205 protein-coding genes, 5 tRNA genes and 1 pseudogene (2 of these 211 cut by a window edge) are annotated in these 230,686 nt (G+C 58.4%); 78 read left to right on the top strand and 133 right to left on the bottom strand.

The genetic code is table 11. From position 1 onward, the window contains the following. Positions 1–571: the 5' portion of a flagellar basal-body rod protein FlgG gene (gene flgG / locus JSY17_RS05930; protein WP_117166736.1), read on the bottom strand. The gene continues 218 nt to the left of window position 1, outside the view; 571 of the gene's 789 nt are visible here — the first part of the coding sequence; its start codon is at positions 569–571; the stop codon falls past the left edge of the window. Between the two features lie 46 nt (positions 572–617). Further along, positions 618–1,358, bottom strand: a complete 741-nt coding sequence (locus tag JSY17_RS05925) for a flagellar basal body rod protein FlgF (RefSeq protein ID WP_117166737.1) — start codon at positions 1,356–1,358, stop codon at positions 618–620. A 280-nt stretch (positions 1,359–1,638) separates the two neighbouring features. Between JSY17_RS05925 and JSY17_RS25600 the strand changes: the two genes are divergently transcribed. Beyond that, complete coding sequence (locus JSY17_RS25600) at positions 1,639–1,830, top strand: hypothetical protein (protein ID WP_122371632.1); 192 nt, start codon at positions 1,639–1,641, stop codon at positions 1,828–1,830. Positions 1,831–1,921: 91 nt separating this feature from the next. On the opposite strand, the gene flgE is transcribed toward JSY17_RS25600, so the two are convergent. From flgE to JSY17_RS05885, 8 genes are all read right to left on the bottom strand, one after another. Further along, positions 1,922–3,259, bottom strand: a complete 1,338-nt coding sequence (flgE, locus tag JSY17_RS05920) for a flagellar hook protein FlgE (protein WP_117166739.1) — start codon at positions 3,257–3,259, stop codon at positions 1,922–1,924. 28 nt (positions 3,260–3,287) lie between these two features. Next, on the bottom strand, positions 3,288–3,968 hold the full coding sequence (locus tag JSY17_RS05915) for a flagellar hook assembly protein FlgD (protein WP_117166740.1): 681 nt from the start codon (positions 3,966–3,968) through the stop codon (positions 3,288–3,290). Positions 3,969–3,983: 15 nt separating this feature from the next. Further along, positions 3,984–4,424, bottom strand: coding sequence for a flagellar basal body rod protein FlgC (flgC, locus tag JSY17_RS05910; RefSeq protein WP_117166741.1), 441 nt, complete (start codon positions 4,422–4,424; stop codon positions 3,984–3,986). A 3-nt stretch (positions 4,425–4,427) separates the two neighbouring features. Next, positions 4,428–4,835: a flagellar basal body rod protein FlgB gene (gene flgB / locus JSY17_RS05905; RefSeq protein WP_117166742.1), complete on the bottom strand. Its 408-nt coding sequence runs from the start codon at positions 4,833–4,835 to the stop codon at positions 4,428–4,430. Between the two features lie 226 nt (positions 4,836–5,061). Continuing rightward, positions 5,062–6,339 (bottom strand): efflux RND transporter periplasmic adaptor subunit, encoded by a 1,278-nt coding sequence (locus tag JSY17_RS05900; protein ID WP_206402009.1) that lies wholly within the window; start codon positions 6,337–6,339, stop codon positions 5,062–5,064. Beyond that, positions 6,332–7,807 carry a TolC family protein gene (locus tag JSY17_RS05895; protein ID WP_117184094.1) on the bottom strand — a complete coding sequence of 492 codons (1,476 nt, stop codon included), beginning with the start codon at positions 7,805–7,807 and terminating at the stop codon, positions 6,332–6,334. Before JSY17_RS05895 ends, JSY17_RS05900 begins: the two co-directional genes overlap by 8 nt. Then, positions 7,800–9,014: an ABC transporter permease gene (locus tag JSY17_RS05890; protein WP_122370457.1), complete on the bottom strand. Its 1,215-nt coding sequence runs from the start codon at positions 9,012–9,014 to the stop codon at positions 7,800–7,802. The genes JSY17_RS05895 and JSY17_RS05890 overlap by 8 nt, the downstream gene beginning before the upstream one ends. Then, a complete protein-coding gene (locus JSY17_RS05885; RefSeq protein WP_269814531.1) occupies positions 9,007–9,762 on the bottom strand; it encodes an ABC transporter ATP-binding protein in 756 nt (251 codons plus the stop codon). Before JSY17_RS05885 ends, JSY17_RS05890 begins: the two co-directional genes overlap by 8 nt. 470 nt (positions 9,763–10,232) lie before the next feature. On the opposite strand from JSY17_RS05885, the gene JSY17_RS05880 reads away from it, so the two are divergent. Then, complete coding sequence (locus JSY17_RS05880) at positions 10,233–10,658, top strand: flagellar protein FlhE (protein ID WP_206402007.1); 426 nt, start codon at positions 10,233–10,235, stop codon at positions 10,656–10,658. Between the two features lie 172 nt (positions 10,659–10,830). On the opposite strand, the gene cheR is transcribed toward JSY17_RS05880, so the two are convergent. Beyond that, positions 10,831–11,658 (bottom strand): protein-glutamate O-methyltransferase CheR, encoded by an 828-nt coding sequence (cheR, locus tag JSY17_RS05875; RefSeq protein ID WP_162880384.1) that lies wholly within the window; start codon positions 11,656–11,658, stop codon positions 10,831–10,833. Between the two features lie 44 nt (positions 11,659–11,702). Beyond that, the gene (locus JSY17_RS05870; RefSeq protein ID WP_206402005.1) at positions 11,703–12,635 is read right to left on the bottom strand and encodes a chemotaxis protein CheV; all 933 of its coding nucleotides are present in this window, start codon (positions 12,633–12,635) and stop codon (positions 11,703–11,705) included. 79 nt (positions 12,636–12,714) lie between these two features. Between JSY17_RS05870 and flgA the strand changes: the two genes are divergently transcribed. From flgA to JSY17_RS05850, 4 genes are all read left to right on the top strand, one after another. Next, a complete protein-coding gene (flgA, locus tag JSY17_RS05865) occupies positions 12,715–13,473 on the top strand; it encodes a flagellar basal body P-ring formation chaperone FlgA (protein WP_117184098.1) in 759 nt (252 codons plus the stop codon). A gap of 162 nt (positions 13,474–13,635) precedes the next feature. Then, positions 13,636–13,953 carry a flagellar biosynthesis anti-sigma factor FlgM gene (flgM, locus tag JSY17_RS05860; protein ID WP_117184099.1) on the top strand — a complete coding sequence of 106 codons (318 nt, stop codon included), beginning with the start codon at positions 13,636–13,638 and terminating at the stop codon, positions 13,951–13,953. Between the two features lie 50 nt (positions 13,954–14,003). After that, entirely contained in the window at positions 14,004–14,471 is a 468-nt protein-coding gene (locus JSY17_RS05855) for a flagella synthesis protein FlgN (protein ID WP_117166751.1), read from the top strand. An 82-nt stretch (positions 14,472–14,553) separates the two neighbouring features. Then, positions 14,554–15,300 (top strand): flagellar brake protein, encoded by a 747-nt coding sequence (locus JSY17_RS05850; RefSeq protein ID WP_117166752.1) that lies wholly within the window; start codon positions 14,554–14,556, stop codon positions 15,298–15,300. Positions 15,301–15,371: 71 nt separating this feature from the next. On the opposite strand, the gene JSY17_RS05845 is transcribed toward JSY17_RS05850, so the two are convergent. Then, positions 15,372–16,736, bottom strand: a complete 1,365-nt coding sequence (locus tag JSY17_RS05845; RefSeq protein WP_206402003.1) for an MFS transporter — start codon at positions 16,734–16,736, stop codon at positions 15,372–15,374. A gap of 54 nt (positions 16,737–16,790) precedes the next feature. Next, a complete protein-coding gene (locus tag JSY17_RS05840; protein ID WP_206402001.1) occupies positions 16,791–18,134 on the bottom strand; it encodes a glutamine synthetase family protein in 1,344 nt (447 codons plus the stop codon). A gap of 280 nt (positions 18,135–18,414) precedes the next feature. Between JSY17_RS05840 and vioA the strand changes: the two genes are divergently transcribed. The 3 genes from vioA (at position 18,415) to JSY17_RS05825 (ending at position 23,853) form a co-directional block, all read left to right on the top strand. Continuing rightward, positions 18,415–19,530 (top strand): dTDP-4-amino-4,6-dideoxy-D-glucose aminotransferase VioA, encoded by a 1,116-nt coding sequence (gene vioA, locus JSY17_RS05835; RefSeq protein WP_117166755.1) that lies wholly within the window; start codon positions 18,415–18,417, stop codon positions 19,528–19,530. Positions 19,531–19,532: 2 nt separating this feature from the next. Next, entirely contained in the window at positions 19,533–20,258 is a 726-nt protein-coding gene (locus JSY17_RS05830; RefSeq protein WP_117166756.1) for a methyltransferase domain-containing protein, read from the top strand. Between the two features lie 73 nt (positions 20,259–20,331). Continuing rightward, complete coding sequence (locus JSY17_RS05825) at positions 20,332–23,853, top strand: glycosyltransferase (RefSeq protein WP_206401999.1); 3,522 nt, start codon at positions 20,332–20,334, stop codon at positions 23,851–23,853. Between the two features lie 44 nt (positions 23,854–23,897). On the opposite strand, the gene JSY17_RS05820 is transcribed toward JSY17_RS05825, so the two are convergent. The 7 genes from JSY17_RS05820 to JSY17_RS05790 form a co-directional block, all read right to left on the bottom strand. Then, positions 23,898–24,914 (bottom strand): ketoacyl-ACP synthase III, encoded by a 1,017-nt coding sequence (locus JSY17_RS05820; protein ID WP_206401998.1) that lies wholly within the window; start codon positions 24,912–24,914, stop codon positions 23,898–23,900. 5 nt (positions 24,915–24,919) lie between these two features. Then, entirely contained in the window at positions 24,920–25,561 is a 642-nt protein-coding gene (locus JSY17_RS05815; RefSeq protein WP_206401997.1) for an acetyltransferase, read from the bottom strand. After that, complete coding sequence (locus JSY17_RS05810) at positions 25,558–26,319, bottom strand: SDR family NAD(P)-dependent oxidoreductase (RefSeq protein ID WP_162881789.1); 762 nt, start codon at positions 26,317–26,319, stop codon at positions 25,558–25,560. The genes JSY17_RS05815 and JSY17_RS05810 overlap by 4 nt, the downstream gene beginning before the upstream one ends. A gap of 202 nt (positions 26,320–26,521) precedes the next feature. Further along, the gene (locus JSY17_RS05805; RefSeq protein ID WP_117166760.1) at positions 26,522–26,728 is read right to left on the bottom strand and encodes an acyl carrier protein; all 207 of its coding nucleotides are present in this window, start codon (positions 26,726–26,728) and stop codon (positions 26,522–26,524) included. 228 nt (positions 26,729–26,956) lie between these two features. Beyond that, positions 26,957–27,649 (bottom strand): sensor histidine kinase, encoded by a 693-nt coding sequence (locus JSY17_RS05800; protein WP_117184106.1) that lies wholly within the window; start codon positions 27,647–27,649, stop codon positions 26,957–26,959. Then, positions 27,646–29,247: a response regulator gene (locus JSY17_RS05795; protein WP_117166762.1), complete on the bottom strand. Its 1,602-nt coding sequence runs from the start codon at positions 29,245–29,247 to the stop codon at positions 27,646–27,648. Before JSY17_RS05795 ends, JSY17_RS05800 begins: the two co-directional genes overlap by 4 nt. Positions 29,248–29,608: 361 nt before the next feature. Continuing rightward, on the bottom strand, positions 29,609–30,280 hold the full coding sequence (locus JSY17_RS05790; RefSeq protein ID WP_117166763.1) for a TIGR04211 family SH3 domain-containing protein: 672 nt from the start codon (positions 30,278–30,280) through the stop codon (positions 29,609–29,611). A gap of 479 nt (positions 30,281–30,759) precedes the next feature. On the opposite strand from JSY17_RS05790, the gene ppnN reads away from it, so the two are divergent. Then, the gene (gene ppnN, locus JSY17_RS05785; protein WP_117166764.1) at positions 30,760–32,133 is read left to right on the top strand and encodes a nucleotide 5'-monophosphate nucleosidase PpnN; all 1,374 of its coding nucleotides are present in this window, start codon (positions 30,760–30,762) and stop codon (positions 32,131–32,133) included. A gap of 35 nt (positions 32,134–32,168) precedes the next feature. Here ppnN and JSY17_RS05780 read toward each other — a convergent pair whose 3' ends face one another. Beyond that, positions 32,169–33,038, bottom strand: coding sequence for a helix-turn-helix domain-containing protein (locus JSY17_RS05780; RefSeq protein ID WP_206401996.1), 870 nt, complete (start codon positions 33,036–33,038; stop codon positions 32,169–32,171). A gap of 152 nt (positions 33,039–33,190) precedes the next feature. Between JSY17_RS05780 and pobA the strand changes: the two genes are divergently transcribed. From pobA to JSY17_RS05720, 12 genes are all read left to right on the top strand, one after another. Next, positions 33,191–34,375, top strand: coding sequence for a 4-hydroxybenzoate 3-monooxygenase (gene pobA, locus JSY17_RS05775; protein ID WP_206401995.1), 1,185 nt, complete (start codon positions 33,191–33,193; stop codon positions 34,373–34,375). 233 nt (positions 34,376–34,608) lie between these two features. After that, positions 34,609–35,937, top strand: a complete 1,329-nt coding sequence (locus JSY17_RS05770; protein ID WP_206401994.1) for an MFS transporter — start codon at positions 34,609–34,611, stop codon at positions 35,935–35,937. Between the two features lie 134 nt (positions 35,938–36,071). Next, positions 36,072–36,668, top strand: a complete 597-nt coding sequence (locus JSY17_RS05765) for a hypothetical protein (protein WP_206401993.1) — start codon at positions 36,072–36,074, stop codon at positions 36,666–36,668. Further along, positions 36,665–37,402 carry a Bd3614 family nucleic acid deaminase gene (locus JSY17_RS05760; protein ID WP_206401992.1) on the top strand — a complete coding sequence of 246 codons (738 nt, stop codon included), beginning with the start codon at positions 36,665–36,667 and terminating at the stop codon, positions 37,400–37,402. Before JSY17_RS05765 ends, JSY17_RS05760 begins: the two co-directional genes overlap by 4 nt. A gap of 160 nt (positions 37,403–37,562) precedes the next feature. Next, positions 37,563–38,435 (top strand): 4-hydroxy-tetrahydrodipicolinate synthase, encoded by an 873-nt coding sequence (gene dapA, locus JSY17_RS05755; protein WP_117184144.1) that lies wholly within the window; start codon positions 37,563–37,565, stop codon positions 38,433–38,435. Between the two features lie 15 nt (positions 38,436–38,450). After that, on the top strand, positions 38,451–39,620 hold the full coding sequence (locus tag JSY17_RS05750) for an iron-containing alcohol dehydrogenase (protein ID WP_117166769.1): 1,170 nt from the start codon (positions 38,451–38,453) through the stop codon (positions 39,618–39,620). After that, the gene (locus JSY17_RS05745) at positions 39,617–40,876 is read left to right on the top strand and encodes a four-carbon acid sugar kinase family protein (protein WP_206402062.1); all 1,260 of its coding nucleotides are present in this window, start codon (positions 39,617–39,619) and stop codon (positions 40,874–40,876) included. The genes JSY17_RS05750 and JSY17_RS05745 overlap by 4 nt, the downstream gene beginning before the upstream one ends. Further along, positions 40,869–41,891 carry a 4-hydroxythreonine-4-phosphate dehydrogenase PdxA gene (pdxA, locus tag JSY17_RS05740; protein WP_117166771.1) on the top strand — a complete coding sequence of 341 codons (1,023 nt, stop codon included), beginning with the start codon at positions 40,869–40,871 and terminating at the stop codon, positions 41,889–41,891. Before JSY17_RS05745 ends, pdxA begins: the two co-directional genes overlap by 8 nt. Positions 41,892–41,958: 67 nt before the next feature. Next, a complete protein-coding gene (locus tag JSY17_RS05735; RefSeq protein ID WP_117186007.1) occupies positions 41,959–43,374 on the top strand; it encodes a sodium:solute symporter family protein in 1,416 nt (471 codons plus the stop codon). Next, positions 43,361–44,485 carry a sialidase family protein gene (locus tag JSY17_RS05730; protein WP_122370437.1) on the top strand — a complete coding sequence of 375 codons (1,125 nt, stop codon included), beginning with the start codon at positions 43,361–43,363 and terminating at the stop codon, positions 44,483–44,485. The genes JSY17_RS05735 and JSY17_RS05730 overlap by 14 nt, the downstream gene beginning before the upstream one ends. Before the next feature lie 48 nt (positions 44,486–44,533). Then, on the top strand, positions 44,534–45,217 hold the full coding sequence (locus JSY17_RS05725) for an SDR family NAD(P)-dependent oxidoreductase (RefSeq protein ID WP_117184115.1): 684 nt from the start codon (positions 44,534–44,536) through the stop codon (positions 45,215–45,217). A gap of 36 nt (positions 45,218–45,253) precedes the next feature. Continuing rightward, positions 45,254–46,030, top strand: coding sequence for a DeoR/GlpR family DNA-binding transcription regulator (locus JSY17_RS05720; protein WP_122370435.1), 777 nt, complete (start codon positions 45,254–45,256; stop codon positions 46,028–46,030). On the opposite strand, the gene araD1 is transcribed toward JSY17_RS05720, so the two are convergent. Next, entirely contained in the window at positions 46,031–47,023 is a 993-nt protein-coding gene (araD1, locus tag JSY17_RS05715) for an AraD1 family protein (RefSeq protein ID WP_206401991.1), read from the bottom strand. It abuts the gene before it with no gap. A 12-nt stretch (positions 47,024–47,035) separates the two neighbouring features. Continuing rightward, positions 47,036–48,352, bottom strand: a complete 1,317-nt coding sequence (locus tag JSY17_RS05710; protein ID WP_206401990.1) for an MFS transporter — start codon at positions 48,350–48,352, stop codon at positions 47,036–47,038. Positions 48,353–48,507: 155 nt separating this feature from the next. Between JSY17_RS05710 and JSY17_RS05705 the strand changes: the two genes are divergently transcribed. Further along, complete coding sequence (locus JSY17_RS05705; RefSeq protein ID WP_201012234.1) at positions 48,508–50,250, top strand: IlvD/Edd family dehydratase; 1,743 nt, start codon at positions 48,508–48,510, stop codon at positions 50,248–50,250. A 99-nt stretch (positions 50,251–50,349) separates the two neighbouring features. After that, positions 50,350–51,066: a FadR/GntR family transcriptional regulator gene (locus JSY17_RS05700; protein ID WP_117166779.1), complete on the top strand. Its 717-nt coding sequence runs from the start codon at positions 50,350–50,352 to the stop codon at positions 51,064–51,066. Positions 51,067–51,141: 75 nt separating this feature from the next. Here the strand turns inward: JSY17_RS05700 and JSY17_RS05695 are convergent, their stop codons facing one another. The 15 genes from JSY17_RS05695 to JSY17_RS05625 all read right to left on the bottom strand — a co-directional run bounded on the left by JSY17_RS05695 (position 51,142) and on the right by JSY17_RS05625 (position 67,013). Continuing rightward, entirely contained in the window at positions 51,142–53,535 is a 2,394-nt protein-coding gene (locus JSY17_RS05695; RefSeq protein WP_206401989.1) for an efflux RND transporter permease subunit, read from the bottom strand. 27 nt (positions 53,536–53,562) lie between these two features. Next, the gene (locus tag JSY17_RS05690) at positions 53,563–54,603 is read right to left on the bottom strand and encodes a WD40/YVTN/BNR-like repeat-containing protein (RefSeq protein WP_232849289.1); all 1,041 of its coding nucleotides are present in this window, start codon (positions 54,601–54,603) and stop codon (positions 53,563–53,565) included. Between the two features lie 186 nt (positions 54,604–54,789). Beyond that, a complete protein-coding gene (locus JSY17_RS05685; protein ID WP_117184122.1) occupies positions 54,790–55,947 on the bottom strand; it encodes a glutathionylspermidine synthase family protein in 1,158 nt (385 codons plus the stop codon). A 12-nt stretch (positions 55,948–55,959) separates the two neighbouring features. Beyond that, complete coding sequence (locus JSY17_RS05680) at positions 55,960–56,700, bottom strand: DUF1190 domain-containing protein (protein ID WP_117184123.1); 741 nt, start codon at positions 56,698–56,700, stop codon at positions 55,960–55,962. Positions 56,701–56,727: 27 nt separating this feature from the next. Further along, positions 56,728–57,153, bottom strand: a complete 426-nt coding sequence (locus JSY17_RS05675) for a DUF350 domain-containing protein (protein WP_117184124.1) — start codon at positions 57,151–57,153, stop codon at positions 56,728–56,730. 13 nt (positions 57,154–57,166) lie between these two features. Continuing rightward, a complete protein-coding gene (locus JSY17_RS05670; protein WP_117184125.1) occupies positions 57,167–57,820 on the bottom strand; it encodes a YjfK family protein in 654 nt (217 codons plus the stop codon). After that, positions 57,817–58,842, bottom strand: coding sequence for an ion channel (locus tag JSY17_RS05665; RefSeq protein ID WP_117184126.1), 1,026 nt, complete (start codon positions 58,840–58,842; stop codon positions 57,817–57,819). Before JSY17_RS05665 ends, JSY17_RS05670 begins: the two co-directional genes overlap by 4 nt. Before the next feature lie 91 nt (positions 58,843–58,933). Next, positions 58,934–59,638 (bottom strand): PspA/IM30 family protein, encoded by a 705-nt coding sequence (locus JSY17_RS05660; RefSeq protein ID WP_206401988.1) that lies wholly within the window; start codon positions 59,636–59,638, stop codon positions 58,934–58,936. 26 nt (positions 59,639–59,664) lie between these two features. After that, complete coding sequence (locus tag JSY17_RS05655; RefSeq protein WP_117186014.1) at positions 59,665–60,318, bottom strand: YjfI family protein; 654 nt, start codon at positions 60,316–60,318, stop codon at positions 59,665–59,667. A gap of 171 nt (positions 60,319–60,489) precedes the next feature. Beyond that, the gene (pepN, locus tag JSY17_RS05650; protein ID WP_206401987.1) at positions 60,490–63,150 is read right to left on the bottom strand and encodes an aminopeptidase N; all 2,661 of its coding nucleotides are present in this window, start codon (positions 63,148–63,150) and stop codon (positions 60,490–60,492) included. Between the two features lie 13 nt (positions 63,151–63,163). Then, positions 63,164–63,997, bottom strand: a complete 834-nt coding sequence (locus JSY17_RS05645) for a DUF2797 domain-containing protein (RefSeq protein WP_201014082.1) — start codon at positions 63,995–63,997, stop codon at positions 63,164–63,166. After that, positions 63,994–64,254, bottom strand: a complete 261-nt coding sequence (locus tag JSY17_RS05640) for a YeaC family protein (RefSeq protein WP_117166789.1) — start codon at positions 64,252–64,254, stop codon at positions 63,994–63,996. The genes JSY17_RS05645 and JSY17_RS05640 overlap by 4 nt, the downstream gene beginning before the upstream one ends. 28 nt (positions 64,255–64,282) lie before the next feature. Continuing rightward, positions 64,283–65,155: a rhomboid family intramembrane serine protease gene (locus JSY17_RS05635; RefSeq protein WP_201012236.1), complete on the bottom strand. Its 873-nt coding sequence runs from the start codon at positions 65,153–65,155 to the stop codon at positions 64,283–64,285. Beyond that, on the bottom strand, positions 65,152–66,123 hold the full coding sequence (locus JSY17_RS05630) for a metallophosphoesterase (RefSeq protein WP_206401986.1): 972 nt from the start codon (positions 66,121–66,123) through the stop codon (positions 65,152–65,154). The genes JSY17_RS05635 and JSY17_RS05630 overlap by 4 nt, the downstream gene beginning before the upstream one ends. Beyond that, entirely contained in the window at positions 66,123–67,013 is an 891-nt protein-coding gene (locus tag JSY17_RS05625) for an NAD(+) kinase (RefSeq protein WP_025260972.1), read from the bottom strand. Before JSY17_RS05625 ends, JSY17_RS05630 begins: the two co-directional genes overlap by 1 nt. Before the next feature lie 190 nt (positions 67,014–67,203). Here JSY17_RS05625 and JSY17_RS05620 point away from each other — a divergent pair, with 190 nt between their 5' ends. Further along, a complete protein-coding gene (locus JSY17_RS05620; protein ID WP_206401985.1) occupies positions 67,204–68,187 on the top strand; it encodes a DUF1853 family protein in 984 nt (327 codons plus the stop codon). Here the strand turns inward: JSY17_RS05620 and JSY17_RS05615 are convergent, their stop codons facing one another. From JSY17_RS05615 to JSY17_RS05600, 4 genes are all read right to left on the bottom strand, one after another. Continuing rightward, on the bottom strand, positions 68,188–69,396 hold the full coding sequence (locus JSY17_RS05615) for an MFS transporter (protein WP_206401984.1): 1,209 nt from the start codon (positions 69,394–69,396) through the stop codon (positions 68,188–68,190). A 160-nt stretch (positions 69,397–69,556) separates the two neighbouring features. Next, positions 69,557–70,891, bottom strand: coding sequence for an MFS transporter (locus JSY17_RS05610; protein ID WP_122370459.1), 1,335 nt, complete (start codon positions 70,889–70,891; stop codon positions 69,557–69,559). A 104-nt stretch (positions 70,892–70,995) separates the two neighbouring features. Continuing rightward, positions 70,996–71,904, bottom strand: a complete 909-nt coding sequence (locus tag JSY17_RS05605) for a 1-aminocyclopropane-1-carboxylate deaminase/D-cysteine desulfhydrase (RefSeq protein ID WP_206401982.1) — start codon at positions 71,902–71,904, stop codon at positions 70,996–70,998. 190 nt (positions 71,905–72,094) lie between these two features. Beyond that, the gene (locus JSY17_RS05600) at positions 72,095–74,131 is read right to left on the bottom strand and encodes an NADPH-dependent 2,4-dienoyl-CoA reductase (protein WP_206401980.1); all 2,037 of its coding nucleotides are present in this window, start codon (positions 74,129–74,131) and stop codon (positions 72,095–72,097) included. A gap of 201 nt (positions 74,132–74,332) precedes the next feature. On the opposite strand from JSY17_RS05600, the gene JSY17_RS05595 reads away from it, so the two are divergent. Then, the gene (locus JSY17_RS05595; RefSeq protein ID WP_206401979.1) at positions 74,333–75,478 is read left to right on the top strand and encodes a nitrilase-related carbon-nitrogen hydrolase; all 1,146 of its coding nucleotides are present in this window, start codon (positions 74,333–74,335) and stop codon (positions 75,476–75,478) included. Between the two features lie 2 nt (positions 75,479–75,480). Beyond that, positions 75,481–76,521 carry an AraC family transcriptional regulator gene (locus JSY17_RS05590; RefSeq protein ID WP_117184141.1) on the top strand — a complete coding sequence of 347 codons (1,041 nt, stop codon included), beginning with the start codon at positions 75,481–75,483 and terminating at the stop codon, positions 76,519–76,521. Between the two features lie 6 nt (positions 76,522–76,527). Here JSY17_RS05590 and JSY17_RS05585 read toward each other — a convergent pair whose 3' ends face one another. Beyond that, complete coding sequence (locus JSY17_RS05585; protein WP_162880380.1) at positions 76,528–76,674, bottom strand: hypothetical protein; 147 nt, start codon at positions 76,672–76,674, stop codon at positions 76,528–76,530. Between the two features lie 354 nt (positions 76,675–77,028). On the opposite strand from JSY17_RS05585, the gene ilvA reads away from it, so the two are divergent. Then, positions 77,029–78,552 (top strand): threonine ammonia-lyase, biosynthetic, encoded by a 1,524-nt coding sequence (ilvA, locus tag JSY17_RS05580; protein WP_408636084.1) that lies wholly within the window; start codon positions 77,029–77,031, stop codon positions 78,550–78,552. A gap of 48 nt (positions 78,553–78,600) precedes the next feature. Here the strand turns inward: ilvA and JSY17_RS05575 are convergent, their stop codons facing one another. Both JSY17_RS05575 and JSY17_RS05570 read right to left on the bottom strand, forming a co-directional pair. After that, positions 78,601–79,365 carry a DUF2242 domain-containing protein gene (locus tag JSY17_RS05575; protein ID WP_200997834.1) on the bottom strand — a complete coding sequence of 255 codons (765 nt, stop codon included), beginning with the start codon at positions 79,363–79,365 and terminating at the stop codon, positions 78,601–78,603. A 151-nt stretch (positions 79,366–79,516) separates the two neighbouring features. Further along, the gene (locus JSY17_RS05570) at positions 79,517–80,419 is read right to left on the bottom strand and encodes a LysR family transcriptional regulator (protein WP_206401978.1); all 903 of its coding nucleotides are present in this window, start codon (positions 80,417–80,419) and stop codon (positions 79,517–79,519) included. Between the two features lie 106 nt (positions 80,420–80,525). Between JSY17_RS05570 and JSY17_RS05565 the strand changes: the two genes are divergently transcribed. Beyond that, entirely contained in the window at positions 80,526–81,404 is an 879-nt protein-coding gene (locus JSY17_RS05565) for an MBL fold metallo-hydrolase (RefSeq protein ID WP_206401977.1), read from the top strand. Positions 81,405–81,537: 133 nt separating this feature from the next. On the opposite strand, the gene JSY17_RS05560 is transcribed toward JSY17_RS05565, so the two are convergent. From JSY17_RS05560 to JSY17_RS05405, 32 genes are all read right to left on the bottom strand, one after another. Continuing rightward, positions 81,538–81,614 (bottom strand) — tRNA-Asp (locus tag JSY17_RS05560). A 122-nt stretch (positions 81,615–81,736) separates the two neighbouring features. Further along, positions 81,737–81,813, bottom strand: a tRNA-Asp gene (locus JSY17_RS05555). A gap of 55 nt (positions 81,814–81,868) precedes the next feature. Then, positions 81,869–81,944, bottom strand: a tRNA-Val gene (locus tag JSY17_RS05550). Positions 81,945–82,119: 175 nt separating this feature from the next. Next, complete coding sequence (locus JSY17_RS05545) at positions 82,120–83,391, bottom strand: family 16 glycosylhydrolase (RefSeq protein ID WP_201014089.1); 1,272 nt, start codon at positions 83,389–83,391, stop codon at positions 82,120–82,122. 328 nt (positions 83,392–83,719) lie between these two features. Continuing rightward, complete coding sequence (locus JSY17_RS05540) at positions 83,720–84,484, bottom strand: SDR family oxidoreductase (protein WP_117182861.1); 765 nt, start codon at positions 84,482–84,484, stop codon at positions 83,720–83,722. An 11-nt stretch (positions 84,485–84,495) separates the two neighbouring features. Continuing rightward, the gene (locus JSY17_RS05535) at positions 84,496–85,707 is read right to left on the bottom strand and encodes an O-succinylhomoserine sulfhydrylase (protein ID WP_206402137.1); all 1,212 of its coding nucleotides are present in this window, start codon (positions 85,705–85,707) and stop codon (positions 84,496–84,498) included. A 19-nt stretch (positions 85,708–85,726) separates the two neighbouring features. Beyond that, positions 85,727–87,235, bottom strand: coding sequence for an amidophosphoribosyltransferase (gene purF / locus JSY17_RS05530; RefSeq protein ID WP_117167339.1), 1,509 nt, complete (start codon positions 87,233–87,235; stop codon positions 85,727–85,729). Between the two features lie 12 nt (positions 87,236–87,247). Then, positions 87,248–87,835, bottom strand: a complete 588-nt coding sequence (locus JSY17_RS05525) for a CvpA family protein (RefSeq protein WP_117182863.1) — start codon at positions 87,833–87,835, stop codon at positions 87,248–87,250. An 86-nt stretch (positions 87,836–87,921) separates the two neighbouring features. Further along, on the bottom strand, positions 87,922–88,605 hold the full coding sequence (locus JSY17_RS05520; protein WP_201014090.1) for an SPOR domain-containing protein: 684 nt from the start codon (positions 88,603–88,605) through the stop codon (positions 87,922–87,924). Then, positions 88,589–89,896 carry a bifunctional tetrahydrofolate synthase/dihydrofolate synthase gene (gene folC, locus JSY17_RS05515; protein ID WP_206402136.1) on the bottom strand — a complete coding sequence of 436 codons (1,308 nt, stop codon included), beginning with the start codon at positions 89,894–89,896 and terminating at the stop codon, positions 88,589–88,591. The genes JSY17_RS05520 and folC overlap by 17 nt, the downstream gene beginning before the upstream one ends. Then, a complete protein-coding gene (gene accD / locus JSY17_RS05510) occupies positions 89,893–90,813 on the bottom strand; it encodes an acetyl-CoA carboxylase, carboxyltransferase subunit beta (protein ID WP_117182866.1) in 921 nt (306 codons plus the stop codon). Before accD ends, folC begins: the two co-directional genes overlap by 4 nt. 236 nt (positions 90,814–91,049) lie before the next feature. Further along, the gene (locus JSY17_RS05505) at positions 91,050–91,670 is read right to left on the bottom strand and encodes a phosphoribosylanthranilate isomerase (protein ID WP_025260993.1); all 621 of its coding nucleotides are present in this window, start codon (positions 91,668–91,670) and stop codon (positions 91,050–91,052) included. Between the two features lie 60 nt (positions 91,671–91,730). Further along, complete coding sequence (gene truA / locus JSY17_RS05500; protein ID WP_117182868.1) at positions 91,731–92,555, bottom strand: tRNA pseudouridine(38-40) synthase TruA; 825 nt, start codon at positions 92,553–92,555, stop codon at positions 91,731–91,733. A 154-nt stretch (positions 92,556–92,709) separates the two neighbouring features. Then, the gene (locus JSY17_RS05495; RefSeq protein ID WP_206402135.1) at positions 92,710–95,550 is read right to left on the bottom strand and encodes a FimV/HubP family polar landmark protein; all 2,841 of its coding nucleotides are present in this window, start codon (positions 95,548–95,550) and stop codon (positions 92,710–92,712) included. Between the two features lie 108 nt (positions 95,551–95,658). Next, a complete protein-coding gene (locus JSY17_RS05490; RefSeq protein ID WP_206402134.1) occupies positions 95,659–96,669 on the bottom strand; it encodes an aspartate-semialdehyde dehydrogenase in 1,011 nt (336 codons plus the stop codon). A gap of 83 nt (positions 96,670–96,752) precedes the next feature. Then, positions 96,753–97,313: a DUF1285 domain-containing protein gene (locus JSY17_RS05485; protein ID WP_206402133.1), complete on the bottom strand. Its 561-nt coding sequence runs from the start codon at positions 97,311–97,313 to the stop codon at positions 96,753–96,755. Positions 97,314–97,322: 9 nt separating this feature from the next. Further along, on the bottom strand, positions 97,323–97,925 hold the full coding sequence (locus JSY17_RS05480; RefSeq protein WP_117167393.1) for a DUF4823 domain-containing protein: 603 nt from the start codon (positions 97,923–97,925) through the stop codon (positions 97,323–97,325). Between the two features lie 165 nt (positions 97,926–98,090). Then, the gene (locus tag JSY17_RS05475) at positions 98,091–98,753 is read right to left on the bottom strand and encodes a TetR/AcrR family transcriptional regulator (protein WP_117167349.1); all 663 of its coding nucleotides are present in this window, start codon (positions 98,751–98,753) and stop codon (positions 98,091–98,093) included. Positions 98,754–98,875: 122 nt separating this feature from the next. After that, positions 98,876–99,520 (bottom strand): LysE family translocator, encoded by a 645-nt coding sequence (locus tag JSY17_RS05470; RefSeq protein WP_117167350.1) that lies wholly within the window; start codon positions 99,518–99,520, stop codon positions 98,876–98,878. Between the two features lie 359 nt (positions 99,521–99,879). Then, the gene (locus JSY17_RS05465; RefSeq protein ID WP_206402132.1) at positions 99,880–100,668 is read right to left on the bottom strand and encodes a TatD family hydrolase; all 789 of its coding nucleotides are present in this window, start codon (positions 100,666–100,668) and stop codon (positions 99,880–99,882) included. Between the two features lie 14 nt (positions 100,669–100,682). After that, a complete protein-coding gene (locus tag JSY17_RS05460; protein WP_025261002.1) occupies positions 100,683–101,039 on the bottom strand; it encodes a PilZ domain-containing protein in 357 nt (118 codons plus the stop codon). A gap of 33 nt (positions 101,040–101,072) precedes the next feature. After that, on the bottom strand, positions 101,073–102,059 hold the full coding sequence (locus JSY17_RS05455; RefSeq protein ID WP_117182873.1) for a DNA polymerase III subunit delta': 987 nt from the start codon (positions 102,057–102,059) through the stop codon (positions 101,073–101,075). After that, a complete protein-coding gene (tmk, locus tag JSY17_RS05450; protein ID WP_206402131.1) occupies positions 102,052–102,684 on the bottom strand; it encodes a dTMP kinase in 633 nt (210 codons plus the stop codon). Before tmk ends, JSY17_RS05455 begins: the two co-directional genes overlap by 8 nt. A 19-nt stretch (positions 102,685–102,703) precedes the next feature. Continuing rightward, positions 102,704–103,831 (bottom strand): endolytic transglycosylase MltG, encoded by a 1,128-nt coding sequence (gene mltG / locus JSY17_RS05445; RefSeq protein ID WP_117182875.1) that lies wholly within the window; start codon positions 103,829–103,831, stop codon positions 102,704–102,706. A gap of 3 nt (positions 103,832–103,834) precedes the next feature. Then, the gene (gene pabC, locus JSY17_RS05440) at positions 103,835–104,650 is read right to left on the bottom strand and encodes an aminodeoxychorismate lyase (protein ID WP_206402130.1); all 816 of its coding nucleotides are present in this window, start codon (positions 104,648–104,650) and stop codon (positions 103,835–103,837) included. Next, positions 104,650–105,894 (bottom strand): beta-ketoacyl-ACP synthase II, encoded by a 1,245-nt coding sequence (gene fabF, locus JSY17_RS05435; protein ID WP_117182877.1) that lies wholly within the window; start codon positions 105,892–105,894, stop codon positions 104,650–104,652. Before fabF ends, pabC begins: the two co-directional genes overlap by 1 nt. A 109-nt stretch (positions 105,895–106,003) precedes the next feature. Further along, positions 106,004–106,240, bottom strand: a complete 237-nt coding sequence (gene acpP, locus JSY17_RS05430) for an acyl carrier protein (protein WP_025261008.1) — start codon at positions 106,238–106,240, stop codon at positions 106,004–106,006. 191 nt (positions 106,241–106,431) lie between these two features. Beyond that, positions 106,432–107,175 carry a 3-oxoacyl-ACP reductase FabG gene (gene fabG / locus JSY17_RS05425; RefSeq protein ID WP_117167365.1) on the bottom strand — a complete coding sequence of 248 codons (744 nt, stop codon included), beginning with the start codon at positions 107,173–107,175 and terminating at the stop codon, positions 106,432–106,434. Positions 107,176–107,190: 15 nt separating this feature from the next. Continuing rightward, positions 107,191–108,129 carry an ACP S-malonyltransferase gene (gene fabD / locus JSY17_RS05420; protein WP_200997842.1) on the bottom strand — a complete coding sequence of 313 codons (939 nt, stop codon included), beginning with the start codon at positions 108,127–108,129 and terminating at the stop codon, positions 107,191–107,193. Between the two features lie 117 nt (positions 108,130–108,246). Continuing rightward, positions 108,247–109,269, bottom strand: coding sequence for a phosphate acyltransferase PlsX (gene plsX / locus JSY17_RS05415; protein ID WP_206402129.1), 1,023 nt, complete (start codon positions 109,267–109,269; stop codon positions 108,247–108,249). Between the two features lie 4 nt (positions 109,270–109,273). Next, positions 109,274–109,456 carry a 50S ribosomal protein L32 gene (gene rpmF / locus JSY17_RS05410; RefSeq protein ID WP_003179396.1) on the bottom strand — a complete coding sequence of 61 codons (183 nt, stop codon included), beginning with the start codon at positions 109,454–109,456 and terminating at the stop codon, positions 109,274–109,276. A 12-nt stretch (positions 109,457–109,468) separates the two neighbouring features. After that, on the bottom strand, positions 109,469–109,996 hold the full coding sequence (locus JSY17_RS05405; RefSeq protein WP_117167368.1) for a YceD family protein: 528 nt from the start codon (positions 109,994–109,996) through the stop codon (positions 109,469–109,471). Between the two features lie 106 nt (positions 109,997–110,102). Here JSY17_RS05405 and JSY17_RS05400 point away from each other — a divergent pair, with 106 nt between their 5' ends. Beyond that, positions 110,103–110,681: a Maf family protein gene (locus JSY17_RS05400; RefSeq protein WP_206402128.1), complete on the top strand. Its 579-nt coding sequence runs from the start codon at positions 110,103–110,105 to the stop codon at positions 110,679–110,681. 51 nt (positions 110,682–110,732) lie between these two features. On the opposite strand, the gene sppA is transcribed toward JSY17_RS05400, so the two are convergent. The 3 genes from sppA to rluC are packed head-to-tail and all read right to left on the bottom strand — an operon-like array spanning position 110,733 to position 113,368. Beyond that, positions 110,733–111,734: a signal peptide peptidase SppA gene (sppA, locus tag JSY17_RS05395; RefSeq protein ID WP_117167370.1), complete on the bottom strand. Its 1,002-nt coding sequence runs from the start codon at positions 111,732–111,734 to the stop codon at positions 110,733–110,735. 25 nt (positions 111,735–111,759) lie between these two features. Next, on the bottom strand, positions 111,760–112,422 hold the full coding sequence (locus JSY17_RS05390) for an HAD-IA family hydrolase (RefSeq protein WP_117182881.1): 663 nt from the start codon (positions 112,420–112,422) through the stop codon (positions 111,760–111,762). Continuing rightward, positions 112,412–113,368, bottom strand: a complete 957-nt coding sequence (gene rluC / locus JSY17_RS05385; RefSeq protein ID WP_117182882.1) for a 23S rRNA pseudouridine(955/2504/2580) synthase RluC — start codon at positions 113,366–113,368, stop codon at positions 112,412–112,414. The genes JSY17_RS05390 and rluC overlap by 11 nt, the downstream gene beginning before the upstream one ends. Positions 113,369–114,089: 721 nt before the next feature. On the opposite strand from rluC, the gene rne reads away from it, so the two are divergent. After that, positions 114,090–117,251 carry a ribonuclease E gene (gene rne, locus JSY17_RS05380; protein WP_206402127.1) on the top strand — a complete coding sequence of 1,054 codons (3,162 nt, stop codon included), beginning with the start codon at positions 114,090–114,092 and terminating at the stop codon, positions 117,249–117,251. 87 nt (positions 117,252–117,338) lie between these two features. Here rne and murB read toward each other — a convergent pair whose 3' ends face one another. The 10 genes from murB to JSY17_RS05330 form a co-directional block, all read right to left on the bottom strand. Further along, complete coding sequence (murB, locus tag JSY17_RS05375; RefSeq protein ID WP_206402126.1) at positions 117,339–118,358, bottom strand: UDP-N-acetylmuramate dehydrogenase; 1,020 nt, start codon at positions 118,356–118,358, stop codon at positions 117,339–117,341. Between the two features lie 34 nt (positions 118,359–118,392). Further along, complete coding sequence (kdsB, locus tag JSY17_RS05370; RefSeq protein WP_201014102.1) at positions 118,393–119,157, bottom strand: 3-deoxy-manno-octulosonate cytidylyltransferase; 765 nt, start codon at positions 119,155–119,157, stop codon at positions 118,393–118,395. Further along, entirely contained in the window at positions 119,154–119,339 is a 186-nt protein-coding gene (locus JSY17_RS05365; protein WP_095067411.1) for a Trm112 family protein, read from the bottom strand. Before JSY17_RS05365 ends, kdsB begins: the two co-directional genes overlap by 4 nt. A gap of 17 nt (positions 119,340–119,356) precedes the next feature. Further along, positions 119,357–120,352, bottom strand: coding sequence for a tetraacyldisaccharide 4'-kinase (gene lpxK / locus JSY17_RS05360; RefSeq protein WP_206402125.1), 996 nt, complete (start codon positions 120,350–120,352; stop codon positions 119,357–119,359). Beyond that, entirely contained in the window at positions 120,352–120,783 is a 432-nt protein-coding gene (locus JSY17_RS05355; RefSeq protein ID WP_025261022.1) for an ExbD/TolR family protein, read from the bottom strand. The genes lpxK and JSY17_RS05355 overlap by 1 nt, the downstream gene beginning before the upstream one ends. After that, a complete protein-coding gene (locus tag JSY17_RS05350) occupies positions 120,780–121,454 on the bottom strand; it encodes a MotA/TolQ/ExbB proton channel family protein (protein WP_117167377.1) in 675 nt (224 codons plus the stop codon). The genes JSY17_RS05355 and JSY17_RS05350 overlap by 4 nt, the downstream gene beginning before the upstream one ends. Positions 121,455–121,535: 81 nt before the next feature. Continuing rightward, a complete protein-coding gene (locus JSY17_RS05345; protein WP_206402124.1) occupies positions 121,536–123,752 on the bottom strand; it encodes a DNA internalization-related competence protein ComEC/Rec2 in 2,217 nt (738 codons plus the stop codon). Between the two features lie 212 nt (positions 123,753–123,964). After that, the gene (locus JSY17_RS05340) at positions 123,965–124,753 is read right to left on the bottom strand and encodes an ABC transporter permease (protein WP_117167378.1); all 789 of its coding nucleotides are present in this window, start codon (positions 124,751–124,753) and stop codon (positions 123,965–123,967) included. Then, positions 124,750–125,682 (bottom strand): ABC transporter ATP-binding protein, encoded by a 933-nt coding sequence (locus JSY17_RS05335; RefSeq protein ID WP_122371375.1) that lies wholly within the window; start codon positions 125,680–125,682, stop codon positions 124,750–124,752. The genes JSY17_RS05340 and JSY17_RS05335 overlap by 4 nt, the downstream gene beginning before the upstream one ends. A 162-nt stretch (positions 125,683–125,844) precedes the next feature. Beyond that, complete coding sequence (locus tag JSY17_RS05330; protein ID WP_117182889.1) at positions 125,845–126,468, bottom strand: glutathione S-transferase family protein; 624 nt, start codon at positions 126,466–126,468, stop codon at positions 125,845–125,847. A 160-nt stretch (positions 126,469–126,628) separates the two neighbouring features. Here JSY17_RS05330 and JSY17_RS05325 point away from each other — a divergent pair, with 160 nt between their 5' ends. Together JSY17_RS05325 and JSY17_RS05320 are read left to right on the top strand one after the other, a co-directional pair. After that, positions 126,629–129,076, top strand: coding sequence for an acyl-CoA dehydrogenase (locus tag JSY17_RS05325; protein ID WP_206402123.1), 2,448 nt, complete (start codon positions 126,629–126,631; stop codon positions 129,074–129,076). A 76-nt stretch (positions 129,077–129,152) separates the two neighbouring features. Further along, positions 129,153–129,563, top strand: a complete 411-nt coding sequence (locus tag JSY17_RS05320; RefSeq protein ID WP_117167382.1) for a PA2817 family protein — start codon at positions 129,153–129,155, stop codon at positions 129,561–129,563. Between the two features lie 74 nt (positions 129,564–129,637). Here the strand turns inward: JSY17_RS05320 and JSY17_RS05315 are convergent, their stop codons facing one another. The 3 genes from JSY17_RS05315 to recQ form a co-directional block, all read right to left on the bottom strand. Further along, complete coding sequence (locus JSY17_RS05315) at positions 129,638–131,818, bottom strand: FimV/HubP family polar landmark protein (protein ID WP_206402142.1); 2,181 nt, start codon at positions 131,816–131,818, stop codon at positions 129,638–129,640. An 84-nt stretch (positions 131,819–131,902) separates the two neighbouring features. Beyond that, positions 131,903–132,337: a MarR family transcriptional regulator gene (locus JSY17_RS05310; RefSeq protein ID WP_117167384.1), complete on the bottom strand. Its 435-nt coding sequence runs from the start codon at positions 132,335–132,337 to the stop codon at positions 131,903–131,905. A 91-nt stretch (positions 132,338–132,428) separates the two neighbouring features. Then, positions 132,429–134,558 carry a DNA helicase RecQ gene (recQ, locus tag JSY17_RS05305; protein ID WP_200976642.1) on the bottom strand — a complete coding sequence of 710 codons (2,130 nt, stop codon included), beginning with the start codon at positions 134,556–134,558 and terminating at the stop codon, positions 132,429–132,431. Between the two features lie 177 nt (positions 134,559–134,735). Between recQ and JSY17_RS05300 the strand changes: the two genes are divergently transcribed. Together JSY17_RS05300 and JSY17_RS05295 are read left to right on the top strand one after the other, a co-directional pair. Next, positions 134,736–135,323, top strand: a complete 588-nt coding sequence (locus JSY17_RS05300; protein ID WP_117167386.1) for a UPF0149 family protein — start codon at positions 134,736–134,738, stop codon at positions 135,321–135,323. Positions 135,324–135,333: 10 nt separating this feature from the next. Continuing rightward, a complete protein-coding gene (locus tag JSY17_RS05295) occupies positions 135,334–135,735 on the top strand; it encodes a YbaN family protein (protein WP_117167387.1) in 402 nt (133 codons plus the stop codon). A gap of 3 nt (positions 135,736–135,738) precedes the next feature. Here the strand turns inward: JSY17_RS05295 and JSY17_RS25835 are convergent, their stop codons facing one another. Beyond that, positions 135,739–138,366 carry a retention module-containing protein gene (locus tag JSY17_RS25835; RefSeq protein WP_206402122.1) on the bottom strand — a complete coding sequence of 876 codons (2,628 nt, stop codon included), beginning with the start codon at positions 138,364–138,366 and terminating at the stop codon, positions 135,739–135,741. Positions 138,367–138,784: 418 nt separating this feature from the next. On the opposite strand from JSY17_RS25835, the gene JSY17_RS05285 reads away from it, so the two are divergent. The 5 genes from JSY17_RS05285 (at position 138,785) to JSY17_RS05265 (ending at position 145,965) form a co-directional block, all read left to right on the top strand. Beyond that, positions 138,785–140,140, top strand: a complete 1,356-nt coding sequence (locus JSY17_RS05285; RefSeq protein WP_117185268.1) for a TolC family outer membrane protein — start codon at positions 138,785–138,787, stop codon at positions 140,138–140,140. A 166-nt stretch (positions 140,141–140,306) separates the two neighbouring features. Continuing rightward, the gene (locus JSY17_RS05280) at positions 140,307–142,454 is read left to right on the top strand and encodes a type I secretion system permease/ATPase (RefSeq protein ID WP_206402141.1); all 2,148 of its coding nucleotides are present in this window, start codon (positions 140,307–140,309) and stop codon (positions 142,452–142,454) included. Positions 142,455–142,465: 11 nt separating this feature from the next. After that, on the top strand, positions 142,466–143,806 hold the full coding sequence (locus tag JSY17_RS05275; protein WP_200997859.1) for an HlyD family type I secretion periplasmic adaptor subunit: 1,341 nt from the start codon (positions 142,466–142,468) through the stop codon (positions 143,804–143,806). 74 nt (positions 143,807–143,880) lie between these two features. Further along, the gene (locus JSY17_RS05270) at positions 143,881–144,858 is read left to right on the top strand and encodes a DUF4062 domain-containing protein (RefSeq protein WP_206402121.1); all 978 of its coding nucleotides are present in this window, start codon (positions 143,881–143,883) and stop codon (positions 144,856–144,858) included. Positions 144,859–145,080: 222 nt separating this feature from the next. Continuing rightward, on the top strand, positions 145,081–145,965 hold the full coding sequence (locus JSY17_RS05265; RefSeq protein WP_200997861.1) for a hypothetical protein: 885 nt from the start codon (positions 145,081–145,083) through the stop codon (positions 145,963–145,965). Positions 145,966–146,292: 327 nt separating this feature from the next. Here the strand turns inward: JSY17_RS05265 and JSY17_RS05260 are convergent, their stop codons facing one another. Together JSY17_RS05260 and JSY17_RS05255 are read right to left on the bottom strand one after the other, a co-directional pair. Further along, positions 146,293–146,580, bottom strand: coding sequence for a hypothetical protein (locus JSY17_RS05260; RefSeq protein ID WP_200997862.1), 288 nt, complete (start codon positions 146,578–146,580; stop codon positions 146,293–146,295). 150 nt (positions 146,581–146,730) lie between these two features. Further along, entirely contained in the window at positions 146,731–147,354 is a 624-nt protein-coding gene (locus JSY17_RS05255; protein ID WP_206402120.1) for a TetR/AcrR family transcriptional regulator, read from the bottom strand. 111 nt (positions 147,355–147,465) lie between these two features. Here JSY17_RS05255 and JSY17_RS05250 point away from each other — a divergent pair, with 111 nt between their 5' ends. Next, entirely contained in the window at positions 147,466–148,671 is a 1,206-nt protein-coding gene (locus tag JSY17_RS05250; RefSeq protein ID WP_206402118.1) for an MFS transporter, read from the top strand. A gap of 132 nt (positions 148,672–148,803) precedes the next feature. Here the strand turns inward: JSY17_RS05250 and JSY17_RS25580 are convergent, their stop codons facing one another. After that, positions 148,804–149,142 carry a hypothetical protein gene (locus JSY17_RS25580; protein ID WP_232849286.1) on the bottom strand — a complete coding sequence of 113 codons (339 nt, stop codon included), beginning with the start codon at positions 149,140–149,142 and terminating at the stop codon, positions 148,804–148,806. A gap of 163 nt (positions 149,143–149,305) precedes the next feature. Between JSY17_RS25580 and JSY17_RS05240 the strand changes: the two genes are divergently transcribed. After that, positions 149,306–149,554 carry a helix-turn-helix domain-containing protein gene (locus tag JSY17_RS05240; RefSeq protein WP_206402139.1) on the top strand — a complete coding sequence of 83 codons (249 nt, stop codon included), beginning with the start codon at positions 149,306–149,308 and terminating at the stop codon, positions 149,552–149,554. 174 nt (positions 149,555–149,728) lie between these two features. Here JSY17_RS05240 and JSY17_RS05235 read toward each other — a convergent pair whose 3' ends face one another. The 3 genes from JSY17_RS05235 to JSY17_RS05225 all read right to left on the bottom strand — a co-directional run bounded on the left by JSY17_RS05235 (position 149,729) and on the right by JSY17_RS05225 (position 151,805). Next, positions 149,729–150,607, bottom strand: coding sequence for a TIR domain-containing protein (locus JSY17_RS05235; protein WP_206402117.1), 879 nt, complete (start codon positions 150,605–150,607; stop codon positions 149,729–149,731). Positions 150,608–150,775: 168 nt separating this feature from the next. After that, the gene (locus JSY17_RS05230; protein ID WP_206402115.1) at positions 150,776–151,342 is read right to left on the bottom strand and encodes a tyrosine-type recombinase/integrase; all 567 of its coding nucleotides are present in this window, start codon (positions 151,340–151,342) and stop codon (positions 150,776–150,778) included. A gap of 118 nt (positions 151,343–151,460) precedes the next feature. Beyond that, complete coding sequence (locus tag JSY17_RS05225) at positions 151,461–151,805, bottom strand: hypothetical protein (protein WP_206402113.1); 345 nt, start codon at positions 151,803–151,805, stop codon at positions 151,461–151,463. Positions 151,806–152,165: 360 nt separating this feature from the next. Here JSY17_RS05225 and JSY17_RS05220 point away from each other — a divergent pair, with 360 nt between their 5' ends. Further along, positions 152,166–153,116 carry a hypothetical protein gene (locus JSY17_RS05220; RefSeq protein ID WP_206402111.1) on the top strand — a complete coding sequence of 317 codons (951 nt, stop codon included), beginning with the start codon at positions 152,166–152,168 and terminating at the stop codon, positions 153,114–153,116. A gap of 272 nt (positions 153,117–153,388) precedes the next feature. On the opposite strand, the gene drt2 is transcribed toward JSY17_RS05220, so the two are convergent. The 3 genes and pseudogenes from drt2 to JSY17_RS05205 form a co-directional block, all read right to left on the bottom strand. Further along, positions 153,389–154,672 carry an antiviral reverse transcriptase Drt2 gene (drt2, locus tag JSY17_RS05215; RefSeq protein WP_206402109.1) on the bottom strand — a complete coding sequence of 428 codons (1,284 nt, stop codon included), beginning with the start codon at positions 154,670–154,672 and terminating at the stop codon, positions 153,389–153,391. Positions 154,673–155,303: 631 nt separating this feature from the next. After that, positions 155,304–156,797 (bottom strand): polyphosphate:AMP phosphotransferase, encoded by a 1,494-nt coding sequence (pap, locus tag JSY17_RS05210; protein WP_206402108.1) that lies wholly within the window; start codon positions 156,795–156,797, stop codon positions 155,304–155,306. 221 nt (positions 156,798–157,018) lie between these two features. Further along, a pseudogene (locus JSY17_RS05205) lies at positions 157,019–157,534 on the bottom strand (ferritin-like domain-containing protein); the annotation flags it as partial. A 259-nt stretch (positions 157,535–157,793) separates the two neighbouring features. Between JSY17_RS05205 and JSY17_RS05200 the strand changes: the two are divergent. Together JSY17_RS05200 and JSY17_RS05195 are read left to right on the top strand one after the other, a co-directional pair. Then, on the top strand, positions 157,794–159,017 hold the full coding sequence (locus tag JSY17_RS05200) for a zinc-dependent alcohol dehydrogenase (RefSeq protein ID WP_117185253.1): 1,224 nt from the start codon (positions 157,794–157,796) through the stop codon (positions 159,015–159,017). A gap of 18 nt (positions 159,018–159,035) precedes the next feature. Next, a complete protein-coding gene (locus JSY17_RS05195; RefSeq protein WP_117164192.1) occupies positions 159,036–159,260 on the top strand; it encodes a PLD nuclease N-terminal domain-containing protein in 225 nt (74 codons plus the stop codon). A 124-nt stretch (positions 159,261–159,384) separates the two neighbouring features. Here JSY17_RS05195 and JSY17_RS05190 read toward each other — a convergent pair whose 3' ends face one another. Next, positions 159,385–160,116 carry an aspartate/glutamate racemase family protein gene (locus tag JSY17_RS05190; RefSeq protein ID WP_122369620.1) on the bottom strand — a complete coding sequence of 244 codons (732 nt, stop codon included), beginning with the start codon at positions 160,114–160,116 and terminating at the stop codon, positions 159,385–159,387. 373 nt (positions 160,117–160,489) lie between these two features. Here JSY17_RS05190 and JSY17_RS05185 point away from each other — a divergent pair, with 373 nt between their 5' ends. The 9 genes from JSY17_RS05185 to JSY17_RS05145 all read left to right on the top strand — a co-directional run bounded on the left by JSY17_RS05185 (position 160,490) and on the right by JSY17_RS05145 (position 173,966). Then, the gene (locus tag JSY17_RS05185; RefSeq protein WP_206402106.1) at positions 160,490–161,941 is read left to right on the top strand and encodes an NCS1 family nucleobase:cation symporter-1; all 1,452 of its coding nucleotides are present in this window, start codon (positions 160,490–160,492) and stop codon (positions 161,939–161,941) included. A 112-nt stretch (positions 161,942–162,053) separates the two neighbouring features. After that, on the top strand, positions 162,054–164,036 hold the full coding sequence (gene mnmC, locus JSY17_RS05180; protein WP_206402105.1) for a bifunctional tRNA (5-methylaminomethyl-2-thiouridine)(34)-methyltransferase MnmD/FAD-dependent 5-carboxymethylaminomethyl-2-thiouridine(34) oxidoreductase MnmC: 1,983 nt from the start codon (positions 162,054–162,056) through the stop codon (positions 164,034–164,036). A gap of 216 nt (positions 164,037–164,252) precedes the next feature. Then, positions 164,253–164,921: an ABC transporter ATP-binding protein gene (locus JSY17_RS05175; RefSeq protein ID WP_206402104.1), complete on the top strand. Its 669-nt coding sequence runs from the start codon at positions 164,253–164,255 to the stop codon at positions 164,919–164,921. Position 164,922: 1 nt separating this feature from the next. Continuing rightward, complete coding sequence (locus tag JSY17_RS05170; protein WP_206402103.1) at positions 164,923–167,403, top strand: ABC transporter permease; 2,481 nt, start codon at positions 164,923–164,925, stop codon at positions 167,401–167,403. Continuing rightward, the gene (locus JSY17_RS05165; protein WP_206402102.1) at positions 167,393–168,472 is read left to right on the top strand and encodes a lipocalin-like domain-containing protein; all 1,080 of its coding nucleotides are present in this window, start codon (positions 167,393–167,395) and stop codon (positions 168,470–168,472) included. The genes JSY17_RS05170 and JSY17_RS05165 overlap by 11 nt, the downstream gene beginning before the upstream one ends. 253 nt (positions 168,473–168,725) lie before the next feature. After that, on the top strand, positions 168,726–170,498 hold the full coding sequence (locus JSY17_RS05160; RefSeq protein WP_117185247.1) for an N-acetylglutaminylglutamine amidotransferase: 1,773 nt from the start codon (positions 168,726–168,728) through the stop codon (positions 170,496–170,498). A 3-nt stretch (positions 170,499–170,501) separates the two neighbouring features. Next, positions 170,502–172,250 (top strand): N-acetylglutaminylglutamine synthetase, encoded by a 1,749-nt coding sequence (ngg, locus tag JSY17_RS05155; protein ID WP_200976679.1) that lies wholly within the window; start codon positions 170,502–170,504, stop codon positions 172,248–172,250. A gap of 101 nt (positions 172,251–172,351) precedes the next feature. Then, positions 172,352–173,548, top strand: a complete 1,197-nt coding sequence (locus JSY17_RS05150) for an osmoprotectant NAGGN system M42 family peptidase (RefSeq protein ID WP_122369614.1) — start codon at positions 172,352–172,354, stop codon at positions 173,546–173,548. Positions 173,549–173,738: 190 nt separating this feature from the next. Then, positions 173,739–173,966, top strand: a complete 228-nt coding sequence (locus JSY17_RS05145) for a YheU family protein (protein WP_025261120.1) — start codon at positions 173,739–173,741, stop codon at positions 173,964–173,966. Positions 173,967–173,969: 3 nt separating this feature from the next. Here the strand turns inward: JSY17_RS05145 and csrA are convergent, their stop codons facing one another. The 4 genes from csrA to JSY17_RS05125 form a co-directional block, all read right to left on the bottom strand. Then, positions 173,970–174,173, bottom strand: coding sequence for a carbon storage regulator CsrA (csrA, locus tag JSY17_RS05140; RefSeq protein WP_117164182.1), 204 nt, complete (start codon positions 174,171–174,173; stop codon positions 173,970–173,972). Between the two features lie 168 nt (positions 174,174–174,341). Beyond that, a complete protein-coding gene (locus tag JSY17_RS05135; RefSeq protein WP_200976682.1) occupies positions 174,342–174,674 on the bottom strand; it encodes a YnfA family protein in 333 nt (110 codons plus the stop codon). A gap of 91 nt (positions 174,675–174,765) precedes the next feature. Further along, positions 174,766–175,581: an SDR family oxidoreductase gene (locus tag JSY17_RS05130; RefSeq protein ID WP_117185244.1), complete on the bottom strand. Its 816-nt coding sequence runs from the start codon at positions 175,579–175,581 to the stop codon at positions 174,766–174,768. 93 nt (positions 175,582–175,674) lie between these two features. Next, positions 175,675–176,052, bottom strand: a complete 378-nt coding sequence (locus tag JSY17_RS05125; protein ID WP_117182916.1) for a DUF2784 domain-containing protein — start codon at positions 176,050–176,052, stop codon at positions 175,675–175,677. A gap of 311 nt (positions 176,053–176,363) precedes the next feature. Here JSY17_RS05125 and JSY17_RS05120 point away from each other — a divergent pair, with 311 nt between their 5' ends. Beyond that, positions 176,364–176,522, top strand: coding sequence for a DUF3309 family protein (locus JSY17_RS05120; protein ID WP_038399964.1), 159 nt, complete (start codon positions 176,364–176,366; stop codon positions 176,520–176,522). A 68-nt stretch (positions 176,523–176,590) separates the two neighbouring features. Here the strand turns inward: JSY17_RS05120 and JSY17_RS05115 are convergent, their stop codons facing one another. The 3 genes from JSY17_RS05115 to JSY17_RS05105 form a co-directional block, all read right to left on the bottom strand. Then, the gene (locus tag JSY17_RS05115) at positions 176,591–178,249 is read right to left on the bottom strand and encodes a cation acetate symporter (protein ID WP_117164178.1); all 1,659 of its coding nucleotides are present in this window, start codon (positions 178,247–178,249) and stop codon (positions 176,591–176,593) included. Then, the gene (locus tag JSY17_RS05110) at positions 178,246–178,557 is read right to left on the bottom strand and encodes a DUF485 domain-containing protein (RefSeq protein ID WP_117164177.1); all 312 of its coding nucleotides are present in this window, start codon (positions 178,555–178,557) and stop codon (positions 178,246–178,248) included. The genes JSY17_RS05115 and JSY17_RS05110 overlap by 4 nt, the downstream gene beginning before the upstream one ends. A gap of 211 nt (positions 178,558–178,768) precedes the next feature. Further along, the gene (locus JSY17_RS05105) at positions 178,769–179,623 is read right to left on the bottom strand and encodes a glycine betaine ABC transporter substrate-binding protein (RefSeq protein WP_117164176.1); all 855 of its coding nucleotides are present in this window, start codon (positions 179,621–179,623) and stop codon (positions 178,769–178,771) included. A 1,125-nt stretch (positions 179,624–180,748) separates the two neighbouring features. Here JSY17_RS05105 and JSY17_RS05100 point away from each other — a divergent pair. The 3 genes from JSY17_RS05100 (at position 180,749) to JSY17_RS05090 (ending at position 183,789) form a co-directional block, all read left to right on the top strand. Then, positions 180,749–182,047: a serine/threonine protein kinase gene (locus JSY17_RS05100; protein WP_117182917.1), complete on the top strand. Its 1,299-nt coding sequence runs from the start codon at positions 180,749–180,751 to the stop codon at positions 182,045–182,047. Next, positions 182,040–182,849, top strand: a complete 810-nt coding sequence (locus JSY17_RS05095) for an MlaA family lipoprotein (RefSeq protein ID WP_200997875.1) — start codon at positions 182,040–182,042, stop codon at positions 182,847–182,849. The genes JSY17_RS05100 and JSY17_RS05095 overlap by 8 nt, the downstream gene beginning before the upstream one ends. 139 nt (positions 182,850–182,988) lie before the next feature. Continuing rightward, a complete protein-coding gene (locus JSY17_RS05090) occupies positions 182,989–183,789 on the top strand; it encodes an alpha/beta hydrolase (protein WP_206404920.1) in 801 nt (266 codons plus the stop codon). Between the two features lie 146 nt (positions 183,790–183,935). Here JSY17_RS05090 and JSY17_RS05085 read toward each other — a convergent pair whose 3' ends face one another. Further along, positions 183,936–186,542 carry an autotransporter family protein gene (locus JSY17_RS05085; RefSeq protein ID WP_206402100.1) on the bottom strand — a complete coding sequence of 869 codons (2,607 nt, stop codon included), beginning with the start codon at positions 186,540–186,542 and terminating at the stop codon, positions 183,936–183,938. A gap of 232 nt (positions 186,543–186,774) precedes the next feature. Beyond that, positions 186,775–187,143 carry a DUF805 domain-containing protein gene (locus JSY17_RS05080; protein WP_117185238.1) on the bottom strand — a complete coding sequence of 123 codons (369 nt, stop codon included), beginning with the start codon at positions 187,141–187,143 and terminating at the stop codon, positions 186,775–186,777. 294 nt (positions 187,144–187,437) lie between these two features. On the opposite strand from JSY17_RS05080, the gene JSY17_RS05075 reads away from it, so the two are divergent. Next, complete coding sequence (locus tag JSY17_RS05075) at positions 187,438–188,292, top strand: pirin family protein (protein WP_117185237.1); 855 nt, start codon at positions 187,438–187,440, stop codon at positions 188,290–188,292. Between the two features lie 63 nt (positions 188,293–188,355). Here the strand turns inward: JSY17_RS05075 and JSY17_RS05070 are convergent, their stop codons facing one another. Both JSY17_RS05070 and JSY17_RS05065 read right to left on the bottom strand, forming a co-directional pair. Continuing rightward, positions 188,356–189,540 carry a patatin-like phospholipase family protein gene (locus JSY17_RS05070; RefSeq protein WP_117185236.1) on the bottom strand — a complete coding sequence of 395 codons (1,185 nt, stop codon included), beginning with the start codon at positions 189,538–189,540 and terminating at the stop codon, positions 188,356–188,358. 33 nt (positions 189,541–189,573) lie between these two features. Then, on the bottom strand, positions 189,574–190,506 hold the full coding sequence (locus JSY17_RS05065) for a lipid A biosynthesis lauroyl acyltransferase (RefSeq protein WP_122369596.1): 933 nt from the start codon (positions 190,504–190,506) through the stop codon (positions 189,574–189,576). Positions 190,507–190,627: 121 nt separating this feature from the next. Here JSY17_RS05065 and minC point away from each other — a divergent pair, with 121 nt between their 5' ends. The 6 genes from minC (at position 190,628) to JSY17_RS05035 (ending at position 195,548) form a co-directional block, all read left to right on the top strand. Then, positions 190,628–191,368: a septum site-determining protein MinC gene (gene minC, locus JSY17_RS05060; RefSeq protein WP_117182924.1), complete on the top strand. Its 741-nt coding sequence runs from the start codon at positions 190,628–190,630 to the stop codon at positions 191,366–191,368. Positions 191,369–191,598: 230 nt separating this feature from the next. Further along, positions 191,599–192,411 carry a septum site-determining protein MinD gene (minD, locus tag JSY17_RS05055; RefSeq protein ID WP_117164165.1) on the top strand — a complete coding sequence of 271 codons (813 nt, stop codon included), beginning with the start codon at positions 191,599–191,601 and terminating at the stop codon, positions 192,409–192,411. After that, positions 192,412–192,672, top strand: coding sequence for a cell division topological specificity factor MinE (gene minE, locus JSY17_RS05050; RefSeq protein WP_025261136.1), 261 nt, complete (start codon positions 192,412–192,414; stop codon positions 192,670–192,672). It abuts the gene before it with no gap. 90 nt (positions 192,673–192,762) lie between these two features. Continuing rightward, positions 192,763–193,398 (top strand): RluA family pseudouridine synthase, encoded by a 636-nt coding sequence (locus tag JSY17_RS05045; RefSeq protein ID WP_117164164.1) that lies wholly within the window; start codon positions 192,763–192,765, stop codon positions 193,396–193,398. A gap of 149 nt (positions 193,399–193,547) precedes the next feature. Continuing rightward, entirely contained in the window at positions 193,548–194,837 is a 1,290-nt protein-coding gene (locus JSY17_RS05040; RefSeq protein WP_117182925.1) for a M18 family aminopeptidase, read from the top strand. Positions 194,838–195,206: 369 nt separating this feature from the next. Next, positions 195,207–195,548, top strand: a complete 342-nt coding sequence (locus tag JSY17_RS05035; protein WP_201012268.1) for a hypothetical protein — start codon at positions 195,207–195,209, stop codon at positions 195,546–195,548. A 53-nt stretch (positions 195,549–195,601) separates the two neighbouring features. Here the strand turns inward: JSY17_RS05035 and JSY17_RS05030 are convergent, their stop codons facing one another. Continuing rightward, complete coding sequence (locus tag JSY17_RS05030; protein ID WP_117185231.1) at positions 195,602–196,327, bottom strand: UTRA domain-containing protein; 726 nt, start codon at positions 196,325–196,327, stop codon at positions 195,602–195,604. 351 nt (positions 196,328–196,678) lie between these two features. Here JSY17_RS05030 and JSY17_RS05025 point away from each other — a divergent pair, with 351 nt between their 5' ends. The 6 genes from JSY17_RS05025 (at position 196,679) to JSY17_RS05000 (ending at position 202,038) form a co-directional block, all read left to right on the top strand. Beyond that, entirely contained in the window at positions 196,679–197,746 is a 1,068-nt protein-coding gene (locus JSY17_RS05025; protein WP_122370370.1) for an ABC transporter substrate-binding protein, read from the top strand. Positions 197,747–197,837: 91 nt separating this feature from the next. Next, complete coding sequence (locus tag JSY17_RS05020; RefSeq protein ID WP_206402098.1) at positions 197,838–198,644, top strand: alkaline phosphatase family protein; 807 nt, start codon at positions 197,838–197,840, stop codon at positions 198,642–198,644. Beyond that, positions 198,641–199,483, top strand: coding sequence for an ABC transporter permease (locus JSY17_RS05015; protein ID WP_117182930.1), 843 nt, complete (start codon positions 198,641–198,643; stop codon positions 199,481–199,483). The genes JSY17_RS05020 and JSY17_RS05015 overlap by 4 nt, the downstream gene beginning before the upstream one ends. Beyond that, positions 199,470–200,267 carry an ABC transporter permease gene (locus JSY17_RS05010; protein WP_117182931.1) on the top strand — a complete coding sequence of 266 codons (798 nt, stop codon included), beginning with the start codon at positions 199,470–199,472 and terminating at the stop codon, positions 200,265–200,267. The genes JSY17_RS05015 and JSY17_RS05010 overlap by 14 nt, the downstream gene beginning before the upstream one ends. 1 nt (position 200,268) lies before the next feature. Then, a complete protein-coding gene (locus JSY17_RS05005) occupies positions 200,269–201,258 on the top strand; it encodes an ABC transporter ATP-binding protein (protein ID WP_117182932.1) in 990 nt (329 codons plus the stop codon). A gap of 126 nt (positions 201,259–201,384) precedes the next feature. Beyond that, on the top strand, positions 201,385–202,038 hold the full coding sequence (locus JSY17_RS05000; protein WP_206402097.1) for an HAD family hydrolase: 654 nt from the start codon (positions 201,385–201,387) through the stop codon (positions 202,036–202,038). Between the two features lie 127 nt (positions 202,039–202,165). Here JSY17_RS05000 and JSY17_RS04995 read toward each other — a convergent pair whose 3' ends face one another. Continuing rightward, on the bottom strand, positions 202,166–203,128 hold the full coding sequence (locus JSY17_RS04995; RefSeq protein WP_117185228.1) for an NAD(P)H-quinone oxidoreductase: 963 nt from the start codon (positions 203,126–203,128) through the stop codon (positions 202,166–202,168). 282 nt (positions 203,129–203,410) lie between these two features. Between JSY17_RS04995 and JSY17_RS04990 the strand changes: the two genes are divergently transcribed. The 3 genes from JSY17_RS04990 (at position 203,411) to JSY17_RS04980 (ending at position 209,552) form a co-directional block, all read left to right on the top strand. Further along, positions 203,411–205,258, top strand: coding sequence for a hypothetical protein (locus JSY17_RS04990; protein ID WP_206402096.1), 1,848 nt, complete (start codon positions 203,411–203,413; stop codon positions 205,256–205,258). Between the two features lie 323 nt (positions 205,259–205,581). After that, the gene (locus JSY17_RS04985; protein WP_183133915.1) at positions 205,582–207,663 is read left to right on the top strand and encodes a carboxy terminal-processing peptidase; all 2,082 of its coding nucleotides are present in this window, start codon (positions 205,582–205,584) and stop codon (positions 207,661–207,663) included. 116 nt (positions 207,664–207,779) lie between these two features. After that, positions 207,780–209,552: a bifunctional diguanylate cyclase/phosphodiesterase gene (locus tag JSY17_RS04980; RefSeq protein ID WP_122370361.1), complete on the top strand. Its 1,773-nt coding sequence runs from the start codon at positions 207,780–207,782 to the stop codon at positions 209,550–209,552. A 26-nt stretch (positions 209,553–209,578) separates the two neighbouring features. Here the strand turns inward: JSY17_RS04980 and JSY17_RS04975 are convergent, their stop codons facing one another. The 13 genes from JSY17_RS04975 to JSY17_RS04915 form a co-directional block, all read right to left on the bottom strand. Beyond that, positions 209,579–209,944, bottom strand: coding sequence for a hypothetical protein (locus JSY17_RS04975; protein WP_122370359.1), 366 nt, complete (start codon positions 209,942–209,944; stop codon positions 209,579–209,581). Further along, positions 209,941–210,282 carry a helix-turn-helix domain-containing protein gene (locus JSY17_RS04970; RefSeq protein WP_117182938.1) on the bottom strand — a complete coding sequence of 114 codons (342 nt, stop codon included), beginning with the start codon at positions 210,280–210,282 and terminating at the stop codon, positions 209,941–209,943. The genes JSY17_RS04975 and JSY17_RS04970 overlap by 4 nt, the downstream gene beginning before the upstream one ends. A gap of 101 nt (positions 210,283–210,383) precedes the next feature. Further along, on the bottom strand, positions 210,384–210,836 hold the full coding sequence (locus JSY17_RS04965) for a YkvA family protein (protein ID WP_117164142.1): 453 nt from the start codon (positions 210,834–210,836) through the stop codon (positions 210,384–210,386). Between the two features lie 356 nt (positions 210,837–211,192). Beyond that, positions 211,193–211,942 (bottom strand): FKBP-type peptidyl-prolyl cis-trans isomerase, encoded by a 750-nt coding sequence (locus JSY17_RS04960; RefSeq protein WP_117164141.1) that lies wholly within the window; start codon positions 211,940–211,942, stop codon positions 211,193–211,195. Between the two features lie 159 nt (positions 211,943–212,101). Next, positions 212,102–213,508 carry a DUF4329 domain-containing protein gene (locus tag JSY17_RS04955; protein WP_206402095.1) on the bottom strand — a complete coding sequence of 469 codons (1,407 nt, stop codon included), beginning with the start codon at positions 213,506–213,508 and terminating at the stop codon, positions 212,102–212,104. Positions 213,509–213,604: 96 nt separating this feature from the next. Continuing rightward, positions 213,605–214,039, bottom strand: coding sequence for a RidA family protein (locus JSY17_RS04950; RefSeq protein ID WP_206402094.1), 435 nt, complete (start codon positions 214,037–214,039; stop codon positions 213,605–213,607). 24 nt (positions 214,040–214,063) lie between these two features. Then, positions 214,064–215,644: a flavin monoamine oxidase family protein gene (locus JSY17_RS04945; RefSeq protein ID WP_206402093.1), complete on the bottom strand. Its 1,581-nt coding sequence runs from the start codon at positions 215,642–215,644 to the stop codon at positions 214,064–214,066. A gap of 22 nt (positions 215,645–215,666) precedes the next feature. Further along, positions 215,667–216,614 carry an ABC transporter substrate-binding protein gene (locus JSY17_RS04940; protein ID WP_117182941.1) on the bottom strand — a complete coding sequence of 316 codons (948 nt, stop codon included), beginning with the start codon at positions 216,612–216,614 and terminating at the stop codon, positions 215,667–215,669. Positions 216,615–216,643: 29 nt separating this feature from the next. Next, positions 216,644–217,429 (bottom strand): amino acid ABC transporter ATP-binding protein, encoded by a 786-nt coding sequence (locus JSY17_RS04935; RefSeq protein ID WP_117164137.1) that lies wholly within the window; start codon positions 217,427–217,429, stop codon positions 216,644–216,646. Then, on the bottom strand, positions 217,422–218,393 hold the full coding sequence (locus tag JSY17_RS04930) for an amino acid ABC transporter permease (RefSeq protein WP_122370376.1): 972 nt from the start codon (positions 218,391–218,393) through the stop codon (positions 217,422–217,424). Before JSY17_RS04930 ends, JSY17_RS04935 begins: the two co-directional genes overlap by 8 nt. An 80-nt stretch (positions 218,394–218,473) precedes the next feature. Next, entirely contained in the window at positions 218,474–220,864 is a 2,391-nt protein-coding gene (locus JSY17_RS04925; protein WP_206402092.1) for a TonB-dependent receptor plug domain-containing protein, read from the bottom strand. Between the two features lie 669 nt (positions 220,865–221,533). Then, a tRNA-Asp gene (locus JSY17_RS04920) sits at positions 221,534–221,610 on the bottom strand. 19 nt (positions 221,611–221,629) lie between these two features. After that, positions 221,630–221,705: transfer RNA gene (locus tag JSY17_RS04915), tRNA-Val, on the bottom strand. Positions 221,706–221,866: 161 nt separating this feature from the next. Here JSY17_RS04915 and rdgC point away from each other — a divergent pair. The 3 genes from rdgC to JSY17_RS04900 all read left to right on the top strand — a co-directional run bounded on the left by rdgC (position 221,867) and on the right by JSY17_RS04900 (position 226,061). Then, complete coding sequence (gene rdgC / locus JSY17_RS04910) at positions 221,867–222,787, top strand: recombination-associated protein RdgC (protein WP_117164134.1); 921 nt, start codon at positions 221,867–221,869, stop codon at positions 222,785–222,787. 82 nt (positions 222,788–222,869) lie between these two features. Next, positions 222,870–223,835, top strand: a complete 966-nt coding sequence (locus JSY17_RS04905) for a bile acid:sodium symporter family protein (RefSeq protein WP_200997892.1) — start codon at positions 222,870–222,872, stop codon at positions 223,833–223,835. Between the two features lie 264 nt (positions 223,836–224,099). Continuing rightward, positions 224,100–226,061 (top strand): methyl-accepting chemotaxis protein, encoded by a 1,962-nt coding sequence (locus tag JSY17_RS04900; protein ID WP_206402091.1) that lies wholly within the window; start codon positions 224,100–224,102, stop codon positions 226,059–226,061. A 39-nt stretch (positions 226,062–226,100) separates the two neighbouring features. On the opposite strand, the gene JSY17_RS04895 is transcribed toward JSY17_RS04900, so the two are convergent. Both JSY17_RS04895 and JSY17_RS04890 read right to left on the bottom strand, forming a co-directional pair. Continuing rightward, the gene (locus JSY17_RS04895; protein ID WP_206402090.1) at positions 226,101–227,975 is read right to left on the bottom strand and encodes an MFS transporter; all 1,875 of its coding nucleotides are present in this window, start codon (positions 227,973–227,975) and stop codon (positions 226,101–226,103) included. Between the two features lie 149 nt (positions 227,976–228,124). Next, entirely contained in the window at positions 228,125–230,002 is a 1,878-nt protein-coding gene (locus JSY17_RS04890) for a membrane-associated oxidoreductase (RefSeq protein ID WP_232849284.1), read from the bottom strand. A gap of 199 nt (positions 230,003–230,201) precedes the next feature. Between JSY17_RS04890 and JSY17_RS04885 the strand changes: the two genes are divergently transcribed. After that, positions 230,202–230,686, top strand: the beginning of a protein-coding gene (locus JSY17_RS04885; RefSeq protein WP_206402089.1) for a PAS domain-containing hybrid sensor histidine kinase/response regulator. Its footprint extends 2,989 nt past the window's final position; the window shows 485 of its 3,474 coding nt (coding positions 1–485); the start codon lies at positions 230,202–230,204; the stop codon falls past the right edge of the window.

Genomic DNA, 230,686 nt, shown 5'->3' with positions numbered 1-230,686 from the left:
TGCCACCAATGGCCTGCAGGCCGGCCGGGTTGATGAACTCGGCGGTCTGGATGTTACCGATGACCTGCGGCGTGGCAGTGGCGCCCGCCACGGTGATCGAAACGGTACCGTCCTGACCGACAGTGAAGGTCTGGGCGTTTTGCGGAACGACAATCGCAGGCTCAAGGGCATAACCGTTGGCGGTCACGATCTGGCCGTTGGCGTCCAGATGGAAAGTACCGTCGCGGGTGTAGGCGATGGTGCCGTCAGGCTGCGAGATCTGGAAGAAGCCACGACCATTGACGGCCAGGTCCAGAGGGTTCTCGGTAGTCTGCAGACTGCCGGCAGTGAAGTTCTTTTGCGTACCGACAATGCGCACACCTGTACCCAGTTGCAGACCGGACGGCAGTTCGCTGTCCTGAGTCGACTGGGCACCCGGCTGGCGCTTGATCTGGTAGAGCAAGTCCTGGAACTCGGCACGATCACTCTTGAAACCTGTGGTCGAAACGTTCGCCAGGTTGTTGGAGATGGTGGTCAGGTTGGTGTCCTGAGCAGCGAGGCCGGTTTTGGCAACGTATAGTGCAGGAAGCATTCGTTTTCTCCTCAAGCGCCGGATTGTCGGCGCAAGCTGTCAATGGTTAGCCAAGTTGCAAGACGCGAGCCATCGCCTGATCATCTTCTTCAGCTGTTTTCATCATTTTCACGTGCAATTCAAACTGTCGCGCCAAAGCCAGCACCGAAGTCATTTCTTCCACGGCATTGACGTTGCTCGCCTGCAGAAAACCGGACTCGACACGCACATTGGCATCGACCGGAGCAGCCTGGCCGCTCTTGGTATGGATCAGGCCGTCAGGACCTTTTTCCATGGTGCTCAGATCCGGATTGACCAGCTTGATGCGGTCAACCTCAGCCATGACCTGCGGGCTCTCACCCATGGAGCGAATGCTGATCGTGCCGTCGGCACCGATCTCGATCTGCTGCTCGGGCGGCACGGCAATCGGCCCGCCATTGCCCATGACCGGCAAACCACTGCCGTTGCGCAACACACCGAGGGCATCGATATTCATGCCGGCACTGCGGGTATAGGCCTCGCCACCATCAGGCGTCTGGACCGCAATCCAGCCATCACCCTTGACGGCAACGTCCAGCTCGCGACCGGTCTGAATCAATGCGCCACCGGAAAAGTCGGTACCCGGACGTTCGCCCATCGCATAGGCACGCGAAGGCATGACCTCGCCAAATACCGGCATCGAACGGGCCTGCTGCAGATCGCGCATGAACCCATTGGTCGATACGTTAGCCAGGTTGTTGGCATGAACCTTTTGCGACTGAGCGTTTTCAGACGCCCCGCTCATTGCGACGTAAAGCAACTTGTCCACAGTCTTCCTCCTCCGACAGACGCTTGCCGCCTGTAGCTGTTCTGAATGGGAGAAAGCAATTTCTGCACCAACTTTTCAGAATGGATACAAATGACTGATTACCCTGCAAAAACCAGAGCATCACGGACAGCAGGGTAATCCTCACTCCACAAGAGCGGCGGTAGATTGCCGCCACCAAGCAAACCGACATGGCACACCGCCAAAAAAACTTCGCTCACCCTCATCGATCAGCCTGACGAGGGTGATAATCTTGCCGAAACTCCACGCAACGAGAATCGACATGCACTTTCGAGCACGCCTTCTCGCCCTCATCGCAACACTGCTGATGGCCAGCGCCCTCCTCGCCCATGCGGCCCCCGCCCGCTATTACAAATGGCAGGGTGACAGCAGGATTGTCTGCGCCCAGACCAGTCCGGGACCAGGCTGGAAACGACTGAATGGCTGGTTCATCAAATCCGATTGTTCCGTCTGAACAATCCTGCTTACAGCGAATTTCACACCCCCCAGACACAAGAAAGCCCCTTGAAAAGGGGCTTTCTTCAGCAACTCATCAAACCCGGTTATCAGGTCATCTGAATGGTGGTCTGCATGATGGTGCTTTCAGTCGAAATGGTTTTCGCATTCGCCTGATAGTTGCTTTGCGCCTTGATCAGGTTGACCAGCTCCAGCGTCAGATCGACGTTGGAATCTTCCAGCGCCTGGCCCGTGATGTAGCCCAGGGTTCCCGACTGCGGAACACCGGTCACCGGCAGACCGGAAGCGAAGGTTTCGCGCCAGTTGGTGCCACCAGCTGGAGAAAGACCCTGCACGTTGGCGAATGTCGTCAGAGAAACCTGACCAATTACCTTCGACTGACCGTTGGTATAGGAAGCGAACAGGTTGCCACTGGCATCCACGCTCATATCCTTGATCTGACCGGCTGCATAACCATTCTGGGTCTGGGTGATAGGACCCGACACAGAAGCAGTCTGGGTAGCCTGGGTCATGTCCAGCCTGATGCCCGAAGTGACACCGACAGCACCGTTGGCAACCCAGGTCGCAGAGGTGCCAGTACCGGTCTGCATGGCAGGAACCCAGTTGTTGACCTGGAAAGTACCGTCGGCATTGACTGCCACGTTGGTACTGGCCGACGGGACCGACGGGGTCGCCGAAGTATTGATGACCATGTTGCCGGAGGTATCGAAAGTCAGGTTGTTACGGTCAGCCGTGGTACTGGCCGGATTGCTGATACTGCGACCGTCGATCAGCGAATACATGGCCCAGGTATTGGTGCCCGTTTTAGCCAGATACGTTTCCAGAGAGTGTTCGTTACCCTGCGAGTCGAAAACCTTGGTGCTATAGGTGAAGTTGTAGCTATTGGTATTCGTCGCATCGAACGGCGTGATAGTCGGAACTGTCGACGTCGAATTGAGGTTGGCCACGTTGGTGATGATGCTGGTCGGATTCGCCGCCTGGTTCGAGCTGTCAACTCGCAGGTTGCCCGAGACGCCCACGGCAACATTGCCGTTCGCATCAACGTTGTAACCCTGCAGGTTCATGCCCGCACTGTTGACGACAAAGCCATCCTTGTCGGTACGGAATGCACCGGCACGGGTATAGAGCGTCTCGCCGCTGTTGCTGAGCATGAAGAAGCCATTACCGTTGATTGCCAGGTCCAGGCTGTTGCCAGTCCCGGTGGTCAGGCCACCCTGGGCAAACTGCTGGGAAACCGCAGCCGTGGTCACGCCGCTACCAATGCTGGTACCGCCGGAAGTGCCACGAATCGACTGAGCGTACTGGTCAGCGAATTCGATACGCGACTGCTTGAAACCGGTGGTCGCAACGTTGGCAATGTTGTTGCCGGTAACGTCGAGACTTTTGTTTGCTGCATAGAGCCCACTAAGGCCGATATTGAATGACATGTACCACTCCTACGCCGTCTAGTCGGCTCTATATTCCGATTGATTGCACTTTGGACAGAGCGATCGAATTGCCGCCAGCCAGGTTTAGAGTCATTTCCCCGCCACTCACAGCCGTTGTCACGCTATTGACGGTGGCTGGCAGGTAAGTCGAGAGACCGTTGTTCGTGCCGTTGATAGTGCCATTTGCAATAAAGCTGTAGGTCCCCGACGGCATGGCGGTGCCCTCACTGTTGAGGCCATCCCAGGTGAAACTGGCATTGCCTGCGTTCTTGGAGCCCAGGTCGATGGTGTCCACCAGATTATTGCTGGCATCGTAGACCTTGACCGTAGTGGCCGAAGTCGAAGACGGTATGACAACCGAACCGGTCAGACCCTTGGTGGTATCCACCTGAGCGGTACCGGTCTCGACAATCACCGAACGCCCCACCAGCGAAGAAGCCTGCAAGGCCTGGGAGGACTTGTAACTGGTCGCAATCGAATCAACGGTCGACGTCAGGTTCTGCATGCTTTCCAGACTGCTGAACTGCGCCAACTGCGCAACGAACTGCGTGTTGTCCTGCGGATCCAGCGGGTTCTGGTTCTTCATCTGGGTGACGAGCAACTGCAGGAACGCATCCTTGCCCAGTGCTTCGCCTGAACTGCTCGCACTGGCTTTGGGGTTCTGCAGCGAGTTTATAAAACTCGTCGATACATCGTTTTCAACGGCCATAACGTTCGCCCTTTATCACTGACCGAGGGTCAGAACCTTCTGCATCATGGATTTTGCGGTGTTCATGATTTCGGCGTTCGTCTGGAACGAACGGCTAGCGGAAATCATGTCGGCCATTTCTTCGACGACATTGACGTTGGGGTAGTAGACATACCCGTTCTTGTCAGCCGAGGGATGATTAGGCTCGTAGCGCGCTTCAAGGTTGGAGCTGTCTTCGATGATGCCGCTGACCTGAACCCCCTGACCGGCATCGCCCTGATCCTGAAACAGCGAGCCACCGGTGGACTGCTGATTCTGCAGTACGGTCGCGAACACCGGATGACGGGCGCGGTAGGTCTGATCCATGCTCGACGACACGGTCTCGGCGTTGGCGATGTTACTGGCCGTGGTGTTCAGACGCGTGGTCTGGGCACTCATGGCGCTACCGGCAATGTTGAACACATTGGCTAGTGACATGAATTATTCTCCGCGAAGGGCTGCAACCAGCCCTTTGAACTTGCTGTTGAGCAGGGTGAAACTGGCCTGGAAGCCCATGGCGTTATCGGTGTAGCTGGCCTGCTCGATCTGCGAATCGACGGTGTTCTGGTCCAGCGAAGGCTGAGACGGAGTGCGGTACATCAGAGTACCGTCGCCATTGCTCATGCCCTCGGCTTCGATATGACGGTTATTGGTCATGTTCAGCGCAAAACGACCGTTCTGAGCCTTTTCGCTTTCGGCAGCCAGCACCGAGGAAAAGTCCAGATCACGGGCCTTGAAATTCGGGGTGTCGGCGTTGGAAATGTTGTTGGCCAACACCTCTGCACGCTGAGCCCGGAAGTTGAGGGCCTTTTCGTGAATGCCTAATGCTTTATCGAAGCTGATGCTCATTTCGGGAAACCTTTGCCGGTTGACCTGATTCTCGTATCACTGAGAAAGCAATCGGCGTGCCAAATCCACAAAGCCAGTATTTGCGGGGCTTGTAGCGATTGCCGGGGCGGCAATGCCAGAAAAGCGGCAAGGCATTTCCGCTGGGGAAGGGTAAAGCGGCAAGGGATGCGCCGTTTTTTTGCCATGTCCGCGGCAGGAGCGGCTTGCCGCGGACTGCAGAATCATGTCACCGGGGAGTGCCTGGCAACTCGACATAACCGGGTTTCAGGCCCGAGACTTCGACACCCTGAGGCATTGCACGTCCGGCAGTGACCATGACCTGCTGCGGCGCAGCGTTCATTGCCTGTCGATACATGACAAAGGTTCTGCCCTCGGCATCCTGACGCAACACCTCGGAAGGGACTGCGAAACCATTGTCTGTCCTGTGGGTGACGATAGCCAGCCGGGCACTCATGCCAAGGCGGACTTTCGCCTGCTGGGCCGGTGTCAGGGGAGCGATGCTGATAATGACTTCGTACGTCGTGCCGCCACCGAAATCGGGGGCCACGCCCTGCGCAGCAATCGAAGACAGGGTTCCCTGCAGAGTAATACCCTCGAAGCCATCACCCGTGACCTGCACCGGCATGCCATCGGCCAACTGATGCAGATCGACTTCTTCGACCCGGGCAACCGCCCTGATCTGCTCCAGGCTCGCCAGCTCAAAAAGCGCTGTTCCCTGAGTCATGCGCATCCCTTGCTGGATCAGGGGAGCAGCCCCTCCTTCCGGCCTTTGCGGACGCAACACAATCCCGGCAAACGGTGCCTCAATCTCGCGGCGGGCATGCAGAGCCTGCAAGGCCTGGTAGCGCGACTGGGCATTGGCCAGCTCCATATCGGCTATCTGGCGATTTTCACCCCTGCCCTTCTCCATGACTGCATTCAATTCCGACTGCGAGGCCGTCATGTCCAGTCGCTGTATCCTGGCCTGCTGCTCAAGGGAATCCACATCCATGCGGGCAACGATACCCCGCTCGAACAAGCGGCGCGTATCGGCCAGCTTTCTCTCGGTATCGCTCAGTCCGTATTGAGCATTCGTGAGCGCTCGACGCGCACGCGCCACCTCTTCGCCCTGCGCCCAATTGTCCATATCCTTGACTGTGCGCTGAAGCTTCAACTGGGCAGCCAGCGCTTCACGCAACTGAATATCCAGTTGCGTGGTATCCAGAGTCAGCAGGTGCTGGCCACGCTCGACCCGTTGCCCCTCGACGACGGCGACCTGCTGCACGACACCGTCAAAGGGAGCCGCCAGCGTCGACCGGCTGGCCGCCTCGATTCGCCCCACCACCCCCAACTGGCTTTCCAGCAATTGCGGCTGCACGGCTATCCATTGAGTGTCTGGCGATGTCGATTCGGACTGCGACTGATAGCCATAGACAAGGCCTGCCACCAGCCCTGCCGCCACCACACCGGCAACAGCCCGGACAGCGACGCGAGAAGTGCGTAATCGCGCCAGATACTTAGTCATTGAGATCAATATCCCAGCTCTCCAGAGTAGTACCCAGCGTCTGATCCAGACTGGTCTGGGCATTGAGGTAAGCAATCAATGAGTTGAGACGGGCATTTTCGGCATTTCGCAGATCGGCCTCGAAACTCAGGACCTGGAAGTTGCTGGAGCGGCCGGACTGCAATTTTTCCCGCTCGATCTCCAGCTTGCGAAGCGACAACTCGCGCGCACGCTGGGAAATCTCATACTGCCGCCAGCGGGTGCCCAGATCGCGCACCCCATCCCCCACATCCTGCGCCAGGGACTGATCCGCCTCAGCCAGAAGCAACTCCTGATTCTCCACATCGACCCGAGCTCGCACCTCGGCTTGCCGCCGACTCAGATCACCAATCGGAATATCGATCTGAATACCGGCATAGCCTTCCCATGTACGGGTTGTGCCTGGGCCGAAATCATTCTGAACGCGGTCACGCACCTGAGTGGCCCCACCGATCAATGACACATCCCACAGCCGCTCGTTGCGTGCGACAAGAAGATTGATTTCCGCCTGCTTGCCGGCAATCAGGCGGGTGAGATAGCCGGGCTGCCGCTCCCTTGCGGTAACCAGCGCCTGCTTGGCACTGACTTCGATGCGACGCGCATCGAGCACCTCTACCGCACGCAATCGCGTCCCCAGATCCAGAGCCAGGAGCCGAAGCAATTCCAGACGACTGGCATCCAGCTGGTTGGCTGCCTCCTCTATCGCCAGCTCCTGAGTGGCGACATCGGCTTCAGTCTGGACAATGTCGAACTCTGCCATCTGCCCCGCAGCAATCATCGCCCTGTTTGCGTCAAGCAACTGGCGTGAGCGCTCAAGAGCATCACGCGCGATACGCACCTGCTCCTGAGCACGCAACAATTCACGATACCCGGTGATGATCCGGGTAATGGTGTCCGAAACGGTAGACTTCAGAGTCAGGCGATTGACCTTCTCCGAGAGCACCGCCAAACGCACAGGAGCCGTGGCAACATCCTTGCCGGCACCTCGCAGCAAGGGCTGAATGATCGTCAGGGTTGCGCCATCGTTACGAGTGCGCCCTGCCGTGTTGGCCATGGTCAGTTGATTCGACCAGGCCAGAGAAAGCTGGGTCCCGTATTCACCCAGCATCGTGGTCTGGGGAATGACTTCAGCCTGACGACGGTGATCGCCCTGATTGCGTGCCGCCAGGTAACGGCTGCTGAGCACCAGCTTGGGCGTAAACCGGTCCTCGGCAACGCGCAAATCGAACTTCTGAGCGATACGATCAAGATAGGCGCTGCGAATGGAGCGATTGTCCCGCAAGCCCAGAAATACCGCATCGGCCAGGGTAAGTTCGATCGTCTGCTCATTCAGGGATACGGTACGACTCGGCATGCTTGGAGCAGCTGGCGCAAGAGATGCCGCCACTGAAGACTGCAGGCCACCAAGAACCAGGCAAAACACGGCCAGACTCCGATAAAGATCAATCATCGCGCAGCGCCTGTACCGGCTCCAGGCGAGCTGCCATAAGGGCCGGATTCAAACCAAAGAAAAGCCCCACCAGCAATGAACTGACAATACCCAGCGGGAGAGAAGGAAGCGACAAGGTAAATCCCCAGCCCGACACCACCGAAAACAACCACGCAGCGACAAGACCCAGACACGCCCCAATCGTCGCTCCCGCAATGGACAGCACCGCCGCCTCCAGCAGGAACAGTCGCCCGATATCGACAGGACGCGCACCCAGCGCCATGCGAACACCAATCTCCCGGCGTCGCTCGGACACATTCATGACCATCACATTCATGACTCCAACACCGCCTACCAGCAGGGAGATCCCGCCCAGACCTGCCAGCAGATAAGAAAAGGTACGGGACTGCTGCGCCAGACCATCAATCAACTGCTGGGGAATCTGCACCTGGACATCGCGACCCGGCGCCAGCGTCTGCAGGTAGCCCGTCAAGGCGTTACCATCGCGCTCCAGCGTTTCGCTGCTACTGCCTCTGGCGATGACATTATTGATTTCCGGCTTTGAACTGACGCGCCGCATGCCTTCGATGGGGACGAAAACAGCGTCATCCACTGAAACGGGGATAAGCGGGTTCTGCCCATGGCCGGACAGGATTCCGACTATTTCAAAAAGATAACCGTCGATCTGGATACGCCTTCCCGCCACATCCCGAAGGCTCTCGATGCCCAGCTCGCGGGCCACTTGCGCCCCCAGCACGGCATAGGTGCTGCGGCTGTCGTAGCTGGAAAGGAACCGGCCCTGGGCAACACGCAATCCAAGCACGGCCACCAGGTCGCCGGAAGTACCCGCGACATTTACATTGTGCGCGCGGCCATCAAGGCTCACTCTGGTCGATAGCATCATGACAGGCGCGATATGAAGAATTCCGGGAACCGCCTCCATGGCCGCCGGAATATCCAGCGTGGCCGGTGCCGGACGCATCCTCATCCCCGGCGGTGCCGCAAAGCTGACCACCAGCATGTCGCTGCCAAGCCCCTTGAATGCACTGATGGCCTCATTGGCCGCGTTCTGGCCAATGTTCAACAGAGCGACCACCGAAGCACATCCCACGGCAATGCCCAGCAGGGCCAGCAACGATCTGCGCCCCAGGAGACGCAAACTGTTCAAGGGCTCCAGGAATATCTGCCCAAGCGACGGGCCGTAACTTGCGAACCGCTCCTCAGACATGAGCCATCCCGACTGGCGCTACCCGCTCTTCGAGACAGCCATCACGCACCTGCAGGCAACGCTGCATGTGCCGGGCCAGGGAGTTGTCGTGAGTGACAACAATCAATGTCACGCCCTGCTCCCGGTTCAGGGCAAGCAGCAGAGCAAGAATCTCGGAAGCCGTAGCGCTGTCGAGGTTGCCGGTCGGCTCATCGGCAAGAATCAGGGAGGGCTGGCCTACCAGGGCTCGGGCAATGGCAACCCTCTGCCGCTGACCACCGGAGAGTTCGGCAGGACGATGATGAGCCCTGTCGGCCAGCCCCACCCGCTCGATCTCACGCTGCGCGGCCACCCGGGCAGCGTGACGGGAATAGCCGCGATACAACAGCGGCAAGGCGACGTTATCCAGAGCATTCAGACGTGGCAGGAGATTGAAACTCTGGAAGACAAAACCGATGAGCTGGTTACGAACCTTGGCACGCAATTGCGCAGAAGCATCGCCCATGTCCAGCCCATCCAGAAACAGGCCACCGGCAGTCGGGCGATCAAGCAGACCGAGGATATTGAGCAGCGTACTCTTGCCTGAGCCGGAACTGCCGACAATGGCACAGCTCTGGCCGCGCTCGATGGTCAGCGAGACGTCGTGCAGAACCGAGTGAGATACAGCGCCTGCCTGATAGGAATGGCAGATACGATCCAGTTGAATCAGGTTTGTGCAAGGTAGCGGCGTGGCGCTTCTGCATTGCTCCTGAGTGACTTGCCCTTCCATTGCGTACAGCCTTCTCCATGACCTCGTATTCGCCCGCCCTTATAGCATCTCAACAGAGAAGGTTGGAGTTTTTCCCAAAAATAATTTCAAACACCCGCCCCCGTTATATGGAAACATTCATGAAAACCAAGACATAAAAAAGCAATATGTGACAAGAGTTTTCAAAGCAACCAGTACTTCAGGAAGAAACTTTAGAAAATCCACCATAAACTACTGAAAATCAAGCACCTGTACATCGGCTTCTCAGATGCCGGAAGTCTGAAAAATAAAAATATCAATCTACACCAATTAAAGACACTGATATTCCGGCACGAAGAATGCTATGGAGTTTCCTACAGCGCTTAAAATTGTTTTTTTATAAAACTGCCTTGTTTCAGTAAAAATCAGAGGGTATAAAGTGCCAGCCTTCCTGCCAAGACAGCACGTGGCTCTGTAAAATAATGAAATATGGATTATAGGGAGCATTAAAGATGAAAAGAAAAGGTATTTTAGGATGTTTAGCAGCACTGGCACTGACCACAGTGGGTGGTCATGCCGTGGCGGCAGGTGCCTATGCGGGAGACGCAGTGGTTCGCCCTACCTACTCTTCCAATCTATGGAACACCACCAACTTTCCAATTCTGGGCGCCCCTCCAGCCAGTGGCCGGATAACCTCTATCAGCTGGAATTATTCAATCGGCACTATCCCGGCCAATGCAACTTTCTCCGCCTGGCTGTGCCAGGGCGACACCAACTCCTGCATCAACGTAACCTCCATGAGAAGCGGAACGACCCAAGCGTTCAACAACAGGTCGCCCAGTCAGGCATTTTTCCTGTATCACCAAATCTATCGCTCAAGCTCGTTCTCCCCGGTATCGGGTGGTCCGGCACAAGTCATCGTCAACTGGGATAATTAATCCCGGATAGAGACTTGCCGAGTCATGAAAATTTAATTATCCATGACTCGGCAAGCAATTCCTTACGCAACCTGAACAGCCCCCGTATCGCATCAACCTGTAAATCAATCGTCAACTATCAAACAAAAAAAGAGACCCGAAGGTCTCTTTAATGTTTATACCTGCATGACCATCACTTGGCCTTGTAGATAATCCCCGGACTGCACTGAACCATCTGATAATGATCCGGCAAGCCGTTGAGAGCTTCGGAAGCCCCCAGGAACAGGTAACCACCCGGCTTGAGCGTGCCGTGGATGCGCAACAGAATGTCTTTCTTCACGTCAGCCGAGAAGTAGATCAACACGTTGCGGCAGAACACGATGTCGAACTTGCCAAGACTCGCGTAGCTGTCGAGCAGGTTGAACGAGCGGAACTCGACACGGCTCTTGATCGGAGCCTTGACCACCCAGCGCCCCGGACTTTTCACGTCGAAGTAACGCTGCAGGCGATCCGGCGACAGACCACGACCGATTGCCAGGCTGTCATACTCACCGGTCTTGCAGTTGGTGAGCATCGCGCCTGACAGGTCGGTCGCAACGATCTGTGCACCCGCCTTGAGCTGACCCGGATTGCTGCGCTCGAACTCGTCGATGGACATCGACAGCGAGTACGGTTCCTGGCCGGACGAACAGGCCGCCGACCAGATCCGCAAGCGCTGCCCCGGGCTGGCCTTGATCTGCTCGGGCAGCACCTTGTTCTTCAGCACTTCGAAGGGATAGGTATCACGAAACCACAGGGTTTCGTTGGTCGTCATCGCATCGACCACCTGCTCGCGCAAACCGCTGCGAGGTTGCGACTGGATACGCTGCACCAGCTCGCCAAGCGACTTGAGTCCCTGCTGCTCCATCAGCTTGTTGAGACGGCTGGAGACCAGGTACTGCTTGTTTTCCCCCAGCAGGATGCCACAGGCTTTTTCCAGAAAGACCCGGAACTGTTCAAAATCCAAATTACCTGAAGACAAGGTGCCGCCTCTCAAAATCATGTGAACCACCGGGAGCGACGCCCCTAGCTATTGTCTGCCGCCTTGATCCGCGCCACGACCCTGGCCGCGAGGTCATCAGGTCGAAATTTCGCGAGAAAATCGTCAGCACCCACTTTCTTTACCATCGCCTGGTTGAACACCCCGGAAAGCGAGGTATGCAAGGTGATGTGCAACTTCTGCATTCGCGGATCGTTGCGGATCGCCGTTGTAAGGGTATAGCCATCCATCTCCGGCATTTCAATGTCGGAGATCATCATCAGAAACTCTTCATCGGGTTTCTTGCCCTCTTCGACCATCGCCTTGAGGTAGTCCAGCGCCTGACGACCATCGTTCAAGGCAACCACCTCGACACCGACAGTTTCCAGGCAACGACTCACCTGCTTGCGGGCAACCGACGAGTCATCGACCGTCAGCACACGCAACGACACCGCCTTGTTGTGAGTATCTTCGTCGATCACACCCTGGGAAACACCCTCGGTAATCGGCGCCACCTCGGCGAGAATCTTCTCGACGTCGATGATTTCCACCAACTGGTTATCCACGCGAGTCACGGCCGTCAGGTAGTGGTCGCGCCCGGTGCCCTTGGGTGGCGGATGAATCTCTTCCCAGTTCATGTTCACGATGCGCTCTACCGAGTGCACCAGAAACCCCTGAACCTTGGTGTTGTATTCAGTGATGATGACGAAGGAATTAACCAGCGAAATCATTCCGTTCGAGCCCGTCGCCATTGCCAGATCCATGATCGGGATCGTGCCACCGCGAATGTTGGCCACACCACGCACAATCCGGCTGGACTTGGGCATGATGGTCAGTTTCGGGCATTGCAGTACTTCTTTAACCTTGAATACGTTGATCCCGTAGAGCTGCTTGCCGTCCAGACGGAACAACAGCAGCTCCAGGCGATTCTGACCGACCAGCTGAGTTCGCTGGTTCACCGAATCCATTACACCCGCCATGCCCGACCCCCTTAACAAAAGCCACCGTTCGCCACACACCAGATTTGGCAAGCGGCACGAGCCTTGCTTTTTATACGCCATGAACGCAAAGACGACAATTTTTCGACACCTGACACTGGAAACCCGCAGATTGCTCTGCGTGATCGCCGTGCTGTGCCTTTCAAGCACTGCAAACTACGGCCGCGCCGAGAGTTTCACACTGCCTGAACAGCTTATCGGCGTCACACAGGGGTTTCTTGAGTTCACAGTAGAAGACTATTTATCGACTAACCAGATTGAAGGTCGTTTTGAAATCCAGGTAAGGCAACTGGACCCCCGAATGCGCATGGGTTCCTGTGACAAGGATTTGACAGCAAAACTGGAAAGCCCCAAGCCATTGGGCAGAGTGACCGTACGCGTACGTTGTGAAGGCTCGTCCCCGTGGACCGTGTTCGTGCCGGCCGAGGTAAAGCTGTTTCGCAATGTGGTGGTATCGGTACGCCCCTTGAAACGCGACAGTATCGTGTCGCAGGACGATGTGATGCTGAGGGAGCGAGATATCGGCAGCCTGGGCCTGGGTTTCCTCTCTTCCCTGGATCAGGCAGTGGGGCAAAAGGTAATCCGACCAACGGTCATCGATCAGGTGATGTCGCCGGTGTTTCTGGAACAGCCACAGATGATTCGCAAGGGCGATCAGGTGGTCATTACCGCCCGCAGCGGCTCCCTGTCGGTACGCATGCCCGGCGAGGCGCTGTCCGATGGCAGTTTCAACGAGCAGATACGGGTGAAAAACCTGAATTCCAATCGCGTTATCAAGGCCAATATTACCGGCCCGGGGCAGGTGGAAGTAGCAATGTAGATCGATGAGGCTGGCGTCGGACGCGCGTTTTTCCTAGACTGCGGTGCATATTCCCCGCGGTGGAAAGCCCGTTCCATATGCTTTTCACACAAAGCCTAAAGTTTTTTTGGGTTGGGCCGAAAACAAGGCAAGCGTCCAAACACCCAAGAGGTTTTTTCGATCATGGTCATAGATTTCAGTCGCCTTGGAAATTCACAGTCTGTCGGTAGCACTTCGCGCACCGGGACTACAAAGGAAAGCGGTAAAACCGATGCCACCGCATCTGCAGCAACGACTGCAAGCGTCAAAGGCACCGGGGAATCCGTTCATTTGAGCAGTGAGGCTCAGCAGTTGCAGAAGATCACTGATAAGTTGGGCGAACTGCCAACCGTCAACAGCGCTCGCGTAGCCGAGTTGAAGCAAGCGATTGCAGACGGCACCTACACAGTGGACAGCAACCGCGTAGCCAGCAAACTGCTCAACTTCGAAACCCAGCGCTAAGCCCTGTGCTTGCGGTGGATAATCTGGACGCTTGAAAACCAGAGCATGCGATGCAAGATACTACTTTGCTTCAGATGATCACCGACGGCATGGTCCCTACCCGGCAACTGCTTGAGTTGCTGAAGGCCGAGTCACTGGTTCTGCATGGCCGCGACATGGGCGAGATGGAACATATCCTGGCGCAGAAACAGGCGCTGGTGATTCTTCTCGAACAACATGGCCGCAGGCGCAGTCAGTTACTCGCTGGCATCGGGCTACCTGCGAACCGCAAAGGTCTCCAGGAGCTGGCCAGCCAGTCCGATGTGGGCGAACAGCTTCTTGCCGCGAGCGACGAACTGAGCGCATTGATCGCTGAGTGCCAGGCTATCAACGAGCAGAATGGTAGTCTTATCCAGTTGCAACAGGTGACAACCGCTCACCAGCTTCGCATCCTGAATGGTGCCGATACCCCGACGCTGTATGACAGCCGTGGATCGACCGCAGGAAGAGCAAGACCACGCCCTCTGAGTCAGGCGTAACTTCCTGTTTCAAGGTTCAGTGCGTAGTGGCAGAATGCCTGTTGTTGCGTTGCCGTAGTATTTTGCCTGGAGAAGTAAAAACGTGAATGGCTCAAGCGCGGATGATGCTCCGCAGCCCCCGAAGGTTCTCAATACACCTTTGGAAATTGCCGCTAACCTGCGGTTGCTACTTGAACATAATGATCCTCTGATCATTACCTTTCATGAGCGCTCACAACGCTTCCAGAGCTACCTGATCGAGGTCGACCGTGACAGTAACGTCATGGCCCTCGACGAGATGATCCCCCGCGACGGCGAACGATTCCTGGCCAATGGCGAATCGTTCCGTGTCGAAGGCTTCCATGACGGCGTGCGCATCGCCTGGGAAAGCTCGGATCAGATGACCATCGTCGATACGGACGGCCAGCGCCTCTACCGCGGCCCCCTGCCCTCCGAAGTGATCTACCACCAGCGTCGCAACGCCTTCCGTGCAGCGCTCAAGCTGGCACAGCTGGTCGACATTGAAATCGGTGGCGACAAACTCAAATCGCCTCTGGTCGGCAAATTGCTGGATATCTCCGCAACCGGCTGCAAGCTGCGCTTCGAGGGCGATGTGTCCGAGCGCATGCAACTGGGTCAGGTCTACGAACGCTTCATCGCCAAACTGCCTTTCGGCGCGATGACTGCGCCGGTCGAGCTGCGCTACCTGCACTTCGAAGAAAGATTCCATACCACCTTCGCAGGCGTACGCTTCCACAACATGAGCGGCCTGGTACAGCGCCAGGTGGAACGCTTCGTCTATCAGTTACAGCGCGAAGCGCGTCGGTTCGATAAAGACGACGATTTTTGATAGAAGCAGCTGCAAGTTTTAAGCGTCAAGCTACAAGCTTTTGACTTGCAGCTTTTAGCTTGCAGCTCCCGTCAGGGCCTATCTATTTCCTCTTCCTCAGCAACCTTTGCCGGTTTCACCGGCTGCTCGGTGCTGACTTCCTGCTCCGGTTCCGACTCAGGCTCAGGCTCAACCGTGGCCTGCATCTGCTCCTGAACCACCTGCTCGTCGACCCGCGGGTCAAGCGCAACCACCAGCGGCGAACTGGCCATGCTGTCCGGCATCGCGACGTGATGCAGCGGCGCGTCGTCCACCTGATGCTGATGGGTAACCGCTTTGGGACGGGTCAGCAGCGCCAGCACCAGTGAGATGAAACAGACAAACGCATAGAGCATGTTGCTGCCGAACTGCTTCATCAGGGCACCGGCTACCAGCGGGCCGATACTGGCACCAATACCGAAGGTCATCAGCAGCATCGCCGTCAGCGACACCCGCCGCTCGCCCTCGACGTGGTCGTTGGCAAAAGCCACCGCCAGCGGATACAGGCTGAACTGCACCAGCGACGCAATGAAGCCCACCACCATCAGCATTTCCAGCGGCATGCTCGGCAGCACCGCAAGCGGCAAGGCAGCGATCACCAGAACACCCGCAAAGGTACGCATCAGTTGCGCCCGGTCATAGCGGTCGGAAAGCAGACCCAGCGGCCACTGCACCAGCAGGCCGGCAAGAATGCAGAAGCCCATGAACACACCCACATGCTCGGTCGACAATCCTTGCTGGGCGGCATACAGCGGCGCAAGACCATAAAAGGCCCCGACTATAAGCCCCGAAGCCAGCACCGTAGTCAGCGACTGCGGTACCCGGCTGATGAAAAAGCGCGGCTCCAGTGGTGCCGGACGCAGTGGCGCAGGGTGAATGCTGCGGGTCATCGCCACCGGCACCAGACACAGGGCAAAACACATGGCAATCAGCATCAGCAGCTCAGGCCCGAGCCCTGGATGGACCACCAGAATCAGTTGCCCCAATACCAGGCCCAGATACGACGCAATCATGTAGCCGCTGAAGACCATGCCTCGCTGACGTGCCGCAGCCTGCTCGTTGAGCCAGCTTTCGACCACCATGTACTGACACATCATCCCCAGCCCGACGATCATGCGCAGGAACAGCCAGGCCGGCAGCCAGTTGATCAATCCCAGCCCCAGCACGGCCGCGCCCACGATACCGGCACAGGTCGCATAGGCACGGATATGCCCTACCCGGCCGATCAGCCGGTGCCCGACCTTCCCGCCCAGCACCAGCCCGAAATAGTTGGCAGCCATCATCGCACCGATCCACAGACCGTCGACCTCATCGGCCGCCAGCCGCAAGGCCAGGTAGGTGCTTAAAAGACCCGAGCCGATCAACATCATCAGCGAAGCGAAATACAGACCCCGAAAAGACTTCCAGATTTGACGCATGGACATTCCAAAAATAAAGAGTCACCCGCACAGGCGACGCCAAAACAACGGTTTCTAGACCTGGGCACCCAATACACGCCGCTCCCAGGGGGTTATTTCATCAAGAAAACTGGTCAGTTCCATGGTCTTCGAGGCGATGTAGCCTTCGATAAACACATGCCCAAACAGTTCCTTGGCCAACGAGCTGCGCTTCAGACGTTCCAGAGCAGCGTGCAAGGTACAGGGCAATGCCAATTCTTCCGGCACCACGATTTCACCCTGCACGGGTGCGGTCGGTTCCAGCCTTTGCTCGATGCCATGCAGACCTGCCGCCAGACTCGCCGCAATCGCCAGATAAGGATTGGCATCGGCACCCGGCAGACGGTTCTCCACCCTTCGGGCCCGAGGCTCACTCGCCGGAATACGCAGCCCCGCACTGCGGTTATCCAGGGACCAGCAGACATTATTGGGCGATGCATAGGGGTGAAACAGTCGCAGATAGGAATTCACATGAGGTGCAAACAACGCCGTGAAATCGCCAAGGCAGGTCTGCTGTCCCGCAATGAAATGCCGGAACGGATCCGTCGCCTGCCCCTGCTCATCGCTGAATACATTACGCCCCGATGCAGACTCCACCACGCTCTGGTGAATATGCATCGAGCTGCCTGCGGTATGCGCCAATGGCTTGGCCATGCACACCACATTCAGACCATGCTTGAGTCCGACTTCCTTGAGCAGGTGCTTGAACAGGAAGGTCTGGTCGGCCAGCAGCAAAGGGTCGCCATGCCACAGATTGATCTCGAACTGGCTGACGCCCATCTCGTGCATGACCGTGTCACGCGGCAGCCCCAGTTCCGCCATGCAGCGGTAAACCTCCCTGAAAAACGGACGCAGGCCATTATTGGAACTGATGCTGAAGGCAGAAAAACCTTCTTCACGCCGTCCATCCAGCCCCACCGGCGGCACAAAGGCCAGAGAGGGATCAGGGTTGGGAGCAAAGACAAAGAACTCGAGCTCGGTCGCCACCACCGGCGACAGCCCGTGCTCGGCATAGCGGGCAATGACCGATTTCAGTTGAACCCGCGTCGATAACTCGCACCCCTCGCCGCTGAGGTTATCCGCATCACAGATCGCCAGTGCACGAGGCTGCTCGCTCCAGAGCAGAAGATGGATCTGTTGCGGATCGGCGATCAGAGCGAGGTCGCCATCATCACTGCTGTAAAAGCGCGCGGGCGGATAACCTCCCATGATGCATTGCAGCAATACACCACTGGCCAGTTGCAGGCGGCGACCTTCCAGGAAACCGGTCGCGGTCATCACCTTGCCTCGTGGCACGCCATTGAGATCAGGCGTAACGCATTCCACTTCATCGATGCCCACCAACCGCTGCGCAAGGGAATGGGGGTCACTGCAGGTCATTGTTCAATCCTTTGATTGTCATGGGGACCGCCTTGCGGCATCTGTACAAAATACTCACCGGGCGTTCTCAATATCAAGCACTGAACACAGTTGCTCGACAGGATCACAACTCCAGGCCCCCGAAACAGGATACGGAACTCTTGGCCGGTTTTTTGCTTTTACCATCGGCAAAACAGTTTGGCTGCCATTTTTATGTCAACGCCATTCCCGCGAACGGGTAAAGCGTCAAGAAATGTCCTGCCGAGCAGCAATCATCTGCGACACGAGTAGAGAAGTCTCCATGAGCGCATCGATTCCCGTAACTCGTCCCCTGTTACCGCCTCTTGAGGAATTCATTCCCTACCTCGAAAAGATCTGGCAAAGCCATCAGCTCACCAACGGCGGCCCGTTTCACCAGCAACTGGAAAAGGAGCTGGCCGAGTATCTGGGCGTCCAGCATCTGTCGCTGTTTTCCAATGGCACCCTGGCGCTGATGACCGCCATCCAGGCACTGCGGATCAAGGGCGAAGTCATCACCACGCCCTACTCCTTCGTCGCCACCGCGCACTCTCTGCTGTGGAATGGCCTGACGCCGGTCTTCGTCGACATCGACCCCAATACCTACAGTCTGGACCCGGACCGTATCGAAGAGGCCATTACCCCGGCAACCACGGCCATCATGCCGGTGCATTGCTACGGGATTCCTTGCGATGTGGACCGCATTGAGCAGATCGCCGACCGTTACGGCCTGAAAGTCATCTACGACGCGGCCCATGCCTTCGGTGTGCAGTTCCGTGGCGAAAGCCTGCTCAATCACGGCGACCTGTCGGTACTGAGCTTCCATGCCACCAAGGTGTTCAATACCTTTGAAGGCGGCGCCATCGTCAGCCCGGATGCGAAAACCAAGCAACGCATCGACTATCTGAAAAACTTCGGATTCGCCGATGAAGTTACCGTGGTAGCACCCGGCATCAACGGCAAGATGAGTGAAGTGAATGCCGCTTTCGGTCTATTGCAACTGCAGCACATCGACCAGGCCCTGCTGAAACGCCAGCGCATCGATGAACGCTATCGCGAGGCACTGGCCTCGGTGCCGGGTATCGACATCGTCTGGCAGAGCACCGAGAAGCACAACTACTCGTACTTCCCGGTACTGGTCAGAAAAGAGTTTGCCGTTTCCCGCGATGACCTTTACCAGCGCATGCGCGACCGCAATATCCTCGCACGCCGCTATTTCTACCCGCTGATTTCCACCTTCCCGATGTACAGGGGCCTGGACTCGGCCAAGCCTGATCGCTTGCCTGTCGCCACCGACCTGTCCAGTCAGATCCTCTGTCTGCCCATTTTCGACAGCCTCACCGATGAAGCCTTCGACAGCATCATCGACGTGATTGTCACTGCAAGTAATGAGAACTAAACATGCGAACGTGCCCGGTATGCTCCTGTCGTTTTCCGAATTTCTATCCCTTGGGAAAAGGTCATCTGGAAGCCCTCCATCGCTTGAACGTCTATTACTCGGTCGAGGACTTCGAAACACTCAATGTCGGCCAGTACAGCTGCCCTGAATGCCTCGCCTCTGATCGCGACCGGCTCTATGCCTTGTTCTCCATGCATATGCTGAACAACCCGGAAGGCAAGGAACTGCGCATTCTGGACATTGCACCAGCGCCGGTGCTGTCAAAGTTCCTGCGCAGCCTGCCCAATGCCCGCTATCGCTCGGCAGACCTGTTTTCGCCCATGGCCGATGACAAGGTCGACATCATGGACATGAACATCTACGCCGATGAGTCTTTCGATCTCATCGTCTGCTCACACGTACTCGAACATGTGCGTGACGACGCCAAAGCCATGTCCGAACTCTATCGCGTACTGGCCAAGGGCGGCTCGGCCATCCTGATGGTGCCATTGCTGCTGACCGCCACCGAGACCGACGAAGATCCGGATGAAAAGAGCGTGGATGAGCGCTGGGCACGTTTCGGCCAGGACGATCATGTACGCATGTACGCCAAACACGACTTCATTGCCCGCCTGGAAACAGCCGGCTTCCAGATCGATGCCCTGGGTACCCAGGCCTTCGGTGACGGGGTGTTCAAACAGCACGGCATCACCGAGCAATCGGTTCTGTACATAGGCCGCAAGTGTTGAGCGAAGCCTGCCCACTTGCACCGACCCCGTTTAACGGCCGGTCCTCCCTATCCTCTTCACATGTGGTATTGCGATGAGCTCTTCACGCCTGGTCAGTATTGTTATTCCCGCCTACAAGCCTGCCTTTTTTGAAGCAGCGCTTGCCAGCGCACTGCGACAGAACCATGACGAGATCGAAATTCTTGTCTGCGATGACTGCCGGGATGACGGCATAAAAAATATTGTCGACAAGCTCAGCCCTGACAGCCGCTGGCCCATTCACTATCTGAAAAATGCCACCTCACTGGGCGAACCACACAATCTTGCATACGGCATCAGCCAGGCCCGTGGTGAATACATCAAGTTTCTCTACGACGATGACATCCTCGTCCCGGATTGCGTACGCCTGCAGTTCGATGTGCTGCATGACAGCCCGGACATCAAGCTTGTGTCCGCCACACGAAAGAGAATCGACAGCAACGGCGATCTGCTGCCCGACAATCTGGCCACCCTCAACCCCTTCGGAAAAAACGTCGTTCTGGACGGTCCGGAGCTGGTTTCGTTTCTTTCCCAGAATCCTATCAACTTCGTGGGCGAGCCCAGCTCGGTCATGTGCCGTCGCGAGGATGTACTCGCTTTCGGACAAGACATCATGTCGCTCAACCAGACATTGATCTGGGGACTGGGCGATGTCGCGCTCTATCTGAAACTGCTGCGCCAGGGCAACCTGGCCATGCTTGCAAGGACACTTTCATATTTCCGCGTTTCGGATCAGCAGAGCAGTGAAGAGTTTCGCATCGATCCGACACGCCCCCGCGAAGGGCATGCCAATCACTACCGCATTACCCGCGAACTGGGCTGGGTTCGTCCCGACGGGCTCAACGACAAGGTCAAGATCGCTCCGCTGTCCCAGCGCGACAATATTCAGGAACTTGATCTGCGCGCCCACTTCGACAGAAGACCCGAAGCCACCCAGCGCAATACGCAAGTCGCAGGCTGGCTGGGCAAACGCCGACCATCGCCAGCCGAGCACTCACTGCTTGCGGACTACCTGAGCAGCCATGATGGCGGCCCCTCGGTCGCGATTGTCGTTTCGGACTTCAACAATCAACCCGAAAGTGTTCTGAGCACTCTGCAAAGCCTGGCCTCCGAAGCGCCACTGCTGGACAGACTCAAGGTCTTCATCCTTGCCGACTACGATCAGTCGACGCAAACCCCGCTCCAGGCTCAATTGCCATGGCTGTCTGCCGATCTGGAAAATCGCGCAACAGTCCTCAATGGCCTGATGCAGGAAAACGTCCATGACTGGTGGATTCTGGTCGACGCAGGCACGACCTTCACCCAGAGCGGCCTGCTGTGTGCCGTCATGAAGCTGATCGAAGCGCCGGATGCCTGCGCCCTGTTTGGCGATGAAGTGGCTCTGGATGCAAAGAGCGGTGCCAGCCTCGCGTTTCGTCCAGACTTCAGCCTGGACTATCTGCTGTCCTGCCCTTCAGCAACCAGCCGCCACTGGCTGTTCAATCGGAACAAGGCCCTGGCCGTGGGCGGGTTCGATCCAGCGTATGCCAATGCCCTGGAGCTGGACCTGATTCTGCGCATGATCGAAGATGCCGGATTCACCGAGTTCGTGCATGCCTCCGAGCCGCTGGTCATAGCGCCGCAAAGGCACCACCTGCACAACTATGACGAAGCCAATACACTGCAACGCCATCTGCTTGCACGTGGCTATGTCAACGGCGCGGTTCATGCCACCGAGGGAGGCCATTACCGCATCGAATACGGCCAGACCGATCAGCCTCTGGTTTCCGTTCTCGTCATCTCACAAGACCAGTTGGATACCCTGCTGCCGTGTATCGAAAGCATCCTGGAAAACACGATCTACCCCCACTATGAAATTCTGGTTGCCGACAACAACAGTCAGTCGCCTCAGACCCTCGAATGGCTGGCGACCATCGAGTCGATGCAGTCGGACAGAATCCGCATCCTGCGCCATGAAGAAACGCTGAGCACATCGGCACTCTTCAACTCTGCCGCCCGCAACGCCAGGGGCGACTACCTGTTGATGCTGGCCAGCAATGCCTCGATCATCCAGAGAGACTGGCTGGACAACCTGCTCAATCACGCGCTGCGACCCGAGGTCGGGGTCGTGGGTGCCAAAATGGTTTCGCCCGATGGAAACGTCGTGCAGGCAGGCATCATTCTCGGTCTCAACGGTACAGCAGGCGCGGTGACCTCCAAAGAACTGGCGTCCTGTGCCAGCCAGGCGCAACGACTGGATACGGACCAGAACTACAGCGCCGTCAGCGGTTCATGCCTGATCGTGCGCAAGTCTCTTTATGACGATGTTCAGGGTCTGAACGAGCATCTGTTCCATGAGCACTTCAACGATGTCGACCTGTGCCTGAAGGTTCGCGACACCGGGCATCTGGTGGTCTGGACTCCTCACTCGATCCTGGCGCTCAGACCCGTGACCATCGAAGCCGATGCCCAGCAACTGGACTTCGCCACTCGCGCTCTCTACCACAGGTGGCTGCATTACATGGCCTGGGACCCGGCCTACAACAAGAACCTGGCGTTGCAGACCTCCGGCTTCGTCACCCAGAACAACCCTGAGTTGAGCTGGCGACCACTGATACATCGCCCGCTGCCCGTGGTACTTGCACAACCCGGCAATCGTGGCAGCACAGGCAACCGGATCATTGATCCTCTGCAAGGGCTACGCACCGGGCAAAAGGTCGATGCCATCGTTGAACACTCCCCTCTTGCGCTGGCAGAAATCGCCCGACTCAGTCCGGATTCGGTCGTGATTCAAGGGCCGGTCAACGAAAGCGCAATGGGCAGAATCAACGCCATCAAGGACCACACCAACGCCCTGGTGATCTACGACCTGCCTGAATATCCCGCTTTCAATGAGATCGATAAAAACGCCGCGCCGCTTGCCGCGATACAAGCCTCGTTGCAATACACCCTGGCAAGGGTGGACCGGGTAACTGTACCGACCCCGGCGCTGGCCGAACTGCTTCAGGACGTTCATCCGAACGTGCAGATCATCGAAACCAGGCTGTCACCTGATACCTGGCGGAATCTGGAAAGCCAGCGCAGGACACGCAACAAGCCACGTGTAGGCTGGGTTGGCAGCGCTCACCAGCAGGCCGACCTGTTGATGCTTTCAGGCGTGATTAAAGCACTGGCCGACAAGGTTGAGTGGGTCATCATGGGGCCTTGTACAAGGTGGCTGAAACCCTATATCCACGAACTGCGATCCCCTGTTGAAGGCGCTCTGTACCCTGGCGCATTGGCCAGCCTGGATCTGGATCTGATCCTGGCCCCGGCTCAGCCACACCTGATCAACCAGAGCAAAAGCGCGGTATCTCTGCTCGAGTTCGGAGCTTGCGGCTTCCCGGTCATTTGCAGCGACATCCTGTGTTATCAGGGCAGCCTGCCGGTTACGCGAGTCAAGAATGAAACCGCTGCCTGGATCGAGGCCATCAATGCGCACATAGATCAGTTGGATGTCTGTGCGCGAATGGGTAACGCATTGAAACACGAGGTCACTCGGCACTGGATGCTGGATGAAGCTCACCTGCAAACCTGGCGCGATGCCTGGCTGAGCTGAAAGAGATGGGGCATCTGAAGATGCCCTTTCTTTTCAGATGCTTTTCACCAGCGGATCAAACAGGCTCCCCAGGAATATCCCACACCGAAGCCTACGGCCGCGACGAGATCTCCCTGCTTGAGAACCCCCTTGTTCATGGACTCTTTCAGAGCAATCGGAATCGTGCATGACACCGTATTGCCGCAATGCTGAAACGCCATGGCAAACTTTTCGGCAGGCAATTTCAAACGTCGGCGCAACGCATCGAGCATGAACTGGTTGGCCTGATGGAAGACAAAAAGATCAATGTCAGGAACACCCACCTCTTCGTCGAACAACGAAGCAAACAACTGGGGAACCTGCGTCATCGAGAACTCGAAAATGGCCGGGCCGTTCATGTAGAGGTCGGCATCGGTACGGACATTACCGCTGTCATCGCCATAAGCCTCAAGCTGCGGGTTTTTCGCTGACGGCCTGCGGGCACCACCAACAGGAACAATCAGGTTGTCTGCTCCGGAGCCATCGCTCCCATAACGGAAGCGCTCCAGAAACGGACCGTCCGTGCTGGCAGAAAGCAAAGTCACCGCTGCAGCATCGCCGAACAGGGTACGCACACTCTTGTCTTGGGGGTGAATGTAACGGCTGTAGGTTTCTGCCGTTACCAGCAGTACGTTCCTGCATTGCCCGGACTCGATCAGCCCCTTGGCGATTCCGAGCCCATAAATGAAACCGGAACACCCCTGATTGAAATCGAAAGCCGCACAGGTCGTGGGCAACTGCAAACGATGCTGCAGGATACAAGCCGTGGCTGGCAACAAGTAATCCGGACTCTGCGTGCAATAGACCAGAGCATCGATATCACTGCGCTGGATATCGGTACTGGCAAATAACTTCTCGCACGCACGAAACGCCAGATCCGATGCCGTTTCGGACTCATCAACGATATGGCGCTGATTGATACCGGTTTTCTGGAAGATCTTGTCCACGTCCCATTCGGGAAAATCCCTGGCCAACGCTTCATTATCCAGCGACTGGACAGGCAACTCGTACTCTATGTGTGCGATGCGAGCATAGGTGCCCATGACATTCACCCTGAAATACGTTTGGCAGGTATACCCAGGACCGTCTGTCCAGGGGATACCGAGCGGACAACAACACTGCCAGCCCCGATGATAGCCTTTTCCCCTACGTGAACACCCGGGATCATGGTTGCCCCGGTACCGACAAATACTTCTTCATCCAGAGTAACGTTGCCATTGACATCGCAATGCGGACTGAGTGTGACAAACCCGCCGATACGAGCATCATGCCCAACGGTGCAGGATAGATTCACTGTGACGAACGGCCCCACTTCAATATCAACCGTCAGTGTCGAGAGAGGGCAAACAATCGTGCCTTCGCCGATAACCACATTTCTACCGACAATCGCTTTAGGGTGAACAAGCGTAAAAAACCTGCCTCCCTTGCTCTTCAACTTCTCTACGACCAATCTTTTACCGGAAGGTATTCCTATTGCACAAACCAGATACTCGTCAGGACCAGGCTCATACGCATCGATCGTAGAAAGAATGGGCGAATACCCTTTCTTGTCGCCAAGATCTTTTTTGAGGTCATCGATAAAGCCTGCAATGGCCCAGCCCTCATGACAGGCCACCCAGTCTTCAAGCCACTGATGAACTTCCCGTCCAAATCCACCCGCGCCGACAATGATCAGTTTATTCATATTCATTCTGCAAGGTATCCGCCGTCTACAACCAATGAAGTTCCCGTTACCCAACGGGCAGCAGGCGATAACAGATAATTGATCGCATAAGCTATATCCAGAGGATGACCAAAACCCAAGGCATGCTTCTGCTCGACAAGCCCCATTGAGTCTGTACCGACAAGATCTTCCAGCTTCTGCGTCATTTCAGTTCTCACCACACCAGGAGCCACTGAATTCACACGTATTCCCTCACGCGCCAGCTCCAGGGCTGCAGCGCGCACCATTGATTCAACCGCGCCTTTGGTTGCGCAATATCCCACCAATGCAGGTTGTCCAGCCTGAGCCATGACTGAAGACAAAAGTACGATGCTGGACGCCTGCGCACAGACGCCTTTCTGTCGGAATGCCTTGATCAGGGAGAAACCGGATCTGACATTGATCGCAAACAACTTATCCCACTGTTCAAGCCCTTGGGCACGGATAGGGAGAGGCATTTGCACACCAGCCGCATGAACCAGACCATCGAGAGGAGAGTACGCCAGAGTGATTTTCTTCATCCAGCCCGAGATATCCTGTCCGCTCAGGAAATCGAAAGGCTCGATGATATGGTGTTCTCCATGCATTTCAGCTTTCGTGGCTTCCAGTCGCTCTTCGTTCCTGGCCACCAGTACGATACGAGCCCCTTGTTGACTGAGCCAGATGGCAACTTGTCGCCCGATACCGGACGATGCCCCAGTTACCATGATGAACTTGTTGTTCAGTGAAAAAGGATTGGTTTCCACTTATCTTTCCTTATTTGAATACACAACCGGGCTGACTCATGTATTCGACAGTCTTACAACTCTCCCCCTGAATATCCTGCAGATCAATCCCCGTCAGCTTCGGGGCTCATGCACCGGGAAAGCGGTATGATCAGAGGGAAAAAATCCATATTCACGCCGCACCCCAGGCATGAAGATGCCTTGTTGCACGTCGCAAAAAATCTCATCCGTTTACAAGGTTGACGACGTCATCAACACTGCGGCAGTTGCTCAATCGGCTGGCCGCAAGTGTCTTGCCAAAGTGTTCGTCGGCCAGCGCCATGAAAGTAACCACTGCAATCGAGTCCCAATCAAGAGACTGCCCCATGCTCAGCGTGCCTTCATCGGCCTCCATGGCTTCTTCCATCAACCTCAGAACCTTGTCTTCCATTGCCAATACTCCACAAGCAAAAATCGGATGAGTGCCGTGAAGATGGACTTCGCGCGCATTTAAGGGGGCAAAGCAATAATCGAACCAAGCCCGTTTTACGCGGATTCAGAGCATGTTCCATGGGGGTATGGAGCATGCTCTGAAAAGCCAGAAGGAGAGAAAGACAAAAAACCGGCGCAGATAACAGAAGGGAAAAATTGAAAATCCGTATGGGGTGTCAAAAAGTTATCAAGGCAGATAAAGACTGAACTTCCCGCCACCCAGCACACCGCCATTGGCAATCTCGATACGCCCCCGCACACCATTGCGCTCATGCAGACGGGCAATATGTGCGGCGAAGTAAAGGCCAAGCCCGGTACTGCCGGTGCTCTGGTTGATGCCCTGAACATAATCGTCCTGATTCTCGATCATGTGCGCCGGATAGCCCGGACCGTCGTCATTGATGACGATCTTCAACTGGCCATCCTCTTCACTTGCACTGATCACGATTTCCTCACGGGCAAATCGAATGGCGTTGACGATGATATTGGCTACCACCGAACCGATCAGTTCGCGGTCGAAGAAACCCAGCGGGCTCAGGGCGTCCACGACATAGTTGGCGGCAATGCCACGACTGCCCAGCACTTCCTGGTGATGAGCCAGTTGTGCTTCGATGAAATCATCCAGTTCGTGATAATCGGGACGCAATGGCAGTTGATTGACGCCCAGTTTGTAGATACCGAGCAGTTGCACCAGCATGCCATTGAGGTTGGCGAACTCGTAATCGATCACACCGTTTTCGGGTGCACTGCGCTGCTCTCCAGGGAGCTGCGCCAGCCACTCGCTGTGGGCCTGAGTCAGGGTCGCCAGTGAGTTCTTCATGTCATGGACAGTGGAAGCGATCACCATCGAGAAATCGAGTCCGTTCTGTTTGTCACTCATGCGCCAAACGCCCTTTCCTTGAGTTTCTGATAACGGTCGTACCGAGGGTCGCTATCGGGCATCTTGCCGACCATTTTCAGGGTAGCACGACACTCTTCACGCCCTGCTTCGCCCAGGTTCTGCCCCGGATGCAGCAAGGACTGCGCCATGTTCAGCGCAATACTGATGTTCTTGGGCTGCAAGGCCAAGGCACGACGGAACATGTCCTGCGCCTCGGTGAGATTGCCGGCCTTGTAGCTGCGCACACCCTGAATATTGAGATCGATGGCTGCCTTGTTGGCACCCAGAATCTCGGGATCATCGGTGATGGCAGCGATGTTTTTCATGACAGCCGGGTCATCGCCGTAGATTTCCGCACAGTTCTTGAGCACGCCTGCGCCGGCACCTTCCTGACCCAGTTGCTTGAGCTGGGTCGCAACCACCAGCGCCGCATCGGCACTGAGAAACTGCCCCATATTGTCCAGGCGCGACATGGCCTGTTCGGTCAGCTTGGCAGCCATTTCAGGGTCCGAATGCTGCAGGCTGGCCGCTTTCATCAAGCGAGTACGCACTTGCAAGCCTTCGTCTTCACCGTGCTCCTTGGCCACATCGCCCAGAGCGTTGTTGATCTCGACACGGGTACGCGCATCCAGCCCCTGATCGCCGCCCTTGCTGATCAAGGCGTGGGCCAGGCCGAGATTGGTTTCAGGGTCCTTGAAGCGCGAATGCTGGCCCTGGGAAACAGCCTGACGATAAGCCTTCGATGCACTCTCGAAATCTTCGTTGCCCAGCGCCAGCTTGCCCAGCAGCTTTTGCCGACGCACCGCCAGTGGCGAGAGGCGTACGGCGTTTTCCAGCACGCTCTGGGCACGCTTGACATCGCCACGGGCCACCAGCACTTCGGCCAGGCCGTCAAACAATGCCGGCATGGTCGGGAACGCCTTGATGGCCTGTTCGAAAACCGCTTGCGCCTCGGTCACCTTGCCACGCTTGAGCAACAGGTTACCCAGCGCGCCATAGGCCCAGGGCGTAGCGCGGTCGGCCAGAATGGTCTTGAGGAAGCTTTCCAGAGGTTCGTTCTGGTTAAGGTCACGCAGAGCGTCGGCCTTGTAGCGCAGGCACAGCGGCGCGAAGCGCGGATCCTGCTGAATAAGGGTATTGCAGGCGGCCAGGACTTCAGCCGGCTTGCGACGGTCAAGGGCCTGCAGAATCGGCTTGAGCAGAGTCTTGCGCTGCACCAGTTTTTCGAGACGCTGGGCAAGGCCTGCACGGTTGAAAGGCTTGGTCAGGTAGCCATCGGGCTCCCACTCAAGAGCGCTCATGACCATGGCCTGACTGTTTTCGGCAGTGACCATGATAAAGACGCTTTCGTAACTCAACAGCCTTTCGACCATCAGGTCTTCGAGCACTTGCTGACCGTTCTTGCGGCCATCACCCAGGTTGAAATCATGCAAGACGAAGTCATAGCGCTTTTGCGAGCACATGCGCAGGGCCTGCTCACCGGTGTCGGCAGTATCCACTTCCTTGACACCCAGCTCACGCAGCATCGACCTGACCGAACTCCGAAAATCGGAAAAATCGTCGACGATAAGAAAGCTCTTTTGGTTGTACGCCAGCATCCAGATTCCTGTCTTGCAGAGGGTGAAAATGTGCTTCCAATCACCTGAAAACGCTTTGATTCGGGCTTCGCAGCCAACTTTCAGGGCACACATGATAACTAATGGCTAGTAGCCATTAAACATTTTTCAACTTGCGGGATTCTTTCCGCCGTCTGCCAGAAAGTTGGCAAGACTCTTCAGTTTCTCGACCGAAGGTTGAAAAACTGAATGGTCTTGGGTGAATGAGATAGGCGCAGGAGCGAATTCATTCGCGAAAGGCGAGGTACATCCGCAGAAAATGTATCGCCTTCATGGCATCTCGCGAATGAATTGGCTCCTACTTGCTGGCTGAACGACAGCGTCGTCCTGACGAGATGTCACATCAGACCCAGCCGTCGTTGCGCTTGCGGCTGCGGGTCAGGGAAGGAAGGATCAGGCCCACCAGCAGGCCGATGCCGGCAATACTGCCGCCGTAGACCATGTAACGCATCATGACCTGCTTGTTTTCGTCACCCAGACGGGCCTGGGTATCGCGCAGTTCGGCCTGGGTTTCGGTCAGTTCGGTATTGAGCGCCTGGCTGCGGGCTTCCAGTTCATCGATCAGTTTCTTGCGGGCGTCCAGGGTTTCCTGCATGCCCTGCACGCGGGTCTTCCAGGTGTTGTCGATATTGGCCAGTTGCCCGGTCAGTTCTTCCACCTTCTCGGTCAGCTGCGGGACCCTTTCGGCTGGCCCGGCAACATCTTGCAGGTCGCTGCTGAGAATCCAGACGGTGCTGCCACCCTCGCCCCGAACCTGGCTGTAGTTGCCCTGGGTCGAGAGCAGATCGACCTTCTGCCCGGATTTCAGGGTGCCGACAATACGGTGGCCATCGGTTGGGCCGCTGCGCACATAAGTGCTGAGGTTGTCGCTGACCCAGCGATCGTTTTCCGCCGCCTGGGCATGAGGGGTCAAAACTGTCAGCAGTGTGCCGAAAAGACCGGCACCAAGGGCGCGACGGGAAGCGTTGAAGAGGACAGGTGCACGAGATACGAGTGCGGAAAGATGACGAGACATGGCAATGATTATCTTTGTCTGAAATAAAAAAGTTAAGACCCTGGCAGACTGCGTGAAAACTACTGCGCTCGACCATGCGGCGTTGAAAACAGGCTCAGAATGCTCATTTACAACACGTAAACTCCGCTTCCTCGCCTGTTTTCGCCTTGCCTGATCTTCGCTCGCTACGTTTTCACACGGTCTGCTGAAGCTCCTGACCTTGTGGTCCGTCGAGTGAGTCCATCAGCTAACAGACCTTCTGAACGGGGTCAGGTTCACTATCGGCACCTCGAGCGTCAAAATTCAGCCATATGGCAAAAGGCCCGTTATTGCCTGATTTCAAAAGATTTCAGTCGTGCGACTATGCTCAATACAGTGACTGTGATGCGCAGCGTTTGCTTTCCCGTCCATGTGCCGTAGACAATGCGGGCAGGCGTGAACGTCATCGATGCTCACCATCCTGATGCAACTGCGGATGCATCGCTCTAATGGAAAATAGAATGATCCCAAGACAAGTGATTAACGCCTCGGTCAGCCCCAAAGGCAGCCTCGAAACCCTCTCCCAACGTGAAGTGCAGCAACTCAGCGCAGCGGGTTCAGGCAGTACCTACACACTGTTTCGCCAGTGCGCCCTGGCCATTCTCAATACCGGCGCCCACGTCGATAACGCCAAGACCATTCTTGAGGCCTACGAGAATTTCGAGGTTCGCATTCATCAGCAGGACCGCGGAGTTCGCCTGGAACTGCTCAATGCGCCAGCGGACGCCTTCGTCGATGGAGAAATGATCGCCAGCACCCGCGAAATGCTGTTCAGCGCCCTGCGCGACATCGTCTACACCGAAAGCGAACTGGACAGCCAGCGCATCGACCTGAGCACTTCCCATGGCATCACCGACTACGTGTTCCACCTGCTGCGCAATGCTCGTACCCTGCGCGCCGGCGTAGAGCCGAAGATGGTGGTGTGCTGGGGTGGCCACTCAATCAACACCGAAGAATACAAATACACCAAGAAAGTCGGCCACGAACTGGGCCTGCGCAGCCTGGACATCTGCACCGGCTGCGGCCCGGGCGTGATGAAAGGCCCGATGAAGGGCGCCACCATCGCCCACGCCAAACAGCGTATCAATGGCGGCCGCTACCTGGGCCTGACCGAGCCGGGAATCATCGCTGCCGAAGCGCCGAACCCCATCGTCAACGAACTGGTGATCCTGCCGGATATCGAAAAACGCCTGGAAGCCTTCGTGCGTGTCGGCCACGGCATCATCATCTTCCCGGGCGGCGCTGGCACGGCTGAAGAGTTCCTGTATCTGCTGGGCATCCTGATGCATCCGGACAACAGGGATGTACCGTTCCCGGTGATTCTGACCGGTCCGAAAAACACCGAGCCTTACCTGCAGCAGCTGCATGCTTTCGTCGGCGCTACCCTGGGTGAAGCCGCGCAGAAGCACTACCAGATCATCGTCGACGATCCGGCAGAAGTTGCGCGAGTGATGGCCCGCAGCCTGAAGGAAGTCAAACAGTTCCGCCGCGAGCGCAACGATGCCTTCCACTTCAACTGGCTGCTCAAGATCGAAGAAAGCTTCCAGCACCCCTTCGACCCGACTCACGAAAACATGGCGAAACTGCAACTGAACCATGAGATTCCACCTCATGAACTGGCTGCCAATCTGCGTCGTGCGTTCTCCGGTATCGTGGCGGGTAACGTGAAGGACAAAGGCATTCGCCTGATCGAAGAACATGGTCCTTATCAGATCCATGGCGACCCGGCGATCATGAAGCCGCTGGACAAGCTGCTGCAGGCGTTCGTCGAACAGCATCGTATGAAACTGCCCGGCGGCGCAGCCTATGTGCCGTGCTATCAGGTGGTGACGTAAGACAGACGGGGCGCCTGCAAAGCGCCCCGTTTTTTTTAACGCTGAATACGAAACCGGCTGGGCGATATCCCCGTCGCCCGCTTGAAGAAGCGCGAGAAGTACGCGGGCTCCGAAAACCCCAGACTGTCGGATACCTGATTGACGGTCATGGTGGTGTAAACCAGACTGCGCCTGGCCTCCAGCAGCAATCGCTGGTTGATGATCTGCAGGGCCGACTGGTCGCACAGGCGACGGCACAGGGCATTGAGATGCGCGGCACTGATGCCCATCTGCTGCGCATGTCGCTCGATGGACCAATGCTCGCGAAAACTCGACTCCAGTTGATGCATGAACGCCTGCAAATGCTCGCGCCCACGATCAGGCAACTGAATATCCCGACGAGCATGCTCGCTGCTGCGCCGACTGAGCCAGACCATCAGCACATTGATCAATGACTGAAGCATCAGGTCACGCCCGGGACGGTGCTGTCGATACTCTGCCGCAATCTCGTTGAACAGCGTATCCACGTAATGACTGTCGGCCCCCAGCGAATGACAGTACGCCGTGCCCGTCACCGGACCGTCCAGCGCTGCCTCCAGTTGCTCCACCAAGGGCCTGGCCAGGCTGAGGATATGGCCCTGAATGTCCTCGCTGAACTTGAAGGTGTGCACGCTCAATGCAGGCACTACCAACAGTGAAGGCGTGTCGACCTGATGGACAGCCTCTTCCACCTTCAACACTGCCAGCCCCGATTGCACATACAGCAACTGCACCAGATCGCTGTGCCGATGGGGCTTGATCTCCCATTCATGGATTCTGCTGCGTTCGGGGATCGACTCGCAGTGGATCAGATCCGGCGTCGGCCAGGCAGTCGTCTCGCCGTAGAGCTTGAAAACCGGAATCGCGACAAGCGCTGTTCTGGGCATGACCGGCTCCTGTGGGCAATCCTTGAAAAGTCCAGATAATGCGCTGGATAGTGCCTTCTTATGCCATAGGCATCCATTAAAAATACAGGAGACAAAAACAAAGACATCCCGCCGGTCATCGACTGGCAGGGACACATGACAGGAAAACAATAATGAAAACCCAAGTCGCAATCATCGGCTCAGGCCCGTCCGGGCTGCTGCTGGGCCAACTGCTGCAACGTGCCGGTATCGATAACGTCATCATCGAACGCAAGAATCCCGACTACATCCTTTCCCGTATTCGCGCCGGGGTGCTGGAGCAAGGCATGGTCGATCTGCTGCGCGAAGCCGGCGCTGGTGAACGCATGGATGCCCAGGGGCTGATTCATGATGGTTTCGAGCTGGCTTTCGAGGGACGTTGCGAGCGTATCGACCTCAAGGCCCTGGCCGATGGCAAGACCGTCATGGTCTACGGCCAGACCGAAGTCACCCGCGACCTGATGCAGGCTCGCTCGCAAGCCGGTGCCATGACCCTCTATGACGCTGAAGACGTCCAGCTCCACGATCTGAAAACCGGCCGACCTTACGTAACCTTCAGCCAAAACGGCCAGACGCAGCGTCTGGACTGCGATTACATTGCAGGCTGCGACGGATTCCATGGCGTTTCCCGGCAATCCATTCCCGCTGACAACCTGAAAGTCTTCGAGCGCGTCTATCCCTTCGGCTGGCTCGGCGTACTGGCCGATACGCCACCGGTCAACGAAGAACTGGTGTACGCCAACCATCCACGCGGCTTTGCCCTGTGCAGCATGCGTTCGGCCACTCGCACCCGTTATTACGTGCAGGTCAGCGCAGATGAAAAGGTCGAGGACTGGTCGGATGAACGCTTCTGGGACGAATTGAAAACCCGGCTTCCCCATCACCTGGCCGAGCGGCTGGTCACCGGTCCTTCCATTGAAAAAAGCATCGCACCGCTGCGCAGTTTTGTCGTGGAACCCATGCAGTACGGTCGCCTCTTCCTGCTGGGCGACGCCGCCCATATCGTGCCGCCCACCGGTGCCAAAGGGCTCAACCTGGCGGCCAGCGATGTCAACACGCTGTATCGGATATTGCTCAAGGTCTACAAGGAAGGTCGCACCGACCTGCTGGAGAAATACTCGCAGATCTGCCTGCGCCGGATCTGGAAAGCCGAGCGTTTTTCCTGGTGGATGACCTCGATCCTGCACAGCTTTCCGGGCACCGATGATTTCAGCCAGCGCCTGCAGCAGACCGAGCTGGATTACTACGTAGGCTCGGAATCCGGGCGCAGAACCATCGCCGAGAACTATGTGGGATTACCCTACGAAAGCATTGAATAAAGCCGTACTTATCGCGGACAAGCACCCTCCTCCAAGGGTTTGAACGCCTGTAGGAGCCAATTAATTCGCGAAATGAAGTCTTCGCGAATGAATTCGCTCCTGCAGTTGTGCAATCTCACAACCGCCACCCGGTATGGCAGTGCAAATCGCCAAAGAGTTTTTGTCCCCGTCCCCATAAGATCGGAGTCAGCTGCACGCAGTATAAAAACAACAAGCTCCGAGGATTCACCGCCATGTCCAACCCATCGATTCGGGATGCTGGCGACGTCGAAGGCAATCATGTCTACCGTCGCATCACCCTGCGCCTCATTCCCTTTATCTTCATCTGCTACCTGTTCAACTATCTGGATCGGGTCAACGTCGGCTTTGCCAAGCTGCAGATGCTCGACGCCCTGAACTTCAGCGAAACCGTCTACGGCCTGGGAGCCGGGATCTTCTTCATCGGCTACGTACTGTGCGGCCTGCCCAGCAACCTGGCGCTCAACCGTTTCGGGCCACGGCGCTGGATCGGCCTGATGATGATCACCTGGGGCACGTTCTCCACCTGCCTGCTGTTCGTCACCACGCCCATGGAGTTCTATGTACTGCGGTTCCTGACCGGTATGGCAGAAGCCGGGTTCTTCCCCGGTATCGTGCTCTACCTGTCGCGCTGGTACCCGAACCAGCGACGCGGGCGGATCATGGCCTTGTTCATGTCCGCCATTCCGGTATCCGGCCTGTTGGGCGGACCGTTCTCCGGCTGGATTCTCAACCATTTCGCCGCGGGCCAGGGCGGTATGGCCGGCTGGCAGTGGATGTTTCTGATTCAGGGCCTGCCGACCGTAGCACTGGGTCTGATGGCATTCCTGCTGCTGTGCGACAAGGTTGAAGACGCACGCTGGCTGACACCCGAGCAGCGTCAGCGGGTCAAGGCCGACATCACTGCCGATGAACTCAGCCGTCCGGTGATCAGCGAAAAGGCCTCTACGCTTTCGGTACTGACCATGCCGTTCATCTGGGTGCTGGGCTTTATCTACTTCTGCATCCAGAGCGGTGTGTATGCGATCAACTTCTGGCTGCCCTCGATCATCAAGAACCTGGGCTTCAGCGATGCACTGGTAATCGGCTGGATCAGCGCCGTGCCGTATCTCATGGCTGGCGTGTTCATGATTCTGGTGGGCCGCTCGGCGGATCTGCGCAATGAGCGACGCTGGCATCTGGTGGTCCCGATGCTGATGGGCGCTCTGGGCCTGATCATCGCCGCCAACTTCGCCAGCGTGCCGGTCATCGCGATTCTTGGCCTGACCATCGCCACCATGGGTGCCCTCACCGGCCTGCCGATGTTCTGGCCACTGCCCACCGCCCTGCTCAACGCCAGCGTCGCCGTGGCCGGACTGGCACTGATCAACTCCATCGGCCAGATGGCAGGCTTTCTCAGCCCGTACCTGGTGGGCTGGATCAAGGACCAGACAGGCTCCACCACCATGGCGCTGTACTCCCTGGCAGGCCTGACCATCGTCGGCAGCCTGGTAGCCCTGCGAATCAGCCGCCAGTCAGCGCCCAAAGCGGCAGCCGCTGCGTAATCCCTGGCCGCAATACCAAAAGCCAGACCTCGTGTCTGGCTTTTTATTTTCAGCCCCGATCCACCCAAGAACTAATGGCTATGTAGAATCAAACGGTTTCGTGGTGTGCTCATCTCATGATCTGGAGAGCTTGAATGGATGTGTCTCGTTACATTTTGCTGTTGGCATTGATGGAGAAGGCCAGTACCGGCAAAGACCTGGCGTATCTGGTATCGAATGAAAAGATCATTGCCAAGGGCGTCAAAGGCGACAAGGCATACGAAGAGCCGATTGTGAACATGCTGCACAATCATTCGTCTCCCGAAGGCACAATCTTCGCCACTTATACACCGACAGATATGTGTCTGGGACTGGCTTGGCAGAAGAACTTGTCAAAAATCATCTACGCCGAAAACTTTGTCCCGAAAAGTATTTCACTGATAGATGACGTTATTCACGACCCCGTTGACCTGGAGATTGGGAGTACATTTGGAATAGTCCCTCCCGGCGGAGAGACAAGACTGAATACATATCCAACGACCCAATTGTCATTCGACGCCTGGGATGACTTGTTTAATCAGTCAGCACCTCAAATAGAACTCACTGACGCCGCCGAAGATATTTACTCCAGCGATGAAAATATCGGAATTTATGACAAACGGGTGAACAAGGTTGCTGAAACCAGCATGCTCACGCGCATATCCAACAGTATTCCGATACAGATCTGGAAAAGAAGGACCGGATATGGATGAAAATTGCCTATGCCTTGGCCGCAGCAGCACTGCCTGATCAAAGGAAAAAACCAAGAAAAAAGAATAAACCTTCTTTTTTGCCACACGGCCATAACGTTGCCGCAATAATGGTCAGCAGCACAGACCTCATTCTTGGTTGGGGCGTCAACATCAAAGACCTGAATGGCTGCTTCCATGCTGAAACGTCGATGATTCTGGCGTATCTAGCCAAAAAAAATGTCAGTAAATTGCCCGCAGGAGTACGTATCTACTCCACCTTGGCACCCTGCCATATGTGTGCAGGCTTGATCACCACACTGGGTATTAATGTACCGGTTGTTGTCGGCCATATGGACCCACGTATTAAAGACAGCACGCTCGACAAAAAAAAGAATGGGTCCATACAACGCATGACCACCATGATGCCAATCACCAGCAAACCTGTCGTCAATATCAGCGACTTGAAGCCAGGCCATATTCGCTCAGAGCAGGGGGCCTGGATGCAAAGGTTTTATACCGATACCGGAAAGTCCCCCACGGCGGCGGACTGGCTTGCTTCAGAACATACAAAAGCAGGAAAAATGGGGGTCACCACATTCCTGAGGTCAGCCCTTCCTGCGCAATTGTTTAGCTACAACCTCACCAGCCTCCAGGAACTCCTGGATGCTGGTGTGGGAGACCCTGGCGAGAACGAAATCCTGAAACGCGGCATTGCCCTGATCGAAAAAATCAAAACCAGCGGCCTGATTCGCTAAGCCTCTGCGTGCAGGCGATTGCTCAATCGCCTGCACGCCATCTGCCCTCTCTCCTCCCCTCCCCACACCCCGCATTTTGAAAAAAACGATCAAAAACCCTTGCCACAAATGATTGATTCAATCACTATCGATCCACTAACAATAAAACGAGACTATGGCCATGCAATTTCGCGGCATCATTCCAGCTCTGGTCACGCCCTTTACCGATGACCAGCAACTCGATGAGCAAGCCCTTCGCGGCCTGATCGAAAACCTTCTGCAAGCCGGTGTACACGGGCTTTTCGTGCTGGGCACCAATGGCGAGTTCTTCACTCTCTCCGAATCCGAAAAACTGAAAATCGCCCGTATTACCGTTGAAGCGGCAGCCGGGCGTGTGCCTGTAGTCGTAGGCACCGGTGCCTTTGCTACCCATGAAGTGATCGAACTGAACAAAAAAATGATCGATGTGGGCGCAGACGCCCTGTCCATCATCACGCCGTACTTCAATGCCATCAGCCAGTCCGAACTCATCAAGCACTACACCGCCATTGCCGATGCCTCCGAGTTGCCGCTGATGATGTACAACATTCCGGCCAAGACCGGCATGTCCATCGGTATCGGTGCCGTGGCCACCCTCAGCCAGCACCCGAAAATCAAGGGCATCAAGGACAGCGCAGGCAACTTCGATGCGCTGGTGCAGATGATGAAATACCGCAGCGACGACTTCGCCGTGTTTGCGGGCACCGACTCGTTGATCTACTGGAACCTGCTGGCCGGTGGCGATGGTGCTATCGCTGCCACCGCCAACGCGGTACCGGATGTGGTCATGTCGATCTGGAACAACTTCCAGTCGGGCAATCACGAAGCCGCCCGCGCAGCCCAGGAAGCCCTGCGTCCACTGCGCGATGCGTTCGCGCTGGGCACCATGCCTGTGGTTCTGAAAACCGCGACCCAGTTGCTCAACGTCCCTGTCGGCCCTTGCCGAGCGCCGGTCCAGCCACTGGATGCCGCCGCACTGGAAAAACTCCAAGGCCTGCTGGCCGTCTACCGCTAAGCCGGAGGTAATCCCATGTCCGCCACTTATCACTTCCAGACCGTGAAGCATGTGGTTCACGGCCCCGGCAGCCTCGATCTGCTCACTGAAAAACTGCCGCTGCTCGATGTCCCGGTCAAAAGCGTGGTGCTGGTCACCCAGAACGCCATGCACAATCTGGGCGTGACCCAGCGCGTCACCGAGCAGCTTCAGGCCCGCGACATCGCCGTGCATATGCTCGATAACGTCGAAATAGAACCGACCCTGGAAAACATCGAGCGGGTATTCCGGGAAGACGTTGCACCTCACGCACCCGATGCGCTGATCGCCATTGGCGGTGGCAGCGTGCTGGATGCCGCCAAGCTGTTTGCAGTGATGCTGACCAACGACACACCGCTCAAGGATCTGCTGGGCATCGACAAGGTCACGCACCCCGGCAAGCCCATGGTGCTGGTGCCGACCACCTCGGGTACAGGCTCGGAAGTCACGCCCAACGCCATCGTCACCCTGCCGGATGAAGAACTGAAGATCGGCGTGGTAAGCCGTCATCTGCTGCCGACCCTGGTGGTGCTCGATCCGCTGCTGACACTCAGCCTGCCCCGCTCGATCACCGCTGCCACCGGAATGGATGCCTTCACCCACTCGCTGGAATCCTTCATTTCCACCAAGGCCAACCCCATCAGCGATGCCTTTGCACTGGAGTCCATGCGCCTGATCGCGGGCAGTATTGTCGAGTCCTATGAACAACCGGAATCGGTACGGGCGCGGGGCGATATGCTGCTGGGCTCGATGTACGGCGGCCTGGCCCTGACAGCGGCCGGAACCGCAGCAGTGCATGCGCTGGCCTACCCATTGGGGGGCAAGTTTCATGTCACCCATGGCGTGGCCAACGCCATGCTGTTGCCCCATGTCATGGCCTTCAATCTGGACAGCTGTGCCGAACGCCTCAAGCGTGCCGCGCTGGCATGCGGCCTGGCCACTCATGAAGACAGCAACGAAGCAGCAGCCCACAAACTGATCGAGCAGATTCGTCAGTGGACCCTGGTGCTGAACATTCCGCAGAACCTGCGTGATTTCGGCGTGGCCGAAGAGCATCTGCCGGACATGGCGGTGGCGGCCTCCAAAGTCACCCGCCTGATGACCAACAATCCCAAGCCCTTGAGCCTGGACGACATCCAGCAGTTGTACCGGTGTCTGCTGCCATGATCCGCGCCGAGTTTCCCGGCCTGCTGATACTCGCCGACGATCTGTCGGGGGCCGCGGACTGCGCCGCTGATTTTGCAGCACGCACCGAGACCCGTGTGATGCTGACCACCACTGGCTCGCTGGCAGCCGATGTCGTGGCCATAGACGTGGACTCCCGTCGCCTGCCTCCCCAACAGGCCGCCGAACAACACCGGGTCATCCTGCGCCAGCAACATGCCACGGCAAAGGCGCTGTACAAGAAAATCGACTCGACCCTGCGCGGCAATGTCGCCAGCGAAATCGACGCGCTGCAATCGGTGCGCGGCATGGCGCTGGTGGCTCCGGCCTTCCCGGACATGAAACGCACCACCAGTCAGGGCGTGCAATTGATCGATGGCGTGCCGGTGGATCAGAGCGATGTGTGGCGCAACGAAAACCTGCAAGGCACCAGCAACCTGCTGGAGCTGTTTCTTAATCAGGGGTTGCGTACGCAATGGCTGGGGCTGGACGATCTGCGCGATGGCGAGGCTCTGAAACAGACCTTGCGCACAGCCCTGGAAAACGGCGTGCAGGCGCTGGTCTGCGATGCCGAGCGGGACAGCGACCTGCAACAACTGGCCGAGGCTTCGGCCCAATGGCATCAGGAGTTGTTCTGGGTCGGTTCTGCCGGCCTGGCCCGGCATCTGCCTCAGGCCTTGGGGTTACCGGCAGCCCGCCCCATCCAGGTAACGCCCCGCTCTCCCGTGTTGACCGTGGTCGGCAGCATGTCCCGCCACTCGCAGCTGCAGGCCGACACCCTGGCGCAATCCAGCCCGCAATACAGCCTAACGATTGCTCCAGCCACACTGCTGGACAGCAAGGCCCAGACCGAACGCGATGCACTGCGCCAGCAACTGGAAGAACAGTTGCTGGCAGGGCATGACGTGCTGGTGCGACTGGATCAGCAACAACGCAACCCGGCACAGGCAGCCGACCTGAGCAGCGCACTGGCCAGATGGCTGGCACCGGCCCTGCCCCATGCCGGTTCGTTGATCGCCACCGGTGGCGAAACCGCACGCGCGATTCTGGTCGAGGCCGGTATCGAGCAGATGACCCTGCTGGGCGAACTCGCCACCGGCGTGGCGCTGTCCCAGGCCCGACTCGGCTCGCGCAATCTCAATGTGGTGACCAAGGCAGGCGGCTTTGGCGACCCCGACACCTTTCTCGCAGCCTGGCGACAGCTGCATGAACCGGCCCTGGCCGGCACTACTTTCAAAGAGGAAGCTCCCTATGTCTGAACGTCCTGTCATTGGTATCACCATGGGCGACGCCGCCGGGGTGGGTCCTGAAATCATCATGAAAACCCTGACCCACGCCTCGGTGTACGAAACCTGCCGTCCGCTGGTCATCGGCGACTCCAGGCGCCTTGAGGACGCCAGCCGCATCGTCGGCAGCAACCTGCGCGTCAACAGTATCAGCAGCCCGGCACAGGCTCGCTTCGTCCAGGGCGTGGTGGACTGCATCGATCTGGGTCTGATCCCCGACGATCTGCCTTATGGCAAGTTGTCGCCCATCGCCGGTGACGCTGCCTTTCGCTATATCGAACGTACCGTACAACTCACCGAAGCCGGTGAACTGGATGCGATCTGCACCGCGCCACTGAACAAGGAAGCGCTGCACGCAGGCGGGCATATCTTCCCCGGTCACACCGAAATGCTTGCCCACCTGCTGGGCGTGGAAGAAGTCTCGATGATGCTGATGACGCCGATTCTGCGGGTCATCCACGTCACCACTCACATCGGCATCATCGACGCCATTGCCCGGATCGAACCGGGTCTGGTCAAGCGCACCATCGAGCGCGCCCGGGAAACCCTGGTGCGTGCCGGTATAGAAAACCCGCTGATCGCGGTGTGCGGCATCAACCCTCATGCCGGTGAAAACGGTCTGTTCGGCTATGGCGAAGAAGCCACCAAGATCCAGCCTGCCATCGACGAACTGCGCGCCCGTGGCTGGCGCGTCGAAGGCCCGCTGCCGGCCGACACGCTGTTCTTCCGCGCCGGTCGTGGCGACTTCGATGCGGTGGTCGCCATGTATCACGATCAGGGCCATGGCCCGGTCAAGGTCATGGGCCTGGAAGCCGGCGTCAACGTCACCATCGGCCTGCCGGTGATTCGTACCTCGGTGGATCACGGCACCGCTTTCGATATCGCCGGTAAAGGCATCGCCGACGAACGCAGCCTGATCGAGGCCCTGCGCCAGGCCGTGGAACTGGCCACCCGTAAACGCGACACCCGCAATTCCATCGCCGTCTGAGCACCCACCCGGGCAAAGACGTGCGGCACCCATAACGCGCCAAAAAAACAATAATGGAGCGATACCGATGGATACCTTCAACGCACAAGACACCACGATCATCGTCGGCATGGTGATCGTCTACATCGCAATCACCACCTGGATGAGCATGCGCATGCGCAGCAAGACCAGTGAGCAATACATGGTCGCTGCCAGGACCATGCCTGCCGTCATCGTCGGCATTCTGATGATGTCCGAATTCATCGGTGCCAAATCCACGGTCGGTACTGCACAGGCCGCCTTCGAAAGTGGCTTCGCCGCTTCATGGTCGGTGATTGCAGCCGCCATCGGCTTCCCGCTGTTCGGCCTGTTGATGGCCCGCAAGCTGTACAGCTCCGGGGAATTCACCATCTCCGGCTTCATTGCCAAGAAATACGGCACGTCCACCAAGCTCGCGGTGTCGATCATCATGATCTACGCCTTGCTGCTGGTGAACGTCGGCAACTATGTCAGCGGTGCGGCGGCCATTGCCACGGTGCTCAAGATCAACCTGACCACTGCCGCGTTCATCACCGCAATCATCAGCACCCTCTACTACGTGTTCGGCGGCCTGAAAAGCGTGGCCTACATGAGCATCCTGCACACCGCCGTGAAATATCTCGGGGTGATGATCGTACTGGGCGTGGCCCTGAAGATGACGGGCGGCTTCGCCCCGGTCGTGCAGAACATGCCTGAACATTACTTCACCTGGGATGGCCTGGTCGGCGGCCAGAAAATCATGGCGTGGATCATCGGCACTGTCGGTGCGATCTTCTCGACCCAGTTCATCATCCAGGCGATCTCCTCTACCCAGAGCCCGAATGCGGCACGTCGTTCGACTTTCTATGCATCGCTGCTGTGCATCCCGATCGCATTGGCGCTGGGCTTTATCGGTGTCGCGTCCAAATACCTGCACCCCGACATGAGCAGCCTCTATGCCCTGCCAGTATTCCTGCAATCGATGAGCCCCGTGGTAGCCGGTGTCGTCACCATTTCTCTGGTCGCTTCGATCTTCGTCAGCGTCAGCACCGTGGCCCTGGCCATCGCTTCGCTGGTGGTGCGCGACTTCTACGTGCCATGGCGTAAACCTTCGGTGGATCAGGAGTTCAAGACCACCCGCCTGATCGCTCTGGTGATCGGTTTCGTACCGCTGTTCTTCGTGTTCTTCGTACCGGAAATCCTCAACCTGTCGTTCTTCACCCGCGCCCTGCGCCTGTCGATTGCCGTGGTCGCCATGGTTGCCATCTACCTGCCGTTCTTCGGTTCGGGTCGTGGCGCAACACTGGGCCTGATCGCATCGTCCATCACCACCAGTGTCTGGTATCTGTTGAACAACCCTTATGGCATCGACAACATGTACATCGCGCTAGTGACACCGGCCATCGTGATTGCCATCGAACATATGCTGCCCAAATCCGCCCAGGCCAAACGCCAAGACGCCGAGGTTCCCAATGCCAACCAATGACATTCGCCAGGACGCCTTCCTGCCAACGCCCTACGCCCAGAACCATGCCGCCAACCTGCATGAACTGGCCGACGGTACGCTGCTGTGCACCTGGTTTGCCGGCACTCAGGAAGGCATGGCCGACATCTTCGTCCTGCTGTCACGCCGCGACCCGCAGACCGGCGTGTGGAGCGAACCGCAAAAGCTGTCCGAGGACCCGACCCGCTCCGAGCAGAACCCGATCCTGTTTCAGGCGCCCGGCGGACCGCTGTGGCTGATCTGGACCGCACAGATCTCCGGCAATCAGGAGACGGCGATCATTCGTCGCCGTCTTTCCCAGGACCAGGGCAAGACCTGGGGCCCCATCGAAACCCTGTTCGACGAAGCCGGCACCTTCGTGCGCCAGCCTCCTGCCGTGCTGGACAACGGTGACTGGGTCCTGCCGGTCTGGTACTGCATCACCGGGCCGGGTGAAAAGTGGGTCGGCAACCATGACATCAGCGCCGTGATGATTTCCAGCGATCAAGGCGTCTCCTGGTCGCGCCATGACGTGCCGGACAGTACCGGTTGCGTGCACATGAACGTCCACCAGTTACCGGACGGCAGCCTGCTCGGGCTGTTTCGCAGCCGCTGGGCGGACTTCATCTACAGCACCCGCTCGAACGATCGTGGCCGCACCTGGAGTGCGCCGACTCCGACCGAACTGCCCAACAACAACTCCTCGATCCAGTTCGTCCGCCTGGCTACCGATGAACTGGCACTGGTCTACAACCCGGTCAGCGCCGAAGGCCACAGCCAGCGCCGCGCATCGCTGTACGACGAGATCGAGGACGAAGGCGACGACCGCGTCACGCCGGGTGCCCGCAGTGATGGCAAGGCCGCCATCTGGGGTATTCCCCGTGCGCCGATGAGCCTGGCAGTCTCCCGCGATGGCGGTCACAGCTGGCCGACCCGCCTGGATATCGAACTGGGCGACGGCTTCTGCCTGACCAACAACTCACAGGAAAAACTCAACCGCGAATTCTCCTACCCCAGCATCATCCAGGCCGCCGATGGTAGCCTGCATGTCGCGTTCACTTACTTCCGGCAGAAGATCAAACACGTGCATCTGCCGCTCAATGCCATTCGCTGAAAGCCTTGCGCCGGTCTTCGGGCCGGCGCCTTTGCGGGAACCCTGAACATGCCTTCAATCGAATCCGTACTTGTGACCGGTGCCAGCTCCGGCATCGGTCAGGCCATCGTCGTGCGCCTGCTCGAGCAAGGTTTGCGCGTCACCGGCCTGAGCCGCCGCGCGCCCGGGCTGCAACACCCGAACTTCACCTGGATCGAATGCGACCTCAATGACTTCGGCGCCCTGGACCGGGCACTGGAACGGACCGGGAAAATCGATGCTCTGGTGCACGCCGCAGGCTTCATGCGCACCGCACCGCTGGGGCAGCTCAACGATGCCGATGGCCAGGCCATGTGGCATCTGCATGTGGCTGCCGCCAGCCATATGGTCAACGCCCTCTACCCTCGCCTCGAATCCGGTGCCCGGCTGGTGATGATCGGCAGCCGCACCATGCAGGGCGCCGCCGGTCGCAGCCAGTACGCCGCCACCAAGGCTGCGCTGCAAGGTATGGTTCGCTCATGGGCCATCGAGCTGGCGCCACGGGGCATTACCGTCAACCTCATTGCACCCGGTGCCACCGAAACCCCGATGCTGCTGGATCCGGCTCGCAGCGCAACGCCCCCCAACAAACCGCCGCTGGGTCGCTTCGTGCAGCCCCATGAGATTGCCGGACTGACCGCTTTTCTGCTCGGCCCGGACGCTGGCGCAATCACCGGTCAAAGCCTGGTGGTATGCGGCGGTGCGTCGTTGTAAGGTTACACCTCGTTTTCCTGCGCTAGAAGAGCCTGAATGAAAGTCGCCAATCGTCGCCAATCGATACTCGAACTGGTTCTCTCCGGAAAATCCAACGTCGATGAGCTGTGTGCCCAACTCGGCGTTTCGGAAGCCACCGTGCGGCGCGACCTGACAGCCCTGGCCGAAGAGGGGCTGATCGTGCGCACCTATGGCGGTGCCGCACATATCGGTCAGCGCGAACCGGAAACCACGATTGAAGAACGCAGCCGCCAGCACAGCCAGGAGAAGATGGACATCGCCCTCGCGGCACTGGCCCACATCAAGGATCACGACACCCTGTTCCTGGAAGGCGGTACCAGCACCAGCGCACTGGCCCACGTCCTCAATCAGCGACGCGGCCTGCATGTCATCACCAACAACCTGACGGCCCTGGGCGATCTGGCGCTGATTCCCGAAGGCCGGGTCACGGTGCTGGGTGGCACGCTGCGCCCGTCCAGCATGTCGACCTATGGCGTGGCCGCCCAGGCCGCTCTGGAACACCTGAGCGCCGACAAACTGTTTGTCAGCGCCGATGGGGTGGTGGCGGATCTGGGCTTGTGCGAAGCCAGCGCGGAACAGGCCTATCTCAAGGAAAACATGCTGGCCCGTGCCGCACAGATCTTCGTGCTGGCAGATTCCACCAAGCTGGGACGCGCCCGCCAGCAGCACTGGACGCCACTGCGCCAGCCCTGGACGCTGATCACCAACCCGGTGGACGATGAATCTCTGCTGGCGCCGTTCAAGGCCCGCAAGTCGATCCAGGTGGAAATTGCGTATCCGCAAAAGGCCTGATCAGAGCTTGCCGATACCACCGGGCTCGAACACCGATTCGCTCGCCGTCAGCCAGTTGACCAGTGGCTGCCCGAATTCCGGCTGACTGACCTCGAAGCGATCCCCTCGCCGGGTACGAATACCATCGGCAAAGGACAGGGTCGCGGTGCCGAAGAAGTGGATATGCACATCCCCCGGACGCAGGAACTGGCTGTACTTGAAGTGGTGGTATTCGAGGTTTTCCAGGCTGTGACACATGTTGGCCTCGCCACTGAGGAACTCCTTCTCCCAAATCACCTCACCATCGCGCCAGATACGGCTGGTGCCCGCCAGATGCTGAGGCAGATCGCCGACCCGCAATTCAGGACCGAATGAGCAGGCCCGCAGCTTGGAGTGGGCCAGGTACAGATAATTGCGACGCTCCATCACGTGGTCGGAAAACTCGTTACCGATGGCAAAGCCCAGCCGATACGGTTTGCGGTCGTGACCGATCACATAAAGACCACTCAACTCCGGCTCCTCGCCACCATCTTCGGCAAACGGCGGCAGCGTAAAGGCCGCTCCCGGACGCACCACGATGCTGCCATCACCCTTGTAGAACCACTCCGGCTGCACACCCGCCTGACCGGCCTGTGGCTTGCCCCCTTCCACTCCCCATTTGAAGATGCGCATGGTGTCGGTCATCGAGGCTTCGTCACCGGCCTGCTGATGCATCTTGTCCCGCGCCGAAGCGCTGCCCAGGTGGGTGAGACCGGTGCCGCTGACCAGCATGTGTGCAGGATCGGGATGGTCCAGCGGCGGCAATACCCGGACCTCGCGCAGCAGTTGCGCATAATCATGGTCGGTGCCAAGCCCCAGCAGGTCTACCTGATGCGCTAGACTGGAACCCGCTTCGATAGCCTTCAAGGCCAGCTCGCGAACACTGTCGACACCCGGCACTTCACGTACCCGGTCACCGTCCACCAGGCCGACCCGACGCTGGCCATGACTCAACTCGAACTGTATCAGCCGCATGAAACTCTCCTTTCAACGATGGGTGGAAGCGCTTGCCGAAAACTCGGACTCAGGCAGCACGTGCCTGCGCTCCAGTACGCGATAGACAATGCCGGTCAGCACCAGCCCGAACACCATGACGCCTGACAGGAAGTAGAGACCCGAGGCCAGGCTGCCGGTGAGTTCTTTCAGGGTCCCGATGACGAACGGGCCGATGTAGCCACCCAGATTGCCCACCGAGTTGATCAGTGCGATACCTGCCGCTGCGCTGGCACCGGCAAAGAAACGGCCCGGCAGGGTCCAGAAGACCGCCGTGCAGGAAAACAGCGAGAACGCCACCAGACACAACGCCGCCAGTTGCGCTGTCGGCAAGGTCAGCCAGGCACTGCTGAACAGGCCGATGGCACCCAGCACATAGAGCACGGCCAGATGGCCATAGCGGTCGTTGAGACGGTCGGAACTGCGGGGCACGATCAGCAGGCCGATGATTCCGAAAAGGTAAGGCACCGAGGAAACGAAACCGGTGGTCAGGTCGCTGCCGCCGAACTGCTTGATCAGGGTCGGAAGCCACAGGCCAAGACCATAGATGCTCAGAGTGACTGGCAGATAGAACAGCGCCAGCAGCAATACCCGCCTGTCCTTGAGAGCATGCAATGGATTGCCATGACGGGTCTGACCATAGGTTTGCAGATCGTTTTTCAGCTCACCGGTCAGCCAGTCCTTCTCGGCCTGGCTCATCCACGAAACCTGCTGCGGACCATCCGGCAGCCAGCGCAGGGCCGGCCAGGTCAGCAGGATCGCCGGAGTACCGATGACAATGAACAGCCACTGCCAGCCATGCAGTCCGAGAATGCCATCCATGCCCAGCAATCCGCCGGACACCGGCCCGGTGATCATCATGGCAATGGGTTGCGAGAGGATGAAGAAGCCGAGGATCTTGCCCCGGTGGCGTACCGGAAACCATTGGGTGATGTAGTACAGCACACCGGGAAAGAACCCCGCTTCCGCCGCGCCCAGCAGGAAGCGCATCAGATAGAAACTGTAAGGCCCCTGCACGAAGGCCATGCCGATGGTGATCGCACCCCAGGTGATCATGATCCGGGCAAACCAGCGTCGTGCCCCGAAACGCTCCAGCATCAGGTTGCTGGGGATCTCGAACAGAAAATAACCGATGAAAAACAGGCCGGCACCCAACCCGTAGGCGGCATCGCCGATGCCGATGTCCGCGCCCATGTGCAGCTTGGCAAAGCCCACGGCCGAGCGATCCACATAGGCGATCAGGTACAGCAGGATCAGAAAGGGAATCAACTTCAGGGTAATGCGACGTATAAGCCCGGTTTCCTGGCTCATGGGGTCGGTCTCCATTTTGTTTTTGTTATGGAACCTCGATTACCGCTCGACTATATAGTATTACTATTTAGACTGACAACTCTTCCAATGATCGATATTTAGGCTTACCTTAGCCAAAACAAAAGCAATTAAGTCTTACAATAAGAGAGCCGACCATGTCCGATTCCGATAAAAAACCGACCCTGCGTTCTGCCCAATGGTTTGGTACTGCCGACAAGAATGGCTTCATGTACCGCAGCTGGATGAAGAATCAGGGCATTGCCGATCATCAGTTTCAGGGCAAACCCATCATCGGTATCTGCAACACCTGGTCGGAACTGACCCCCTGCAACGCCCACTTCCGCACGATTGCCGAACACGTCAAACGTGGCGTGATCGAAGCCGGTGGCTGGCCAGTAGAATTCCCGGTGTTCTCCAATGGCGAATCCAACCTGCGCCCCACCGCGATGTTCACCCGCAACCTGGCCAGCATGGATGTCGAAGAAGCGATTCGCGGCAACCCCATCGATGGCGTCGTTCTGCTGACCGGCTGCGACAAGACCACCCCGGCCCTGCTGATGGGTGCAGCCAGCTGTGATGTACCTGCCATCGTCGTCACCGGCGGGCCAATGCTCAACGGCAAGCATCAGGGCAAGGACATAGGCGCAGGCACCATCGTCTGGCAGATGCATGAATCCTATAAGGCCGGGCAGATCGGCCTGGACGAGTTCCTCTCCGCCGAAGCCGGCATGTCCCGCTCGGCAGGCACCTGCAACACCATGGGCACCGCCTCGACCATGGCCTGCATGGCCGAAGCGCTGGGCACCTCCCTGCCCCACAACGCCGCCATTCCTGCCGTGGACTCACGCCGTTACGTGCTGGCGCACATGTCTGGCATGCGTGCCGTGGAAATGGTGCGCGAAGACCTGCGCCTGTCGAAGATCCTCACCAAGGCGGCGTTCGAGAACGCGATCCGGGTCAATGCCGCCATTGGCGGCTCGACCAATGCCGTCATCCACCTCAAAGCCATCGCCGGGCGCATCGGCGTGGACCTGGAACTCGATGACTGGACCCGCATCGGTCGCGGCATGCCGACCATTGTCGATCTTCAGCCCTCGGGCCGATTCCTGATGGAAGAGTTCTATTACTCCGGCGGCCTGCCTGCCGTGCTGCGGCGCATGAACGAAGCCAGCCTGCTGCCCAACCCCGATGCCCTGACCGTCAATGGCAAGAGCATCGGCGACAACACCCGCAATGCACCGATCTATGGCGAAGACCAAGTGATTCGCGCGCTGGATAACCCGATTCGTGCCGATGGCGGTATCTGCGTACTGCGCGGCAACCTCGCGCCGCTGGGTGCCGTACTCAAGCCTTCGGCGGCCACGCCTGCGCTGATGCAGCATCGCGGCCGTGCGGTGGTGTTCGAGAACTTCGAGATGTACAAATCGCGCATCAACGACCCGGATCTGGATATCGATGCCAGCTCGGTGATGGTCCTCAAGAACTGTGGTCCCAAGGGTTATCCGGGCATGGCCGAAGTCGGCAACATGGGCTTGCCGGCCAAACTGCTGGCCCAGGGTGTAACGGACATGGTGCGGATTTCGGATGCGCGCATGAGCGGCACCGCCTACGGCACGGTGGTGTTGCATGTGGCACCGGAAGCGGCAGCGGGCGGACCGCTGGCGGTGGTGCAGGAAGGCGACTGGATCGAACTGGACTGCGCCAACGGGCGACTGCATCTGGATATTCCGGATGCGGAACTCAAGGCACGTCTGGCCGACTGGCAAGCACCGCAACAGTTGCTGGCGGGCGGCTATCGTCAGCTCTATGTCGACCGCGTCATGCAGGCCGATCAGGGCTGCGACTTCGATTTCCTGGTGGGTTGCCGTGGTGCCGAAGTGCCCCGCCACTCACATTGAGCAGGGACAATGGCGGGACGCCATCGGTACAGTTCCCGCCCTCTGCGTTGTGCAATGTTATGATGCGCGGCATCACTGCCAGGATCGACTTGCGTGCCCATGGATTACCGAAAGCCCTCCGACCGTAAAAGCATGCATTCGCGCATTGTCCAGGAACTGGGTATGCAGATTGTTTCCGGCCACTTCAAGCCCGATGACAAGCTGCCTGCCGAAGCCCTGCTCTGCGAAGAGTACGCCGTCAGCCGTCCGGTATTGCGCGAAGCCACTCGGGTCCTGGTCGCCAAGGGGCTGGTGTATTCGCGCCCGCGGGTCGGGACGGTGGTCAAGGCGCGACGGGAATGGCATCTGCTCGACCCGGATGTGTTGCATTGGGTGATGCAAAGCTCGCCGCAGAACGAGTTCTTCAATCTGCTGACCAGCGTACGGGCCGTGATCGAACCGGCGGTGGCGGCACTGGCGGCACAGCATGCCACCGATGAAGAAATCGCCTCCATTGGCGAAGCCTACCAGCGCATGGAAGATGCGCCGACGCCCGAAGCCTTGCTGCAGCCGGACCTGGATTTCCACAGCCGCATCGCCGACGCGACCCACAACGACCTGCTGGCCCATTTGTGCAACATGCTGTCACTGGCGTTGCGCGAAGCCCTCAAACACTCCAACAAACGCCCCAACCTGCATGAACTGGCCCTGCCGCGGCACAAGGCGATTCTCACCGCCATCCAGAACCGCGACGCCCTGGGTGCACGGCATGCAACGCTGGTGCAACTGGATGATGCGAGGAATGCGTTGAGTGTGGTGCTGGGGGTTCGCGAGTAAGTTCAGTCCACAGTCTTCAAATGCCCTGTCGCGGCCAAGGCCCCTCCCACAGGGGATCTTGGCCGCGACATTCAATCAATGGGAAAACAGAGAATTCCCCACCTTCCCGGCCATCTTCTCCGGCTTGATCAGGAACCGCGCCAGCGCCGGCAGCAGCCACAGCGCACCAAACATGTTCCACAGCAGCATGAAGGTCAGCATCAGGCCCATGTCCGCCTGGAACTTGATTGCCGAGAAGATCCAGGTGCACACGCCGATGGCCAGACACAGACCTGTGAACAGCACCGCCTTGCCTGTGGACTTGAGGGTTTCGTAATAGGCTTCCTGCAACGGCAGCCCGGCACGCAGGAAACTTTCCAGGCGGCTGTAGATGTAAATGCCGTAATCGACCCCGATCCCCACCCCCAGCGCCACCACCGGCAAGGTCGCGACCTTCACGCCGATCCCCATGAACGCCATCAGCGCGTTGCCCAGTACCGAAGTCAGCACCAGCGGCAGGACGATACACAGCGTCGCCGCCCAGGAACGGAAGGTGATCATACACATGGCCGCGACACAGATATAAACCAGAATCAGGATAATCAGTTCGGACTGCTTGATTACCTCGTTGGTCGCGGCCTCGATCCCGGCATTACCGGCTGCCAGCAGGAATTGCAGCTCCGGTGTGTTGTTCTCCCTGGCAAAGTCCTGCACGGCATGCACAGCGCGGTCCAGAGTTTCGGCCTTGTGATCGTTGAGGAACACCAGCAGCGGTGCCAGCGAGCAATCGTTGTTGTACAGGCCGTCAGCGCGGGCGATGGAGCTGTTGAGCACGTCCTTGTTACGCGACAACGACTCCCACTTCAGGTTGCCCTCGTTCATGCCCTTGATGACCTGCTTGGAGACAGTCACCAGAGAAATGGCCGACTGCACGCCCGGCGTGTTTTCCATCTTCCAGGCCAGCTCATTGATGGCCGACATGGTCGGGTAAGCCGAGCAGCCTTCACGCGGGGTCTTGACCATCACCACCAGCACGTCCGAACTGGTGGAGTAGTGATTGATGATGAAATTGTTGTCCTGGTTGTAGCGCGAGTCGGGACGCAGTTCGGGAGCGCCCTGATCGAGATCGCCGATCTTCAGGTTCTGGCTGTACCAGAGGCCGCCGCCGAAGGCCAGCAGTGCCAGGACGATGGAAGCCGGGGCGACTTTCGGGCTGGCGAAGTTCGACAGCAGGCGCCAGAACGGATGCTCGGACACCGCATCCTGCTTGCTGCGCACCACTGCACGCTTGCTGATACCGACATAGGAAATCGCCACAGGCAACAGAATCAGGTTGGTGAACACGATCACCGCCACCCCGATGGAAGCGCCGATGGCCAGTTCGCGGATCACACCGATATCGATGATCAGCAGGGTAATGAAACCCACCGCATCGGCCAGAATCGCAATCATCCCCGGCAGGAACAACTGACGGAAAGTCCGGCGCGCAGCGGTCAGGGCATTGTCCGCATCGCTGGATTGCAGCGCGATACCGTTGATCTTCTGCACGCCATGGGAGATACCGATGGCAAAAATCAGGAACGGCACCAGCATCGAATACGGATCGATACCGAAACCCACCACATGCATCAACCCGAGCTGCCAGATCACGGCAATCAGCGTGGTACTCAAGACCGCGATGGTGCTGCGGATGCAGCGCGTGAACCAGATCAGCAAGACCAGAGTGATGACAAAGGCGACACCGAAGAACATCACCACCATGAACAGACCGTCGATCAGGTCACCGACCTTCTTGGCAAAGCCGACGATATGAATCTTGATGTTCGGGTTCTGGGCCTGATATTTGTCGCGGATCTTTTCTTCGAGCTGATGGGAGAACTGCTGGTAATCCAGTGCAAGCAACTTGCCTTGATCCGCCGGGTCCGGGTAGGACTCCATCAGCGGCACATCGATGATGCTGGACTTGAAGTCGTTGGCGACCAGCCGCCCCACCTGCCCGGACTTGAGCACGTTGTTGCGCAATTGATCGAGGCTCTTGTCCGAGCCGTCATAGCTCTGCGGGATGACTTCGCCACCGGCAAAGCCTTCTTCGGTCACTTCGGTCCAGCGAACACTGGGGCTCCACAGCGACTTGAGGCCCGAGCGGTCAACGCCGGAGATGTAGAACACCTCATCGTTGATCTCGCGCAGGGTTTCCATGTACTCCTTTGAGAAGATGTCGCCGTCCAGTGCCTCGACGGAAATACGCACGGTATTGCCCAGGTTCGCCAGGTCATTGCGGTGCGCCATCATGTTCTGGATGAAAGGATGATCCAGCGGAATCATTTTCTCGAAACTGGTGGACGGGCGGACCTGCAGGGCCTGCCAGAACAGAAAGATGCTGGTCAGCAGACACAGCAGGATCACCGTCGGACGATTGTTGAAGATCAGGCGTTCAAGGAAAGTTGCCTTGTCGCCTTTGTGCTGCTGTTCGTGATGAAGGTTGGTCATGCCTGAATGTCCCCGCCCTGAAGGTTCTTATTGTTGGGTCGTCTCGGCACCCGCAGGCGAGGCGACGCGCACGCCTCCCTGCCCTACCAGAATCAGATTGCCCTGCTCATTGGTGGTCACGCCCGCCAGTGAAATACGGTCGGGGCGGTTGAATATCTCGAAGGTCTGACCATCATCGGTGCTGCGCATGACGCTGCCGCCATTGCCCACCAGAATCAGCGAGCCATCGGCCAGCAAGGTGGCGTTGGCCAGGCCGAACTCCAGCGGCCCACGGGCGGCATTCAGGGAGATGGTTTCCCAGGTATCGCCAAAATCGGTGGAGCGAAACAGATTGCCCCGCAGACCATAGGCCAATAGCGTCGAAGGCTGGGCAGTGCCGGTCACACCGAACAGTGAGCCCTGATAAGGACCTTCGAGCTTTTCCCAGCTCTGGCCGTCATCGCTGGAACGGAACATGCTGCCCGCTTCGCCGACGATGAACAGGCCGGCATCCTTGACCTGAGCGATGCTGTTGAGGTGAAACTGGTCCTCGTTATCGAGCCGGTCGCTGACATCTTGCCAATGCTTGCCGCCGTCGGTGGTGCTCAACAAGGCGCCATAGGCGCCCACGGCAAAGCCGTTATCCAGGTCCTTGAACCAGACATCCAGCAAGGGCGCCTCGCGCTTGAGGTCCTCAAACTGCTTGTTCCAGGTCTTGCCGCCATCGGCGGTGGCAAGCACCTGGGCATCATGACCGACCGCCCAGCCGTGCTGCTCATCGACAAAATAAACCGCCGTCAGCAACTGACGGGTCGGCACTCTGGCCTGAATCCAGCTCTTGCCCTGATCGTCGGAATAGAGAATATGACCATGATCGCCCACCACCACCAGTCGCGCCCCGGCGTGGGCCACGTCCAGCAACAGGCCACGTGCGGCCTTGGCGGATTCGATGGAATAAGTAGCGTCTGCGGAGGGCTTTGCAGGATCGGAAGCGGCCTGTGAAACAGTCGCCGATGCCAGAAGCGCAATGCAAAGCGCCAGGGACATGCCCGCAGATGATCGGGTGCGCCGGATGAAGGGCTCACTCATGGACTTCTCCCGTTATTGTTATCAGGTGTTTTCTGTAGGCCGGAACGCTCTAGCCTTACCCTTTTGGAAGCAGTCACATCCTAGTTGGCTTTTCAAACCCCTGACAATCGACATGTCGTTATCTTTTGTTAAGCACATAACTTTCGCGAATGAGACGGGAGCTGACTCATTCGCGAAAAGCCCTGTTCAATCAATCACGGCATGCGGCAAAAACCGGCTGGTGTCCTTGGTAATCAGGCTTTCGTCTTCGCGAATGCCGATCCCCGAGGCCAGATCACCGATCACCCAGGAGCCGATCAGGGTGTAGCTGTCATCGAATTTCGGCAGTGGCGAATAGGCCTGCAGGATGTAGGGCGCATCGGTATAAGGCCCGTCGACGGCAATGACTTCATCGCCCGGCGTACGCATCTCGATATTGGCACCCTCACGGGAGAAATACGGCTTGCGGACCCAGCCTTTGGGCACGGGCTTTTCGGGGTTGCGGTCGATATGGGCAGGCAACAGGTTCGGATGCCCTTCGTTGAACTGCCATAACAGGGGCAATATGCCCTTGTTGCTCAGAATCGACTTCCAGGCAGGCTCGACGAACTGAGTGCCGCTGGTCGCCACATGCTGGCCGAACGGCTCATGAAAGATGTGCTCCCAGGCATGCAGCTTGAACAGCCGCTCGATCCACTGGCCTTCCATGTCCACGAAACGACCGTCATCTGTGAGCCCGATGTCCTCGATATCGATATGTCGCGCATCGATGCCGACATGGGCCGCCATGCGGCGCAGGAAATCCGTGGTGCCGCGATCCTCGACCGAACCGGACATGCAGGAAAAATGGAAAGGCCCGGCCTGTGGAAATTCGGCAAAGGCCCGTACAAGGTCCTCGGCGATGGAGTTGAACTGGGTAGCATGCGCGGGCAGCACACCGCGGGCCATCTGTTCTTCGAGCCAGAGCAACTGGAAGGCACCGGCCTCCATCAGGCTGGTCGGCGTATCGGCATTGATTTCGTACATCTTCGCCGGGCCGCTGCCGTCGTAGGCAAAGTCGAAGCGCCCATAGAGATGTGGATGCCCCTGCTTCCATGAACTGCGGATCAGGTCGAAGAACGCCTCGGGAATTGCCAGTTGCCCGAGCAGTTCTTCGCTGTCGACGATCCGTGCCACTGCATCCAGGCACATCTGGTGCAGCTCCCGGGTCGGCGCTTCCAGGTCGCGGGTGATCTGTTGTTCGGTGAACAGGTAATACCCGCGCTCGTCCCAGTAGCGCTCGCCATCGATGGTGTGGAAATTGAATCCCTCACGCTCTGCGGTGCGGCGCCAGTCCGGACGCTCCTGGATGCTGATCTTTTTCATGGGCCGGGTTCCTTAACCGCCGAAACTGCTGCCACTGCTGCTTTTCCCGCCCCAGCCGCTGCGCGCCGAAGCCTGGCTGCCGAAACCGCCACGGGAAATCGTCGAAGACACCGACGAACCGGAGCCGGAACTGCCGAGACTACGGCCCAGAGTACTCTTGCTGTAGCTCTTGTCCGCGCTGTACCTGGCCTGGGTCGAGCGGCTGAAGGTTTTGCCCCGGTCTATCTGCCCAGGCAAGGTAGAGAAGTAATATCCGCCACGATCATCGCGGGCCTGATAAACGGGCTGCGAGTAGTAGCGCTGGTTGGCAAAACCATTGCTCATCAGATTGCCGATCAGCAATCCGGTCAACAGACCGCTGGTGCCGCTCATGCCTGCCGGAGCGGACTGGGCGACTTCCTGATTGGCCCGGTCGAGCGCCTCCTTGGGCACTTGGCCGGAAAAGCCCAGTTCGAAACCACCCATTTTCGGCATGTACTTGCCATCGGAGGTGACCTGGCAATAATCCGGCACGAAATCGGCATCGCAGGAAGCCTTGTCATCATAGGTCGGCGCAATGCGCCGATGATCGGACAACGCCTGCATATAGGCATCCGAACATACATCCACCGGTATCCTGGATTCGACACACTCCTGGACCGATTTGAAGTTGGCCTGAACATTGACATTCGGCTTATCGTCCGGCGAACCACAACCGGAAAGCGCCAGAGGCAGTGTGCTGGCGAGTACAAGTTTTGCTGAACTGCGTCTCATCGTGAGTCTCCTTGACCGTAGCGGCTGTCAGACCGAAGGGGTCATGCAGGCCGCGTTGAGAAGACCGACGCTGATCGCGACACTGGCCGAGTAGATCGCTGCGGCTGTCTCGCCCCGGACAATGCGCGCCGAGAGGCCCTTGAGCACCAGACTGGTGACGCCGAACGCCAGCAGTTGTACCACGGCGGCGATCACCACCCAGACGATCACATCCAGAATGCCGACGCTGTAAGTGATGATATTGCTGGCCGGCAGCGCAAAGCCGATCAGCGAACCGCCCAGTGCCAGAGCTGCCGCGCTGTTGTTTTCGCGGATCAGGGCAAATTCCTTGTGCGGCGTGATCCTGCTGTAGATGAACTGGAACAGGGCGAACAGAATCGCCGCAACCAGAATGTACATGATGAAACCAAACACGGCAGTGGCGTTGAGCGACATACGCAGCGCGTCGATCATGAGGATTTCCTTGTCATAGAACGTTGATATCAGTGGATTGCAGCGTTACGCCAACCGCCGTTGTCAGGGTGATGGCACCCTCTTCGTCTTCTTCTACCGAAAACAGCAGAAATTCCCGACGGTTTATCAGGCCCGTTTCGCGGGCATACAGCATACTCAGGTGTTTGACGCGATAGCTGCCATCAGGACTGCTCACATCCTCGTCCATGGGGGTCAGCTCGGTCTGTACCGGCTCAGTACCCCACTGCCGCTCGAACACTTCGCCATCGTGCTCATAGGTCGGCAGGCCGATCTTCGAGGACGGACCGGTCAGGCGCAGCAATTCATCCTTGCTGGCAATGGGCGAGGCACTGTAATAGCCGAACAGAATGATGTCCTGAACATCTTCAGGATTGGGGCCGTTGCTGACCACCTGCAGGAAGTAATCCTCGTCATCCAGATAGAAACGGTGGATGAACATCGACTGGCCCAGATCGATACGGCCCACGGCCCAGACCTTTTCGTCGCCCGGCAACACCACTTCGGAGTGACCGTCGAGCAGCATTTTCAGCGAAGAGTCCAGACACAGCATGCGCCCCGAAGCCAGTCCAAAAGGACGAGTCGGGCCGCTGGCGTTACCGGACGGCTTGGGCGCCTCCAGTCCCATGGCACGTTTGAACCAACTCATAGCGCATCTCCCTGCAAGCGGCTGGAAGCGATGTAGAAAATTTCCCCGCCGTGGATCGGTAGATCATTGGCAGGATTGATCTCGAACTGCCCGTTGGCAGACGAGCGATAGCCGATCAGCGTGGCATTGAACTCCTGACGCAGACGCACATACAACTCACCGCAGGAGGACGTGAAACCGGCAGGCAGCACATGACGGAATTGCGTGGCGCCCTGGCCGATGCACAACAGTTCGTTGATGACGCTGCTGGAACCCGGGTCCTGAGAGGAACGAACCAGCATTTCAATCGCCATGTTCGACGTGCATTCCAACTCGGGAGCATAGGTTCTGGCCAGTGCCGCCCGTTCGGAATTGTTGAAATGCGCCACGACATGGCCCGATGGCCCCAGACTCTTGAGGGTCAGCACAATGGCCAGGGTCAGACTGTCGGACTGGGTGTGCACCAGAATCCGCTGGGCACCGATGACGCCGGCACGAATCAACAGCGCAGGCGAATCCAGCGAATCGCCCTTGATGAAGGATGCCCGGCCCGGCATGGGATTTTCCGCGATGATCGAGTCGCAGATCACCAGCCCGCCACGGCTGGTCGAGGCGTCCTGATCGAGCAGTTCGACGATGCGTTCGCTGGACTCGCCATCCCAGCCGACCAGAACCGTATGCCCCTTGAGTGCAGAGCAATCGCCCTGTCCCTTCATGTTCCTTCTCCAGATATCGCCGACCGAAGTCGATGCCTTGCCGATCACGGTGGTCAGCAAGGCAATACCGCCCAGCATGATCCAGGTGGTGGTGACAATCTTGCCCCAGCCGGACTTGGGCGACAGATCGCCATAGCCGACCGTGGTAGCAGTGGTCAGATAGAAATAGGTGAAATCAGCACCCTGAAGCAGATGTTCCTCTTCGGCCAGGGTCAGCAGCAGCCATGAAACCGCGTAATGCACGACCAGCAGCATACCGATGCCAGCCCAGCCGAACCGGTCGAAGAATACCGATACGTGACGCCGCAACAACAGAAACAGGGTCATCCGTGCGAATCCTTGAGTCAGCGTTCACTTCCTTACAGACCTGAAAGCAGGCGAAAGCACGAGGATCGCTCTCGCCTGCGCTCGGTACAACTTATTCGGCCGGAGTCTGCCGGGCTTTCAGGCGTGCCAGCACATCTTCGGCACCGCCAGTCTTCGCGCCGATGCCGGCGTCCTGCAGGCGACGCTCAAGGTCGCTGCCATTCGACTGGCTGGCCAGCTCCTCAGCCGCTTCCAGCTTGGCGTCCTGCTCATCCTGACGCTGTTTCAGGCGCGCCAGCGAGTTCACCGCGTTCTCGACCGCACCGCTGGCACCACCGGTAGCCGAAGCCGTCGCGACCCGCGCCTTTTGCACGGTTTCCCGGGCCTTGGCCATTTCCACCTGCTGCTTGAGGCCTTTGATACGCACCTCGGCTTTCATGACCTGATCCTGCAACAGGTTGACCTGCTTGTTGAACTGATCGACCAGTTCCTGTTCCTGATCGCGCAGGGCTTCGATCTCTGCGACCTTTGCCGCACACTCCACAGCCAGGGATTCTTCACCCTTGTTCAATGCCTGCAGGGCGCGGCCTTCCCAGTTGGCGATGCTGGTGCCGTGCTCTTCGAGACGCTGAGCAGACAGCTTGTGCTTGGCCTTGATGCTAATCAGGCCATCGCGGGCCTTGACCAGCGCGCTCTCGGCGTCACGGATTTCCTGGTCCAGAATGCGGATGGCATTGGCATCGACAATCGACTCTCCGACTTCGGAAGCACCACCACGAACGGCAGTCACCAGTTTTTTCCAGATACTTGTGGTCATGAATTCTCTGCTCCTGACAGGACGGTTCAGCGGATGAAATGATCGTCGAAAGCTTCGGCCGCACGGATCACGTTGTCCGCGAGGGTGAAGATTTCCTGAACAATCACCGTTAGGGACGATGCGGCACTCAGAGCGCCGAACAGGCAATAGACTTCCTGATCATCGGCCAGGGTTTCGATACCGACCGACGACAGGGGAAACAGGTCACGGCTGCGCAGGACAACATTGTTGAAAGCAGCCACATCCTTGATGCTGCTCACTTCGATCAGCGTGGCATCGGCCAGGATCTGGTCGCCCGCCACCGCAATGTAGATCGGCAGATCGCCGTAGCCTTTCATGGTCAGCCGGATGCCGACATCCGCGCCTTCGGTGGCGGTCAGCTCAATCTCGCCCTGCGTGACCAGATCCAGTTCGGCCAGAGACTTCTGCAGGGAGCTGATGGTCCAGTTGGTGTTCTCGGTCATGAAATCCTCCAGTTTGATTCTCTCGCCCAGAAAGGGCTGCCTTAGCGCTTTTTCGATACCGCGCAACGCCTCGACGTTTTCGGGGCGGATCCAGAACTCACGCTTGACCAGACCCGCTTCCTTGAGTCGCTGACGCATTTCACGCATGTAATCGGTGGAACTCTTTGACACCTTGGCCGGGACTGCAGAACTGTCGCCTTTGGTCTTGCGAGGCATTGGCGCTCCCTTTGTGTTTCACCAGGATCAGGTGCGCAACGTAGCAGATGCCTGCACGGATAGATATGCATCACATGTGATATTTTTTCAGGCAAAAAAAAGATGCTGCCCGCAGCAGCGAACAGCACCTTTTTCACAGTGCGCCTGACGCACTCAGTGTGTCATCGGGCCTTACTCGGCCAGACTCTTGCTCACCACCTCGAAGACATCGGAAGACAGCGCGCCCGAGCTGCGAATGCGCTCAAGCTCGGCCTTCATCAAAGCCTGACGGGCGCTGTCATACTTGCGCCAGCGAGTCAGCGGTGCAAGTTGGCGAGAAGCGATCTGCGGGTTGAAGCCGTTGAGCTCGATCACCAGATCCGCCAGGAAGCGATAGCCGGAGCCATCCGCCGCATGGAAGTTGATCAGGTTCTGGCCGGCAAAGGCACCGATCAGGGCGCGAACCTTGTTCGGGTTCTTGATGTTGAAGGCCGGATGCTGCATCAGCTCCTTGACCCGCTGCAGACCACCGGGCTGGGTGCTGCCCGCCTGGACGCTGAACCACTGGTCCATGACCAGCGGATTGCCTTTGAAGTTTTCGGCAAACACCGCCAGCGCCTTGGCGCGCTCTTCGGTAAATGGCGAGTTGACCAGCACCGCCAGCGCGGTCAGGCGCTCGGTCATGTTGTCGGCGGCATCGAACTGTTCGATGGCTGCCTCCAGCACCTGCGGCTTGCCACTGAGCATCAGGTACGACAGGGCAATGTTCTGCAGGCTGCGACGGGCGAAGTGCTCGGCTTCGGCGATGTAAGGCGTGGCTTTGGACAGTTCGCGATTGGCCTGATAACGCGTCCACAGACCGTCGAACAGTTTGTCGGCAATCTGCTGACGCGCAAACTCGCGGGCCGCATGAATGGCATCGACATCCGCCACTTCGCTGATCTCGGTGAGATAGGCCTCGCCCGGCAGCGACAGCATCTCTGCGACCATGGCCTGATCCAGTTGCTCGTCCGCCAGAACGGTACCCAATGCCGTGACCAGACGCTGATCCATGACCAGTGGCTGACCTTGCTGATGCTGAACGATCAATTCCTGCAGCACCTGCACCGACAGTTGTTGGCCTGCATCCCAGCGATTGAAGCCGTCGCTGTCGTGCTGCATCAGGAACATCAACTGGTCGCGGTCGTAGGGGAAGCTGAGCTTGACCGGGGCCGAGAAGCCGCGCAGCAGGGACGGCAGCGGTTTTTCAGCGATATCGACAAAGGTGAAGGTCTGCTCGGCTTCAGTCACCGACAACACGCGGGAAGTCCCGCTGGCGGCGGCTTCGCCGGACAGGCGCAAGGCAATCTCGCCACCCTGTTTGTCCAGCAGGCCCAGCGCGACCGGGATCACGAACGGCAGCTTTTCCTGCTTGTCCGGCGTCTGCGGGCAGCTCTGGCGGAAGGTCAGGCTGTAGGTGCGCGCCGCACTGTCGTAGGACTCGCTGACCGCCAGGCGTGGTGTGCCGGCCTGGCTGTACCAGCGCTTGAACTGGCTCAGGTCGACGCCATTGGCATCCTCCATGGCCTTGACGAAATCGTCACAGGTCACGGCTTGCCCGTCGTGGCGCTCGAAGTACAGGTCACTGCCCTTGCGGAAGCCTTCGGCGCCCAGCAGGGTGTGGATCATGCCCACGACTTCGGAGCCCTTTTCGTAGACCGTCAGGGTGTAGAAGTTGGAAATCTCGATAAAGCTGTCCGGGCGCACGGCGTGGGCCATGGGACCGGCATCTTCGGCGAACTGGTGAGTACGCAGGTAAGCGACATCCTGAATACGCTTGACCGTGGCCGAGTTCATGTCCGCCGAGAAACCGGAATCGCGGAATACCGTGAAACCCTCCTTGAGCGACAGCTGGAACCAGTCACGGCAGGTCACGCGGTTGCCCGACCAGTTGTGGAAATATTCGTGGGCCACGATCGCCTCGACCCGCTGGTGAGCGGCGTCGGTGGCGGTTTCGGCACGGGCCAGCACGGCGCTGGAGTTGAAGATATTGAGGCCCTTGTTCTCCATCGCGCCCATGTTGAAGTCGTTCACGGCCACGATCATGAAGATATCCAGGTCGTATTCGCGACCGTAGGTTTCTTCGTCCCAGCGCATGGACTTCTTCAGGCTGTCCATGGCGTGCTGGCACTTGTCGATGTTTTCCGGCTCGACATAGATACGCAGGGTCACGACACGTTCGCTCATGGTGGTGAAGGTGTCTTCGACACACCACAGATCACCGGCCACCAGCGCAAACAGATACGCCGGTTTCATGAACGGGTCTTCCCAGGTCGCCCAGTGCCGACCATCGTCTTCCTGGCCGCTGGCAATCGGGTTGCCGTTGGACAGCAGCACCGGGAAATCATGTCTGTCGGCGCTCAGGGTCGTGGTGAACTTGCTCATCACGTCCGGGCGGTCGAGGTAGTAGGTGATCTTGCGGAAGCCTTCGGCCTCGCACTGGGTACAGAACATGCCGCTGGACTTGTACAGGCCTTCCAGGGCGGTATTGGTTTCCGGATGGATACGCACGGTGCTGTCGACCGTGAAACGCTCGCCCTTGGGATGCAGCGTCAGATGGTCGGGGGTCAGCTCGTAATCGGCAGGACTCAGCTCGACATCGTCCAGTTGCAGCGACACAAGCTCCAGAAGCTGGCCGTCCAGTACCAGCGGCGGCAGGCCCGCGCCACGCTCCGGGTTACGGCGCATGACCAGTTGTGCGTGCACCAGAGAATGGTCGTCGAACAACTCGAAGGTCAGGTGTGTTTCGTCAATGAGGTACTCAGGCGCCTGATAGTCTTTCAGGTAAATCATTTTCGGTTGTTCAGTACGCATACTGGAGTCCTTATTACTGATGCACGGCCAGTTGATAGGCCGTGTACTTGCGAATATTGATCACGCCGGTATCGAAAATCAGGTATTGGCCCTTGATCCCCAGCAGCGTGCCCTCGGCAATCGGATTCTTGTCCAGGTTGAAGCTGACGATCTTGGTCGGATATGCCTCGACCGGATACCGGAACTCCGCAGGTTCGGCGTCATGCAGCAACTGGATGGCCTGCAGGCCGAAGCGGCCTTGCAACTCCTGTAATCCGGCAGCGCAACTGTCGAACAGTTCCTGACGAATGGCCTTGAGATCAACCGGCTGGGCATCGCCCTTGAGCAAGGCGCGCCAGTTGGTACGGTCCGCGACCTGGCTGCGCAGCAGGTCTTCGACGAAACCGGACTGCTGGCGGGTCGCCACACGCAGGATCGGCAGCGCCTGACTTGCGCCCTGATCCAGCCAGCGGGTCGGCAACTGGGTGGCCCGGGTAATACCGACCTTCACGCCCGATGAATTGGCGAGATAGACGATATGGTCGGTCATGCAGAACTGCTCGCCCCAGGACGGGTCCCGGCAGGTGCCGTGCTCGTGATGGCACTTCTCCGGGCTCATGATGCACACGTCGCACTGGGCCAGCTTGAGCATGCACGGGTAGCAATAACCCTGACTGTAGCTGGATTTGGTCTTGCGACCGCAATGACTGCAATGGATGGCGCCCAGGTATTCCAGGCGCACCGTCTTGCCGATCAGCGGGTTGACGGGAATCTCCTCATCGCCCAGCCGAAACGCGTATTGCACGAACGGCGCATCATCCTGACGCGCCGACATTTTGTTGACTGCTCCGCGACCAATCTCGATCAATGGATGGCATCCGACTTGAACAGGATATTGGGTACCGGCTCGGACTTGGACGCACATTCCTGCGGGCCCATGTAACCGATGCGCTGGTCTTCCGGCAGGTTCTGCGCTTCCCAGGCGATCAGCGCCTGCAGGGACAGCTCGCGCTGCTCCTGAGTGAGTTTGCGGCCATCGGACCACTTGCCGATTTCCACGGCCAGCTTCAGGCTCTCGTAGATATCGGGGGTGATGTTTTCAATCATTTCAGCAAAAGAGGACATGCCGTACTCCAGAAAATAGGGGGCAATTCTAAGTCCTGCGGCGGGCAATCGCACCACCCACAAGACCTGTAACACAACCAATGACGAGGCCGCCGACATGAGCGCCGTTGGCGATATCTCCAAAACCCAGCAGGCTCACCAGCCCGGACAGGCACAGCAACAGCCAGACCAGCATCATGATCAGCACGCCACGGGGCATGCGATAGATTGGATTGGGTGCCAGCCACTGGAAAATCCAGCAATGCCCCAGTAACCCGTAAAGAACACCCGACAACCCGCCAAACAGGCTCGGGCCACCAAAAGCATATTGGACAGAGTTGGAGAACGCGGCGAACAGCAGCGTCAGGCCCAGCAGATGCCAGCGCCCCTGGCGCAGTTCGATGCGTCGCCCCAGTTCCCAGTACCACAGCCCGTTCATGGATAAATGCAGGATGCCGAAGTGAATCAGCATCGGAGTGAAGATCCGCCACCACTGCCCTGCTGCCAGACTGTCGGCAAGGGGCGTGAACATTGCGTATTCGCCCTGGACCTGAAAGTCCAGGAAGGTCAGCCAGCGTACGATTTCGAGGTCATCCCCCAGCAAGGTAAACCCGGCAACGATCAGGGTTGCCAGCAGTACCAGAGCGGTCATCGGGCTGTTGCGCAACTGTTGAGCGAAGCCGGGCCGTTTCACTTCGGTCACGCCGGTTCCGGGCGGCAACTCGTAGGTATCGTCGCCCTCGGGAAAGCGTGCGTACAGGTTGCGCACTTCTACGGGCAACTGACCGACCTCGGGCACCCAGAGCACCTGCTCACCTGCTTCCTCGCTGACCCGATGCGGGACGCCCAGACGCTGCAGAAGGCTGATAAAGCCCGTCAGGTCGGTACTCAGGGGCAATCGCAGAACGGCAACGGGACTCATGGGGAAACCTCGGGGCGCTGCACATCGACCCAGACGAATTTATCCGGATCGATCTGTGTCTCCTGATCGAGCCGATACGCGACCAGTTTGCCGTAGAGCACGGCGCTGTAATCCAGACAGGCCAGGTTCGGGCGAATCGGCGCCGGTATGCCGCTGCGCCAGTAATGGCCAACGAACAGCAATGGCTCGTCGATGCCATAGCGCAACAGGGCGTTCTTTTCCGAAGTGGATAATGGCGTCTTGGCCACGCCTTCAGGCAGGGCGTCGGGCTGGAAGACCACATCGCCATAGGTCTGGGGATCGTCTTCCCAGAACTTGGTGCGGAAGAAGGCGCGGGACAGACCATCGCCGCCAGTCAGGGTCAGGCCATGGGGCAGCCGCATGTCAGTGCCACGCAGCAGCCGGTTGAAGACGTTACTGGCAAAGCTGCCGGGCACTGCCGAGGCCTGGACGAAATGCTTGTCGATGCAGCCATTGCCGTGCAGACCGCGCAGCGGTTCGATCAGGCTCGGGTCCCAGCAGGCATGGACCACCCGGAAGCGACCGGCATCGATGTACAAAGGCAGCTCGTAGAACCACTGGACAAACTCGCTCCACTCCGCCGGATAGTGCTCGAACTGCGCCAGCGTTTCGCCGATCAGTCGCGCATGACGCGGCGTATGCTCACGCACGAAACGCTGACTGCCTTCGGGCAAGGCCGGAGTCACCCAGCCCAGCGCATTGAATTCATGATTGCCCATGATGCAATAGGCCTGCCCCGCCTGGACCATATCGCGCACGATATGCAGCGCCTCGCGAATCCGCGGGCCGCGATCGATGATATCCCCCAGGAAAATCACCCTGCGTTCAGGGTGACGCCAGACGCCCGCCTGCAAACGGTAACCGAGCAACTCCAGCAAGTGCTCAAGGGTATGAGCACAACCGTGCACGTCACCGATCAGATCGTAGCCACGCGCAGGATCGAGCATCAGTCTCCTCCGGCGCCGAGTCTGCTGCCCCAGCCGAGCTTGGTGCGGCAGACTTCGTAATAGTTGTGATCCAGCGGATGAATCAGGCGCAGTTTCTGGGATTTCTTGCTGACGGTAATGGTATCGCCCGGTGCGCAGGTGAAATGGTTCTGGCCATCACAGGACACCTGGGGATAGATGGTCATGTCCTTGGACACCACGATTTTCAGCTCGCTGTTGCCGTCCACCACGATCGGGCGTCCGGACAGGGTGTGCGGATACATCGGCACGATAACGATGGCGTCGAGCTTGGGATGCATGATCGGTCCGCCTGCCGACAGCGCGTAGGCGGTCGAACCGGTGGGCGTGGCAACGATCAGGCCGTCGGCCTTCTGGCTGCAGACGAACTGGCCATCGATATAGATCTCGAACTCGATCATCCGCGTGGATTTGCCCGGATGCAGCACTACATCGTTGAGCGCATCGCCCTGACCGATGGCTTCGCCATGGCGGCGGACTTCGGCCTGCAGCAGAAAGCGGTTTTCCACCAGATAGTGGCCTTCCAGCACTTCAGCGACTTTGACTTCCAGTTCGTCGGGACGGATATCGGTGAGAAAGCCCAGGCTGCCACGGTTGATGCCCAGAACCGGAACATTGTGCTTGGCCAGCGCCCGCGCCGCGCCCAGCAGGCTGCCGTCGCCGCCGACCACAATGACCATGTCGCAGACTTCCCCGAGCATCTTGCGCGACGAGGTCTGCAGACCATGGCCGGGCAGCACTTCAGCGATGGTGTCCTCCAGAATGACGTGCAGATGCCGGTCCAACAGGAACCTCTTGAGTCGGCGAACGGTATCGAGCACCTGGACACTGCCCAGACGACCGATAATGCCGATATTGCGAAATTGCTCCATGGGGCTCCTGCTGCGGGTTCGATACGGCTTCAAAGAAAGGGATTATGGGCGAAAGGGCCGGTGAGCGGCAATCTGTGTGCCTTGAAACCCCGCTGGGCAGTTCACTTTGTGGGAAGCAGCTTGCTGGCGACGGAGCCCGGAAGCCACAACCGCTTTCCCCCTGCCTCCCGACTCAGGCTATCCTCGGTACATGACTCTATTTCCCGACCTGATCGACCTCCCCCGCCAGTTGCGCCATCCCGAGGTACGCGACCTGGCCTGGGTCATCCTCGCCCCGCCAATGCTCGAGCAGACACCCTGGCCGCAACGTCATCCATTGACCGGCAGCGACTGGGTACAGCACCCCGAGCAGTTGGCGGACTTTCTGTTTCAACTGGATCGGGACAGTTCCCCGCTGGAACACTGGCTGTCGCTCAGCGCGACACGCAGGCTGGGGCTCTACTACGAACGGCTCTGGCAGTTCGCAGTACATCATGCGCCGGGGGTCGAGATCATCGCTGCCAACCTGCCGATACGCCAGGAAGGCCACACCCTTGGCGAACTGGACATACTGCTGCGCGACCGCGATGGCGTGCATCATGTGGAACTGGCCATCAAGCTCTATCTCGGCCCTCAGGACGGCAACGGCAGCGATACGGCACAATGGCTCGGTCCGGGATGCCATGACCGGCTGGACCGCAAACTCACCCACCTGAGTCAGCATCAACTGCCAATGTCCGCACGTCCGCAAAGCCGCGCAACGCTGGCTGAACTGGGTATAGAGTCCTTTACCGCCGAACTGTGGCTCGGTGGCTATCTGCTCTATCCCTGGCCGGGTCAGGCCCGATCCCCCGCTGGAGCCCATGATCAGCACCTCAAGGGGCGCTGGCTGCATCAGCGGGACTGGGAGGAATTCATCACGCAAAGCCCGGCCGGTCGCTGGCAGCCCTTGCCACGTCATGCCTGGCTGGCACCGGCGCATTACGCAGAGGCCTGGAGTCATGAACAATTGCAGGACTGGCTGAGCCACCTCGACCCGCTGGCCCCCGCGCAATTGCTGGTGCGCCTGAATCAGAACCCGCAGGGCGAATGGGAAGAAGCCGAGCGGCTGTTTCTGGTATCGGATATGTGGCCCAATCTGGCCGATACCAGTAACACCCTCAGCTCAGAGGCGGTTTCGACACCTCCGGCCTGATCACTTGGTCTTGGGCAGGAAGACGGTCAGGATGCCAAGCAACGGCAGGTACGAGCACAGATTGTAGACATACAGAATGCCGTGGCTATCGGCCAGATAGCCGAGCAGCGCTGCACCGATCCCGCCAAAACCGAACATCAGGCCGAAGAAGATACCGGCGATCATGCCCACATTGCCCGGCACCAGTTCCTGCGCATACACCACGATGGCGGAAAACGCCGACGCCAGGATGAAGCCGATGATGACGCTCAGCACGCTGGTCCAGAACAGATCGGCATAAGGCAGCGCCAGGGTGAACGGTGCCGCGCCCAGAATCGAAAACCAGATCACTTTCTTGCGACCGATCCTGTCACCGATCGGACCGCCAAAGAACGTACCCGCCGCCACTGCGCCCAGGAACAGGAACAGATGCAGTTGCGAACTGGCCACCGACAGGTCGAACTTCTCGATCAGGTAGAAGGTGAAGTAACTGGTGAGACTGGTCATGTAGAAGAACTTGGAAAACACCAGGAACGCCAGGATGCCCAGGGACAGAATCACCCGCTTTCTCGACAGACCGTGTGTCGCCGCCTGCCCGGCCTTGAGCTTGAACAGGTTCAGGTGCGCCCGATACCAGCGGCTGATGGCGTACAGCAATCCAAGGGAAAACAGGGCAACCAGCCCGATCCAGGCCACATTGCCCTGACCGAACGGAATGATGATGGCAGCCGCCAGCAACGGGCCGAATGCCGAACCGGTATTGCCGCCGACCTGGAAGGTCGATTGCGCCAGACCGAAACGGCCACCGGAAGCCAGCCGTGCAATACGCGAGGCTTCAGGGTGAAAGGTCGAGGAACCGATGCCGATAAGCGCCGATGCCAGCAGGATCAGCGGGAAACTGCCCACCATCGACATCATTACAATACCGATCAAGGTACAGATCGAGCCCACAGGCAGGACCAGCGGGTTGGGATGACGATCGGTGTAATAACCGACCCAGGGTTGCAGCAGCGAGGCGGTGATCTGGAAAGTCAGGGTAATAAGCCCGATCTGGGTGAAGCTCAAGCCATAACTGTCCTTGAGCATCGGGTAGATCGACGGCAGGATGGCCTGGATCAAATCGTTGATCAAATGCGCCAGGGCAACCGCGCCGATAATGCGCATCACCAGTGGGCTGCTCTGCGGAGTCGTCGAAGCTGCGGCAGAGCCGGGCTGAGCGCTGATCGCCATACATTTCATCCGTAAAAGTGGTTTTGGAATGCCCTCAATCTGATATTACAAAATGTGTCATATCCAGGCGGGGTCGCCAATTTGCCATTTTTCAGGGCATCCATGCCATTTTTTATTGCGTATTTGCGATGAGCTTAATGAACTCCCGACAGCAGTGAGTTCATTCGTGAACCAGATCGCCCGTTTCTCGATGCCCTTCCACGTCATGCAGGGAAATCTTCGAGGTTTCCGGCAACGCCAGGCCACCGGCCAATGCCAGAGCCGCCACGGCAATCAGATAAAAGGCCGGCGACAGGTTGCTGCCGGTGCTGCTGATCAGCCAGGTCGCCACCAGCGGCGCAGTACCACCGAACAGGGTGTAGGCCATGTTGTAGGTGATGGCCGAGGCTGTGTAACGGGTACGGGTCGGGAAGGTTTCCGAAAGCAGCGCAGCCGTGACCACGCCACACAATACAGCGCCAATAGCCAGCAACATGACGCCGAGGATCGAAGCCGCAAACGACCCCGAACTCGCCATCAGGAAAGACGGAAACACCACCAGCATCAGCAGGACACAGGCCGTGAACACCGTTGCGCGACGTCCGACCCGGTCGGAATAGGCACCGGCCAGCGGACAGATAGCAGCTGCAAACAGCAAGGCAATCAACGACACCAGCAACGCCGTGGCCCGACTCAAGCCACCGGCCACTTGCAGATAAGTGGCGAAGTACGTGGTGAACATATAAAACGACAGCGCCGTCAGGGAAATGAACGCCCCCAGGCAGCAAATGGCCGCGCCATGATTGCTCAGGGTTTCCCTGAGTGGCGAATGAGCCACCGCATGTTCCTGGGCCACGGCCTGGAACGCCGGGGTTTCGTCCAGCCTCCAGCGCAGGTACAGACCGACCAGCCCCAGCGGTGCCGCAATCAGAAACGGCAGGCGCCAGCCCCAACTGCCCATGGTTTCCGCTGACAGAGACGCCTCCAGCGCATAGGCCACCACGGCGGCGGCAGCAAAGGCCGAGAAGGTCGAAACCGGCAGAAAACTGCCGTACCAGGCACGCTGATCCTGCGGAGCGTGTTCCATCAGATAGGCACAGGCCCCGGCATACTCACCGCCCGCCGAAAAACCCTGGGCGCAGCGAATGATGGTCAGCAGAATGGGTGCGGTCACACCAATGACCGCATACGTGGGCAGCAGACCAATCAGGGTCGTGGCTCCCGCCATCAACAGAATGGTGATGGCCAGCGTGCGCTTGCGACCGATCCTGTCACCGAGCATGCCAAAGAAAATCCCGCCCAGAGGCCGGAAGGCGAAGGCGACGGCAAAAACCGCGAAGGTTTTCAGCAACGCAGCACTGGTGTCGGTACTGGGGAAGAACTGCAAAGCGATGGTGGTAGCGAGAAATCCATAGACCGCAAAGTCGAACCATTCGACAAAGTTACCCAGCGCGGCCGCCACTATGACCTTTCTCAAAGTCGCAGGATCGACCTGCTCTACAACGGTAGTTGTCATGCTGACCTCGGCCATTGATGGGGGAATGGACCGATTATCAGGACAGTGAATGGAAGGCTTTACTCTGAAAGTGTCATCCACATAGTCAGGGACGACGCCCGGCCTCAGGACATCATTGCCCGCCGACCTTGCAGGCCGCCGGTGTGAACAAAAATCAGGCGAGTGCCCGGAATGAAGCGCCCGGCTGCCACTTCATGGTGCAGGGCCAACAGCGCTTTGCCGGTGTAGAGCGGCTCCAGCGGAATGCCGCTTTGCGCTTCACTGTCGGCGATAAACGCCAGCAGATGCGCATCGGTTCTGGCAAATCCGCCGCGACTGGCATCGATCAGATGATAGCGCTGGCAATCCCCAACCAGCGCCGCCACATTCTGCGCCACGCCATGATCATCCGGAACCGCCAGCGCGCCATATACCGGGTGAGCGCCCGCCTCAGCCAACACCAGCCCGGCCAGAGTGGTGCCGGTACCCGCCGCCAGCCACCAGGCGTGATAGTCGTCCCAGCCCAAGGACTGCAACGGCTGCTTTATCAAGTCCAGCAATCGGCCACAGCCCAGCGCGCCGGGCATACCGCCGCCACCTTCAGGGATCGGATACAGCTCGGGATACTGCGCCTGCCATGGCGACCAGAACCCCTCTTCATGCCGGGCGCGATAACCGGCATAGCCCAGCCAGTGCAATTGCATCCCGAAGGCTTGCAGATCAAGCACCGTCGGCGTCTGCTGCTCATGGCCGCGCAACAGGCCCACCGTGGGAAAACCGAAACGCTTGCCCGCCGCCGCCAGCGCATGCAGATGATTGGAATGAGCGCCACCCAGGCTGATCACCCCGGCAGCGCCCTGCCGGGCCGCACAGGTCAGATGGTCGGAAAGCTTGAACCACTTGTTACCGCTGACAAGAGAATCGACAAGATCCAGCCGCAAAACCGCGACTTCGACGCCAGCCTGTTGCAACCAGGGCAGGTTCAGAAGTTCAAGGGGAGCGGTGGGTTGCCAGGCAAGTGCGTCATCGATCATGGGGTAGCAGTCTAACAGCCTGCGATGACTGTAGGAGCACCCGCGAAGAGGCTCTGTCAGGCGACATGACGCTCACGTACATCAGCGCCCCTTCGCGAATTAATTCGCTCCTACCGATGCCGCATATATCAGGAATAAAACGCGCTCACTCTGCAGGAGCGCGCTTGTCCGCGACGCGGCAACACGGTATCTACAAGGCCGCAGCCAGTCGCGATCCCTGATCGATCGCCCGCTTGGCATCCAGCTCGGCAGCGACATCCGCGCCGCCGATCAGGTGGACGCTCTGCCCCGCCGCGACCAATCCGTCATACAACTCGCGCAACGGGTCCTGGCCGGCACAGATGACGACGTTGTCCACGGGCAGCACTTTCTCTTCGCCTTCGCCAATGCGGATATGCAGGCCGGCATCGTCGATTTTCAGGTACTGCACGCTGTTGAGCATCTGCACCTGTTTGTTTTTCAGGCCGGTGCGGTGTATCCAGCCGGTGGTCTTGCCCAGGCCATCGCCGACCTTGGTGTCCTTGCGCTGCAACAGGAAGACCTGACGCGCCGGGGCATGGACCTCGGCCTTGATGCCTGCCACGCCGCCACGCGCCTGCAGGCTGGTGTCGATGCCCCACTCTTTCCAGAAGGCGTCACGGTCCTGACTGGTGGAGACGCCCTGATGGACCAGAAACTCCGAGACATCGAATCCGATCCCGCCTGCACCGATCACCGCCACGCTATGGCCCACGGGCTTGCGTTGCAGGATCACATCCAGATAGCTCAGTACCTTGGGGTGGTCGATACCGGGAATGGCCGGTGTGCGAGGCACAATGCCGGTGGCCAGCAGCACTTCGTCGAAACCGCCGTCCAGCAGATCCTGTACCGCCACACGAGTCTCGAGGCGCAACTCGACACCGGTGTTTTTCAACTTGTGCCTGAAGTAGCGCAAGGTTTCATAGAACTCTTCCTTGCCCGGTATGCGCTTGGCGATATTGAACTGGCCGCCGATTTCACTGGCCGAATCGAACAGCGTCACCTGATGCCCGCGCTCTGCCGCCACACTTGCCGCGGCAAGACCGGCAGGCCCCGCGCCCACTACCGCAATTTTCCTGACCTGCTGCACCGGCAGATAATTGAGTTCGGTTTCATGGCAGGCACGCGGGTTGACCAGACAACTGGTGAGTTTGCCGCCAAAAGTGTGGTCCAGGCAGGCCTGGTTGCAGCCGATGCAGGTATTGATCTCGTCGGCACGGCCAGCCGCAGCCTTGTTGACGAATTCCGGATCGGCCAGAAACGGTCGTGCCATGGACACCATGTCGGCATCGCCTTCGGCCAGAATCTGCTCGGCGATTTCGGGTGTATTGATGCGGTTGGTGGTGATCAGCGGGATCTTCACTGCGCCACGCAGCTTGGCCGTGACCTTGCTGAAGGCAGCACGCGGCACTTTGGTCGCGATGGTCGGGATTCGCGCCTCATGCCAGCCGATCCCGGTGTTGATGATCGTCGCACCGGCCTGCTCGATGGCCTTGGCCAGGATCACGATTTCTTCCCAGGTGCTGCCGCCTTCTACCAGATCCAGCATCGACAGACGGAAGATAATGATGAATTCCGGCCCGACCGCTTCACGAACCCGGCGCACGATTTCCACAGGCAGGCGCATGCGGTTTTCGTAGCTGCCGCCCCAGCGATCGGTGCGGTGATTGGTCTGTGCAACCAGGAACTGATTGATGAAATAGCCTTCGGAGCCCATGACTTCGACGCCGTCATAACCAGCGCTTTGGGCCAGGGTCGAGCAGGTGACGAAATCCCGGATCTGCTTTTCGATCCCTTCCTCGTCCAGTTCTCGCGGCGTGAACGGGTTGATCGGTGCCTGGATGGCACTGGGGGCGACTTGCTCGGGACTGTAGGCGTAACGCCCGGCATGCAGGATCTGCAGGCAGATCTTGCCGCCAGCCTCATGCACGGCCTGAGTGACGACGCGATGTTGCTCGGCCTCTTCTGGCGTGGTCAGTTTGGCAGCGCCCTTGTAGACACCGCCTTCCTTGTTCGGCGCGATCCCCCCGGTGACCATCAACCCTACGCCACCCCGGGCGCGCTCGGCGAAGTACGCCGCCATACGCTCGAAACCTCCGGGCTTCTCTTCAAGACCGGTATGCATGGACCCCATCAGGGTCCTGTTGCGCAGGGTCGTGAAACCCAGGTCCAGCGGGGCCAGCAGGTGCGGATAGCTCGTGGCGGTCATGGGGTGCTCCATCGGTTTCATCACGGGAAACGAAGGCATCTGTGTGCCTTCTTGTTGTATTGCAGGCTCATTGTGCGGCCCGTTCATGACACAACAGTAAAGAGCCGCCCCGCCTCGCTCAATGACCGAAAGTGACAAGTTATTGATCCAAACGTGCAGGCAGGCTAGTGTCCTGTCTTGACCGGACCTTGATAGCCTTTTATGCGTAAATTCTTCGGCATCTGCCTCATCCTGGCGAGCCTGGCCGCACTTGTCAGCTATGGCTTCTGGACCCAGCAACGCCCGCAGGGACATTACCTGTCCGACCTGCGCATTCGCCTGGCCATCAACGAAGGCCAGCCGGCCGAGCGTGGCAATCTGCTGGGGATCGAGCCCGAGCTGTTCCCCACCGACTACCAGAACCCCGAACACCTGCATCGCAAGCTGGCGGCGTATCTGCAACATGCACGCGAACTGGGCCTGATCAATGCCCGGACCATTGTGATCCTGCCGGAGCATGTGGGTACCTGGCTGTTCGTTTCCGGGGAGAAGAACGAACTCTTCCAGGCCAGTGAACGGGATGACGCCATGAGCTGGCTGCCCTGGAGCAACCCGCTGTCATTCATCAAGGCTTTCGTACAGGCCACAGGCGAGAACCGGCTGGAGGATGCCTGCTTGCGCATGAAGGCCGGCAGCATGGCGCAGAACTATCAAACCCTGTTCGGCGGTCTGGCCAGGGAGTTTGCTGTCACCCTGGTGGCAGGCAGCATTGTGTTGCCACAGCCTCGTGTCGAAGAGGGCCAACTGCGCATTGGCAGTGGCGACCTGTACAACATCAGCCTGGTATTCGGCAGCGACGGTCAACCGCTCGGTCAGCCTCAACGTCAGTTGTTCGCGAGCCACTATCAGCATGATTACGTTGAAACGGACACCCGTGCGCCTCTGAATGTCATCGACACTCCGGCAGGTCGTCTGGCCGTGCTGATCGGCAGTGACAGCTGGTATCCCGCCAATTACGCACGCCTGAATGAAAGCGGCGCCGAACTGATCGCAGTGCCCGCCTTCGTACCCGGCAAAAGCAGTTGGGTCAGCCCATGGCGCGGCTTGCGGGACAGGAGTGAAAATCCTGCCACCGACCTGCGGCCCGGCACAATCAGCGAAAGCGAAGCCTGGCACCAACTGACCTTGACCGGTCGCAAACCCGACAGTAACGCCCGGGCCGGAATCAGCGTGTTCCTGCATGGCCAGTTCTGGAATCAGGGCAGTTCCGGGCAAAGCTTTGTCAGTTACAACGGGCAGATCATCAATGAGCAACAGGCGGAAAACAGCACCACCAGTGGTGCCCGCCTGATCAATATCTGGCTCTGAACATGCCTGACCTGACGCTGCGCCTCGGGGACCTGTCAGTAGGCTTTATCCAGAGTCTGGGAGATGCCGTACGCAGTTTCGGCCAGGACCCTGCCCCGCTTCTGGAACAGTACGGCCTGGATACCGCGCGCCTGAGCGAAGCAGGCGCACGCCTGTCGATCCCGCGCTATATGCGCCTGGGACATGCGGCCATCCAGCTTACCGGTCAACCGGGCCTGGGCCTGCGCATGGGGCAACTGAGTCGCCTCAGCCAGCTCGGACTGGCGGGCGTCACGGCAGCTCAGGCACCGAATGTGCGGGAAGCGGCAAGGGTACTGAGCCGTTTCGAAGCGCTGTATGGCTCCAACTATCGCGGTCAGTCCAGTTTTCATGAAGATGCAGAAGGTGCCTGGCTGCGCTTCTACTCCATCAGCCCTTATAACGCCTATAACCGCTTCGTGGTGGACTCGATCCTTTGCGCCTGGATCAGCCACCTCTCGGCACTGGCCGCCAGCCCCTTGCGCGCTCAACGGGTCGAGATCGAATTCGAAGCGCCCGATTATGCAGCCGACTACAGCTTCATGAGCGACAACCCGGTGATCTTTGGTGCGGCGACCAACCAATTGCGTCTGGATCAGGCCAGCCTGGCCCTGCGCAATCCCGACCATTGCCCGAGCACATGGCAGCATCTGCTGCAATTGTGTGAAAAGGAGCTGGAACAACTGACCCGCACCCGCAGCCTGCGAGAACGCATCATTCAGTTGCTGGGACCGTTGTTGAACGGCGGAAGGGAACCGGATCTGGAGGAAATCGCAGCACGGCTCAAACTGCCGACCTGGACGTTGCGCCGAAAACTGGCCGATGAAGGCACCCGTTTTCGTACCATCCTCAATGACACACGCCGTGATCTGGCGATGACTTACATCCGCGACACTGAACTGGCGTTCGGCGAGATCGCGTATCTATTGGGTTTTGCCTCGGCCGAAGCCTTTCAACGCGCCTTCAAACGCTGGAACAGCCAGACTCCGGGAGAGTTTCGCCGCAGCCAGCGTCAAAGCGCCTGACGCCCTTCACAGCTCGGTAGCGTCGTCGGCGGGCTCCAGCGGATCCAGTTCAAAGGCGCGGGATTCCAGCAGTTCTTCTTGATACTCGTCCATCTTTTCAGTCCTTTTTGAGTGATTGATTGCCTGATTGGAAATACTGATGTAACTGACCACAGCCCCCACAATAAAGTGCCAATATGAATAAAAATGTTACGTCTTATAAAAACACGAGCATTCAGCCGGTGGATTTAACGCGTTCAATTCACCCTTGACTTGGCAGCACCTCCCGCCATAACCTCCAGCTCATGAACTCAAACAAGCAAATCTTCGGCCAGATTATTATTACCGTCATTCCAGTCATGGCGGGTTAGCCGACGTTTGCAAAAAACCCGCCCTGGAGGCGGGTTTCTTCTGTCTCCCGGGCTACTTTCAGTACCAGGAGTCAGACATGATCATCATCCATCGCTCTATCGCCCCTCGCCTGCTTTCGAAGCTGATCATCCTGCCCTTGTCCAAGGGGCTGACGCGATGACCGATCTGCTCAACCATTATGCTCGCAAGATCCTCACTTCCCGCGTCTATGACATCGCTGTCGAAACCCCGTTGCAGGGTGCCCGCCAGCTTTCCGAGCGGTTGTCCAACCAGATACTGCTCAAGCGCGAAGACCTGCAACCGGTGTTTTCCTTCAAGATCCGCGGTGCCTACAACAAGCTGGCGCAACTGAGCCCTGAAGAACTGGCTCGCGGCGTGGTGACGGCTTCGGCGGGCAACCATGCCCAGGGCCTGGCGCTGGCGGCCAGAAAAATGGGCATCAAGGCCACCATCGTCATGCCCAAGACCACCCCCGAGATCAAGGTCGAAGGCGTGCGCTCCCGGGGCGCTCAGGTGGTACTGCATGGCGATTCCTTCCCGGAAGCCCTGGCCTACTCCCTCAAACTGGTGGACGAGCAGGGCTTCGTCTACATCCACCCCTACGATGACCCTGACACCATCGCCGGACAAGGCACGGTGGCCATGGAAATCCTGCGCCAGCAACCGGGCCAACTGGACGCCATTTTCGTCCCGGTGGGCGGTGGCGGGCTGATTGCGGGCATCGCGGCCTATGTCAAATACCTGCGCCCGGACATCAAGGTCATCGGTGTCGAACCGGACGACTCCAACTGCCTGCAAGCCGCCATGGCCGCGGGTGAGCGGGTGGTGCTGAATCAGGTCGGGCTGTTTGCCGATGGCGTGGCCGTGGCGCAGATCGGGCATCACACCTTCGAGGTCTGTCGCCAGTACGTCGATGAAGTCATCACCGTCAGCACCGACGAGATCTGCGCGGCCATCAAGGACATCTACGACGACACCCGCTCCATCACCGAGCCGGCTGGCGCGCTGGGCGTGGCCGGGATCAAGAAGTATGTGGAACAACGCGGCATCAGCGGCCAGACCCTGGTGGCCATCGACTCCGGTGCCAACGTCAACTTCGACCGCCTGCGCCATGTGGCCGAGCGTGCCGAGCTGGGCGAAGGTCGCGAAGCCATCATTGCCGTGACCATTCCCGAGCAGCCGGGCAGCTTCAAGGCGTTCTGCCAGGCCATCGGCAAGCGGCAGATCACCGAATTCAACTACCGCTATCACACCGACCGTGAGGCGCATATCTTCGTCGGCGTGCAGACCCACCCGGACAACGATCCGCGCAGCGCCCTGATCGCCAGCCTGACGGATCAGGGTTTCCCGGTGCTGGACCTGACCGACAACGAACTGGCCAAGCTGCATATCCGGCACATGGTCGGTGGCCATGCCGAGCGGGTCAGCGATGAAGTGGTGCTGCGCTTCGAGTTCCCGGAGCGGCCGGGGGCGCTGTTCAACTTCCTGAACAAGCTGGGCGGACGCTGGACCATCTCGATGTTCCACTACCGCAACCACGGTGCCGCCGATGGCCGCGTGGTGGCCGGGCTGGTGGTGCCGGAAGAGGAGCGGCATCTGGTGGGCGCGGCGTTGGACGAGATTGGCTATCCGTACTGGGACGAGAGCCAGAATCCGGCGTACAGGCTGTTTCTGGGCTAACCACCCCGCAGGAGCGAATTCATTTGCGAATGAATTCGCCCACAGACGCTACTGCTCTTCGACAGGCTCTGCGCTGAATGTTGCGGGCTCCACAGGCGCAGCAACGGGTTCGCTGCTGACAGGCGTAGCCGGGGACTCCGGTGGCACTTCAACCTTCGGCGCAGACTCGACCGGCTGGGGTGCCAGGGAAGCCGGGGCAGGGGCAGGAGCTGGAACAGGCGCCGGAGCCGTCTCGGGCACGCCCAGGTCAGCCTTGGGCTTCTCGACGATATGCGCAGCCTGCTTCACTTCCGGTGGCAGGAAGTTTTCCACCAGCGCGAAGAAACGCTCATAGAACTTGGCCGAAGCGACGGTTTCGCTGGCCACCTTGACCATCGAGTCGTCGGTCGAGCCGATCGGCATGGATACCGAACCCAGCACACCAACCCCCAGGCTGGCCGAGTTGTTGGTCTTCTTCAGCGCATAACGGTCCTGCAGGGCGTTGGCGAACATGGTCGAACCAGCGCCTCCTGCATCGGCTGCGCAAACAAGGTTGAAACTGATCTCGATATGAGTCTCGCCGGTCTGCTGGAAGCTCTTGCGCCCGCTGATCATCTTCGGATCGTTGCTGGTAATGATGTAGCCCTGGCTCAGCAAGGCACGCCGCCCGGCTTCACAGGACGAATCATCGCTGGCCGGATAGCTTCTGGAAAAAGTCCCTGCGTCATCGAAATGCTCGTGATCGTAAACAGCCTGCTTGGGCGACGAACAGCCAGCCATGACCAGCAGGACGGACGTCCAGCATGCGGTACGAAAGTTCAGTAACTTAAACATCGAGGATCCTGGGGAAGATAACTGTCAGCAGAGCTGCAGCGGGAAAAACGTCGGTAAGTCTGCAACAAGGCCAGCACAGGATCAACGCGGAGAGTGAAAAGATGCTGATACAAATGGCGAAATTTTCGTGTCGAGGCTTTGCCAGGCCTTTTCAGCTCCGATCCCACGCCGGCTCAGGTGCAAAACGTTCAGCCAGGAAGTCCAGCAGCGCCCGCAAGGCCGATGACATGTGTTTGCGGGAGGTGTAGACCGCATGAATGCTCAGCTCCATGGGCTCATAGCGGATCAGCAGGGGCACCAGGCGACCACTCTTGATCAGCGGTGCAGCCAGGTAAGTGGGCAGCAACGCAATACCCGCACCGCAAAGAGCCGCCTGCAGGGTGGTGATGGAGTCATTGGTGCTGAGATTACCCTTCACCGCCACGCTATGGGGCACGCCCTTGCGGGTGAAATTCCAGAGACTGCTGCTGTGATAGGTATGGGTCAGGCAGTTGTGCAGGGCCAGGTCTTCAATGCTGTCAGGTATGGAATGCTCTTCCAGATAAGCAGGCGAAGCACAGACCACTGACCGACAGGTCGTCAGGCGGCGGGCAATCAGGTTGGGGTCCAGGTCGTTGGTGATGCGAATCGCCAGATCCAGACCTTCATCCACCAGATTCACCGTGCGATCGAGCAATACCATGTCGATACGCACCTGCGAATAGCGCGCCACGAATTCGGTGACGGCCTGGGTCAGCTGGGACTGGCCAAACGAGGTGCTGGAGGTGATGCGCAGCAGGCCTTTGGGTTCATTGTCGGGTGCAGCCACAACAGCGCGCATATCTTCTGCCAGATCGAGCATACGCCGACACAGCGGTAGGACCTCAGCACCTGCTGCGGTCAGGTTCAGGCGTCGGGTCGTGCGATGCATCAGCCGCGCACCGGTCCACTCTTCAAGCTCGGCGAGCAGCCTGGAGATAACCGGCCGCGACAGACCGAGCTTGTCCGCTGCAGTGGTCTGGCTGCCGCAGTCAACGACCGTGACGAAAGCCTGCATGGCCTGCAATTTGTCCATTATTCGACCGGTTTACGCAACAAACATGGGTCTAATCTAGCGTTTTTCAGGCTATAAATCTCAACTAATCTGGACTTCTTTCAATACCGCCCGGATGGAGATTTTCATGCTACCGCTATTTGCACGACGCTTTGTTGCCAGCATCGCCCTGCTCGGCCTGGCCGGCACCAGCCTGGCAGCCCAGCCTTTGAAGCTGGATGTCTACAACCCGGGTGCCGATGCCATCTTCCCGGTGTCATCGGTACTGGTCACTGCCGAGAAAGATGCAATCCTGGTCGATGCACAGTTTGGCAAGCATGAAGCCGAACAGGTCGTGGAAAAGATTCGCAAGAGCGGCAAAAACCTCACCACCATCTACATCAGCCATGGCGACCCGGATTACTACTTCGGACTGCAAACCATTACCGAGGCCTATCCAAAGGCCAAGGTCGTTGCCAGCGCAGAAACCGTCGCTCACATCAAGGAAACCATGGAAGGCAAACTGGCCTATTGGGGGCCGAAGCTGGGCGATGGCGCCCCAGGCAAGCTCATCGTTCCCGAAGTCATCCAGGGCAACAATCTGAAGCTTGAAGACCAGGAACTGCAGATCGTCGGCCTTGACGGCCCCCAGCCTGACCGGACTTTCGTATGGATCCCGTCCATCAAGGCAGTGATCGGCGGCGTGGTACTGGCCAACAATATTCATGTGTGGATGGCCGACACTCAGAGCGCCAAATCTCATCAGGACTGGCTGGCAACCCTGACCACCATCGAGAAGCTGAAGCCTGCAACTGTCGTTCCCGGCCATTACCTGAGTGGTGAGTTGAAACCTGAACAGGCACCCGCCTTTACCGCGAACTACATCAAGACCTTCGATGCAGAAACCGCCAAGGCCAAGGATTCTGCCGCACTGATCAAGGCCATGAAAGCTCATTACCCGAAACTGGGTGAAGAGTCCTCACTGGAACTGAGTGCCAAGGTGGCCAAGGGCGAGATGAAGTGGTGAGCAAAGTTTGAATGACAGGGCTGCGCTTGTAATGAGCGCAGCTTTTTTGCGTAAATCGCAGGCGAAAAAAAAGCGACCCATCAAGGTCGCTTTCTTTTTTGCTTCAAGGAGTTCAAGGCCTTGAAACTTTGTATGGCGCAGCGGACGGGACTCGAACCCGCGACCCCCGGCGTGACAGGCCGGTATTCTAACCGACTGAACTACCGCTGCGTATCGCTTGTGAAACTCTTTTAATCGACCTGAAACAAACTTTCGGTAGTTTGAATCACTGCCTGATTGAACAACCTTCCGGCTCTTCAATCCCGGACCCGGTAAACCGGATCTGGATAATATGGCGCAGCGGACGGGACTCGAACCCGCGACCCCCGGCGTGACAGGCCGGTATTCTAACCGACTGAACTACCGCTGCGCATGTGTTGCTTCAATCCTGAAAGCCCTCGTGAAACAGCTTCCAGACTCAACGATGGTGGGTGATGACGGGATCGAACCGCCGACCCTCTGCTTGTAAGGCAGATGCTCTCCCGGCTGAGCTAATCACCCTTTGCTTCGCTGAGGCCGCGAAATTTACGCACCTACCGAACCTAAGTCAATACCCCCATTGAATTTTTTCCAAAAAACTTGAAATCGGGATTCAGTATCCGCGCTCAGGCCGGGCCATGAGAGAGCCTGCTCCTGTCCGATTCATGAAGAACCTTTCGCGAATCCATTGAGGCAGTCAGTCGCTCAATGGATAAACCCGGACATAGTCGACGTCAAAATCGGTCTGGGCGCTGTACTGGTCACCGAACCCCTCGGGAGGGAACTGCCTGGGCACTTCGGAACTCAGGATGATGAATTCGTCACCCAGTGAAATCGGCGCGACCGACGATGGAACCGTTTTCGTCATGACCCCATCCACATAGAATTCATATCGGTCCCTGGCCCACAGTACGCCAAACCTGTGAAACTTCCCGTCGTCCAGATTATCCAGTAACCCGGCCCAGGCCCAATACTTGTGATGCTCCCCGTAGAGATCCCAGTGAATGGCATGGTTATAGTTTTTACTTTCTGCAGCAGATCCATGTTCGAAGACGTCAATCTCGACGCCCTGCTCCGGCTTGCCCACTTCCATGGCCGGGGTTTGAACCCAGAAAGCAACCTGCACACCAAAAGCCCGCTTGAACCGGACCGACGCTTCCCAGTAACCCTGGTTTGCCAGGAAAGTGTCAGCCGTGGAAATCATGCCGCAGTAATTCTGAAGTATGCCGTTGCTCAGCCCACTGTAGGTTTTGATGGTGAGATACCCTGCCCTGACGCTGACCGTTTCCGGAACATTCTTGCAGTTGTTGCGAATGCCCGGTAACCGATGAGTCCATTTGGCGCCATCCAGTTGGTCGCCTTCGAACTCGTCAGCGAAGATCGGCGTTGAAGCGACACCATCAGGCAGCCGACCATTGAGTTGCCAACTCCAGGTTCCCGATGCTGCCTCCGGGTCGGTAACGGTCAAACTGTTGTCGGCGCGCAGGGCCAGTTCGCCAGGTCGCCCGTAGTCGTTCTGCACCTTACTGACCAATGAATACATTCCGGAAGGCCTTAATATCCGGGTCCAGTAGACATGCGAGGTGTAGTTCTCGCTGTTACAGGCAGTCATGTTGACGATACTGGCATCGACCGAGCTGAACAGACACAGGTTATCGCCAGCGCCGGCGTTCTTGATCGTGCTGAGCTCACCCACTTGTTTTTCGATAATCCATTTCTGCCTGATCGATTGATCGCAGGGATTGAATATCACGACCTGGTTATTGGCGGACAGGTCCATGCATAACCCGGACCCAGCCCGTTCATTGACGAGCCCGGTACTGACCTGATCCGGAAACTCGATCTGCGCGGGTGCAGGTGCATCACCGGCATCCTGCTCCTGTAATGCCTGGACAGCTGGAGATACTGCGAAGCCAAGGCTGATCATTGCACTCAGTACCGCTACGGATAGCGCCCTGAGGCTTGCCATGATTGACATTTCCATTGTTATTCACCGTACGTGAGTCCATTCAACTATTCGTCGTTCACCGTTCGGACGGCGTATCGACTACCGGTAAATCGACAACTTCGGGGAATGCCATTCATCGCAGTACAGCAAGCGAGTCTTCGCCCCTGCACCGATGCTGCTCCGAACAACAACGGTCTTCAACGCAGTCAGGACAAACGGCGGCCATGAGCGCCGCCTGGGACCTCCGCGCTTCATGAGCAAAGCGAATAGCCGTGCGCTCGCTCCTGCAGGCCAGCATGCGGCAAATGGGATAGGAGCGACTCTGGTCGCGAACCGCGGTGACCGGGACTCAGTCAGCGTAAATCATCTTCTTGCTCATACCACCGTCCACGACGAACTCCTGCCCGGTAACGAAACCGGCATGACGCGACAGCAGCCAGCCAACCATCGCCGCGACATCCTCCACGCTGCCTACACGCCCCGCCGGGTGCTGGGCATGGTCGACATCGGTCAACGGCTCGGCACGGCGCACAGAGGGATCCCGCGCATCGATCCAGCCAGGACTGACTGCGTTGACCCGAATCTCCGGACCAAGACTGATGGCCAGCGCATGGGTAAGGGCCAGCAGGCCGCCCTTGCTCGCCGCGTAAGCCTCGGTATCGGGTTCGGATTGTCTGGCGCGGGTCGAGCTCAGATTGACGATACTGCCGCAATGAGCGCGCAGATACGGCGCACAATGCTTGGCCAGCAGCATCGGACCACTGAGGTTGACACTCAGCACTCGATTCCAGTGAGCCAGATCGAGGCTTTCGAGAGTGGTGTTATGGGGATCGGCAACGGCCGCATTGCACACCAGCGCATCGAGGCGACCAAAGCGCCTGAGCACTTCGGCCACACCGGCGGCTACCTGATCTTCGCTGGCAACGTCCATGGCAATGAACAGGGCGTTGTCGCCCAACACCCCGGCCACTTTCGTGCCACGGGAACGATCAAGATCCGCCAGCACCACCTGCCAGCCCTCGGCGATCAGCCAGGCAGCGATGCCCAGGCCGATGCCGCGTGCCGCTCCGGTCACCAGTGCCACGCGACCGTTGTTGGTGGTGGCGAACTTCATCGCCCAATCGCTCACAACGCCGCCAGACCGCGTGCCAGATCAGCCTGAAGGTCTGCAACATCTTCCAGGCCGACCGCAACCCGGATCAGGCTGTCACGAATACCCGCCGACTCACGCTCTTGAGGCGTCAGACGACCGTGGGACGTGGTAGCAGGATGCGTGATGGTGGTCTTGCTGTCGCCCAGGTTGGCGGTGATGGAGATCAGCCGAGTGGCATCGATGAAACGCCATGCGCCTTCCTTGCCACCCTTGACCTCGAAACTCACCACAGCCCCGAAACCCTTTTGCTGGCGCTGGGCCAACTCATGTTGCGGATGGCTCTTGAGCCCGGCGTAGTGAACCCTCTCGATGCCATCCTGCTGCTCAAGCCATTCGGCGACGGCCTGGGCATTGGCGCAATGAGCGCGCATGCGCAGGCTCAGGGTTTCGAGGCCCTTGAGGAAAATCCACGCATTGAACGGACTCAACGTCGGCCCTGCAGTACGCAGGAAACCGACCACTTCCTTCATCTGCTCGCTGCGACCGGCAACTACACCGCCCATGCAACGGCCCTGACCGTCGATGAATTTGGTAGCCGAGTGCACGACGATATCCGCCCCCAGGCGCAGCGGCTGTTGCAATGCAGGCGTGCAGAAGCAGTTATCCACGACCAGATGCGCGCCTCTGGCGTGAGCGATTTCCGCCAGTGCTGCGATGTCCACCAGTTCGGCCAGCGGGTTGGATGGCGACTCGACGAACAACATTTTCGTATTGCTCTTGATTGCCGCATCCCAGCCGGACAGGTCCGCCAGAGGCACGTAGTCGACTTCGATGCCGAAACGCTTGAAGTACTTCTCGAACAGGCTGATGGTCGAACCGAACACGCTGCGCGACACCAGCACATGATCGCCCGCGCTGCACAGGCTCATGACCACCGAAAGGATCGCCGCCATGCCGGTTGCCGTGGCAACGGCCTGCTCTGCGCCTTCCAGAGCGGCGATACGCTCCTCGAAGGAACGCACTGTCGGGTTGGTGTAACGCGAATAGACGTTGCCCGGCACCTCGCCCGCAAAACGCGCGGCTGCATCGGCAGCCGTGCGGAATACGTAGCTGGAAGTAAAGAACATCGGATCGCCATGCTCGCTTTCCGGTGTGCGATGTTGCCCGGCGCGTACGGCGAGGGTATCGAAACCCACGCCTTCAAGGTCGCTGTCCAGCCGACCGGCATCCCATTCCTGAGTCATGCCGTCACTCCTTGCTCGATTAGTTGTTGTACAGATCGATGATAGCGCTCACTGCCTGGCTTTTTACCTTGGAAGCGTCGTTGCGCGCATGCTCGATCTTGTTCAGATAATGCTCGTCGATGTCGCCGGTGACGTACTTGCCATCGAAGACCGAGCAGTCGAAGTTATCGATCTTGATCTTTTTGCTGCCGCTGACCGCTTCGATCAGGTCGTTGAGATCCTGATAGACCAGCCAGTCGGCACCGATGAGGTCGGCAACGTCCTGGGTGGAGCGGTTATGGGCGATCAGTTCGTGAGCACTCGGCATGTCGATGCCGTAGACGTTGGGGTAACGCACTGCCGGCGCAGCCGAGCAGAAGTAGACATTCTTGGCACCGGCTTCGCGGGCCATCTGGATGATCTGCTTGCAGGTGGTGCCGCGTACGATGGAGTCGTCCACCAGCATCACGTTCTTGCCACGGAACTCCAGTTCGATTGCGTTGAGCTTCTGGCGCACGGACTTCTTGCGTGCAGCCTGGCCGGGCATGATGAAGGTACGGCCAATGTAGCGGTTCTTGACGAAACCTTCGCGGAACTTGACGCCCAGGTGGTTGGCCAGTTCCAGCGCAGCGGTGCGGCTGGTATCCGGAATCGGGATGACCACATCGATATCGTGATCCGGACGCTCGCGCAGGATCTTGTCCGCCAGCTTCTCGCCCATGCGCAGACGCGCCTTGTAGACCGAGATACCGTCGATGATCGAGTCCGGACGCGCCAGATAGACGTGTTCGAAGATGCACGGGGCATATCTCGGGTTGGCCGCACACTGACGGGTGAACAGCTTGCCGTCTTCAGTGATGTAGACCGCTTCGCCCGGTGCCAGGTCGCGAATCAGGGTAAAGCCCAGTACGTCCAGGGACACGCTTTCGGAGGCAATCATGTACTCGACGCCTTCGTCGGTGTGACGCTGGCCGAACACGATGGGACGAATGGCGTCCGGGTCGCGGAAACCGACAATACCGTAACCGGTGATCATCGCCACCACGGCATAGCCGCCACGGCAACGGTTATGTACGTCGGTAACAGCAGCGAAGATGTCTTCTTCGGTAGGCTGCAACTTGCCACGCACGGCCAGTTCATGGGCGAAGACGTTGAGCAGCACTTCCGAGTCGGAGCTGGTGTTGACGTGGCGCAGGTCGGATTCGTAAATCTCCTTGGCCAGTTGCTCGACGTTGGTCAGGTTGCCGTTGTGCGCCAGCGTGATGCCGTAAGGCGAGTTGACGTAGAACGGCTGAGCTTCGGCCGAAGTCGAGCTGCCCGCTGTCGGGTAACGCACATGGCCGATGCCCATGTGCCCGACCAGACGCTGCATATGGCGCTGATGGAACACATCACGCACCAGACCATTGTCCTTGCGCAGGAACAACCGGCCTTCATGACTGGTCACGATACCGGCAGCGTCCTGGCCGCGGTGCTGGAGGACGGTAAGCGCGTCATACAGCGCCTGATTGACGTTCGACTTACCGACGATACCGACGATGCCACACATGCGACACAACCCCTACTTAGTGGAACTTGATTTACCAAGCACTTCCTGCGGCACGGTAGCCGGCAGGATCTGCTCCTTGAACGGCAGCTCAGCAGGAATGCTGATGCCGCTGGCGAGCCACTGGCTGGACATCCCGAGAATCAGGTTTTTCGACCAGTCAGCAACCATGAGAAATTGCGGCAGCAGCCTTGATTGCTGCCACCATTGATCCTGTTGTACCGGACCGAGGCTCAGCAGCCCGACCGCTACCACGACAAGCAGCCCTCCGCGCGCAGCGCCGAAGACCATACCCAGAAAACGATCGGTCCCGGAAAGCCCGGTGACGCGAATCAGTTCGCCGATGAGAAAGTTGACCATGGCGCCTACCAGCAAGGTGGCGACGAACAGAATGATGCAGCTCGCGATCACGCGGGCCGAGGGTGTATCGATGTAATTGACCAGATACAGGGACAGCCCCGCGCCGAACATCCAGGCCACGACGCCCGCGATGATCCAGGTCAGCAGAGACAGGGCTTCCTTGACGAAGCCGCGTTTGATGCTGATCAGAGCGGAGATGGCGATAATTCCGATAATCGCCCAGTCAACCGGAGTAAATGGCACGGTGCAGCCTACAGACTGATGAGGCGGCGCATTTTAGCAGAGCGCCCGCCTGCCGGTAAGCTGCGATTCGCGATGCGTTGCGACTTTTAGCCACGCTCCGGCTGAAAGCGCACCACAATACCCTTGAGTTTCTGCTGTTTGTCCAGCTGATCGCGCAGACGATCGGCTTCGGCCCGTTCGATCAACGGTCCGACAAATACCCGGTTCACACCATCGGCGGTGCGAATGTAGGCGTTGTAGCCCTGGGCACGCAGAGTCTTCTGCAGGTTATCGGCGTTGGCGCGATTGGACATGCTTGCCAGTTGCACCGACCAGCTCACCGAAAGCCCGTTGGCATCGACACCGCTCGGCGCTGCCTTGGCAGTCGTTGCAGGTGCCGGTGCGGGCGCAGCAGGCGTTGTAGCCGGAGCAGGTGCCGGCTTGGCAGGCTTGGGTGCGGGGGCTGCTGCCTGGGCCGGCGCTTGCGCGGGTGCAGAGGCGACAGGCGGAGCAGGTGCAATCGGCATCGAAGGCGGCAACTGGCTGGCAGTACTCATGTCCTCTTCACCGGGAACAGGCTCCTGAGGCAGGATCTGCGGCTCGGGAACCGGCACCGGATCGACCTTGACCTGCGGTGCAACCGGAGCCTGCGGCGCAGCCGGCGCCTCAACCTGCACCTGACGCACTTCATCCTGACGGGTAAACAGCATGGGCAGGAAGATGACCGCCACTGCGATCAGAACCAGAGCACCCACCATTCGCTGCTTGAATACTTTATCCAGCAAAGCCATTTGCAGCTTCCTCATCGGCGTGCCGGGCCAACCACTCCAGAGCCTCGGCCACACAGTAAAAAGATCCGAACAGCAAAATCTCGTCATCGGTCGTCGCACGCGCGCATTGAGCCTCGAGCGCCAGCGCAACACTGTCGTAAGACGCTACTTCAGCGCCAAGGTTCTGCAAGGCCGACTGCAATTGTGCGACAGGCCGGGTACGAGGCGTAGGCAAAGGTGCCACGGCCCAGTCCTGAACACTGGAAACCAGCTCACCCACCACCCCATCCAGATCCTTGTCCGACAGCAGGCCAAATACCGCAAGGCGCTTTCCGACTACTGGCCGTTGAGCCATGCGCTGCGCCAGAAACTGCGCGGCATGGGGGTTGTGGCCGACATCGAGCAACAGATTGAGGGTCTTGCCCTGCCACTGAAATACACGTCGATCCAGACGACCGGTAATCCGCGCACTCGCCAGCGCAGAGTGAATGACATCGGCCTGCCACGGCATATCCAGTAACAGATAAGCCTGAAGCGCCAGCGCGGCATTCTCCATGGGCAGATCCAGCAAAGGCAGACCGGAAAGCTCGATCACCTGCCCTGCCTTGTCACGACCACGCCAGTTCCAGCCCTCACGGGTCACGCTCAGATCGAAATCGCGACCACGCAATGACAAGGGACAGCCTAGCCGATCCGCCTGCTCCAGCAATGGCGCAGGTGGATCAAGATCACCGCAGAGCGCCGCACGGCCCTGACGGAAGATACCGGCCTTCTCGAAAGCGACCGACTCTCGGCTATCGCCCAGCCAGTCGGCGTGATCGAGACCGATGCTGGTCACCAGCGCCATGTCGGCATCGACCAGATTCACCGCGTCCAGACGACCACCCAGCCCTACTTCCAGCACGACGGCATCCAGCTGCGCCTGCTCGAACAGCCAGAAGGCGGCCAGCGTGCCCATCTCGAAATAGGTCAGGGTTATATCGCCACGCGCCGCCTCGACAGCGGCAAAGGCCTTGCACAGCTCGGCATCCGTCGCTTCGACGCCCTGCACCTGCACGCGTTCGTTATAGCGCAGCAGATGTGGAGAACTGTAAACACCGACCTTCAGGCCCTGGGCCTGCAGCAAGGCCGCGACAAATGCACAGGTCGAGCCCTTGCCGTTGGTGCCGGTTACCGTGATCACCCGAGGCGCAGGCCGGGTAAGCCCCAACTGCTGCGCCACCTGTCGCGAACGATCCAGCCCCATGTCGATGGCCGAAGGATGCAGTTGCTCCAGATAGGCGAGCCAGTCGCCCAGGGTTGCCGGGGTCATACAGTGGCCGGTGCCGGTGGAACGACGACTGGCTCGATGACTGGCGCGACGAACTTGGGAGTCGGCAGGTTCATCATCTGGGCCAGCAGGTTACCCAGGCGCGGACGCAGCTCGCTGCGCGCAATGATCATGTCGATGGCGCCATGGTTCAGCAGGAACTCGCTACGCTGGAAGCCTTCAGGCAGCTTTTCGCGCACGGTCTGCTCGATGACGCGAGGACCCGCAAAACCGATCAGCGCCTTCGGTTCGGCCACGATGACATCGCCCAGCATTGCCAGACTGGCGGATACACCACCGTAGACCGGGTCGGTTAGTACGGAAATGAACGGCAGACCTTCTTCACGCAGACGTGCCAGAACAGCCGAAGTCTTGGCCATCTGCATCAGGGAAATCAGGGCTTCCTGCATCCGGGCACCGCCGGAAGCAGCGAAACAGACCATCGGGCAGCGGTTTTCCAGCGCATAGTTGGCAGCACGCACGAAACGCTCGCCGACGATGGCTCCCATCGAACCACCCATGAAGGAAAACTCGAACGCCGAAACCACGATCGGCATGCCCAGCAGGGTGCCGCTCATGGAAATCAGGGCGTCTTTCTCGCCGGTCTGCTTCTGGGCACCGACCAGACGATCCTTGTACTTCTTGCTGTCACGGAATTTCAGACGATCCACCGGCTCCAGATCGGCACCCAGTTCGGCACGGCCTTCGACATCCAGGAAGATGTTCAGGCGGGCACGGGCGTCGATACGCATGTGATGGTTGCACTTGGGGCAGACGTCCAGGGTCTTTTCCAGCTCAGGGCGATAAAGCACCGCTTCGCAGGAAGGACATTTGTGCCAAAGCCCCTCGGGAACCGAGCTTTTCTTGACCTCGGAACGCATGATCGAAGGGATCAGTTTGTCTACCAACCAGTTGCTCATGCTTTATTTCTCCAGTACCGGTTTGGCTCCCGCACCTGGCGATCGACACCAGGCGCACGCCCTTGACTTAAATTCGTATAGGTGGCGGTGATTGACAGGCAGCGGTCCATGACCTGCATTACCCTCGACCCCGCTGTTAATCGGCGAAGCACGCCGTGCAGTCGCTCGTTCAATCCGACCCGCATACTTATGGCGGGGACAGGCTTATGGACGGCGGCAAATCGACAACCGTCACATCATGCGCCGTGGACCGCACTCATGAAGGCAAGAATCTTGTCGCGATCCTTGATGCCCTTGCTCTTTTCGACGCCGCCACTCACATCGACGGCATATGGCCGGACCTGGGCAATGGCTTGCGCCACATTGGCCGAAGTCAGCCCGCCCGCCAGAATCACCGGTTTGTCCAGGTTGTCGGGAATCAGCGCCCAGTCGAAGGTTTCGCCCGTACCGCCAGGCACCCCGGCTACATAGGTATCGAGCAGGATTCCGCTGGCCTTGCCATAGGCGCGACAGGCCGCAGCGATATCGTCACCCGCCTTGACCCTGAGCGCCTTGATATAAGGACGATGGTAGCCATCGCACTCTTCAGGGGTTTCATCGCCATGAAACTGCAGAAGATCCAGGGGAACGGCATCCAGGGTTTCGTTGAGTTCGCAACGACTGGCATTGACGAACAGACCGACAGTGGTGATGAAAGGCGGCAAGGCGGCAATGATAGCTCGCGCCTGCTGCACGTTTACGGCCCGCGGACTTTTGGAGTAGAACACCAGACCGATGGCATCGGCACCCGCCTCAACGGCGGCCAATGCATCCTCTATGCGGGTAATCCCGCAGATCTTGCTGCGAACGGCTGACATGTGGTGAAAACCTCAGACCTTTCGGAAAGTCCCGGATGTTAGCAAATGCTGTTCCGAACGTCAGCCGCCAAGTTCGCTGAAGCCTGTAAGAAAGTGCGGGCCGATATAGCGTTCCGGCAACGGGAACTCGTCCCGATACTCCACCTGCACCAGATAAAGCCCGTAAGGATGCGCCGTGACACCACCGGTGCGGCGAACCCGGCTTTCCAGCACGTCACGAGCCCACTCCACCGGCCTCTCCCCTGCCCCGATGGTCATCAGCACGCCCGCGATATTGCGCACCATATGATGCAGGAAGGCATTGGCCCGCACGTCGATGACAATCATCTTGCCATGTCGTGTGACGCGCAGATGATGCAACTGCTTGACCGGCGACTTGGCCTGACACTGCCCGGCACGAAAGGCGCTGAAGTCATGGGTACCGACCAGATATGCGGCCGCCTCGGCCATGCGTTCGACATCCAGCGGCCGGTGATTCCAGGTGATTTCCTGACCAAGGTGAGCCGGGCGAATCTGGTCGTTGTAGATCACATAGCGGTAGCGGCGGGCAATGGCCTTGAAGCGCGCATGGAAATGGGCCGGCATGACCTTGGCCCAGGTGACGCTGATATCGTGAGGCAGGTTGATATTGGCGCCCATGACCCAGGCCTTCATCGAGCGCTCGGCCTGGGTATCGAAATGCACAACCTGACCACAGGCATGGACACCGGCATCGGTACGTCCAGCACACATCAGCGAAACGGGCGAGGCCGCGACTTTGGACAAGGCATCCTCAAGGGTTTCCTGCACCGTCAGAACGCCAGACGCCTGACGTTGCCAGCCGCAATAGCGCGAGCCCTTGTATTCGACGCCCAGCGCGATTCGGGAAAAGCCCTCGGCGGCCATCTCGGCGGCCGGGTTATCTATGTTCGCCAAGGTGCTAAAGCCTGTGAGTCCGCGAAAAGGCGGCCATTATACGGGCGTCGAAAAAAGACGCCAGTAACAGGCCACAAAAGCAAACGGCCGCAAAAGCGGCCGTTGCTGTACGGGTCAGACTTGATCAGGCCAGACGCGACAACATCTCGCGTGCTTCACTCTTCTGGCCGTCATCCCCTTCACTGACCACTTCGTCGAGAATATCCCGAGCCCCGTCGGCATCGCCCATATCGATATAGGCGCGCGCCAGATCCAGCTTGGTCGCGGCTTCATCGACACCGGACAGGAAGTCGAACTCTGGCTCGTCCTCCAGAGCCGCATCCTCAGCCGTGAAGCGCGGCTCGTCGAGCGGCGGATGCTCCAGATTCTGTGAAAGACGGTCCAGCTCGGCGTTGACGTCCTCGATCTCCGAAGCGAAAGCCTGGGTCGCCTGATCGGTTTCAATCTCATCGGCCAGCGACAGATCGAAATCTTCAGGCAGTTCCAGATCTTCCTGGGGCGAAGGCGCAGTCTCACCCAGATCGAGCGGGTCGTCGCCCAGGCTCAGCAGCAGATCGTCCTCGGCCTTGAGTGCTGGTTCTTCCGAGGAAAGATCCAGATCGAAATCGGCCAGATCATCGACACCGGCCGCAGCCTGGGCATCTTTCTGCTGCTGCATGATCGACTCGAAGCTCAACTCCTCGGCATCCGTTGCAGCCGAAATGCCAGGCTCATCCAGCAGCAGGTCGTCCAGATCGTTGATCGTGGAAACCTCAGCCGCAGGCGTTTCGTCGAACTCGTCCAGACTCAGATCGAAATCATGATCGAACGGATTGTCTTCTTCGACAACCGGCTCGGCCACCACAGGTGCAGGCTGCTCGGGCTCAGGTTCCGGCTCAAGCTCAGGCTCTGGAGCAAGTACTGGCGTCGGATCCTCGGGATCCTCGGCCAGAAGCTCTTCGACATATTTGGCATCCAGTTCCGCCGCCACGGCAGCCGCGGTGACTGCAGCTGCAGCCGCCGCAACGGCAGCCTGCGGAGCAACCGAAGGCGCTGGTGCAGGTGCCGGCTCCGGTGCAGCAGGCGCAGGAACAGGTTCAGCAGCCACCGGTGCCGTTACAGGTTCCGGGGCCTTCTCGGTCGAGTATCGATCCTTTAGCTGCTCGACCTCAGCATTACGCTTTCCCGCAGCCACCAACTTCCGTTCGTGGGCCGCATAGGCCTTGTTGTTACCCTGCTCGGAGTAGATTTCCATCAGCTTGCGGCGAATGTCGTCACGCGATGGATCTTCCTTGACGGACTCTTCGAGCAATTCAATCGCCTGATTCATGCGACCGTAGGCAATGTGGATTTCAGCCTGGACCAGCGGATCGGCCGGACGCTCACGGGAAGCAGCAGCGGCGGCAGGAGCCGCCCCCATCTTGACGTTCGGCGGCGGCACATCGAGCCCGTCGAAGCTGGCCTGAGGCACGTCCATGTCCATATCGGAAACGAAATCGGACTCTTCAGCCAGGGCACGCGCCATGCGCTTGTGCTTTTCAGCCTCGGCCTTGGCATTGCGACGACGAGCCAGGAACAGCAGCAACAGCGCCAGAATCAGAAGAGCACCACCACCGATCAGACCAAGCAGGATCGGATTATTGAGGATGCTGTTGAGCGAATCATCTTCCTGAGCTGCGACAGGCTCAACGGTCAGAGGCTGCTCGGCAGCCGGTGTCGCCACCTGAGCGGCACCTGCCGGCAATGCATCTTCGGGAGCCACTTCGCCTGCGGGCTTGATCGGCGCACCATTGGCATCGACCAGCGCAGCCGGCACCGCCGGATTGACCGGGGCGGCAGGCGCAGGCGCTGCTGCACCGGCTTGCACCTTGGCCAGCTGATCGTTCTTGAGTTCGATCAGGCGCTGCAACTTGTCGAGCTGGCTTTGCAGATCGTTCATGCGGCTTTTCAGCTCGGCATTGTCACGACGCGAGGTATCCAGTGCTTCCTGAGCCACAGCCAGCTTGTTGCTCAGGTCAGCGTCACCTGACGCCCCCTTGGCAGCAGGCTTGCCACTTGCAGAAACCAGACTGAGGTTGTCGCGGGTTTCAACCTGCGACGGAGCCTCACCGGCTCGCGCACGTCGGGTTGCATCCACCTGACGGGTGCCCGCTGGCAGGCGACGCCCTTCGCGCCAGGCGCGATATTGCTGGGAAACCTCCGCCAGAGCCTGAGGCTGAGGCAGCGCGGTGGTTTGCTGAGGCGTCGGCAGACGCAACACCTGGCCCTTTTTCAGGCGGTTGATGTTGCCACCGATGAACGCATCGGGGTTCAGCGCCTGTATCGCCAGCATGGTCTGTTGAACCGTGCCCGCCGTACGAACCTTGGCGGCAATTTCCCACAGGGTATCGTTATTGGTGGTGACGTATTGTGCAGGCTTGTCCGCAGCAGGAGGCGGCAAGGCGGCCTCGGGAGCCGGGGCTGGTGCAGATGGCGCGGCAGGTGCTGGCGCTGTAGCTGGCGGCGCAACTGCCGGCAATTGCGCAGGCGCTGCTGCCGGGGCCGCAGGAGCGGCGGCAGCGGCAGCCGCAGCGGCCTCTGGCGAGAACTTGGGCGGATCCAGCAGCAGGCTGTATTCACGCAACAACCGGCCATTGGGCCAGAGCACCTGAACCAGGAACTTCACATAGGGATCGCGCACCGGCTTGCTGGAAGTAATGCGCAACACGCTTTTACCACTGGCATTGATAACCGGGGTAAAAGTCAGGTCATTGAGAAATGCCTGTCGCGTGACACCCGCCTGGGCGAAGTCGGCAGTAGTTGCCAGGCTCGGGACAACTTGTGCAGCATCGAGGCCCTGTGCCTGAGTCAACTCAATCTCGGCTACCAGAGGCTGGTTCAGGGTCGACTTTACCGACAATTCCCCGAGCCCCAACGCCTGCGCCATCCCCGATGACAGCGCCGAAGCCGCAGCAATTGCTAATACCAGTTTACGAACCTGAACCATAGCCCATCCCTTGTTTAAAGATCCCCCGGTAACCGGGGAGGTAGTCCTGCATTGGGTGTAAGGCATAGCGCCGCTAGAAATATTCTTCAAATTGTTGCCAAGTATCTTTTACACATAGCCTTTTATCAACAATTCGCCAACCTGCACAGCATTCAAAGCAGCTCCCTTGCGAACATTATCTGAAGTAACCCACAGATTAAGTTGCTCCGGATCGTCTATTCCACCGCGGACACGGCCTATATAAACGACATCCTGGCCTACGGCATCACCCACCGGGGTCGGGTAATCACCCGCATCGACCAGCTCTACACCGGGTGCGGAATCGAGCAATTGATTGACCGCCGCAATATCCACCGGGCCTGCGGCCTGCACCGAAACGCTGAAGCTGTCGCCAAAGAAAACCGGCACCTGAATACAACTGGCGGAAACCTTGAGCTCAGGCAATACCAGCAGCTCGCGCACTTCTTCCACCAGACGCTTCTCGAGCGGAACATGACCCGACTCGTCCGGCGCACCGACCTGCGCCAACAGGTTGAACGCCATCTGCCGATCAAAGAAACGTGTTTCCAGTGGACGCACGTTCAGCAGCTCGGTGGTCTGGCGTGCCAGTTCGGCAACACCTTCGCGCCCCAGGGTAGAAACAGCCAGGCAGGCTGTGACATTGATCCGCACGATGTCCAGAACACTGCGCAGAGGTGCCAGCGCCAGAGCCAGCGCCGTGGCCGCAGCACTCGGGCTGCTGACCAGATGCGGCCCGGCATTCGCGGCAAGCAGATCACCATTGACCTCAGGAACCAGACGCAGCGCCTGACTGGCAGGCAGCGCGCCGGACAGATCCACCACCGAACAACCGGCGGCAATGGCACGGGAAGCGAAACTCAGGCTGACGGCCGGCCCGGCGGCGAAAAACGCCAGGCGAACCTGACTGAAATCGAACTCGTCGACTTCGCGCACACGTACATTCTTGCCCCTGAAAGGTACCGAATGGCCTGCCGACTCGACGCTGGCCAGCAGGTGCAGATTGCCGACCGGAAAATCGCGTTCTTCCAGAATCTGGACGATGGTTTCGCCGACAGTACCGGTTGCACCGATCACGGCGATATCAAAGGACTGACTCATGCAAAAACCTCAGGCAAAACAGGGAGCGGCACTTTAACTGTCGAGATGCCAGCAGGCAATCAAGCCAATAGAAGCGGACAGTCTCAGGGTTCCAGGCCAATCGGAAAGAATGAGCCATGGCTCCATACACCCAGCCAGGTCTGGCCGTACAACTGACGCGAAACCGCCAGCTCGACCAGTTCATAAAACACATTGCGATGAATCAGGGCTTCCAGGTTGCTGCGCACATGAACATACGGCGAAGGCTCCTGAGTGACAGGATCGATCAGGACGCGGATCGGATGCTCGGGCCCGGCCTCCACCTCATCCTCGACATGGGTGACAAAGCGCAGGATCTGAGCCTCGCCCTCGCCACTCACTTGCAGGCCGACAGCCACGAAAGGAGCGTCATCGACCTTGATGCCCACCTTCTCCACGGGGGTGACGAGAAAATAGTCATCGCCATCGCGACGCAGGATGGTGGAAAACAGGCGAACCATGGGTTTGCGGCCAATCGGCGTGCCCAGGTAGTACCAGGTGCCGTCCCGGGCGATACGCATGTCGATATCGCCACAGAAATCCGGATTCCACAAATGAACAGGCGGCAGCCCTTTGCTTGCAGGAATCTGCGAAAGCAGATCGGTGGCCTTGCCTGAATCACTCATGTCCTGCCCCTAGTTTTCCACACCCAACAGTCTACGAGCGTAGTCCCGAAGGGGCGGACCAAGCAAATCCTGAGGCTTGGTATCGTAAAGTGTCAGCAATCCGCCACGACTGCGAATACGAGCGCTGTCGATGAGGTAGCGGGTGCTGGTTTCGATGAGCATCAGTTGAATGACGCCACTGTCTACACCCAGGCGATCCAGCGCTTCCTGATCGGACCATTCATCGGTGGTGCCGATACGGTCATCGGCCTTGGCAAAACGCGTGTAGAGCAGGTAATGCGCGCCGGCGCTACGAGCCTCGATCATGGCGTCGTCCAGCCCCATCGGAGCAGGAGCACGGCGGACCATGGGGAAGTATTCGACAAAACCTTTGAACGCCTCTTCGGCGACCACATTGGGACGCGGATAAGCACGACCTGGCGGTACGAATGCACCCTGGGCGATATAGATGAAGGAATCCGGCTGAACGCGCCAGTTACCCAGGCGACGGGTTTCACTGTGATCGAGCAGGCCAGCATCACTGAACTGCTCACGAACGCCCTCCCCCATATCACTGACTTTCATGCAACCACTCAACGCCAAAAGCGCCAGCAATAAAACCAGGCTACGCATCATATCCTCCCAGATGCCGGTGACGGAAAACCGGCGAATGGTCGTCGGATGCAGCTTCCGCGCCAAACAAGACGCGAGAGGGTCAATGTAGCGAATTCATTGCGAGAGGCCGGTGCATCCACACCTATCTATCGTGTGGATGCCGTCTTCGCGGACAGGTCCGCTCTACTGGTCGGCTGACCCGGGTTTTACATCCGGCAGGGGATCGCTGTCGCGCTTGCGCTTGTTGCCCATGCGCACGCCGATGTCCATCAGGAAATGGAAAAAACCTTCCTGATCTTCCAGCACATTGCTCCAGAACGGCGAGTGATACAGCGCCACCGCGCCATGCACCAGGGCCCAGGCCGCGCAGTAGTGATAATAGGGAGGCACGTCTTCAAGCTTGCCTTCGGTGATCCGCCCCTTGATCAGCAGGGTCAGATGCTCGAAGTTGGAAGCCCGGATCTTGTGCAGCTCTTCGACCAGTTCGGGAACCTGATTGCCCTTGACGACCTTTTCTTCCAGACGATCGAAGAGGCGATAGCGCTGGGGGTCGCGCATGCGGAATTCGAAGTAGGCACGCGACAGCGCCTCCTTGTCCTTGTCGACATCGGCCGAGTGCAGCAGCTCGTTCAAGTCGCGCTCGTAATCGAGCATCAGGCGCAGATAGATCTCGGCCTTGGACTTGAAGTGCTTGTAGATCGTGCCTTTGCCTATGCCCACGGCATCCGCGATCATCTCGACAGTGACACTGTCTTCACCCTGCTCGAGGAACAGCTTTAGCGCGGTGTCGAGAATTTCCTGCTCACGGCGGCGAAATTCACGGATCTTACGAGGTTCTTTGTGCATAAGGAGATCTGTAGGGATCAAAATCGAAGCCGCGTATTATGCCCAAATGGCGACAGATTGCACGGATCATCCGACCATCTCAACACAATATGGATGAATTCAGACCGAAATGGCCGTTCCGGTTACGAAAGTGCAGGCTGCCCCACGAACTCCATGTAGCCGGTAATCACGACATAAAGGGTGAAATAGGCAAAGATCAACGCCGAAGCGATATAAGACCACTTCAGCATCTTCTCGCCCATCAGTCGCCCGCCCTGATGAGCCAGCGCACACAGGGTAATCGACCACACCACACCTGCTGCAAGAAACCCCGCCAGAAAGGACGAAGCGCTCGACATGTCAGAACCCTGCCGGGCGATCAACGCCCCGCCAACCGCCGCGAACCACAGGATCGCACTGGGCGATGACATGGCCAGGAAGATGCCGCGAAAGAACAGCGAGGGTGCCGTCCTGCCCCATTGCCCGCCCCGGCTTTCGATACCGGCACTGACGCCCACAGCACTTCTCATCATCTTGAAACACAGGTAAGCCAGAACCGCCGAACCGCCCAGCCAGAGCACATAACGCACCGCTTCATATTGCAGAAGGACAGCCATGCCCAGCATCGCCAGGACCGCATACACCAGATCGCCGATGCAAGTCCCCAGGCCGAGCCACAGCCCCCTGGAAAAACCCTGCTGCATGGAAAGCGTGATCATCGCGATATTGGCCAGTCCGATATCCAGGCACAGCGAAAGACTCAGCAGAAAACCGTTGGAAAACTCCACTTACAACCTCGAGGACTCGGCCACCCTTGCAGTGCAATGAAGGCAGGCAGGACAGAAAAAAATCAATTTCATTTCAAATCAGAGACTTTCAGCGAAGAGATAAAAACGCGCTGAACAAAGCCGCTCATTGAGCAATCAATAAGCGGTTTAGTATTCCAAAACTGTTTAAAAAACGAACAACCCGTACTGGACGCGTCACAATCCTGATCGATACTTAAGGCGCTGGCGTGTCATACATCCCCCAAGTGACAGGCCGGTAAAGGTGCCGATGGACAGCGTACCTTTAGTTTTACTCCTAATGGTCTTAACCCGGTTTCACCCCCCAGAATCCGGGTTTTTTTTGCCCGCAATTCAGGCTGTTACGACTTTGTTACCCGCGCCCGGGGAAACAGCCGGGCAAAGTTTTCCGTGGTCTGCTCGGCAAAACGCTCGTAAGGCTCGCCGCGCAGCATCGCCAGAAACTCGGCCACTTCGCGCACGTATTGCGGCAGGTTTGGCTTGCCGCGATAGGGAATCGGTGCCAGATAAGGGGAATCGGTCTCGACCAGCAGACGGTCGGCAGGCACCTGACGTGCCACATCACGCAACGCATCGGCATTGCGGAAGGTCACGATGCCAGACAGCGAAATATAGAACCCCAGGTCCAGAGCCGCCCTGGCCATTTCCCAGTCTTCGGTGAAGCAATGCAGCACGCCCGCCTGTGGCAGTGCGGCTTCACGCAACAGATTCAGGGTATCGGCACGCGCCCCGCGGGTATGCACGATGACCGGCTTGCCGGTGACACTGGCCGCCTGCAGATGCAAACGAAAGGAAGCCTGCTGAAGCTCGGCAGCCTCGGGTTCATAGTGATAATCCAGACCGGTTTCACCAATAGCCACCACTCGCGGATGATTCAGCTCGGACAGCAGCCAGTCCAGGGCAGGCGCTTCGCCGGGCTTGAGATCCAGCGGGTGAATGCCCACCGAGCAGTCCACATCGTCATAACGCTCGGCCAGGGCCTTTACAGCGCCGGCATTGTCGGCACTGACACCGATGCACAGAAAATGCCCGACACCCCTGCCACGCGCCGCGTCAAGGGCAGCGTCCAGAGAGCCATCGTGCCGGGTAAGGTCAAGGCGGTCGAGGTGGCAATGCGAATCTACAAGCATGGGTAAAGAGGCAACTACATCGTATGAGTGGGACGGTCGGACTTCAGAGCACCGACCAGATAGGTTTCGATCAGGTTACGAGCGGTATTGTCACCGTCGTTGAATTGCACGCCGACACCGGCGGCCCGGTTGCCTTGCGCGCCCTTGGGAGTGATCCAGGTCACCCTGCCGGTCACCGGAACCTTCTCCGGCTCATCCATCAGATTGAGCAGCATGAACACTTCATCGCCCAGCTTGTAACTCTTGCTGGTGGGGATGAACAGACCGCCATTCTTGATAAAAGGCATGTAAGCCGCATACAGCACGGATTTGTCCTTGATGGTCAGGGACAGAATGCCGTTCCGTGGACCTGTACTAGGTGGCAAGCTCATTGCTACTCCTCATAGGTTCCCAAGTCTGCGAGTCTACGCCTGTCCGGGCAGACCTGCCCACTGCACCAGCAGGGCTTCGAGCAACAGCACGCGATTGAGATTGGCCTTGGACAAGACCTTCTGCCGCTGCGCCAGAACCCAATCCTGAATCTCCAGCACCTTGGTGCGAGGCGTCTTTTGCGCCAGATACTGCACGACCTTGCGCATATCGCTCAAGCCAAGCCCTTCTTCGTCTTCGGTCAACTGGTAACGCAGGATCAGGTTCGACCAGTCGCAGAACCAGTCGAAGAGCAGCAACAGCGGAATATCCTTCCAGCCTTCCGCCAGCTGGGTCGGCGATTGCTGCTGCTTGAGCAGTTTTTTAACACCATCCACCACCTGAGCCCGCTGTTCGCGGATGCCCTGGGCCTGAAGGGAAACCGCTGCCAGAGGCGAACCGGCTGCCAGGGTCAGCAACTCCACGCGCTCCTCTTCAGAGCTGTCCGGCAGGGCCGTTGCCAGCCATTGCAGACTGGCCTGTTCACTGGGCAGCGGACAGGCCTGTTGCACACAGCGACTTTTGATGGTGGGCAGCAACCGGCTCGGCTGATGACTGACCAGCAGCAGGACCGTATTGCCCGAAGGCTCCTCAAGGCTTTTCAACAGTGCGTTGGCCGCATTGATGTTCATCGCCTCGACAGGCTCGACCAGCACCACCTTGCGCCCGCCCATCTGCGCGGTCTGCACAACGAAACTCACCAGATCGCGGACCTGATCGACCTTGATGGGCTTGTCTGCCTCTTCAGGTTCCAGCACATAGTTATCGGGATGACTGCCCGCCGCCAGCAACAGACAGGACTTGCACTGCCCGCAGGCATCGAGCCCTTCGGGGCGCTGGCACAGCAAGGTGTGCATCAGACGCTCGGCCAGCGCCCGTTTGCCGATCCCGACAGGCCCATGCAACAGATAGGCGTGAGCATGCTGTGAACGGCCGGCCATCTGTTGCCACAGAGACGTCTGCCACGGATAGGCTTCAGCCACGGTGCCGCTCCAGCAAATCGGGCAGCAATGCATCCAGGGACGACTGGACCTGAGCCAGCGTCTGAGACGCATCCACCAACCGATAACGCTCAGGCTCGGCTTGCGCCCGCGCCAGATAAGTACTGCGCACCGCGTCAAAGAACGCACGACCTTCCTGCTCGAAACGATCCAGTCGGCCCCGGGCAGCGGCACGCGCCAGACCCACTTCGACCGGCAAATCGAACACCAGCGTCAGATCAGGCCGCAAAGTGCCCTGTACGAAGCTCTCCAGTGTCGCGATGCGCTCGTGGGACAAACCGCGCCCGCCACCTTGATAGGCATAGGTCGCGTCCGTGAAACGATCACACAAGACCACTTCACCACGGGCCAGGGCAGGACGAATGACTTCGGCCAGATGCTGGGCGCGTGCCGCGAAGACCAGCAGCAGCTCGGTATCGGCAGACATGGCTTCGTCGCTGGGTGCCAGCAGCAGTTCGCGAATACGCTCGGCCAATGGCGTACCACCGGGCTCACGGGTCAGCAGCACCTCGATACCCCGGGCACGCAATTGCGCCGCCAGGTAATCGCGATTGGTGCTTTTGCCAGCACCTTCCGGGCCTTCAAGGGTGATGAACAAGCCAGTCACAGGCAATCCTTAGTTGTTTTCATTGCGAGGCCGAATCGCCGGGCGGCGCATCGGGCGCAGCCGCGGGTTCGGACTCTGTGGGAGTCGAGCCGGATCCGGCCGGTGCCACCGGAGCCGGTGCCGGGCTGGATCGGTAATCTGCACGGCGCTTGAGCTGGTATTCGCGCACTGCGGCATTATGGGCATCCAGATCGTCGGAGAATACATGGCTGCCATCGCCCTTCGCCACGAAGTACAGACTGGTGCCCGATACGGGATTGAGAGCCGCATTGATGGCCTCGCGTCCAGCCAGAGCAATCGGTGTCGGCGGCAGGCCGGAAATGACGTAGGTGTTGTAAGGCGTCGCCTCTTTCAGGTGGGCGCGGGTCAGTTTGCCGTTGTAGCGCTCACCCATGCCATAGATCACCGTCGGGTCGGTCTGCAGCATCATGCCCAACCCCAGACGACGAACGAACACACCGGCAATTTCACCGCGCTCGCGAGGTACGCCGGTTTCCTTTTCCACCAGCGAGGCCATGATCAAGGCTTCGTACGGATCCTTGTAAGGCAAGTCCGCAGCCCGCTTGCTCCACTCCTCCTCCAGCACGTCTTCCAGACGGTTGTAGGCCTGCTTGAGCAGATCGGCATCGCTCATGCCACGCACATAGCGGTAGGTGTCGGGAAAGAAGCGGCCTTCAGGGAAGACATCGGGATGCCCGAGTCTGGCCATCAACTCCTTGTCGCTCAACCCGGCCAGGCTCTGTTCGAGCTTGGGCTGTTTGGCCAGTGCGGCGCGAACCTGGCGGAAGTTCCAGCCCTCCACCAGGGTCAGGCTGTACTGCACGACCTCCTTGCGCTTCCACACACCAAACAGGGCCTGTACGTCCATGCCCGGCGTCATGCGGTATTCACCGCTGTGCAGCGGCTGCTCGGCCAGATTGAAACGCCAGTAAAGACGCAACCAGAAGGCGTCCTTGATCACACCGTCAGCCTGCAGACGATTGAGCACCAGAGACGGTGAAGAACCGGCAGGTACGTCCAGCAATTGTTCCTGAGTGACATTCAGGGGCTGGTTCAAGGCTTCCCGCTGCTTCCACCAGGCAAAGCCCAGCGTCAGCCCTGCCAGGACCACAGCGATTTCCAGCAATACCAGTATTTTTCGGATCACGAATCAGTTATCCAGAAGTGCTCGAGCAATATCCTGCAGTTTACGGGTGAGCGGACCAACCGGCCAGTTCAGCCTTGAAAAGCCACGCACTGGCCACACGCCATAAACGCTATTGCACAGAAACAGCTCATCCGCCTGTTCAAGGTCGGACAAGTGCAGGTCACGGATATCGACAGCAATACCCTGATTTCGTGCCTGATCCAGCAACTCGGCCCGCATCACGCCTGCAACGCCGCAACGACTCAGATCAGCCGTCAGCAGGACGCCCTCGCGAACCAGAAACAGATTGCTGTACACACCTTCGATCACACGACCGGAGGTATCGCACATCAGACCTTCGGCATGCTCACCGTCCTGCCACTCGGAGCGGGCCAGCACTTGCTCCAGGCGATTCAGATGTTTGATGCCGGCCAGCAGAGGCTGCTCGGCCAGACGGGTCTTGCAGGGGAAAAGACGTACGCCCTGCTCGGCATGGGCCGTCGGGTACGCCGGAGCCGCAGAGCCCTGCAGAATGCGCCGGGACTGCGTATCGGGGGCTGGCGCGTAACCGCGCTGACTGTCGCCGCGGGTCAGAATCAGTTTCATGACCCCGTCGCCCAGTTGCGCGGCGAAGCGGGTCATTTCAGTACGAAGCAGACTGTGATCGACAGGAATGGCCAGACGATCACAGGATGTTTCAAGGCGCTGCAGATGCCGCTCGAACAGCAACGGCAGGCTCTTGCTCACGGCGATGGTTTCAAACACACCATCGCCATAGGCCAGACCTCTGTCCCTGAGGGACAGAGAATCTTCGGGGCAACCGTCAACCCAGGCGAGCATCACTCGCCGAACCGACGGAACACCAGCGAGCCATTGGTACCGCCAAATCCGAAGGAGTTGGAGACTGCAACATCGATCGGCATGCGACGCGCCTCATGAGGCACGAAGTCCAGATCACAGCCTTCGTCCGGCTCATCCAGGTTGATGGTCGGCGGAGCGACCTGATCGGCAATCGCCAGGACACTGAAAATCGCCTCGACCGCGCCCGCGGCACCCAGCAGGTGACCGGTCATGGACTTGGTGGAACTGACCGCCAGCTTGTAGGCGTGATCGCCGAACACCGACTTGATCGCCGAAGCTTCAGCCAGGTCGCCCGCTGGCGTCGAAGTGCCGTGAGCGTTGATGTACTGGACCTGCTCGACATTGAGCTTCGCATCGCGCAGCGCATTGACGATGCAACGTGCCGCACCGGCACCGTCTTCGGGTGGCGAAGTCATGTGATAGGCGTCACCGCTCATGCCGAAACCGACCAGCTCGGCATAGATGGTCGCACCACGCGCCCTGGCGTGTTCGAGTTCTTCGAGCACCAGAGCACCTGCGCCATCGGAAAGAACGAAACCGTCGCGCCCCTTGTCCCACGGACGGCTGGCACGTGCCGGATCGTCGTTGCGGGTAGAGAGCGCACGCGCCGCACCGAAGCCGCCCATGCCCAGGCCACAGGCCGCCATTTCGGCACCACCGGCGATCATGACGTCAGCTTCGTCATAGGCGATATTGCGCGCAGCCATGCCGATGCAATGAGTCGCAGTGGTACAGGCCGTGGCGATGGAGTAGTTAGGACCCTGTGCCCCCAGATGGATGGACAGGAACCCGGAAATCATGTTGATGATCGAGCCCGGCACGAAAAACGGAGAAATCCGCCCTGGCCCCTGCTCGTGCAGCAGACGGCTGCTGTTTTCGATGTTGGTCAGACCACCGATACCCGAACCCATGGCAACGCCAATGCGTTCACGGTTGGCATCCGTGACTTCGAGACCCGCATTGCGCACAGCCTGAAAGCTGGCTGCCAGGCCGTATTGAATAAAGAGATCGAGCCGACGCGCTTCCTTCGGCGCCAGGTATTCTTCGACATTGAAGCCTTTGACCGAACCACCAAAGCGGGTGGTGAAGGCCGAAAGGTCAGTGTGCTCGATAAGGCCAATGCCACTGCGGCCTGCCAGAATACCCTGCCAACTGCTGGGTACATCATTACCCAATGGCGAAAGCATGCCCATCCCGGTGACCACGACGCGTCTACGCGACACAGGACTCTCCTTCTCTATTGTTGACAAAACATCGCTTTTTCAAAGAAAAAACCGCACGCCGGTAAGAGCAGTGCGGTTTTCACATCACAGCAACAACGATTACAAAGTCTTAGCCCTGGTGGCTGTTGACGTAATCGATAGCAGCTTGAACGGTGGTGATCTTTTCCGCTTCTTCGTCAGGGATTTCGGTCTCGAATTCCTCTTCCAGAGCCATTACCAGCTCAACGGTGTCCAGGGAGTCAGCACCCAGGTCTTCAACAAAGGAAGCGGTGTTAACGACTTCTTCTTCCTTGACGCCAAGTTGCTCGGCAACGATTTTCTTGACGCGCTCTTCGATGGTGCTCATACCTAGTTTTAACTCCTAGTGGAAATATTCAGGCATCTGGCCAGAGGGTAAGTGTATAGAAGAGGTTTTGCTGATTTCAAGCTTCACGCTCCTCCACCGAACCTCACCCGCCAGTTGCCTATTTGTAGATTGCAGTTTTACAACGGATTTCAGACAGCTCGCATGACACTTTTTGAAACGAACATCCACTCTCAGCTCATGTACATCCCGCCGTTAACCGGGATTGTAGCCCCGGTAACGTAGCCTGCGCCTTCCGACGCAAGAAAAGCGACAACATGTGCAATCTCTTCAGCCTGACCCAGACGCGCCAGAGGGATCTGAGTGATCAGGGACTGACGCTGAGCCTCAGGCAGCTCGCGCGTCATGTCTGTATCGATGAAGCCTGGTGCCACCGAGTTGACGGTCACGGCACGGGAACCGACTTCACGAGCCAGCGCACGACTGAAACCTTCCAGACCGGCCTTGGCAGAGGCGTAGTTTACTTGACCTGCGTTGCCCATGGCACCGACAACCGAGCCAATGCTGATGATACGACCCCAGCGAGCCTTGGTCATGCCACGCAATACACCCTTGGACAGGCGGAACAGACTGTTCAGGTTGGTGTTTACTACATCATGCCATTCGTCATCTTTCATCCGCATCATCAGGTTGTCCCGGGTAATACCGGCATTGTTGACCAGAATCAGCGGTGCACCGACACGCTCCTGAATGGTGGCCAGCACCGAATCAACGGACTCGGCATTGCACACATCCAGCGCCAGGCCGAAGCCTTCGATGCCGTTTTCCTTGAATGTCGCAGAGATACGCTCGGCACCGGACTCAGAGGTCGCGGTCCCCACAACGATTGCGCCATTGCGCCCCAATTCCAGGGCAATGGCTTGACCAATTCCACGACTGGCGCCAGTCACCAGTGCAACTTTACCTTGCAGGCTCATGCAAGCTTCTCCTAATCAGGCCAGTGCCGCACGAGCGGCGGCAAAGGCGTCCGGGGTATCCAGGTTGTAGGTAATCACGCCTTCGGCGCAACGCTTGTTCAGACCAGCCAACACCTTGCCCGGCCCACATTCCACCAACTGGGTCGCACCATGGCTCGCCAGGGTCTGGATGGACTCCACCCAGCGCACCGGCTTGTACAACTGTTCCAGCAGATCACGCTTGAGCGTGGCCAGATCGTTCACGGCAGCGGCGCTGACATTCTGCACCAGAGATATGACAGGCGCTTGCCACTCGACAGCCTCGATGGACTCGGCAAAGCGCTCGGCAGCCGGGCGCATCAGCTCACAGTGGGACGGAACGCTGACCGGCAATGGCAACGCACGTTTTGCGCCACGGGCCTTGCACAACTCCATTGCACGCTTCACCGCCTCGGCGGCACCGGCAATGACGACCTGGCCCGGCGAGTTGAAATTCACGGCACTGACCACTTCGCCCTGCGCGGCTTCGGCGCAGGCGGCGATGACATCGGCATCGTCCAGACCCAGGATGGCAGCCATGCCGCCCTGACCGGCCGGAACAGCTTCCTGCATCAGTTGACCACGACGCTCCACCAGCCTGACCGCATCGGCAAGGCTGAGGCTCTGCGCGGCAACCAGCGCACTGTACTCGCCCAGGCTGTGACCGGCCACGAACGCCGGAACCGCACCACCTTCGGCCAGCCACACATGCCACAGGGCAACGGACGCCGTCAGAATGGCAGGCTGGGTCTTGTCGGTCTGGTTGAGGGACTCGACCGGACCTTGCTGGATCAGAGCCCAGAGGTCATAGCCCAGGGCATCGGATGCCTGCTCAAAAGTGTCGAGGATCAACGGATGCTGTGCGCCCTGCTCGGCGAGCATGCCGAGCGATTGCGATCCTTGACCCGGAAAGACGAATGCGAGGGATGCAGACATGTAACAGGCCCCTGAATTGTTGTCGTCGAAAATAGGCATCCGGGCATGCCGAACGCAGGAATTCAAATTTGCATGACTGCACGTTTGGATGACTGGCCAGTCGATTGCGTCACATTTTCAGGAATCCCGCCCCTGAAGCAACACTTCAAGCCGTCCGCTCAGGCGTTGCGGCAGGTTTTCCCGGACCTCGATCAGCGCCCTGCGGATCGCACTTTCGAACCCCTGGGCACTGGCCGAGCCATGACTCTTGACCACAATCCCCTGCAAACCCAGCAGACTTGCGCCATTGTGTCTTGCAGGTGCCAGCTCGGCCTGCAGACGCTTCAATAAAGGCATCGCCAGAACCCCGACCGCCTTGGCCATCAGGCTGCGCCTGAACAACTCATCCATTCGCGCAACGATCATGGTCGCCAGCCCTTCGCTGGACTTGAGCAGCACATTGCCGACAAAACCGTCGCAGACCACCACGTCCGCCTCGCCGCGATACAGGCCATCGCCCTCGACGAAACCGATGTAGTTGAGCCCACTGGCCGCCTGCAACAAGGCGGCCGCCTGCTTCACCTGCTGATTGCCCTTGATGTCCTCGGTGCCGACATTGAGCAAGGCAACCCTGGGATTCACGACCCCGAGCGATTCGGCCACGACCGCTCCCATGACCGCGAACTGATAAAGAGCCTCGGCCGAACAGTCGACGTTGGCCCCCAGGTCCAGCAACTGACAATAGCCGCTGCGCGTGGGAATGGCGGCAACCATCGCCGGCCTGTCGATGCCCGGCAAGGTCTTGAGCACAAATCGCGACAATGCCATCAATGCACCGGTATTGCCAGCACTGACACAGGCCTGAGCCTGACCATCGGCTACCAACCCGAGAGCGACACGCATCGAGGAGTCAGGCTTGCCGCGCAATGCCTGGGACGGACGCTCATCCATGGTGACCACTTCACTTGCATGAACAATATGCAGGCGCGAGCGATCCACACCGGAATGGCGGGCGATCAGTTCTTCAATAAGGGGAGCTTGGCCGACAAGGGCCAGATGAAGCGAGGGCGTAGCAGTCAGGCACGCGAGGCTTGCCTGAACAATGTTGCGGGGACCGAAGTCCCCGCCCATTGCGTCGATCGCAATGATCGGAGCGGACAAGAAATTACTCGTCAGCGCCCTTGTCGATCACTTTACGGCCACGGTATACGCCTTCTGGCGATACGTGGTGACGCAGGTGAACTTCACCAGTGGTCTTTTCTACGGACAGGGTGCTTGCCTCAAGAGCATCGTGCGAACGACGCATGTCACGGGCAGAGCGGGATTTTTTGTTCTGCTGAACAGCCATAATGATTAACTCCTAAACGTTTGGGTCACGCTTTAACTGCGCCAATACACTGAACGGGTTGGACCGCGTTACCTCGTCCACGCTCGGTTCGGGCTCATCGAGACCCGCCGGTTGCTGGCATTCTTCCGGATGATGAGCAGGCACAATCGGCAAGGCGAGCAAAAGCTCCTCCTCGATCAATGCCAGCAGATCCAATGGATCTTCGCCCAGTTCCAGCACGTCATAACCTTTCGGTAACGACTGGGTATTCGCACCCTCCTTCACCACCGCGTAACTGCATTCGCTATGGATCGGCAGGGTGACCAGCTCAAGACAACGCTGGCAAACCATCTTGACCGGGACGTCGATGGAACTGTGGATAACCACAGACCGGCGCTCGTCACGCTCAAAAACGAATTTCGCCTGCACCGTACCGACATTGTCGGCAAGCGGGTCGCAGAGTCTCTCCAAATCGGCCAGCAGCACTTCACCTTGAAGGGTAGTGCCACGATCAGCCAATTTGCGCGGGTCAACGTGAGGTGGAATCGGGTCATTCAACATAGGCGCAGCATTCTAGGGATGCCCCCTTGGCATGTCAAAGGAAATTCAGGCCTGTTCGCAACTCGGGCCTCTCATTAGAATCGAGGGCCAGCCCAAGGAGAACCGTATGCCATCCCTGCTTCTCGCCTCCAGCTCCCCTTATCGTCGCGAACTTCTGGAGCGCCTGCGCCTGCCATTCGTCTGCAAGTCACCGGATATCGACGAAAGCCGCCACCCGCAAGAGAGTGCTATCGACCTTGTGCAACGCCTCGCCCGGGAAAAGGCGCAGGCACTTGCCAGCGACTTTCAGGACCATCTGATCATCGGCTCCGATCAGGTTGCCGTACTCGGCGACCGGATTCTGGGCAAGCCTCATACCTTCGAACGCGCCCTGGAACAACTATCTGCCGCCAGCGGCACTACCGTCACCTTCCTCACAGGCCTGGCTCTGTTCAACAGCAGAACCGGCCACTGTCAGGTCGACTACGTGCCTTTCAGCGTCCACATGCGCACTCTGGACCGGGACAGCATCGAGCGTTACCTGCACGCCGAGCAGCCTTTCGACTGCGCTGGGAGCTTCAAGGCCGAAGGGCTCGGGGTCAGCCTGTTTCGCAGCACCGAGGGCAGCGACGCCACCAGCCTGATCGGCCTGCCACTGATTCGTCTGGTGGACATGCTTATAAATGAAGGCGTGAGCATCCCCTGACCCGAAAACAGACAACCCGACCATTGGTCGGGTTGTCTGACACAGCAGAGATCAGCGCAACGTCGGCCCGTTGAATCCGGCCCACATTGCAATCCGCTCCGCGATACTGGCACCCAGCTTCTTGGAGAAGCGGTCAAAAGGCGACTCCTGAATGGTGTAGTCGACGATTTCCTTTTCTCCGATCACTTCACGCGCCACATAGCTCGAACTGCCCAGGCCATCGATCAGCCCCAGCGCCAGAGCCTGCTCGCCGGTCCAGACCAGCCCCGAGAACAACTCGGGATGATCCTTGTCCTTCAGACGATCGCCACGACCCTGCTTGACGCTGGCGATGAACTGGCGATGGGTAGTATCCAGCACGCTCTGCCAGAACTGCGTTTCGTCAGCCTTCTGTGGCTGGAACGGATCAAGAAATGCCTTGTGCTCGCCCGAGGTGTAGGTCCGACGATCCACGCCCAGCTTTTCCATGGTCCCGACAAAACCGAAACCGGCTGCCGTCACACCGATGGACCCCACCAGACTGGCCTTGTCGGCGTAAATCTGGTCAGCGGCACTGGCAATGTAATAGGCACCCGAAGCGCCCAGATCGGTAATGACCGCATACACCTTGATATTCGGCTTCTCGGCACGCAGGCGGCGGATTTCGTCGTAGACATAACCCGACTGCACAGGACTGCCGCCCGGACTGTTGATGCGCAGGATCACGCCCTTGGTCTTGGAGTCCTCGAAAGCGGTGCGCAGGCTGCCGACAATATTGTCGGCGCTGGCCGATTCCTTATCGGCAATCATGCCCTGCACTTCGATCAGTGCGGTGTGGCTTGCGCCGCGCGAAGCGCTCTTTTCCATATCCATCAGCGGCGTGAACAGCAGCAACATAGTGAACAGATAGGCAAAGGTCAGGAATTTGAAGAAAATGCCCCAGCGACGCGCCCGACGCTGCTCCTGAACACCCGCCAGCAGCGTCTTTTCCAACAGCTTCCAGCTCTTTGCATCTTCCTTGCCAGCGGCGTCATCCGCTTTCTGCGAGGAAGGCGCTTTCCATTCGTCAGACATATCTCACTCACTCCAACCGCAAAGACTAAACGCCACGCCCACTCAACCAGGTGCGCAACTCAGGAAAACTCTCGATGGCCAGACGCGGCTGAAATTCGAGCAAAGAAGCCATGGACTGAGCGCCATAACCGACCGCCACCGAATCCATGCCAGCGTTACGCGCCATCAGCAGATCGAAGGACGAATCACCCACCATCAGGGAACGCTCCGGCCCTACGCCACAATGAGCCATGATCTCGTGCAACATCAACGGGTCGGGCTTGCTGGCGGTTTCGTCGGCAGCCCGGGTGATATCGAAGTAATCCAGCCAGTCATTGGACTTCAGGACCCGATCAAGACCGCGACGCGCCTTGCCCGTGGCAACAGCAATCCGGTAGCCCTCCTCGCGAAAGGCCTCGATGGACTCGCGCACGCCGGCAAACAGAGGCGATGGCACCTTGTCCATTTCCATATAGCTGTCGGCATAACGCTGGCGGAACTCGAGCAGATCGCTCGGTGTAATGTGCGGGTAGAGCGTGCGGATCGCCTCCGGCAGACCAAGGCCGATAATGCCCTTGATCGCCTGATCGTCACGCACTTCCATCTCGCCCTGCACCGCCGCCGTACGCATGGCCTGGACGATACGACCGACCGAATCAGCCAAGGTGCCATCCCAATCGAAAATCAGCAGATCATAATCACGACGCACTCAAACGCTCCACGGTCCCGGCCCACATCTCATCGACCGGGGCCTGCAACTTCAGTTCGCCACCATCGGGCAATGGCACGGTCAGCATATAGGCATGCAGGAACAGGCGCTTGCCGCCCAGATCGCGAATCTCGCGACTGAAATCCTCATCGCCATACTTGGTATCGCCGGCAATCGAATGCCCGGCATGCAATGTGTGAACACGAATCTGATGGGTGCGACCGGTAACGGGCTTGGCCTCGACCATGGTCGCGAAATCACCGAAGCGGCGCAGGACCTTGAAAATCGTCAGGGCCTCCTTGCCTTCGTCGTTGACCTCGACCATGCGCTCGCCGGAACGCAGATTGCTTTTGAGCAGCGGCGCATTGACCTGCTTCCGGGCCGTCGCCCAGTGCCCGCGCACCAGCGCCATGTAGCGCTTGTCGACACCGTCGCCGCGCAGGGCGGCATGCAGGTGGCGCAACATGCTGCGCTTCTTGGCAATCATCAGCAGACCGGAAGTGTCGCGATCCAGCCTGTGCACAAGCTCAAGCTCCTTGGCGTCGGGACGCAACTGGCGAAAGGCTTCGATGACTCCGAAATTCAGACCGCTGCCGCCATGCACGGCAATGCCGGCCGGCTTGTTGATCACGATCAGAGCCTTGTCTTCGTAGACAATGGCCGCCTCGAGGCGCTGCAAAAGACCTTGTGCAACCGGTACCGGCTCATCACGCTCAGGCACACGCACAGGCGGAACGCGCACGATGTCGCCCGCCTGCAACTTGTACTCGGGCTTGATCCGCCCCTTGTTCACACGCACTTCGCCTTTGCGCAAAATGCGGTAAATCAAGGTCTTGGGCACACCCTTGAGATAAGTGATCAGAAAGTTATCGATGCGTTGACCGGCAAGTTCCGGGGCAACCTCTACCAGCTGAACGCCGGGGGTTGGGGGGGCAATATTCGTCATGCGGCAAATCATAACAATTTTTTATGGATTTGAAGCACTTAATGATTGCTGCTATAGTCGCGAACGCCGCCAAAAGCGGCCGGACAGCGGACAAACGGTTGACAACCGGCCCTGACCAACGCAATTCACGAGGACGGGAGGCCGTCCTACGAGGCGTTCGGTGACAACGGAGCACGCTGGAAACGTAACGAGCGCAGGTGACATGAGGCCTGAAACACGCCAGATCGCAGAGCAACCACTCGCCTTCCGCGCGCACAATTCACGGCCAGTTCACAAAGTGCAGTCGCTTCCAGACGCTACGAGCGAATGTTTCGGGAACAACGCCTCAAGCAATGATGCGCGAACTTCCCATAGAAGCTCGCGGTAAATGCCAACCCGCTGCGGATTCTGCGCACGGCAGCACCCGAATTATCAGGGATACGTGTAGGGTGGAGATGCACAACCATCGGACTGTGTAGCACAAGGCTTGTTCTAGACGCTTCATCTCGTCCGCTACCGATGGTCGATTCCTCCTCCTGACAAAGTTTTTGCTGTAAAGGGTGCCTTTGGTCACCCCAGCAAACAGGAAACGTCGTCGCGACTCTTCGATTCTGATCGAGAACATCGCTAGACAATGGAGTGTCCATACACTCTTGACGCGCCCTGACACCGACCGTGAGAAGTCGTGTGTGCCGAACGCCGTTTCCGGCAGCCCGGAAACCGACGGTACTACATGAAAAGAATGCTGATTAACGCAACTCAACCCGAAGAGTTGCGTGTTGCTCTGGTAGACGGCCAGCGCCTCTACGACCTGGACATCGAGTCCGGTGCACGCGAGCAGAAGAAGGCCAATATCTATAAAGGCCGGATCACCCGCATCGAGCCAAGCCTGGAGGCTGCCTTTGTCGATTTCGGCTCTGAGCGCCACGGCTTCCTGCCCCTCAAGGAAATCTCCCGCGAATACTTCAAGAAGTCTCCCGAAGGTCGCGTGAACATCAAGGACGTCCTGAGCGAAGGCCAGGAAGTCATCGTCCAGGTCGAAAAGGAAGAGCGTGGCAACAAGGGCGCAGCCCTGACCACCTTCATCAGCCTGGCTGGCCGTTATCTGGTCCTGATGCCCAACAACCCGCGTGCCGGTGGCATTTCGCGCCGCATCGAAGGCGAAGAGCGCAACGAACTGCGCGAAGCCCTCAACGGCCTGATCGCTCCTGCCGACATGGGCCTGATCGTTCGCACCGCCGGCCTTGGCCGCAGCAGCGAAGAGATGCAGTGGGACCTCGACTACCTGCTGCAACTCTGGACCGCCATCAAGGAAGCGTCCCAGGATCGTGCCGCGCCATTCCTGATCTACCAGGAAAGCAACGTCATCATCCGCGCCATCCGCGACTACCTGCGCCAGGACATCGGTGAAGTCCTGATCGACAGCATCGAAGCCCAGGAAGAAGCCCTGACCTTCATCCGTCAGGTGATGCCGCAGTACGCCAGCAAGATCAAGCTGTACGAAGACAGCGTTCCGCTGTTCAACCGCTTCCAGATCGAAAGCCAGATCGAAACCGCCTTCCAGCGCGTCGTCGAACTGCCTTCCGGCGGCTCCATCGTCATCGATCCGACCGAAGCCCTGGTGTCCATCGACATCAACTCGGCGCGCGCCACCAAAGGCAGCGACATCGAAGAAACCGCCCTGCAGACCAACCTCGAAGCAGCCGAAGAAATCGCCCGTCAGTTGCGCCTGCGCGACATCGGCGGCCTGATCGTCATCGACTTCATCGACATGACCCCTGCCAAGAACCAGCGCGCCGTGGAAGAAAAGGTCCGCGAAAGCCTGGAAGCCGACCGCGCCCGCGTTCAGGTCGGTCGCATCTCGCGCTTCGGCCTGCTGGAAATGTCCCGTCAGCGCCTGCGCCCTTCCCTGGGCGAAAGCAGCGGCATCGTCTGCCCGCGCTGCAACGGCACCGGCATCATCCGTGACGTCGAGTCCCTGTCGCTGGCCATCCTGCGCCTGATCGAAGAAGAAGCCCTGAAAGACCGTACTGCCGAAGTACGCGCCCAGGTGCCGATCCCGGTCGCCGCATTCCTGCTCAACGAAAAACGCAACTCGATCACCAAGATCGAACTGCGCACTCGCGCCCGCATCATCATCCTGCCGAACGATCATCTGGAAACGCCGCACTTCGAAGTCCAGCGTCTGCGCGATGACAGCCCGGAAGCCCACAACAACCAGTCCAGCTACGAAATCGCCGCTGCCGCTGCCGAAGTGGAAGAGATGGCACCACAAGCTGCCGCCACCCGCACCCTGGTTCGTCAGGAAGCGGCGGTCAAGACTGCACCGGCACGCGCCAACGCACCGGTTCCAGCCCAGGCAGCCGCCCCGGTCGCTGCGCCTGCCGCTCACGAGCCAAGCCTGTTCAAGGGCCTGGTGAAATCCCTGGTGAGCCTGTTCGCCACCAAGGAAGAGCCAGCTGCACCGGTAGTCGTGGAAAAACCTGCCAGCGAACGCCCTGCCCGCAACGAAGAGCGTCGCAACGGTCGTCAACAGAGCCGTGGCCGCAACAACCGTCGCGACGAAGAGCGCAAGCCGCGTGAAGAACGTGCGCCACGTGAAGAGCGTGCCGAGCGCGCACCGCGCGAAGAACGTGCTCCTCGTGAAGAGCGCGCCCCACGCGAACCTCGCGAAGTCCGTGAAGATTCGGCTCCGCGCGAAGAACGCCAGGCTCGTGCACCACGCGAAGAGCGCGCACCTCGTGAGCGCAAGCCACGCGGCGAAGAGCGTCCTGTACGTGAACTGCGCGAACCTCTGGATGCAGCGCCAGCCGCAGCCCGTGAAGAACGTCCCGAGCGCGCTCCACGTGAAGAACGTCAGCCACGCCCGCCTCGCGAAGAGCGTCAGCCACGCGCCGAGCAGGCCGCAGCAGCGGTCAGCGAAGAAGAACTGCTGAACAACGAAGAACTGGCCAGCGAAGACAATCAGGAAGGCAGCGAAGGCGAACGCCCTCGTCGTCGCTCCCGCGGTCAGCGTCGTCGCAGCAACCGTCGCGAGCGTCAGCGTGATGCCAACGGCAATGTGATCGAAGGCTCCGAAGAAAACGAAAACAGTGACGATACAGCTCAGGCCGTTACCGCAGCAGTCGCTGCCGGCGTAATCAGCGCCCCGGCCGAGGCACAAGCTAACCGTCAGGCAGAAATCGCCAACGCAGCCGTTGAAACGCCTGTCGAGGCAACGCCTGAAGCGCCCGCACCTGTCGTCGAAGCACCTGCTGCCGAAGCTCAGCCAGTCGAAGCTCAGGCTGTAGAAACTCCGGTTGTAGAGGCCCCGGCCGTTGAAGCGCCTGTTGCCGATACAGTTGTAAAAGCCGAAGCAGCACCTGAAGTGGAAGTGCAACCAGCAGCAGTTGAGGCGCCAGCACGTGCGACCCAGGCTGAACTGTTCGAAGCACCGCGGGCTGAAAATGTCGTGCCGTTCACGCCGACACCAGAGCCGACTCCGGAAGTTGCGGTAGAGACTCCTGCTCCGGCAGACGTGCCTGCCACCGAGTCCACCGAGCTGCCAGTGCCTGCACCAGCCGCCGAGCCTGTGCTTGTCAAAGAGGAGCCAGCTCCTTACGCAGCACCACAGGCCGTCGAGCCAGAGCCTGCACCGCAAGCCGAACCTGCTCCTGTCGTAGTGGCTGAAACTCCAGCCCTGCCGGTCAGCAGCAATGGCCGTGCACCGAACGACCCACGCGAAGTTCGTCGCCGCAAGCGCGAGGAAGAAGAGCGTCGTCGTCAGGAAGCCGAACAGGCTGCTGCCAGCAACACTGAAGCAGCACCTGCCGAAGCGGCAACCGAAGAAAAGGCCGAAGAAGCCGTTGCTGCTCAGCAACAGCCTCAGGCCAAGGAAGAGACCGAGCCTAAACCACTCGTCTGATCCATGAAAAAGCCCTACCTGTGTGAGCAGGTAGGGCTTTTTTGTGTCTGCCGTTTCAGCGCAGCACGCTCTTGCGAAAGCGCAGCCTCAATACAGATTGGGCTCCATCTCCAGCTCCACACCAAAACGCTCGGCAATATCGGCCTGAATGCGACGGGCAAGGCTCAGCAATTGCAGCCCTGTGGCCCGACCATGATTGACCAGCACCAGCGACTGCAAGGCATGCACGCCGGCATCGCCTTCGCGAAACCCTTTCCAGCCAGCCTGTTCGATCAACCAGCCAGCCGCCAGCTTCACACGGCCATCGGCCTGGGGATAACCCACCACGCCCGGATAATTGCGCTTGATGGCCTCGCTCTGCTCGGCGGTGACCAGCGGGTTCTTGAAGAAGCTTCCGGCATTACCCAGCAGCGCAGGGTCCGGCAGCTTTTCACTGCGGATCTCGCAGATGGCGCGACTGACATCAAAGGGCGTCGGCTCCTTGATGCCCATATCGTCCAGACGCTGGCGAACCGGCCCATACTCCAGATGCAGGGAAGGCGCACGCTGCAAGGTAAAGCGCACACGCAGGATCAGCCAGCGATCAGGGTTTTGCTTGAATATGCTGTCGCGGTAACCGAACCGGCAGTCTTCCAGGGAAAACTCGCACAACTCGCCGCTGTGGCGATCCATCGCCGTCAGGCTATGGAAGACATCCTTGATCTCGACGCCATAGGCACCGATGTTCTGCATCGGGGCGGCACCCACCGTGCCGGGAATCAGGCTCAGGTTTTCCAGCCCGGAAAAACCCAGTTGCAGGCATGACTGCACGAATGGATGCCAGGGCTCGCCCGCCTCGGCTTCGACAATGCCCTGCGTGCAGTCTTCCTTGACGATACGAATCCCGCGACTGGCCATGCGCAGCACCAGCGCCCGGACGTCATCGGTCAGCAACAGATTGCTGCCACCGCCGATCACCAGCAGAGGCACGTCATGCTCGGCGCTGTAGGCCAGGGCCTGACGCACTTCCTGATCGTCACGGGCCTCGGCGAACAGTTGCGCCTGCACGTCAACGCCAAAGGTATTGAAGGGTTTGAGGGAAACACCGGACTGCACCTGCAGGGTCATGCGCTTACCTTCGATTGAACAAGACGAACAGACATCAAATCTCCAGCAAGCGCCTTACACGCTCGAGGTCTTCAGGTGTATCGACACCGGCAGGCGGGGTTTGCACGGCATCGGCCACATGAATGCGCACACCATTCCAGAGCGCTCGCAACTGCTCCAGGCTTTCGGTGTTCTCCAGCCAGCAAGGCCCCCAACCGACAAAGTCATGCAGGAAACCGGCACGGTAGGCATAGATACCGATATGCCGGCGGTAAGGCACGCCTTCAGGCAACACATCCCGGTTGCTGGCCAGCGCATCACGTGCCCAAGGCAATGGTGCCCGACTGAAAGTCAGGGCCAGGCCGTTTACATCCGCGACCACCTTGACCACATTCGGATTGAACAGCGCAGCGACATCGTCCACCGGCTCGGCAAGGGTCGCAATCCCCGCTTCAGGATGCGCCGCAAGATTGGCCGCCACCTGATCGATGACCGCTGGCGGGATCATCGGCTCGTCACCCTGGACATTGACCACAATGGCATCAGCCGCCAGCCCCAACTGCCCGGCTACTTCAGCCAGGCGGTCGGTGCCGGAATTGTGATCGTCACGGGTCATCAGCACCTGGGCACCGAATGCCTGACAGGCCTCGAAAATCCGCCCGTCATCGGTGGCAACCACGACACGTTCGGCGCTGCTTTTACAGGCCTGCTCCCAGACATGCTGGATCATCGGCTTGCCCGCAATGGTTTTCAGCGGCTTGCCGGGAAAACGGCTGGAGCCGAAACGCGCCGGGATGACTACCGTGAACGCCGCTGTCATTTATCCAGACGCTCTTCGGCAGTCAGGGTGCGGGCTTCGGTTTCCAGCATTACCGGGATGCCATCGCGAATCGGGTAAGCCAGGCCTGCGCCCTTGCTGATCAGTTCGGTCTTGTCGGCACTGAGCTTCAGCGGTCCTTTGCTGATCGGGCAAGCGAGGATATCGAGCAGTTTGGTGTCCATGGGGACTCCTGAGGCAATTATGGAAAAAGACGTGTCAGCTGCTCATCGAACCAGTTGACGAAGGCAGCACCCGGCACTGCATCCACTGCCAGATACCACCAGTCATCGGCCGCGAAGGACCGGCATTTCACGGCATCCTTCTCGGTCATGATCACGGGCAGCGATGGCGTGAAGGCAAGCGTTTGCGCGCTGTAGACCGCATGGTCGGCAAAAGCGTGGGGTACAGGCCGCCAGTGTAATCCTTCGAGGGTATTGAAGAAACGTTGCGGATTACCGATGCCTGCCACGGCATGCAGCGCCTGACCGGCCGGGAAGTAATCCACCGGCTGACGCTCGCCACTGCGCAGGTTGATCAGGGCCGAAGGCTTGAGCACAAAGCCATAGCCATCGTCGCGATCTTCAAGGGCGCCGTTATAGAGCAAGGCATCGACACTGCTCAACCGCTCCACCGGCTCGCGCAACGGACCGGCGGGCAAGCAACGACGGTTGCCCAGCCCCCGCGCCGCGTCGATCAGCACCAGTTCAAGATCACGGGCCAGACGGTAATGCTGCAAGCCGTCGTCACTGAGGATCAGGTCCAGCGGCTCGGCAGCCAGCAAGGCGCGCACGGCACTGCTGCGATCAGGGTCGATCATCAGCGGCACACCGCAACGCTGCACGATCAGCAGCGGCTCGTCGCCCGCCTCGTCGGCACTCTGCTGCGGCAGCACCCGCCATGGCAGGCTTGGCGGTTTGGCTCCGTAACCGCGACTGACCACTCCGACCCGCAGCCCGCGGCTGCGACAGTGTTCGATCATCCACAGGATCAGTGGCGTCTTGCCGGTGCCGCCCACGGTAATGTTGCCCACCACCACGACCGGCACCGGCGACCGATAGATGTCACCCTCACCGGCCAGGAAACGCTCGCGCTTGCCGTTCACGACGCGCCGGTAAAGGCTCTCGAGGGGACGCAACAGCGCCAGCGCCGGATGGCCTTTGTACCAGGCATCAAGCAAACGATCGGTAAGTGCCATCAGTTAGCCTGGTTGGCCTCGACTGTGGTCATGCGCAAATGGCTGAAACCCAGTTTGCCTGCGGCATCCATGGCCGTAATGACCGATTGGTGGGGAGTCTTGCCATCGGCACTGATCGACAGCGGCAGGCTGGTATCGCCCGCCGACTCACGTTGCAGTGCTTCGATCAGGGTTGCCAGATCGTTTTTCGGCAGCAATTGGTTGTTCAGGGAAAACAGGCCGTCGGCATTGATGGCGATATCCAGATGCTTGAGGTTGGCCTCGGTATCCGGAGTACCTGTCACCGCCTGCGGCAGATCCACACGCAACTGGGTTTCACGGGTGAATGTCGTGGTGACAATGAAAAACAGCAACAGGATAAACACCACGTCGATCAACGACACAAGGTTGATGTCGATGTTCTCCCGAGGCTTGCGACGGCGAAATTTCACTTCTTCTTGCCCCCGGTACGGGCCTGGGATTTCAGATCGACCGGCGCATCCACCAGATCGACATCACGATCGCCCTGCACCACTTCCACGAGGCGAATGGCCTGCTGCTCCATGCCGACCACCAGCTCATCGACGCGGCTTTGCAGGAAACGATGGAAGAAAATCGCCGGAATCGCGACGATCAGGCCCGAGGCCGTACAGATCAGCGCCTTGGAAATACCGCCGGCCAGCGCACCGGCATTGGCCGTGGCACCCGAACTGTTGAACGAGCCGAAGATATCGATCATGCCCAGCACCGTACCCAGCAGCCCCAACAGAGGCGCCATGGCGGCGATGGAACCCAGGGCACTGAGATAGCGCTCCAGATCATGGATGACCCGGGCGGCAGCTTCTTCGATGCACTCTTTCATGATCTCGCGACCATGCTTGGAGTTGGCCAGCCCCGCAGCCAGGATTTCACCCAGCGGCGAATCGCTGCGCAGTTGCTTGAGCTTTTCGCTGTCGAGTTTCTTTTCCTGAATCCACTGCCAGACCTGACCCAGCAGATGCGGCGGCGTTATGCGGCTGGCACGCAACGTCCACAGACGCTCAATGATGATGCCGGCAGCGGCGATGGAACTCAAAATGATCGGCAACATCATCCAGCCGCCAGATTTGACCAGTTCCCACACAGTAACCACTCCCTGAAAAATTGGCGCCACTCTAACATAGGGTCGGCGGCTGTCCGAAGCCCGAGATGAACATCCGCGCATTCAGTCACGCCAGAAACGCTGCCTGCCCCGCTCTGCACGGGGTTGGCCGAAAGTACCCAGTTGCAGTCCGATAGCGCCCAGCTCGGCACTGTCGTAGCTCTTGATCCCGTGCCATCGATAGCGCGCCATCACCAGCGGATGAGGATGGCCGAAGGCATTGTTGCGTCCACGGGAGATCAGCACGCCAACCGGTGCCACTGCACGCAGAAACCGCTTGGAAGAAGAGGTCCGGCTGCCATGATGCGGGGCCTGCAACCAATGGGCGCGCAGATCGAAACCGCTGCTCAGCACAGCCTGCTCGGCTTGCACATCGATATCGCCGGTCAGCAGCAAGCGCTCTCCCCCGGCCTCGACACTCAACATGCAGGACGACTGATTGCCCTCCTCGGCCTGCTCCCAGCGCCAGGTCGCAAAACGCACACCATCCCATTCCCAGGTTTCATCGTTGCGACACAGTTGGGCATTGAGTCGAGGATCAAGCCTTGCCAGCTCTCCACCCAGCACTCGCATGACCGGCAGTGCGGCATGGACCGCCAGCGCACCACCGGCATGATCGGCGTCGGCATGGCTGAGCAGCATCAGGTCCAGCTTGCCCACACCGCTCTTGCGAATGGCAGGCAGAACCACCCGCTGGCCGATATCGAACTCCCCGAAACGCGGCCCGGCGTCATACAGCAGCGTGTGATGGCGGGTGCGCAAGAGAATCGCCAGCCCTTGCCCGACATCCAGGTGCAGCACCTCGACCTGCCCGTGCGGCACCGGCTTGAGCGGCGGGAAAACGCACAGCAATAACAGTGGCCAACCCAACAGACGCATGGGCATGCCCTGGGGCATCAATAGCAACAGAGCGCCCAGCAGGCTCATCACCCAGGCCCAGACCGGCACCGTGCCTGGCAGCCAGGCAGGCCGGATATCGGCAACCCGGCCCAGAACAACGAATAATCCTTCCAGTGCGGCACCGGCCAGCCAGAGCAAACCTTCGCCAATCACGGGGATGGGCAACAGCAGCGTCCCGAGTAATGCAGGAGGCAATACGATCAGGCTGACCCAGGGCACCGCCAGCAGGTTGGCCAGCGGGCCACTAATGCTGACCGGCAGGTTCAGGGCCAGCAACATCGGCAGAAGACCAATGGCGATCAACCATTGTGCCCGCGTCCAGCTCTGCCACCAGCCCCAGGCCCCGAGACGCCCGCCGAAGATCAGAATCAGAATCGCCACTGCCGAGAACGACAGCCAAAAGCCCGGCTGCAGACTGACCAGAGGCTCGAAGATCAGGACCAGATCGAGCGACACCAGCAGTGGCAAGAACAGCCCCAGATGCCGGAAGCGCAAACGCCAGAGCAACACCATGGCGACCATGATGCAGGCACGACGCACCGGCACATCGAACCCGGCCAGCAGGCCATACCCCAGCGCCGCCACGAATGCCAGACCGCAGGCCCATGGCAGCCAGGGCAGGAAGCGTGGACACAATCCCCGACGAGCCAGCCCCGCGACCAGCAGATAGACCACCCCGGCCAGCAGACCGATGTGCTGACCGGATATCACCAACAGATGCACGGTGCCGGTGTCCTGCAGCACCTGCCAGTCGGCAGCCGAGAGGCCCGAGCCGTCGCCCAGCACCAGCGCCGCCAGTCCGCCTTCACGACCATGGGCCTCGACCGCCAGCAGACGCTGCCGGATTCCGTCACGCCAGGCAGCACGCGCGGGTGACAGCAACTGCCCGTCCACCACCGTGCCGGTGGCACCAATACGCTGGGCCAGCAACCAGGCCTGATAATCGAAAGCATCGGGGTTGGCCAGCCCGGCCGGACGCTTGAGCTTGACCGCCAGCTTCCAACGCTCGCCGCTGCGCACTTCGGGGCCGCCATACCAGGCCACGCGAATCCGTTGCGGCAACTTCGCTCGTCGCGACCAGGCATCCTCCAGTTCGAAACGCACCACACCTTCCGCAGCACCCGGCAGACCGACCACCTTGCCTTGCAGCCACAAGGTCTGCCCATCGAGACGCGGCAACAGACGATCGTCCAGCGCCGACTTTGCCGACACGCAGGCCCAGGTGAGTCCGAACAGAAAAAGTGCCAGTGGATAACTGCGAAACGGCAGCAGCATCAACGCCAGCACCGGCATCAGCAGCAATAGCCATACCGGAGGCAACGCGGGCAAAAAACGCAGGGCCAGCAGACCCAGAGCAAGCGCGATCATCCCTGTGCGCATGAACATCCCTCAAAGCGGCGAGACCTCAAGGATGAGCGCAACGGACAGAAATGGGCGGGATGGAGTGTTACCGGTTTTGTTCTTCAGCCTGGCTGTTCGCCCCGTGGGAGGCAGCTTGCTGGCGACTTCAGCGTACAGCCGCCGAATATCTGCCGGTTTTCAGGCGTTTTCGCCAGCAAGCCGCATCCCACAGGGGTACGCATGTAAAAAGGTTACTGCCTCATACCCCGCCCACTCACCAGCAGGCGGGCACAGCCGATGTACAGCACCACGGTCGCCACGACCATGAAGGCCAGAGCGATGCTGATGCGGATATCGGAAACACCCAGAATGCCGTAACGGAAGGCGTTGACCATGTGCAGGACCGGGTTGGCCAGCGAGACGGTCTGCCAGAACGGCGGCAGCAGGCTGATGGAATAGAACACGCCACCCAGATAGGTCAAAGGCGTCAGCACGAAGGTCGGGATAATCGAGATATCGTCGAAGTTGCGCGCAAAGACGGCGTTGATGAAGCCCAGCAGCGAGAAAATGGTCGCCGTCAGCACTACCACCACAATCGTCACGCCCAGGTGATGCACTTGCAGGTCGGTAAAGAACATCGACAGCAGGGTCACGATCAACCCGACCATCAGCCCGCGCAAGACACCGCCCAGGGTGTAGCCCACCAGAATGGTATGCGGGGAAACCGGCGAGACCATCAGTTCTTCGATGGAGTGCTGGAACTTGGCACCGAAGAAACTCGACACCACGTTGCCATAGGAGTTGGTGATCACCGACATCATGATCAGGCCCGGCACGATGTATTGCATATACGTGAAGCCACCCATATCGCCGATCTGCCGACCGATCAGGTTGCCGAAGATCACGAAGTACAGAACCATGGTGATCGCTGGCGGCAGCAAGGTCTGAGGCCAGATGCGCATGAAGCGCCGGACTTCGCGATAGACGATGGTGTTCAGTGCAACCATGTTGGGACGAAATTCACCGCTCTGGCCGGTCATAGAGCCACCTTCGCCAGATTCTTTTCCACCAGTGACACAAACAGCTCCTCAAGTCGGTTGGATTTGTTACGCAGGCTCAACACTTCGATGTTCTGCAGGGCCAGTTGACTGAACAGGGCGGTAATACCGACGCTCTTGTCCACCTGGACTTCCAGGGTGTGGCTGTCCAGCAGCTTGCAGGGATAGCCGACCAATTGCGGCGCGCTCTGGTAGGCATTCTTCAGGTCCAGCACGAAGGTCTCGACGCTCAACGTGTTGAGCAACTGCTTCATGCCCATGTTCTGCACAATCACGCCATGGTCGATGATGCCGATGTTGCGGCACAGCTGTTCGGCCTCTTCCAGGTAGTGAGTGGTGAGAATGATGGTGATGCCTTTCTGGTTCAGTTCGGTCAGAAAGGTCCACATCGAGCGACGCAGTTCGATATCCACACCCGCCGTCGGCTCGTCGAGGATCAACAGGCGCGGCTCGTGGATCAGCGCACGGGCAATCATCAGGCGACGCTTCATGCCGCCGGACAACGAACGCGAAGGCACATCGCGCTTGTCCCAAAGCCCCAACTGAGTCAGGTACTGCTCGGCGCGCTCCTTGGCGATTTTCATCGGGATGCCGTAGTAGCCAGCCTGGGTCACGACAATATCGAAGGTCTTTTCAAACTGGTTGAAGTTGAATTCCTGAGGCACAACGCCGATGGAACGCTTGAGCGCGGCAGGCTCGCGGTCCAGGTCGTGGCCAAAGATATTCACGGTGCCGCCGGTCTTGTTGACCAGGGTCGAGATGATGCCGATGGTTGTGGATTTGCCGGCACCGTTGGGGCCGAGCAAAGCGAAGAAATCACCTTCGGCGACGTCCAGATCAATACCACTCAGGGCCTGGAAACCGTTGCCGTAGGTTTTGGTTAACTGCCGGATGGACAGAGCAGAACTCATATCGAAAAACACACCAATCAGGGAAAAAGAAAAAAGAGTGTCGCTTGAAATAGCTGCTTACAAGTCAACGCAGCCCGGCCATGTTGCTTGGCTGCGTCGCACAAGTACAGATACATCCATTGATAGTAATTATTAACAGCAGGGCCAATGTAGCCCCGATGTTCAGGTCAAGGGGGTCATGACCGCCTTCTGATAGGCCGGTCGTGTCTTGAGCCGCTCATACCAGGCTTTGAGGTGAGGCAGTTCGGGACGTTCAATCGGCATTTCAAACCAGCCGTAGGCAAAGCAGCCCAGCGGGATATCGCCCATGCCGAATACTTCGCCTGAGAGATAAGGCTGGCGGGACAGCGCATCGTCAGCCACTTTCAACAGGCTGTGCAGGGTCTTGATGCCCTCCCTGATCTTGTCCCAGTCCTGTTTTTCGGCAGGTGTGCGGACCACACCCCAGAACACCGGGCTGAAAGACGCGGCAATGGTCGAGGTGGTCCAGTCCATCCATTTGTCGGCCTGGGCACGGACCTTGGGGTCGTCCGGATACAACGGCGTGCCGGACGCATGCAGAGCGGCCAGATAACGCACTATGGCATTGGACTCCCAGAGCACGAAGTCGCCGTCTTCGATCATCGGAATACGGCCATTGGGGTTCATGGCCCGGTATTCGGCACCGTCCACCAGCCCGAATGCACCACCGGCATCACGGGTTTCGTAAGGCACACCCACTTCTTCGGCAATCCACAGTGCCTTGCGCACGTTGCTGGAATTCTTGCGTCCCCAGATCTTGAGCATTGCATTCCCTCGGCAATTGTTCTGAAAAATGTTCGCACGCCAGTCTAACCTGAGAACACCGCAACTTCCTTGACCATGAAGGGTCACTAACGATGTCGGCGCAGATCGGCCAGGCGGACCGCCTTTGCCAGAAGCCAATGTCATCACAGGGGGAATACTTATGCTGTTGCTGTGGATTGTTGTTCTGGTGGTCGGCATTGCCTGGCTGGCCCATCGACGTACCGAACCGCTGCCCGCCCTGGGCATCGTGGCGGTCTACCTGCTGGCGATGGGAATTTTCAGCCATGCACCGGGCTGGTTGCTGACAGTCTTCTGGGTGCTGTGGCTGGCGGTCATGCTGCCACTGGCACTGCCGGATCTACGGCGCAGGTATTTCACGGCTCCGATGTTCGCTTGGTTCCAGAAAGTATTGCCGCCGATGTCGGAGACCGAGCGTGATGCCATCGACGCCGGGACTGTCTGGTGGGACGGCGAACTGTTCAGTGGCCGTCCGGACTGGGACAAGCTGCTGGCCTATCCCAAGGCCCGCCTGACCGAAGAGGAACAGGCCTTTATCGATGGCCCGACCGAAGAACTCTGCGCCATGGTCAGCGACTGGGAAATCGGCCAGGCCATGGACCTGCCGCCAGAAGCCTGGGCGCATATCAAGGAACACGGCTTCTTCGCGCTGATCATTCCCAAGGAATATGGCGGCAAGGGCTTTTCGGCCTATGCCCACTCTCAGGTCGCCATGAAACTGGCCACCCGCAGCGGTGACCTGGCGTCCACGGTCATGGTCCCCAACTCTCTCGGCCCGGCTGAACTGCTGCTGCATTACGGCACCGACGAACAACGCAATCATTACCTGCCGCGTCTGGCCCGTGGTGAGGATATCCCCTGCTTCGCCCTCACCGGTCCTCTGGCCGGCTCCGATGCTGGCGCGATGCCCGATACCGGCATCGTCTGCAAGGGTCAGTGGCAAGGTGAAGAAGTCATAGGTCTGCGCCTGAACTGGGAAAAGCGCTACATCACCCTCGGCCCGGTGGCGACCTTGCTGGGTCTGGCTTTCAAGGCCCATGACCCGGAACACCTGCTGGGCGACGAAGAAGACCTGGGCATCAGTCTGGCGCTGATTCCGACCGATACACCAGGCGTAGAAATCGGTCGTCGCCACTTGCCGCTGGGCGCCGCCTTCATGAACGGACCCAACTCCGGCAAGGATGTGTTCATTCCCCTGAGCTACCTGATCGGCGGTCAGGAAATGCTTGGTAAAGGCTGGATGATGCTGATGAACTGCCTGTCGGTGGGCCGTTCGATCTCGCTGCCTGCCGTGGGCACCGGTGCAGCCAAATACACCAGTCTGGTAACCGGCCAGTACGCGCAAGTGCGCGAGCAGTTCAATGTTCCGCTGTCGGCCTTCGAGGGTATTCAGGAAGCACTGGCACGGATCGGCGGCAATGCCTGGCTGATGGACAGCGCACGGATACTGACCGCCAATGCCGTGGACCTGGGAGAGAAGCCTTCGGTCCTGTCAGCGATCCTCAAGTACCACCTGACCGAACGTGGCCGCGAATGCATCAGCCACGCCATGGATGTGCATGGCGGCAAAGGCATCATCATGGGCCCCAACAACTATCTGGGTCGTAACTGGCAAGGCGCACCGATCTTCATCACCGTGGAAGGCGCCAACATTCTTTCCCGCAACCTGATGATCTTCGGTCAGGGCGCGATTCGCTGCCATCCGTTCGTCCTCAAGGAAATGGCCCTGGCCGGTCGTGAAGACAAGGACAACGCCCTGGCCGAGTTCGACACCTTGTTGCTCAAGCACATCGGCTTTGCGGTGAGCAATGCGGCCAGCACCCTGGTGCTCAACCTCGGCCTGGGCCATTTCGAGCGGGCACCGGGCGACAGCCTGAGCCAGGGCTATTTCCGCGCCCTGAACCGTCAGGCCGCGGCCTTCGCCCTGCTGGCCGACTTGAGCATGATGCTGCTGGGCGGCGAACTGAAACGCCGTGAACGCCTGTCGGCCCGGCTGGGTGATGTGCTGAGCCATCTGTACCTGGGCTCGGCGGCACTCAAGCGCTATTACGACCAGCATTCGCCCGAACATCTGCGTCCCCTGCTGCGCTGGGCCATGGAGGAAAGCCTGGGACAATCCGAGCGGGCACTGGACGAGTTGCTGAGCAACTTCCCCAACCGTCTGCTGGGCGGCCTGTTGCGGGTGGTGGTGTTCCCATTCGGCCGTCGCCATAAAGGCCCGTCGGACAAGCTGGGTGCCGAAGTCGCGCAAGTGCTGGGCCGGGCCAAAGGTGATGCGACCCTGGAAGAACTTCTGGCCGGTTGCTATCGCCCACAGGCGGAAGGTGATCCGGTTGCCGCACTGCAACAGGCCTGCGACTTGCTGAACGAAGCCCAACCGCTGCACAGGAAACTGCAACAGGCGATCAAGAGCGGACAGGTCCAGTCAACGCCGGGCGAACATGCCATCGATGCCGCCCTGCGCCTTGGCATCCTGATGCCCAGCGAAGCACAGAGCCTGAGGACTGCGGAAGCGGCACGCCGCAAGGTGATCGATGTCGACGATTTCGACAAGGAGCAACTGACGCTGACGCCGGGCAAGACTCGATAAGCGTCAGTCCATTCCCACAGCGAGCGCGCAGAGCCTTATACTCTCGCGCTCGTTTTTTGTCTTTGAGGATCACATCATGGCCGACGCCACTCTCGACCACCATCTCAGCCTGCTGACGCACCTGCGCAGCATTCTGGTCGCGCTGGGCGAGGCCGACCAGGTTCCCGAGGAAAGCCATGCGCTGTTCCTGGAACGCTTCGACGAACTGATCACGCTTCTGCCGCAAGACCCTATCGAAAGCCAGTATCTGGGTCAGGACATCATCTGCCAGGTCATCCAGCGCTACCCGCAGATTGCCCATCTGGTACCTCGCGACCTGCTCTGGTTCTTTGCGGGCGATTGCCTGCACTTCATGCCGGACGACGAAATCGACCTGTATCAGGCACTCGAAGAGCGCCGTTACGAAGCCGAACAGAATGACGAGCCTTTCGACTGGAATCAGGAGAAACAGCTGCTGGCCATGTCGGAGCAAAGCAGCAAGCATTGAGATAAATGCCGTGGGAGCGGTCTTGGCCGCGACAAGCCTTCAATCGGGTCGTCGCGGGCAAGCCCCCTCCAGCATCAACTGATCCCCGCCAACAACTCCCGCGCCATCTGCTTGTGCTGCTCGTCGGACTCTTCGATCACCTGCAGCAATATTTCCCTTGCCGCTTGCGTATCGCCCTCATCGATCAGCACCTGGGCCTCATTGATACGGGTCAGGGGCGCTTCGTCCAGATCCAGCAGGTCGAATTCCGAATCGTCGTCCATGAAGCTGTCGAGAAACTCGTCGCTCAGGGCATCGCTGTCGGCCGGTTCGATGACTTCAATCGGCTGGATGACTTCAGGCTCGGAGTAATCACTGAGGAACTGATCTTCGGGCAGTTCGAATACCTCAGGCAATTGAGTGAGGTTCGAGGAGAACGCAGGATCGACTTCCGGGGCGGCAGGTGTTGTTTCAGTGGCCGTCTTGCTGCGGGTTGGCGGCGCATCGAAAGGATCGACCAGATCCCAGTTGGCATCCATCGACAGGTCATCCAGGTTCAACTGGAACTCGTCGATATGCTCCGGGTTGAGCGCAGCGGCAGCGTTTTCGTCGAGCTGGGCAGCGGGTTCTTCAGGTTGTGAAGCCTTCTCAAGAATCAGGGGGGCCGCTACGGCTGCTGCCACCACTGCAGCCGACGCGACAGGAGGCTCGCTGGCTTTCATCTGTGGATAACGCGCACGAATATCCTCGATCTTCCCGGCATCGACTCCATGCTCCAGCGCCGCTTCCTCTTCCTTGGCAAAGCCGGCAACATCGCCCTGCTCGGCCAGCAGCTCAAGCATTCGGATGCGGATGTCTTCGCGCTCCGGCTGTTTGACCAGAGCATCGCGCAGGATGCCCAATGCCTCGGTGAAACGCCCATAAGCGATATAGATGCTGACGCCATCCAGCGCATCCGGGGCGGTCCCCGCCAGACGTGACGCAACGGGGGCCTTGACCACAGGCGCTGGAGCCACGACAGCCGGTTGTGGCTCGGCAATGGCGGGCACCTCGAAAACCGGGAGGATGGTCGACTGGGCGGGCTTGATCAGCGGCTCTTCGGGGACCACGACGGGTTCCAGGTCTTTCCTGACCTGATGACGGCGTTTGGAATAGGCAAATGCCAGCAGAAGCAAGACGATCAGCACCGCAGCCAGCAACAGCGGCCAACTGATGAAGGAATCGCTCTGCACCGGTTGCGTTGCCGCAGGCACGGGCGCAGCCGGAGTAACGGCCGGGTTGGCCGCGGGTCTGGCCTGGGCCTGGGCCAGCTCGGCGCGCAGGGCGGTGATCTGCTTGTCCTTGCCTGCCAGTTGTTCCTGCAACTGCTGGGTGGTGACCTTGAGGTCTTCCACAGCCCGACTCAACTGCTGACTCTCAATGGCAGCAGCGGCCAGTTGCTCGGCATTGCGCTGGGCTTCGGCGGCCTGGGCATCGGTCGATGCGGTCTTTGTCACCGGAGCCGTTGCAGCGGCACTCGGCAATACCGCGGCATCAGGCAGCAGCAACACCTGACCGACTTTCAAGGCGGAGTTCGCGCCATTGGCAAAAGTCTGCGGGTTGAGCGCGCGGATACCCTCGGCCAACTGACTGGCAGACACCTTGCCCTGGGGATCTTGAACGTGTCGGGCTATGCCGTTGAGCGTATCGCCTTCGGCCACGGTGTAACGCTTGCCCTCCCGGGCCGCGGGTGGTGCAACCGGCATGCGCGTTTCGGGCGCTGGCTGGGCGGCGCGCTCCTGTTTCCGGCTGCGTATCGCGGCCTGCCCTTCCGGCGTGGTGGCCGGGTCGAGCAACAGGGTATAGGTGCGCAACTGATCGCCATTGGGCCTGGCCAGTTGCACCATGAAGTTCAGATAGGGTTCGGTGACAGGCTTGCTCGATACCACCCGGATCACGCCACGATTACCGCGAATGACCGGGGTAAAACGCAGGTCATTGAGGAAGAACGAGCGTTCGACATCGGCCTTGGCGAAAGCTTCGGCCGAAGCCAGCTTGGCAACGACATCTTCTGGACCCAGGCCGCCGGTTTCCAGCAACGCGATCTCGGCATCGAGTGGCTGGTTCAAGGCCGAATGCAGAGTGATATCGCCCAGCCCCAGAGCCGAGGCGAATGTCGAATAACCCAGCGACGACAAGACCAGAGAAACAGCCAGCAGGCTCTTGTGAACACTGGTTGCAACCTTGCGCTGCGTGCCGCCGGCACTCTCGAAAGCAGCCTGAGAACTCTTGAGCATGCGAACCCTTATGGAAATCTTGGCGTAATCGGTAATGGACTTCACTGTCCGTCAGCAGTATGAGCGAGAACCCGTGGCCTCGCCTCAGGATCTTTCCAGATTGGCCAGAATCCGTGCGTGTACGCTCATGCATACCCGCAATTCTTCTTCGCTCAGCCCTTCGAACAGCTCGACGCGCAACGCATTGGCGATGGTTTCGATCTGCTCGATCAGGGGACGCGCCGCATCGCTGAGAACGATTTTCTTGGCGCGGCGGTCTTCGAGAACTGCCTGACGCTGCACCAGTTGCTGAGCCTCCAGGCTGTCGAGCAGACGCGCCAGGGTCGGGCCTTCGACGCCGATGCTCTGGGCCAGTTCGCGCTGGGTCGGCGGTTCTTCGTAACGCGCCAGATGCAGCAGCACCAGCCAGCGAGCCTGGGAAAGCCCCAGGTCGGCCAGACGGCGGTCCAGTTCGGCACGCCAGCCTCGGGTGATATGCGCCAGTTGCATCCCGAAACGATGTTCATCAGTCAGCGGCATAAGAAACTCATATTTAAAACTAATTATTAGCGAGCTAATCATGCTCCCGATGTTCAGGCAAGCATGACACCGTGATGTTTGATCGTCCGCGTTACATCTCGAACTCGGACTGCAAGGCTGCCCTTACGCAATAAAGGACGCCTTCGGGGACACGCCCGGTGAACATTGCGGCGACTTCCGCAACGGCGGGCAGTTCGCCTTCGCCATCCAGGAAGGCATCCTGAACTTCGCCCAGCAGGTCTTCGGGCAGGTCCAGAGCCTGCTCCAGTGACAATTGCTGCTTGCCGATGGCTTCGGCGAGCATGGTGTAGACGTTCTTTTCCGAGCACTGCAACTGCCCGGCGATCTGCGCGGGGGTCATGCCGGCGCGAGCCAGGCTGATGAGTTCGTGGCGCACATCAGCCACCACGCGAGGCGCTTCTGCCGCCCCGCCCAGCACTTCAAGAAACGCTTCGCCATAACGCTCCAGCTTGCGGGCACCGACGCCGCTGACCCGGGCCATCTGCGACATGGTTTCGGGCTTGCTGCGCAGCATTTCCAGCAGGGTCGAATCGGGGAAGATGACATAAGGCGGCACGCCATGTTCTTCGGCCAGCTTGCGCCGCAGGGCTCGCAGGGCTTCCCACTGTTCGCGCTCTTCGCCGCGTACCAGTTGACTGGCCGGGCTGCCGGAGCTGCCTTTGGAGGTGGTCTGGGGTTTCAGGTCGCGACGCAGTTCCAGCGTGACTTCACCGCGCAACAGCGGGCGGCATGTGTCGCTCAGACGCAGGCCGCCGTAGCCTTCCAGATCGATGTCCGCCAACCCGCGGGCCACCAGTTGCCGGAACAGGGAACGCCATTCGCCTTCGGAACGCGCCTTGCCGACGCCGAATACCGAAAGATGCTGATGACCGAAACTTTCCACCTTGTCGTTGGACTTGCCCAGCAGGACATCCACCAGATGGCCCACGCCATAACGCTGGCCGGTGCGGTAGATCGCAGAAAGCGCCTGACGCGCGGGCTCGGTGGCATCCCAGGTCTGCACGCCGTCGACACAGTTGTCGCAATGGCCGCACGGGTTGGGCAGGTCTTCGTCGAAATAGGCCAGCAGCGTCTGGCGGCGGCAACGGGTTTCTTCGCACAGCGCCAGCATGGCATCGAGCTTGTGATGCTCCAGACGCTTGTGGCGCTCGTCGCCTTCGGAGTTCTGCAGCATCTGCTTGAGCATCAATACGTCTTGCAGGCCGTAAGCCATCCAGGCATCGGCGGGCAGGCCGTCACGTCCGGCACGACCGGTTTCCTGGTAATACGCCTCAAGGGATTTGGGCAGATCCATATGGGCGACAAAGCGCACGTTGGGTTTGTCGATCCCCATGCCGAACGCAATCGTGGCCACCATGATCAGGCCTTCCTCATTAAGGAAGCGCTTCTGGTTGTGGGCACGGGTCTCGGCGGGCAGACCGGCATGGTAAGGCAGTGCCGGATAGCCGTTGTCACTGAGAAACACCGCCACTTCGTCGACTTTCTTGCGCGACAGGCAATAGACGATCCCGGCATCGCTGCGCCGCTCGGACAGAAACGCCAGCAACTGCTTGCGGGGCTGCTCCTTGGGCACGATGCGGTAGAAAATGTTCGGTCGGTCGAAGCTGGACAGGAAACGTTCGGCGTTCTGCAGATGCAGACGTGTGACGATTTCCTCACGGGTCCGCTTGTCGGCAGTGGCAGTCAGGGCGATACGCGGTACATGGGGAAACAGCTCGGCCAGTTGCCCCAGTTGCAGGTATTCGGGCCGGAAGTCATGGCCCCATTGCGAAACACAGTGGGCCTCGTCGATGGCGAACAGGGCAATCTGCAGGTTCTGCAGAAACGCCAGCATGCGCGGCTGAACCAGTCGCTCAGGTGCGAGATAGAGCATCTTGACCTCGCCCTGGCGAATCCGCTGGGCCAGATCGCGCTGCTGCTCGGGGCTCAGGGTCGAGTTCAGCGAAGCCGCCGGAACCCCCAGTTCGTCCAGGGTCGAGACCTGATCTTCCATCAGCGCAATCAAGGGCGAAACCACCACGCACAGGCCATCGCGCAACAGGCCCGGAACCTGAAAGCACAAGGACTTGCCACCACCGGTCGGCATCAGGACCAATGCATCGCCACCGCTGGCCACGCGCTCAATAATGGCACCCTGGCGGCCACGAAAACTGTCGTAGCCGAAGATGTCTTTAAGTACGCGTTGTGCCTGTTCGAGCATAAAAACCCCAGATTGTCCTGCTGCACTGCAAAGCGCGGCAGTATACCCGAGCGATCAACGGCAAAGGATGACCGGGACACGAGCGGTCAAAATTAACTGCGATCGACCTCTACGCTGGCGCCCCGGACGCGCAGGGCCTAGAATTCAGCATTGTTTTCTTTCCAAGGTAGTCCGTCCATGTCCTTCGCTGAGCAACTCACCCGCCTGCAAGTCTTCCTCGATGCAGATGAACTGCATGAAGAAGCACTGGACTACGTGGCCGCTCATGGCTATCTGACCGCCATTTCCATCTGTTCCGAACAGGTTCCGGAACGTGAGTGGATCGATGCACTGTTCTCCGAACCACCTCATTACGCCAGCGAAGCCCAGCGCATCGAGATCGAAACCACATTGAGCCTGCTGCAGGCGCATATCGCCCGCCAACTGGCTTCCGACGAAGAGTTCGAGCTTCCCTGCGACCTGGATCTGGGCGACGAGCCGGACGATTCCGACCTGCGCGGCTGGTGCATCGGCTTCATGGAAGGTGTGTTCCTGCGTGAAAACGCCTGGTTCGAAAGCGCCGAGGAAGAAGTCAGCGAAATGCTGTTGCCGATCATGGTCGGTTCGGGCCTGTTCGACGAACAACCGGAGTTCTCCGACATTGCTTCGGACGCCAACCTGATGGACGACATGATCGTGCAGATCCCCGAAGCCCTCACCGCCCTGTACCTGCTGTGCCAGGCCCCGGACGAAAAACCGGCAATCCTCAAGCCTCGTCACCACTGAGTCGGCGCCTATGGCGCAAGACCTGCCGCGCACCAGCCGTCACCGGTTGGTGCGCTATCTGCTGGTGGCTGTCGGCTGGACAAGCGTAGGCCTGGGCGTCATCGGGATTTTCCTGCCGGTACTGCCCACCACGCCTTTTCTGCTGCTGGCCGCTGCCTGCTTCGCACGCAGCTCGCCACGCTTCTATAACTGGCTGGTCAATCACAAACGGCTCGGGCCGTGGATCCGTGATTATCTGGCCGGCAACGGCATTCCCCTGAAGGGCAAGGTCTACGCCATCGGCCTGATGTGGGCCAGCATCAGCCTGTCCTGCTATCTGGTGCCCCTGCCCTGGGCTCGCGGCTTCATGCTGGCCAGTGCAGTGCTGGTGACGATTTATATCCTGCGCCAGAAAACCCTGCACAAGCCTTGAGCCTCAGACCGTATCGACCCTGAGGGAGTGATCGCCCAGCATGCCGTTGATGATCGAAGCGGTATCTGCACCACTGGCGACCCAGCCGCCCGTTCCGGTAGTCACCCCGTAGTGCCCGGCCAGATCGATACCCGCCAGATCGATGGTCTGACTTGCCGTACTGCCGCTGGCCCCCACTTCAATACTCGACACCAGGTCTACGCCACTGCCCGACACCTTGAAGTGCAGGTAGTCATCCAGCGAATCGCCCTGAATGCCCATGCCCTGCAATAGTTGCGAGAGGTCCAGCTTGTCGGCCCCAAAAGTGAAGTCGACAACCCGGTCATGCCCGGTATCGCCCGCCAGCCACATGAAGGTGTCCTGACCTGCGCCACCGATCAGCGTGTCGTTTCCGGCACCGCCAATCAGCAGATCGTTGCCATCACCACCATACAGCCAGTCGTTTCCACTGCCCGCCAGCAACACATCATCGCCATCGGTGCCGACCAGGGAATGCCCCTTCTGATAATCGATACTGACCGGAGCCACATCGCTGCCGCCATGGGCGTCACTGGCGGTATAAGTGCCGTGGTAAGTCGGTGTGCTGTCCACCGCGCTGTAATCGATGGTCAGGCCAATCTGATAAGTGAGCCCTTTGTTGACTACGCCCGGATCGGGCTGATGAATCAGGATCAGCCGATAGACATTGTCCTCAGTGGCAGTGATCGTGCCGCCCTCGCCCAGAGGCTGAAACTCGCCGTTGTTGTCCATTTTCCAGGCCAGCCCGATCTGATCGGACAGATAGCGGGTATCGACGGTCAGGGTCTCACCGGCCTTGAGTTCGATATTGAGGATGTCCTGGTGGCTATAGGTATCGATTTGCCAGGCCCCCAGATAACCGTTGAGCAGCACAGTCGCGGTCGCAGCACTGTTGACGTAAAAGTCGCTGCGCTGCAGGTCCCGCACCTGATTCTCGACCTTGTCCCGCGTCCCCTTGAACTCGATGGTGCCAGGCAGGCAGGCGGTGAAATCCGCGCCGGGTGCACGCCAGCCGGTATGAAAAACCGTCGGCGTCGCGCTCAGCGGGTCACCCTGAGGCGAGCGATCATTGGCCAGCAAGACGGCCCCCGGCACCTCGATACAGGGGGCCAGAATGTTGGTGATGATGTGGTCGGCCACGGCTTGCGGCCCCTGCCACGGCGGAATATGAATCGACAGATCGGCGCCGGACAGGTCGCCGTCGTTGTCGCTGAGCACAAAACCGATCTGCTCGGTCATGGGACTCCCCACAGCCCCCGGCGTGTAGCTGAAAGCGCCGCTGTCCATGTTCACCACAAGCGTTCCACCCGTGCTGCTGAGCAGCGTGAGTTCACGAGTGGCCGGATCGAAACAGACTAGCGTGGAGCCGCCACAACCGGTTTCATCCACAACATTGATACCGCTGCGATCATGGAGGTAGGTCACGCCCTCCAGCGTGATGGATTTGACGAAGCCACCATCGGCACCCAAGGTCCCGCCAGTCAGCAGACTGCCACTGACTACGCGGCTCGGCGCGATATCGCAGCCAGACGGCGCGCACGGCACCGACAGTTCGATATCGGCTGCCAGCGGCACATCGTCGATGATGGAAATATCCAGATGGGCCGAACCTGAATCACCGTCCCGGTCCGTGGCGATCACCTCGATCTGTTCACCAATAAGATTGGCCCCCTCGCCTTCGGGGTGTTCCAGCGAATCGAGCAGCGTGTAGCTGTAGCTGACCACCCCGCTCTGCGGGTCGTACCCCGTAATGCTCAGTCTGTTGCCCAGAGCCGTAAGGGCCGTCAGGGGAAAGCCCATCACGACACCGGCCACCACCACCTCGATACCGCCGACCGTCAGGGACTGCAACCCGTCAGGCGCACTGACCGTGAACGTACCCTGCTGAGTCAGCTTTCCGGCATCGGGCTGCGAACCGCCGCACAGGTTGGCTTCATTGAATGTAAGAGCACTGCACGACACCTTGACGCAATGATCCACGGGGGGCTCGACTGGCGGATCGATGGGAGGCTCCACTGGCGGCTCTACAGGTGGATCAACGGGCGGTTCGACAGGTGGCTCTACCACCGGCGGCTCGGTGATGGGCGGTTCCACAATCGGCGGTATCACCACTGCGCCGGGTGGATCGCTCGTCACGCCGCGCAGAAACTCGGCCTGCCCCTCGGGAAACAGTGGCACCAGGTTCAGCCCCTGAGTTGCAAAACCTGTGACAGGCGTCACTTCTGCACCTGTTTCAGTGAGAATCACGGCGGTATGTCCGCCGCCCTCTGCGCTGACCGCTTCATCGCCGCCCTGCACAGGCTCCTCATCCAGCCCCGTGGCCTGCTCGACTGACGCCAACAACCCGAGTGTCGGGGTGATCGGGTCGAGGGTTTCCACATGAGCGGGCTGGCCGTCGAGAAGAGAGGTATCCAGCAACAGACGGCTTTCGCGCCCCAACGTCAGCTCACCGCCGCCCTCAAGCTGCACGACCATGGCACCGGTTGTGCCGGTCTGTAGTTGCTCACCTGCAAATACCCGATCACCTTCACTCAACACACGCTGAGTACCACTGCTCGACACTGCTACAACATCGCCCACCGCTTGTCGTACCGTACCGATCACCCTGGCCATATTCACTCCATTTTTCGTAACGATCGAACCCGAAACCCTCGGATCTGCTCCTGAATTGCCTCACCCGCGCAACAGATAAAACTCCGACAACCTTTTCGCGACAGAAAATCGTCGCCTGATCAATCTGTTGTTTTCACATGCAATTTCATGTGCCTCACATGCCGACATAATTCCGTCGAAAGCCAAAAAACCAGAAAAACCGCACTTAAGTGGCTGAATAAAAGGGCATGACACAAACAACCATCGTCGCTATTCGGAAAACTGCATAAGTTTTTTTCGGCATAAGGCATATGAAAAAAACGTCTGAGTTTTCTCAAAAGTTGTTCTTAGCTGTGTTGTTACAAGCCTGACACGGCTGACCGCACGAAAAAGTCATTTTATTGACCAGCAGAACACTTTTACGAAGGGAGACGTATTCATGCGCGATTTGACACCGCTTTACAGCGCCGTCGTGCTTGCGGTGGCCTGTGCGCAAGCGCAAGCCATTACATTGACCGAAGCGATCCAGAACACCCTTGACCACCACCCGGAAATCCAGGCCAGCAAGAACGAAAGACTGTCTGCCGGTGAAGAACTGAACGTTGCTAAAGGCGGCTACCTGCCCACAGTCGATGTAGTGGCCGCCTACGGTCGACAGAAGACCGACAGCCCCAGCACCCGCGCTCTTTATGGCCATGACTCGCAGATCCTCAATTACACCCAGTCCGAGCTGCGCCTGCGCCAGTTGCTGTTCGACGGCTTCAATACCCCTAACGAAGTGGGCCGCACCCGAGCGGTGGTCAACTCCCGTGCCTACTACGTGCAAGGCACCTCCCAGAGCCTCGCCCTGCGCGCCATCGAGGTGTATCTCGACGTGCTCAAGTGCCGTGAACTGCTGACCCTGGCCCGCAATAACCTGCAGGCGCACTTGCGCATCAATGACCAGATCATCCTGCGCAGCGAACGTGGCGTGGGCAGCGCAGCGGATCGCGACCAGTCCCTGGCCCGCCGTGCACTGGCACAGAACAACTTCCATACCGCCCAGGTGGAACTGGCCGATGCCGAAGCCAGCTTCGCCAGTGCCGTGGGCCGCTTGCCGGACGAACTGGAAACCCCGCCGTCCATCAAGGGCGAGATCCCGCTGAGCCTGTCCGATGCCCAGCAGAGCATGCTGCTCAACAACCCGTATCTGAAATCGGCCCAGGCCGATGTGCAGGCCGCCGAGAAACAATATGAAAGCTCGAAGGCACCTTTCTACCCACGCTTCGATGCCGAACTGGCCGTAGGTGCCAATGACAACCTGCAAGGCGAGGAAGGCCACGACAAGGAATGGCGGGCCGCCGTGGTGATGAATTACAACCTGTTCAACGGCAACCGTGACAAGGCGCGCCTGCGCTCCAACGCCTACAAGACCGGCCAGGCCCTGGACATCCGCAACAACGCCTTGCGCATGCTCAACGAAAACATGTCGCTGGCCTGGAATGCCATGGACAACGCCCGCCTGCAAACCCCGATTGCCCGTGACTACGTGACCTCCACAACCCGCGTACGCGCCGCGTACCAGGACCAGTTCGGCCTGGGCCAACGCACCCTGCTCGACCTGCTGGACAGCGAAAACGAACTCTACAACGCCAGCCGCCGCTACACCGAAGTGCGCTACACCGAAGAACTGGCCATGTATCGGGTCCTGGCCAGCGAAGGAGAGTTATTGCGCAAACAGCGTGTCGTCCTGCCTGCCGAAGCGGTGGCACTGAACGAAGTGGAAAACCAGGCTCGTTTGCCATCGCTGAAATAAATACAACCACCCGGATCAATCCGATCCGCTTTATGGGAGGCAGCTTGCTGGCGACGCCTTCAATGTGCAGACGCTGCCTATATGCCGGTTTTACTGGTCCTTTCGCCAGCAAGCTGCCTCCCACACGTTGAATCATCTGTTCTATGGGAGTCCACCTGTGAATCGTATGGAACTGTCCGCCACTCTCGACCCTGCGCCGAACGACGACGATCCCTTGCTCGATGGCCTTCTGATCCTCTGCAACCTGCATGGCTGCACCACCAGCCGCGCCAGCCTGAGTGCCGGGCTGCCGTTGGCCCGGCAGCGCTTGAGCAGTGCGCAACTGCCTCGGGCCGCTGCCAATGCCGGCTTGCAGGCTCGCTGGCTGCGACGCGAACTGAACGCCATCGACAGCCTGAACCTGCCCGTTCTGCTGTTGCTCGACCATCAGCGCTGCGCCGTCCTGAGCCGCTGGGGCGACGACGGACAAGCGCTGATCCTGCCCTGTGAAAACGAGGGCGGCGAACAATGGATCAGCCGGGAAGAACTGGCCCGTCACTACAGCGGCCAGGCCTTGTTCGCCCGTCCGCTGCATGAACTGGAGCAACTGCGCACCCCGTTGCTGCCGAGGGTCAAGACCTGGTTTCGCGACACCCTGAAACAGTCTCGCGGGCTCTACGGCGATGCCATTCTTGCCAGCCTGTTGATCAACCTGCTGGGCCTGATGGTGCCTCTGTTCGTCATGCAAACCTACGATCGCGTCGTGCCCAATCAGGCCACCGCCACCTTGTGGGTGCTGGCGATCGGGCTGCTGGTCGGCACTCTGTTCGAGCTGGGATTGCGCCTGATCCGCGCCCGTCTGCTGGATCGGGCCGGCAGCAAGACCGACCTGATTCTCTCCGCAACCCTGTTTGAACGCATCATCGGCATGCACCTGAAAAACCGCCCGGCCACGGTGGGCGGCTTTGCCCAGAGCATTCATGACTTTCAGGGACTTCGGGAATTTCTGACCGCCGTCACCCTCACCAGCCTGATCGACCTGCCCTTCGCACTGTTGATGCTCGGCGTTATCGGCCTGCTGGGCGGCTGGCTGGTGCTGATCCCGATGATCGCCTTCCCACTGACCGTGGCCTTTGCCTGGACCATCCAGGTACTGCTGCGCGACACCGTACAAAAAAGCCTGAGCCTGGGCGCAGCGCGGCAGGCCCTGCTGGTGGAAACCCTCGGCAGCCTGGAAACCCTCAAGGCCTGCAATGCCGAAGGCGAGCGTCAGCATCAGTGGGAAAGCACCCACGGCGCTCTCACCCGCCTGGACAACCACGCCCGGCATCTGGCCGCGCTGGCCAGCAACAGCACGCTGTTTATCCAGCAGTTCTGCGGCATGGCAACCATCGTCGCCGGGGTCTACAGCATTATCGCTGGCAACCTGAGCGTCGGCGCACTGGTCGCCACCTACATGCTGGGCAGTCGCGTACTCGCGCCACTGGGCCAGATCGCCGGGCTGATCACCCGCTATCAACAGGCGCAACTGACCATGAAAAGCACCGACACGCTGATGGCCTTGCCTCAGGAGCGAGACACCCACCAGCGTCCGCTGCAATGTCCGCCACTCAAGGGCGCGCTGAAAGCCAGCAACGTCAGCTTCGCCTATGGCCAGCAAAGCGCAGCGGCCCTGCACGGCATCAGCTTCAATATCGAACCGGGCGAACGGATCGGCATCATCGGTCGCAGCGGCTCGGGCAAAAGTACGCTGGCGCGCCTGCTGATGGGCTTTTACACACCCGACGAAGGCCAGTTATTGCTGGATAACCTCGACCTGCGGCAACTGGAAATCACCGCCTTGCGCCAACAGATCGGTTATGTCGCCCATGACCTGCCGCTGCTGGCCGGCAGCCTGCGCGACAACCTCACTCTCGGTGCCCGCCACACCAGTGACGCCCGCATGCTGGAAGTCGCACGCCTTACCGGCGTCGACGAACTGGCCCTTCAACATCCTCAGAGCTTCGACCGCCCCGTAGGGGAGCGCGGCCAGTTGCTGTCCGGTGGCCAGCGTCAGGCCGTGTTGCTGGCCCGGGCGCTACTGCGCGACCCGCCGATCATGCTGCTGGACGAACCCACCAGCCACATGGACAACGCCAGCGAAGACACCCTGCGCCAACATCTGCATCAACTGATACCTGGCAAAACCCTGCTGCTGGTCACCCATCGCATGTCAATGCTGAGCCTGGTGGATCGGCTGCTGGTTCTGGACAACGGCAAGCTGGTGGCCGACGGCCCCAAGGCGGCCGTGATCGAAGCGCTGCGCAAGGGCCAGGCCGGCCCGACGCCTGTTTGAGGAGCCTTATCATGCCAGTCACCTACGGATTGCGCCGTCGCTTCAGGCCCGAACTCGCGTTCATGAACGAACGCAACAGCGCCCTGCAGCAAGACTCATCGGACGCCCAACGCCTCACGGTCTGGGTCGCCACCGCATTGATCCTGACCGCTCTGATCTGGGCAAACTATGCCGTACTGCAGGAAGTCACCACCGGCGAAGGCAAGGCCATTCCGTCCAGCAAGGTCCAGGTGATCCAGAACCTGGAAGGCGGCATCGTCACCGAGATATTCGTGCGCGAAGGCCAGGTGGTGAACAAGGGCGATACTCTGCTGCGCCTGGACGACACCCGCTTTCTGTCCAATCGGGGCGAAAGCGAAGTGGATCGCCTGACCCTCACCGCTCAGGTCGAACGTCTGGCCGCCGAAGCCGAAGGACGGCCCTTGCTCCTGCCCCAGGAACTGCTCGACAAAGCCCCGCAAGTCGCCGCCGATGAGCGTGCGCTGCATGAATCCCGGCAGCGACGCCTGGACGGCGAACAGCGCACCCTCAACGAACAACTCAGGCAAAAGACCCAGGAGCTGGCCGAGTTTCGCGCCCGCCAGGAACAGTTCCGCAACAGCCTTGCGCTGGTGCAGCAGGAACTCGACATGTCGATCCCGCTGGTGGGCTCAGGCGCCGTCTCGCCCGTGGAAATCCTGCGCCTCAAACGCAACGCCGTGGAAATGCGCGGCTCGATGAACGCCAACACCCTGGCCATCCCCCGCGCCGAAGCCGCCATCAACGAAATCAAAAGCAGAATCCAGGAATCGGAACTGACCTTCCGCAGCGAAGCCTCCCGCGAACTCAACGAAAAACGCGCCGACCTCGCCAAAATCAGCGCCAACCGCATCGCCATCGACGACCGCATGACCCGCACCACCGTCACCTCCCCGGTACGCGGCATCGTCAAGACCCTCAAGATCAACACCATCGGCGGCGTCGTCCAGCCCGGCAGCGACCTGCTGGAAATCGTCCCCCTGGAAGACAACCTGCTGATCGAAGCCAGAGTACGTCCGCAGGATGTTGCGTTTCTGCATCCGGGGCAGAAAGCGATGGTCAAATTCAGCGCCTATGACTACACGATTTATGGCGGGCTGCCTGCCCGGCTGGAAATGATCGGGGCGGATACGGTTACCGATGACAAGGGGAATAGTTTTTACCTGATTCAGGTGAGGACCGACCGGAATCATTTGGGCGGAGATGAAAAGCCGTTGCTGATTATTCCGGGGATGGTGGCGACGGTGGATATTATTACCGGGGAGAAGAGCGTGATGGATTATTTGTTGAAGCCGGTGTTGAAGGGGGGGAGTGAGGCGTTGAGGGAGAGGTAGGGGAAGATTCCGTTGGACTTTACAGTTTTTTTTATATATTTTTCAGCACTCAATGGAGAGTTTTTGGTGAAAGGATGAAACGCAAATTACAAATCTTTATTTCTAGTACTTATCTCGACTTGATTGAAGAGCGTCAAGCAGCGGTAAGTGCAATTCTAAAAGCCGGACATATACCTGCGGGCATGGAGCTTTTTACAGCAGGAGATCGATCTCAATTAGACACCATTAACTCGTGGATTGATGAGTCTGATGTGTATATGCTTATACTTGGCGGGCGATATGGCGCGGTAGAGCCTACAACAAATGTAAGTTATACAGAGCTGGAATTCGATTACGCGGCATCTCTGAACAAACCGATGTTTGCGGTCGTCATTAAAGATGAGGCTTTGGAAAACAAAATTCGAGCTCATGGCACTGACTTTTCGGAAAAAGAAAACCCCAAAGAATTAAAGCTTTTTCGTACAAAAGTACTTAGTAAGATCTCCTCTTTTTTCGAGGACTTGAAAGATATTAAGCTTTGCGTGCATGAAACCTTAGCCGACTACTCGACTAATAGAGAGCTTTCTGGCTGGGTATCTGGAAGTGAAATAGTGGACTCCAAACCTTTGATGGAAGAAATAAGCAAGTTATCCAGCGAAAACACTGAACTAAAAGAGAAAATTAGTCAGCTAGAGCATCGCTTGTCGACTACTCCAGTGCCAAGCAAAGCAGACTCTACTAAATTTGAAGAATTGAAGGATATTTTGTCAAAGACAAAAATAAACTTACCAAAAGACATTGAGAAAGGAGAAAAAGAAATTGAAATATCCTTGCTAAAAGCTTTCGATGTAGCAAAAGACGACCTTATTACGGGTGTTATTAACAAGACGGGGATATCTGATTACCATAAATTTATTTTTTTCAATATAAGCCCTAAACTTCAGATTCATGGCCTAGTAGATAATGAGAAGGTTTCAGGCGTTCAGTATCGTCGTTGTTATGTAACTCCGTTAGGGTTAAGTTTTTTGGCGTATTTTGAAAAATCGAAATTAGAGAGCTCCCCAGATATCTAGACTGTTTGGTAATGAAATCAGGACTTGAGGCAAATAAAAAATCTACTATAAACCCCTTACAGAAAGCGGCATCTTGAGACTGATTATTTTCGACCTGCCGTCATGAAAATCAATATAAGTAGCAACCAAAACTCTTTAAACTCCAATATAATCGTCCTATAAAAACCGTTTAGTAAAGTATTTTTAAACTATAAAACCACACACCAACCGAAAGTAATAAAAATGGACTTCACTTGGATTTCAGAGCTCTTATCAAAAAACACTACAGTCCTTCAAGCCTCACTAATATCCGTAATAGCTTCAGCCTTTATTTCTTACGCTTTCCGAGTTCGAGAACATAAGAAAAAGCTTGCTGCTGAGTATAATCACGAGCAACGTAAAGCCCTCCGCGAGATTATTGGCCGTAGTCATGGACGCTTGCTTCATGCTGGCAATAGCTTAAGTTATCGGCTCTGGAACTTATATGCAAACCACGACAAGGGCTGGTTGGTAGTAGATAACATCGGGCATCCTGAAAACTACTATTTAAATAGTTTTGTTTGCCGATTTCTGTCTGTTTTTTCTCTTGTACGTGACTTTGAACGTCAAGCATTATATGTGGATGCACGGATTGCGTCTAAGAAAGATAGAATATTCGTTAAATACGTAGCAGCACTTCATTGGTGCATGACAGACACGGAACTATTTAGCGGTATACCATACGACACTTTCAATGCGGTAGATCACTTTTTCTCTGACACACTACGCGACTACTGCGAAATATGCATTGACGAAAATGGAACGACTCTTAGAGCTAATGCAATGCTAGAACTTGGCGAAAAAATTCACCCTGTTTTCGCATTCTTTCAAGGGTTATCACCGACAGAAAATCGTCTGCGCTGGGACCGTCTAGTTTCTCTCCACCTATTGGTTGCGACATTCATTAACTCTATTGGGTATCCTGAGCACCGAACCTCATGTGAGAGATTATCAAAAATTGCCAAGCAGATTCGTAACAAAGCAGTCTTGGCCAATATGGCTACTTGGCTCCCTCGCCATGGTCTTGGTAAAGACTCTGACAGCAAAAAGCTAATATCAATATGCAAGATCACATACAACAAACTCTAACAAAACTTTAAAAAATTTATATATCCACCATTTTTCTATCCACTTCTGAAAGGGCAACATTGGCCATGGCAAGACAAGGAATCGGTAATAAATAACACAATCAACGTTATGGCATCACGCTCGCACTCAGCATTTCTTGAGCTTTCGCCCCAGCCAAAAACATAAAAGCAATTTAATTACAGAAATTAAACCATACATCTACGTTCGGGCAAAGTAACGATCAAGATTAAAACTTCTTAAATCCTCTTCCACTCAACAGCTCTGCTCGTCTCATCAATCCAAAATCGTTCAAACCTCCTCTACAAATCGAATAATTTTAGTTGCCTGTCAGGAGCGGATTTGGTCGAAAAAATCTTGCAGAAAGAAATCACCTGCCACGGAGTCAGAAAGCAAATAATGCCCAGACCAATTATCCCAGCCAGCTTCGAGGCTGAACTCGGCACATTGGAAGCTCTGGTGAATTTTTTCATCAACACTTATGACAGGTGAGCCCAATCTTTTGAACCCTCGGAATCTGATGAGATTTTCAGCTAGCGATAGCCAACAATAGTCTGATAACTCGTTAAAACCCAGTATCAGATGTCCATTAGCTGCTATATCAAGAGTTGGTTTCATCTAATGTCATCCAAGGTTTTATGCAAAAGGAATGATCTGAACAGGCTTTGACAAAAATGCATTTATCCGCCCGCCGAACACTGTAAAGTCTGGCTGCTGATCAAAAGCAATACTTAATGAAAAAGCCCCATAGTTTGAGTTTCCACCTCATTACTCATCAGCAACAACACACAACCCATCCCAAACCCCCATCACCTGCGTCACCGCCGCATCCAGCGTCTCATACGCCACACCATCGCGAGCCAGTGTCGACAAGCCCAGGATAAAACTGTCGAACACCGCAGCAAGTGTTTCCGGCATCACCGTCGCAGGTAATTCACCTGCTGCAATGGCGCGTTCGATGCAGGCAGCCATAGCCGCACGGTTCTGGTTCCTCGTCCGTGCAAGAGGCTCGGAGATGGCTTTGCTCTCTTCCGAGCAAGCGCTCATCAGGCCTAACGCCACCAGACATCCCTTGGGATGATCGGGCTCACATTGCATTTTCGCGGACCGGCGCAGGGTCAGTTCAATCGCTTCCCTGGGCGGCAGGGTCGTATCAAAAAGGCTGTCGCTGACCCGGCCATGGGTGGCGAGGTAGCGTTCCATGACCTCGTTGAACAGCGCCTGCTTCGAGCCAAAGGCAGCGTAAAAGCTGGGGGCGGTGATGCCTCCTCCAATATTCGCCTTGAGCTGGCTGAGAGAGGTCGCATCGTATCCATGCTCCCAAAACAGATGCATTGCCTGAGTGATTGCTACGTCGCGGTCAAAGGTGCGAGGACGTCCCATCTGTGCCATGTCGGTTCTCCTGCAGAATTACTTAAATACTAATCGATACACAAGTCATTGACCACCCGGTTGCTCAACCCCTATATTTATACCGATCAGTATATTAGTAGGAAAAATCGAATGACTACCGATGAGAAACAGAGCGACAAACTTCCATTTGGGGCCTTACTGGCACTGGCGATGACAGGGTTCATTTGCATCGTGACCGAGACTTTGCCTGCGGGATTGCTGCCCGAAATCGGCAGCGGCCTGGGCGTCTCGGCATCGTTTGCGGGGCAGATGGTGACTGTTTATGCCCTAGGCTCGCTGCTGGCCGCCATTCCACTGACCATCGCCACGCAAAGCTGGCGTCGCAGAACCGTCTTGTTGATGACCATTGTCGGCTTTCTGGTTTTCAACTCCGTCACGGCGCTGTCTTCCAATTACTGGCTGACCCTGATCGCAAGGTTTTTCGCGGGCGTCTCGGCGGGTCTGGCCTGGAGCCTTGTCGCGGGTTATGCACGACGCATGGTTGTCCCGCAATTGCAGGGGCGTGCGCTGGCAGTCGCGATGGTGGGAACGCCCATCGCATTGTCCCTTGGCGTGCCTTTGGGAACATGGCTGGGTGGCTTTATGGGTTGGCGCATGGCGTTTGGCTTGATGTCCGGGCTGACCCTGCTGCTGATCGTCTGGGTGCTGGTCAAAGTGCCGGACTATCCTGGCCAATTCTCTTCACAGCGCATGGCGTTGCGTCAGGTTTTTCTTACGCCTGGCGTGCGCTCGGTGCTGGGCGTCGTCTTCACCTGGATGCTGGCGCACAACATTCTCTACACCTATGTCGCGCCGTTTGTTTCCGAGGCCGGGCTGGCAAGTGACGTTGATCTGGTATTGCTGGCATTCGGGGTCGCCGCGCTGGCGGGCATCTGGGTCACGGGCCGGCTGGTTGATCGCCATCTGCGCAAGACCGTATTGGCCAGCCTTGCAACCTTTGCAGCGGTTTCGGTTTTCTTCGGCCTGTTTTCAGGCTCGGCCCTGGCCATTTACGTTGGGGTTTCCATCTGGGGCCTGACCTTTGGTGGCGCCGCCACGCTGCTGCAAACCGCTCTAGCAGACTCGGCAGGTAAAGGCGCTGACGTTGCGCTGTCGATGAACGTCGTTGTCTGGAACAGCGCCATCGCAGGTGGCGGGCTACTGGGTGGCGTTTTGCTCGGCCAATGGGGCGTAAGTGCTTTCCCCTGGGTCTTGCTGATGCTGTTACTGCTCAGTCTGGCCATTGCATCGCGAGCGCGAGTGCATGGTTTTGCAGGCGGTGACAGACAGTCCGGCCTGATAGTCGCCGGTCATTGATAGACAGGCAGCAATGCGCTGCATGACCTGACGTTTCAACACAACAGACCGATGGCTGCCCTCGCCAAGGGGCAGCTCCGGTCATAAACATGCATCCACTTCAGCAATGCGCTTGGGCCTGCGCAGCATCACTCACTCAACAGCCCTGCTCGTCTCATCAATCCCAAGCCGCCTGCGCCGAGCGACCAACGCCCGACGAAATGACAAATCGGCATAGTCCAGAAAAAGCCGCGCCAGATGATTGAGCGCCTTCTCCTCCCCTTCACTGCCCGCCACAAAATCGAAGCCTAGGGCACGCTTGTTTTCCTCGGGCAACTCTTCCCAGCTTGTCATCAGATAGGCGTACATGGAGCTGACGATTTGCAGTTGGGTTGAAGGGGTTTTCGGGGCAGATCCTGCGCGACTGGGGAAGCGCGAGCGCGCATTGCGGGATGATTGCCTGGGGTTTCTGGGGTGGGTTCGGGTTTTCATGGGTTGTGTCCTTTCAGATAGGGCTTCCGGATTTCTTGTACACCGGGCAAACCAATCGACCCGCCCGGAATCAAAGCCGAGAATATCTGAAAATAAGATATCTGGAAATCAGATATCTGGAAATCAGTTATAGCTTGTGAAGCTGTTCAACGAGAACGGCATCATGACAAAAGCACTTTATCGACAAGAACATCAGGTCCTGATTAAGCTGCTGCGGACGATCAGGGAAAATGCCAACCTCACCCAGTCAGAGTGCTCTCGGGCGCTTGGCCGACCACAGTCGTTCATGAGCGATGTAGAAAAGGGCTTGAGACGGCTGGATATCGTGCAGTTGCGGGATTTGTGTGCGGTGCTGGGGTATGAACTGCCGCGATTTATAAGTGAATATGAAGATGCGTTGACGGCTGGGTGAGTGATAAACGCTGGCAGGTTCATGGCCAAAAGTTGGTAACGGCCAGGAGCAGACACCGAACGAACCCTATCGTTCTCTAATGAGCGGCGACTTGGGCCAAGTTTCACCCAACCTCTTGGATCTGCCGCTCATCTTGCGGGCTGGCTAATAATTGGAAAGAAACCAGTAGCTGGCTTACGTCCGCATGACTTTGTTCCAATCGATCTCATGGCCGGCGGCCTGTAATTCTCGGCCCAACGCCTGCTTCCAGCCACTGCCATCCATGGACTCCCACACCACGCCGGCAAAGTCACTGGGAATCTCCACGGTACCGCGCTTCAGTGCACACACTTTGTCGCGCCCGAGACGTCCCAGGAAATAGCCCAGTTCAAGCAGGACATTCTGCCGGGCACGTTGCTCCGGCGTGCCACCTTTGACGCATCCCTCATCATCAGGAGTTAGCAGCACTACGGCAAAGTCCACCTCTCCATGCGCTTCGACCTTCTCCATGACGGTGCGGCCGCGATTGGCTTGCTCATGCAGGATGATGGGATCAAAGCCTAGCTGCATCAGAAAACGAGCGACGGTTTCCCGTGCCCCTTCATCATGCCCATGTACTACAAAAACCTTGCGCTGTAGCACTCGCGGAGCGTTATCAACAACGATTGAGGCTTCAGGCGTATCTGCATGCTTATGATCAGTAAGATCTTCTCGTAGCGTCCGCTGGGCTTCCTTTAGAAGAGCCACTGCATTAGCGATATTCCTACGAGTGGGAGTCACGTAGTCTATCGGGCCGCCACCTATGTACCTTGAGACATGGCGGAGGCCGGTAGCAGGATGGAAGCGTTGATACGCTGAGGTATTATCACCAAAACACCGCTCCAAAGTATCTTTGATAGCTGCTTTCAATGCCGTCAGCTCAGGTGAATTTCCGTTCACCAGAGTGTGCACGTTGAAGTTCTCGAGCTCGGAGATACGCTCGTCTAACCGGGCAAGCCCTCGTTCGATAGCTTGGGGTGTTAGCTGTAGCTTGGGAGCGGTGACGGTATTGGTTGGAGGGTTAGCTCGGGCCATCCTGTGAATCCTTTCTCTTTATCTGATAAAGGACATTATGACCGATAGAAGCGGATAGCGGTGGCTGTCTGGGTTGGCCTGTCGCCACCGTCAGCTTTGGGCCGCGCTAAGTGTTCAAACTTCGGTCTGCTCCGAAATCTCCAAAGCATCGTCCACCTCAATACCTGGTTAGCGTACCGTGCTTTCCAGCTTGGTATGGCCGAGTAGCAGCTGCACAGCCCTCAGATTTTTGGTTCGTCTGTAGATAAGCGTCGCTTTGGTTCGGCGCAGTGTATGAGTACCGTACAAAACGGGATCGAGACCTATCGAAGCAACCCATGCCTTGACGATACGGGCGTACTGCCGAGTGGATAGGTGCGCGGAGTCTCGAATACGACTGGGAAACAAAAAGTCTTCGCCACGAAGATGCGCCAACCGTATCCAGGACGCCAGTGCTTTCCGGGTCTGCTCCATTATTTCAAATTGCACCGGCCGTTTGGTCTTTTGCTGCATCACCATGACTCGGGGCGCAACGTGCTGCCCGTGACAGACGTCGCTAACCCGCAGTTTGCTCAGATCGCATGCACGCAATTTACTGTCGATGGCCAAATCGAATAGCGCCTCATCTCGGGTCTTGCCAGCTATCTGGAGTCTGACGCGAATTTCCCAAATGTCTCTGAGACGAAGCGGGGCTTTCTGCCCCATCAGTTTTCCCTTATTCCAGGGCCTTTTCGATTGGAACGTTGTACTGGGCATGATTTGTCCTCCACGTGTTTGGAAGGACAAGCATGGACCTCATAGACAATGAAATCGGGCGCTGCCCGACCCAGGGCAGATTTTCGGCACCGCCAGAAGTCGGCCAGCATGTGACCATTCAAAAGTCCGGGAACAATCTTCCGACCTTGTTCAGCCCCACAAGACGAATGAACCCCCGCGGGCTGACAGGCTCTGACAGGTAAGTACCATCCCTCGGATTCATCGCGATTGTCTGCTCACCATTCCACCAAAGCAGATCTCCGTTGTCAGAAATGCTCCATAGTATGTAGCTGGACAGATCAAGGCTGTGCCAGCGCTCGGATTTTATGAAGTCCCAGCCAATGTTCTGCTTGCGCAGATTGAGGTTCGGGTTGTCTGAATCGTCCAGAATGGAAAAAAAACCATAGGGACGAGTCCCGAAATCCTGACGCACCGCCTCCAGTTCAGCCTTTACCTTAGGCATTTCCAAAATTTTTCCTTTTTAAACTCTCAATCTGATACCGCAATATAGCTAATGAAAGTGCCCTTTAGTAATTCTCGTGGTAACGGCTGATAGGCCCTCGATCATGTTGATCGCAGCCTTTCATGGCAGGCAGAAGTCGACCCATTGTACGCGGTCGCAGTGCGCGCGAGCCCTTGAGATCCATTCCTGGATTGGACGGTCGAAACGAGTATATTTGAAGCCCCTTGATTTTCTTAATTTTTCTGTTATAAATTTCCGTGGCCCGTCGTTTAACAGGTCAAGACGCGCGCTTTTCTTCGGGACTACAATCCCGCTTACATCGCGAAATGCCAGCTTCGAGGCTGGCCGGACCACCAAAAAATGTCATTTTCTATTTCCAGATCCAAACCATTCAGGCACTTGCAGTCGAAGATTGGTCATTCAACCTATCGCTTGAATACAATTTTTGTAGGTCTTAGTTGCGTTGCTGCCGGGCAGGGGGATGGAGGTTCGATAGCTGTAAGCTGGGCAAAACCTTCTGAGCTAAAAGCAAGAGAGGTTGCTAATCAAGCAAGAATTTTTGCTTGTGCTGGTGCTTTGACTTTTTCATTTGACATATTTGATTCCTTTCTAATTGCCCTTGCTAAAGAGCAGTGGATGGGTTTTCGTAGCAAAACAGTAGATATTGTTACAAAAGCAGTGACGCGCTCATCTCAGAATGAATACTCTGTTGCGGAACGAGCAAATGAGCTTTGTATAGATCTTGGAATTGAAGACCCTGTACGAATTGCCGCCATTGAACTTATGGCTAAATGGCGTAATGCAGTAGTTCATGGTGGGGATCGCGAGGTCAGATTAGCGGACCACAGTAAACGAGAGCTACTTTCTGCGAAACAGGAGTTTCATGATAAATACTCTCACTTGGATATCGCGCTAGCAATTAAAAATTTTGAATCAAAGAATGTTCCAGTTTCCAAAGAAGTAACGACATTGGCGGCAATTATTGTAAATTTTAGTCGCCAATTAGATGAGGCTGCAATAAAGCGGGCGGCGGGAGACGAGCAGTCCATTCAAAACGTCACGACGATGCTTCTTAAGAGGTATTTTTCAACTACTTCAAAACCTTGGCTCGAACTATCTAACTCTTGGAACGGCGGTTTGGAGAAGCGCAGAGATGCACTAAATAAGTTCTTAGCCAACGCTGGAGTTACTCAAAGTAATTCAGGGATCTCAGTCGATTTGCCTAAAAGCTATCTTGATGAGGTTTGCGAGCTTTCCATCAATGATTTTGCTTTCCGATTTGATATTAAAACTTTGAAAACCTCAGCTTGATATCGCCTCTGAGCATCATGCTTCAAAGTTTGGATTTAGAAGCTCTGTATATTCGTGAGCATTGCACTAAATGTCTGTAATATTTCTGACTTGCTTCTACCGCCGCCAGTGAGCTGGATGAACTCATCAAAATCCATGTTCACTAGTCACCCACGAGACGACTACCGGCCAGAGGCGGACGTTTGAGCGATGTGCTTCGACTCGACAGAAGTTAGATGCAATATCGAAGCTATCCAACATTCCGAATTCATACAAATTCTTTATCGACTACTTTATCTAGCATCAGCCAATAACTTGTTTAGCTTTTTCCAATGGGAGCGCAACTGCTTCCTAATTGATTGAGAATCCATAATATTCGCGGCCCTGAATCCATATGAAATGAAGTTCCTGCGCCCAAGGTAACTATAGCCCTTATAGATAGTCCGAAGAAAAAGCTCTCGCGGAGGCTCCCCCCTTCCAGCCCGGAGTTCATTGCAACGATCCATTGCCTTCTTACTTACCCAGATACGTTTACGAAGCTTTTTATAGTATCTCGTTATAGAGGATGAACGAATATGCTCACGCTGCCCATCAAATGAAAAACCAAGGTAATGCACCGGTTTATCAGAGCGAAGCTCACCAGCAGCATCAAGCGTAAATCGTCTAATTTCCGTTTTCTTCTCTTGCAAATTCAATCCCAGCTTTCTGATTTCATCATTCACATACTCATAAATCTCATCTTCCTTTTCCGAATCACATATGACGAGTATGTCGTCGCAATAGCGATAGAAGATTGATTCTGTCAAAGACAATTTTGAAAGTAAAGCGAGATCAAACTCCAACATATAGATGTTGGACAAGAGCGCACTTATTGGAGAACCTTGCGGAATACCTCGTAAATCAGGGTTGGTAGCAAGAAGCCCTCCACCTCTTACATCATCACGAAATCGCTTGGCCGAACAGAGACGCCTATCCTCAACTCGTGGATTATGGATAGACACACCAAGCTTGTCATAGAGCGCGACCCTATCGACGCGCGTGCTCTTGGTGATCGACTTGAAAACCGCAAAATGGTCAGCTGGAAGTTTCTCTACTCCTAGCAACTTCGCCCAAGCTGCCTTCAATCGTGAATGATCAAGACGATCAAAGAACTTTTCCACGTCGAATGCAAGAACGCAGCACTCTCCCTTAGCCTTGATCTCACAGAACGCATCATGTGCAAAATGAATATTGCTTTTTCCGTCAATGGAACGGAAAGCCAATACCGACGTATTCAAACCACGCCGAACCAGCTCCTGTTCATACAGCTGACTTAAAACGTAACAATAATATGCATATATATGAGAATCCAAGTGAGCTGAGTAACTGATCGGCCTAGGCTTGGGGTTTTTGACGAACACACCACGATCACTATCCAACCGATACTTCAGAATCACTGAGGTATAGGTAATGAAAGGATAAAACGAATGAGCTGCGACTTTCTGAGGAGATGACACATAATCCAGTGCAGCTTTCTGACCAACAGGACGATCAAAGTGAAGATACTTTCTAGGCTTGTACCACAGTAACTCGTCCATGCTCACACCTTGACAAGCCAACCGGTGGGGCTAGGATGGCGGCAATCCCTAAACCGCTCCACCGGCTAAACTTAATGCTCTAAACATTATCCATCTTTTCAGACTAGGCCGCGTATTGCTAGAGTTGACGTATATTGTCAGTATCACGATTACATTTGGAGGTTCTCAATGAAGAGATTCCGTATGCTGTTGTTCGCCATGTGTGTCCCGCTGATAATTAATCATGGGTGGCTTGACAACTTGTGATCCACCTCGTGGCCTAATGCCACAAGCAATCTGAATCTAGCACAGGGAATGTGATCATGCCTAGGGAGCGAATCATGTTTTTCACCCCCAGCCCCGCCCCGAAAAACCAAGCAGCCCTCCAAACATCGTAGTTTTACGCTGGAAAAATAAAATGCGGCGCTCTCAGGTGGTTATGCTCGAAGTTTTTAGCAGTGTACAACTGGTGTCATCTTGAACCCGATGTTCAAATTTCCCTAATTTCCTAGACTCATTCAAACGTCCGCTTCTGGCCGTTCTCTGCCAATTTAATCAGCCACTTCAAATTGATTTCGACCTACCACGAACCTCACCAAACAACCTAACCTCGCAGAACGCCCCTGTGCCCTGCAACGCCTCCAATCCCCTGCTACTTCTTATCCCGCCCAAACGCCCCCTCCAACGCCTCATTAATCACCCTTAAAACCTTAACCCGCGCCCACCGCTTATCATTCGCCTCAACCAACGTCCACGGAGCAATCTCGGTACTCGTCCGATCCACCATATCCCCCACAGCCTGACGATACTGTGGCCATTTTTCGCGGTTGCGCCAGTCGTCTTCGGTGATTTTGTAGCGTTTGAAGGGGATTTTTTCTCGTTCCTGGAAACGTTCCAGTTGGGTCTGTTCGTCGATGGCCAGCCAGAATTTCACGACGACGATGCCGGCGTCGGTGAGTTGTTCTTCAAAGTCATTGATCTCGCCGTAAGCACGTGCCCAGTCGGATTCGCTGCAGAAGCCTTCGACCCGTTCCACCAGCACCCGGCCGTACCAGGATCGGTCAAAGATGGTGAATTTGCCGCGCGGCGGGATCTGTCGCCAGAAGCGCCACAGGTAAGGCTGGGCGCGTTCGTCTTGGGTCGGGGCGGCAATGGGGACGATGTTGTATTGGCGTGGGTCGAGTGCGGCGGCGACGCGGCGGATGGCGCCGCCTTTGCCTGCGGCATCGTTGCCTTCGAAGACAGCCACCAGGGCGTGCTTTTTCATGCGTTTGTCGCGCAGATTGACGGACAGGCGCGCCTGTTCGGTAATCAGTGCTTCCTGGTATTCGTCCTTGCTCAGGCTGCGGCTCAGGTCGAGGCTGTCGAGCAGGGTCAGTTCGCCGTGGTTGGCGGGTAGCGGACCAAAGGTCAGGGGCTTGGGCTCGGCCTTGGGGGTGTTCAATGCGGCCTGCATGCCTTCGAGCAGCAGGCGGCCCACGGTGAGGCTGCGGTAGTTGGCATCCACGCCTTCGATCACGTGCCAGGGTGCGTATTCGCGGCTGGTGCGGCGCAGGACCCGCTCGCCGAAGCGCACGAATTTGTCGTAGGTTTTCGATTGTTGCCAGTCCAGCGGGCTGATGCGCCAGCTGTGCAGCGGGTCGTCCTTGAGGGTCTTGAGGCGCGATTTCATCTGCTTCTTGGACAGGTGAAACCAGAATTTGAAGATCAGCGCGCCTTCGTCACAGAGCATTTTTTCCAGGCGCTCGGCACCGCTGATGGCCTGGTCGAGTACCGCATCCTTGAACAGCCCATGCACCCGCCCTTGCAGCATCTGGCTGTACCAGTTGCCGAAGAAGATCCCCATGCGGCCCTTGGCAGGCAGTTGCCGCCAGTAGCGCCAGGCCGTGGGGTGCGCCAGTTCTTCATCGGTCTGCCGGTCGAAGGTGCGTACTTCGATCAGGCGCGGGTCCATCCACTCGTTGAGCAATTTGACGGTTTCGCCTTTGCCCGCACCTTCGATGCCGTTGATCAATACGATGATCTGACGTCCGGCCTGTTCGTGCAGGTCGTACTGGGCTTCCAGCAAGGCCTCGCGCAGCGCTGGGACTTCAGCATCGTAGGTTTCATTGGAGATAGCATGGCCTATTTCAGCGGACTCAAACATTAGCGGCACTCTTCAAATGATCTGCGGCTAATGTAGACCACTCATGCCATCTGGCTATCCTCCCGGATCAATAAAAAAGGGTGGGAACCCCCTGTGCGCTGACGTCAGTCACAAAAGCTGGTTTTCCCACCCCGAAGCGCTTAGGCCTGTCTTTTCTTCCGGCCCTGCTTTTCCTGCTCCTGACCTTCGTCCTGATCGTCGTCTAGCTCTTGCCCTTCTTCCTGATCCATCGTGGCGGCCTGAGTGCCGCCCTCTTCGGCAATCGCTGTGAGTTTTTCATCGGCCGATTTTTCTTCTTCCAGGGTTTCACCCAGCAAGCTGGCGGCATCGTCCAGGCCCAGGTGCTTGGCCATCGCGATCAGTGTGCCGTAACCGGCGATTTCATAATGCTCGACCTTCTGGCAGGCCGCGATCAGACCGGCATCGAGTACGGGTCCTTTTTCGATTTCATCCAGCAGTTCCTTGCTTTCTTCGATCAGCCCTTCCATGGCGATGCATTTGACGCGCTTGAGTTTGATCTCGGACTGCTCGACCAGTTGATCGATACGCTGGATCTGGCCCTGGGTTTCTTCCAGGTGTGCAGTGAACGCCTCGGCCAGCTTGGGGTTGGTCGAAGCACGGGCCAGTTTGGGCAATGCTTTGGTGATCTGCTTTTCAGCACTGTAGATATCGGAAAGCTCGTGAATGAACAGATCTTCTATCGTCGTTCTGCTCTTGCTTGATGCTTTGTTATTCATCGCAAACCTCGTGGAGTGAGTCCTGCTTCAGGTTGACTGCCGTGAAGGGTTACGACTGCTTACCCGTCAGAGGGGTCGACCGGGCAGGAGCAAAGGCTGTTCAGAGCGATGAAAAAGAAGCCGACGAACAGTAGCAGTGGCCATTACCCACCTTTGCCAAGGGTCTGTAACCGTTAATCCATTGCTCTGAACCAAACCCGGCAACCCCTGTTCATCTGAGGCAAGTCCAGACTTCTTCTGGCACAGCCGAGGGCTAACCATGAGAGCACTGACCTACCACGGGGCGCACAATGTAAAAGTCGATACCGTGCCGGACCCGCAACTACAGGAAGCCGATGACATCATTCTGCGAGTCACAGCCACCGCCATCTGCGGGTCGGACCTGCACCTCTATCACGGCAAGATTCCGGCCACGGAGCATGGCGATATCCTGGGTCACGAGTTCATGGGGATCGTCGAAGAAGCAGGCCCGGCGGTGACTGCCGTGCAGCGTGGCGACAGGGTTGTCATTCCTTTCGTGATTGCCTGCGGGGAATGCTTTTTCTGTCAGCTGGATCTGTTTTCTTCCTGCGAAACGACCAATACCGGCCGAGGCGCGATCCTCAACAAGAAATCCATTCCGCCCGGTGCCGCACTGTTCGGTTACAGCCATTTGTATGGCGGCATTCCCGGCGGACAGGCCGAGTATGTGCGGGTGCCCAAAGCCAATGTCGGCCCGTTCAAGGTGCCGGGTACGCTGGCGGACGAGAAGGTGCTGTTTCTCTCCGACATCCTGCCCACCGCCTGGCAGGCAGTACTCAATACCGGCATCGGCCAGGGTTCGAGCATCGCCATCTATGGCGCAGGTCCGGTCGGGCTGCTGTGTGCTGCCTGCGCCAGAATGCTGGGGGCCGAGCGGATCTTCATCGTCGATCATTACCCCTACCGGCTGGCGTATGCGCAGCAGACCTACGGCGCGATTCCGATCAATTTCGATGAAGACGACGACCCGGCCGACACCATCATTCGTCAGACACCCGGCATGCGCGGTGTCGATGGCGTGGTGGACGCGGTGGGTTTCGAGGCCAAGGGCAGCACCACGGAAACCGTGCTTGCGACCCTCAAGCTGGAAGGCAGCAGCGGCAAGGCGTTACGCCAGTGCATCGCGACAGTGCGGCGCGGCGGCGTGGTGAGTGTGCCGGGCGTGTATTCGGGGTTCATCCACGGTTTCATGTTTGGCGATGCGTTCGACAAAGGCCTGACGTTCAAGATGGGGCAGACGCATGCTCAGCGCTTCATGCCTGAACTGCTGGAACATATCGAAACCGGTCGCCTGGCCCCTGAAGCCATCATCACTCATCGCATGTCACTGGAAGAAGCTGCGGCGGGCTACAAGATTTTCGACAAGGGACAGGAAGACTGCCGCAAGGTGATCCTGACACCGGGCAACAACGCCATCAGCGTGCCGGAACCCGACTCCACCATAGTGCTGCCTGCGACATGACAGGTACGGAGGTGCCGAATGGAAATGTCTACCGTGTTCTGGATCGTCGTAGCGGTCATGGTTGTGGCGCTCGATGCCTGGATCATCAACAGCGTCTGGCGTTCGCGCAAAAGCCGGGCGACCAAGGCAGCCTGGAGCGCGCTGGTGCTGATCATGCCGGTGGTCGGTGCCGGTATCTGGGGAGTCGCCGGCCCTCGCGGCGTGGTTGAAGGGCCGACTTCGTCGGAGCATAGCAAGGGGTAAGAGTGCAGGAGGCAGCTTGCTGGCGACAGCACCCGTGAACCAAAGAATGTTTATCGGCTTCACGGTCCCCGTCGCCAGCAAGCTGCCTCCCACAGTCACCGAATGCGTTGCTGCCGTTCTGGCTTCACCGACTCAAATACGCAAACCGCCCCTTGAACGGTTTGCCGACAGGATCTGCCAGATCACCATGCTTGCTGGTGCTCAGGCCCAGGTCCACCAGTGATTCGGCGAGTTTTACGGCGGCGCTGACGCCTTCCACCACGGGCAGGCCGATGGCTTCGCTGAGCTGGCGAGGCAGGTCGGCCATGCCGCCGCAGCCCAGCACGATGGCACCGGCACCTTCTTCGTCGCGGGCGCGGCGGGCTTGTTCGATCATGCGCTCGATCAGTTCCGGGCCACCTTCTTCCAGGGCCAGGACCGGCATATCGATGCAGCGCACCGAGGTGCAGAGCTCGCTGAAGCCATAACGTTGCAGCAGGTGCTCGGCAATGATCCGGGTGCGGCTCAGGGTGGTGACGACGGCAAAGCGCGTGGCGATCAGGCCCGCCATGTGAAAGGCCGCTTCGGCGATGCCGATGACCGGGGCCGTGGCGTATTCGCGGGCGGCCAGCAGGCCGGGGTCGCCGAAGCAGGCGATGATATGGGCGTCGACCTGTTGCTCCCTCCCCTTGCGCACTTCGTCCAGCACACCCAGCGTGGCAATCGCCTCGTCAAAATGCCCTTCGATGGACACCGGGCCATCCTCGGGGCTGCAGGCGATGATTTGCGTGCCCGGCCTTGCGATGGCTTGTGCGGCCAGCCCGATCTTGTGGGTCATGGCATCGCTGGTGTTGGGGTTGATCACTTGAATACGCACAGGGCCTCCTTCAGCGCCATTTGAAAATGCCATGAATATTATCGGCACTCAGGATTGTATACAGAAATAGTGCCATGTTGGATTACCGATCAGGTAGCCCGATTCCACTTCCCTCAGTGTAAGCACACCGCTCTTTCAACGCCTGAGTGCACTCCTATCGAGCAAAACCGCCCTTTTTTCGTGCACCCCAAGCCTCATCAGTGAAGGGTTGGCCACCTTGTCGCTCCTTCCTTGAACGCATGCCCGGCAACACTCTGCGGGCTTTTTCCCGAACAATTCAGGCCATGGCATACGTCTTGCGTACAGGATCGTATACAAAAACCTCATCGCCGGTACCCAGCCGTGGCGATGGCCCAACAAGGGAGGGAATGCCATGACAGACCAACGCCCGGCCGGTTACAGCCCGCGCCTGCACAACGAGGATCTGGGACCGATTCCACAGAAGTGGACCTGGTACAACATCTTTGCCTTCTGGATGAGCGACGTGCACAGCGTCGGCGGTTATGTGTTCGCCGCCAGTCTGTTCGCCCTCGGGCTGGCAAGCTGGCAGGTGCTGATCGCACTGCTGGTGGGTATCTGCATCATTCAGGTGATCGCCAATCTGGTGGCCAAACCCAGCCAGCAGGCTGCGGTGCCTTACCCGGTGATCTGCCGCCTCGCCTTCGGCGTGTTCGGAGCCAATATCCCGGCCATCATCCGCGGCCTGATCGCCGTGGCCTGGTATGGCATTCAGACTTATCTGGCATCCAGTGCCCTGGTAATCGTGGTGCTGCGTTTCTTCCCGGAACTGGCGGTCTATCACGACCTGAGTTTCCTGGGGCTTTCATACCTGGGCTGGTTCGGTTTCCTGACACTCTGGGTCGTGCAGGCGATTGTGTTCTGGTCGGGTATGGAGTCGATCCGTCGCTTCATCGACTGGGCCGGTCCTGCGGTCTACGCCGTGATGTTCATTCTGGCCGGCTGGATCGTCTGGCGGGCGGGCTGGGACAACATCAGTTTCACCCTCGCGGAAAAAGAGCTGTCCGGCTGGGCCGCCTTTGGTCAGGTGATCATGGCCATTGCGCTGGTGGTGTCTTATTTCTCCGGCCCGACCCTGAATTTCGGTGATTTCAGCCGCTACTGCCGGAGCATGGAAGACGTGCGTCGCGGCAACTTCTGGGGCCTGCCCGTTAACTTCCTGGCATTCTCCCTGGTGACGGTGGTGATCGTTTCCGGCACCTTGCCGATCTTCGGCGAGATGATCCATGACCCCATCGCAACCGTGGCCCGTATCGACAACACCACTGCCGTACTGCTCGGTGCCTTCACCTTTGTCACCGCCACCATCGGCATCAACATCGTCGCCAACTTCGTCTCGCCGGCCTTCGACTTCGCCAACGTGGCCCCCAGCCGTATCAGTTGGCGTGTCGGCGGCATGATCGCGGCGGTCGCCTCGATCTTCATCACCCCATGGAACCTGTTCAATAACCCGGAAGTGATTCACTACACCCTGGATATTCTGGCGGCCTGTATCGGTCCGTTGTTCGGGATTCTGCTGGTGGACTACTACCTGGTGAAAAAACAGCAGATTGATGTGGACGCCCTGTTCAACGACACGCCCAGCGGTCGTTACTGGTACACCAATGGCGTGAACCGGGTGGCGGTCACCGCGCTGCTGTTGAGCGCACTGGTGGGCCTGTGCTTTACCTTCATTCCATGGTTCAAGCCGATTGCCAACTTCGCCTGGTTTACCGGCTGCTTCCTGGGTGGCGTGTTGTATTACGGCCTGACCCTGTGGCCACGCAAGCAGCCGGAGAGCGCAGGCAGCCCGCTCGTCCAGAGCTGACAAACCTGCCGGACAGGTCCTGCACGGGGCTTGTCCGGTTCTCTGGTCAATCGGCACCGCTTTTGTCTGCATACACGGGTAAAATGCCGCCTCTGCCACCGCCGAGCCGAACATGACCATTACCCGCCACGCCCAGATCGACTGGGACGAACAAGGCAACCCGCATTCCCGCGCCTTCTCCGATGTCTATTTCTCCACCGAGTCCGGTCTGGAAGAGACACGCCACGTATTTCTGGTACAGAACGATCTGCGCCAGCGTTTTACGGCCCTGCTTGCGGGTGAGCGGCTGGTCATTGGCGAAACAGGTTTCGGCACCGGACTGAATTTTCTCTGCGCCTGGCAGTTGTTTGAGGAATGCGCCCACCCCGAGGCGCGGCTGCATTTCGTCAGCGTCGAGAAATTCCCCCTCAGCCGCACCGACCTGCAACGCGCCCTGGCTTTGTGGCCGGAACTGGCAGCCTTTGCCGAGCCATTGCTTGGTCAATATATCGCCGTGCATGAAGGCTTCCAGCGGCTGGTCTTCGACGAAGGACGCGTGACCCTGACGCTGTTGATCGGCGATGCCCTGCACATGCTGCCGCAACTGGACGGGCAGATCGATGCCTGGTTTCTCGACGGCTTCGCCCCGGCCAAGAACCCGGAAATGTGGACCCCGGAACTGTTCGCCGAGCTGGCGCGACTGTCGGCACCCGAGGCGAGCATTGGCACTTTCACCAGCACGGGCTGGGTCCGGCGTGCCCTGAACGCAGCGGGTTTCAAGATGAAGCGAGTGCCGGGAATCGGCCATAAATGGGAAGTGCTGCGCGGCAGGTTTATCGGCTGGCCTGAAGAAACTCCGCTGCCCCCGGCCATCAAGCCATGGTTCGCCCGGCCCGCTGCGTTTGAGGGTGAACGCAAGGCGCTGGTGATCGGGGCCGGACTGGCCGGTTGTGCCACGGCAGAGAGTCTGGCCAGACGCGGCTGGCAGGTGAGTCTGCTGGAGCGTCATGCCCAGCCGGCGCAAGAGGCCTCGGGCAACCCGCAGGGCGTGCTCTATCTGAAGCTTTCGGCACACGGCACGGCCTTGTCGCAGTTGATCCTCAGTGGTTTCGGCCATACCCGACGGCTGCTTGAGCGTCTGCAACGGGGTGTCGACTGGGACAACTGCGGCGTGCTGCAACTGGCCTTCGACGACAAGGAAGCTCAGCGCCAGCAGCAACTGGCCGAGGCTTTTCCCGAACAACTGCTGCATCGGCTGGATAAGCCTTCAGCCGAGGCACGCAGTGGTGTGCCCCTGAGCTGGGGCGGGCTGTTTTTTCCTGAGGGCGGCTGGGTTCATCCGCCAGCGCTGTGCCACTCGCAGGCTACGCATCCGAATATCAAGCTGATTACGCATCACGAAGCCTTGGAGTTGCGTCGGGTCGATGGGCAATGGCAGGTCTGGGATCGGAATCAGATGATCGACAGTGCTCCGGTAGTCGTGCTCGCCGGTGCGGCGGATATCAAGCAGTTTGCGCAAAGTGCCAACCTGCCCCTCAAGCGTATTCGCGGACAGATCACCCGCCTGCCCCGGACCGAAGCCAGTCAGGTGTTGCGCACGGTAGTCTGTGCCGAAGGTTATGTGGCACCGGCACGATTGGGCGAACACACGCTGGGGGCCAGCTTCGATTTCAATAGTGACGACCTGAATACCAATACCGCCGATCACCTGAGCAACCTGCAATTGCTGCAGGAAATATCCGATGATCTGACCGCACGTCTGGGTGCAACCGACTTGCCGCCGGAAGAGCTGCAAGGGCGTGCCGCCTTCCGCTGCACCAGTCCGGATTACCTGCCAATCGTCGGGCCGCTGGCAGACAGGGAAGCCTTTACTCAGGCCTATGCAGCGCTGGCCAAGGACGCACGACAAGTGCCGGATGTGGCCTGCCCTTGGCTGGACGGGCTGTACGTCAACAGCGGCCATGGTTCACGCGGCCTGATCACCGCGCCCCTGTCCGCCGAACTGATCGCCGCCTGGCTGGATAACGAGCCCCTGCCGCTGCCCCGCAGCGTGGCGGAGGCCTGTCATCCCAACCGCTTTGCCTTGCGGGGGTTGATTCGCAGGCAGGCGAAATGATCGTGGGAGGCAGCTTGCTGGCGACTTCTCAGCGTACAGACGCAGAATATCCGCCAGTTCAGACTCTTGTCGCCGGCAAGCTGCCTCCAACAAGTTCCTGCTACACCCGATAGAAATGCATCGTATGAAACGCCCTCTTCACGAATGAATTCGTTCCCACATGAGCAAGCGATAGCCGTTATCCTCAAGGTCTGACTACTCTCATCAGGCATCCCGATGTTGCATGTGCGAAACGTATTCAAGAGCTACGCCTCGGCTCAAGGCCCGGTAGAGGTGTTGCGCGGTGTCGACCTGCAACTGGAGCGCGGCAGCAGTCTGGCGCTGATGGGCGAATCGGGCAGTGGCAAAAGCACCTTGCTGCATCTGGTCGCCGGGCTGGATAAAGTGGACAGCGGCACGATCGAGGTCGCCGATCAGCACCTGAACAGCATGAGCGAAGCCCGGCTGGCCAACTGGCGGCGCACGGAAATCGGGCTGGTGTTTCAGCAGTTCAACCTGATCGAAAGCCTCAAGGTCGATGACAATCTGGCCTTCCAGGCACGGCTGGCCGGGCGTCATGACCCGGTCTGGCAGGGCCGGCTGATTGAACGCCTGGGCCTGGGTGATCTGCTCAATCGTTATCCCGAGCAATTGTCCGGCGGCCAGCAGCAACGTGTCGCCATCGGACGCGCCCTTGCGTCACGCCCCGCTCTGCTGCTGGCCGACGAGCCCACCGGCAATCTCGACGAAAACACCGGTGATGAGGTATTGCAGCTATTGCTGGACCTGTTGAACGACAGCAGCACCAGCCTGCTGATGGTCACTCACAGCGACAGGATTGCCGCACGTCTGGCGCACAAGGTCAGGCTGCACCATGGTCGTATCCTCGTCGAAGGCGAAGGCTGACATGCGAGTGTTTTACTGGGCCTTGCGCGCCCTGCTCAGCCACTGGCGACGTCATCCGGTGCAGCTTTTCAGCCTGCTGACCGGACTCTGGCTGGCGACCAGTCTGCTGACCGGTGTACAAGCCTTGAACAGCCAGGCACGGGACAGCTATCAACGGGCCAGCGAGTTGATCGGCGGCGAGCCGCAAACCAGTCTGGCCACTCCCGAAGGCGTGGCCTTTTCGCAGGACTTGTACATCAGCCTGCGGCGCACGGGCTGGCCGGTTTCTCCCATGCTGCAAGGGCGCATCACGCTGAAAGGTCTGGAAGACCAGCGCCTGCAATTGATCGGCATAGAACCGGTGACCTTGCCCAGAGGCTCCACGCTGGCCGGGCAGACACTGGACAGCCAACAGATCGTCGACTTTCTCACGCCGCCCGGCGTGACCTGGATTGCCCCGCAAACCCTGAAGGCCCTCGGCCTGCAAGAAGGCCAGCGCCCGGAAGCTGAAAACGGCCTGACTCTGCCGCCGTTGCAGGCACGAACGGACATGGCACCGGGTGTGCTGCTGATGGACATCGGTTTTGCCCAGACGCTGTTGAATCTGCCGGATCAATTGACCCGGCTGTTACTACCCCGCGACTTTGCCGCCGGGAATCCGGTGCTGCCCTCATCTGTCGCCGAGCAACTGGTGATTAAAAAGAGTGGCGAAGAAAACAATCTGCAACGCCTCACCGAAAGCTTTCACCTGAATCTGAATGCGCTGGGCGTGCTGTCATTCGTGGTCGGTCTGTTTATCGTGCATGCCGCCATCGGTCTGGCCCTGGAACAGCGCCGGGGTTTGCTGCGCAACCTGCGGGCATCGGGGGTCAGTGCGCGCATGCTGATTGTGGCCTTGAGCCTGGAACTGGGCAGCATGGCGTTGATCGGCGGGCTGTTCGGCGTGATCAGTGGCTACCTGCTGGCCAGTCTGTTATTGCCGGATGTCGCGGCCAGCCTGCGCGGTCTGTATGGCGCTGAAGTGGGCGGCCAGTTGAATCTGAATATCGGCTGGTGGATCGGCGGTATTGCCTTGAGCCTGTTCGGAGCTTTCATGGCCGGAGCCAACAGTCTGCTGCGCGCCGCTCGACTGCCACTGCTCGCGCTGTCCAATGCACAAGCCTGGCAACAGGCCCATGCCCGCTGGCTGCGGCGTCAGGCCTGGATTGCGGCAGGCAGTGCAATAGTGGCTATTGCCGCACTGGTTTTCGGCAATAGCCTGACAGTGGGTTTTGTGCTGATTTCGAGCGTGTTGCTGAGTGCCGCACTGGGCCTGCCGGTCCTGCTCGATGGGCTGCTAAGCGGCTTGCTCAAGCGCAGCCGCTCGATGCTGGGCCAATGGTTTCTGGCCGATTGTCGGCAGCAGTTGCCAGCCTTGAGTCTGGCATTGATGGCCTTGCTGCTGGCCATGGCGGCCAATATCGGCGCAGGCAGCATGACTTCGGGTTTTCGCCAGACCTTCGGAGCCTGGCTGGAGCAGCGCTTGACCGCCGAGCTTTACGTGACACCCCAGACCCCGAGTCAGGCTCTGGAAATGCAAGCCTGGCTCGGCGCACAAGCGCAGATCGATGCAGTGCTTCCCAACTGGCAAGTGCCGATTCAGGTTCAAGGCTGGCCTGCGGATCTGTTCGGCATCATCGAACATCAAACCTATCGCCAGCACTGGCAACTGCTGGAATCGACACAGGATGATCCCTGGAACCAACTGGCCCATGCCGACACCCTGATGCTCAGTGAACAACTGGCCAGGCGGCTCAAGGTCGGACTGGGAGACACCCTCGACCTTCCGGTTCCCGCAGGCCGCTGGTCGCCGCGTATCGTGGGGATCTACGCCGACTACGGCAATCCCAAGGGGCATCTGCTGGTCAATGCCGCTCACCTGCTGGAGCACTGGCCACATCTGCTGCCCACTCGTTTCAATCTGAGAGTCGATCACGCCGCCGTACCATCACTGGTCAATCGGTTGCATAACCGGTTCAACCTCGACGAGAACCGCATCATCGATCAGGGCCAGCTCAAGCAATGGTCGACTCAGGTGTTCGAACGAACCTTCGCCGCCACTGCCGCCCTCAACAGCCTGACCCTGGGCGTCGCCGGCGTGGCGCTGTTCATCGGCCTGCTGACCCAGAGCCAGAGCCGGCTCGGGCAACTGGCACCGCTGTGGGCGCTGGGGGTTACCCGGCGTCAGTTGATGCTGCTCAATCTGGGCCAGACCTGGTTGATGACGGTACTGACGCTGCTGTTCGCCGTGCCTCTGGGGCTGATGCTGACCTGGTGCCTGAATACCGTGATCAATGTCCAGGCCTTCGGCTGGCGCCTGCCCATGCAGATTTTCCCTCTGCAACTGCTGCAATTGATGGGCTTGGCAATGCTTGCGACCTTGCTGGCCTCGGCATGGCCACTGTTGAAGCTGTACCGCACCCGGCCAGCGGACCTGCTCAGGACCTTCGCCCATGAAAAGTAAATGGCTGGTGCCGATGGCCGTCTGCCTGTTGCTACTGAGCGCATGCGATCAGCAACAGCCTGCCGAGACCGGTTTTGCCGGGATGGGCAATCAGGCCGACGAATTCACGCCGGTCAAACCCGGACGCGTCTTCTCATTCCCAGAGGATCACGGGACACACCCGGGATTTCGTATCGAGTGGTGGTACATCACCGCCACTCTCAAGGATGAAAAGGGTCAGGACTTCGGCGTGCAATGGACGCTGTTCCGCAACGCCCTGCGCCCCGGAGCAACCGGCACTGGCTGGAATGACAGCACGATCTGGCTGGGCCATGCCGCCGCGACCTCTGCCAGCCAGCATCATGTGGCCGAACGCTACGCCCGAGGCGGCGTCGGACAGGCTGGCGTCAGGCTCGCGCCCTTCACGGCCTGGATCGATGACTGGTCGCTGCACAGCGAATCGCAGACGCAGAACCCGCTGGCAAAAATGCAATTGCAGGCCGCAGGCAAAGACTTTCAATACGACCTGCAACTCACCTCCAGCAAGCCCCTGGTGCTGCAAGGTGAGCAGGGATATAGCCAGAAGTCCGATCAGGGCCAGGGCTCGTACTACTACAGCCAGCCCTTTTTCGAGGCCAGCGGCAACCTGACGCTGGATGGCAAGACCTATCGGGTCAGCGGTCACGCCTGGCTGGACCGGGAATGGAGCAGCCAGCCATTGACCGCCAACCAGTCCGGCTGGGACTGGTTATCCCTGCATCTGGACGACGGCGAACGCGTGATGCTGTATCGCATGCGCCACAAGAGCGGCGAGCCTTACCTGAGCGGCACCTGGATCGATGCCGACGGCAAGACCCAAAGCCTGCACGCCGGTGATATCGACATGAAGCCGATGAACGAAACCGAAGTCGCCGGACGACGTCTGCCCACCCGCTGGTCGATCAAGATTCCCGGCAGGCATCTGGATATCAGCACCGAGGCCCTGAACCCACAGGCCTGGATGGGGGTGAGCATTCCTTACTGGGAGGGGCCGGTGAAAGTCAGTGGCAGTCAGAGTGGCGTCGGGTATCTGGAGATGACGGGGTATTGAAAGCAGATGAAGTGTGAGGGAGCTTGCTCGCGACGCCACGTATATCCTGAAAAAATTCGTCGTTTTCAAGGGGCTCTTCGCGACCAGGGTCGATCCCAGAGGACATCTGTGCCAGCGAGCTATCCCCTGCTTTTCCACTCCTGCACAGTTTGCTTATAACCGATTGATCTAAAACTCCCACAACGCCTCCGGGTCAGTTTCTGGGTGACTGCACTTTTCAGTCACCTCCCCAACGGAAACCCGGTAAGGAATTATGTGCGGATTAGCAGGTGAATTACGTTTCGACCAACAACCAGCGGATCTGGCCGCTGTTGAACGCATTACCCACAACCTGGCGCCTCGCGGCCCGGATGCCTGGGGCTTTCACAGTCAGGGGCCGATTGCACTGGGCCATCGACGACTGAAAATCATGGACCTGTCCGACGGTTCGGCACAGCCCATGATCGACAGTCATCTGGGTCTGTCCATGGCCTTCAATGGCGCTATCTACAACTTCCCCGAATTGCGCGCCGAGCTGGAAGGTCTAGGTTACCAGTTCCATTCCGGTGGCGACACCGAAGTGTTGCTCAAGGGCTATCACGCCTGGGGCGCGGATATGCTGCCCAAGCTCAATGGCATGTTCGCGTTTGCCATCTGGGAGCGCGACTCTCAGCAGTTGTTCATCGCCCGTGATCGTCTGGGCGTCAAGCCGCTGTATCTGTCGCACACCGACAAGCGCCTGCGTTTTGCATCGACGCTGCCGGCCCTGCTCAAAGGTGGCGATATCAGCCCGATGCTCGACCCGATTGCCCTCAATCACTACCTGAACTTCCATGCCGTGGTGCCTGCACCGCGCACGCTGCTGGCCGGTGTCGAGAAACTGCCGCCTGCCACCTGGATGCGGGTCTACGCCAACGGCACGATCGAGCAGCAGACCTGGTGGACCCTGCCCTATGGTCCTCATGACGACGAGAAGCACCTGACACTGGAAGACTGGCGCGACCGCGTCCTGGACAGCACCCGTGAAGCGGTAGCGATTCGTCAGCGTGCGGCTGTGGATGTGGGCGTGCTGCTTTCCGGCGGCGTCGACTCGAGCATGCTGGTCGGCCTGTTGCGCGAAGTCGGCGTCGAAGACCTGTCGACCTTTTCCATCGGCTTTCAGGATGCCGGCGGCGAGCGCGGCGACGAGTTCCAGTATTCGGACCTGATCGCCAGGCATTACGGCACCCGTCACCATCAATTGCGCATTCAGGAAAGCGAGATCATCGAGCAATTGCCTGCGGCCTTCCGGGCCATGAGCGAGCCGATGGTCAGCCATGACTGCATTGCGTTCTATCTGCTGTCACGGGAAGTGGCCAAGCACTGCAAGGTGGTGCAGAGCGGCCAGGGTGCGGACGAGCTGTTTGCCGGTTATCACTGGTATCCGCAGGTCGATGGTGCCAGCGATCCGGTCGCGGCCTATCGCGCAGCGTTCGTGGACCGCAGCTACGACGAATACACCGCGACCGTACAGTCCAGATGGCTGACCGCCACTGACGCGGCAGGTGATTTCGTACGCGATCACTTTGCCCAGCCCGGTGCCACCGCAGCCGTCGACAAGGCCTTACGCCTGGACAGCACCGTGATGCTGGTCGAAGACCCGGTCAAGCGGGTGGACAACATGACCATGGCCTGGGGCCTGGAAGCACGGACACCATTTCTCGACTATCGTCTGGTTGAGTTGTCTGCACGCATTCCCGGTCAGTTCAAACTGCCCGATGGCGGCAAGCATGTCCTGAAGGAAGCAGCGCGACTGGTCATCCCTTCCGAGGTGATCGACCGCAAGAAAGGCTACTTCCCGGTGCCGGGCCTCAAGCATCTGCAGGGCGATACCCTCAACTGGGTACGCGATCTGCTGCTGGACCCCAGTCAGGATCGAGGCCTGTTCAACCCGTCGATGATCGACACACTGTTGACCAACCCTCAAGGCCAACTCACGCCGTTACGCGGCTCCAAGCTGTGGCAGTTGGCAGCGCTGAATCTGTGGCTCAGCGAACAAGGACTCTGATCGATGAAACACAATGCGACGGCTTACAGCCAACGATTGTTGCGCACACAGTCGCCCTCCTATGAACGTCTGCAAGCGCGCTTCGCCGAAGACGGCAATCAGCCGGACAACGAGCAACTGGCATTGCACTGCGGCTGGGGCCGCTTGCTGATCGGTCATACCTACCCCGACGCCGCCGCACTGGCCCAGGAGCTGCTCAACGAAAAGGCCGGGGAACGCGATATCGCGCTGTACGTGGCTGCGCCCCAGCAAGTGCTGGCGCAGTCGCCGCAGCAGTTGTTCCTCGACCCGTCCGACACGCTGCGCCTGTGGTTCAGCGATTATCGTCCGGCGCAGCGGGTTTTCCGTGGCTTTCGCATCCGTCGGGCTCAGAGCGAAGCCGACTGGCAGGCCATCAACAATCTGTATCTGGCGCGGGGCATGCTGCCCATCGATCCAACCTTGCTGACGCCACGCCATCAGGGTGGTCCGGTCTACTGGCTGGCCGAGGATGAACGCAGCAATGCGGTGATCGGCAGTGTCATGGGCCTGAATCACCAGAAGGCGTTCAATGACCCGGAAAACGGCAGCAGCCTGTGGTGTCTGGCAGTCGATCCGCAATGCACACGCCCCGGTGTGGGGGAAGTGCTGGTGCGTCACCTGATCGAGCATTTCATGAGCCGAGGCTTGAGCTATCTCGATCTGTCGGTGCTGCATGACAACGAACAGGCCAAGGCGCTGTATGCCAAGCTGGGCTTTCGCAACCTGCCGACCTTCGCCATCAAGCGCAAGAACGGCATCAATGAATCGCTGTTCCTGGGGCCTGGCCCTCAGGCGGACTTCAACCCTTATGCGCGAATCATCGTTGAAGAAGCACATCGGCGCGGCATTGATGTGCAGGTCGATGATGCCGATGCAGGCCTGTTCACGCTGAGTTACGGCGGACGTCGCATTCGCTGCCGTGAATCGCTGAGCGACCTGACCAGCGCGGTGAGCATGACGCTGTGCCAGGACAAGAGCCTGACCCACAAGGCCCTCAAGGCCGCCGGCCTGAATGTGCCTGCCCAGCAACGGGTGGGCAGTGCCGATGACAATCTGGCCTTCCTCGAGGAGCACGGACGGATTGTGGTCAAGCCGCTGGATGGCGAGCAAGGCAACGGCGTGGCCGTGGACCTGCGCACCTTCGATGAAGTGCAGAACGCTATCGAGTGCGCCCGCCAGTTCGACAGCCGCGTGATCCTGGAAAGCTTCCACGAAGGCCTGGACCTGCGCATCGTGGTCATCGGTTTTGAAGTGGTGGCTGCTGCGATTCGCCATCCTGCCGAAATCATCGGCAACGGTCGCCATACCATCCGCCAGCTGATCGAAGCTCAAAGCCGCCGTCGCTCGGCTGCCACCGACGGTGAAAGCAAGATCCCGATGGACGAGGAAACCGAACGCACGGTCCGCGATGCGGGCTATGAGTATTCCAGCATCCTGCCGATGGATCAGCGTCTGGCCGTGCGTCGCACCGCCAATCTGCATACCGGCGGCTGCCTCGAAGACGTCACCGCGATTCTGCACCCGGTCCTCAGCGACGCCGCTGTACGTGCCGCCCGGGCGCTGGACATTCCGGTGGTGGGCCTGGACCTGATGGTGCCTGCCGCCGACCAGCCCGAATACGTGTTCATCGAGGCCAACGAGCGCGTCGGCCTCGCCAACCATGAACCTCAACCCACTGCTGAACGTTTCGTCGATCTATTGTTTCCGCACAGCCTGCCTGTGCATGGTTGAACCCTGGCTGCAAGTTTCAAGCATCAAGCTGCAAGCAAGTGCACTAACCTGCTTGTAGCTTGCAGCTTGAGGCTTGCAACTGTTTTTAAAGGAACCCCTCCATGCCTGTTGAAAAAATTCCCGATCCGGATCTCAACTACCTGCAGAAAGTCCTGCTGGAGATGCTGGCCATTCCGAGCCCTACGGGTTTTACCGACACCATCGTGCGCTATGTCGCCGAACGCCTGGAAGAACTAGGCATTCCGTTCGAACTCACTCGACGCGGCACCATACGTGCCACGCTCAAAGGCAAGCAGAGCAGCCCCGACCGTGCCGTTTCGGCGCATCTGGACACCATTGGCGCCAGTGTTCGCGAGGTCAAGGACAACGGACGCCTGGCGTTGTCGGCTGTCGGTTGCTGGTCCAGCCGCTTTGCCGAAGGCAGCCGGGTCAGCGTGTTCACCGACACCGGCGTGATCCGTGGCAGCGTGTTGCCACTGATGGCCTCCGGTCACGCGTTCAACACCGCCGTGGATGAAATGCCCATCAGTTGGGAACATGTCGAACTGCGCCTGGATGCCTATTGCACCACCCGCGCCGACTGCGAATCGCTGGGTATCAATATCGGTGACTTCGTGGCTTTCGATCCGTTGCCGGAGTTCACTGAAAGCGGCCATATCAGCGCCCGCCACCTGGACGACAAGGCGGGTGTCGCGGCACTGCTGGCCGCGCTCAAATCGATTGTCGACAGCGGCGAAGAGCCACTGATCGACTGCCATCCGCTGTTCACCATCACCGAGGAAACCGGCACCGGTGCAGCGGGCGTATTGCCCTGGGACGTGAGCGAGTTCGTCGGTATCGATATCGCTCCGGTCGCCGCCGGCCAGCACTCCAGCGAACATGCGGTAAGCGTGGCGATGCAGGATTCGGGCGGGCCTTACGACTATCACCTCTCCCGCCATCTGCTGCGCCTGGGTGTCGATAATGAGTTGCCCGTGCGCCGCGATATCTTTCGCTATTACTACAGCGATGCCCATTCGGCGGTGACGTCGGGCAATGATATCCGCACTGCCCTGCTGGCCTTTGGTTGCGATGCCACCCATGGCTACGAACGCACCCATATCGACAGCCTTGCGGCCCTGAGCAAACTGCTGGGTGCCTACATGCTCAGCCCACCGGTATTCGCCAGCGACGCAAAACCGGCGCAGACTTCACTGGAGCGTTTCAGTCATCAGATCGAACACGACGCCCAGATGGAGTCAGACACCCGCGTGCCTCCCGTGGACAGCCTGATCGGGCAGAATCGCGAAGAAGCGTGAGTCTCTGAATAGAGGCACGGTAGCTGTGGGAGCGAGCTTGCTCGCGAAGAGGTCTTTGAAAACAATGATGTTTTCTGAATCCGACCGCGTCGCGAGCAAGAGCCCTCCCACAAGTTGACCACCGCTACGGTAGTAAGCAATTCATTCGCGAAAAAGCCTATCATCGCGGGCTACCGATACGAGAACCAGCATGCTGATCCCTTACGACCAACTCGAACCCGACACCCTCACCCGGCTGATCGAAGACTTCGTGACCCGCGACGGCACGGACAATGGCGACGAAACGCCTCTGCAAACCCGCGTGCTGCGCGTACGTCATGCCTTGAGCAAAGGCCAGGCGGTGATTTTCTTCGACCTCGAAAGCCAGCAGTGCCAGTTGATGCCCAAGCATGATGTGCCCAAGGAGTATTTCGACTGAGACTCAGGCCGCAGGCGACTCGGTAGAGGCTGCCTGCTGCGAGAGCTTTCTGGCAATGCGTCGGAACACTTCGGCGCGGTGGATCTTGATGTCTTTGGGCGCATCGATCCCGAGCCTGACCTGATTGCCGTTCACCCCGAGAATTTGCACGGTGATGTTGTCACCGATGGAAAACGACTCGCCGATTTCCCGCGTCAATACCAGCATTGTTCTGCCTCTCTTGTCATTGCAAAGAATGCAGAGTGCGCCCCCGAAAAGGTCGCTTCAATGAGGTAGCTGTAAATCAGTAATGCCCTTCAAGCTCGCCAGAACACGCTGTCGGAAACGTCTTACTTGCAGACCAAACAAGTAGGAAAAATGCCAGATATCCGACAATCAGGACGCCGACCACCTTGGCCCCAGGAGAATGATGGTCGCGCCAATGACGCACAGGGCAACGCCGAGCCAGTCGCTGCTCAAGGGCCTGACCCGCTCGACCACGCCCAGCCAGGCAATCGATGCAATGATGTAAATCCCGCCATAAGCCGCATAGGCACGGCCAGCGTAGGCCGCTTCAATACGGGTCAGCAACAGAGCGAAGACGGTCAGGCTGATCAGTGCAGGAATGACCCACAAGGCACTCTTGCCCTGGCGCAGCCACAGCCAGAATGCATAACAGCCGAAGATCTCGAACAGGGCCGCGAGGAAAAACCAGAAGTAATTGAGCACAAAAGGCCTCGTCAGTCAGGGTTTGAATGGCGGCACCCTATCAGAAAACGGCTTTCCTGACCCCGACCATCAAACCCTGACTGGCACAGAGTCAGGCCTTCGTCTGCCGTGCCTTGGCGCGCATCTTGGCGCACATGGTGGTCATCTCGTCATAGAGCGCCTGGGGATGCTTGCGTTTCAATGTCCAGGCATCACGCCCCTGCTCATGGGGCAGGATCATGAATTCACCCTTGGCGACTTCGTCGAAGATGTAATCGGCAATGTCACTGGCGCTGATGGGCGAGCTTTCCAGCAGCTTGCCGACCTGGGCTTTCATGGCCGGGGTCGGGCCGCGGAAGGAGTCCAGCAGGTTGGTCTGAAAGAACGACGGACAGACCACATGCACGCCGACACCCTGCTCGGTCAACTCCACCAACAGGCTTTCCGACAACGCCACCACTCCCGCCTTGGCGACGTTGTAGTTGCTCATGGCCGGCCCCTGCATCAGGGCGGCCATGGAGGCGATATTGATGATCTTGCCCTTGCTGGCCTCAAGCAGCGGCAGGAATGCCTTGCAGCCCTTGACCACGCCCATGAGGTTGATTGCGATCTGCCAGTCCCAATCCTCCAGGGACAATTCGCTGAAGAAACCTCCCGACGCTACACCGGCATTGTTGACGATGATATCGATGCCGCCGAAGCGCTCTTCGCAGGCTTGCGCCAGGGCCATGAGCTGGCTGTAGTCCCGCACATCACAGCGCTGGGTAAAGCCATCGCCACCGGCTTCGCGCACCAGGGACAGGGTTTCCTGCAAACCGGCCTCGTTGACGTCGGACAGAGCCAGACGCCAGCCTTCGCGAGCCCAGCGCAGTGCAATTTCACGGCCCAGACCAGAGCCGGCGCCAGTAATCATGATGCGATTTTGCATAGAGAGTGCCTTGTGGTTTGCAGGACGTTGGCTGGAGTGTAATCACAGCTGACGGTCTCTAATGCCTCCATCAAGACGCTGAATGCCGGTCCCTCATGTCTGCCTGATACGACGCACGAAACGGATCAGCAGCCAGCCATAGATCGCGGCATTGATCGATACCACCACCGCCCCCAGCCACAACTGGATCTGCGGCGTCAGTGCTGGCGGATAGATCAGCGGAATCAGGTAATGCTCGATGAAGCCGCCGTCATACCCCTGCTGACCGGCCTTGTGGCGCAGGAAGTTTTCCAGTGGCGTCAGCGGACAATACAGGTGAAAGAACTCCACCGAGGCGCCCCACAGCATGGCCGGGACATGCAGAAAACCTGTCCACGGCCTGCGCAGCACCCACAACCCGCCAAACAGCACGAACAGAATAAACAGCAGATGAAACACCACCACGATATCCGCAGCGAATCGGTAAAGCATGGATGCAGTCCTGTGTAAAAGTTCCATTATTTTCAGGTCCTACATGGCTTCATGAAACAGCTGAGTGCGTCATGTAAAACCTGAAAAGTTCAATAATAATCACCGGCAAAAACCAGACTACAGATAAAGCAATAAAACCATAAGCAATTGAAATTAAAGGAATTTTATAGAAAATCAAAAACCCATGAAATATTTAGAACCTTTCAGGATTTGCAACAGTCGGATAATTCAAGCAGCGAAAATCATATACCTGCTGAACACGGTTTCAACTGCAAACGCCATTCGACACTGACGAAAAGAAGGAACTCATCATGGGCATAAGCACGATTCTTATCATCGTACTGATTCTGATCCTGATCGGTGGTCTGCCGGTCTTCCCGCACTCCCGTAACTGGGGCTATGGTCCTTCGGGTGTCGTGGGTACGATCCTGGTCATTCTGTTGGTGCTGGTATTGCTTGGCAGGATATGACCTTATCGGTCTCCCAATGAAAAAGCAGCCCGAAGGGGCTGCTTTTTTATTGCCGATGAAAAACAAGCTTAGTGTGACACTGCACCGCTGGCACCCAGACCAGTCTGCGAACGGACGAATTGCGGGTAGAACAGCGCACGCTCTTCGTCTGCAGCCTTGGACTTGTCGGTAATCGAGAAGAACCAGATACCGATAAAGGCGATGATGATGGAGAACAGCGCCGGATACTCGTACGGGAAGATGGCTTTAGGGTTATGCAGAATCTGCACCCAGATGGTCGGACCCAGCACCATCAGCACTACCGCACTGATCAGTCCCATCCAGCCGCCAATCATGGCGCCACGAGTAGTCAGGTTTTTCCAGTACATCGAGAGCAGCAGAACCGGGAAGTTACAGCTGGCCGCGATGGAGAACGCCAGGCCGACCATGAACGCGATGTTCTGGCTTTCGAAGGCGATACCCAACAGGATGGCCACGACCGCCAGGGCGATAGTCGTCATCTTGGAAACGCGGATCTCGTCTTTCTCGTTGGCCTTGCCTTTCTTGATCACGCTGGCATACAGGTCATGGGACACTGCCGACGCACCGGCCAGGGTCAGGCCCGCAACCACCGCCAGGATCGTGGCGAATGCCACCGCCGAGATGAAGCCCAGGAACAGACTGCCACCTACCGCGTTGGACAGATGCACTGCCGCCATGTTGTTACCGCCGATCAAGGCGCCTGCTGCATCCTTGAACGCCGGGTTGGTGCTGACCAGCAGGATCGCGCCAAAACCGATGATGAAGGTCAGGATGTAGAAGTAGCCGATGAAACCGGTGGCGTAGAACACCGACTTGCGGGCTTCCTTGGCATCGCTCACGGTGAAGAAGCGCATCAGGATGTGTGGCAGACCGGCAGTACCGAACATCAGGGCCAGACCGAGGGAGAACGCCGAGATCGGGTCTTTCACCAGACCGCCGGGGCTCATGATCGCCTCACCTTTGGGGTGAACCTTGACCGCTTCGGAGAACAGCATGTTGAAGTCGAAGTTGACGTGCTTCATGACCATCAGCGCCATGAACGAGGCACCCGACAGCAGCATCACAGCCTTGATGATCTGTACCCAGGTGGTCGCCAGCATGCCGCCGAACAGCACATACAGGCACATCAGGATACCGACCAGAATCACCGCCACGGTGTAATCCAGACCGAACAGCAACTGGATCAGCTTGCCGGCACCCACCATCTGGGCAATCAGGTAGAACGCCACCACCACCAGCGAACCGCAGGCGGACAGGGTGCGAATCTCTTTCTGCTTCAGACGATAGGAGGCCACGTCGGCGAAGGTGTATTTGCCCAGGTTACGCAGGCGTTCGGCGATCAGGAACAGAATGATCGGCCAGCCCACCAGGAAGCCGATCGAGTAGATCAGGCCGTCGTAGCCGGAGGTGTAGACAAGTGCGGAAATACCCAGGAAGGACGCTGCCGACATGTAGTCGCCCGCAATCGCAAGGCCGTTCTGGAAACCGGTGATCTTGCCGCCTGCGGCGTAGTAGTCGGAAGCCGAGTTGTTTTTCTTGGATGCCCAGTAGGTGATGTAGAGGGTGAATGCCACGAACATGACGAACATGATGATCGCCGGTACGTTCAAAGGCTGCTTCTGCACCGCCCCGGTAAGGGCGTCGGCTGCCATGAGAGAAGGCGCGAATGCTGCAAGGGCCAGAGCCGCAGAGAGACGACGGATCATTGCTGAATCTCCTTGAGAATTGCAGTGTTCAGCTCGTCGAACTCACCGTTGGCACGGCGTACGTAGATCCCCGTCAGAATGAAAGCCGAGATGATCAGGCCGATCCCTATCGGCATGCCCCACGTAATGGTTGAAGTCGCACTGATCTTGGCTCCCAGAATATGAGGTCCATACGCAATCAAGAGAATGAATGCGGCATAGAGCCCGAGCATGATCGCCGAAAGAATCCAGGCGAACCGCTCTCTTTTGGAAACCAGCTCCTTGAAGCGCGGGCTGTTTTGAATCGAGAGGTAAATGCTGTCGTTCATTGTTTTTGTCCTCGCAGCACAGATGAGTTGTCACGTCTTCAACTTTAGTCAGGTCCGGCACGTACTCCAGACGACCTTAGTATTAGAACGACATTAATCATTGAAGCACTTCGAGGGACTTTTGCCGGTCCGCATCGAACCCGCATAAACAAAAGGCCATCAGCCGGAAGTGGCAGATGGCCTTGAGAGAAGCGATACAGAGGCTTCGGCGTTATTTGGCAGTCCATGCAGCGACACGGTCAGGGTGCTTGGCCACCCAGTCCTTCGCCGCGGCATCGGGTTTGGCACCTTCCTGGATTGCCAGCATCACTTCACCGATTTCGTCCTTGGATTCCCACTGGAATTTTTTCAGGAAGGCAACGACGTCAGGTGCTTTCTTCTCCAGGCTCAGGCTGGCAACGTTGTCGACGGTTTCAGCAGCGCCGTATACGCTTTTCGGGTCTTCAAGAAAACGCAGCTTCCATTTGGCGAACATCCAGTGCGGCACCCAGCCGGTCACCACGATGGACTCCTTGCGTTTCTCGGCACGGGTCAGCTCGGCAATCATCCCGGCTCCCGAACTGGCCTGCAGCTTGTAACCGTCCAGAGCGTAGTCCTTGATGGCCTGATCGGTCTTGAGCATCACGCCCGAGCCTGCATCGATCCCGGTGATTTTCTTCTTGAAGGAATCATCGGTCTTGAGATCTTCGATGGACTGGGCCTTGACGTACTCCGGCACGATCAGGCCAATCTTGGCGTCCTTGAAGTTCGGGCCGTAGTTCACGACCTGATCCTTGTATTTGGCGTAGTACTCACCATGAGTGCCTGGCAGCCAGGCCGACAGCATCATGTCCAGCTTGTCGGAGGCCACTGCCTGCCACATGATCCCGGCCGCAACGGATTGCAACTTGACGTCATAGCCCAGTTTTTCCTTGAGCACTTCAGCGGCTACGTGGGTCGTGGCGACACTGTCGGACCAGCCTTCGACGTAGCCGATGGTCAATGTCTTGGTTTCAGCAATGGCCAGCGTGGAGCTGACGGCCAGTACCAGCGCGGCACCTGCCCCCAGAATTTTTCGCATATTCATCATCACTTCCCCGGAAGTTGCGCACCGACGGATGTCGGGCCGCATTAACGTTGTTTTTCAGAGTCGCCCGTCATGCCCGGCTTTGGGGCAGACGGTGCCCTTCACGTTTCAGTCGTGCTCGCCCGCCATGACAGGCATCGCATCGACCTCTCGATAATCAACCGGGCAGCAGATCGGACATGCTCTGTCAGCGACACGGAGGAACCGGGAAACGACATCACACAGCCATCAGCGACAATGCCAGCGAAAAGCGTCGGCAAAGCCGTCCGGATTTTGCGTGAAACAAAAAATGCGATGCGCCTGGATCCCTTGCAGGATCGGGAGTACGGAACAGACCTCTGCCCCGTTCTGGTTCACCAGGAGACAGGAAACAGAATGTGTTACCGCCTATAACCGACTGCTCCGCAAGACGGGTAACACGGAAACAATCCTGCCGCCCTTCTCTCTTGGCCTCGGTCATGGAGATTTTCAAGCCATTGTTTTTAAAGGAATTTAAAAAGTTGGCACAGCTTCTGCTATCTCTTCGGTACAACAAGAATAAAAACAAGTATCAAACCAACAAGAACAACACGAAACGGCTCTGACATAACAAGAACAACACGGACAGAGGCGCAGCTAACAGATTTTTTTGGAGTGGATAGGCTTTACAGGGACCTCGGAAACGAGAGGCCTCGCAACCGGACAGAGAACAATAAAACTACCTTCAGGTAGCTTCCCGTACCGGCTGGACCATGACGTTGTGCAGACCCATGGTTAAAGTGAATCAGCGCTCAAAAAAATACGTTTGCTCTTGATCCCGGATGGGGGTCACACAAGAACGCAGTAAAGGGACTGGTCGCCAAAAACAAGAACAGGCCGCCCTATAAAAATAAAAAGAGCAGGCAACAACACATTGAAGGAGAGCTCAGGCTCTCCTTTCGTGTTTCCGGGCGATGGGAATTCGCCAGACACGCCACTCCCCCCTTCCTACAACAAAAAAGCACAGACCTACATTCCAGGGTCCACAGAACGTGTATTGTTTCGCTGGTTTTACAAAGGTTCGCTCGTTCATACGGCACTTTGGCACTACACCGGTGGTCATAGGCTCCGTATCTCACCAGCACTTCTTTCCCAAGGGATTTAGTCATGTTCCGTTTTCTGCGCTTCGCTACCGTTTTAGGTGGCTTATGTTTGAGTGCGTCCGCTCTGGCGACCAACATTGATCCCGCCACCTATGGCTATCCGCTGACTAATCCTTTCGAAGCGACCATCGCGACCACGCCACCGGACATGCGCCCTGAACTGCCTGACGACGAAGATATCGATCAGGACGTCTACACACTCAATCTGCACCCGGAACGCGAATTCATCCTGCCGGACAATTTCTGGGCAGTAAAAAAGCTGAGCTATCGCGTGGCCAGGCAAGACCATGCCGCTCCCCTGATCTTCCTGATTGCCGGAACAGGCGCACCTTATAACAGCACCCTCAATGAGTTCCTGAAGAAGCTGTATTACGGCGCGGGCTATCACGTCGTACAGTTGTCTTCGCCCACCAGCTACGACTTCATGAGTTCGGCTTCGCGCTTTGCCACGCCCGGGATCTCCACGGAAGATGCCGAGGATCTGTACCGCGTAATGCAAGCCATCCGCGCCCAGCAGGCAGACTTGCCGGTGACCGAGTATTACCTGACCGGTTACAGCCTCGGCGCACTCAATGCGGCCTTCGTCAGCAAGCTGGACGAAACCCGCCGCAGCTTCAACTTCAAGAAAGTCCTGCTGCTCAACCCGCCGGTCAACCTCTATACGTCCATAACCAATCTGGACAAGCTGGTACAGACCAACGTCAAGGGCATCAACGACACCACCACATTCTATGAGCTGGTACTGGCCAAGCTGACGCGCTACTTCCGCCAGAAAGGCTACATCGACCTCAACGATGCGTTGCTCTATGACTTCCAGCAGTCCAAGCAGCACCTGACCAATGAACAGATGGCAATGCTGATCGGCACCTCGTTCCGCTTTTCGTCGGCCGACATTGCATTCACCTCCGACCTGATCAACCGTCGCGGCCTGATCACTCCGCCCAAGTTTCCGATTACCGAAGGCACCAGCCTGACGCCGTTCCTCAAGCGCGCCATGCAATGCGACTTCGACTGCTACCTGACAGAGCAGGTCATCCCCATGTGGCGTGCCCGCACCGATGGCGGCAGCCTGTTGCAACTCGTGGATCAGGTCAGCCTGTATGCACTCAAGGATTACCTGCACAGCAGCACCAAGATCTCGGTCATGCATAACGCCGACGACGTGATTCTGGGCTCCGGCGATCTGGGCTTCCTGCGCAAGACTTTCGGTGATCGCCTGACCGTTTACCCATACGGCGGCCATTGCGGCAACATCAATTACCGCGTCAACAGTGACGCCATGCTGGAGTTCTTCCGTGGCTAAACGTCTTTTACTCCTTGCCGCCCTGCTGTGTGCAGGCACCGCCCAGGCCGCTGACGCAGACAGCAACAAGGCCCAGCATCCCGCTACCGTGGTGCGCACCCTCGATGCCGATGGCTTCACCCAGCCGTTGAAGTCCCTGCAATTCAACCCGGGCCTGGACCAGCGCGAATTCGAACGTGCTTCCATCAACGCCCTGGAAGTCTACGACCCACTGGAATCCTGGAACCGTCGGGTCTACCACTTCAACTACCGTTTCGATGAGTGGGTTTTCCTGCCGGCAGTCAACGGTTACCGCTACATCACCCCGGGTTTCGTGCGCAGCGGCGTCAGCAACTTCTTCAGTAACCTGGGCGACGTGTCCAATCTGCTGAACAGCCTGCTGCAGTTCAAGGGCCAGCGCTCGATGCAGACCACCGGGCGTCTGTTGCTCAACACCACCATCGGCATCGCCGGCCTGTGGGACCCGGCCACCATGATGGGTCTGCCACGTCAGACCGAAGACTTCGGCCAGACCCTGGGCTTCTATGGCGTACCGGCAGGCCCTTATCTGGTGCTGCCGCTGTTCGGCCCTTCGAACCTGCGTGATACCGGCGGCCTGGTGTTCGACTACGCCGCCGAAACGCAGATCAACTTCCTGAACGTTGCCGAGGTCAGCAGCGACCACCCGGAAATCACCCTGCTGCGCGCCATCGACCGCCGCTATGTCACCAGCTTCCGCTATGGACAGCTGAACTCGCCGTTCGAGTACGAAAAGGTCCGCTACGTCTATACAGAATCGCGCAAGTTGCAGATTGCCGAGTAAGCGGATGCATGAACGAAAACGGCCAGTCCGGTGTAATCGGGCTGGCCGTTTTTCATTTGTACAGGCTCGACATCGCATCGGTTCAGGTACAGGATCACCTCCTTTTCATCCGCGTTGAAGCCTCATGCAGCAGTCAATCATGATAATGGCTCTGGTAGCTGGCCTGATCCTGTCGGGCTGCGCCAGCCAGCAGGAAAAGCTCCATTCATGGGCTCAGGCCAGAGGCGCAGAAGCCAGCGTGCTCGAAACCCGCACCTTTGCACTGCAAATCGTTACGCCTCGCTCGCTGCCCAAGGGCGGCCGATTGAGCATTTTCATCGAAGGGGATGGCCGAGCCTGGGCAACGGGCAGCCAGCCAAGCCTTGATCCTTCGCCACGGCAAACAGAAATGGTCCGCCTGGCCATCGATCCGAGTCACGCCGGAGCATACGTTGCCAGACCTTGCCAGTTTGTGAGGTCCACGGCTTGTGGCAGTGAGGTGTGGACAGATGCCAGGTTCAGCCAGAACGTCATTGAAGCGTTCAACGACGTGATCGACCAATTGAAGAGTCGCTACAACGCCTCTTCGATCGAGTTGATCGGCTATTCGGGAGGGGCTGCGATCGCGTTATTGATCGCAGAAGGGCGAGATGACATTGCACAGATCCAGACCATCGCCGGAAATGTCGACCCTCATGGCTGGGTCGCGCTGCATGGACTTTCTCCTTTGAAAGGTTCGCTGGACCCGTTGGCAAACAGCCTGCGACTCAAACAGATTGCGCAACGGCACTTCATTGGAACAACCGATACCGTTGTGCCGCCCGTACTGCTGACAGGTTTTCTCGCCAGAACCCAGCCTGACTGCAGTGAAGTCATCAGCCTGCCAGGTTCCCATGCAACGCTCATGGAGGCGATTGATGGGCGAATGCTTTCCCGCCCGATTCAGTGTCGATCAGACTGATGCCGATCAGTCACTTCATGTGTACTGAAGTCGCCAGCAAGCTGCCTCCCACAAAGTGATTGATGACCTTAAGCGCTTAGACCGGATTGAGCAGAGCAGCCTTCCAAGCACTGCAAAGGCTGCCTGCTCCCGCCAGAACGCGAATATCAGAACGCGTAACGCGCCTTGAACATCAGGGTTTCAGCGTCGTAGCCCGAACGGCCATGATAGGTGTAGCTGGTCCCCAGTGTCAGTGCGCTGATGGCATAACTCACACCCACAGAACCTTCGTAACTGTCACGAGCCGGTTTGGCCCCCGTGACCACGAAACTCGAACCACCCTGAGCAAATGCCGAGGTCTGGCTGATACGGTCACCGATCAGGTCGTGATACGCCATCAGAGTCAGTTCAGGCGTCAGCGTACCGCCGAGCAAAGGAGCCTCGCTGGCAACCCGCAAACCGGCGCCAACCTCCCCGGTTTCAAAACGCTGGTCACTGTTGCGCAACGCTGCAGTCGAACCGTGTTCGGTATAGGCATCGACCTGTACGTTGGAATACCGTGCGGCAACACGCGGCTCCAGCAACACATGATCGTTGAGTCGCAAGCCATAGCCGGCCAGGGTGCCGATGCTCAGGACATCACTGTCGAAATTGCCCTTGGCCAGGGTGCCAGCTACATAGCGGCGACTGTCGTTATCATTGCGCCCATAGGAAACACTGCCCTGGGCAAACCAGTTGCCCTGGTCCCAACTGCCATACAGCGACAGCGCATTACCCTGGACATCGGTCTTGTAGCCGATGTCGGAGGTCGCATTGGCATTCACATAGGAGTAGGCAAAGCCCAGGGTCGCCCCCGAGGAGAACCGACCATCGACGCCTACTGCAACGCCACTGGCATTGGCCGAGTAGCCTTCCACACCACCGCGGCTGTCCTGATCCATATTGCTGTTCAATGCCTGCATCCATACGCCGGTATCGGACAGTTCATCACCTGAAGAAAGGCCACTGCGCAATCCCGTCATCCGGGTATCGAGTGCCGATCTGCTGGCCCCCTGCCCGGCCAGGGCTGCATCCACTCCGCCACGACTGACGTCGGGCGACAGGCGTTTGCCCAGTTCAGCCAGTTCCTGCGCAGTGCTGGCATTGGCGAACGACTGGAACACCCGATCATTGCTGTCGAGCTGGCCAATGACGTTGTTCTTGAAGCGATTGATCAGACCTTGTGTACGCTGGTCGCCACCAGAGCTGTCCAGCTCCTGACTCACCTGCTGGTCGGATTTGAGCCTGACCACGGCAGACACAGCATCGGCATCGACGCTGTAGCTGGCAACATCAAGCAAGGCGGAAGCGCTGTTCACGCTCAAGCCGCTGTTCTGCACACTGGCAGCCGACAGCAGGGCGTAAGTCTTACCCTCGGCGACAGGAGTGAAATCACCGGGGTTGGCGCTCAGGGTGATACGCGAACCGGGTGCAAAAGTCGCAGCACCGGCAACGGTCAGATAGGGCGTGGTATTCACGACGCTATCGGACAATCGCATATCCAGTGCCCCCTGATTCGCAAGCTGCAGATTCCCGGTGATGGAACTGCCCGGACGATCCAGATTCAGGGAACCGCCTTGCTGCACGACGACATTGCTGTCGATGATCGCGCCCTTGAATGTCGCCACACCCTGAACATTCACGGCGGCCATATCAAGCAGATCGCCACGAATCTCGCCACCGGACCAGTTCAGCGTGGCCAGGTTACGACCACGGATGGCAGCGCCGAAATCACTGGCGATCAGCCCTGCTCTCTGATTGATTTCAAAACCGACGGGCAAGGCATCTCTCGTCACCACAATCGCATCGCCCTGAGAGGTAATGGTTCCGGTGTTTACGATGCCTCTTGAACCGGAAGCATTGGTAGTCGTGAAATCGGTACCTTGAACCATGATGGCGTGCGCATCATTGTCCCCGGAGGCACTGATACGACCGCTGTTATGCAGGACATCGAGCGCGCCATCCCACAACGCTATGCCTTCGGAGGCATTACCCCGGGCAATGATCGAACCGCTGTTTTCGACGTGCAGCGGCGCTGATGGGGCTTCCAGATCCATGCCTATGGAATTGTCACCCACGGCCAGGATGGAACCCGAGTTAAGCAGTTTCCCTCCCACGCTCAACATTGCAGAACCATGCCAATCAAAGATCAGACCAACCGCATCCTCACTGTGCACTTCAATGGAACCCGAGTTGATAAAGTCACCGGCGATTTGTGTGCCATGCAGGTAAATGCCCTCTGCGCCGTTGAACAGGCTTGATACGCTGTCTTCAACGACCAGGATCTTGCCGGCATTGACGATAGAGCCTGTGACACTGATGTTGCTGATATCGATGCCACTGCCCCTGTTGGCTCTTTGAAGCGTGATAGAGCCCTCGTTGCGCAGATCACCATCAATCGAACCACCGCCACCAGGACCGTTATTGATTCCAACGGTGACAGGATCGAACATTGCGCCGAACTCCAGCGCCCGGACAGCGAAGCCACCCGTATCGACGGTAATGTCCGCGGCGTTGATGAACGAACCGCTCAGTGCAGAGCGCCTGAACTGAAAGATGCTTTCATTCGTGGACGATTGCAGCAAAACCTGACCGGTCAGGTTGACCCCGCCGCTCAAGGTCTGATTGTTCAGCGCATTACGCCCCTGACTGACGTCGTAATCCAGCGCAAAAGCCTGGCAAGCACAGGCACCCACGATCAGTGCCAATAGCGTTTTCTGAAAATTCCGATTCAAAGCCTGTGGTCCGTCGATTTCTTTCAGCAGCAGCCCTGCCCGGCGTGCATTCCACCGTGAATGCGTATCGCGCTCCGATTGCCAGGCAAGTCAGAGTCGCACGGGGCGTTGTCGGCAATTTGTTACAAAGCTTTAAAAGACAGATACAAGGCTGAACGCCAAAAGCATCAACAATGCGGCAATCAAAAATGCCCGACCCAGGTTACCGGATCGGGCATTTTTCATGGCACTTTCAAACTTTGGTATGAGGTGCCGGACCGTAGTCGTTCACACCCTCGGTGCCTGGCAAAAACAGCAAGGATATCTGGGCCAGCGGACCCACGATTGGAATAAGGCCGACCAGCACGAACCAGCCGCTGAGATTGATGTCGTGCAGCCTTCTGACACTCAAAGAGAGATTGGTCATGAACATGGCCACGAGCAGGAGAGCGGTCGCGCCCCCGATGCCTTCTCCCGGATCAAACCCGTCGTTACTGAGATCAATCGCCACTGCCGCCGCGAACAACACGGCACAAATCAGGACGAAGACGAATAATTCCATCCTTGACGCCCGGCCACTGAAATCGAATGTTTTTGCAAACACGTTGTACAGATGATTCATCCCTGCTTCTCTTCTTGATGACTTGTATTGGCATCCCCGGTCAATGACTGACCACGGCCGCTCTAGCGGCGACCAATCTATCGATTTAAAAAAATAGGGATGCAGTCACCCTCCGAAATATCCGTAGGAAAAATCAACGCGCCAAGATTCTCCGCTCTTCGGACGTCATCGAAAGCCTAAGGACTGGCTTAACCATCAAAAAACCAGATATATGTGCGGCAAAAATCAAACCCATCAATCGAAGCATTCACACTAAGATGGTGCCATTCTCACCTGAACATGAGTGCCCTTTTCATGACCCAGTTTCGCAAAGTGTTATCGATACAAGCTGGCCAACCGACTTCAGACGGGGCCGGTGTGCGCCTGACGCGGGTATTTGGCGGCCAGGGTGTCGAGCAGTTCGATCCGTTCCTGATGCTCGACGAGTTCGGTTCGGACAAGCCGGACGACTACATTGCCGGGTTCCCGCCGCATCCGCATCGCGGCTTTGAAACCGTGACCTATATGCTCGAAGGCCGCATGCGTCATGAAGATCACATGGGCAATGTCGGTCTGTTGCAGAGCGGTGGCGTGCAGTGGATGACGGCAGCGCGCGGGATCATTCACAGCGAAATGCCCGAGCAGGAGGAAGGCGTGATGCGCGGCTTCCAGTTGTGGCTAAATCTGCCGGGCAAGAACAAGTTGATGGACGCCAGTTATCAGGACATCCAGCCTGAAAACATTCCGCGCCTGACCACCGCCGCCGGCGTCGATGTAGTGGTCATTGCAGGCCGGTTCGACGATGGTCAGATTCAACAGGATGGGGCCGTCCAACGCCCGGATACCGAGCCGCAGTATTTCGACTTTCATCTGCCAGCAGACCGCAGCATCAGCCCGCGAATCCCTACCGGGCATCGGGCGTTGCTCTATGTCTACGAGGGTTCCATCGAAGTGGGAGGCTGCCCGCAAACCGTTGCTGCCAGCCGTCTGGTGCGTCTGGGCGACGAAGGCGAATTGCATATCAGCAGTGCAGGCGGTGCCCGGGTGCTGCTGATTGCCGGCAAACCCTTGCGCGAGCCAGTGGTGCAATACGGGCCGTTCGTGATGAATACCCGCGAAGAGATCGAGCAGGCACTGCGGGATTTCCGGGATGATCGGTTGACCGCCTGACAGTTCACTCTGTAGGAGCGGATTCATCTGCGAGATTGCATCCGCTCGCGAATGAACCCGCGCCTACGGCAAGCGCAGGAAGCGTTTCAACTCATCCTTCTGGGCCATGGCATCGCGACGACCAAGGTCGATCAGTTCGCTGCAATAGCCCGCCTCGAACAGCAGATAGCTCAAGACGCTGGCACCGCTGGTCTTGGTCGCACCCGGACCACGCAGGAAGGTGCGCAGTGCCGGTGGCAGTTCGTGACGGTGCCGGGCGGCGATCTCGTCCAGTGGCTGGCTCGGGGAAATCACCAGCACATCGACCGGTGCCATGCCGGGTTGCTTTCTGGCCCGCTCGTCCGCCAGCAGTGAGCTCATCAGGTTCAGGCGCTCAAGCAGTTCGATATCGCTTTCCAGGTTGTCGATGAAGGTGCTGTTGAGCATATGGCCACTGATTTGCGCCAGGCTCGGCTGAATACCGCTGGTGGCCCTGTGAATCTGCTTGTTGGGCTGCACGCCTCGCGGATTGCCGCTGACACCCACCACCAGCACGCGGTTGGCCCCCAGGTGCAGCGCAGGGCTGATGGGCGCCGACTGCCGCACCGCACCATCGCCGAAATACTCATGCTCGATCTTGACCGGCTCGAACAGCAGAGGAATCGCCGAACTGGCCAGCAGGTGGTCCACGGTCAATTGCGTCGGCAGACCGATGCGTCGATGCCGCAACCAGGGATCGATGGTGCCGCCACCCTGATAGAAGGTCACCGCCTGCCCGGACTCGTAGCCAAAGGCTGTTACCGCCACGGCCCGCAGATGATTGCTGTCGATGGCGGCATCGATGCCCGAGAGGTCCAGCCGCTGGTTGAGCAGTTCGCGCAAGGGAGAACTGTTGAGCAACGCGACAGGGATGTCACGTCCAAGGCCGGTGAGGCTGCGTCCGAAAAAACGTCCGGCCTGACGAATCACGCCGGGCCAGTCGCTGCGCAGCACCTGATGGCTGCGAAACGCCTGCCAGAACTCGGTCAACTGGCGGATGGCGATACGAAAGTGCAACGCGCCACTGGCCAGCTTCACGGCATTGATAGCGCCGGCAGACGTGCCGACGATCACCGGAAACGGGTTGGCTGCGCCTGCTGGCAGAAGGTCCGCAATCCCGGCCAGTACACCGACCTGATAGGCGGCGCGAGCGCCACCTCCTGACAGGATCAACCCGGTAACCGACTCTTTCTCGTTCACTGCATTTGTCACTACTGCACGATCTGGCATCTACAACGGACCTCAGTGAACAACCATTTCTTTTTATTTATGTTTTTTGTATAGCTTCGGTTCACCCTCAGGTCGACTTTTAAAACGTCGATGCGCCCAGAGATATTGCTCCGGACATTCAGTGATGGCAATTTCAACCCACTGATTGATGCGCAAACAGTCCTCTTCATCGCTCTGGCCGGGGAAATCCGTCAGCGGCGGATGAATCACCAGTTTGTAACCACTGCCATCGGCCAGACGTTGCTGGGTGAAAGGCACCACCTGAGCACGTCCGAGCTTGGCGAACTTGCTGGTGGCCGTGACAGTGGCGGCCTGAATGCCGAACAACGGCACGAACACACTCTGCTTGGCGCCGTAGTCCTGATCCGGTGCATACCAGATGGCCCGGCCGGCACGCAGCAGCTTGAGCATGCCGCGCACGTCTTCGCGCTCGACAGCCAGAGAATCGAGGTTATGCCGCTCGCGGCCACGACGCTGGATAAAGTCGAACAACGGGTTCTTGTGCTCGCGATACATGCCATCGATGGTGTGCTGCTGGCCCAGCAAGGCTGCACCGACTTCAAGAGTGGTGAAGTGCAGGGCCATGAGAATCACGCCCTCGCCGTTCTGCTGGGCACGCTGCAAATGCTCCAGCCCTTCGATGCGGGCAAGCTTTGCCAGACGGCGCTTTGACCACCACCAGCTCATGGCCATCTCGAAGAAGGCGATGCCGGTGGAAGCAAAGTTTTCCTTGAGCAAGCGCTTGCGCTCAGCGCCGGACAAATGCGGAAAACACAGTTCAAGGTTGCGCGAGGCAATATATTTTCGATCAGTGGCCACGCAATACATCGCCGCGCCCAGCAGACGACCAATCACCAGCAGCACTCGGAACGGTAACTGGACAATCAGCCACAAGAGCCCCAACCCCAGCCATAGCGGCCAGAAACGGGGGTGAAGAAAACTGGCTTTAAAACGCGGGCGATCCATTTAAGCTTCCGTCAGGACAAAGGCTGCGCATTCTACATCGGTTCGACCCGGCTTGCGGCTCGCGGGCGTTCTCGTTATAAGTCTCGGCACTTTTAGCGACAAGCTGTTGTGTATCCCGACCATGAGCCAGATCGAATCGCAAAACCCGGACCCAGTATTCCAGCTCAAAGGCAGCATGCTGGCCATCACCGTCATGGAGCTGGCCCGGAACAACCTCGATGCCCTGGACCGTCAATTGGCGGCCAAGGTCGCCCAGGCCCCGAACTTCTTCAGCAATACCCCGCTGATCCTCGCACTGGACAAGCTCGCGCCCAATGAGGGCACGGTGGACCTCCCCGGCCTGATGCGCGTCTGCCGCCAACATGGCCTGCGCACTCTGGCGATCCGGGCCAGCCGCATCGAAGACATTGCCGCAGCCATTGCCGTCGATCTTCCCGTACTGCCGCCTTCCGGTGCCCGCGAACGTGTGCTGGAGCCTGTCGAAGCAGAAGCGCCGAAAAAGATTCCCGAGAAACCGCCGGAGCCGGCCATCAAGCCGACGCGGGTGATAACCGCTCCAGTACGCGGCGGACAGCAGATTTATGCCCAGGGCGGCGACCTGGTGATCGTGGCCCCCGTTAGCCCGGGTGCGGAACTTCTGGCCGATGGCAACATCCATGTTTACGGCCCAATGCGCGGCAGGGCACTGGCAGGCATCAAGGGCGACACCAAGGCACGGATATTTTGCCAACAACTGGGCGCCGAACTGATTTCAATCGCCGGGCAATACAAGGTTTCCGAAGACTTGCGCAGGGATCCTCTCTGGGGCTCTCCCGTACAAGTCAGCCTGTCCGGCGACGTGTTGAACATCATTCGTCTTTAACGGATACTGCCGCAATTTTCAAAGCATCTCTGATTCGTCGCGAAAACGTAGTAAAGGCTGTAGGAAATCCGGAGAAACACCTGTTTCTCGATGGTTACACTCATCGAAGTAGTGGCCCAGAGCCATCTTTGAAGGCGAGCTTCCGTGATTTCCGTCATTCTTCGATTAACGTCGCTTCAAGGGATGCTCTTCAGGGACTAACTGTCCTTTTCCTCTAGGGGTGATACACCTTGGCCAAGATTCTCGTGGTTACATCCGGCAAGGGTGGTGTGGGCAAGACCACCACCAGCGCCGCCATCGGCACAGGCCTCGCTCTGCGTGGCCATAAAACAGTGATCGTCGACTTCGACGTCGGCTTGCGTAACCTGGACCTGATCATGGGTTGCGAGCGCCGCGTGGTGTACGACTTCGTCAACGTCGTCAACGGCGAAGCGACACTTACCCAAGCCCTGATCAAGGACAAGCGCCTGGAAAACCTCTATGTGCTTGCTGCCAGCCAGACCCGCGACAAGGATGCCCTGACCGTAGAAGGCGTCGAGAAGATTCTCGACGAGCTCAAGGAAAACTTCGAGTTCGTGATCTGCGACTCGCCGGCCGGTATCGAAAAGGGTGCCCACCTGGCCATGTACTTCGCCGATGAAGCGATCGTCGTGACCAACCCGGAAGTCTCTTCGGTACGTGACTCGGACCGCATGCTGGGCCTGCTGGCCAGCAAGTCGCGCCGGGCAGAGCGCAACGAAGACCCGATCAAGGAACACCTGCTGCTGACCCGCTACAATCCGGAGCGCGTCACCAAGGGTGAAATGCTCGGCGTCGAAGACGTCGAAGAAATCCTCTCGATCCGTCTGCTGGGTGTAATCCCGGAATCCCAGGCGGTCCTGAAGGCTTCCAACCAGGGTATCCCGGTCATTCTCGACGACCAGAGCGACGCCGGTCAGGCGTACAGCGATGCGGTCGATCGTTTGCTGGGCAAGGACGTTGCTCATCGTTTCGTCGATGTGCAGAAGAAAGGATGGTTCGAGCGTCTTTTTGGAGGCCGCTAAATGAATATTTTTGACTTCTTTCGTGACCGCAAAAAAGAAAGCACGGCCTCGGTAGCGAAAGAGCGTCTACAGATCATCGTGGCGCACGAACGCGGCCAGCGGAGCACACCGACGCCCGACTATCTTCCTGCCCTGCAGAAAGAACTGGTGGAAGTGATCCGCAAATACGTCAACATCGAGTCAGACCAGGTACAGGTCGCTCTGGAGAACCAGGGCAGCTGTTCGATCCTGGAACTCAACATCACCCTGCCCGATCGCTGATCCGGCAGTTGTCCACGGCGGTATGGGCGGCCCTGTCATCGGGTGCCGCGCATACCGCCGTTGGCGTTTCCAGCGTTTCGAGGCCGTTGCATGCCGTTGTCGAACATCCGCATCATCCACCAGGACGCCGCTGTTCTGGTCATCGATAAACCCACATTACTGCTTTCAGTCCCCGGTCGTGCCGACGACAACAAGGACTGCCTGATTACCCGCCTGCAGGAAAACGGCTACCCCGAAGCCCGAATCGTGCACCGACTGGACTGGGAAACCTCCGGCATCATCCTGCTCGCCCGGGATGCCGATACCCATCGCGAGCTGTCACGCCAGTTCCATGACCGCGAAACCGAAAAGGCCTACACCGCCCTGTGCTGGGGTCAGCCGACTCTGGACAGCGGCAGCATCGACCTGCCCCTGCGCTACGACCCGCCGACCAAACCCCGGCATGTGGTGGATCATGAGTCCGGGAAACATGCGCTGACCTTCTGGAAGATCGTCGAGCGCTACGACACTCACTGCCGTGTGGAACTCACCCCGATCACAGGGCGCTCGCACCAGTTGCGGGTGCATATGCTGTCCATCGGGCATCCGCTGCTGGGTGATGGTTTGTACGCACATCCCGAGGCATTGGCGGCCTATCCGCGCCTGTGCCTGCATGCCAGCATGCTGAGTTTCACCCACCCGGTCAGTGGCGAGCGGCTGAAGTTCGAGTGTGCGGCACCGTTCTGATTGTTCGCCCCTATCCAATCTGTCTGCTGCAGAAACGAATTTATTCGCGAATGAAGCATTTCCGTGAATAAATTCGCTCCTGCAGTTTGCGAAAACGCACGACCGGGGCCAATACGGTAAACTCGCGCCATTGCTGTCTGGAGCTACCTATGCGCGAAGAGCTGAACAAAGGCCTGATCGACTTTCTCAAGGCCTCCCCTACCCCGTTCCATGCCACTGCAACCCTTGTAAATCATCTCGAAGCGGCCGGTTTCCAGCGTCTGGACGAACGTGAAACCTGGGCGATCGAAACCGGCGGGCGTTATTACGTCACCCGCAACGACTCTTCCATCGTCGCCTTCCGAATGGGTCGCCATTCGCCGCTGACCGGCGGCATCCGCATGGTCGGCGCTCATACCGACAGCCCGTGCCTGCGGGTCAAACCGCAACCGGAGCTGCAGCGTCAGGGCTTCTGGCAACTGGGCGTAGAAGTCTACGGCGGCGCGCTGCTGGCTCCATGGTTCGACCGCGACCTGTCGCTGGCCGGGCGCGTGACCTTCCGCCGCGATGGCAAGGTCGAAAGCCAGTTGATCGATTTCAGGCTGCCCATCGCGATCATTCCCAACCTGGCCATCCACCTCAATCGCACTGCCAATGAAGGCTGGGCGATCAATGCCCAGAACGAACTGCCGCCGATCCTGGCCCAGGTGGCCGGCGACGAACGCGCCGACTTCCGCGCCCTGCTCACCGAGCAACTGGCCCGTGAACATGACCTGAACGCCGATGTGGTGCTCGATTACGAGCTGAGCTTCTACGACACCCAGAGCGCAGCCGTGGTCGGACTCAATGGCGACTTCATTGCCGGTGCCCGCCTGGACAATCTGCTGTCATGCTTCGCCGGCTTGCAGGCACTGCTCAACAGCAACACCGATGAAACCGCTCTGCTCGTGTGCACAGACCATGAAGAAGTCGGCTCCTCGTCGACCTGCGGTGCAGACGGCCCGATGCTGGAGCAAATCATCCAGCGCCTGCTGCCCAACGGTGAAGACTATGTACGCACCATCCAGAAGTCGCTGCTGATCTCGGCGGACAACGCCCATGGCGTTCACCCCAACTACGCCGAAAAGCACGACGCCAACCACGGTCCCAAACTCAATGCCGGACCGGTCATCAAGGTCAACAGCAACCAGCGCTACGCCACCAACAGCGAAACCGCCGGTTTCTTCCGTCATCTGTGCATGGCCGAAGAAGTCCCGGTACAGAGCTTCGTGGTACGCAGCGACATGGCCTGCGGCTCGACCATCGGCCCGATCACAGCCAGCCATCTGGGCATTCGCACGGTGGATATCGGCTTGCCGACCTTTGCCATGCATTCGATTCGCGAACTGGCCGGCAGCCATGACCTGTCGCATCTGGTCAAAGTCCTGAGTGCGTTCTACGCCAGTCACGAGCTGCCGTAGCTTTCCTTCTTCGTGAATGAGTTCGCTAACGAGCGGATTCATTCACGAACGGTCTTACATCAGGGTGCCAGCCCAACCCCTGCCGCGAACCATGATGGTCGGCATAGTCGATTCGGAACGCTTGAAAAGCCGCACGAAAAACGGCAAGCAGCTCATTCGACTCCCTTCAAAAATGCGTCAGGCATTCAGCGTCACACGCCCTTTGAAAAGCAGTTGACAGCAAATAAAAACTTCTATTCGCTGCCTTTAAACATCAAGTAGAAACTTGATTAAAACCGAGAGTGAATAGAGAGAAAGTCCATACGGCAATCTCTCCTGTTCCTTAATGCACTGTTGGAAATCGATATTAAAAAAATAAGGAAATTGATCATGAATACACAGACAAGACAGCATTTACCGCCGCCATCTCTGCCTCAACTGAACAACGACGGTGCCTTGAGCATCGCGCAGATCCGTAGAAGCGGCGTAGATATCGTTGTTCCGGTATATCCGGGCATGCAGGTAGGCGACATGATATCTGCGCCCTGGGAAGGAACACCCGCGGGAGCGGAGCTTACCTTTCCGCAACTTCATACGGTACGGCAAATAAAACCCTTGACGCTGAAGATCCCTTTTTCATTTATTCATGAAGGATGGAAAAAACTGAAAGTTCGTTACAACGTCAGAAACAACGGCGCATCCGAATGGGTCGAAGTTGATATCGTCCCGTAGTTATTGAAGTGAATCGCCTACCGGAACTCATCGCCGGGAGGCGATTCGCTTACTTATGACAGAACATCCCCCGCCACTGCACTGACATGAATCGCGTCATGCCGCCAATATTCCAGGTCGCAATCGATCAGGCGACCGCGCTGGTCATAGTTGACCCTGGCAATGCACAGGCCGGGGCTGCCCACTGAAACCTTGAGCGCTGCGCAGGCATCGGCATGCAGCGCCGTAGGCACGATCTCGAAATGCACCTTGCCGTAGCTCAGCTCGTAGCGACTGGCATACAGCTCGGTCAGGGACTGACTGAAATCGCAATCGAGAATCCCGGGAAAGTATTCCGGGTTCAAGTAATGCTCGACATACAACACCAGACGCTGATCGATACGCCGCGCACGACAGATCTGAATAACGCTGGAAAGTGCCGGCAACTGAAGCTTTTCACAGATTTTCGCCGAAGCCGGCTGCAACCTTGCTGAAATGACCTGGGTTTCGGCCACCCGCCCCTGAGCCTGAACCATTGCATGAAAATGGCTACGGCGGATCAGGTCATAGGCCAGGCGCGGCGGCGAAACGAACCAGCCACGACGTTCCTCGCGATAGATCAGCCCTTGGGCTTCCAGTTGCACCAGCGCTTCGCGCAGGGTGATACGGGTCGTATCAAATACTTCACTGAGCTTGCGCTCGGCAGGCAGTTTGCTACCTGACGGTAACAAACCGTGCTCGATCTGTTCCTGCAAAGCGTTGCAAATGGTCGTTACCGCTCGTGGTACATCTTCGCGCATCAGGATACCTGGCTGGACTAGACCAGCTCCATTAAAGGGCACGCTTCGAGACTTGAGCCCTCATTGAAAGTGTTTTCAAGCCTAGGACGCGTATATGACTGTCATGTGACAAATCGCTTCACAATCCATGCCAATGGTCACTTGAACATCGGGCAAGCCCTTGGCAAACAAGCTATTAGGGATGGTCTACGCTTAGCCCACAGCGCAGTACACCTGCTCTGACCATAGAACAGAAAACACCGCCAGACACAAAAATGTCATGCAATAAGCCTAACTTGGCTCAGGTATTGCTGATCTAGACCAAACCATCCGCAACGAACGCTTCCTGAAGAAGTGCAAAAGGAGATTTGAATGAAACACCTATTGTTGGCATCACTCCTCGGTTCCGCCATTGCTCTGAGTACATCGGTCATGGCAGCGGACACAGACCTCAAGACGCTGGAAGCCGCTGCCAGAACCGAAGGCGCGGTCAATAGCGTCGGCATGCCGGATGACTGGGCAAACTGGAAAGCAACCTGGGCCGATCTGGAAAGCAAGTACGGCCTCAAGCACATGGACACCGACATGAGCTCGGCTCAGGAAGTGGCCAAGTTCGATGCGGAAAAAGACAACGCCAGCGCCGACATCGGCGACGTGGGTGCAGCCTTCGGCCCGATTGCCGTGGCCAAGGGCGTCACCCAGCCCTACAAGCCAAGCACCTGGGAACAGGTTCCTGACTGGGCCAAGGACAAGGACGGCCACTGGGCACTGGCTTACACAGGCACCATCGCCTTCATCGTCAACAAGAAGCTGTTGCACGGCTCTGAAGTACCGACCAAATGGTCCGACCTCAAGAGCGGCAAATACATGGTCACCATCGGTGACGTGAGCACCGCAGCCCAGGCGGCCAACGGTGTACTGGCCGCCGCCATCGCCATGAAAGGCGACGAGAGCAACGTTGCTCCAGGCCTGCAACTGTTCACCGAACTGGCCAAGCAGAAACGCCTGGCACTCAACAACCCGAACATCCAGAGCATGGAGAAAGGTGAAGTCGAAGTCGGTATCGTCTGGGACTTCAATGGCCTGAGCTACAAGGCCAAGATGAGCAATCCGGACGATTACGTGGTGCTGATCCCGTCCGATGGCTCGGTGATTTCCGGTTACACCACCATCATCAACAAATACGCCAAACACCCGAACGCAGCCAAACTGACCCGCGAATACATCTTCAGCGACGCCGGCCAGATCAACCTGGCCAAAGGCAACGCACGTCCGATTCGTGCCGAGCACCTGACCCTGCCCGCAGAAGTCCAGGCCAAACTGCTGCCAAACGAGCAGTACAAGGGCGTGACTCCAATCAAGAACGCAGCAGCCTGGGAAGCGACCTCCAAGAAACTGCCACAGATGTGGAACGAGCAAGTCATCGTCGAAATGAACTGATCCGACACAGGCTTGAGGGCGAGCCAGCCTGGCTGCTCGCCCGTTTCTCCCGTAACACCCTTGTATCGACTGCAGTTGGAGCGATCGGCTCATGAAACACAATGTCATCCTCATCGTGCTCGACGGCCTTAACTACGAAGTGGCCAGGCATGCGATGGGCCATCTCCAGGCTTACAGCAACGCAGGCCGGGCCATGCTCTACAAGCTCGAGTCAGAGTTGCCGGCACTGTCGCGTCCCTTGTACGAGTGCATCCTGACCGGGGTCACACCCATCGAAAGCGGCATTGTGCATAATCAGGTTTCACGCTTGTCCAACCAGCGCAGCATGTTTCACTACGCCACCGATGCCGGCCTCACCACGGCTGCGGCGGCTTATCACTGGATCAGCGAGCTGTATAACCGAACGCCGTTCGACGCCGCCCGGGACCGCCATACCGACGATCCGGCACTGCCGATTCAGCACGGGCACTTTTACTACGCCGACCATTACCCCGATTCGCATCTGTTTGCCGACGCCGAAAGCCTGCGAGTCAGACACTCACCGAATCTGTTGTTGATCCACCCCATGAATATCGACGACGCCGGGCACAGGCACGGCCTCGACAGCCCGCAATACCGCAACAGCGCACGCAGCGCCGATATCCTGATTGCCGATTACCTGCAACGCTGGCTTGATGCCGGCTACCAGATACTGATCACCGCCGATCACGGCATGAACAACGACCGGTCACATAACGGGCTGCTTCCCGAAGAACGTGAAGTGCCGCTGTTCGTGCTGGGCGATGCATTCAGTCTCGACGCACAGGCCACCCCCAGACAAACCGAGCTGTGCGGCACTGTCTGCGAACTGCTCGGCGTGCCCCACGACAAACCGGTCTGCCGGGAGGTCCTCAATTGACTACCAACAATCGTGGCAAATGGCTGGGGCTACTCTGCCTGCTGCCTTTTGCGCTGTTCTTCATCGTGTTTCAGATTGCCCCACTGGCGTGGGTCATGATCAACAGCCTGCACTCCGAAGCGGGCTGGGGCTTTGATAACTTTGCCAAGGCGTTCAGTTCCCGTTTCTATCGTCAGGCCATTCAGTTCAGCCTGGAGATCAGTTTCTGGTCCAGCCTGTTCGGCATTGTGATCGCGGTACTGGGCAGCCATTCGCTGCGCAACGTGGATTCGCGGCTACGGGACTTCGTCAATTCCTTTGCCAACATGACCAGTAACTTCTCAGGCGTGCCACTGGCCTTCGCCTTCATCATTCTGCTGGGCTTCAATGGCGCAGTGACGCTGATGCTCAAGAAAGCCGGGATCATCGAAGACTTCAATCTGTATTCCAAGACCGGCCTGATCATTCTTTACACCTACTTCCAGATTCCGCTGGGCGTGCTGCTGCTCTACCCGGCGTTCGATGCCCTGCGCGAAGACTGGCGCGAGTCGTCGGCCTTGCTCGGTGCCAGCAGTTTTCAGTACTGGCGCCACATTGGCCTGCCGGTCCTGACGCCTGCCCTGCTGGGTACTTTCGTGATTCTGCTGGCCAATGCCCTGGGGGCCTACGCCACCGTCTATGCCTTGACGACCGGCAACTTCAACGTGCTGCCGATCCGCATCGCAGCCATGGTTTCCGGTGATATCAGCCTCGACCCGAACATGGCCAGTGCCCTGGCGATGATCCTGGTCGGCCTGATGACGCTGGTAACCGTCGTTCATCAGTGGTTGCTGAAGAGGAGCTACCATGTCTCGCGCTGAAAAAGGTCCTGCCGGGCTTTACCACCGCTTCGTGGTCTATGCCCTGTTCTTCATCCTGCTGCTGCCACTGGCCGGTACGCTGCTGTACTCGCTGTCCACCAGTTGGTCGGCGAGCATTCTGCCCAGCGGCCTGACCTTCAAGTGGTACATCGCGCTGTGGAGCGACCCGCGCTTTCTCACAGCCTTCGGCCAGTCGCTACTGGTCTGCGTGGGCGCACTGATTCTGTCGGTGGTGCTGATCCTGCCGCTGCTGTTCGTGGTGCATTACCACTTTCCGCGCCTGGATGCCCTGATGAACATCCTGATCCTGCTGCCCTTCGCGGTGCCGCCCGTGGCTTCGTCGGTAGGCCTGCTGCAACTCTATGGCTCCGGGCCGTTTGCCATGGTCGGTACACCGTGGATTCTGATTGGCTGCTACTTCACCGTCGCACTGCCGTTCATGTACCGGGCCATCAGCAACAACCTGCAGGCGATCAACCTCACCGATCTGATGGACGCTGCCCAGTTGCTGGGAGCCAATACCTGGCAGGCCGCTTTCATGGTGGTGCTGCCCAACCTGCGCAAAGGCTTGCTGGTGGCATTGCTGCTGTCGTTCTCCTTCCTGTTCGGCGAGTTCGTATTCGCCAACCTGCTGGTCGGTACCCGCTATGAAACCCTGCAGGTGTACCTCAACAACATGCGCAACAGCAGCGGCCACTTCAACAGTGCGCTGGTGATTTCCTATTTCCTCTTCGTGCTGGTGCTGACCTGGGCCGCCAATCGACTGAACAAGGACAAAGACTGATATGAGTTTTGTCAGCATCGAAAACCTGCAGAAAAGCTACGCCAGCACCGCGGTGTTCAGTGATATCAACTGCACCATCGAACGCGGCGAGTTCGTCACCCTGCTCGGCCCGTCGGGCTGCGGCAAGTCGACCCTGCTGCGCTGCATCGCCGGCCTGACATCGGTGAACAGTGGCCGCATCCTGCTCGACGGTCAGGACCTGGTGCCGCTCACCCCGCAGAAGCGCAATATCGGCATGGTGTTCCAGAGCTATGCGCTGTTCCCCAACATGACCGTGGAGCAGAACGTCGCGTTCGGCCTGCGCATCCAGAAGATCAACGCAGACGACATCCACAAGCGTGTCGCCGAAGTGCTGAAGCTGGTCGAACTGAGCGATTTCGCCAACCGCTATCCGCATCAGTTGTCCGGCGGGCAATGTCAGCGCGTTGCCCTGGCCCGTTCTCTGGTGACCCGCCCGCGCCTGCTGCTGCTCGATGAACCGCTGTCGGCACTGGACGCACGGATTCGCAAACACCTGCGCGAACAGATCCGCGCCATCCAGCGCGAACTGGGCCTGACCACCATCTTTGTCACTCACGATCAGGAAGAAGCGCTGACCATGTCAGACCGCATTTTCCTGATGAATCAGGGTCGTATCGTCCAGAGCGGCGATGCCGAAACCCTTTACACCTCCCCTGCGGACGTCTTTGCTGCCGGCTTCATCGGTAACTACAACCTGCTTGAACCCGACGATGCCTCTCGCCTGATGCAGCGTCCGATCAACACCCGCGTCGCCATCCGCCCCGAAGCCATCCAGCTCAGCGTAACCGGCGCACTGGAAGGCGAAGTGCTCAGCCACAGCCTGCTGGGCAACGTGATCCGTTACCGGGTCCAGGCCAGGGACGTGGAACTGGTGGTCGACGTACTCAACCGCAGCGCGAAAGATCTCCACCCTGACGGGCAACGTGTGAGCCTGAACATCGAACTTTCGGCTTTATGTGAGGTGGCTTAGGAGCAGCGGCAAGTTGCAAGCTTCAAGCGACAAGCCGTGCTCTTCACTTGCAGCTTGGAGCTTACAGCTTGCAGCTGCGTGCCCACGCCCCCCCCCATTACCGAACAACAACCCAAGGAGGCACGCATGCCTTTAGCAATTTTCGACCTGGACGAGACCCTGATCGGCGGCGACTGTGCCAGTCTGTGGAGCGAGCAGATGGGCCGTCTGGGCTGGGTCGATCCCGAGTCGTTCATGAAACGCAACGACGAACTGATGGCCGCCTACAGTGCAGGAAAACTGGCCATGGAGGATTACATGGCTTTCAGCCTGGACCCCATGGCTGGCCGTACCCCGGAGGAAGTCGATCATCTGGTCGGCCCCTGGGTGGAAGACATCATCGAGCCGATCATCTACAGCGACGCCTGCAAGTGCATCGCGCAGCACAGGGCCAGGGGCGACCGCATTCTGGTGATTTCGGCGTCCGGCGTACATCTGGTCAAACCGATTGCCGAACGCCTGGGTATCGATGAAGTGCTGGCCATCGACCTGGATGTGCAGAATGGCGTCTACAGCGGTGCGACGGTCGGCGTGCTGACCTACCGCGAAGGCAAGATCACCCGTCTGCTGGACTGGCTGGATGCCGAGGGTGAAAACCTCGAGGGTGCCAGTTTCTACTCCGACTCCCGCAATGACCTGCCACTGCTGCTCAAGGTTGACCACCCCAACGTGGTCAACCCCGATGCCGTGTTGCGCGAACATGCCGAGAAAGCGGGTTGGCCGGTGCATAGCTGGAGCTGAATGCGCTCGCGCTGTCTGCATCAAGCCAGAGGGCAGCTTGCTGGCGACTTCACATTGTCGCCAGCAAGCTGCCTCCTACAGCATTAGCAGCGCTATAACAGAGACAGCCAATTCATTCGCGATGGCGCTATTTCAGGCTCTCGTCTATCACCAGCACAATCTTGCCCGATACCTGATTGGTCGCCAGCTCGGCAAAGGCAGCTTCGGCGTCCTTGATCGGGAAGGTCCTGGCCAGTTGCGGCTTGAGACGCCCTTCGGTGAACAGCGGCCAGACGTGCTGGCCCAGATCACTGAGCAGGTCGGCCTTGAATTGATCGTCACGGCTGCGCAAGGTCGACCCGAGAACCTGAATGCGTTTGCCCAGCACCTGTGCCAAGTCCAGTTGGGCTTCGCGTCCGCCCATCAGGCCGATCAGCACCCAGCGGCCATCGAGCCCCAGCAGTTTGACGTTCAGCCCTGAATAATTGGCGCCGACCGGATCGAGAATCACGTCGAAGGGTGCAAAGTCACTCAGGCTTTCCAGACTGTCGCTGCGCACCACGCCACCCTGCGCACCCAGCTCGACGCAATACGCCAGACGCTCGGTCGAACCGACACTGACCCAGACCGGGCTGCCGAAGGCCTTGCAGAGCTGAATACCGGCCGAACCCACGCCACTGGCTCCGGCATGCAGCAAGACCTTTTCACCGGGTTTCAGACCCGCCAGTTGAAACAGGTTCAGCCACGCCGTGGCATAGACTTCCGGAATCGCAGCCGCCTCATGCAACGACAGACCGTCAGGCACGGGCAGCACATGACGCGCATCGACCACTACCTGTTCAGCCATGGCACCGCCCGCCAACAGCGCACAGACGCGGTCGCCGACCTGCCAGGAAGTGCCCGGCCCGACTTCGTCGATCACGCCCGAGCACTCCAGGCCAATGATGGACGTGACGCCCGGCGGTGGCGGATAAAGACCCGCACGCTGCAACAGATCGGCCCGGTTCAGACCAGCGGCAGCCACTTTGATGCGAACCTGCCCCACATCGAGGGCCGGATCTGGCTCTTCGACCCATTCCACATGTCCTTCAACGCCTTGCAATGCCTTCACAGTACCTCCGTCATGAGTCTGGACTGAGCCCGGGGAATCGCCCGGGGCCTTTGCATTATGCGACCGGATCCACGAACGGGCGACCTTTAATCGGCACGGCTGCCCGGCACTGTCATTTCTGACAGTGACAAGCAGATTCATCGGTCAAATACTCTTCTGAAACTGCCGCACCGCAGGACTCCGGAAAGGATTCTGGAGCATTAAGGCCATGAGCAGCGACTCACCGAGATCGCTACGGTGCCCCCTTTTTCAAGGAGTTCATGACTCAGCAAGGAGCCATTCATGAATACGTCCCCATCTCCACCAAGCCAGCAAACCGGGCAACTGACGCCCCTGCAGATTCCGTCAATCGACCTCAACGACAAACTCGGACTGGGTTGGAACGACCTCAAGGACCCGCAAAAGGGCGTGGCGCTGTTCGCCGTCACTCCGGTCGGGACCGTCAAAGGCGATCTCATCGAGTTGTCATGGAACGGCCAGCTCATCCAGACCCTGGTCACCAACCCTGATCGCCCCTCCATCGACTTTTCCGTGCTGCCACAGGACATTCCCGACGAGCCGGAGCTGTCCGAAGTGTTCTACCGGATCACACCCGCCGCAGGCGGTGCATCCGCTGACTCCCCCGTGCGCCAGGTACGAGTCAAACGCAGCGTACCCGGTGGACTCGATAGCGATAACCACACACCCTATATCAATGACAGTCTGGCCCCTGTAGAAAACCTGCCGCCGGATATCGGGATGCCCGTCGATCTGTCGCTGACCGTCGCCGCCTGGGACAACATGCAGGAAGGCGACGTGCTGCGTCTGTACTGGGGAAGCAATGAATTCGTCGTCGAAAACCCGCCGTTGCCTGCGGATCAGGCAGGAAAACCGCAAACCGTGGGAGTACCGAAAGAGTTACAAGTGGCTGCCGGCAACAGTGGCAACCTGACCGTCTATTACGAGATCCGGGACCGGGTGAGTAACTGGTCGGGCTACTCACTCGCCGCATTTACCGCCGTCGATATCTTCGTGACGCCCGCACCGACGGTGAAGGAAGCACCCGAGGGCGAGCTGGACCCCATGCTGGCCGTGGCAGGTGCAACCGTGGTGGTGGCCTATCCCTACATGCGTGACACCGACAGTATCCGCGTGCGCTGGGACGGCCAGGAGGATGTAACCGATCCTGCCTTGCAGCCCGGCAATCCCGCAGCGAGTGTGCAATTCACCGTCACGCCCGAGGCAATTGCATCTGCGATGGGCAAAACACTACAGGTCACTTATGTCGTTACCCGAGGAGCGAACGAACAGGAATCCGCTCCTCTGAGCTTGAAAATACAGGCGATACCCGAGTCGGCACTGCCGACGCCAGAACTCCCGATAACCGGTTGGCACAAGACCCTGACAGTCCAGCGACAGAAAAGGGACGTCAATCTGACCGTACAGCCGTGGCCGTTCATCGCGCCCGGACAGCGCATCTGGCTGCGTTTCGAAGGAACCGCCGAGGATGGCTCGGCCTATAACTGGAATCATCCGCTCTGGCAGAACTTCGCAATCACCACTGCCACGACCCAGAGCACCCAGGTGGCGCTGAGTGAGCTACAGAAACTCAAGGGCTACACAAATCTGCGACTGATCATGGAAATATCGTTCGATGGCGGACTTACCCGGACACCTCTCCCCATCGAGACGATTGGAATCATCGTTTATTACCCGGTCAGCGGCTCCGAAGACTGGCAGACATTCCCGGAAGAGGAGTTGCCAATGAAAGAGGAGGTGCCATGCTCGGACGGCTCGAGCCTCACTGTATTCGAAGCTCCGGCATCCATTGTGGATGTCAGGGAAGCCTATCCCTGGTTCAGCTACCGTACGCTGCAGCTCGCACCGGATTGCAACATCGTGTTTGGCTTCGGAGGCTTTATCGAAACACTGACCCTGTCTCATGTCAGAGCGGACTCGGAAGAGAACTACATCAGCTTCTTCGACATCATGGAAGTAGAGATCGAAAGAGAGACTATCCGCTCGGACGTCAATCTCATTACCTACCAAAAGAGCTTCAACTGGCCCTGCCTGTATTTCCGGATAATTCTGAAAGGCAACACAGACACCGTACTTCTGGACAACCTGAGCTGGACCGCATGGACCCCTTGAGCCAGCACCCGCCCCTGAAGCACTCGGGGGCGGGCTTCCACCGGAATCAGCCGGGACGTCGATGACAGACATCAGCCCCGCTTTCGCAGCCCATGCGCCGGGCTAAAGCTGAATGCTGGCTGAATCAACCCCGCCTGATGTGCTCAGCCCCGGAACATATGCTTCGACGCCTTGCAATGCCTTCACAGTGCCGCCATAGTGAGTCCAGACTGAGCCCGAAGCTGTTTAGCCGGGCTTTTGCATTATGCGGCCGGGTCCGAAGGAACCGGCGACCTCAAAGACGGCCTAATATGCGTTCTCACTTGTCACCACGTCGAATCAGCATGAAGCACTTACTCCCAAGCACCGCCCTCGCACTGTCTATCGGCCTGAGCCTGTTGCCGATGTCAGCCAGCACTTTTGCCGCCAACAGCTGGGATAATCTTCAGCCGGACCGCGACGAAGTGGTTGCCAGTCTCAATGTCGTCGAACTGCTCAAGCGCCACCACTACAGCAAGCCACCGCTGGACGACAAGCGCTCGATCATCATCTATCAGAGCTACCTGAAGCTTCTGGATCCGGCTCGCAGCTATTTCACGGCCAGCGATATCAGTGAGTTCGACAAGTGGCAGACCCAGTTCGACGACTTCCTCAAGAGTGGCGATCTGAACCCCGGCTTCACCATGTACAAACGCTATCTGGACCGCGTCAAGGCGCGCATGGATTTCGTTCTGGCAGAGCTGAACAAAGGCGTCGACAAGATCGACTTCAATACCAAGGAAACCCTGCTGGTAGACCGCAAGGACGCCGCATGGCCCAAGAACGAAGCCGAACTCGACGATCTGTGGCGCAAACGCATCAAGGATGAAGTCCTGCGTCTGAAGATCGCGGGCAAGGATCCGTCGAAGATCCAGGAAACCCTGACCAAGCGTTACAAGAATCAACTGGCACGACTGGGCCAGACCCGCGCTGAGGATATCTTCCAGGCGTACATCAATACCTTCGCCATGTCCTACGATCCGCACACCAACTACCTGTCTCCCGACAGCGCGGAAAACTTCGACATCAACATGAGCCTGTCGCTGGAAGGCATCGGCGCTGTGTTGCAGAGCGACAGCGACAACGTGAAGATCGTGCGTCTGGTACCGGCAGGCCCGGCAGCCAAGACCAAGCAGGTCGCTCCGGCCGACAAGATCGTCGGTGTCGCCCAGGGCGACAAGGAAATGGTTGATGTGATCGGCTGGCGCCTGGACGAAGTGGTCAAGCTGATCCGCGGGCCCAAAGGCTCGGTGGTACGCCTGGAAATCATTCCTGCCAGCAATGCACCGAACGACCAGACCAGCAAGATCGTTTCCATCACCCGCGAAGCGGTCAAACTTGAAGAGCAGGCGGCGAAGAAGTCGATCCTGCACCTGAATCAGGATGGCAAGGACTACAAGCTCGGCGTCATCGAGATTCCAGCCTTCTATCTGGACTTCAAGGCCTACCGTGCCGGTGATCCGCAGTACAAAAGCACCACCCGCGACGTCAAGAAACTGCTGACCGAACTCAAGGCAGAGAATGTCGACGGCGTCGTGCTGGACTTGCGTAACAACGGCGGCGGCTCCCTGCAGGAAGCCACCGAACTGACCAGCCTGTTCATCGAGCAGGGCCCGACCGTTCTGGTGCGCAATGCCGACGGCAAGGTCGATGTCCTCGAAGACGAAGCCAAGGGTGCCTTCTACAAAGGCCCGATGGCGTTGCTGGTCAACCGCCTGTCCGCTTCGGCCTCGGAAATTTTCGCAGGCGCCATGCAGGACTATCACCGCGCACTGGTGATCGGCGGACAGACGTTCGGTAAGGGCACCGTACAAACCATCCAGCCGCTCAACCATGGCGAGCTGAAACTGACACTGGCCAAGTTCTACCGTGTATCGGGTCAGAGCACCCAGCATCAGGGCGTAGTGCCGGACATCACTTACCCGTCGCTGATCGACACCAAGGAAATCGGCGAGAGCGCCCTGCCCGAAGCCATGCCATGGGACAGCATCAAGCCGGCGATCAAGCCTGCCATCGATCCGTTCAAGCCATTCCTGGCGCAGTTGCAGTCTCGCCATGAGGCCCGCACTGCCAAGGACGCCGAGTTCGTCTTCATCGAGGACCGCCTGGCGCTGGCCAAGAAGCTGATGAGCGAAAAAACCGTCAGCCTCAACGAAGCGGATCGTCGCGCCGAACACACTTCGATCGAAAACAAGCAACTGGCTCTGGAAAACACTCGCCGCAAGGCCAAGGGCGAGGAACCGCTCAAAGAGCTGAAGAAAGAGGATGAAGATGCTCTGCCGGTAGAAAACGAGAAGACCAAACCCGAGGATGATGCCTACCTGGCGGAAACCGGGCGCATTCTGATCGACTACCTGGGGCTGAGCGGCTCGGTCGCAAAGAAGTGACCGCTTATCGTTAATGGCGAAGTAATGGCATTTGTCATTAAACAGTCATTGATCTGTAGTGTAATAAGGGGCTGAGCGTAAGCGCGTTCAGCCCCTTTTTATATCCAGAGACCGCCATGACGATGAATGAGCAGTTGAGTGCATTGAGTTCTATTCTGGCTCGTAGCGATTTGCACAGTCTGTTCCAGCCCATCGTATCGCTCTCGGGACGCAGCATTCTGGGCTATGAAGCCCTGACCCGAGGCCCATCCAACAGCAAGCTGCACTCCCCCATCAATCTGTTTTCCGTTGCGCGCAAGGCCGGTCGTCTCAGTGAGCTTGAGCTGACCTGTCGCGACGGCGCCTGCCGTCGTTTCAGCCAGCAGAAGCTGCCGGGCAAGCTGTTTCTCAATGTCTCTCCCGAATCGCTGCTGGAAGCGTCCCATCCACCGGGCCGCACCCTTGAAATGCTGCAACGCTATGGCATCGCTCCGAAAGATGTGGTGATCGAACTGACCGAGCAGATGCCCACCGATGATTTCGATCTGCTGTACAACGCACTGCACCATTACCGCGACATGGGCTTTTCCATCGCACTGGATGATCTGGGTGCCGGTTACTCCGGCCTGAGGCTCTGGTCGGAGCTGCGCCCCGAATACGTCAAGATCGACCGGCACTTCATCGACGGCATCCATCAGGATGCGGTCAAACGCGAGTTTGTCGGTTCCATGCTGCAAATGGCCAAGGCGTCGCGGGCAACCGTGATTGCCGAAGGTATCGAACTGCCGGAAGAACTCGCGGCGCTGACCGAAATGGGCGTCGATCTGGTACAGGGCTATCTCCTGGCCCGCCCGCAGGAACGCCCGGCACGCGATGTACGGGTGATGTTGCCCAAGACCGAAGTAGCCACCATTTCCCTGAACGAAGAAGCTTCGGACCTGAGCGCCCTGCTCAACCCGCAACCTTCGGTCAATCAGGAAACGCCGACCGCCGATGTGCTCGAAGCCTTCCGTAAACAGGCAAACCTCAATTCACTGGCCGTTCTGGACGAGAACTTCCGCCCCTGCGGCATCGTCCACCGCCACTCGTTGTCGGAAGTCCTGCTCAAACCGTTCGGCACCGAGCTGTTTGCCCGCAAGCCCATCAGCCGCCTGATGAGCGATGACTTCCTGGCCGTGGAAGTGAGTCAGTCCCTGCAACAGGTCAGCCGCCTGCTGACCAGCCGGGCACGCCAGCGTATCGAAGAAGATTTCATTATCACCGGCAACGGTATCTACATTGGCCTGGGCCGGGTGATCGATGTCCTGAAACTGATTACCGAGCTGAAAATCCAGCAGGCCCGTTACGCCAACCCGCTGACCCTGCTACCGGGCAATGTGCCAATCCAGCAATGCCTGACGCGCCTGCTGCAGCAAGGGCGCGAATCGATGATCTGCTATGTCGATATCGACAGTTTCAAGCCTTTCAACGATATCTATGGCTACGCACGCGGCGACGAAGTCTTGCTGTGTCTGGCGCAGTGCCTGAACGACCGTATCGACCCGAGCCGTGACTTTGTCGGGCATATTGGCGGCGATGACTTCTTGATGGTGCTGGGCTTCGAGGATTGGGAAAAGCGTCTGCAGTCGCTGTTCGATGACTTCCAGAACCAGTGTCGGCGTTTCTACAGGGCCGAGCACCTGCAAGCCGGTTGCTTCACTGCCCTGAACCGCCAGGGCCAGCGCCAGGAGTTTGCACTGCTGTCGCTGTCGATCGGAGTCGTGCACCTGCGCAAGGAAAGCTGCTCACACATGGACGCCAGTCAGTTGGCCGACCTGGCTTCCCAGGCCAAACATTTCGCCAAGGATGTGACGGGGGCCAGCGTGCATGTGATCGACTCGTCGAGGCTGGATCTGCTGTCCAGCGCCTGATCGATTCGCGACAGATCGGTGCGTGCCTACTCCAGCTCGGGATAGGCAAACTCGAACACTCGCACCACTTCCGAGGCATGCCAGGCGGCAGCGGCTACGCCGTCGGAAGGCCCGGAAAACCTGCCCAGCCGCTCGACACATTCGAAGAAGCCGGTGCGCGGCAAACGGCTCGCGCCCTGGCTGATGACCAGCGAACTGCGCAATGGCTGCTCGGCACGCACATCCAGAGCCGCCAGATGCTCAAGGGCTGCTGTCAGGGTCTGCATCGCCGGGCTGGGCAGTTGCAGCCGCTCCAGCAAGGCCCGGTAGGTCACCAGATGGCGCTGGCGGCGCGCCTCTTCCAGTTCGCTCAACAGACCATCCCAGTGCTGACGGCTGATGCGCACACTCATGACTCGCTTCTCCAGCCTGGCAGGCCCAGCTCCCATGCCAGGCTGCGCTTGATCGCAGCATCGGGTTCACGGGTGCCGTTTTCGATCAGTTCCAGGTAGGACGGGCTGATACCGACTGCACGAGCCAGCTTCGCAGCTTCAAGCCCCTTGGCTTCGCGCAGGGCAGCCAACTGGTCAAAACCCGGGTAATCGACACTGGATACTTCGCTGGACGCCTGGACAGGTTCCGGACGTGTCTTGCCGACAAGGCCTGCAGCTTTCAGAAGCGCCTGATACTGAGCCCACGGCAGAACTGCATATTCCGGCTCTCCATCACGAGAAATCACTTGAAGATCCATATACCCCCCTGTAGGACAAAAACACATTTTGTATAGGCTTGCTCCAGACGCAGGCATAGTAACAGCGGATTGGCACAGTCGGTGTAACAGAGCTGAAACGATCAGTGCTTGCCGCCTTCCCTTTCCAGCAAGGCCTGAGTGTCGGGCAACCGCTCGACCACGACGAGCTTCTCCGGGGGCTGACGCTCGCGCCAGGCGCGAAAGGCGTCCAGCTCGTCGGTCAGGTGTTTCATGATCCAGGCCAGAACGGCAATGTCATCGAACATCCCCAGGCCTGGAATCCAGTCGGGAATCGCGTCCAGCGGGCTGAGAAAGTACATCAGGCCCGCCACGATGGAGAGGATGGCCTTGGGGCTGATGTCACGGTATTCGCCGCGCCAGTAGGCCAGGCAGAGTGCCTGCAACAGACGCAGGTCTTCCTTGATGCGCCCCAGTCGGCTGCCTTCGGTTGCACCTTTGCGCGCCACGGCAAACAGAAGGCCCGGCAGCCGTCCTGCCGCAAGCAGGCGGCGGGCTCCGGGCAGGTAACGAAGGAAATTCCAGGGTGCTTTCATGTTCACTCCCGTTCAATAAGGTGGTGTCAGTAAACAAGCTCCAGGCTGCTGCCCGTTTACAAGGTTATCCACATAAGCTGTGGATAACCTTGTGAACAGCATCCGTTTTCATGCCTGAGCCCCCCGTTCTACGGGGGTCGAGGTTAAATCGGGCATTTTTTACTCACCTGAAAAAGCCCATGAAATCGTTGACTTACAGGTTTAACACGGCTAATCCCGTGCAATCGTGACCAACTGTCAGACAATCTTCATCGCGTCATGATAATGGGACTGTACGGACAACGAAGCGTTCGGGAAATACGCCAGATACAAAAACGCCCTGTCGGGACAGGGCGTTTTGTAGAACAGAGCCGAGATTACTTCTTGGCCTTGGCCGGAGCCGGCTCTTCTTCGGCTTCAGGTGCCGCAGCAGCCTGATCCTTGATGCCCAGCAGTTCCAGATCGAAGACCAGAACCGAGTTGGCAGGGATTGCCGGGCTCGGGCTCTGGGCGCCGTAGGCCAGATCGCTAGGGATGAAGAGTTTGATCTTCTCGCCCACGTGCATCAGTTGCAGGCCTTCGACCCAACCAGGAATTACGCCGCCAACAGGCAGATCGATCGGGCTGCCGCGCTCGACGGAGCTGTCGAATACCTTGCCGTCGGTCAGCTTGCCTTCGTAATGAACAGTTACAACGTCAGTCGGCTTTGGCTGGGCACCGTCGCCTTTCTTGACGATTTCATACTGCAGACCGGAAGCCGTGGTGACGACACCTGGCTTCTTGCCATTTTCTTCGAGGAATTTCTTGCCGGCTGCCGCCGACTCTTCGCTCAGCTTGGCCATACGCTCTTCGGCACGCTTCTGCAGCGCTGCGAAAGCTTCAACCAGCTCTTCGTCTTTCAGTTTCTGATCTTTCTTGCCAACAGCGTCTTCGATACCCAGGGCCACAGCCTTGGAATCCAGATCGTCCATACCTTCCTGAGCAAGGCTTTTGCCCATGTTCAGACCAATACCATACGACGCTTTTTGTGCCGGGGTTTTCAGCTCTACAGTGCTGGCTTGCTTGTCACAACCTGCGAGTACCAGACCGACCAGGGCAATCGCCGCTGCCAACCGATGCTGTTTCATGCTAATTCCTTGTCCATGCGCCAATAGGGCAAACGAGTAAAGCCGCGAGCTTATCAGGCCGCCGCGATCAATGGCTACCGGCATGAGAGAGGCTGAAGCGTGATAAGTTCAGGTAAATAAAGGTTTTCTCTGGCTTACGACGCACTGTTCAGTTGCAGTTCAGCTTCCCGATCCAGACACGGACGGAGCAATAACCCCCACTTTCGGCCAGTTTCGACTGATCTGTATCACCCGCAGACGCCCGGCCCGAGCCACCATTCGCACGAAACCGGACGACTGCAGGGTACCGGCAGCCAATTGCGCCTGTATCGACTCGCTCCCCGAATAGATGCGCGAAACCTGTCTGAGCAACCGATACTCATCGACCGAACGGCTGGGCGTATAGCCTAGCAAGGCACCGTCGGGGGACGAGAAATAGACCTCGGACATCGTGAAACCATAACGAACCGGCACCAATTTCGAACGACGGACAGGTACGTGACGGTACTCGAACATGCGATGCAGGTCGTCCGGCTGAAAGAAATGGCGACCTTCCTGTCGTCCCCCTGCCGGAACGACGGTATCGGGAGAGAAATACATGCCGTCGATGCGATAGCCCTCAGGCAAGGGTGGCCGGTAATACTCATCGGGATGAAAGACCGAACAGGGCGCATACACCATACTGCCATCGCTCATGACCGGCTCGGCTGCCCGATACAGGTTCCGCTGAGGATTCATCAACAGAAAGCCGATGGCCTGTGGATGGGCAAGGGTTCGAATACGAGCATGTACATAGCACGCAGCCTCATCGGCAGTGGAGAACTCTGGACTGAGAAGCAACGGAGCCGGTGGCCAGACCGCATCGCAGATAGCGGTGGCCGGCATTTCAGGATAGGGCCGCCAGTCATTTGCCACCTTGCCGGGCCTGCCCCACAGACGACTGGTCACCACCACCTGCAGATCCCCGGCACTGGCCAGAAGCCGTACCACATCGCTGGGCATGAGCGTCTGTGCCCGCAGCGCCCTGTACATCTCGCTGAGCTCACACTGGTGAGGCCTGTCAGCAGGACCGGACACTCGCGCGAACAGTGCCTTTTCAGCGCTGGAATGAGACAGGGTGTACTTGATCAGGGAACCGTCCGGCCCTGACAGGTAAGTCACGGAGCTGTAGGCATGATCATCGATCACTGCATGGATATCGGCCACGGACAAACTGTTCGGATAGGTATCCTTCTCACTTTCGGGCCAGACATCCAGGCCGGCAGCGAATGATGGATGGGAATGGTAGATCGCATAATCGCTATGTCCTACCGGATAAAAGACATATCCCTCCCGTTCATGGCTTGGAAATACATCATTGGGATCAAACTGAAAGGTCTTGCCGGCCATGGGCTCGGTAGCGACGTATTTGCCATCGTCGCGCACAAGAATGAAGCCGCCATACTCGCGATCACGCCGGCTACCGATGACCTCATGAACATGCCGCGCCGCATCATCGGGATGATCGAAGGGTTCGCTGAGCAAAGGCATGCGGGGATGAGAGGAATAGGCGACCGAACGCCGGGGTCGCCGTAATCTTGGCTGCATATGAAAGCTCCTTGATAGCCTGGGACTGAATGAGTCCGAAGCGTAAGGAGCTTTCAGGGGATAACAGGCATATCCGGATATGACACCGGACGAGAATTACGCCGTCCTGGCCGCGATAGCCTCGACCTCCACCAGCGCCCCCGGCAATGGCAGGGCAACGACTTGCAGCGCCGTGCGTGCCGGCTTGTTGGGCTGTTCGGCCGTGCCGAAGAATTGCGTATAACCGGCCTGCAATCCGGCGAAATCCAGCTTGCCACCGGTTTCCTCGGCACCGACCAGAAACACCCGCAACTGCACGATATCGCCCAGGTCCAGGTCCTGTTGGCGCAGGATATTGCGTATCTTGTTGAACACCGAAACGGTCTGGGTTTCAGTATTGCCGTAGGCGGCGGGCGTGCCCTGCGGGGCTTGTGGATCGGTAACATCCGGCAAGGTGCCGCTGACGAATATCAGGCTGGCCGATGCCGGAACGGTCACCGTCTGCGAGATGGGAAAATCACCGACACTGGTGCGTTTGATCTGGTCGCTCATGGTTGTTGCTCCTTCAATGGATAGTCATGCGCCGATAGCGGCTTTCTGTCGCTGCTGGATAACCCGTTCACCCAATTGCGCCACCACATGGCGTGCGGAGTTGGCTGCCGATTCCTGCCAGATGCCGACCCCGCTTTGCACAAGCCCGTCGCCAGCGAAGTACACCCGGCCATGGGCCTCCTCCAGCAAGGCGCTGGCCTGGGCCGGAAACAGTTCGCGTTGCAGCCACGGCCCCTCGCTGAACGGGATCTGCTCCCAGGACACCGCCAGGGGGTTGCGCAATTGTTGCGAGTAGCCCGGGTGAAGTAACTCCACCGCTTCACGGGAAGTCGAGAACTGGGCGTCGAAGGATTGGCTACCGAAAGTGTCGGCGCCCTCGCCCGTGACATACCCGGCCACCAGCAGCCCCTCGCGGCTATTGAGGTCGTTGCTGGGATACCAGAGCAGTCGCGCCGGATGTTCGATCCAGGAAATCCCGCCATAGGTGCGGTACTCGCTTTCCCAGAAACGCGGCGATTGCCAGGCCACTTTGGTCGCGTGGCCGTTGTGCGTGCTGAGCAACGCAGCCTTGACCGGATCGCTGAAATCCGTGTCGAGCCTGGCCAGCAGCGGCAATGGCAAAGTGGACACCAGATAGTCGGCACGCACCACTTGTTCGCGGCCACTGCGTTTATCGTGATAGGTCACCGCCACGCCCTCATCGAGCTGGCGAATACGGCGCACCTGCGCGCCCAGTTGCACCTGATCGGTCAACCGGCTGTAGAAAGCGTCGGTGATGCGGTCCATACCGCCCACAGGCTGAAACATGGTGGCCGAGAACTCGGGAAACTCGGAATGCAACAGTGCGCCCCACAACTCGGGATGCAGCAGTCGATCCAGCGTTACCGGCGCCAGACTCCCCGGCAAGGCTCCCGGATGGCTGGGGGAATCCTGATGACCGGAACGAATGCTGCCCTCGTAGGCCAGTTCCTGAGACAGGTCGCCATACACCTGCAAAAACGCCAGCAGACGGGTACGCTCTTCAGCGCTCAACACATCATCCAGCGCATTACGCTGCACCGCCTTGGCCAGCAACCCTGAGAGATGCCCACGAGCATCGTTGATTGCCTGCCCCACCGTAAAAGCGGGCCGCTCCAGATCAGGGCGAACCTGCGCGCCATGGCTGGTGTTGACCAGCACTTCCAGCGGCACCCCCAGTTCGCTGCAATAGTCGAGCAAGGTTCGATGCTGACTCGGAATCCGCGCAGGACCGGCATTGAAATACACACCCTGATCGAACTGCGCAGTTTGCGTCCGGCCATCGAGATAATCGACCCTGTCGCCATTGCGCAGGGTCCAGGTGCGGCCACCCACGCGGTCGCGAGCCTCCAGCACTTGTACCTGAAAGCCGGCGCGCTTCAGTTCCAGCGCCGTGACCAGCCCGGCAATCCCGGCACCGAGGACCAGCACACTGGCACCCTGCCCCGTATCGGCTTTCAGTTTCAAGGGCTGTGGCCGCCGATGGGACGAAGGCCCCAACCCCAGTGCAGCCAGTGCGCCTTTGACGGCTTGCTCGCCGCCTACCGCCGCAATGCTCGAAAGTGCTTCACGCCGTGTCAGTCCCATGTTCATGTCCTCCCTGAATGGCTCAATCCGGCAAGCCTGGCGGGTTGATTTCCGATTGATCGATGCGCTCCACATCCAGCCCCCAGCGCTTGAGCACCTGGTCGTATTGCCCACCGGCAATCACACCCTGAAGCGCGGTATGGATCGGTTTGACCAGACCGTTGTCCTTGCGCGTGGTCACTGCGATATCGGCACGCCGTGGCCAGCCACCGTTGACGATGCCCACCAAGCGAATGCCGTTGGTCAAGGCCTGGGAATAGGCCGACAGGGCGTTGGGGCCGAAAGTGGCATCGACGCGCCCGGACTGAACTGCCAGTTGCGCGGCCGCCACATCGTCGTAGTACTGCAGCAAGGCAGGCTTGATCCCGGCCTTCTCGTTTTCTTCGTTCCAGGCCAGCAGGACTTTTTCCTGATTGGTGCCCGAGCCGACGATGATCTTCAACCCGGCAATATCGCTGGCCTGCTTGATGGAAGTGATCTTGCTGTTGGTTTTCACATAGAAACCCAGCACGTCCTGGCGATAGGTGGCGAAGTCGAAGCGCTTCTTGCGCGCTTCGGTGACGGTCACGTTGCTGATGACCGCATCGTATTTGCCCGAGCTGACACCCAGCGGCCAGTCTTCCCAACTGGCCTGCACCACATTGAGTTCCAGGCCAAGGCTGTCGGCCACCAGTTGTGCAGTATCGGCTTCGCTGCCGATGGTGGTCTTGTCATCGGAAGCCAGCAGCGCCAGAGGCGGCCCGGCCGTCCCGGAAACCGCCACCGTGAACTTGCCCGGCTGGGCGAACCTGAAACCCTGAGGAATCTGCGCAATGGCTTCCTCGTTGCGCGGCGCACGAATGCGCTGCTGATCAGGGCTCAGATTGACCTTCTGCACAGTCGGCGGCGCACTGCTTTCGGCAGCTATCACAGGTTGAGCCAAGCCGATGGCCAGGCTCAGCAGCGCCAAGCGAGCGGTATTTGCAAGCATGGGAGTCACTCCTTTAACACTCGAAACGCTCACAGCACCTTGCCCAGAAAGGCGATGGTGCGAGGATGGCGGGGTTGGCGAAATATCTGTTCGGGAGGACCTTGCTCGATCAACCGGCCTTCGCAGAGGAACACCACGTGATCGGCCACTTCTCTGGCAAAGCCGATTTCATGGGTCACGACCACCAGGGTCACGCCCAGTCGGGTCAGGCCCTTGATAACGTCCAGCACCTCACCCACCAGTTCCGGGTCAAGCGCGGAAGTCGGCTCGTCGAACAACAGCACTTTGGGATCGAGCGCCAGGGCACGGGCAATGGCCACCCGCTGTTGCTGCCCCCCGGAAAGCTGCCGTGGATAAGCGTCGGCCTTGTCTTGCAGGCCCACTTTGGCCAAGAGTTCCAGCGCCCTCTCACGCGCCTCGGTCTTGCTCCAGCGCTTGTGGGCCAGGGGGGCTTCGGCGATGTTTTCCCAGGCCGTCAGGTGCGGGAACAGATTGAAGTTCTGGAACACGAAACCCACGTCGATACGACGCTTGAGGATCTCGCTTTCCTTGAGCTCATAGAGCAGGTTGCCCTTGCGGCGATAGCCGACATATTCACCGTCGATGGTGATGTGCCCACTGTCGATTTTCTCCAGGTGATTGATGGTTCTGAGCAGGGTCGACTTGCCAGAGCCGGAAGGCCCGAGAATCACCGTGACCTTGCCCGGTTCGATGGTCAGGTCGATATTGCGCAGCACTTCCTGATTGCCGAAACGCTTGCCCACGTTCTGGATCTGGATCCGCCCTGCACGCACAGCCGCTGCCGACTCAGCCATGGGTCTTCTCCTTGAACCAGTGATGCAAGCGCTGCAATGGCGTCGGCGGCAGGACACGTGCCGTCCCACGGGCAAAATGCCGCTCGATGTAATACTGGGCACACGTCAGCAAAGTGGTGATGATCAGATACCAGACCGTGGCCACGATCAGCAGCGGAATCACCGCCTGAGTGCGGTTGTAGATGACCTGCACGGTGTAGAACAGGTCCGGCAGCGCCAGCACGTAGACAATGGAAGTGCCCTTGACCAGACCGATGATTTCATTGAATCCCGAAGGCAGGATCGAACGCAGGGCCTGAGGCAGGATGATGCGGAAAATCCGTCGCTGTGCCGGCAGGCCCAGTGCAGCCGCGGCTTCATGCTGGCCGTTGTCGACACTGATGATGCCGCCACGGATGATCTCCGCGGTATAGGCCGCCTGCATCAGGCTCAGGCCCAGCACCGCCACGGTGAACTGGCTCAGCACATCGACCGTGGACCACTCGGCCAGCACGATCCCGGTGAACGGCACGCCCAGCACAATGTGATCGTAGAGGTAGGCAAAGTTATAAAGGATGATCAATACCAGCAGCGCCGGCATGGAACGGAAAAACCAGATGTAACCCCAGGCCAGCGACGCCAGCAGCGGCGACCTGGACAGGCGCGCCAGTGCCAGCACCGTACCCAGCAGAATGCTGAACACTGTGCTCAATACCGTGAGCAGCAGAGTCTGCCCCAACCCGCGCAGTACCGACGGCGAGAAGAACCATTTGGCGAACACTTCCCACTCCCAGCGCGGGTTGGTGGCCAGCGAGTGCACGATGCCGAACAGCACCAGAGCAGCGAACACCGACCCGACCCAACGCCAGGGATGGCGAGCCGGGACAACCTGCAAGGCTCCGACAGGAACCGCTGCCTGGGCATCGGATACCTTGTAGTGAATCTCCTCGTCTCGGAGGTCGAACGATTTGGCGACAATGGGCATCTCGGGTTCCTCGCACGCAATCACACGTGATGGTGTTTCATTGATGTCGAACAGCATGGGCGCAGTGACGGTGCGCCCGCTCAAAAGGCATACGTCAGGCGGGTGTAGTAGTAACCACCGGTAAATCCGAAGGGTGAGTAAGTGCCGTAGCTACTGGTCATGGTGTTGCTGGGGATGCCCTGTTTCCTGGGGTAGACGTCGAACAGGTTCTTGGCACCCACGGCGATGTTCAGGTCTTTGGTGAGGCTGTAGCCGACGTCCAGATCGGTGATCCATTTGGCGGCGTAGATGCGATCCAGCGAGCGGTCACCGGAATCATTGACTTCCTTGTAGGAGCCGTAGCGGGTCAGAGCCAAGTTGATATTGAACCTGTCGATGCTCCAGTCGCCGCCCAGGATCAGCTTGGTCTTGGGCTGAATACCGGTCACATCGTTGCGGGCTTCACGATCCATCAGGTCATAGGAAGTGCCGAGAATGGTGGTGGAAGCCTTGTAGCTGAGGATTTCGGTCTGGTTCCAGTTGAACGCCGCAGTCCACTTCACCGAACCGAACGCGCCCAGGCCCTGGCTGTAGTTGCCGACCACATCCACGCCTTTGGTCCGGGTATCGGCACCGTTGATGAAGTACTGGCCGCCTGAGGTCGAGTTGATGCCATTGTCCTGCAGCACCTGAGTGACTTCATTGCCCAGCAGCGTTCCGGTCAGAGTGATACGGTCGCGAATGTTGATCACATAGGCGTCAGTAGTAAGGCTCAGGCGCTCGGTCGGCGTCAGGGTGAAGCCCAGGCTGAAGTTGGTGGAGCGCTCGGGCTTGAGGTCTTCGGCACCCAGGGCCCGGGCCGCATCCGAGGCGACCGGCAGCACACCAAAGTTGATGGACTGGTAGACGCCATTCACCACGCCATAGGTGGTCGATCGGGCGCTGAACAGACTGTTGGCCAGAGACGGCGCACGGAACCCGTTGCTCACCGTCGCCCGTACGGCGAACTCGGGGGTAAAGTCATAACGGGTGGTCAGCTTGCCACTGCGGGTCGCCCCCACGCCCTGGTTGTAATGTTCATAGCGCAGCGCCGTGCCCAGATACCACTGCGGCAACGGGTTGAACCCTACATCGACATAACTGGCGACGCTGTTACGGGTGGCACTGCTGGCTTCGTCGGGAGAAATACCGTTGGTGACCTGCGCACCGGAAGAGGCGCAGTTACCCGGTGCGACGCAATATCCACCATTGGCATAGGAAGCCCAGTCACCTTCCTGGACCTCATACCCATCGCGGCGATGCTCGAAGCCGTAAGACAGATCCAGAGGCTTTTGCAGGCCGATATCGAAGCCGCGCTTGAAATCCAGGTTGGTCGTCAGTTCAGTGGCAATCCAGGTGCCGGAAGTGAAGTGGTTGGGCGTGGCTTCGCCCAGTGAAGGGTTCTGGTTACGCTCGGTGCCCTGCTCGGCTTCGTTGCGCCCATAAGTGGAAGACAGGTCCCAGTCCCACTCGCCAACCTGCCCCTTGGCACCGAACGCCGCCTGGAAATCCTCTTCGTCGATGTACCAGATCGGTACATAACCGGCGGGGTATCCATTGGGGCCGGTCGTGATGGTGTTGGTGATGGTCGGCAGACGGAAGTTCTGGCCCTGCTCGGCCTTGCGCCGCGAGTAGGTGGTGAACGAGTAAAGGCTGAAGTCGTCGTTGAGCGGCAATTCCGCGTTATAACCCAGGGTCAGCAGGTTGATCTTCGGTGTGCCATAGCCGCCATACGTGGACTTGCCTGCCCGATCCAGTGCCTGCTCGTAGGTATAGCCGTTGGCGCTGGCCTTGTTGTCATCGTTCTGGCTGCGGGCATCGAGCGCCAATTGCACGATGCCGCCATCGCCGATCTCGAAACCCTTGTTCAGGCTCTGCTGAACTGTCTGCTTCTTGCCGTCATAGCCAATACCCGCGTTGGTCACGGAAGTGCCGCTGGTATCGGCCTTGAGGATGATATTGATCACCCCGGCAATCGCGTCGGAACCGTATTGAGCGGCAGCCCCGTCGCGCAGCACTTCGACATGATCGATGGCGCTGATGGGAATGAAATCCAGATCGGCAGGAGCCGCGCCGGTATTGATACCGTTGATGTTGAGGGTGGCACTGGTGTGGCGGCGCTTGCCATTGACCAGCACCAGGACTTCGGCGGCACTCAGGCCACGCAGGTTCGGCGCACGGGCCATGCCGCTGGCGTCCCAGCCGGTCTTTTCCGGCAGGGTCAGAGATGGAATCACCGCACTCAGGGCTTCCATCAGGCCGGGCTTGCCGGTGCTTTGCAATTGCCTGGCACTGACCACATCGATCGGCACCGGACTGCTGGTGACCGTGCGCTGCTCGGCCCCCCGGTTACCGGTCACCACCACTGTAGAAAGGGTGTCGCTGGCCTGTGCCGGAAGCGTTCCGGCCATCAGCACACCGCCTACGGCCAGAGCCAGTGCATTCAAAGCCATGGTGCGCCTTGGCCCATGAACATCCCGTAAGACTCTCTGCACATCCACTCCAAAGGGCCGTCATTGCAGCCCGTTCATCCACATCGCACGGTCGGGCATTCGCGCCGTCCTCAGGACAGCGAGTCATGCTTCTTTTATGGGTGATACCGACATTCGATCCCGGCAACAGCCGGAACCCGGCGGAAGACGCTACGTGTGCGCAGGCGGACAGGAAGACGGCTGGAATACGCAGATACGCCTGTCAGCGACAGGACGAGAGGAACCCGGAATACGGGATTGAAGTGGCAACATACATCGAACTCCCTTCCAACGATCCTGCAACGGGGGTCAGTGGTGGATCACCCCGGCATGCCTTGCAAACTCAGGCTCCTGGCCTGTTTGCGCGATGGCATGCGCGCAGAACCTTGATCACGATTGGTACCATCCGAGGTGAGGGGTAGGCTGTCGAAACCAAACATAACGGAATCAATGGCACAGAAAAACTTCTATTTCGCTATAAGCTAATATGAAAAATATTGATTTATATTTAGACACTTAATCCAAAAAATGAATATAAGCAGAAAGACGTGAGGGAGGACGATGGTTTTCGGGACAGCAGAAAGCAAAAAAGCGACCCTAAGGTCGCTTTTCTGTTTGCTTCAAGGAGCTCAAGGGCCTTGAAGCTTAATATGGCGCAGCGGACGGGACTCGAACCCGCGACCCCCGGCGTGACAGGCCGGTATTCTAACCGACTGAACTACCGCTGCGCGTAACACTAAGAGAGATTGGTGGGTGATGACGGGATCGAACCGCCGACCCTCTGCTTGTAAGGCAGATGCTCTCCCGGCTGAGCTAATCACCCTTCACTCTCGGTGTGGCGCGCATTCTACGGAGCGACCCATACTCTGGCAAGCACTTTTTCAAATAATTTTTATAATCCTTCCAAAGGCTTAGCGCAGGGTTGGCCCGGACGGCCGAGCAGCGAATAATGCCCTCCTTTGTATGGAAGGAGAGATTCACCTCATGTGGTTCAAAAACCTGCTTATCTATCGCCTGACCCAGGATGTGCCTTTTGACGCCGAGGCGCTGGAAACTGCACTGGCGACCAAGCCGGCCCGCGCCTGTGCCAGCCAGGAGTTGACCACTTACGGTTTCGTCGCGCCGTTCGGCAAGGGCGAGGACGCGCCACTGGTTCACGTCAGCCAGGACTTCCTGCTGATTGCTGCGCGCAAGGAAGAGCGCATTCTGCCCGGCAGCGTGGTGCGTGATGCATTGAAGGAAAAGGTCGACGAGATCGAAGCCGAACAGATGCGCAAGGTCTACAAGAAGGAGCGTGACCAGCTCAAGGATGAAATCATCCAGGCCTTCCTGCCCCGCGCCTTTATCCGTCGCTCGGCTACCTTTGCCGCCATCGCGCCGAAACAGGGCCTGATTCTGGTCAACGCTTCCAGCCCGAAACGTGCCGAAGACCTGCTGTCGACCCTGCGTGAAGTCATCGGCTCGCTGCCGGTACGTCCGCTGACCGTCAAGACCGCGCCAAGCGCAATCATGACCGACTGGGTCAAGACCCAGAAAGCCGCCGACAACTTCTTCGTCCTGGACGAGTGCGAACTGCGCGACACCCACGAAGACGGCGGGATAGTGCGTTGCAAGCGTCAGGACCTGACCAGCGATGAAATCCAGCTGCACCTGAACACCGGCAAGGTTGTCACCCAGCTTTCGCTGGCCTGGCAGGACAAGCTGTCGTTCGTGCTGGACGACAAGCTGGTGGTCAAGCGCCTGAAGTTCGAGGACCTGCTGCAGGATCAGGCAGAACAGGACGGCGGCGACGAAGCCCTGGGCCAGCTGGACGCCAGCTTCACCCTGATGATGCTGACCTTCGGCGAGTTCCTGCCCGAGCTGTTCGAGGCACTGGGCGGCGAAGAAATCCCGCAAGGGATCTGATTCGTCGGGCTGGACTGCAACAGGACCGCGCCGCCTATATGGGCGGCGCCTCTTTTATGGATACAGGAAAAAGGAACGAACCATGCGGGCACTGGTAGCCTTGAGTCGTTTTGTAGGGAATACGTTTGCGTACTGGGTGCTGTTGTTCGCCATTCTGGCGTTCCTGTTCCCTCAGGTGTTCATTGGCCTCAAAGGCTGGATCGTCCCGCTGCTGGGGCTGGTCATGTTCGGCATGGGCCTGACCCTCAAACTTGAAGATTTCTCGGAAGTGGCGCGCAACCCATGGCGCGTGGCGCTGGGTGTGGTCGCGCATTTCGTGATCATGCCGGGCGTCGCCTGGTTGCTGTGCCAGATCTTTCATCTGCCACCGGAAATCGCCGTGGGCGTGATTCTGGTCGGTTGCTGCCCGAGCGGCACCTCGTCCAATGTCATGGCCTGGCTGGCCAAGGGCGATCTGGCGCTGGCCGTGGCTATCGCAGCCGTCACCACCCTGCTCGCCCCGCTGCTGACGCCGGCCCTGATCTGGTTCCTGGCCTCGGCCTGGCTGCCGGTATCTTTCCTGGATATGTTCTGGTCGATCCTGCAACTGGTGATGCTGCCGATTTTCCTCGGCGTAGTCGCCCAGCGTCTGCTCGGTGCCCGGGTCAGCCATGCGGTCGACGTGCTGCCGCTGGTTTCGGTGGTCAGCATCGTACTGATCGTCTGTGCCGTGGTCGCCGCCAGCCAGGCTAAGATCGCCGAATCCGGCCTGCTGATCATGGCCGTGGTGATTCTGCACAACACTTTCGGTTTCCTGCTGGGCTACTTTACCGGCAAGGTGTTCAAACTGCCGCTTCCACAACGCAAATCCCTGGCCCTGGAAGTCGGCATGCAGAACTCGGGGCTGGGCGCAGCACTGGCCAGTGCTCACTTCTCGCCGCTGGCGGCGGTGCCCAGCGCACTGTTCAGCGTCTGGCACAATATCTCGGGTGCCCTGCTCTCTACGTACTTCCGCAAGATGCCGGAAGAAAACGCTCAACAGCCCAATGACAGACCTGTCGCCAATTAAGACCAGGCATTCATCAATACCCGGACTGTTTGCATAACAGTCCGGGCAACTAAAACCTTTATAAAAACAGAGCGTTTCCTTGACCCGGATCAAGGCAGCCCGAAAAGTTTTTGTCAGACAAACTATCCAGAACAAAACAAGACATAAAAAAACAACATCCCGCCTAAATCCTCAGTAACATGCGCCGACACATGTACCACAAACTATAACAACCCCACTCTGTCACGCATCAGGATTTCATACATCAAGGGAGTTTCACGGAAAATGCTCAAGAATGCACCGCTAAGGATAAAACTCTTATTGATTCTGCTGCTTCCCTTATTGGGTTTCCTGATATTGGCCGGCGTATTTGTTTCAAATAATTACAAAACTTTGAACGATATGAACAAGACAGTAACGGCCAGTGCCACGGCCCAGAAACTGAGCCGTCTTATTACGACCCTGCAACGCGAGCGTGGTGCCAGCGGTGTATTCCTGGGCAGTCGTGGCACAACCATGGGCGACCGGCTTATCCAATTGCGCAAGGAGTCGAATCTCACGATAGAGGCCGTACGCGAGTTATCCGCATCAGGAACCTCCGAACTCGACCCTGTACTTCGCGCACTAGACAGCGTGGCGCAAACTCGCACTAACGTCGACAAGCAGGCTATCAACAGCACCGAGTCGGGAACACGTTATACCCAAGTCATTCAAACACTTATTGGTTATACCCACTCTCTGGAAGCCAGCGTCAATAATGCGACTATTGTTCACGCCCTCAGTGCGCTGAATCAATTCATCGAAATGAAAGAACGGGCCGGGCGCGAGCGAGTATTACTGGGTCTGGTGTTCAATCAGGATCGTTTCGACGAGAAACTGTTGTCGAGTTTCAGCCGCAATCTGGGTGAGTTTGTCGCGTACTCGGATGCATTCAACCGAAAGGCACCGGCGGCTTCGCTGAAAGAATTCAACGACAAGATGCAGACTCCGGCAGCGGTGGAAGTCGGCAAGTTGCAGCAATTGGCATTCAATGTGCCGATGGGCCAGCCTCTGGGCATCAAGCCACAGGCCTGGTTTGAAACCGCCACGACTCGTATCGACATGATGAGTGAAGTCGAAGAGGACCTGGGGCAGAGTGTCAGCAAGCTCGCCATGCATGAGCGCAATATCGCCAGCCGCGCCCTGTGGCTGACCATCGGTGCCGCCATCGCCGCCCTGCTTACGGTATCGGCGCTGTCGTACCTGATCATTCGCAACATCAACCTGGCAGTCAATGATGTGAACAAGGTGCTGGACGACCTCGCCGGGCGTGATCTCACTGCAAGAGCAACCTACGAGAGCAAGGACGAATTCGGCCAGATCTCGCGCAACCTCAACCGCATGGCGCAAGAGATCAGGGACATCGTTCAGGAAATCGGCAATGCCACCGCACAGGTGGCGACCGCAGCCGAGGAGTGTTCCACCGTTACGTCCGAAACCAGCCGCAGCATCGAGCAACAACGCCAGAGCACCGAATTGGTCGCCACGGCGATCAACGAGATGAGCACAACCGTCAGGGAAGTGGCACTGAGCACCAGCGATGCGGCGCAGATGTCGCAACAGGTCAATACCAGTACCGGCCAGGGCCGTGGCGAAATCGAAAGCACCATCGAACTGATTCGCCAGCTGTCGGGACAGGCCGAGCAGACGGCCTCGATCATCGGCGACCTGAAACACGAGAGCGATGCGATTTCCTCGGTGCTCGATGTCATTCGCGGCATTGCCGAACAGACCAACCTGCTGGCCTTGAACGCCGCCATCGAAGCCGCACGCGCCGGCGACCATGGCCGTGGTTTTGCGGTAGTGGCCTCCGAGGTGCGCACGCTGGCACAGAAAACCCAGGAGTCCACCGGCAGCATCCAGCAGATGATCAGCAATCTGCAGAGCGGTTCGGACCGGGCAACCACATCAATGCAGGAAACCCTGAGCAAGGCGCAGTCCGGAGCCGTCAGGGTCGAGCGTGCAGGCGAACTGCTGACGGAAATCTCCGAAGGCGTGACCGGCATCAGCGACCGCAATATTCAGATTGCTTCCGCAGCGGAAGAGCAGAGCGCGGTATCCGAAGACATCAACCGCAACGTCAACGAGATCAATGATCTGGTCATTCAGGTCAGTGCCGGTGCCGAACAGACGGCCATCACCAGTCAGGAACTGGCACGGCTGGCCGAGCACCAGCAGCGTCTGGTCAGCCGCTTCAAGGTAGCCTGACCCCGGAGTCTGAAGGGGCGTCAGCCCCTTCAGCGTTGTCTATCGCCCTGCCCCTCTCAACGCCTTCACCTGCTCACGCACATCCGCAGGCATCGCGGCATCGGCGGCAATCGCAGGGCCAGCCACCAGTACCACTCTGGACCACAGGCGACGAAACAGTTTCTTGTCCGGCGCATAGCTGAAGAAGCTGCCCCACAACCCCTGCAACGCCAGCGGGATCACCGGCACCGGTGTCTCTTCGAGCACACGACTCATACCGCCCTTGAAACCACTGATCTCGCCATCGCGGGTCAGTTTGCCTTCCGGGAAGATACAGACCAGCTCACCATCGGCCAGGTATCGGGCAATCCTTTGGAACGCCTGCTCGTAGATTTCCAGATCCTCGTTACGCCCGGCAATGGGGATGGTCCCGGCCGTGCGGAAAATGAAATTGAGCACCGGCAAACGGTAGATCTTGTAGTACATGACAAAACGGATCGGCCGCCGCACTGCACCGCCGATCAGCAGTGCATCGACAAAGGACACATGGTTGCAGACCAGCAAGGCCGGGCCTTCTTCCGGGATCAGGTCCAGATTGCGATGCTCGACCCGGTACATGGAATGGCTGAGCAGCCAGATCATGAAGCGCATGGTGAACTCGGGGACGATCTTGAAGATGTAGGCGTTGACCGCGATGTTCATCAGCGAGATCACCAGGAACAGCTGCGGGATCGACAGTTTGGCGACGCTGAGCATCAGAATCGACACGATGGCCGACACCACCATGAACAGTGCGTTGAGAATGTTGTTGGAAGCGATGACCCGGGAGCGCTCCTTCTCCGGGGTGCGGGACTGGATCAGAGCATACAGCGGCACGATATAGAAACCACCGAACACCCCGATTCCCAGGATATCCAGCAGCACCCACCAGCCCTGCCCGTAGGACAGTACCGCCAGCCAGTCATTGGCCTGCGCGTTCTGCGGGAAACCACCCGAATGCCACCACAACAACAGGCCAAACACCGTCAGGCCCATGGAGCCGAACGGCACCAGACCGATCTCGACCTTGTGGCCGGACATGCGCTCACACAGCAGCGAGCCCAGCGCGATACCGATGGAGAACACCGTCAGAATCAGGGTGACTACGGTTTCGTCGCCGTACATCCACTCCTTGGCATAAGCCGGGATCTGGGTCAGGTAAATCGCCCCCACGAACCAGAACCAGGAATTGCCGACAATCGAACGCGACACGGCGGGTGTCTGCCCGAGCCCCATGCGCAAGGTGGCCCAGGATTGGGTGAAAATGTTCCAGTTCAGCTTCATTTCAGGAGAAGCCGCAGGTGCTTTCGGAATGCCGTAACTGGCCACGAACCCCAGGCACGCCACCAGCACAATGGCGGCAGACACCACAAAGGCGTAATGACTGGAGGACATCATGATCCCGGCCCCGATGGTGCCCGCCAGGATCGCCAGGAAGGTGCCCATTTCCACCAGCCCGTTGCCGCCTACCAGTTCATGCTCGCGCAGGTGCTGCGGCAGGATCGAGTACTTGACCGGCCCGAACAGTGCCGAATGAGTGCCCATGGCAAACAACGCCAGCAACATCATCCACAGGTGATTGAACACAAACCCGGCCGCACCGACCACCATGATGCCGATCTCTGCCAGCTTGATCAGCCGGATCAGCGCATCCTTGGGATACTTCTCGCCGAACTGCCCGGCCAGTGCCGAAAACAGAAAGAACGGCAGGATGAACAGCAAGGCACACAGATTGACGTAGATCGAGCGATCGCCCTCGATGCTCAGCTTGTAGAGGATGGCGAGGATCAGCGATTGCTTGAAGATATTGTCATTGAACGCCCCAAGGGACTGGGTGATGAAAAACGGCAGAAAGCGCCGCTTTCCGAGCAGACTGAATTGTGACTGTTGGCTCATCGTCCGTGGTCCTGAATGGCTTGGCTAATTGGAAGTACTGAATCCAATCCGGAGCACATTGAAGACGTATCACTTCAGTATGTCGATAGCCATATCAGGACAAGCGGTACTACTGGGTGTTTTAGCAAGATAAAAACGCCCAATGCCGCTTACTCCTTGCGTTGTGCTTGACCAGACACCACTGCGACGAACAACAGACTGAAAATCCAACCGAAGATAATCTCAAGCCACATAACAAACCTCACCCAGCGTTTAGGGCTGGTGAAAAAGCTGAAAAACTCGTCGAGGGCGTTAGCCTTGGGGGTATCGATCACTGGTGCCCAGTCGTCCTCCTGATGCAGATTTACTAGCGGGAGCAGCAAATCCAGCGAGAAGGCTATCGGGCTGAAGGCCGTGTACTCTTGGGGTAGCGCGTCACACAAATACCAGTTGCCAGTGCCTGCTGGTTCGTTTCCAGTCGGCTCAAGCGGCGGCGAACAGTGTTTGTAGCTGGCGTTCTGGAAGACCAAAGGGTCACTCGGTGCGAAAATGGCTTTTTGATCAGCAGCCCACCAATAGACGGCAGCGCATAGCAGCCAGACACCAAGGAACCACGGCAGCAACAGCATGGGTCGATAGCCGTACCCGCCGAGAGGCCGATACACCCAATGCAGAAAAACCATCAAGCGACGATAGGCATTGCGCATTGGTTCGGGCCAGTGCGCAGGGCTCTGGCCAACCAATCCCTTCTCACGTAGTCGGTCTTCAAATGTGACCCCTACTTGTCGAGCCTCTTCGACATGCCCCATCTCGTTCAGGACTTTCTGAAGTTGTCGCCATGGTTGTGGGTAAAACTCTGGAAGCTGACCTGGCTTGGTCGATGGAACACGTTGCTTATCGAGCCAGTGCAAGCGATCGCTAATCGAAGTCTGCTCGTTGATATGAATAAAGTTGTAGACGAAACCATTGATATCCAGATCGTCACCCCAGGACTTGCTATCGTCACTCAAAGCCCCCGCACGCGCGCCAGTAAAGGAAGCTTTACCTATGGGGGCGACCAAGTTTCGTAAAATCAAAGAACCTTCAATATTGATCCGCTGGGCTTTCAGTTCCGTTACCTGTTCTGCCTCACGGATCACCAGATCGCCTTTTAGCACAACACCACGTAATGCGACTGCTCCTCGAGCTTTGAAACCACGCCCCAGAAAAAGAGAACCACCGACGAAGGCCCCATCCATTGCCAACGCGTCCGACTTACCGCCCTCGAACTCGCCGCCAATACAATTGAATTGCCCATGAACCTTAGCCCCCAAGAATCGCACTCCCCCCTTGGCCAAGAACCCATCTCGCATGAAAACACTGCCATCGACAATAGTCCTGTCGGCAGCAAAAGCAGGACCTTCAGATACGCTAAAACATGCCCTGTCACACGTAATCCCTCCTCCAATCCTTGATGCAAGCAGGCTTATCATTCCGTTGGTCTTGACACCGCCCAAGTGCAGACTTCCCTGGCAGACTATATTTTCGGCCGATAGCGCCCAGCCTCCCTTACCGTCAAGGCTGGCTTCTGAGAACGTGATCTGCCCTTTGATATCTGCGCCATCAAGGTTCACCCTCCCGACTGATATAACTTTTTTGAGTGATAAAACACCCGCAATCTTGACGCGCGCAGCATCTACACCTTTAAAACTTGAACCGTACAGAAGCAGCGAATTGCTCAAGGAAGCATCCATCAATCCCAAGAGGCGCTCGAACGCACAGAACCGAAGCAATAACGCCACGGGCACCGTCGTACTTTGCAAATTCAACTTGCCTTCGACGTAAGCGCCACGTAATTGCACGCCATGCTCATGCACGGGCGCTTGCTCATCTCCTCCCAGAGCGAGAAAACGAATGAACTCAGCGCGCACCCGGTTACTATCCGATGGCTCAAGGGGGAGTTTAAGGCCCACCTTCGCTTCAGTGCCCACTTTACAATGCTCAAGCAGTTGAAGCTCTGCAGGCCATAAAGAGCCAAAGTCAGTCAGCGAGCGTCCATAGGGTTTCATTCCATATCCTTATAAATTCACGGAGCAAGGGTCTCGGCTAGCTCGTGGAAAAAAGCAGGATATTAGGCATAAGGCCTATAGCCATCAACGATTAACTGTCTGCCCCTGCGACGCCTTGCCACGCTCGACCTTGGTCGAGAAAGACGAATGGCATGCATCGTGCGAGACTGCCGACTATCTGTGCATTCTGGAAATTCATATGTCGCTGTCCAGCGGGCTGATTGCTGCCGTTGCCCTGACCTACATGGCCATCATGTTTGCCATCGCCTTCTACGGCGACCGGTACAGCGCCTCGCTGCGCCCGACCATGCGCGCCTGGGTCTACAGCCTTTCGCTGGCCGTCTATTGCACCAGCTGGACCTTCTTCGGCGCGGTGGGCCAGGCCGCCGAGCAGTTGTGGTCGTTTCTGCCCATCTATCTGGGGCCTATCGTTCTGATGCTGCTGGCACCCTGGGTTCTGCAGAAGATGGTGCTGATCAGCAAGCAGGAAAACATCACGTCGATTGCCGACTTCATTGCTGCCCGCTATGGCAAGTCGCAACCGCTGGCGGTCATGGTGGCGTTGATCTGTCTGATCGGCATGCTGCCCTACATTGCCTTGCAACTGAAAGGCATTGTGCTGGGGGTCAACATTCTGATCGGTGCGGGAGCCGACTCCACCGGCACCAGCGCCCAGGACACCGC

Origin of the sequence: Pseudomonas capsici (genome assembly GCF_017165765.1) — a bacterium.
Taxonomy (GTDB): domain Bacteria; phylum Pseudomonadota; class Gammaproteobacteria; order Pseudomonadales; family Pseudomonadaceae; genus Aquipseudomonas; species Aquipseudomonas capsici.
The sequence above is the reverse complement of the archived record's forward strand: the minus strand, read 5'-3'. Positions and strand labels throughout refer to the sequence as shown.

Bases quoted from the DNA above. Each gene is read 5' to 3' on its own strand.
- JSY17_RS25600 (WP_122371632.1), top strand. From the start codon at position 1,639: ATGCACTTTCGAGCACGCCTTCTCGCCCTCATCGCAACACTGCTGATG.
- flgE (WP_117166739.1), bottom strand. From the start codon at position 3,259: ATGTCATTCAATATCGGCCTTAGTGGGCTCTATGCAGCAAACAAAAGT.
- JSY17_RS05915 (WP_117166740.1), bottom strand. From the start codon at position 3,968: ATGGCCGTTGAAAACGATGTATCGACGAGTTTTATAAACTCGCTGCAG.
- flgC (WP_117166741.1), bottom strand. From the start codon at position 4,424: ATGTCACTAGCCAATGTGTTCAACATTGCCGGTAGCGCCATGAGTGCC.
- flgB (WP_117166742.1), bottom strand. From the start codon at position 4,835: ATGAGCATCAGCTTCGATAAAGCATTAGGCATTCACGAAAAGGCCCTC.
- JSY17_RS05900 (WP_206402009.1), bottom strand. From the start codon at position 6,339: ATGACTAAGTATCTGGCGCGATTACGCACTTCTCGCGTCGCTGTCCGG.
- JSY17_RS05895 (WP_117184094.1), bottom strand. From the start codon at position 7,807: ATGATTGATCTTTATCGGAGTCTGGCCGTGTTTTGCCTGGTTCTTGGT.
- JSY17_RS05890 (WP_122370457.1), bottom strand. From the start codon at position 9,014: ATGTCTGAGGAGCGGTTCGCAAGTTACGGCCCGTCGCTTGGGCAGATA.
- JSY17_RS05885 (WP_269814531.1), bottom strand. From the start codon at position 9,762: ATGGAAGGGCAAGTCACTCAGGAGCAATGCAGAAGCGCCACGCCGCTA.
- JSY17_RS05880 (WP_206402007.1), top strand. From the start codon at position 10,233: ATGAAAAGAAAAGGTATTTTAGGATGTTTAGCAGCACTGGCACTGACC.
- JSY17_RS05870 (WP_206402005.1), bottom strand. From the start codon at position 12,635: ATGGCGGGTGTAATGGATTCGGTGAACCAGCGAACTCAGCTGGTCGGT.
- flgA (WP_117184098.1), top strand. From the start codon at position 12,715: ATGAACGCAAAGACGACAATTTTTCGACACCTGACACTGGAAACCCGC.
- flgM (WP_117184099.1), top strand. From the start codon at position 13,636: ATGGTCATAGATTTCAGTCGCCTTGGAAATTCACAGTCTGTCGGTAGC.
- JSY17_RS05855 (WP_117166751.1), top strand. From the start codon at position 14,004: ATGCAAGATACTACTTTGCTTCAGATGATCACCGACGGCATGGTCCCT.
- JSY17_RS05845 (WP_206402003.1), bottom strand. From the start codon at position 16,736: ATGCGTCAAATCTGGAAGTCTTTTCGGGGTCTGTATTTCGCTTCGCTG.
- JSY17_RS05840 (WP_206402001.1), bottom strand. From the start codon at position 18,134: ATGACCTGCAGTGACCCCCATTCCCTTGCGCAGCGGTTGGTGGGCATC.
- vioA (WP_117166755.1), top strand. From the start codon at position 18,415: ATGAGCGCATCGATTCCCGTAACTCGTCCCCTGTTACCGCCTCTTGAG.
- JSY17_RS05830 (WP_117166756.1), top strand. From the start codon at position 19,533: ATGCGAACGTGCCCGGTATGCTCCTGTCGTTTTCCGAATTTCTATCCC.
- JSY17_RS05825 (WP_206401999.1), top strand. From the start codon at position 20,332: ATGAGCTCTTCACGCCTGGTCAGTATTGTTATTCCCGCCTACAAGCCT.
- JSY17_RS05820 (WP_206401998.1), bottom strand. From the start codon at position 24,914: ATGGGCACCTATGCTCGCATCGCACACATAGAGTACGAGTTGCCTGTC.
- JSY17_RS05815 (WP_206401997.1), bottom strand. From the start codon at position 25,561: ATGAATATGAATAAACTGATCATTGTCGGCGCGGGTGGATTTGGACGG.
- JSY17_RS05805 (WP_117166760.1), bottom strand. From the start codon at position 26,728: ATGGAAGACAAGGTTCTGAGGTTGATGGAAGAAGCCATGGAGGCCGAT.
- JSY17_RS05800 (WP_117184106.1), bottom strand. From the start codon at position 27,649: ATGAGTGACAAACAGAACGGACTCGATTTCTCGATGGTGATCGCTTCC.
- JSY17_RS05795 (WP_117166762.1), bottom strand. From the start codon at position 29,247: ATGCTGGCGTACAACCAAAAGAGCTTTCTTATCGTCGACGATTTTTCC.
- JSY17_RS05790 (WP_117166763.1), bottom strand. From the start codon at position 30,280: ATGTCTCGTCATCTTTCCGCACTCGTATCTCGTGCACCTGTCCTCTTC.
- ppnN (WP_117166764.1), top strand. From the start codon at position 30,760: ATGATCCCAAGACAAGTGATTAACGCCTCGGTCAGCCCCAAAGGCAGC.
- JSY17_RS05780 (WP_206401996.1), bottom strand. From the start codon at position 33,038: ATGCCCAGAACAGCGCTTGTCGCGATTCCGGTTTTCAAGCTCTACGGC.
- pobA (WP_206401995.1), top strand. From the start codon at position 33,191: ATGAAAACCCAAGTCGCAATCATCGGCTCAGGCCCGTCCGGGCTGCTG.
- JSY17_RS05770 (WP_206401994.1), top strand. From the start codon at position 34,609: ATGTCCAACCCATCGATTCGGGATGCTGGCGACGTCGAAGGCAATCAT.
- JSY17_RS05765 (WP_206401993.1), top strand. From the start codon at position 36,072: ATGGATGTGTCTCGTTACATTTTGCTGTTGGCATTGATGGAGAAGGCC.
- JSY17_RS05760 (WP_206401992.1), top strand. From the start codon at position 36,665: ATGAAAATTGCCTATGCCTTGGCCGCAGCAGCACTGCCTGATCAAAGG.
- dapA (WP_117184144.1), top strand. From the start codon at position 37,563: ATGCAATTTCGCGGCATCATTCCAGCTCTGGTCACGCCCTTTACCGAT.
- JSY17_RS05750 (WP_117166769.1), top strand. From the start codon at position 38,451: ATGTCCGCCACTTATCACTTCCAGACCGTGAAGCATGTGGTTCACGGC.
- JSY17_RS05745 (WP_206402062.1), top strand. From the start codon at position 39,617: ATGATCCGCGCCGAGTTTCCCGGCCTGCTGATACTCGCCGACGATCTG.
- pdxA (WP_117166771.1), top strand. From the start codon at position 40,869: ATGTCTGAACGTCCTGTCATTGGTATCACCATGGGCGACGCCGCCGGG.
- JSY17_RS05735 (WP_117186007.1), top strand. From the start codon at position 41,959: ATGGATACCTTCAACGCACAAGACACCACGATCATCGTCGGCATGGTG.
- JSY17_RS05730 (WP_122370437.1), top strand. From the start codon at position 43,361: ATGCCAACCAATGACATTCGCCAGGACGCCTTCCTGCCAACGCCCTAC.
- JSY17_RS05725 (WP_117184115.1), top strand. From the start codon at position 44,534: ATGCCTTCAATCGAATCCGTACTTGTGACCGGTGCCAGCTCCGGCATC.
- JSY17_RS05720 (WP_122370435.1), top strand. From the start codon at position 45,254: ATGAAAGTCGCCAATCGTCGCCAATCGATACTCGAACTGGTTCTCTCC.
- araD1 (WP_206401991.1), bottom strand. From the start codon at position 47,023: ATGCGGCTGATACAGTTCGAGTTGAGTCATGGCCAGCGTCGGGTCGGC.
- JSY17_RS05710 (WP_206401990.1), bottom strand. From the start codon at position 48,352: ATGAGCCAGGAAACCGGGCTTATACGTCGCATTACCCTGAAGTTGATT.
- JSY17_RS05705 (WP_201012234.1), top strand. From the start codon at position 48,508: ATGTCCGATTCCGATAAAAAACCGACCCTGCGTTCTGCCCAATGGTTT.
- JSY17_RS05700 (WP_117166779.1), top strand. From the start codon at position 50,350: ATGGATTACCGAAAGCCCTCCGACCGTAAAAGCATGCATTCGCGCATT.
- JSY17_RS05695 (WP_206401989.1), bottom strand. From the start codon at position 53,535: ATGACCAACCTTCATCACGAACAGCAGCACAAAGGCGACAAGGCAACT.
- JSY17_RS05690 (WP_232849289.1), bottom strand. From the start codon at position 54,603: ATGAGTGAGCCCTTCATCCGGCGCACCCGATCATCTGCGGGCATGTCC.
- JSY17_RS05685 (WP_117184122.1), bottom strand. From the start codon at position 55,947: ATGAAAAAGATCAGCATCCAGGAGCGTCCGGACTGGCGCCGCACCGCA.
- JSY17_RS05680 (WP_117184123.1), bottom strand. From the start codon at position 56,700: ATGAGACGCAGTTCAGCAAAACTTGTACTCGCCAGCACACTGCCTCTG.
- JSY17_RS05675 (WP_117184124.1), bottom strand. From the start codon at position 57,153: ATGATCGACGCGCTGCGTATGTCGCTCAACGCCACTGCCGTGTTTGGT.
- JSY17_RS05670 (WP_117184125.1), bottom strand. From the start codon at position 57,820: ATGAGTTGGTTCAAACGTGCCATGGGACTGGAGGCGCCCAAGCCGTCC.
- JSY17_RS05665 (WP_117184126.1), bottom strand. From the start codon at position 58,842: ATGACCCTGTTTCTGTTGTTGCGGCGTCACGTATCGGTATTCTTCGAC.
- JSY17_RS05660 (WP_206401988.1), bottom strand. From the start codon at position 59,638: ATGACCACAAGTATCTGGAAAAAACTGGTGACTGCCGTTCGTGGTGGT.
- JSY17_RS05655 (WP_117186014.1), bottom strand. From the start codon at position 60,318: ATGCCTCGCAAGACCAAAGGCGACAGTTCTGCAGTCCCGGCCAAGGTG.
- pepN (WP_206401987.1), bottom strand. From the start codon at position 63,150: ATGCGTACTGAACAACCGAAAATGATTTACCTGAAAGACTATCAGGCG.
- JSY17_RS05640 (WP_117166789.1), bottom strand. From the start codon at position 64,254: ATGTCCTCTTTTGCTGAAATGATTGAAAACATCACCCCCGATATCTAC.
- JSY17_RS05635 (WP_201012236.1), bottom strand. From the start codon at position 65,155: ATGAGTCCCGTTGCCGTTCTGCGATTGCCCCTGAGTACCGACCTGACG.
- JSY17_RS05630 (WP_206401986.1), bottom strand. From the start codon at position 66,123: ATGCTCGATCCTGCGCGTGGCTACGATCTGATCGGTGACGTGCACGGT.
- JSY17_RS05625 (WP_025260972.1), bottom strand. From the start codon at position 67,013: ATGGAGCAATTTCGCAATATCGGCATTATCGGTCGTCTGGGCAGTGTC.
- JSY17_RS05620 (WP_206401985.1), top strand. From the start codon at position 67,204: ATGACTCTATTTCCCGACCTGATCGACCTCCCCCGCCAGTTGCGCCAT.
- JSY17_RS05615 (WP_206401984.1), bottom strand. From the start codon at position 69,396: ATGGCGATCAGCGCTCAGCCCGGCTCTGCCGCAGCTTCGACGACTCCG.
- JSY17_RS05610 (WP_122370459.1), bottom strand. From the start codon at position 70,891: ATGACAACTACCGTTGTAGAGCAGGTCGATCCTGCGACTTTGAGAAAG.
- JSY17_RS05605 (WP_206401982.1), bottom strand. From the start codon at position 71,904: ATGATCGATGACGCACTTGCCTGGCAACCCACCGCTCCCCTTGAACTT.
- JSY17_RS05600 (WP_206401980.1), bottom strand. From the start codon at position 74,131: ATGACCGCCACGAGCTATCCGCACCTGCTGGCCCCGCTGGACCTGGGT.
- JSY17_RS05595 (WP_206401979.1), top strand. From the start codon at position 74,333: ATGCGTAAATTCTTCGGCATCTGCCTCATCCTGGCGAGCCTGGCCGCA.
- JSY17_RS05590 (WP_117184141.1), top strand. From the start codon at position 75,481: ATGCCTGACCTGACGCTGCGCCTCGGGGACCTGTCAGTAGGCTTTATC.
- ilvA (WP_408636084.1), top strand. From the start codon at position 77,029: ATGACCGATCTGCTCAACCATTATGCTCGCAAGATCCTCACTTCCCGC.
- JSY17_RS05575 (WP_200997834.1), bottom strand. From the start codon at position 79,365: ATGTTTAAGTTACTGAACTTTCGTACCGCATGCTGGACGTCCGTCCTG.
- JSY17_RS05570 (WP_206401978.1), bottom strand. From the start codon at position 80,419: ATGGACAAATTGCAGGCCATGCAGGCTTTCGTCACGGTCGTTGACTGC.
- JSY17_RS05565 (WP_206401977.1), top strand. From the start codon at position 80,526: ATGCTACCGCTATTTGCACGACGCTTTGTTGCCAGCATCGCCCTGCTC.
- JSY17_RS05545 (WP_201014089.1), bottom strand. From the start codon at position 83,391: ATGGCAAGCCTCAGGGCGCTATCCGTAGCGGTACTGAGTGCAATGATC.
- JSY17_RS05540 (WP_117182861.1), bottom strand. From the start codon at position 84,484: ATGAAGTTCGCCACCACCAACAACGGTCGCGTGGCACTGGTGACCGGA.
- JSY17_RS05535 (WP_206402137.1), bottom strand. From the start codon at position 85,707: ATGACTCAGGAATGGGATGCCGGTCGGCTGGACAGCGACCTTGAAGGC.
- purF (WP_117167339.1), bottom strand. From the start codon at position 87,235: ATGTGTGGCATCGTCGGTATCGTCGGTAAGTCGAACGTCAATCAGGCG.
- JSY17_RS05520 (WP_201014090.1), bottom strand. From the start codon at position 88,605: ATGGCTTTGCTGGATAAAGTATTCAAGCAGCGAATGGTGGGTGCTCTG.
- folC (WP_206402136.1), bottom strand. From the start codon at position 89,896: ATGACCCCGGCAACCCTGGGCGACTGGCTCGCCTATCTGGAGCAACTG.
- accD (WP_117182866.1), bottom strand. From the start codon at position 90,813: ATGAGCAACTGGTTGGTAGACAAACTGATCCCTTCGATCATGCGTTCC.
- JSY17_RS05505 (WP_025260993.1), bottom strand. From the start codon at position 91,670: ATGTCAGCCGTTCGCAGCAAGATCTGCGGGATTACCCGCATAGAGGAT.
- truA (WP_117182868.1), bottom strand. From the start codon at position 92,555: ATGGCCGCCGAGGGCTTTTCCCGAATCGCGCTGGGCGTCGAATACAAG.
- JSY17_RS05495 (WP_206402135.1), bottom strand. From the start codon at position 95,550: ATGGTTCAGGTTCGTAAACTGGTATTAGCAATTGCTGCGGCTTCGGCG.
- JSY17_RS05490 (WP_206402134.1), bottom strand. From the start codon at position 96,669: ATGAGTCAGTCCTTTGATATCGCCGTGATCGGTGCAACCGGTACTGTC.
- JSY17_RS05485 (WP_206402133.1), bottom strand. From the start codon at position 97,313: ATGAGTGATTCAGGCAAGGCCACCGATCTGCTTTCGCAGATTCCTGCA.
- JSY17_RS05480 (WP_117167393.1), bottom strand. From the start codon at position 97,925: ATGCGTAGCCTGGTTTTATTGCTGGCGCTTTTGGCGTTGAGTGGTTGC.
- JSY17_RS05475 (WP_117167349.1), bottom strand. From the start codon at position 98,753: ATGCACAAAGAACCTCGTAAGATCCGTGAATTTCGCCGCCGTGAGCAG.
- JSY17_RS05465 (WP_206402132.1), bottom strand. From the start codon at position 100,668: ATGCTTGTAGATTCGCATTGCCACCTCGACCGCCTTGACCTTACCCGG.
- JSY17_RS05460 (WP_025261002.1), bottom strand. From the start codon at position 101,039: ATGAGCTTGCCACCTAGTACAGGTCCACGGAACGGCATTCTGTCCCTG.
- pabC (WP_206402130.1), bottom strand. From the start codon at position 104,650: ATGCTCGCCTGGGTTGACGGTTGCCCCGAAGATTCTCTGTCCCTCAGG.
- acpP (WP_025261008.1), bottom strand. From the start codon at position 106,240: ATGAGCACCATCGAAGAGCGCGTCAAGAAAATCGTTGCCGAGCAACTT.
- fabG (WP_117167365.1), bottom strand. From the start codon at position 107,175: ATGAGCCTGCAAGGTAAAGTTGCACTGGTGACTGGCGCCAGTCGTGGA.
- fabD (WP_200997842.1), bottom strand. From the start codon at position 108,129: ATGTCTGCATCCCTCGCATTCGTCTTTCCGGGTCAAGGATCGCAATCG.
- rpmF (WP_003179396.1), bottom strand. From the start codon at position 109,456: ATGGCTGTTCAGCAGAACAAAAAATCCCGCTCTGCCCGTGACATGCGT.
- JSY17_RS05405 (WP_117167368.1), bottom strand. From the start codon at position 109,996: ATGTTGAATGACCCGATTCCACCTCACGTTGACCCGCGCAAATTGGCT.
- JSY17_RS05400 (WP_206402128.1), top strand. From the start codon at position 110,103: ATGCCATCCCTGCTTCTCGCCTCCAGCTCCCCTTATCGTCGCGAACTT.
- sppA (WP_117167370.1), bottom strand. From the start codon at position 111,734: ATGTCTGACGAATGGAAAGCGCCTTCCTCGCAGAAAGCGGATGACGCC.
- rluC (WP_117182882.1), bottom strand. From the start codon at position 113,368: ATGACGAATATTGCCCCCCCAACCCCCGGCGTTCAGCTGGTAGAGGTT.
- rne (WP_206402127.1), top strand. From the start codon at position 114,090: ATGCTGATTAACGCAACTCAACCCGAAGAGTTGCGTGTTGCTCTGGTA.
- murB (WP_206402126.1), bottom strand. From the start codon at position 118,358: ATGACCCTGCAGGTGCAGTCCGGTGTTTCCCTCAAACCCTTCAATACC.
- kdsB (WP_201014102.1), bottom strand. From the start codon at position 119,157: ATGACAGCGGCGTTCACGGTAGTCATCCCGGCGCGTTTCGGCTCCAGC.
- JSY17_RS05365 (WP_095067411.1), bottom strand. From the start codon at position 119,339: ATGGACACCAAACTGCTCGATATCCTCGCTTGCCCGATCAGCAAAGGA.
- lpxK (WP_206402125.1), bottom strand. From the start codon at position 120,352: ATGGCACTTACCGATCGTTTGCTTGATGCCTGGTACAAAGGCCATCCG.
- JSY17_RS05345 (WP_206402124.1), bottom strand. From the start codon at position 123,752: ATGCGCACAGGGATGATCGCGCTTGCTCTGGGTCTGCTGGCCCTGCGT.
- JSY17_RS05340 (WP_117167378.1), bottom strand. From the start codon at position 124,753: ATGACCGGCCAGAGCGGTGAATTTCGTCCCAACATGGTTGCACTGAAC.
- JSY17_RS05335 (WP_122371375.1), bottom strand. From the start codon at position 125,682: ATGAGTTCTGCTCTGTCCATCCGGCAGTTAACCAAAACCTACGGCAAC.
- JSY17_RS05330 (WP_117182889.1), bottom strand. From the start codon at position 126,468: ATGCTCAAGATCTGGGGACGCAAGAATTCCAGCAACGTGCGCAAGGCA.
- JSY17_RS05325 (WP_206402123.1), top strand. From the start codon at position 126,629: ATGCTGTTGCTGTGGATTGTTGTTCTGGTGGTCGGCATTGCCTGGCTG.
- JSY17_RS05320 (WP_117167382.1), top strand. From the start codon at position 129,153: ATGGCCGACGCCACTCTCGACCACCATCTCAGCCTGCTGACGCACCTG.
- JSY17_RS05315 (WP_206402142.1), bottom strand. From the start codon at position 131,818: ATGCTCAAGAGTTCTCAGGCTGCTTTCGAGAGTGCCGGCGGCACGCAG.
- JSY17_RS05310 (WP_117167384.1), bottom strand. From the start codon at position 132,337: ATGCCGCTGACTGATGAACATCGTTTCGGGATGCAACTGGCGCATATC.
- recQ (WP_200976642.1), bottom strand. From the start codon at position 134,558: ATGCTCGAACAGGCACAACGCGTACTTAAAGACATCTTCGGCTACGAC.
- JSY17_RS05300 (WP_117167386.1), top strand. From the start codon at position 134,736: ATGTCCTTCGCTGAGCAACTCACCCGCCTGCAAGTCTTCCTCGATGCA.
- JSY17_RS05295 (WP_117167387.1), top strand. From the start codon at position 135,334: ATGGCGCAAGACCTGCCGCGCACCAGCCGTCACCGGTTGGTGCGCTAT.
- JSY17_RS25835 (WP_206402122.1), bottom strand. From the start codon at position 138,366: ATGGCCAGGGTGATCGGTACGGTACGACAAGCGGTGGGCGATGTTGTA.
- JSY17_RS05285 (WP_117185268.1), top strand. From the start codon at position 138,785: ATGCGCGATTTGACACCGCTTTACAGCGCCGTCGTGCTTGCGGTGGCC.
- JSY17_RS05280 (WP_206402141.1), top strand. From the start codon at position 140,307: ATGGAACTGTCCGCCACTCTCGACCCTGCGCCGAACGACGACGATCCC.
- JSY17_RS05275 (WP_200997859.1), top strand. From the start codon at position 142,466: ATGCCAGTCACCTACGGATTGCGCCGTCGCTTCAGGCCCGAACTCGCG.
- JSY17_RS05270 (WP_206402121.1), top strand. From the start codon at position 143,881: ATGAAACGCAAATTACAAATCTTTATTTCTAGTACTTATCTCGACTTG.
- JSY17_RS05265 (WP_200997861.1), top strand. From the start codon at position 145,081: ATGGACTTCACTTGGATTTCAGAGCTCTTATCAAAAAACACTACAGTC.
- JSY17_RS05260 (WP_200997862.1), bottom strand. From the start codon at position 146,580: ATGAAACCAACTCTTGATATAGCAGCTAATGGACATCTGATACTGGGT.
- JSY17_RS05255 (WP_206402120.1), bottom strand. From the start codon at position 147,354: ATGGCACAGATGGGACGTCCTCGCACCTTTGACCGCGACGTAGCAATC.
- JSY17_RS05250 (WP_206402118.1), top strand. From the start codon at position 147,466: ATGACTACCGATGAGAAACAGAGCGACAAACTTCCATTTGGGGCCTTA.
- JSY17_RS25580 (WP_232849286.1), bottom strand. From the start codon at position 149,142: ATGAAAACCCGAACCCACCCCAGAAACCCCAGGCAATCATCCCGCAAT.
- JSY17_RS05240 (WP_206402139.1), top strand. From the start codon at position 149,306: ATGACAAAAGCACTTTATCGACAAGAACATCAGGTCCTGATTAAGCTG.
- JSY17_RS05235 (WP_206402117.1), bottom strand. From the start codon at position 150,607: ATGGCCCGAGCTAACCCTCCAACCAATACCGTCACCGCTCCCAAGCTA.
- JSY17_RS05230 (WP_206402115.1), bottom strand. From the start codon at position 151,342: ATGCCCAGTACAACGTTCCAATCGAAAAGGCCCTGGAATAAGGGAAAA.
- JSY17_RS05225 (WP_206402113.1), bottom strand. From the start codon at position 151,805: ATGCCTAAGGTAAAGGCTGAACTGGAGGCGGTGCGTCAGGATTTCGGG.
- JSY17_RS05220 (WP_206402111.1), top strand. From the start codon at position 152,166: ATGTCATTTTCTATTTCCAGATCCAAACCATTCAGGCACTTGCAGTCG.
- drt2 (WP_206402109.1), bottom strand. From the start codon at position 154,672: ATGGACGAGTTACTGTGGTACAAGCCTAGAAAGTATCTTCACTTTGAT.
- pap (WP_206402108.1), bottom strand. From the start codon at position 156,797: ATGTTTGAGTCCGCTGAAATAGGCCATGCTATCTCCAATGAAACCTAC.
- JSY17_RS05200 (WP_117185253.1), top strand. From the start codon at position 157,794: ATGAGAGCACTGACCTACCACGGGGCGCACAATGTAAAAGTCGATACC.
- JSY17_RS05195 (WP_117164192.1), top strand. From the start codon at position 159,036: ATGGAAATGTCTACCGTGTTCTGGATCGTCGTAGCGGTCATGGTTGTG.
- JSY17_RS05185 (WP_206402106.1), top strand. From the start codon at position 160,490: ATGACAGACCAACGCCCGGCCGGTTACAGCCCGCGCCTGCACAACGAG.
- mnmC (WP_206402105.1), top strand. From the start codon at position 162,054: ATGACCATTACCCGCCACGCCCAGATCGACTGGGACGAACAAGGCAAC.
- JSY17_RS05175 (WP_206402104.1), top strand. From the start codon at position 164,253: ATGTTGCATGTGCGAAACGTATTCAAGAGCTACGCCTCGGCTCAAGGC.
- JSY17_RS05170 (WP_206402103.1), top strand. From the start codon at position 164,923: ATGCGAGTGTTTTACTGGGCCTTGCGCGCCCTGCTCAGCCACTGGCGA.
- JSY17_RS05165 (WP_206402102.1), top strand. From the start codon at position 167,393: ATGAAAAGTAAATGGCTGGTGCCGATGGCCGTCTGCCTGTTGCTACTG.
- JSY17_RS05160 (WP_117185247.1), top strand. From the start codon at position 168,726: ATGTGCGGATTAGCAGGTGAATTACGTTTCGACCAACAACCAGCGGAT.
- ngg (WP_200976679.1), top strand. From the start codon at position 170,502: ATGAAACACAATGCGACGGCTTACAGCCAACGATTGTTGCGCACACAG.
- JSY17_RS05150 (WP_122369614.1), top strand. From the start codon at position 172,352: ATGCCTGTTGAAAAAATTCCCGATCCGGATCTCAACTACCTGCAGAAA.
- JSY17_RS05145 (WP_025261120.1), top strand. From the start codon at position 173,739: ATGCTGATCCCTTACGACCAACTCGAACCCGACACCCTCACCCGGCTG.
- csrA (WP_117164182.1), bottom strand. From the start codon at position 174,173: ATGCTGGTATTGACGCGGGAAATCGGCGAGTCGTTTTCCATCGGTGAC.
- JSY17_RS05130 (WP_117185244.1), bottom strand. From the start codon at position 175,581: ATGCAAAATCGCATCATGATTACTGGCGCCGGCTCTGGTCTGGGCCGT.
- JSY17_RS05125 (WP_117182916.1), bottom strand. From the start codon at position 176,052: ATGCTTTACCGATTCGCTGCGGATATCGTGGTGGTGTTTCATCTGCTG.
- JSY17_RS05120 (WP_038399964.1), top strand. From the start codon at position 176,364: ATGGGCATAAGCACGATTCTTATCATCGTACTGATTCTGATCCTGATC.
- JSY17_RS05115 (WP_117164178.1), bottom strand. From the start codon at position 178,249: ATGATCCGTCGTCTCTCTGCGGCTCTGGCCCTTGCAGCATTCGCGCCT.
- JSY17_RS05110 (WP_117164177.1), bottom strand. From the start codon at position 178,557: ATGAACGACAGCATTTACCTCTCGATTCAAAACAGCCCGCGCTTCAAG.
- JSY17_RS05105 (WP_117164176.1), bottom strand. From the start codon at position 179,623: ATGAATATGCGAAAAATTCTGGGGGCAGGTGCCGCGCTGGTACTGGCC.
- JSY17_RS05100 (WP_117182917.1), top strand. From the start codon at position 180,749: ATGTTCCGTTTTCTGCGCTTCGCTACCGTTTTAGGTGGCTTATGTTTG.
- JSY17_RS05090 (WP_206404920.1), top strand. From the start codon at position 182,989: ATGATAATGGCTCTGGTAGCTGGCCTGATCCTGTCGGGCTGCGCCAGC.
- JSY17_RS05080 (WP_117185238.1), bottom strand. From the start codon at position 187,143: ATGAATCATCTGTACAACGTGTTTGCAAAAACATTCGATTTCAGTGGC.
- JSY17_RS05075 (WP_117185237.1), top strand. From the start codon at position 187,438: ATGACCCAGTTTCGCAAAGTGTTATCGATACAAGCTGGCCAACCGACT.
- JSY17_RS05070 (WP_117185236.1), bottom strand. From the start codon at position 189,540: ATGCCAGATCGTGCAGTAGTGACAAATGCAGTGAACGAGAAAGAGTCG.
- JSY17_RS05065 (WP_122369596.1), bottom strand. From the start codon at position 190,506: ATGGATCGCCCGCGTTTTAAAGCCAGTTTTCTTCACCCCCGTTTCTGG.
- minC (WP_117182924.1), top strand. From the start codon at position 190,628: ATGAGCCAGATCGAATCGCAAAACCCGGACCCAGTATTCCAGCTCAAA.
- minE (WP_025261136.1), top strand. From the start codon at position 192,412: ATGAATATTTTTGACTTCTTTCGTGACCGCAAAAAAGAAAGCACGGCC.
- JSY17_RS05045 (WP_117164164.1), top strand. From the start codon at position 192,763: ATGCCGTTGTCGAACATCCGCATCATCCACCAGGACGCCGCTGTTCTG.
- JSY17_RS05040 (WP_117182925.1), top strand. From the start codon at position 193,548: ATGCGCGAAGAGCTGAACAAAGGCCTGATCGACTTTCTCAAGGCCTCC.
- JSY17_RS05035 (WP_201012268.1), top strand. From the start codon at position 195,207: ATGAATACACAGACAAGACAGCATTTACCGCCGCCATCTCTGCCTCAA.
- JSY17_RS05030 (WP_117185231.1), bottom strand. From the start codon at position 196,327: ATGCGCGAAGATGTACCACGAGCGGTAACGACCATTTGCAACGCTTTG.
- JSY17_RS05025 (WP_122370370.1), top strand. From the start codon at position 196,679: ATGAAACACCTATTGTTGGCATCACTCCTCGGTTCCGCCATTGCTCTG.
- JSY17_RS05020 (WP_206402098.1), top strand. From the start codon at position 197,838: ATGAAACACAATGTCATCCTCATCGTGCTCGACGGCCTTAACTACGAA.
- JSY17_RS05010 (WP_117182931.1), top strand. From the start codon at position 199,470: ATGTCTCGCGCTGAAAAAGGTCCTGCCGGGCTTTACCACCGCTTCGTG.
- JSY17_RS05005 (WP_117182932.1), top strand. From the start codon at position 200,269: ATGAGTTTTGTCAGCATCGAAAACCTGCAGAAAAGCTACGCCAGCACC.
- JSY17_RS05000 (WP_206402097.1), top strand. From the start codon at position 201,385: ATGCCTTTAGCAATTTTCGACCTGGACGAGACCCTGATCGGCGGCGAC.
- JSY17_RS04990 (WP_206402096.1), top strand. From the start codon at position 203,411: ATGAATACGTCCCCATCTCCACCAAGCCAGCAAACCGGGCAACTGACG.
- JSY17_RS04985 (WP_183133915.1), top strand. From the start codon at position 205,582: ATGAAGCACTTACTCCCAAGCACCGCCCTCGCACTGTCTATCGGCCTG.
- JSY17_RS04980 (WP_122370361.1), top strand. From the start codon at position 207,780: ATGACGATGAATGAGCAGTTGAGTGCATTGAGTTCTATTCTGGCTCGT.
- JSY17_RS04975 (WP_122370359.1), bottom strand. From the start codon at position 209,944: ATGAGTGTGCGCATCAGCCGTCAGCACTGGGATGGTCTGTTGAGCGAA.
- JSY17_RS04970 (WP_117182938.1), bottom strand. From the start codon at position 210,282: ATGGATCTTCAAGTGATTTCTCGTGATGGAGAGCCGGAATATGCAGTT.
- JSY17_RS04965 (WP_117164142.1), bottom strand. From the start codon at position 210,836: ATGAAAGCACCCTGGAATTTCCTTCGTTACCTGCCCGGAGCCCGCCGC.
- JSY17_RS04960 (WP_117164141.1), bottom strand. From the start codon at position 211,942: ATGAAACAGCATCGGTTGGCAGCGGCGATTGCCCTGGTCGGTCTGGTA.
- JSY17_RS04955 (WP_206402095.1), bottom strand. From the start codon at position 213,508: ATGCAGCCAAGATTACGGCGACCCCGGCGTTCGGTCGCCTATTCCTCT.
- JSY17_RS04950 (WP_206402094.1), bottom strand. From the start codon at position 214,039: ATGAGCGACCAGATCAAACGCACCAGTGTCGGTGATTTTCCCATCTCG.
- JSY17_RS04945 (WP_206402093.1), bottom strand. From the start codon at position 215,644: ATGGGACTGACACGGCGTGAAGCACTTTCGAGCATTGCGGCGGTAGGC.
- JSY17_RS04940 (WP_117182941.1), bottom strand. From the start codon at position 216,614: ATGCTTGCAAATACCGCTCGCTTGGCGCTGCTGAGCCTGGCCATCGGC.
- JSY17_RS04935 (WP_117164137.1), bottom strand. From the start codon at position 217,429: ATGGCTGAGTCGGCAGCGGCTGTGCGTGCAGGGCGGATCCAGATCCAG.
- JSY17_RS04930 (WP_122370376.1), bottom strand. From the start codon at position 218,393: ATGCCCATTGTCGCCAAATCGTTCGACCTCCGAGACGAGGAGATTCAC.
- JSY17_RS04925 (WP_206402092.1), bottom strand. From the start codon at position 220,864: ATGGCTTTGAATGCACTGGCTCTGGCCGTAGGCGGTGTGCTGATGGCC.
- rdgC (WP_117164134.1), top strand. From the start codon at position 221,867: ATGTGGTTCAAAAACCTGCTTATCTATCGCCTGACCCAGGATGTGCCT.
- JSY17_RS04905 (WP_200997892.1), top strand. From the start codon at position 222,870: ATGCGGGCACTGGTAGCCTTGAGTCGTTTTGTAGGGAATACGTTTGCG.
- JSY17_RS04900 (WP_206402091.1), top strand. From the start codon at position 224,100: ATGCTCAAGAATGCACCGCTAAGGATAAAACTCTTATTGATTCTGCTG.
- JSY17_RS04895 (WP_206402090.1), bottom strand. From the start codon at position 227,975: ATGAGCCAACAGTCACAATTCAGTCTGCTCGGAAAGCGGCGCTTTCTG.
- JSY17_RS04890 (WP_232849284.1), bottom strand. From the start codon at position 230,002: ATGAAACCCTATGGACGCTCGCTGACTGACTTTGGCTCTTTATGGCCT.